Below are 230,686 nucleotides of genomic sequence, written 5' to 3'. Positions count from 1 at the left end.
ATGATCGCTTGCGTGACAATCTTGCAGTAACTACAACGGAAATGAAATTTGATGATGCTATTGCTCTTGGGGCAATGCATTTGTTTGGTGAGAAATACGGCGATATTGTACGTGTAGTTTCTATTGGTGAAGATGGCTGGAGCCGCGAGCTGTGCGGTGGTACTCACGTCGATCATGTCGGCAAGATTGGTGCCGTGAGCATTATGAGCGAATCTTCAATCGGCTCTGGTGTGCGCCGTGTTGATGCTGTTGTAGGTCAAGGTGCCTATGAGTTTAATGCTCGCGAGCATGCGCTAGTGTCTCAGCTTTCTGATGTATTAGGTGCTCGTCCAGACGAGCTTGCAGCACGTGTGGATGCCTTGCTTGCTAAGTTGAAGGAATCTGATCATCGCTTGGCACAGTTGCATGAGCAGGCGTTGTTAGATAAAGTTGCATCACTGTTTGACCAAGCTCGCACGCAGCAAGAAGCTGTTATTGTCGCTACAGCAAATGTTGGTCGTTACGGATCTGATGATGCCTTGCGCAAGGCCGTACAAGATATGCGCGATCGCTTAGGAGAAGCAAAGCCAACGGTTGTGGCATTGTGCGGTGAAAGCGAAAGTGGTAAGCCTGTTATTATTGTTGCTGTTAATAATGCAGGACGCGATGCTGGTCTTAAGGCTGGTGACTTGGTACGCACTGCTTCCAAGGTACTTGGCGGTGGCGGTGGTGGTCGTCCTGATTTTGCACAAGGCGGCGGTCAAGATGTGACCAAGATTGATGAAGCACTTGCTCAGCTCACAGCTCAGGCAAGGGCATAGGTATTGTACAATAACCCTATTGGCATGTAGCGTATGACTATAAGCCAATAGGGTTTATAAGTGAGGTTAGTGTGAGCATTTGGTTAGGTATTGATTTAGGTCAAGCACGAGTAGGTTTGGCATTAAGTGACCCTAACATGGTATTAGCTCACCCTGCTGGAAACTTACAAGCATATGGTGACTATTTTCATGTGCTTGATGAAGTCGTTGATACTATTCTTGAACATCATGTGCGTGTGGTGGTTGTTGGATTACCCTTACAACTAGATGGTACCGTGGGTGCGAGTGCGAAAAAAGCCCAACGATGGGTTAAAGCATTACATCGCACTATTGAAGAACGCATCACACAAATACAAGATGGAGAAGGCATATTCGACAATTTTGCTGGAACTGACAAATTTGCCGAATCTGTACAGGCCGACCAATCTGTAGAACAAGCGCTTGCTACCTTGCAGGAGCTAACAATAATATTACGAGATGAACGTTTAACCACAGTTACCGCACATCATCAGATGAGCCAGTCGGGACTGTCTATGAGAAAACACCGTTCAGGAGTAGATCAACAGTCAGCAGTCGTTTTATTGCAATCGGCGTTAGATGAGTATCAGGCTCAGTATGCTGGGAGCGAGTCGGTGACCCCCGCTTACACGGAGGAATAATGGCAGAAAGTTTACACGATTTCTTTGATGATCATGCCCAATGGACAGGTCCAATACCTGAGCCACCAAGTGGGCAACCCTCACGAAGGGAAAAAAGGAAGCAGCGTAAAGCTAAAAATCGTAAACGAATGCGCATTATTATTACCACGATTATCGTTCTTGCATGTGTGATTGGTGGAGGATACGCTGTAGTACGCACTCTTGGCAATATCAATACAGTTGAAGTGCAACGTACCACAGCAGAAGATTATGAGGGACCGGGAGATGGTTCGGTATCCTTTACTATTGAATCTGGGCAATCGTCAAGTGAAGTTGCGCAAAATCTGGTAAAAGAAGGTATTGTTAAGTCAGTTGGTGCCTTTACTCAGGCATTAGCTGCTTCCAAAAAAGATGTTGCTATTCAGCCAGGTACGTTTGATCTTAAATATCATATGAGTGCAGCAAGTGTAGTTGCTATTCTTACCGATCCAACCAAAGCGAGTGGCTATTTGGTTGTGACTCCTGGCGAGCGCATGAGCAAGATTATTAAGCAGGCTGCCCAAATTTCCGGCATCGATAGTGAGGAATTCCAAAATATTGTTGACCAAGGTGGACAGGGAATTCTTCCTGAAGAAGCACAAGGCAAGTTCGAGGGTTGGATTGAGCCTGGAAGCTACAATGTGAAATCCAAGCATTCAGCCTCTGAGATTTTGCAAGAGATGGTGCACGCACGTATCGCCAAACTGGATAAACTTGGTGTGCCTGCAGGTACTGATCGTGAGCGTATTCTTATTATTGCCTCTATCGCAGAAGCAGAGGTAAATAAGGCAGAATATTACGGTAAGGTCGCTCGTGTTATTGAAAACCGATTGACGCAGAACATGACCTTGGGTATGGATTCCACGGTTGCTTATGGACTTGGTATCCAGACACTTGATTTGACGAATGCGCAATTACAAGATGCTACAAATCCATATAATACGCGTGTTAATGCTGGTTTACCGCCGACACCAATTAGTATGCCTGGAGATAATGCTATTCAGGCAGCTATGGACCCTCCAGCAGGAGATTGGATTTACTTTGTGACGGTGAATTTGCAAACTGGCGAAACAAAGTTTACAGCGGATAAAGATCAGTTCGAGGAATATGTTGCTGAATATAAAGCGTATGAGCAGCAGCATGCCAATAACTAGCTTGTCATGACATAACTGTCGTTGTGTAACATGCTATGTGAGTATAAGCATTTGGGTGGCTACACTTGCACAAAAACTTAATGTCATTGCTGGTATAAATGGTATTGATGTGTGGTGGCGTATGTGAGCTACGGCTAACTGTATAAGCCCGCATATGCCACTGTATAACCACCACAACAGTATGGGGATGAAACCTAACCATCCCAATGCAAAAGTGATTAATGCCGCTGCTGTTACGTCTCCAAGACCAAGTGCACCGGGTCGAATAAGAGCAAGTATATATTGTATTGCGGTACACACAAGCATACAAACTATGGACATAATGAGGTTATCCCAATATTGAGTGATTGTTGATAGCACAATAAGACATACCAATTGGGTTCCCAAGCCTGCACCAATAACAATACGCGGTACTCGTCTATAACGAATATCCGTGTATGTTACAACAAGTAGGGCAAGAAATGTTGGGATAAGAATAAAATCCTCCATAATTGCACTCTACGCCTGTTTGGTATTCGTGGACACGGTGTTTTGCGAATAAGAGTTTATCGTTACAATGGCACTAGCATTAGGCTGTGTAACAGGCACTAGGAATAGACGCTTGCAGCAGCACTACTAATAGGCACAAATGAAGGAAGAGGAGTACGCATGATCCGTTGGCAGACTGCTGGAGAATCTCATGGTGAAGCACTAGTAGCTATGATTGAAGGCGTTCCAGCTGGAGTACATATTACGACCGATGACATTCGAGCAGCACTTGCACGTCGTCGTTTAGGCTATGGTCGTGGTGCACGTATGAAATTTGAAGAGGATCGTGTACGTTTGCTAACCGGTGTGCGTCATGGTGTGACTCTTGGCTCACCAATTGCTATTGAAATTGCAAATACAGAATGGCCAAAGTGGACTGAGATTATGAGTGCTGACCCGCTTGACCATGAATTAGAGGATTCGGGACGTAATGCACATTTATCCCGTCCACGTCCGGGTCATGCTGATTTAACGGGTATGCGCAAATACGGGTTTACTGATGCCCGTCCTGTGCTTGAGCGCTCTAGTGCGCGTGAAACTGCTTCGCGTGTAGCTTTAGGCGCAGTTGCTGCCGCTATGCTTGAGCAAACTTTGGGTGTGCGCACCGTTGCGCATGTTGTAGCGTTAGGTGGCGTACATACTAACCCAGATTTGCCGCTTCCTACTCCAGATGATGTTCCTGCTCTTGATGCTTCTTCAGTACGTACCTTGGATGAAGAGGGTGCTAAGCGCATTATGGAACGTATTGATGAGATTAAAAAGTCCGGAGACACAGCGGGCGGCGTAGTAGAAGTATTAGCCTATGGTGTTCCTGCTGGTATCGGTACACATGTAGAGGCAGATCGTCGTCTTGATGCGGCGCTCGCCGGTGCCGTGATGGGTATTCAAGCCATTAAAGGCGTGGAAATTGGTGATGGATTCTTAGAAGCAGAGCGTCCTGGTTCTGCAGCTCATGATGAAATCGTGGTAGGTGATGACGGTAAGATTACGCGGCTGAGTAATCGTGCGGGTGGTATCGAAGGTGGTACTTCCAATGGTCAAGTTATTCGCGTACGTGCTGCAATGAAACCAATTCCTTCTATCCCTCGTGCGCTGCGTACTGTTGACGTACTCACTGGTGAGGCAGCTCAGGCAATTAACCAGCGTTCAGATACGACAGCGGTGCCAGCGGCATCCATTGTGGTGGAGGCAATGACACGGTTAGTACTTGCTCAGTATGCGCTTGATAAATTCGGTGGCGATAGTGTTGCTGAAATCCAGCGCAACGTAGCAGGATACCTTAATTCCTGGCCTGAGCATATGCGCTAAGGATGTAAGGATGTCAAGCGAGCAATTGCTTAGGGATATGTGAACTCGTATCCTTAAGCAATGCTGTATGTCAAGGCTGTAAGGCTACGGGCAAATGCGTAATGAGAGTAGTAGGTGGGTGGAATATGTGTAGCTCAGCTGCACCGTGTGCAGTGATTATTGGCATGATGGGTGCTGGCAAAACTCGTGTTGGTCGAGAAGTGGCTCATTTGATGGATATTCCTTTTGTTGATGCTGATATTGCTATCGAACATCAGATTGGAATGACTATTCCTGAGTTTTTTGAGCAGTTTGGTGAGCCAGAGTTTCGTCGGATCGAAGCTGATGTAATTGAGCATACCCTTGCTACACATCCTGGAGTGTTTTCGCTTGGTGGTGGGGCTCCTATGACTGAGCGCGTGCAACAGCTTCTAGAAACATACAAGGCGCAGGGTGGTAAAGTTTTATATTTGATGGCTGCTCCTGAGGAAGCGATGGAACGTGCTCGACGCGGCGGAGGACGACCCATGCTTAATGGAGATGCCGACGCTCGATGGATGGCACTGTATGAGCAGCGTGATCCAGTATTTCGCCAAGTTGCGAATGTGCTCGTGAGTACGCATGGATTAACGCCAACAATAGCAGCAAAGAAGGTACAGCATATGATCGACCAACGTATAGTTCACGTCTCAAGCGCTGGAGCACAACCATATGATGTGTGTATTGGCGATGGGGTATTGACATCGTTAGAGCACATGTTGGGTAAGCAACCTGTGCGTGTGGCGCTTATTCATACGCAGCCTGTACAGCGTCACTCGGATCGTGTTCGCACGTTATTGCGAAAAGCAGGATACCAAGTTAGCGATATTACTATTCCAGATGCAGAAGCAGGTAAAACTGTGCAAGTTGCTGATGGAGTATGGCGCAGACTTGGCGATGATGGCTTCACTCGTTCGGATGCTATTGTCGGTGTTGGCGGTGGTGCGGCTACTGATGTGGCAGGTTTTATTGCTGCCACGTGGATGCGTGGAATTCGCTACGTGAACTGCCCGACTTCGTTACTGGCAATGGTGGATGCTTCTACAGGAGGCAAAACTGGTATTAACACCGCGGCTGGAAAGAATCTTGTAGGCTCGTTCTATATGCCATCTGGCGTACTGGCTGATACCTCTACATTGATCAGCTTGCCGAATGATATTTTCATCGAAGGCTTAGGCGAAGTTGCTAAATCTGGTTTTATTATGGATGCAGAAATCTTGCATATTTTGCAAAATCATGCAGACCAATTACGCCAGTGGCAGCCTGAAACTTCGCTTGAGGAGCTACAGCCGGTTGTATGCGAACTTATTGAGCGTACTGTTCGTGTGAAGGTGCATCACGTGAATGCGGATTTTACAGAGCAAGGATTGCGCGAATTCCTTAACTATGGGCATACCTTGGCGCATGCAATTGAGGCGTTAGAGCATTTCAGTTGGCGTCATGGTAATGCGGTGGCAGTAGGTATGGTGTACGCTGCTGAGCTTGCACATCTACTTGGTATGATTGATCAAGATTTGGTCGACATGCATCGCAGCTTGCTTACTTCACTTGGATTGCCTATCAGCTGGAAGCATGATAATTTCGACGATGTGTTGGCACTCATGCATAAAGATAAGAAAGCTCGTGGCAACATGTTGCGCTTTGTGCTGATCGATGGTATTGGCTCTGTGCAGCATGTGGAAAATCCTCCAGCTGATGCGGTAGCGGAAGCATTTAAGAAAATTCAAGCATAGGAGTGATAATGACGCGAGTTATTGTGGTTAATGGACCTAATTTAGGCAGGCTCGGGGTTCGAGAACCAGATGTGTATGGGCATCAAGATCTTGACACACTGCGTGCCGATTGCCGTGCATGGGGACAAGAACTTGGGCTTGATGTTGAAGTTCGACAAACTGATGACGAGGCAACGATGATTGGCTGGATGCACCAAGCTGCGGACGAAGGCACGCCAGTGGTGATGAATCCAGCTGCATTTACTCATTATTCATATGGTTTAGCTGATGCGGCTCATATGCTTGGTGATGCCGGCTTACCATTGATCGAAGTGCATATTTCCAATCCTGCTGCGCGAGAATCATTCCGCAGGCATTCTGTAATTTCTCCAGTGGCAACAGCAACGATTACTGGTATGGGCTTTTACGGGTACAAGTTGGCACTTGAAGCTGTAGCACACTGTTTAGCACAGTAGACTGCCTTATTTCGCCATACCTGCTATTGCTCTTCTTTTACTATTCCTCTCTTCTGATAAAGTTAAGCCGAATCAAAAGAGAGGAATACTATGGCAGTCTTAGGTTTGCTGTTTTCTTGGCTTATTCCTGGATGCATTATCGGGGTCCTTGATAATCTTGCCATGCGCAGACCCAATCGTGTGCGTACTATTGGCTCAATAATTGTTGATACTATTGCGGTCGATCTTCTGACCATGCTGATTACTCGATTCGTGTTCAACAATGATGGATATTTTGTTGTAGCATCGTATCGTACATGGTTTGTAGCACAATTTATGGCTACTGCCCTTATTGTCGGCGCTATCTTGCTGGTCTTTAAGTTTGCATTCCGTGGCGTGCTACGTATTGATGCTGAAGGATCAAAGTATACGGTTTGGCGCATTATCGCGATAGTTTGCTCGCTCATCGCCGCAACTCTTGGTGCAGTATTGGGCTTTGGATCATGGTGGTATCGTGATTTCATTGGGGCGCTTACTCCTGAACAAATGATGTTCAATTTCTTCTCTCCAATTTCTGGTGGAGAGAACGGCGCTGTCAATGATATTTTTGCTCGTCCAGTGTTACTAGCGGTATGTGTTGTTGCCTTCCTTGCTTTTTTGATGCTGGCACCTATTACCGTTACTTGGCGTGAACGCACTATTATTCGCAATACTTGGGTAAAAACTATTGCTTCTATGCTGGCAATTGCAGTGCTGATTGCAGGTGCTGTATATTCTTGGAATAGCATGCATTTGAAGAAAGTATGGGATGCATATAATGTGAAATCTACGTATATTGCAGATAATTATGTGCGACCTTCAACTAAGAATGTGCATTTTCCACAGCAGAAGCGCAATTTGATTCATATTTATTTTGAGTCTGCAGAAAATTCCTATCTTGATAAAGCCAATGGCGGGTATATGGATGAAAATCTTATGCCTGATTTAATGGCGTTCGCAGACGAGGGTGCTGTTCATTTTTCACATACTGATACATTTGGCGGGCCTCACCAGATTTATGGTTCGAGTTGGTCAACGGCTGGTATGACCAATATGAATTTTGGTGTGCCACTGAAAGTACCAACTGATGGTAACTCTTATGGTTTGGATGGCAGGTACTTGCCGGGTGCTATAGGATATACGGATTTGCTGCATAAACAAGGCTATAACGAGACGGTAATGTTTGGTGCTGATGCTGATTTTGGTGGGTTGACTGCTTTTTATAGTACGCACGGCACACAGAAAATTTTCGATCATCAGTATGCTATTAAGCAGGGGTTAATTCCTCCAAACTACAAAGTGTGGTGGGGTTACGAGGATAATAAGCTCTACGAATATGCGAAAACCGAACTGACTCGCTTAGCGGGAGAGGGTAAGCCATTTGCCTTTATTATGGAGAATGCTGATTCTCATTTCCCTGATGGTTATATGGAACCTGAGACTGAGCATAAGTTTGAGCAGCAGTATGCTAATGTGATTTTCCATTCGCAGAAGCAGATTACGCAGTTTATTCGTTGGATTCAAGCACAGCCGTTCTATAGGAACACGTCAATTGTGGTAACCGGCGATCATCTTTCCATGGATAAGAAGTTCTTTGTTGGCTGGGATCCAAGCTATGAACGCACGACCTTCAATATGTTTATCAATCCTGCCTTTGATGAGGCAGGCGATATGAATATTAAGATGCATCAGCGTCAATATGCGCCGTTTGATTATTTCCCAACAATTATGGCTTCTCTGGGCGTCAAAATTACCGGTGATCGTTTAGGTCTTGGTACGAATCTGGCATCAAATACTCCAACGCTTATTGAGCGCGATGGGTTAAAGCATGTTGATTACCAGCTCTCGCTGTACTCCGAGTATTATGCGAAGGATTTGCTGGAAATGCCTAATGCGGGACTTGATCGTTCCGGTAGGACTGTTCACAGTCGGGTGTAAATAGCTCGCTTTAAGTTTTGAGCGATTACTTAAGCATTGTGCATTGTGGTGAAGGCGGCTTCGGCCGCCTTTTGTATATTCATTGTATTGCGCCATTATTGAACACGCTGAGTCTTGGCAAACTGGTAGGCTGGAATTCCATGGTTAGAAGACAACATGGCAATAATTTAGAGCATGTCACCAAGCATATTTTCGTCACTGGTGGCGTTGTTTCTTCTCTTGGTAAGGGCCTTACGGCATCGTCACTCGGTAGACTTCTTCGTTCACGCGGTATTCGTGTACTCCAGCAAAAACTTGATCCGTATATTAACGTTGATCCAGGCACCATGAACCCATTCCAGCATGGTGAGGTATATGTGACTGAAGATGGTGCAGAAACTGATCTGGATATTGGTCACTATGAGCGCTTTTTGGATGTGTTCTTAAGCCAGAAGGCTAATGTCACTACTGGTCAGATTTATCAGGAAGTGCTTCGTAAGGAGCGCGCTGGTGAATATCTTGGTCAGTGTGTGCAGGTTATTCCTCATATTACTAATGAAATTAAGAGTCGCATGCGTGCCCAAGCAAGTGATGATGTAGATATTATTATCACTGAGATTGGCGGCACTGTAGGTGATATTGAATCCCAGCCGTTCCTGGAAGCAGCACGTGAAGTGCGTCGTGATTTAGGTCCAGAAAACTGCATGTTTGTGCATGTTTCTTTGGTTCCATATATTTCCGCTGCTCATGAGTTGAAGACGAAGCCTACGCAGCATTCCGTGATGATGCTGCGCCAGCTTGGTATTTCTCCAGACGCGCTTGTTTTGCGTTCTGACCGTCCACTAGGACAGGCTATTAAGGATAAGATTTCCTTGATGTGCGATGTGGATGCAGAAGGCGTAGTCAACTGCGTGGACGCTCCAAGTATTTATGATGTACCAAAAGCACTCTTTGATGAGGGCTTAGATGCGTATGTTGTGCGTGAACTTGGTTTGCCATTCCATGATGTCGATTGGGATGAGTGGGCTGATCTACTTGAGCGCGTGCATCATCCAAAGCACGAAGTCAATATCGCTATTGTTGGTAAGTATATTGATTTGCCAGACGCATACCTTTCTGTAACTGAGGCTATTAAGGCTGGCGGTTTCGCTAACTGGGCTAAGGTAAATGTGAAGTGGGTTGCTGCTGATAAGTGCGAAACTCAGCAGGGTGCAGAAGCTGCTCTCGATCAGGTAGACGGTATTGTTATTCCTGGCGGTTTTGGTATTCGCGGTATCGATGGCAAGATTGGCGCTTTGCGTTACGCTCGCGAACATGGTTTGCCAACTCTTGGTTTGTGCCTGGGGTTGCAGTCTATGGTTATTGAGTATGCTCGCAATGTGCTTGGTATTGAAGACGCCAATTCCACAGAGTTCGAGCCTGATTGCGCTAATCCAGTTATTGCTACTATGGAAGAGCAGGAGGATATTGTTGCCGGTAAGGGTGATATGGGTCATACCATGCGTTTAGGCTCATATCCTGCAACTTTGCAAGAGGGCTCTTTGGCGGCGCAACTCTACGGCAGTACGGAGATTACCGAGCGTCACCGTCACCGTTATGAGGTGAATGTGGCGTATAAGGATGCGCTGCGTGAAGGTGGTTTGCGTATTAGTGGTCAGAGCCCTGATGGTGAGCTTACTGAGTTTGTGGAGCTTCCTCAGAATGTTCACCCATTCTATATTGCTACACAGGCTCATCCTGAGTTCAAGAGCCGTCCAACTAAGCCACATCCTTTGTTTGCTGGTTTGGTCAAGGCTGCTATTGCATACCAAGCTGAGTAGACTACGGCTCAGTTTGAGGCTTAGTGGTTTTTAAACACTAGGAGCAAGCGGGTGCCTTTGGGTGCCCGCTTTTGTATTTCTGATGTTGCGATACGTTCAAGTACATGCGAAGTGTGAGAAAGCTCACATCCGTACGATGATAGACTTGTTGTAAACACTAGCGATATGGCAAGGTTTCTGTTACTTTAAGGAACGAACAATCGTAAAGGAGGCGGCGTACAGTGACTGAAGCACAATCACTCGCAGCTGATGTTGAGATGAATCAATATCTTGCTGATCGAGGCCGTGTGAATACGGATAAGATTAAACAAGATGAGGAAATCATCAGCCAATTTGGTGAGTATGAATATGGTTGGCATGATTCCGATGCCGCAGGTGAAGCAGCCAAAAAGGGTATTGACGAGTCAGTAGTACGCGAGATTTCTGCAAGCAAAGGTGAGCCAGAGTGGATGCTTGAATATCGTCTTGCAGGTTATCGTGCGTTTGTCGAAAAGCCAATGCCTGATTGGGGTGTAGATCTTTCAGGATTTAATGCTGACGATTTTAAGTATTATGTAAAACCGCTTGATAAGCAGGCCAATACTTGGGATGATTTGCCTGATGATATTCGCAATACCTATGACAGGCTCGGTATTCCAGAAGCAGAGAAGAATCGTCTAGTTGCTGGTGTTGCAGCACAGTATGAGTCTGAGGTTATTTATAACTCTATTCAGGAAGATTTGAAGAAGCAGGGTGTTATTTTCGTTGATACCGATACTGCAGTTCGCGAATATCCTGAATTAGTAAAGAAGTATTTTGCCACTGTTATTCCAGCGGATGATAACAAGTTTGCTGCATTAAATACTGCTGCATGGTCTGGCGGTTCATTTGTATACGTGCCTAAGGGTGTGCATGTTGATATTCCTTTGCAGGCATACTTCCGTATCAATACGCCAAATATGGGTCAGTTTGAGCGCACGTTGATTATTGCAGACGAAGGCTCGTATGTGCATTATGTAGAAGGATGTACAGCACCTATTTATTCTACTGACTCATTGCATGCGGCTAATGTGGAGATTATTGTAGAAAAGCATGCTCGCGTGCGCTACACCACCGTACAAAACTGGTCGAATAACGTGTATAACTTGGTTACTCAGCGTGCTTATGTGCGCGAGGGTGGCACCATGGAATGGGTCGATGGCAATATCGGTTCTAAGGCTACGATGAAGTATCCTGCTTGCATTTTGGCTGAACCATATGCTAAGGCTGAAACTATGTCGCTTGGTTTTGCAGGCAAGGGTCAGTATCAAGATACCGGCGCTAAGATGATTCATTTGGCACCTCATACCAGCTCGACTATTGTTGCTAAGTCGATTTCTCGTGCGGGTGGACGTTCTGCATACCGTGGACTGGTAAAGATTATTAAGGGTGCTGAGGGCTCTAGCTCAAACGTGGTTTGCGATGCTCTGCTTGTAGACGATTACTCGCGTTCTGATACGTATCCTCATGTGGATGTGCGTGAAGATGATGTTTCGATGGCTCATGAGGCTACTGTTTCTAAGGTTTCTGAAGAGCAGTTGTTCTATTTGATGAGTCGTGGCTTGAGCGAAGATGAGGCTATGGGCATGATTGTGCGTGGTTTCGTGGAGCCAATCAGCCGTGAGTTGCCAATGGAATATGCGCTTGAGCTTAATCGTTTGGTAGAACTACAAATGGAAGGATCAGTTGGCTAATGGCACAGGTTGAGCAAGAAATTCAAATCCCAGTGGCGAATCCACAAGATCCATATGCGCTTCCTGCTGCTATGCCTTCGAGTGCAGATAAGTCTCCACGTAGTTTTTCGGTTGATGATTTTGCAGTCCCAGATCGTAAGCAGGATGATTGGCGCTTTACTCCAGTAGAACGTCTCGAAGAGTTTTACCATGTTTTCACACCAAGCGGTAAAACCACTGTTGAAGTTTCTATGATTGATGGCACTGCAGTTCCAGCAGACTTGATTTCACTGTATCAAACCAAGCTGAGCGAAGATAGCGCAACAGTAGGTAAGCCAAATGATCGCGTATCTGCTGTTGAATGGAATTCTGGCACAACGTCCACAGTACTTGAAGTGGCTGGCGAAATTGACAAGCCAATTCTTGTGGCCGTTCATGGCGCCGGAATGCAGTTGGATGCTTTCCACCTCGTGATCAAAGCCGCAGATCGAGCACATGCAGATGTGGTAGTTGAACATGACGGTCCAGCCCTACTTGCTGAAGGTGTTGAGATTATTACGGGTAAGGATTCCCATGTCTCGACCACCTTTATTCAAGAGTGGGACGAAGGTTCCAAGATGGTCGGTAATCATCGCATTCGCGTCGGTGAAGGAGCGACACTACGTCATTCGGTAGTTACGCTTGGCGGCGATGTGGTGCGTTTGCGTATGGATCAGGATTTTGGTGGCGCACAGTCTGATGTGCTTATGCTTGGTATTTATTTTGTTGATCCAGGTGAACATATAGAGCATCGTACAATGGTGGTGCACAATCACCCAGAATGCAAGTCTCGTGTGATTTATAAGGGTGCACTTGACGGTAAAGATGCACATGCTACATGGGTAGGCAATGCGTTGATTGAGCCAACCGCTCCTGGTACTGATTCTTACGAGTTGAATCGTAATTTGGTACTTACTCCTGGTGCTGTTGCTGATTCTGAACCAAATCTGGAGATTGAAAACGGCAATATTGTGGGTGCAGGCCATGCAAGCTCAGTCGGTCGTTTTGATGATGAAGAGCTCTTCTACTTGCAGTCGCGTGGTATTGGCGAAGTTGAAGCACGCAAACTTGTGGTTCGTGGCTTCTTTGCAGAGTTGATTGATCAGATTGGTATTCCAGCTATTGCTGATCATTTGATGACGGCAATCAATAGGCGTTTGGCTCGCACTGAGGCTGTTGCTGGCAAATAAGAAGTTGCAAGCAAAACAGTTCGCGCTAGCACATGAGGTAATTGCTGGTATATGCTGAAATCAGTGTATTGCTAGTACAACGGTAGAGAAACGATACATGGATAAGGTGGAGAGACGATGTCTACATTAGAAATTAAGGATTTGTACGCATCTGTTGAGACCAAAGAGGGACGTAAGCAGATTCTTAAAGGCGTGAATTTAACTGTAGATTCCGGCGAAACTCACGCTATTATGGGTCCTAACGGTTCCGGTAAATCAACCTTGGCTTATACTCTGGCAGGACATCCAAAGTATGAAGTGGATTCCGGTCAGGCTTTGCTCGATGGTCAAGACATTTTGACAATGACCCCTGATGAGCGTGCTAAGGCTGGTCTATTCTTGGCTATGCAGTACCCAGTTGAAGTTCCTGGTGTTTCTATGACGAACTTTTTGCGTACTGCAAAGACAGAGGTTGATGGTGAAGCGCCACAGATTCGTCAGTGGGTCAAGGATTTGTCTGAGGCAATGACCCGTTTGAAAATGGATCCTAAGTTTGCTCAGCGCTCCGTCAATGAAGGCTTCTCCGGCGGTGAGAAAAAGCGTGCTGAAGTATTGCAGCTAGAGTTGTTGAAGCCAAAGTTTGCAGTGCTTGATGAGACGGATTCTGGTCTTGACGTTGATGCGTTACGCATTGTGTCTGAGGGTGTGAACCGTGCTAAAGATAATACCGGTATGGGTATTTTGATGGTAACTCACTATACCCGTATTTTGAAGTATATTAAGCCAGATATTGTGCACGTATTTGCTGACGGACATTTTGTGCGCACTGGTGGTCCTGAATTAGCTGATGAGCTCGAAGAGCACGGCTATGATCAGTATTTGCCACAGGGCGCAGAATCTGAGTCTGCTTTGGCATAAGGCTATAGCATTTATGGTGGCGGTATCGAAAGGTACCGCCTTGAATTATATATAGAACCGAATTATATATAGAACCGAATTATACAGAACTCATTTTCAGATGCTCGGTGCAACCGTACGAACACTTGAACCGTCTGATACACACGAAGGTGGCATATGGAACAGCAGGAACATTCATGGGATGCAATTCGCGCACAATTTCCTATTTTGCAACAAACAGTGCATGGCAAACCATTAGTGTATTTGGATAGTGCAGCAACTGCTCAAAAGCCACAATGTGTTATTGATGCTGAATCACAGTTTTATTCCACTATTAATGCGGGAGTGCATAGGGGAGCGCACGAACTAGCCGCACGCTCAACGGTGGCTTTTGAACAAGCTCGTGAGCGCATCGCTAAGTTTATTGGTGCTTCATGGCAAGAGGGCGAAGAAGAAGTAGTAGTAACTGCAGGAGCTACTGCAGGACTGAATTTGCTGGCAACAGCTTTCGGATATGCCAGCCTTGGTCGAGGTGGTAGTGCAGCTACACGATTTGCACTCCATGAAGGTGATGAAATTGTAGTATCTGAGGCAGAACACCATTCAGTATTGCTGCCTATGCAGGAGTTGGCTGCGCGAACTGGGGCTACATTGCGTTGGATACCGGTGACGCAAGATGGTCGCATTGATGTGACGCGCGCTCATGAGGTGATTACTGCGCGCACGCGCATAGTAGCAGTAACCTATGTTACTAATGTGACTGGCTCGATTACTGACGTTGCGCCAATTGTTCAGGCAGCTCATCAAGTTGGTGCTGTGGTTATTCTCGACGCATGCCAAGCAGCGCCTCATCTTGCCTTGGATATGCATGCGCTTGATGTTGATTTTGCAGCATTTAGTGCACATAAAATGTATGGGCCGACTGGTGTAGGATTCCTTTATGGCAAGCGTGAACTACTAGAAGCACTCCCTGCAGCAACATTTGGCGGTTCTATGGTTGAGCTTGCTTGGTTGGATAAGCCGGCACAATATATGGCACCTCCAGCACGTTTTGAAGCAGGTACTCAGCCAATTGCACAAGTTGTTGCATCAGGTGTTGCTGCCGAATTTCTTGACCATATTGGTTTTGCAGCGATTGAGCAGCATGAGCACGCTTTAACTGAACGTCTTTTGCAGCTTGATAGCATTCCAGGAGTTCGCATTTTAGGTCCTACTGAAAACACCCAACGTATTGGCACTGTGGCTTTTGAAGTTGAAGGCGTTCACCCGCATGATGTTGGACAATTTGTTGATGCGCAGGGTGTAGCTATTAGAGTAGGGCATCATTGCGCACAGCCTATACATCGACATTTTGGAGTATTTGCTTCCAACAGGGCTTCTGTGGGCGTATATAATACGCTTAGTGATATCGATGCGTTAGTTGATGCAGTTAGTGGTGTTCGGGCGTTTTTCAAAGCCTAGTAGCGAGTAATACTTGCGCTTAATGCGGGGCATAGGACACTGGTATTGGTGTTTTAGGTGTATGCGCCGATGGCGAATGGGCATAGTTAAGTAAAACGTAGTCAAATAAACGTAAGTCACATGAGCATGGTCTTAAGTAGTAGGGCAAGGATACTATTCAGCGTATGGCAAGTTTCGGTTTTGCAACTGGTAATGAATTAGAGCAGATGTATCAAGAAGTAATTCTTGAAGCATCCAAGCAGGCTCATGGTAAGCAATCATTTCTTTCACAATCTGATGCTGGTGCGGCGCCAAGCGAAAATGGCACACAGAGCGCGAGCCAAGATGGTAATACAGCTAACACTATTGGTGCGCTGGCATCAGGATTAAGCCAGGTGCATGCCCAGCATGAGGGATGTGAGATAGGTCAGTCACACCAGTTTAATCCAACATGCGGCGATGAAGTTACCGTACGTGTAGAATTGCGCGAGATGCACGATGGCAGCTCTCCTGTTATCGAGCAGGTGGTGTGGGATGGCCAAGGCTGTTCTATTTCTCAGGCAAGTCTTTCCATAATGGTTGATTTGATTGTTGGCAAGAGTGTTGATGAGGCTATGGCTTTATTCCGCGATTTTCATGCGCTGATGAATTCTCGAGGAGCTGGAATTGACGACGCGGCAGCTGAGCGTTTAGACGATGCTATTGTCTTTCAAGGGGTATCAAAATATCCTATGCGCATTAAATGTGCTCTACTCGGCTGGGAGGGTTTTAAGGATTCTGCAGCTCAGGCGATGACACGGTTATAATGCGACAGATAATAATGGCATACCCTCTAATAGCTGAAAGTTGGGAGTGCTCTAGCAAGTTGTGTCCTAATACGCTACAGTGTAATCGTTGAAAAGGAGGCGCTATGACAAGTAGCTTGGTACCTGAGCCTGAGGATTCGATTCTTGCCTCGGTGCAGTCGGCTCTAGGAGATGAAGAGTTAGCGCGTCAAGTTGTTGCCAATCCTCAGTTTACTTCTGCATTAACTGGGGCGCAGGGGGAGGCAGGAGATGGGGACGCTGATGATATCCCTTTAGTTGCACTCGACGACATCGGACGTGCCACTGCGCGCGATGTTCGGGAAGCTATGTATCAGGTTGTCGATCCGGAGCTGGGCATCAATGTTGTTGATTTAGGCTTGGTATACGGTATTGAAATTGATGAGCTTGGTCGCGCTATTATTACTATGACTTTGACTACACCTGCATGCCCATTAACTGATCTTATTGAGGACGAAACGGCATCAGTGCTTGCAGGGCTTGTTGAAGAATTCCGTATTGACTGGACATGGACTCCGCCTTGGACGATTGATAAAATTACGCCTTCTGGTCAGGAGCAGCTTGCTGTGCTTGGCTTTAATATGGGTAATTTGCCGCGATACTAAATCACAGTACTATCTAAATCACAGTACTACTTAATCAGCAAGAACCGATACTTTACTAATAGGGGCTTTTAGAATTTCTAGAAGCCCCTATTAGTATTTGACAGCAGTTAGTCTCACTTATTCAAAGTTAATCAGAAACTACTGTTCCCTTTGGTACTACGGTAATACCCTCTGGAGTAATGGTAAATCCTCGTTTTATATCACGTTCAGTATCAATACCGACGGTGGCGTTCTCTGTTAAGACCACATTCTTATCGAGGATTGCCTTATACACACGCGCACGACGATTGATAACTACGCCATCAAAGAGCACTGAGTCAACAACCTGAGACCATGAATGAATACGCACATTTGGTGAAATCACAGAGTGGTGCACTTCACCACCAGAAACAATGGTACCAGGCGAGACAATAGAGTCAGTTGCGTGACCTAAGCGATCGCGACCGGCATGCACGAACTTGGCAGGTGGGAGTGAGCCAGAATTCGTGTAAATAGGCCACTGCTCATTGTATAAATTAAAGTCTGGCACATAGGCGATCAAATCCATATGTGCATCATAGAACTGCTTAATTGTACCCACATCACGCCAGTATGCGCGGTCTTTTTCAGTAGATCCAGGCACATCATTGAGCGTGAAGTCATACACGCCTGCTTCACCACGTGCAGCAAAGAATGGAGCAATATCGCCGCCCATATCATGCTTGGTATCAGCTGCTTTCTCATCCTGACGCAGCGCGTTGAAGAGAGCATCCGTATTAGCTACATAATTGCCCATAGAAGCCAGCATCATAGAAGGATCGTCAGCAAGACCAGCCGTGGTTTCTGGTTTTTCTTCAAAATGGGTAATAACTTGTGGGTGTGCCGGGTCAGTGTTAATCACGCCAAATTGATTGGACTGGCTTACTGGTTGACGAATGCCAGCAACTGTAAACTCAGCTCCAGAGTCAATATGGGACTGCACCATTTGCCTAAAGTCCATACGATAGACGTGATCTGCGCCTACGATAACAACAATATCAGGCTGCACATCTTCAATAATATTAATAGTTTGCAAAATAGCGTCTGCTGAGCCCAAGTACCAGTGCTTACCTAAACGTTGCTGTGCTGGCACAGGGGTGACATAATTACCAAGTAATGCAGAGAAGCGCCATACTCGCGAAATATGACGGTCTAGCGAATGCGACTTGTACTGAGTGAGTACAATAACTTGACGCATATCAGAATTTACGAGATTACTCAGTGGAAAGTCTACTAAACGGAACACACCACCAAAAGGTACAGCTGGCTTAGCGCGATCTCGTGTTAAAGGCATGAGACGGGTTCCCTCGCCACCAGCGAGCACGATTGATAGAATCTTTGGGTTCTGCTTCATACCGATCCCTACCTTTACCTCGACGATGAGTTGAACAACGCCTCTATCATGACATAAAGTTAGTGCGAATACAGCGTGTCGGAATCGTGTGTTGCGAAAAATACAAAATATTTTTATAGATAGACGATTGGTGCTGGCGCATGGCACGTCGAAATGTAGTGCTGTATCGCAGTGCCGAAACACACTATTGCATAGCACCAACGGATAGAACTAGCGAATAGCATAAAACGCTACAGCACTAGAAGCTGCAACATTAAGACTGTCTACACCATAGTCCATAGCAATACGAACGGTAAGATCCACAGTACGCAGTGTGCGCTGTGTTAGTCCATCACCTTCGGTACCGAAAATAAGCGCAACCTTATCGATATACTGAGGATCTTCGCTAGGTAGATGTGTGCGCCGCGCGAGCTCAGTCATATCAATGGAATCATCTTGTAAAGCCATGGCAACGGTAGTAAATCCAAGCTCATGCAGTGCGTCTAGGCTTTGCTCAGGCCAGTCATGCTTGTCTGTGCCAATACGAGTCCATGGAATTTGAAATACCGTGCCCATAGACACACGTACTGCTCGGCGGTATAGCGGGTCAGCACAAGAAGGAGAAACGAGTACCGCATCCATACCAAGGGCAGCGGCTGAACGCATAAGTGCGCCTACATTGGTGTGATCAACAATGTTCTCCATAATAGCGATATGCTTTGCATCCTTGCATACTTGAGTAACACTAGGGAGCTCCCATCGTCGCATTGCCGCTAGCGCGCCACGATGTAACCGGTAACCGGTAAGTTGTTCGAGAAGCTCCGGCTCACACACAAATACAGGAATATCAGTTCCCCAACGTGTGTCAATTGCTTGTAAAGTCTCCTGCATGCCTTCTAGCCATGGGCGTTCAATAAGCAAAGAAACAGGCTCTACACCGGCTGCAAGCGCGCGGTCAATAACTTTATGAGATTCTGCAATAAATAATCCCATAGAAGGCTCTAGGCGGTTGCGCAACTGAAGTTCAGTTAAATGGACATAAGCGTTTAGTCTTGGATCATCTAATGAGTGTACTTCGAGAAACTGCATATGTATTCCAAACTCGTGCACGAGGGGAGAAACAATAAAGGCTCTGATTTCTCAGAGCCTAATCGTGTCCGGAGCGGGACTTGAACCCGCACGGTTGTATAAAATAACCACTAGCACCTCAAGCTAGCGCGTCTACCATTCCGCCACCCGGACAGGGTGCCGTAGCAACAGAAAAGAAATATACGCATTCTTTGTGTCACTGTCAAATAATAGCCATTCGGCGTGTCGTAATCACGTAGATGCTTTAAGAGGTAATCCGTATCCAGTACAGTATCTGCTATGACTAGCCCTTTGTTCTTAATCGACCCAACAAACGATGAAAGCCCGCTATCTAGTGATGAACTTCGTGATGGATGGGTGGTGACCTTACCTGATACTGTTGCCCGTCACGCATTAAAGTCTATGCGCCTTGCTGCTGGTGATGAGTTAATGCTTAGCGATGGGCAGGGATTGCGCGTGCAGGCTGTGGTAGATGATGTGCAAGCGAATACTGTGCGTATTACCGCCGTAGGTAGACAGCCGGAGGTGATGACACGTATTGGGTTAATTCAAGCGCTCGCGAAACAGGGTAGAGATGAGCAGGCTATTGAAGCGTCATGTGAGATTGGTGTTGATGAAGTAACTCCGTGGCAAGCACACCGCTCTATTGTGCAATGGAAGGGCAATAAGCAAGAAAAAGCACTGAGTAAGTGGCAGCAAGTGCTTAACCGTGCTACAGAGCAGTCGCGTAGGTCATGGTGTCCTCAGTTACACCACAGTATTACTACACAACAGCTTGTGCAGTGGTGCTTACGCGCTAATGTGCATGGTGATCTTATTATTGTGCTTCATCAGGATGCAACTGATACTTGGGATAGTGTCGAACAGCTTGTGCTCGATATGGCGCAGCGTTCGTGTGAGGATGGTAAAGCGCGCACTGTGCATGTTGTTGTTGGTCCCGAAGGCGGTATTGCTGAGGAAGAAATAACTGCATTAACTGGTGCTGGAGCACATATTGTGGCATTAGGTACTCATATTATGCGCGCCTCGACAGCAGGCCCGGTAGCTGTGGCTCTGCTCTCACGTGTGCTAGGGCGATACGACGGCTGAATGATATTGCAGTAATATTGTTGGCGTATAGTACATAGTGCAAGTTGAAAACGATTGCGTATAGGGGAGTAGCTATGAGTAATCAAGAATCTCAAGAGTCATGCTTATTTTGCAATATTATTGCCGGAAATATTCCAAGTAGCAAAGTGTATGAAGATGACTTGGTGTATGCGTTTAACGATATTCATCCACAGGCCAAAGTACATGTGCTCATCGTGCCAAAAGTACATGTAGCTAATGTTGTGCAATTAGCAGATCATGATGCTTCGCTGTTGGCGCACATTGTTCATGTAGCTAATCAGATTGCACAAGATGCCTATCATGGGCAATTTAGGCTAGTATTTAACACTGGTGAAGATGCAGGGCAGACGGTGTTCCATGCACACGCTCACGTACTCACCGGTGAAGTATTGGATGAGTAAATACGTAGTATTGCCGTTGTAGTGCACAATTGCACAATATGGCAGTACTGATGTGTTAGTGCACATAGCAAGGCTAGGAGCAGACACTGTGGCAACAACAACACGAACAATATCAATTCCAGGTCAGCTTGATCCAGTAACCGTTTTAGGTCCTCAAGATCAGGTGCTTAGGGAGATTGAACGAGCATTTCCTCAGCTTGCTATTATTGTTCGCGGTAATCGCATAGCGATTTTATCGCATGACACCCAGACTGAATCAGAGGCTTCTGCTGCACAAGATGTAATAGAGACACTTATTCAGACAGCATTTACTGCTCCTATGGATGCAGATACGGTACGCCGCTTATTAAGCAGATCCTCGCAGTCAAGTTTTCATCAGCTGGCTAATCAGTGGCTTCGTGATCCACATATGCGACGAATGTATGAGCAGTTGCGCGAGGGGCAGCACAAGAATAATGCTCATTCTGAATCTGAGGAACGAGTGGAGAAGGATTCTTCGTTATCAGGATCAGTTCAGCAAGAAGCGATAAAGCAGGAAGATGCTCAACGAGATGCTATTGCCACAGTATCTACGCAAACGCATATTGCTCAGATGCAAGATATACAAAAGCCTGATCGACAAGTAGCTAACCAACAAATAACCATCCAACAAACAACGGATATGCAAGCAACCGATACACAGTCTCAACGTTTGGCACACACACCATTAACAAGGCAAGGTTCACAACTGCGTGTTCCTGGCGTAATCACTCATGCCTTAGGAGCGCCAGTACGACCTAAGACACCGGGGCAGATCGCCTATGTGAATGCCATCGAAACCCATACCATCACATTTGGTATAGGTCCTGCCGGCACTGGCAAAACCTATTTAGCTGTGGCAAAAGCAGTGCGAGCTTTTGAAGATGGGCAAGTGCGACGCATTATCCTTACTCGCCCTGCAGTAGAGGCTGGAGAAAATCTTGGATTTTTACCCGGTACACTGCATGAAAAAGTAGATCCGTATTTGCGTCCGCTTTTTGATGCTCTTGCAGACATGATAGGCACCGATAGGCTACGTAAACTTATGGCCGACGGCACGATTGAGGTAGCTCCGCTTGCATATATGCGTGGACGCACGTTAAATGATGCATGGGTAATTCTTGATGAAGCGCAGAATACAACTGCTCAGCAGATGAAAATGTTCTTAACGCGCCTTGGGTTTAACACACGTATGGTTATTACTGGGGACGCCACACAAGTTGATCTCACTGTACCTCACTCTGGGTTAGTGGATATTGAACACATTCTTGGCGGTATTGATGATATTGCCTTTGTTCATTTACAAGCTCAGGATGTGGTACGACATAGATTAGTTGGGCAAATTGTTACGGCTTATGAGCGTGTGGCTTCAAATCAAAAGCCGAGTAAGATTAAGCATTCTAAAACTACTGTTGTTGCCAAAGAATCGTAAATAAGGGCGTGCTATGAGTGTTGAAGTGACCAATGAAACAGTATGGAATATTGATCCGAAAATCTTTTCCGAACTCGGACTGTGGGTTATGGATCAGATGCGCGTAAGTTGCCAGTCTGACGTAACTATTATGTTCAATGATCCAGAACCAATGGCAGTGTTACATGAGCATTGGATGAATTTGGCAGGGCCAACTGATGTAATGAGCTTTCCTATGGATGAGCTTCGTCCGGGCACAGAAGCACAAATGAGCGAAGGAATATTAGGAGATATCGTAATCTGCCCATATGTTGCTCATGCGCAAGCTCAAGCTGCAGGGCATTCGACAATTGAAGAAATGATGTTGCTTACCGTGCATGGTATGTTGCATTTACTTGGCTATGACCATATTGAGCGTGAAGAAGAACGTCAAATGTTTGGTTTGCAACGCCAGCTGTTATTAACATTTTTAGCCACTCGCGTAGGGAGTGTAGCAGAAGTGACACTACCTGATGGTGCTCCAGATTTGTTGGCGCTGTATGAATTGAGTAAGACATCACATAATGGCTCAGGCAGCACTCAACAAGAATAATGCCAACAACATGGGCATGAGTTATGCATTAATGATGAGCAAAGTACAGGTAATGTGATTCATATAGCTCAAAGATGGTACAACTTATCCAGAGCACAGCAACTAGTAAAAGGAATATCATGATTGCGTTGCAACGCGGGGAAATAGTGTGGTTATGCGTAGCACTAGGTGCTATTGCTTTAGTACTCGTGTGGTTTTCATTGATGATGGCTGCCGCAGAAAGCGCAGTAGCTCGTGTAACACGCTCTAGCCTCAATAACCGAATTTTGGATGTTCAAACCAGTGCAGAAAGTCGATTTGTTGCTTTAAAACAGCTCAATCGTATCCATATCGTACAACGGCTCATTATTGACCGGTACGCTACAGCAAGTTCCTGCGCTTTTGCTCGAATCGTCTGCAATGTACTTGATGGCGTGCTGGTGAGTTTGATATGCACTTTGCTGGATGCTCCGCTGTGGGCTGTAGTGTTAGCGGGAGTGCTTAGCGCCTTGTGCATTGGCGTGGTTTCGGTATTAGTACGTCCTCGTGCTAATGGAGAGAGTAAACCGCTTGATATTATGCTGCGTCAGGCCAGAGTGGTATCGGTGGTGTGTTTGCTGACGCCATTTGCGAAAATTACTGGGCATGCTGCTGCTTGGGCTAAAACTGGTAAAACAACGGCATCACTGTCTGACGATGAGGAACTTGAGCGCATTCACCGAGAGCAGGGTAAAGCTGCTATTGACCGTCTTGTTGAGGCAGGAGATTTTGATAAAGAAGTCTCTGAAATGATGCGCAATGTATTAACACTTTCTGACACACTTACTCGTGAAATTATGGTGCCACGCACGGATATGATTTGTATTGCGCAAGATGCCACACTGGAACAGGTACTGCGCATGTTTTCGCGTTCAGGTTTCTCTCGTGTGCCAGTAATTGGCGAGTCTGTTGATGATCTTGTGGGCATGGTGTATCTCAAAGATGCAGTAAAGGCAGTGGCTTTTAATGCAGAAGCTAATGCTCGTTCGGTAACATCAATTGTGCGTGAACCATTATTGGTACCAGAATCAAAGCCTGTTGATGATTTATTCCACCAAATGCAACGCCAGCGCCAGCATGCAGCAATTGTAGTGGATGAATATGGTGGTATTGCAGGTTTAGTTACTATTGAAGATGCTATTGAACAAATTGTTGGCGAGCTGGAAGATGAACATGATCGTACACAGCGTCAAGAACCTGTGCAATTAGGACCGGGGCAATGGCAGTTTCCAGCACGAGCGCCGATTGCTGATGTTGAAGATGCCTTTGAAATTACAATTGACGAAGATGATGTCGATACAGTCTACGGCTTGCTCACTAAGCTATTAGGGCGTGTTCCTATTGTAGGTAGTAGTGCTCAGGGTCATGGGTTGCGTTTTACAGCTGTGGATAGTGCGGGTAGGCGTAAAAAAGTATCAACAGTGCTTGTAGAATCATTGCAAGCTCAGCGTTCTAATGAAGATAGTGAATAGCGAATAGCATAAGCGCTTAACCAGAGGCACTACCTAGTAGGGCGAGTACGATACAGTAAACAGTATGCAAGAAGATGTGGCATATCGTTCAGGATTTATCGCTGTTGTTGGACGTCCGAATGTTGGTAAATCAACATTAATGAATGCGCTTATTGGAGCGCGTATTGCAATTACCTCGTCTCGCCCTGAAACTACGCGTAAGGCAATTCGCGGGGTGATGACTGGGGAACATTATCAAGTTGTGCTTGTTGATACTCCGGGCATTCATCGTCCGAGAACGCTTTTGGGGCAGCGCTTGAATGATGTTGTCGATGATTCACTTGCTGAAGTCGATGCCGTAGCATTCTTATTGCCTGCTGATCAGCCTATTGGTCCGGGGGATCGTAGAATTCTTGAACGCTTACGTGAGCAGTTTGGCATTCAATCACGCGACGATCAAGCACGTAGCAATCAAACGCACGACTCTTCTGCGTGGAAAATTCCAGTAATCGCAGTGCTTACTAAAATTGATCAAGTCAGCCGTACACAGATGGTTGAGAAATTGATTGAGCTTGATCAGTTGGCTCAATTTACACAGATTGTTCCCGTTTCAGCGCTTGAACAGGATAATTTGGAAGAAGTTAGGGATGTTTTTGTGGCTGCGATGCCTGAAGGTCCACAAATGTATCCTGATGATATGCTTAGTGAAGAGACTCCTGAGGATACTATTGCCGAATTGATTCGTGGTGCATTTTTGGAAGAGCTTCACGACGAATTACCTCATTCGTTAGCAGTGGTAGTTGATGAAATTATGGACCCTGAACTTGATGATGACGGCAATCCAGTTGCTGGTCCTGCTGGCAAAGCGCGCGTGATGGTTTCTATTTATGTAGAGCGTGATTCCCAAAAACCAATTATTATTGGCAAAAAAGCTGAGCATCTGGTGCATGTTAAAAAACGTTTGCGTACCGCAGTTAATCGTATTGTTGGTGCGAAAGCATATCTTGATTTGCATGTAAAAGTAGCTAAAGAGTGGCAGTCCAATCCAAAATCATTGGAACGATTAGGCTTCTAAACAGCATATATGCCATGAGCTTACTGCCTATCTCATTTTTGTGAACACGCCTACATTGTATTTACTCGGGGTGTAGGATAGTCAATTGAGTGAACGTATATGGAAAGGAACCCTTATGTCACTTCGCAATGGCGCGCATTCAGGTACGGTGAATGTAGCAATTCTCGGTGCTGGTCGAATTGCTCATCATATGGCAGATACGCTTCGTAGAATGAATCGTGATGAGCGGTATTCATCATTAATTGAGCCATATGCTGTTGCTACACGTAATGATCAAGATCGTGCTGAGGCATTTGCTCGCGAATATGGTATTCGTAAGGCTTATGGGTCATATGAGGCATTACTTGCAGATCCAGAAGTTGATTTGGTATATATTGCAACTCCTCATGCGCTCCACGCGGATCATGCTATTGCATGTATGATGGCTGGTAAGAATGTACTCGTCGAAAAGTCATTCACCGCAAATGTTGAGCAGGCACAGCGCGTGATTGATGTTTCTCGCCAAACACATATGCTATGCGCTGAAGCAATTTGGACGCGCTATATGCCAAGCCGAAAAGCTATTACAGATATTATTGAATCAGGTCGCCTCGGTGAAATTGGTCATGTGTATGCCAATTTGTCGTATCCTGTTTCTGACAAGCCACGTATGACTGATCCTGAAATGGCTGGTGGCGCGTTACTTGATTTGGGTGTTTATCCAATTAATTTTGTGATGATGGCATTCCCTGGAGCCAGCCCAGTACGCACAGTAACCTCCTGCTCGTTTACCGATCGTGGTGTTGATGAGCAGATGGCTGCAACCATGTGGCTTGATAATGGTGTGATGGCCACGCTTGATGCTTCTATGATTGCTGTGGGTAGTCGCCAAGGTATTATCCAAGGTTCTGAAGGCTATATGGTAGTGCAAAATATCAATAACCCAGAGCGTATTTTGATCTACGATAATGAGCACCGTCTTGTTGATACGATTAACGTACCAACGCAGCTTACCGGCTACGAGTATCAGGTTATTGACAGTGCTAAAGCATTACTTGATGGCAAGATCGAGTGCGCAGCAATGCCTCATGATGAGACGTTGCGCATCATGGGCATGATGGATAATATGCGTGCTGCTTGGGGAGAAGTATATCCATTCGAGCACTCAGCTGAGTAATTTTGACGCCTGCGCAATATGCAGTGTGTTTAAGCTATAAAAGTTAAGCCTCCCGCTATTGTGCGAGAGGCTTAACTCGTATCAATTTGTAGTAGCGCCGAGCAGGTGCTAACTGCATTACCTACTCTTGTAATTTCCTTGACGTGTACATCTGCGTATTCAACAATGTTGCATATCGCTGAATAACTTTAGGGCGGATAATCTTCATCGAGGCGGTCATAAGACCATTTTCTTGGCTAAATTCCTGAGGAAGAATAATGAACTTTCGTACAGATTCTGCACGAGAAACACCTTCGTTAGCTTGGTCAATATAGTCTTGTACTTCGGCACGCACAGCAGCATTATGTGCCGCATCCTCCAAAGACATCGTACTATCGAGACCCTTAGCTTCCAGCCACAAGCGCAATGATTCCTCATCAAGGGTAATTAACGCGGAAATAAACGGACGCTTATCACCCAAAACCAATGCTTGAGAAACAATCTCACAGCGCTGAATAACTTCTTCAATTGGTCCAGGGGCAACATTCTTACCGCCGGCAGTAATAATCAAATCTTTCTTACGTCCGGTAATACTTAAGAAACCATCGCGAGTAAGCGTACCTAAATCGCCAGTAGCATACCAGCCGTCTGAAGTAAATGATTCGCTTGTCGCCTGATCATTTTTATGGTAGCCGTGGAATACGCCAGGACCTTTGACCTGAATTTCACCATCTTCGCTAATGCGTAAGGAGAATCCAGGGAATGGGATACCGACGGATCCAGAATGGAATGGCACACCAAGCGGATTAAACGCGCACGGAGCAGTGGTTTCTGTTAAACCATACCCCTCATAGACTGGTACTCCTGCGCCACGGAAGAAGGCGAGAAGCTCTGGGTCAAGTGGAGCACCACCAGCAACAATCCAGCGTGCGCGGCCGCCTAATGCTTGGCGTAATGACGCATAGACCAGAGGGTCAAATGCTAAGCGACGAGACTTCGTGAGTGCCTTAGCTTTGCCATACTCACCAATTTCTTGCATATACTGCTGTGCAGTCAATACAGCAGAAGCAAAGACCATGCCCTTAGCGCCATGCCCTGCTTTTTGCGAAGCAGCGTTATAGACTTTTTCTAGTACACGTGGCACCACAATCATTACGGTTGGCTTAGCTACCTGCAGATCAGCAAGCAGCGTTTTAATACCAGTTGCAATATACACGCGTAAATTACTGGCAACAACAATATAGTTAATAGCACGCGCAAATGAGTGTGCTTGAGGCAGGAAGAGGAGCACGGATTCTTTGCCCATATCTTGCTGCAACAAATCAGGCATGTATCCCGGTAAATTCAGCGCCGTAGTGCAATACTGGCGATGTGTCATTTCCACGCCTTTTGGCGCTGCTGTAGAGCCAGACGTGTACACAATAGAGCACAAGTCGTCAGCATGGACTGCGTCAAAAGCTGCGTCAAGTTCAGTGTCAGAGACGCTAGCGCCATACGCTTGAATCTCTGCCAAAGCACCGGTTGCCAAGCACAGTGTCTGGTTTAAAGTAGGGCATTTACCTGAAGCTGTAGCTTCTTCAGCCTTATCGCGCATATCCAGCGTTTCAACAATTAGCAGTTTGGCATCAGAGTTATTGACAATATTGCGAATCTGCTCAGCAGAATCAGTATCGTAAATTGTGGCAAGCACACCACCTAAGCCCGTAACTGCCGCATCAATAACATTCCATTCGTAGCGAGTACGGCACATAAAAGCCACACCATCACCTTTTGCTAGACCTAAGTGAAGCAGACCTTTGGCTGTTAAACGAATATCAGCAAGCACTTCTTGAGCATTAAGCGTCACCCAAGTATTGTCCTGCTTGAATGTGTAGAGCGGATCTTGAGGCGCTCGCTCAGCACGCTGCTCATACAGGCGATAAATAGTGAAATCATCATCAATCGGTGCAATAGATTGCGTAGAAGCCGTGAGTAGTCCTGTTGCCGGATCAAACGCAACAGTAGTATCACGATCTGGACCCCACTGCGTGGTGTAGGGCAGTGTAATCTCATGGTCGATACCCACAACCTGAGCCATTGGACCTTGGTTGCTATATACATCAGGTGTATGCTCACTGGAATCAGCGCTACCAGGGTGGACGAAGTCGCTACCTATTCTCAACGCTTTGCGAGTAAGGCTCTTGGCTTGTTCCTTCATTGAAGAGACGACTGACACTGATGCTCCTTGCGGTTTATCTGGCACGCATTTCGTACCACTAATGCTAGTGTAGTTGGTGGGTATCCCATAAGGATAGAAGTGCATCTATGCCAAACAGACCATCATATGGGCGACATGCAATATGCTGCAAGAGTATGTGATACAACTTACATGGTGTGTTCATAAGACATATATGCGAAGTTGAAAAAGTTGAACAGTACAGTAAATACCATGTGGGTGTTTGCTGGAAGCAAAGGTAATAAAGGTAATAGTAAGGACGCTAAACCATGGCTGAACAACCAAATGCCACTGTGACCTACGGCGTTATCAATGAAACAACCGAGTTTGAACATCGTGTTGCTATAACGCCAGATATTGTGACACGGTTACGTAAATCAGCAGTCCAATGCATTATTGAGGCAGGAGCCGGACTTGCAGCACATTATACTGATGACGATTATCGTGCTGCAGGAGCTGAAGTTGCGGATAAAGCGACAGTGCTGACACGCAGTGATTGCATTGCTACCGTATCCAGACTGCCATTAGCCGACCTCGATCAAGTGCGCGAAGGCACATGGGTAATAGGTATGTTGCAGTCGTTTACCGATGATGCGTACATCCAAGAACTCAATAAGCGTGCACTAGTCGGCATTGCTATGGAACGCTTGCCACGTCAATTAAGTGCTGCACAGTCTATGGATGAAATGACTTCCCAAAACTCGGTAATGGGTTATCAGGCAGTACTGGTAGCTGCACAAGCATATGGCTCATTCTTACCTATGATGACTACCGCTGCAGGCACTATTCGACCTGCAAAGGTATTGGTATTAGGTGCAGGTATCGCAGGTTTGCAAGCCATTGGTACAGCGAAGCGCCTCGGCGCACGAGTAAGCGCATACGATGTTCGTCCAGCAGCGCGCGAAGAAGTCAAATCTCTTGGTGCTGACTTCCTAGAATTAGGCATTGATTTGTCCCAAGGACAAGGCGAAGGTGGATACGCTCGCGCTCTAAGCGAGGAAGAACGCCAAGCACAACAAGCTGCAGTAGACCGCCAAGCTGCACAATTTGACATCGTGATTACTACAGCGCAAGTTCCTGGGCGCAAGCCTCCAGTCCTACTGACTGCTGCTGGTGTACAAGCAATGAAGCGCGGAAGCGTTATTGTCGATTGTGCTGCAAGTGAGTTTGGTGGAAACGTTGAAGGCTCCAGTATTGGCACTACTATCACGCCGCAAGGGGTAACGCTTATTGGTGCCCCATATTTGGCTAGTGAAGTAGCGACTACCGCATCGGCACTGCTTGCTCGCAATCTTGCAGATGTATGTGCACATATGGTTCGCGACGGTAAATTGAGCATTGATGCTGATGATGAGATTGATCAAGCACTCGTTGTTACTGAGCAATCAAACTAAGCGCGCTAAGCTCAAGTAAGTAATAAGAGCTTACATTACGCAAACGTACTACTATACTTTCGCAAATAACAATAAGTAAGGGACAACATGGTACTTGATATTGTTGTAGCAATTACACTCTTTATTTTAGCTTTGCTCATTGGTGTAGAAGTGATTGGTAAAGTTCCAGCTACACTGCACACGCCTTTGATGTCTGGCGCCAATTCGATTCACGGCATTGTTATTGTCGGTGTAATTATTGTGGCTGCTCATGCTGATACGCCACTATCTTGGGTTTTCGTATTTTTCGCAGCATTGCTTGGCACGATGAATGTAGTTGGTGGCTATGTGGTAACTGATCGCATGCTGGAAATGTTCAAGTCCACTAAGCCAAAGCAATCAGATAGCGATACGCAAAACAAATAATTACACACATCGTAGTGTTACTTACATGAACTTAGGGATATTATGGAAAGTCTACAATCAATGCTTGCTACACCACTTGGTGTAATTGAATGGTTGGTGTATCTGCTAGCCTCAGTGATTTTTGTTATTGGCCTGCATTTTATGAATTCACCAAAGACGGCGCGTAAGGGCAATTTGCTCTCCGCGGGCGGCATGGTACTGGCATGTGCTATGGCTGCACTTGTATTGGTGATTAAAGAAAGCGAACAGGGATTCGCGCATGCTCCTGCAGTTGGTTTGCTGGTTGCTGGTATTGTGCTTGGTGCGCTCGCAGGCGTTATTTCAGCAAAGCGCGTCAAGATGACTGATATGCCACAGTTGGTGTCTATTTTTAACACTGTGGGTGGTGGCGCTGCTGCATTAGTGGCATTAAATGATGTGCTCAATTCTCAAGTCGATGCGCTTACTATCGTCGTGCTTATTACCGCGGGTCTTGGTATGCTTATTGGCTCCGTTACCTTCTCTGGATCTTTGGTTGCCGCAGGGAAGTTGCAAGGCTTGCGTTGGATGCGTAATTTGCGTATTCCAGCGAAGAATGTATTCAATATTGGTTTTGCATTGCTCATGTTTGCCAGCTTGGTAATGCTGTGTGTCAATCCAGAACAGCGTGTGCTATGGAGTTTGCTCACATGCGTATTCGCACTGTGCTATGGCTTGGTATTTGTTATTCCAATTGGTGGCGCTGATATGCCAGTAGTGATTTCTGTGCTCAACGCTTGCACTGGTACTGCTGTGGCTATGAGTGGTTTAGCCATTATGAATATTGCACTGATTGTTGCTGGTGCTTTGGTAGGTTCTGCTGGTGTGACGCTTTCTATTGCGATGTCGAAGGCTATGAACCGTCCACTGCTGAGCGTTTTGGCTGGTGGTTTTGGTTCTGATGCTGCTGGTGCTGATGATGCAGGAGTGAGTGGCACGATGAAGGAAACCACTCCGGATGATGTAGCTGTGCAGCTGGTATACGCTCAAAAAGTGGTATTCGTTCCTGGATTTGGTTTGGCTCAGGCCCAGGCTCAGCGCGAGCTTGCTGATCTTGGTATGATGTTACAAGAGCATGGGGTCGAAGTTTCGTATGCTATTCACCCAGTGGCTGGACGTATGCCAGGCCATATGAATGTGCTCCTTGCAGAAGCAAATGTGCCATATGAACAACTGGTTGATTTGGACGATATCAATAGCCAATTCCCACAAACCAGTGTTGCCTTGGTAGTGGGTGCCAATGATGTGACTAACCCTGCAGCTCGCCGTCCGGGAACAGCTGTTTCTGGTATGCCAATTTTGGATGTTGATAAGGCACAACATGTGGTAGTCATGAAGCGTGGTCGTGGTAAAGGCTATGCGGGCATCGAAAATGAGTTGTATTTCCAAGATAATACACAAATGCTCTTTGGCGATGCTAAAGATGGTCTGCAGGCCGTTATTGCTGCTGTGAAAGAGCTTTTGGCATAATGTAACGAGTAATTACAGTGTTTTAACTGTATATATAAGTGGCTTCTGTGTTTTGTACACAGGAGCCATTAGTATTAAGTGCTGTTGCTTTGGCGAGGGAATACTCGGGTATTCCGTTATCGACTGGGCGTTGTCTGCTTGTGCAGTAAGCGCGTCGATGCGTCAAACTGAGAAAGGAGACAACATGGCAGATATTACTTTGGAAGGTGCAGTCCGCACTGAGTTTGGTAAGGGTGCAGCTCGCCGTATGCGCGTAGCTCAGCAGATTCCTGCAACTGTATATGCTGGCGGTGAAGAACCAGTATTCTTGCAGTTCCCAGCTCGCGAAACCACTAATGCTATGCGTCGTACCAACGCATTATTCGAGTTGAAGTTCGGTGAGGGCTCCAAGCTCGCAGTGGTTAAGGATGTTCAGCGCAATCCTGTAAAGCAGACCATTGAACACGTTGATTTCTATGAAGTGCGCGCAGGCGAGAAGATTGAGGTTGAAGTACCAGTCTTCGCTGAAGGCGAGCCAAAGGGTGCTGCTGTGGCATTCGTTGACGTTCAGGTATTGAAGGTTATGGCAGATGTTGCTAACTTGCCAGAGCGCATTGTAGTGAATGTTGATGGCTTGATGGATGGCGACAAGGTTCTGGCAAAGGACGTTGTACTTCCTGAAGGTGTAGAGCTGGTTCACGATGATTTGGAAGAGTCTGTAGTTTCTGTAACTGTTCCAGCAGATTCTTCCGATGAAGCTCCAGCTGCTGAAGCTGCAGCAGAAGCTCCTGCAGCTGAATAATATGAACCCATGTATCAGCATGCGTGTACTGCTCTTTATACATATTGCGTCAATTGTATAGGTGAATAGCAGTTATCAGTATGCTGTGTAGTATAAGCCGATCACTGTGGTGGTCGGCTTTGTTATATACCCTCAACCCAGTACTCATGTTCGCAATGTGAAAAGTTCCAGCGTAGTATCGCTCAATTGTGACACAGTTACTGGTGACGTAGCCATGAGCTTACGCCAAGTAAGCATTGAGCAAATGAATGAAGAAGTTGTTATGACACAGACCACGCATCATGATCCAGCAGCGTTGCAAGCGCTGACTGAGCGATTCACAGTTTTAGATAATCCCAATCCTGCAAGTGATGCCAAAAGGCAGGAACTGATTGATAAGCCAGCATTTGGTCAGATTTTCTCTGACAATATGGTGCATATGACATGGACTAAGGGTGAAGGTTGGTCTGACCGCCGCATTGAGCCATATGCTCCGCTGAAAATGGATCCGGGCGCTTCTGTTTTGCACTATGCTCAAGAGGTGTTTGAAGGGCTGAAGGCATATCGTCATGCGGATAATTCCATCTGGCTTTTCCGTCCAGATGCTAATGCAGAGCGCTTCCAAAATTCAGCAAAGCGCTTGTATTTGCCAGAATTGAGCACTGATGATTTCTTAGGCTCAGTTGCCGCTATGGTTCGCAGTGATCATAATTGGGTACCAAGTCGTCGTGAGTACACATTGTATTTGCGTCCATTTATGTTCGCATCTGAGCCATTCCTTGGCGTTCGAGCGCCGCATGAGGTGGAGTATTGCGTTATTGCTAGCCCATCTGGTCCATACTTTAAGGGCGGTAGCAAGCCAGTGAGTATCTGGGTTGAGGATAAGTGGTTCCGCACTGGTCCTGGCGGTACTGGTTTCGCTAAGTGCGGTGGTAATTACGCAGCATCGTTGCTTGGTGAGTATAAGGGTATTGACCATGGTTGTGAACAGGTGTGCTTTGTTGATGCAGCAACAAAGACGTACTTGGAAGAGCTTGGTGGTATGAACGTCATGATTGTTCACAAGGATGGTCATATTGAAACACCAAGCCTCACTGGTAATATTCTTCCAGGCGTTACCCGTCGTTCTTTGATTCAGCTTGCTCGTGACAAGGGTCATGATGTAGTAGAAACTATGATTGCTTTGGATGATTTGCTTGAGGATATTCGCTCTGGTGAAGTTACTGAAGTATTTGCTTGTGGTACTGCTGCAATTATTGCTCCAATTGGTCGCTTCAAGTCCGAAAAGTTTGATGTTCAGGTAGCTGATGGTCAGCCTGGCGAGTTGACTATGGATTTGCGTAATACTTTGCTTGGTATCCAACTTGGTGAAGTTGAAGATACGCATAACTGGATGTGGAAGGTTATGTAAGTCCTTACAGACTATGTATAACTAGTGCGTTGAGCGTGGTATGCCTTAAAGTGTGCCACGCTTTTGTGTATGTATTACACCGCGCTTGGTATGCGCAGTACATTATGCGTACAGTGTTTCGCTTACTTCATCAACGATACGCCGCATCGCTATACGAGCTTGCTCTGGATTTTGTTCCGCAATAGCATTGGCAACAGCTTCGTGATTTTCTATTGCTGATACTTTTGGTTGTGGAGGATACAGTCCAATTTCAACACGACCAGCAAGTACAATATCAATAGTTTCACTCAGTGTTGCAAAGAGATCATTGTGGCTTGCTTGCAAAATTGTTGAGTGAAACTTTTGATCAATTTCATGGAACTGTTCAAGCTGATTGTCTAATCCGTAGAGTCGTAATTGTGCTGCCCACGCAATGAATTGGGTTCGTAATTCTAAAGAAGCATGTTGTGCTGTAGCTGCTGCTGCCTCTGGTTCAATAGCAAGACGCAACTGTGTAAGTTGCATTAATTCTTCAATGCGATGCGAGGATTGTAGTTTCCAATGAATAACTGTGGAATCAAGTGCATTCCATGTGGAAGGAACCTGTGCGATGAGACCAACACGTTTGCGAATTTCAACAACTTTCAAGCTCTCAAGATTTTTTGCCACTTCTCTTGCTACCGTACGACTGGTATCGAATCGAGTTTGAATATCGTCAAGTGTAATTGCATTACCAGGTGTCCAGCGTCCTTCAAGAATATCGAGTGCCAGTGTTTTGCAGGCATCGTATTGCAGGGTAGTAGGTTGCATGGGCTGTGTGGTATTCATGGTCATCCTGTGTAATCAGTAGTAGTACGTCTTAAAGCTATGCTATGCAATGAGAAAATAATAGTCTTGTACTGTGGATATGTAAACACAATGGTGTGTGGTTTCCCTGCTTATGCGGTTTCTCGTACTGGCATCAGATAAGATTATAAAATATTATCTATCTCACAAAAGTAGTACTTAAAATTGACAAGTAGTACTTTCTAATTTATGATTGTGGCAACAGTTCGATAGCGCTTGAACTTCTTATATTGAACCAGCATTGCGATGATGCAAGGAGAGTTATATGAGTATTCATGTAGTAGTAATGGGAGTTGCCGGTTCTGGAAAATCAACAGTTGCACAAGCTATTAGAGACAGGCTCGGATTTGATATGGCTGAGGGTGATGACTTTCATCCGCAGCAAAACATCGACAAAATGTCTGCTGGCATTGCGCTAACTGACGAAGATCGCTGGCCATGGTTGCGCGTTATTAATACGTGGATGATTGCAAAAGAAGCTATCAATCACAATTCTGTAGTGTCCAGCTCAGCACTCAAGCGCAGCTATCGAGAGGTGCTTGGCGAAGGTGTTGATGTGTTTTTTGTACATCTAGATGGTGCATTTGATACAGTATATGAACATATGAAAGCTCGCCAAAATCACTTTATGCCAGTGTCTCTGCTCAAAAGCCAATACGCTGATTTACAACCACTTGAAGCTGATGAACGCGGCGTTGTTATCAATGTGAATCAACCGGTAGAAGATGTGGTTAACCAAGCTATTGCTGCAGTTGAAGCATATCAGCGCCAAGCCTGATGCATGAGATCATAGTTAATTACTCATGTAGCAATACAGCATAGATATACACGTATCTACCAATACATAGGAATTTATAGCAATACATGTAGACGCATGTAGAGGCACGTAGATATATCCACAATACACAACAGTACCCAACCTATAGGAAAGGTAGTGCATAACAATGGAGTTATTACACTTAGTACTTGCTGCAATTGCAGGTATCGTTATTATTGTTCTGCTTATCACACAAGTTAAATTACATCCGCTGCTCTCACTAATGGTCGGTAGCGCTGGTATGGCAATTTTTGCTGGCGTAGCATACGACAAATCGTGGGATAGCTTTACTACTGGTCTAGGTGCGACAGTAGCGAATGTTGGTTTACTTATCGTGCTTGGCTCTATGATCGGCACCTTACTGGTTGCTTCTGGTGGTGCAGACCGCATCGTAGATACTATTATTGCAAAAACAACATCACGATCGTTGCCATGGGCTATGGCCTTAATTGCATTCTGCGTCGGTATTCCACTCTTTTTTGAAGTTGGTGTAGTGATCTTAATTCCAGTGGTGATCTATACTGCACGTCGCTTGCACCAGCCATTGATGATTATTGCTATTCCAGCACTTGCTGGACTTTCTACGCTGCATGCTTTTGTACCGCCACATCCAGGCCCTCTTGCAGCAATTAGCTCAGTTCATGCCAATCTTGGTTTAACTCTTGGGCTCGGCTTACTGGTAGCTGTGCCAACAGTAATTGTTGCCGGTCCTTTGTTTGCCAAACTGGCTGCACGTTGGGTGCCAGTATTAGCTCCAGAAGAAACCGAAAATGAACAACAACAAACCGACAATGATAATAAACCAAGTTTCGCAGTGTCTTTGTTTATTATTTTGCTGCCAGTAATACTGATGATGATGTCATCCATTATCGATATCGCAGGTGCTGCTGGTAGTGTTATCGGTCGTTTCTTGGTATTTGTTGGCTCGCCGCTTACTGCATTATTCATTACCACTGTTGTTGCCATGCTGCTTCTAGGTACTGCTCGCGGCGTTAAACGTGATGAATTGAATAAGATTGTTGGCGGTTCGCTTGCCCCAATTGCTAGTATTTTGCTGATTGTTGGTGCAGGTGGAGGTTTTAAGCAAACGCTGGTAGATTCTGGTATTGCTGATGTTATTGCTCATGGTATTACTGAGTCTGCAATCTCACCTTTATTTGCAGGATGGCTTGTTGCAGTGTTAATCCGATTGGCAACTGGTTCTGCAACAGTTGCAACAGTAACTGCCGCAGGAATTATGGCGCCACTAGTACAGACTATGGATTTAAGCTCACCAATGGTTTCTCTATTGGTACTTGCTATTGGCGCAGGATCGGTATTCTTCTCTCATGTCAACGATGCGGGATTCTGGCTTATTAAAGAATACTTCCACCTATCAGTGGGGCAGACTATTAAAACATGGTCAATGATGGAAACAGTACTTTCAGTCTTTGGATTGGCAGTAGTAATGTTGCTCAGCTTGGCATTCTAGCGTGTGTAGTAGCACACAAATACTTGAGGATTGAACAAATTTAATTTACATTGTGATGAGGAAATGCACATTAATCACAATCACAAATACAATCACACGAGTGGAATCGCAGAGTAAAGGAGAACTCATGGAAATCGGTATGATTGGTCTCGGTCGTATGGGTGGCAATATGGCAACGCGTTTGCGTAACCATGGCATCACTGTAGTGGGATATGACCGTAGCCCAGAGTCTAAGCGCGATGTAGCAAGTCTTGCTGAGTTAGTTGAGAAATTACAAGCCCCACGTGTGGTTTGGGTTATGGTTCCTGCAGGAGCTCCAACTGATGACACAATTACTGAGCTTAAAGGATTGCTCGACGAAGGCGATCTCGTCATTGATGGTGGCAATACCAAGTACCTCGATGATGCGCGTCATGCTCAAGAACTGTCTGAAAAGGGTATTCATTTTGTTGATGTCGGTGTCTCAGGTGGTGTCTGGGGAGCTGAACGTGGTTATGCATTGATGGCTGGTGGTGCTCAAGAAGATTATGAGCGGGTGCGCCCATACTTAGAAGCATTGAAGCCAGAAGGCGAGAACGGCTTGGTACACGCTGGTCCTGTTGGCGGCGGGCACTTCGCAAAGATGGTGCATAATGGCATTGAATATGGCATGATGCAAGCCATGGGTGAGGGCTTTGACACCATGACTCACTCTGATTTGATTGATAATCCAGCTGAAGTAATGGCTTCTTGGCGTGATGGCTCTGTAGTAGCTTCTTGGTTGCTTGACCTCTTCGCATTGGCTGCTCAGCAAGATCCGACACTGCATGATATGCCAGCTGTAGCTGACGAATCAGGTGAAGCTCGCTGGATGGTTGAAGCAGCATTAGAGCTTGGTGTACCAGTTCCTGCTACAGTTGCTGCACTCTATGCTCGTCAGGTTTCTCGTGGTGCAGGATCTGACACTTTGCGTGTAGTTTCAGCATTGCGTAATCAGTTTGGCGGACATATAACTAAGGCATAATTGTACGATAGCTACCAGCAGCAAATTTATACAGTGTATACAGTAGCAAATGCGGATAGCGTAATGGCACAAGATAGCAATCCTTGTACTCTTATATGCTAGTGCTACTTAGCCTTGGTGTGGATATGCTTATCTGAATTTTTAATACTTGTGCGCATCGGCTTGTGTGGAAGCTCAGGCAGGTGCGCACGAGTGCGTTTAAGAGCTCCTGGTACCAGCCAATTAAACTTCACCGAGGCAATGCGTAACGCAACAACAAGGGCTACAATACACAGATCGCCAATCATTTCTACACTATGCGAATACCAATGATGCTGCGCTCCTCGAGCTACTAACACAGTCAGCACGCAGCCGATAGCAGAAGGCACTGCATACCAGTGTCTATCGCGAATAACCATAGGAACTTCGTTAATCAGCATATCGCGGATCAGTCCTCCGCCAAGGGCTGTAGCCATACCAAGAATTACTGAAGTCATACCTGACATACCGTACAGCAATCCCTTTTCAGTGCCATTAACAGCAAATAAGCCGAGAGCAAGAGCATCAAGCACTAGCATCGGTTTATGTAATTTATCAACTTCTGGATGTAAGACGGCAACAAGTATGCCTGCGGCAAGTCCAGTCAAGACAAACATGCGATTTGCAATATTAACAGGAGGCAGTACTCCAAGCAGGACATCACGAATAACACCGCCACCCAAAGCTGTAAGCCAAGCAGTAATAATAATGACGAACATATCATACTGTCGTTTGACTGCGCTTAAGCCGCCGACCATACCGCAGCATAGGGTAGCGGCTAGTTCAATAGTGAGCAAAAATGGGGTGCTTTCAAGGGTAAGTTCCATGATAACCTGCCTCTATATTAAAAAACCGCACAGCCTAAGCCATGCGGTGTACTCACTGTATATCCCGAGTGAATTTACAAAGCGTTAATTGCTACAGCCATACCGGACTTGCGGTTTGCAGCCTGGTTCTTGTGGATTACGCCACGACCTGCTGCCTTATCGAGCTTCTGTGCTGCAACCAAGTATGCAGCCTGTGCTGCTTCCTTATCACCAGCTGCAATTGCTTCGCGTACCTTGCGAATAGCAGTCTTGAGTTCGCTCTTATAAGCTACGTTGCGCAAGTGTGCTTTCTCGTTGGTGAGCACGCGCTTCTTTTGCGACTTAATGTTTGCCACTATATTCTCCAAACGTCTTACAGTATGCTGACATACAAACGAATAGTATAGCATAACACTAGACTAAAACTACACATATTGTAGATTTTTGAAAAAAATTAAGTTTTGGTGTATTCCATGCACTTTGTCACGCTCTGTGTCCTGGTGTAAGTACGAATATGCTACACTAATGGGCAGGTTATTTAGGGAGGAATCGTTGAGCGCGAATACAGTGCAGCATAATCAGCCAGGAGCTACAGACCAGTCACTCATTCGTAACTTCTGTATTATTGCGCATATTGATCACGGTAAATCGACTGTTGCAGATCGTATTTTGCAGTTAAGTGGCATTATCGAAGAGCGCGAAATGCGCGATCGCTTCTTAGACCGCATGGATATTGAGCAAGAGCGTGGTATTACTATTAAATCTCAGGCAGTTCGCGTCCCTTGGACTGTAGATGGTACTGAATACACGCTTGGCATGATTGATACTCCAGGACATGTGGATTTCACTTATGAAGTATCACGTGCGCTAGCAGCATGCGAAGGCGCAGTACTGCTAGTCGATGCAACACAAGGTATTGAAGCACAGACTTTGTCAAACTTGTATATGGCTATGGATCATGATCTAACCATTATTCCTGTGCTCAACAAGATTGATTTGCCCAGCGCAGAATCTGATAAGCATGCTGAAGAAATTGCCAATCTTATTGGCTGTGATATCAGCGATGTGCTACGTGTTTCTGGCAAAACTGGTGAGGGTGTCTCTGATCTGCTGGATCGTATTGTTACAGATATTCCAGCTCCTCAGGGTGACCCTACTGCTCCTGCTCGTGCGTTGATTTTTGATTCAGTCTACGATTCTTACCGCGGTATCGTAACCTATATTCGTATGATTGATGGCTCATTGCAAAGCAGACAGCGCATTCACATGATGGGCTTGGGTACCACGCATGAGCCTATTGAATTGGGTGTTATTAGCCCTGAAATGCAGCCTACTAAGGCACTTGCTGCTGGTGAAGTAGGCTATGTGATTACTGGTGTAAAAGACGTCAGCCAATCAAAAGTGGGCGATACTATTACCGAAGATGCGCGTCGAGCACAAGAGCCTCTGCCTGGTTACCAAGATCCACAGCCGATGGTGTATGCGGGCTTGTTCCCCATTGATAATGCGCAATTCCCAGAATTACGTGAGGCGCTTGATAAGCTAAAGCTCAATGATGCTGCATTGATTTATGAACCAGAAACTTCGGTGGCATTAGGATTTGGTTTCCGTTGCGGCTTCTTAGGGTTGCTGCATATGGAAATTGTTTCGGAACGCTTGAGTCGTGAATTTGGTCTTGATCTGATTTCTACAGCGCCGAATGTTCCATATGAGGTTACTGGTGAAGACGGCACAATGCATAGGGTGACGAATCCTAGTGAATTCCCAGAAGGTAAAATCAAGTCTATTGTTGAGCCAATGGTGGCGGCGGATATTATTACGCCAAAGGAATTTATTGGTTCAGTCATGGAATTGTGCCAAGATCATCGCGGCATTATGGGCACAATGGAATATTTGAGCCCTGAGCGTGTGGAAATGCACTATCGTATGCCACTTGCTGAAATCGTGTTTGATTTCTTTGATCAGCTCAAAAGCCGAACCAAAGGCTATGCGTCATTGGATTATCATGAAGATGGCGAGCAATCCGCAGATTTGGTTAAGGTTGATATCTTAATTCAAGGTGATCGTGTTGATGCTTTTAGTGCTATTGTGCACCGCGATAAGTCATATTCCTACGGCGTGATGATGACAAAGAAGCTGCGTGAGCTTATTCCTCGCCAGCAGTTTGAAATTCCTATTCAGGCAGCTATTGGTTCACGTATTATTGCCCGCGAAACTATTCGAGCATTGCGCAAGGATGTGTTGGCAAAATGCTATGGTGGCGATATTACCCGTAAACGTAAGTTGTTGGAAAAGCAAAAAGCTGGTAAGAAGCGCATGAAAATGCTTGGTCATGTTGAAGTACCACAAGAGGCGTTTATTGCGGCACTTAATACTGGCGAAGCAACTGATCGTGATACAAAAGATAAAATCCGTGCAGCGCAGAAAGCAAGCTAGTGCCATTTAGCGTATATATTCATGTGCCGTTTTGTATGCGACGGTGTGGGTATTGCGATTTTAATACCTATACGGCGCTTGATTTAGGCGGGGGAGCTAGTCGTGCCACGTTCGCGCAAGTTGCTTTACGAGATATGCAGTTGCATCGACGTTGGCAGGAAGAGCAGGGTATTGCTGTTGGTCCTGTTGATACAGTGTTTTTTGGTGGTGGCACACCAACCTTGCTGCCTGTAGACGATTTAATTTCTTTGCTGGGCGGTGTGCGCAGCATTTGGGGTTTGAAGCCAGATGCAGAAGTAACTACCGAGGCGAACCCGGATACGATTGATGCCGATGGTTTAGCTCGACTTGCTGACGGTGGTTTCACGCGTGTTTCCTTTGGTATGCAGTCTGCTGTGCCGCATGTATTGCGTACGCTTGATCGCACGCATACTCCTGCTAATGTTGAGGCTTGCGTTCGTGGTGCGAGAAGGGCAGGATTGCGACATTCTGTTGACTTAATTTATGGCACTCCAGGAGAAAGTCTTGACGATTGGCGCACTTCGGTACAGGCAGCACTTGATTTAGGTGTAGAACATATTTCAGCATATGCATTAGCGATTGAGCCGACAACAAAAATGGGCAGGCTTATTCGTCAAGGCAAACTACCGAAACCAGATGACGATGATGAAGCTAATAAATATGAAATCGTCGATTCGATGCTTGAACAGACTGGTCTTTCATGGTATGAGGTGAGTAATTGGGCAGTGCCTGGGCAGGAAAGCCAGCATAACCTCAACTATTGGCGTAATTCTGATTGGGCTGGTATAGGTCCTGGCGCTCATGGGCATTATCGGTGGACTGATGCGCATGGCGAGATTCATGATTGGCGTGGTTCAGAAGTGCTACATCCTAGACCTTGGGCTGTGCAAGTAGCACAGGGCAAACTCCCAGTTGCCTCACAAGAGTGGTTGGATGACCATGCTCATGCAGAAGAGGTAGCCATGCTGGGGCTGCGTATTAGAGAAGGACTTTCAGTACAGGATCTAGAAGAGGCTGCAGGTCGTGTGTTGCCACAACAGGTAATTGCGCGTCTGGTACACGATGATTTGGTTACGGTGCGGGTAACTGATACACCAATTCGTCCGGAAGTACTGGCTTTACATCAGGCACAAGATAAACACGTGTCGATGTCACAGACCGAGTATGGTGCAGCTGCGTCTTTTTCAACATCTACGTCATCCAAACCACATCCATTTGCTCCTGATAATTCGGCTATTGCACAACAAGGCTATGATATTCGCCTAGTACCCACGAGAAAAGGTCGGTTGCTCAACGATACGGTTATCGATCAAGTATGCCAAGCAGTAGGACTGTGGTAAGTAGGGCATAATGGCTCTATGCTTGTCGATACTCGTTATCTACTGTTCACATTGATGTAACAAATCGCTATCAACCGTTGCAATTATTGGCTTTGCTCACTGTGCTATTTCTTGGACGCAAGTTGTGGCAAACGATAAACCTCCTCTAGGCTTGTAGCAGAACTTACATGTTTTGGCTGAAAGAGGTAGGCATATGCAGTACGCTCCATTAGACTTAACTGTGCATCATGCAGCAGGATTGTATAACCCATCTGCAGAACATGACGCCTGTGGTGTGGGCATGGTAGCAACGCTGCGCCAGACTCCAGAACATCGCATTATTGAAGATGCTATTACAGTACTCAATAATCTTGATCACCGCGGTGCTGTAGGTGCTGAGGAAAATACTGGCGATGGTGCTGGCATTGTAATGAGTATGCCTGATGAATTTATGCGCGCCAGTATTGATCAAGCATTACCACCATTAGGTGCATACGCTGCTGGTATGGCTTTTTTGGACAGGGATATGGCAACTGCCGCCGGTCAAGCTCAAGCAATTGCTGATATTGTTGCTGACGAGGGCGCACAGGTATTAGCGTGGCGCGATGTGCCCACGAATCCGGATGGCTTAGGGCTACAGGCATTGGCTTCTATGCCATTACTGCGCACACTAGTAATTGCAGATGTTCAGGGTCAAGCAAGGGACAGAGCGCTTGATAGGATTGCTTGGCGTATTCGCAAGCGCGTAGAGCATGAAGTTGGTGTGTATTTTGCCTCATTTTCTACACGCACTATTACCTACAAAGGTATGCTTACTACGCATCAGTTGCCGTCATTCTATCTTGATTTGTCAGATCCCAGTATGAAAGCGTGTATTGCTCTTGTGCATTCACGTTTTTCAACGAATACATTCCCGAGCTGGCCGTTAGCGCAACCATTTCGTATTATTGCGCATAATGGCGAAATTAACACGATTCAAGGCAATCGAAATTGGCTTAAAGCACGTCAAGGTACGTTTGCCAGTGATGTGCTTGGCGATTTAAGCAAAGTATTGCCCATTGATGTACCAGGATATTCAGATTCAGGAACTTTCGATGAGTGCCTGGAATTGCTGTATTTAGCTGGAAGAAGTCTGCCTCATGCCATTTCTATGATGGTGCCTCCAGCGTGGCAAAGCAATACTGCGCTCGATCCTCAAGTACGCGCATTTTATGCCTATAACAATACCTTGATTGAACCTTGGGATGGACCGGCTGACATTGTTTTTACTGATGGAACGCAAGTTGGTGCGGTGCTGGATCGTAATGGTTTTAGACCAGGGCGTTGGCAGGTTAGTGATGATGGCATTGTAGTGCTTGCCTCTGAAGCAGGCGTACTGGACAGCATTGCGCCGGAACATGTTGTTGCCAAGGGGCGTTTAGAGCCAGGTCGCATGTTCCTCGTCGATACTGCTCAGGGACGCATTATTGATGATGAAGAAATTAAGCAAGAGCTTGGCTCATTGCATCCGTGGGATAAGTGGCTTGAAGGTAATGAAATTGCGGTAGAACAATTACCAGAGCGTGAACATGTGCGCCATAGTGGTGTCTCTGTACAGCGCCGTCAGCGTGCGTTTGGTTATACGCATGAAGATATTCGTATGATACTCACTCCTATGGCAAATACTGGTAAAGAGCCGCTAGGGTCCATGGGTAACGACACCCCAATATCAGTACTGTCAAAGCGTTCGTGCATGCTCTTTGATTACTTCACGCAGAAATTTGCTCAGGTGACGAATCCGCCGCTGGATTGGGAACGAGAATCGATTGTTACCTCGCTGTCGTCTGCGATTGGCCCTGAGCCGAACTTACTGGAAGATAGCCCTGAACATGCTAAGAAAATTGTAATTCCACTGCCTGTTATTGACTCAGATAGCATGGCGCAGTTAAAGCGATTGGATCGCGCGCCAATTCTAGAAGGACATTATCGACCATATGTGGTCAAAGGATTGTACCAAGTTGCTGGCGGTGGTCAGGCCTTAGAACAGCGGCTTGAAGAGATTTTTGAGGAAGTTGATACGGCTATTGCTCAGGGCAGTAACTTTATTGTGCTTTCAGACCGTGATTCAGATCATACGTGGGGGCCAATTCCATCATTACTGCTTACCAGTGCTGTACAACATCACTTGTTGCGCAAAGCTACACGCACACAAGTATCATTGGCTGTTGAAGCAGGTGATGTTCGAGAAATTCACCATGTCGCTTTGCTAATTGCCTATGGTGCAGCCTGTGTTAATCCATACTTGGCTCTGGAAACCGTCGAAGAACTAGCGAATCGTGGTGAGCTTGCAGTTGATGGTACTCAAGCAGTACGCAATGTAGTACAAGCACTTTCTACTGGCGTACTCAAAATTATGAGCAAAATGGGCGTTTCTACCATTATGAGCTATCGTGGTGCTCAATTGTTTGAAGCCATTGGTTTAGGTGAAGAACTTATTGAACGCTACTTTACTGGCACTACCTCGCAAGTAGGTGGTATTGGTGTTGAAGAGATCGCACAAGAAGTGGCATTGCATCATCGTGTGGCATATCCTAATCAATGGACGGCTACTCCACATGTTGATTTGGCAGTTGGTGGCGATTACAAGTGGCGTAGGACTGGTGAAGATCATTTGAATGATCCTGAAGCCATTTTCTTGCTACAACAGTCCACGCAACGTGGCGATTATCACATGTTTAAGCGCTACACTGAGCATATTAATAACACGTCAAATCGTTTAATGACGCTTCGTGGCTTGATGCAACTCAAATCAAATAGGCCGCCTATTGATATTAGTGAAGTAGAGCCTGCTGAATCTATTGTGAAGCGCTTCTCTACTGGCGCCATGAGCTATGGTTCCATCTCTCAAGAAGCTCATGAGACGCTCGCACTTGCTATGAACGCTCTTGGAGCGCGTTCAAACTCTGGAGAAGGTGGAGAGTCTCCCGAGCGATTAAACGACCCTCAGCGTGTGAGTCGTATTAAGCAGATTGCATCTGCACGTTTTGGTGTGACTAGTAACTACTTAGTACACGCAACTGATTTGCAAATTAAGCTGGCACAAGGCGCCAAGCCGGGTGAGGGTGGACATTTGCCTGGGGCTAAAGTACCACCTTGGATTGCAAAAGTGCGTCATGCAACCCCTGGTGTGGAGTTGATATCTCCGCCACCGCATCATGATATCTACTCTATTGAGGACTTGAAGCAGCTTATTCATGATGCAAAAATGGCAAATCCTCAAGCGCGTATCCATGTCAAACTGGTGTCTGAGTTTGGTGTGGGCACTATTGCTGCTGGTGTGGCCAAATGCCATGCCGATGTGGTGTTGATTTCTGGATATGATGGTGGTACTGGTGCAGCTCCGTTGAATGCAATTAAGCATGCTGGTACTCCATGGGAGATTGGCTTATCAGAAACACAGCAAACTCTTATTTTAAACGGTTTGCGCTCTCGCGTAACCGTGCAATGTGACGGCGAGTTGAAAACGGGGCGCGATGTAATGATTGCAGCCTTGCTCGGCGCAGAAGAATTTGGTTTTGCTACAGCAGCTCTTATCGTCGAAGGCTGTGTGATGATGCGTGTATGCCATAAAAACACGTGTCCGCAGGGTATTGCAACACAAGATCCAGAGCTTCGCGCGCGCTTTACTGGCAAGCCTGAGCACGTGGTGAATTTCTTCATGTTTATTGCACAAGAAGTTCGAGAATTGCTCGCAAGTCTTGGCTTCAGGACGTTAGAAGAAGCTGTTGGTCATGTTGAGTGTTTAGATCAGCGTCAAGCGCTTGACCACTGGAAAGCTCAAGGTATTGATTTACGTAATGTGCTTCGTCAATCTGGGCCTGTTCCTGGCACAATTTTGCACAAAACTATTGAGCAGAAACACGATCTTGATACATCACTAGACAGCGTGTTGATTACTAAACTAGATGATGCATTAGAGCACGGTGAACGCACAGTATTGCAAGTGCCTATTCGCAATATTCATCGCACTATTGGCACTATGGTCGGCTATGAAATTACCAAACGCTATGGCGAAGAAGGGTTACCAGACCATACCATTGATATTATGTTGCAAGGTACGGCTGGGCAGTCATGCGGTGCCTTTATCCCTCGTGGCTTAACGCTACGGGTACAGGGAGAAGTCAACGATTATGCCGGTAAGGGATTGTCTGGAGGCATTATCAGTGTACAAGCAGACAGCCGAGCCAAGTTTGATACACACACCAATGTGATTGCAGGCAATGTAACTGGCTTTGGCGCAACATCTGGTCGCATGTTTATTGCAGGGCGAGCAGGAGAGCGTTTTGCAGTGCGCAACGGCGGCGCAACATTTGTAGTAGAAGGTGTTGGCGATCACGGTTTGGAATATATGACCGGCGGCACTGTTGTGGTGCTCGGGGCAACAGGTAGAAATTTTGGTGCAGGGTTCTCTGGCGGCAATGCATACGTGCTTGACCTTGATATGCAACAAGTCAATCCACAAGCGCTGGCTCATGATTCCTTGCTGTTCCTGCCATGTGAAGGTCAGGATGCTCAGGACTTACGGGCACTGATCGAGGAACATGTTCGCTACACGAATTCTCAGTTTGCTGCAAGTCTACTTGATCACTGGCAGGAGAGTGTGCGTAGATTCACGCATGTTGTTCCAGCACAATTCGTGCAAATGAGTCGAGCTATGGAGCAAGCTGAGCGTGACCATCTTGATTTTGAAACTCCTGGCACTTGGGAGCAAGTATACGAAAGCGTTATGGAAGGGAAGCACTAATGTCAGATCCACGCGGATTTTTGAAAGTTCGTCAGCGTCATGAATTAGCTGAACGTCCAGTTGCGCAGCGTATTCATGATTATAACGATGTGCATAGTGAGTCAGGACTGCAACCTTGGACCAAAGAGCAGGCTCTACGCTGTATGGATTGCGGTACACCATTTTGTATGACTGGCTGCCCGTTGGGTAATCTTATTCCCGAATTTAATGATTTAGTCAGTCGTGGCAAATGGGAAGAAGCCTACCATCGCTTATCAAGTACAAACAATTTCCCAGAAGTGACAGGCAGAATCTGCCCAGCGCCTTGCGAAATGGCTTGCGTACTGAGTATCCATCAGCCGGCAACTATGATTAAACTCAGTGAGCAAACTATTATTGATCAAGCATGGGGACTCGATATAGTAGAGCCGATGAAACCACAGCGGCTTACAGACCAAACCGTAGCGGTAGTAGGGTCTGGACCTGCAGGATTGGCTTGCGCTCAACAGCTTACTCGCGCAGGACATACGGTGGTTGTCTACGAGCGTGATGATGCTTTGGGTGGTTTGATGCGCTATGGTATTCCAAACTTCAAACTTGAAAAGCATTTGGTAGATCGCCGTATCGAACAAATGCGTGCAGAAGGCACAGTATTCCATACAGGTGTCAATATTGGTACTGATATTACTTGGGATGAGCTACGCGCTCGCTATGATGCCGTAGTAGTAGCCATTGGTTCTACAGTTCCTCGTGATGTCGCTATCGAAGGGCGCGATTTACACGGTATTCATTTTGCTATGGATTATTTGCCAGATGCCACCAGAAGGCTCTATGGTGTTCAGCCGGTACACGATATTACTGCCCAAGATAAACACGTGGTTATTATCGGCGGCGGTGATACTGGTTCTGACTGTCTTGGCACAGCACTACGTCAGGGTGCAAAATCAGTAACTGTGTTGCAGATCAATAGTAAAGAACCTGAGCAGCGTCCTGCTGATCAGCCTTGGCCTACCTATGCGCGACTCTATCAAAAGAGCAGCTCTATGCAGGAGGGCGGACAGTATTTGTATAACACTGATTCAGTGCGCTTTGAAGGCGATATTCAGCCAGAGCATACTCAAGTACTTGATAGCAGTGAGCCACTTGGATTCACAGCTAATGAGCAGGGGCATGTTACAGGTGTAACCATTTGCGAAGTGGAACCAGGTCAACGCGGTGAGCAAGCACGAATTGCAGGGTCTGAGCGCACCATTCCAGCTGATTTAGTCTTGATCTCGATTGGTTTTGCTCATCCCGAAACGCTGGAACTGCTTAAGCAGCTTCCAGTGAAACTGGATAGTAGAGGCAATATTGAGCGCGATACGCATTTTGCTACCACACAAGATGGCATGTTTGTTTGTGGTGATGCCGGTCGTGGGCAGAGCCTTGTAGTGTGGGCAATTGCTGAAGGACGGGCATGTGCATCACATGTTGATGCTTACCTTACTGGTGCTACAGAGCTACCAGCGCCGATTACCCCTGATCAAAAGCCCATGGTGTTGCCAAGGCGCTAGGAGCTACATGCATACCATATGGGTGACGCGTGTGGCACGCTGAATCTTAGTATTGCTCGATAAGAGTAGAAACTGCGGTACACTAGAATGCGTTATCAGTGATATGCGTATTTCCAAGGAGAGGCAATGCCAAACCGTGCACAACGACGAGCCAATGCGCGTCGCAATTCTCAGGAAACAGAGTTCCGCGCTCGCTCGCGCCAAGGATTAAGCGATGAGTATGCGTTGCAGCAGCAGTCCATTCGCTTGCAAGATGGAGGTTCTGCTCAATGGAAGCCAACAGCCAGTACTGGTCAAGTGGAGACGGAAAACCATGTGGAAGCTGTCGATACTGAGACGCTTTCGATAAAAAATCCTGCTCCTGTTCGTGCGCCTCGTGGTGTGCGTGGTTGGGCTCGCTTGTGCTCATGGGTGCTGATTGTGGTTGCTGCTATCGCTTTTTTGGCAGTGATGTGGATTCCTGGACTGCCACTGTGGTTAATTATTACTGTGGCATGTGTATTTGGTGTTGGTGTGCTTTCACTGTTCTTTACTTCGGGAGATCCAACACGTAATCCGCATTTGGATGATCACGGTACTGCTGTGTAATGTGTTTGAACTATGGCCTGTGTGTTGACACGGGCCATACTTGTATCAAATTCCAAGCATTCGTATAGTGCAAAATCTAGCGAAGCAACATTACATTGCACAACACTCGATTGTAAAACACAATCCGAAACCGTCGAATGTAAGCTACAGTATCAAGTAGCAGCTGTTGCTCAAACTCTAGGTTTGCCCAAGGAGGGGAAATGAAAGTTGAACTACTGACCAGAGAATACCCACCTCATGTTTATGGCGGCGCTGGTGTGCATGCAGAGGAATTGTCAAAAGTATTAGCTGAGCGTGTTGATGTCACTGTTCGTGCATTTGATGGCAAGCGCAATCCAGAAGATATTCCAACAGTTACAGGAAGCGGTAGCTTGCAAGTAGTGGGATATGATACTCCTGCAGAACTTGCCAACGCGAATGCGGCATTACGTACTTTTGGTACTGACTTGGCCATGGCTGGTGATGTTGATGGTGATATTATTCATGCTCATACATGGTATGCCTGCCTTGCTGGACGCTTGGCGCAGCAGCTGCATAATATTCCGCTAGTAATTACTGCGCACAGTCTTGAACCATTTCGTCCTTGGAAGCGTGAACAGCTTGGCGGTGGGTATGAGCTGAGTTCTTGGGCTGAGCGTGATGCTTATGAGCATGCCGACGGTATTATTGCTGTTTCTGATGGCATGAAGCAGGATATTCTTACGGCATATCCTCATGTTGATCCTGAGCGCGTATACACTGTGCATAATGGCATTACGATGGCTGATTTTGCCACTCCAGCAGATGACGATCCTGGTTGGTCAGTGTTTGAACGGTATCATATTGACCGCAGTAAGCCAACGTTACTGTTTGTAGGTCGTATTACTCGGCAAAAAGGTCTGCCATATTTATTGCAGGCATTGCATAAAGTTGACCCGGCTATTCAGGTAGTGCTGTGTGCTGGTGCTCCTGATACTCCTGAAATTATGGAAGAAGTAAAATCTGCCTTTGCGGCACTCGATCGTGAGCGCGGCAATATTATTTGGATTGAGGAGATGTTGCCAAAAGCTGAGCTTAATGCGCTGGAGCATGGCTGTGACGCTTTTGTGTGCCCAAGTATTTATGAGCCGCTTGGTATTGTGAATTTGGAGGCGATGGCTTGTGGATTGCCAGTAGTTGCAAGTGCTACGGGTGGTATTCCTGAGGTTGTTGTTGATGGTGAAACCGGCTATTTAGTGCATGTTGACCAAGTGCATGATGGTACTGGTACGCCAACTGATCCTGAACGTTTTGTGCAGGCTATGGCTGATGCAATCAATCGTATCATGGAAGATCCTGAGCGTGCTCGTGCTATGGGTCAGGCTGGTTTTGAGCGTGCTCGAGATCATTTTAGTTGGGAATCTATTGCCGACCGCACTTTGGCAGTGTATCAGGATGTGCTTGCTAAGCGCCAAGAGCACTAGATAGGGCATCCTATAGAGCAGCAAGTCGTGCTTGAACTGCTGTACCTATTATCCATTGGGCTATTGGCTCAATGGATAATTATTCTCGGTGCTGTTTGCATAATTTGGACATTTTGGTAAATGCTTGTGTGCTTACTCGTACAGTTAGCGTATGGGACAATATGAGCTACAGCAATTGAATGATCAGACCAATCAAGGCGGTCAGGCGCTTCACAGCAATCAGGTCGATCAGCGTATTGAGGATATACAAGCTGAGCAGTATGCCTTGCGATTAGCAGATGTATCATTTCGCCGTCAGTCGAGACGGATTGTTGAGCACGTCAATTTGCATGTTAAGCCTGGTGAGCATTGGATTGTATTTGGCCCTAATGGTATTGGTAAATCAACGATTATCGCTATGATGGCTACGCGCGCTCATCCAAGTAGTGGTGTAGTTGAAATTCTTGGTAATAGGCTTGGTAAGGTCAATGTGTTTTCTTACCGACATCGTATTGGTCTTTCTTCTGCAGAACTTTCTCGTGCTTTTCCTCCATTTGAAGATCCATTAGATGCTGTAGTGACGGCGCTTACAGCTACAACCGGTCGTTGGCGTGACCATTACTCTTCGGAAGAATATGATCGTGCGCGTATGCTGATGCAACGCTTTGGTATTGGCTATTTAGCGGGTAAAACTATGGGTCGTCTTTCTGAGGGGGAGCGCACTCGCGTGCTGATTTGTAGGGCGTTAATGCCTGATCCTGATTTGGTAATTCTTGATGAGCCGACTACTGGTTTGGATTTGGGTGGTCGTGAGTTAGTGGTTCGTGCGTTAAGTGGGTTAGGGCGTGAGCATTCTTCTCGTGCTGTTATTGTGGTAACACATCGCTTAGAAGAGATTCCACAAGGTTTTGATCATATTGCTTTGATGGGGCGTTTGGATACCCATCTTGAGGAAGAACTTGAGGAGCCTCGCCATAGTGCATTTGGAGTAGATCCAGCTCCAGGGTCCATTCTCTATACTGGGGATCTTAATCATGGGTTAACGGACACCCATATTTCGCAGCTGTTTGGCATGCCGATGCATGTGTTCAATCATGATGGACGTTGGCAGGCGTTTGCTCGGTAATCTCATGCGTTAATTTGTGGGTATTTGGTGAAGATGATTCGTTGATGGCTTACAAGTGAGTGAGCGCTCACTCACTTATGATACAGTACACGATGTGATTCAAGATTTCAGTCAGCAAGAACAACCAGCACATCGCAAACGCGCGCCATCGATGAGCGTCGATGAGCGTCGAGAGGCGATATTACGTGCTGTTGGCCCTCATGTAGTGAATGCTCAAATGAAACTTTCCACACGAGAACTTGCGCAGTACGCTGGGGTAGCCGAAGGCACGCTGTTTCGAGTATTCAAAGATAAACAGGATTTACTCCAACAAGCATTTCACAGTGAACTTGAACGCATGATTGAAGATGATGCATGGGAAAAGCGTTTAGCAAAAGTGCAGTCCTCAACTGATGTACAAGATCGCGTCGAGGCATGCTTAACCGTATTGCTCGAACTCTTTGACGACTGGTCAGCGATTATTATCACCATGCGACAAACCATGCTGACGCAACAACATCAACATCGTTATAATGCTTCGCATCATGATGAGCAGGCGACTCATGCAACGGATCATACGTCTATGGCACAGCTCTATCAACGCCTTATGCTTCGCGTAAATCAAGAGTTACAGCATCAACTTCAACCAGTTGCTGACCAATTAAGTGTTCCTGTTGAACAAGCAGCAGCCTTTATTCATATGATGATGACAGCGCAATCATTGGCAACACTACATCACCAAAACACGGGATTAACTACACATCAACTTGCACGCACCATTGTTCATGGCATCGCACGCTAAGTCGAAGTGAATAGTACTACCACGATAGATATGAAAGAATAGTATGGGAAAAGTTATTCATGATTATATGAAAAGCCGACTGTGGCAAGTTTTGTTGCTGTTGGTATTGCAGTGTGTTCAAGCCGCACTGATGCTCTATCTACCAAATCTGAATGCAGATATTATCAATGAAGGCGTAGCCTCTGGTCAAGAAAGTCAAATCTGGCATTATGGCTGGCAAATGCTGGGCTTAAGTGTTATTCAAGTTATTGTGGCTATTGCTGCAACATGGAGTGCTTCTCGCGTGGCAACCGATATTGCCTACGAATTGCGCCGTGACTATTTTGGGGCAGTAGAGCAGTTCTCCCTACAAGAAGTGGAGCATTTCTCTGCGGGCTCCTTGATTACTCGCGCGACAAACGATGTGCAGCAAGTACAGATGATGCTCTTCCAAGGGCTTAACATTGTATTACAGGCACCAATTATGTTTATTGGCGGCATCATACTCGCCTCTCGACAAGATGGTCCGTTGACATGGACACTGGCAGTAATTATTCCAATTATTATTATCGTTGCTGGTGCACTGATGGGGACTATGGGTCCGCTCTTCAAGAAGTTGCAAGCGCGTTTGGATACCTTAAACCTCATTATCCGTGAGCAAATTACCGGTGTGCGCGTTATTCGAGCATTTACTCGTGAAGCTACCGAGGCACAGCGCTTTGGTGAGGCTAATGATCGTATGCGCACAGTAATGGTTGCAGTTGGCCGACTGATGAGTTTAATGATGCCACTGATGATGTTGATTATGAATATTTCCAACATCGCTATTATGTGGTTTGGTGCACATCGTATTGACTCCGGTGGTATGCCAATTGGTAACTTGCAGGCATTCATTCAATATTTGATGATGATCTTGATCTCCCTCATGATGGCATCCATGATGATGGTGATGCTGCCACGTGCTGTGGTTTCAGCTAAGCGCGTTGTAGAAGTGCGCGATACACCATGCGCTATTCAAGCCCCTGAGCAGCCGTACCATCCTACAGATCCAAAAGGCGTTATCGAATTTAAGCATGTCAGTTTCCAATATCCTGGAGCACAAGACCCAGTGCTTGACGATCTGAGCTTTACCATTGCGCCAGGCACTACAACAGCGATTATCGGTTCAACAGGCTCCGGTAAATCAAGCATTATCCGTGTAGCACAACGCATGTTTGATGTCTCTCAAGGACAGGTATTAGTTGATGGGCATGATGTACGAGAATATGATCCACATGAGCTGGCTTCACTCTTTGGTACTGTTCCACAGCGCTCACTGCTTTTTAGTGGCACTATTGCCAGTAATTTGAAGTTTGGCAACCCTCATGCTACTGAAGAAGATATGTGGCAAGCGCTACGCATTGCACAGGCAGAAGATTTCGTGCGTGAGTTGCCAGAAGGATTAGACGCCCCAGTAGCTCAAGGGGGTACTAATTTCTCCGGCGGACAGCGACAACGACTATGCATTGCGCGAGCCATTATGAGAAAACCAGCAGTATTCACCTTTGATGACTCATTCTCAGCGCTTGATTTCGCCACGGATAAAGCATTACGTACCGCGCTTAAGCCAATTACCAGACAAACATCAGTCATTATTGTGGCGCAACGTATCTCTACAGTAATGGACGCAGACACCATCATCGTAATGGACAATGGACGCATGGTCGGCATTGGCAAACACCAAGAACTTTTGGCAAATTGCCCAACCTATCGCCAAATTGCGGATTCACAACTTAATCAGGAGGAGCAGTAATGGCTAGGAATACTTCTACAGCTCCAGTAACAAGTAAGCCACGCAGGCACACACTTAAACGACTTATTGCCTACATTTTGCAGGATAAAATCCGTCTCTGGGCAGTAATTATCGCTGCTGGACTAGCAACCTACACCATGGTACTGGGTCCGAAAATTTTAGGACAAGCTACCACAGCTATTTTTGAAGGCCTTATTTCAAAAATGCTACCTGCTGGTGTTACTAAAGAGCAGGCTATTGAAGGTCTTAAAGCATCAGGGCATGAATCCATGGTAGATATGGTTGCGTCTATGGATGTTCATCCTGGTAGTGGTGTTGATTTTACTCATGTTGCACAAATTTTGGCGCTCGCCGGTGCTGTATTCATCTGCACAGTATTGTTGCGCTGGATTCAGGGCTGGTCTTTGACCAGATTGGTATCCAATGCAGTACACCGCATGCGTAAGCAAATTGAGGAAAAACTGGACCGCCTGCCACTGAGCTATTTTGACCGAGTGCCACGCGGCGAAGTGATGAGCCGCACAACCAATGATGTGGATAATATCGGTCAAACTTTGCAACAAGTGCTTGGTGAGTTTATTTTCTCTGTATTTACCGTAGTGGGCGTCATCATTATGATGCTCACTATTGCGCCAGTGCTTACCGCAGTGTCGTTGATTGTAATCCCAGTTATTTTGCTTGCAGCATACTTAGTTATTCGTGCAGCACAGCCACATTTCTTTAAGCAATGGAGTGCAACCGGAACGGTAAATGCCCATGTAGAAGAAATGTTTACCGGTCATATGGTAGTTCGTGCATACGGGCAGGAATCCCATGTTATTGAAGAATTTGATAAGCGCAATCGTGAACTAGCGCAAGCCTCGTTCAAAGCTCAAGCGCTCTCTGGAGCTACTATGCCATTAACGCAATTCTTCGGTAATGTGAATTTCGTCATGGTGGTTATTTTTGGCGGTATCAAGGTACTACATGGCACTATGACACTTGGTGATTTACAAGCCTTTAGCCAGTATGTGCGTCAAATGAACCAACCACTAGGACAGCTGAGTTCTATGGCCACCATGCTACAAGGTTGCTTAGCGAGCGCAGAACGTATTTTTGAATTCCTTGATGAGCCAGAAGAAGAATCCGAATCAGAATCACAGCCTGATGTATTGGCTGGTCGTATGCAAGGCTTAGTGCAATTTGATCATGTGAAGTTCAGCTATGATGTGCATAAGCCTTTGATTGAAGATCTTTCCTTTACCGCTCAGCCTGATCAAACCATTGCCATTGTTGGGCCTACAGGAGCTGGAAAAACCACGCTGGTTAATTTACTGATGCGTTTCTACGAGATCCAAGGTGGCACCATTGCTATTGATGGTGTCAGTACACGCGATCTTACCCGTGCTCAACTGCGTCGTCACTTTGGCATGGTATTGCAAGATACATGGCTTTTTGACGGTACTATTCGTGAAAATCTTGTTTACGGTACTCATGAAGAAGTCAGTGAAGAGCGTTTGCTTGAAGCTGCACGCGCTACCCACGTGGATGATTTCGTGCGCCGACTGCCTCAAGGGTATGACACCATACTTACGCAAGATTCCAGTGAGTTATCACTTGGTGAACGTCAGCTGCTTACGATTTGCCGAGCGTTCTTGTCTCAGCCAGATATTTTGATTCTCGATGAGGCAACAAGCTCGGTAGATACACGTACTGAAACCTTAGTACAGCATGCGATGAACGAATTGCGTAAAGGTCGAACGAGTTTCGTTATCGCACACCGATTGTCTACTATTCGCGATGCCGATCGCATCTTAGTGGTCAATCATGGTGCAATTGTGGAACAGGGTACACATGATGAACTCCTAGCTAAGCAAGGCGCTTACGCTGAACTGTATCGGGCACAGTTTGCTGGAGCGGTTGAAGACTAGCGGAGCCATACGGCGATTAAGGGGTGCGGTTCATACATATGAACTGTGCCCCTTTATTATGTATACTGTGCTTTCTTATATGTATACTAAGAGCGCACAGGATTACAAAGTGAGGTTCAATGCGTCGAGGAGTATTGCAAGCTGGCGAAAAAGTTCAACTTACCGATCGCAAAGGTAAATTCATTACCATCCAGCTCGTCACCGGTGGAAGCACTGATACGCAGCGTGGTGTTATAGCACATGACGATATTATTGGCAACGTTGAAGGAAGTGTTATCACCACGCATAGCCATGGACTTTCTGCACGCAGTAGTGCAGATACTGATGCTACTGCTGATGCCGTGTCGCCTCAAGAGAGCACAGATGCAATGAGCACAGCAGATACAACAGATACAACAGAGACAACAGGTATAGCAGACGTATTCGCAGGTGCCGATGAGAAAAAGCCGTGGAAGCGCTCGCGTGCTATTGGCGGCTGGCAGTATACGGTGATGCGTCCTCGTTTGATGGATTTTATTCTCTCCATGCCTCGTGGTGCGCAAATTATGTACCCGAAAGATATTGCCCAAGTTCTTGAACTTGCAGACATTCGTCCAGGTATGCGCGTGTTGGAATCTGGTGGCGGATCAGGAGCTATGAGCTTGCATATCCTAGAAGCTGTTGGAGAAGCTGGCGAGCTTACTACTATCGAAATGCGTCCTGAATTTGCCAAAGTTTGTGAGGGCAACGCGACTGTGTGGTTTGGGCAGTTCCCATCATGGTGGAATATTCGTGTTGGACAATTTGATGAAGTGGCACAAGAACTACCCGAACAATACTATGACCGAGTGGTTCTTGATATGCTCGATCCATGGAATCGTGTTGAAGGCTTACAACGCGTGCTAGTTCCGGGCGGTATTGTTGTCGCTTACGTGACTACCACTACACAAGTGTCTCGTTTTGCCGAAACATTACGCGCTTCTGGCTCATTTACTGATCCACAAGTGAGCGAATTATTAGAACGCCAATGGAAAGTTGATGCGCTTGCGGTACGACCACAGCATGACATGATTGGCCATACAGGATTTTTAGTGGTCTCACGCATGATGGCATCAGGAGTGAATGCTCTGACTCGAAAAGAGCGCAGCACTAAGGATAGCGTTACCGATATTGATTCACTATCACCTGAGGAACAGCAAAAGCGGTTAGAAGAGCTGACATTGCGTGATATTTCTGATAGGAAATTACGTAAAGTGCTGCATGATTTAGAGACGCAAATCTCATATTTGCCTTAATCTCACGCTACACTGGAGGAGTATCGGCATAGTCCGTCATAGAGTAATGAGGCAATATGGCACATTCGGCGCGAAAAATGTTGAGTTCACGAGTGAAAGAATATCCTTATATTGTGCTGGTAATGCGCCATGGTGAGGCTCAAGACAGAGGCAAGCATGGTGACTTCGATCGAGAGCTTTCTGAAAAGGGCAAAAAACAAGCGAAACGTGTTGCTAAGGGACTTGATCACTGCAATATTATTCCTGATGCTATTGTGTGTTCGCCAGCCAAACGCGCAAGTCAGACTATGGATCGATTGCTGAAACGATTCGGGGATAAACCGCGTGTTGATCTTGATAAAGACTTATACGATGGTGGTATTGACGCGATCATGCAGCAATTGAGGCAGGCTCGCCAAAGTACGCATACCTTGATGATTATTGGACATGAGCCTATAGTTTCTATGGCATGTCAATGGATTGCCAATCCAAAAACAAGTTCGGATGCTGAGGGCATGCTTGGCATAGGTTTATCTACAGGATCGGTGGTAGTACTTGGATCCAAACAGCCAATTAGTCAGTGGAGTGTGCGCTCAGCTGATGTGCTTGCAGTATTAAGACCAAAAGATTTAGCGGATTAACACTGTTGCACATACTAGGTTGCTGTAATACTTGTAATACTGAATTAGCATAGAACAGGTATGATAGTGCTATGACTATGCCAGTAGAGCCGCAAGCATCATTATCAGCACGAACACTAATTCGAGCAGGACTAGCAGATATACAGCGTGCTCGAACACTGTGTGAGCAGCTGGATAGTTTGCATATTGATCGCTATACATCGCAGGACGTGTTACTGTTTTTGCCAACATGTGCGGATCCTGACACGGCGCTCTACTATAGTGTGCAAATTGCTCAAGCTGTAGTTGAGCAACATACGCAAAAGGTATTAAGTGAGTTGAGCAGGACGGCGCTACAACAACTTATTGCAGTGCTTGGCTCTTCAGAAGCAATGGGCAGATATATTGCCAGTAGACCTGCATTACTACAAGGGCTAGGGGTAAGTCGCGAGGATATACTTGTCTCGATCAAACATCGACAGATTCGAATGAAACAAGCACTCTGTGCTGCTGTTCCACAACTCAATACCTTACTTGATTATTGGCAACAAGCTTCATCAGCATCAGCAGACGAACATGATGATGTTTCCCTGACACATCCTGATGCATTACTTACTGCAACACAACTTGCCCATGCCACCACAGCATTGCGGTATGAATATCGCAGGCAACTACTCGAAATTATGGCAGTGGATACAACAGCAGGCGATATTGTTGAAATTCAACCAAGTATTGCTACGGCATTATCTGATATTGCAGATTGTGCCCTCCATTTCGCACTGGCGCTGGCACAATTAACTGTTGCTCATGCACATGAATGTGCTTTTGCCGTTATTGGCATGGGCAAACTTGGAGCTCGGGAATTAAATTACGTCTCTGATGTCGACCTGATGTATGTGGTAGAGCCTAAAGAGGGTAGTGAAATTCGTGGAGAAGCACTGACCAGACTGGGAACAAAAATTGCCACTACGATGCAACGCATTATTCAATCCCCAATGCCGGGTGTTCATGAAGGACCGCTTTGGCAGATTGATACTGCGCTGCGCCCTGAAGGCAAAGATGGTCCGCTAGTACGCACCTTGACCTCATATATGGGTTACTATGAGCATTGGGCAGAAAATTGGGAATTCCAAGCCTTGCTTAAAGCTCGATGTACAGCAGGAGATACTAGCCTAGGCGATCAGTTTGTTCAGCGCACTCGGTCTTTGGTCTGGTCAGCTTCTGGACGGCCAAATTTTGTGCATGACTGCCAGAGGATGCGCCAACGAGTGGAGTCTTTAATACCGCCAGCGCTCAAAGACCGCGAAATTAAGCTGGGTAAAGGTGGCTTGCGCGATGTTGAGTTTACTGTGCAAATGCTCCAGCTTGTACACGGTAGAACTGACGCTACGTTACATGTGCGCGCCACATTAGAAGCATTGCGCGCTTTGGCATCTGAAGGTTATGTTTCAAGGAATCAAGCAATAGAGCTTGCCAGCGATTATAGCTTTGAGCGTGTGCTTGAACATCGTGTACAAATGTGGTCATTGCATCGCACGCACCTCTTCCCAGATTTAGGTGAGGGCTCCATCGGCGGTCTTGAGTCTCCCCGCCAAATAGAGGCAGGCAGTCTTGACACCAATGTGGAATTACGTAGATTAGCGCGAGCATTACATGTTCACCCTGAACAACTTGTTGAACGATTTGATACCACGCGCCAGCGCATACGACGCTTGCACTTGGAAATTTATTATCGACCCATGCTTCCCAATATTGCAACGCTGGGAGATAACGAAATATCGCTTAGTCCTGAAGCTACACGAGCAAGATTTGAAGCAATCGGTTTTGCTGATCCAGATAATGCCATGCGACATGTGCAAGCACTAACTGCGGGAGTGAGCAGGGCAGCGAAAATTAATCGTATTATTTTGCCAGCAGTATTACAATGGCTTGCTGATGGGCAGAACCCTGATATGGGATTGCTGGCTTGGCGCAAATTAGAAGAGCAATTTGGTCAAGGCAGTGAGTATTTAGGTTTTCTTCGTGACTCACAATCCGCAGGGCGCAGATTGTGCCATGTCCTCAGTAATTCACGCTTCTTAGCAGATGCTATTGCTAAATCGATGGAATCACTGACATGGTTAGGCAATAATGAGTTACTTACAGCCCGCTCGCGTGAAAGTTTGCAAACACAAGCCTCGGGTGCGTTAGTGCGTTATGCGGATCGGCTTGAAGAGATTGCCACAGTGTTGCGAGCTATGCGGCGCCAAGAAATCGAGCGTATCGGTCTAGGCTGGATGAGCAGCGTTATTAGTGACAGTCAAGCCATTACAGCGATGAGCGATGTAATTGATGTGATTATCGATAGTGCAGTGCACTGGAGTATAGAGTATCAAACGCGCACTCGGTTTGGTAAAACTCTGGCCCATATCGCTGTTATTGCGCTTGGACGCTATGGAGGTGCAGAAGTGAATTTCTGTTCTGATGCCGATGTCATGCTTTTATATGAACCGTATGAAGGTGCTGACGAAGTGCAGGCGCAGCAGTTTGCAAAAGCAGTAACTGATGATATACGCAAAATACTGATGGGACCAGTAAGTACCGAAGGCAGAATTGAGCTCGATCTTGATTTGCGTCCTGAGGGCAAAAATGGCCCGCTTATTCGTTCATTGCAATCTTGCCGTGAATATTATGATCATTGGGCGAGCACTTGGGAACGTCAAGCACTACTTCGTGCTCGTTTTGCGGCAGGTGATCAGCATTTAGGCGAGCGGTTTATTCAAGAAGTAGTCAATCCTTTCCGCTATCTACCGCGTACTCTTCATGAGAATGAATTAACTGAAATACGTACGCTCAAAGCGCGCATGGAAGCAGAACGTTTGCCGCGTGGTGTTGCAAAAGATCGTCATATGAAGCTTGGCAAAGGTGGTTTATCAGATGCCGAATGGACGATTCAGCTGTTGCAATTACAGGTTGCACATCAGTATGACGATGTGCAAGTGACCTCGACGTTATTGGCATTAGATGCCCTAGAGGCACATGATTGTATTACTGGTCCGGATGCGCAAGCTCTGCGTACTGCTTGGATATTAGCTACCAATGCGCGTAATGCAAACTATGTGTGGTCAGGCAATGCGAATCGTTGTGATATTTTGCCAGACGACACATACTCTTTGGGTGGTATCGCTGCGGTATTGAAATATCCGGCTCGTCATGGGCAAGATTTTGAGAATGAGATTTTAAGTGCCATGCGACGGTGTAGGGAAGTAACAGAACGCCTGTTTTATGCTCGCAATTCGTAAATATGCGAGTATACCACATTTCTGGTATGAAGGGTATCGAAATACTTGAGGTATTCGTTATAACGCGGCATCGGCTTGCATTAAATACACGTTCTGTCGCAGCATTTTAGCTTGTGCGCGCGTTAATTCATCATCGCCAAGCATATCGCGGATAGTCTCAAGCTCTAGTCTAAATGCTCGCATACGCAGTTCGTCAATGCCTTGAATTGATGGCAGCGTGGCAAGACCTAAGCCTTTAGCTGGCGGCATCAATGTGGCCAGTGCTCCTCGATACTCGCCAATAAGACGCGCAATAGTTTCCGCATTATCAATATCGCCAACTACAAGAGTACGCAAATACGCAATAGCTTCTTCAAATAAGCGACGTTGAATGCGGTGAGTTTGTTCAGATTTTGCTGAGCTCGCATGCCATAGCGCACGACAACGAATCAGGAGATTGCGTGCAAGAGGATGAACATGTGGACGATGCGTGATACGGGCTTTGGTGCGTGAAAAACTTGCTGCATCTAAATGAGATAGTGACAGCTCAATGCGCTCAAGTAGAGGCTGCGCAGCTGGAGCATCTTCAGGATGCGCGTGAACATATTCGGTAAGCCATTCACGCTCCCACTGCAATACATCAGCACGCACTGCATTTTCTCGTATCATACGCTCCTTGGGCACTGCCTGACGTACACGCTCAATGCGGTCAGTATAAGAGTGCAAAATTACTTGAAGTTCTGCATGATTTTGTGGTGTATCCAACTCGGCAATTTTTGCTAAAGTTCTGCGCAGCATTTCTACTTGGACATGCGCATAAGCTAAACCTTGATCATCGTCATCTGCCGGGGCTAGAAGTGGCAACATAATATTGGCCAGCAGCAAGGAAACTACAATATATCCAGCAACAATAAAAAGCAAAGCTTCACGTAGCGGAATATGTGTAGACAAATCAATAGCATAAGGCAAAGTAAATGCCAATGCTAAGGAAATAGTTCCTTTTGGTCCGCCAAACGTCATTACAGCAGCACTGCGCCAACGCTTTGGTGTCATTTTTCTGCGTTTGCCAGTAGTGAGATCTTTTGCGGTGCGCAACATAACTGCCATCCAGATAAAGCGTAGCAGCAAAGTTACTACTGTTAGTACAGCAATAGCGAGCAACAGCATGCGCGTATCGACATTTGGGTTTATCCAACTTGAACGCAATGCTTGTGGCAGCTCAATACCTAACAGTACAAAAACCGCGCCGTTAAGCGAAAATTCTATAAACTGCCACACGGAATTTGAGACCAAATTAGTACGCGCTATATCACTTCCCACGCCATAGCGGTGGAATGTAATCACTAATCCTGCAGTAACTACTGCTAATACTCCAGAAACATGAGCAAGCTCGCCGCACAAATAGGCTGCAAAAGGAATCAGAATCTCAATACCAATGCGCATAGTGGTATTTTCTAAATGTGCGCGGCGCAGTAAGAACACCAGCCGATTAGACAACACGCCAATACATGCGCCAATACCAATGCCGATAACAAAACTGGTGCCAATCGACCCGACAAAGCGTAGAGGGTAGAAGGTGGCGCCGAGTGCTACGGTGGTCGCCCATTGAAAAGCTACAATACTAGCTGCATCATTAAAAAGGCTTTCACCTTTCAAAATATTGAGTTGTCGGTTGGTGATATTGGCTTCTTTGCCCAAAGCACTCACCGCAACAGCATCAGTTGGACCTAACGTGGCACCTAAAGCCAATGCTGCAGCAAGAGGTACAGCTGGCCATAGCACATGTAGGGTGACGCCTGAGACCAGTAGCGAGAGTAATACCAGCCCAACTGCAAGGGATAGTGAAAGCCCTAAATTACTCGCTACTTCGCGACGTGGTACATTGCGTGCTTCAAGGAAGAGCAGAGGCGCTATGAAGAGCACCATAAAAAGTTCTGAATCAATAGTGAATTTTGGTAGCCCTGGAATGCAATACCAGATAATTCCTAATGCAATTTGGACAAGTGGGGTGGAAACTTTGGGAATAAAACGGCTTATCGCGGAAGAAATTAATACAGCAATTAAAATTTCTAAGACGAGACCAAGCTCATTCATACTCTACATTCCCAACCCCATTGCACAACACTACTGCTTGTAGCATAGCAGAAAATGCAATATCGATAGGTAACGTTCTCAATTCGCGCAATAGTTTATGACAAAACGAGTTGTCCAGAATGTGTCGGTATTTTGCATTCGTCTGCTCAGTCTACTATCCTGAATCAGGTCACGAGTTAGCTGGCCGACAAGACTGTACGTCAGAAAGGCGAAGGCATGTCCGCATCACAGCTCGCAAGTAATGCTGAGCAAGCATTTGTCGGTTCTTCCGTTGTTACATTAGATGATTTAAGTCGCGAACAAATTCAATTATTGCTAGCTAAAGCTGCATATATTGATGCGCATCGTAAAGAGGTAGCCCATACTTGTGATGGTCGTATTATTGCTACCTTATTTTATGAGCCAAGTACGCGCACGCGATTGAGTTTTGAAACTGCAATGCTGCGTTTGGGCGGTCATGTGATTGGATTTGCAGGTACGCAGTCGTCATCAGTTTCTAAAGGCGAATCCATAGCCGACACTGTGAAAACCGTGTCAAATTATGCTGATGTTATCGCTATGCGACATCCAAAAGAAGGCGCAGCATTAGTAGCAGCTCAAGCGGCCAGTATTCCGGTAATTAACGCCGGAGATGGTGGGCATATGCATCCTACGCAAACACTTGCCGACTTATGCACGATTGAATCTCGTTTTAGCCGCATAACTCATTTAACGATTGGGTTATGCGGTGATTTAACATTTGGGCGCACTGTACACTCACTGATTGAAACGCTGTGTCGTTTTGGTCATATTCAGTTTGTGCTTATCAGCCCAGATGAATTGCGCTGCCCACAATATGTTCTCGATCGCATTACTGCTTCACCTACCTGCTCCTATGTGGAAGTGCGTGATTTAACTGCTGTAATCGGTGATCTCGATGTCCTTTACATGACTCGTGTGCAGCAAGAGCGCTTCTTTAATGAAGATGATTATTTGCGCTTGCGCGATACTTATATTCTTGATACCGATAAAATGCGCCTTGCCCGAGAGGATATGGCGGTATTACACCCGTTGCCACGTGTTAATGAAATTGATGCCAAACTAGATGCCGATCCTCGCGCCGCCTATTTTGAACAAGTGCGAGCTGGTATGTTGATGCGTATGGCATTGGAAAGCTCGGTGCTTGGCGATGCGCTTGAAGGATTTGATGTGGCAACTGCTGCTGAGGCGATGTCCTACGATTTTGAAGACCCTGTACATGCACGATAGTGCATAGAGCACGGCTTGCACAGATGCGGTATTGCAAATGTGGTGTAAGCAGTGCTATACAAGCACATCACAAGTGAATACAAAATTTAGAAAGTTCATATAGGGCAAATAGGTCGAATCCATGCACACCACACGTCAGGGGGACATATGGAAGTAACGAGCTTAACTGAAGGTATTATTATTGACCACGTTCCAGCGGGAACGGCATTAAAAGTATTGCAACTGCTGCATATTGATCCAGCACACACCACACTTGCGCTTATTATGAATACCTCTTCAAAGCGCTATGGTAGTAAAGATATTATTAAAATTGAGGGCAATCAGCAGATTGATTTAGCAGTGCTTGGCTTGGTGGCCAGCACAGCAACAGTTGATATTGTGCAAGGTGGCGTGATTGTTGAAAAACTTAACCCCACTTTGCCGACACATGTAACAGATGTGATTACCTGCGTCAATCCTCGTTGCGTTACCACAATTGAGCGTGGATTAAGTCAGCGCTTCCACTTGGTTAATGAGCTAACGCACGAATATCGTTGTGATTACTGTGATGAAGAGGCCAAACTATGAGTGAGCAGTCAACGATTACATTACGCGGTATTCGAGTATGGGATACCGGCGAAATTATTGATGTGATTATTCCACAATTGCGCGATGGGTATGCACAAGAAGCGCAAAGCGCACCTATCTATGAACACGTCGAGCGAGAACAGTCAGTTGAAATAGACGCATCAGGGCTCACCTTAGCTCCCGGATTTGAAGATCCTCATGTGCATTTTAGAGACCCAGGTCAGCGTGACAAAGAAACCATGCAAACTGGTAGTTTGGCAGCAGCATTCGGAGGGTATACCCATGTGCTGATTATGCCTAATACCGAGCCAGCAATGGATGGGCGCACAGTGCAAGTTGGAGATCAACAGATTAATGCACTTGAGTATGTGCGCCAATGGGAATCCAATAATTATTCACTTCCAGTACGGTATTCCGTGTGTGTAAGTGCTTCACTAGGCAGACTCAGTAAGAGTGCAACTCCTGCTCAGTATTGGCAACAGTATATGCCACAAAGTCGTGATGAACGCCAATTAGCGTTACGTCATCCTGTTATTGCTATTAGTGATGATGGCAGTGCGATTACAGACACGGTATTGCCAGATACTATTGCTGCTGCCCAACGCACAGGTATTCTTGTGGTTGATCATTGCGAGCACCATGATACGGGTGTAATGAATGCTGGTCAGACAGCAAACAAGCTTGGGGTTCCAGGTATTGATCAACGTACTGAACTCAAAATTGTTGAGCGCGATATTGCCGCCGCACGTGATAGTGGTGTGCCAGTGCATTTGCAGCATATTTCTACAGCTCTTGCAGTAGAGGCAATTCGCCAAGCAAAAGCTCAAGGCATTCCTATTACGTGTGAGACGGCTCCTCACTATGTAGCATTATGTGATGAAGATGTTGCGCAATTAGGTACTGCGGCAAAAATGAATCCTCCGTTACGTTCTGCTCAAGATAGAACTGCAATCAGGGCAGCACTAGCTGATGGCACCATTGATATGATTGCTACTGACCATGCACCGCATACGGCGCAGGAAAAAGCGCAGGACTTGCTTCACGCTCCTAATGGCATTATTGGCTTAGAAACAGCTTTTGCTGTCTGTTACCAAGCGTTAGTAGATGCTGGTTGGATGGATGAACAGGCGTTAATTCATGCCATGTCAGTAGCTCCGGCGCAGCTTATGGGTCATCAGGCTACGGATATTGCTGCATTATTGAACACTAGTGCGGCTTGTGCTACAAGGCGTGTGCTCGATTTGCGCCATGTGGAACATCCTAAGGCAGTAGACCTCGTAGTGCTTGACACTCACACTCCTTGGACGATTGACGCACACAGTTTCCACTCTAAGGCTCGTAATTGTCCATTTGATGGTTGGCAAGTTCATGCGCGCGCTGTTGCTACTATTATCGGCTCGCAGCTTGCATCCAGCCGCATTAGTCCAACACAACAGCTCATGCCTAACAGTACCCAAGCTTAGTACATAGCATCTTTAGTACATGGCATATGAGTACGTGGCATAGCGCCACAGCGAAAGAAGAAGGATATGGATCGACTGATAGCAGCCATTGAACAAACGCAAAATCCCAGTGTAGTAGGTTTAGATCCTACCCCTGCACTAGTACCGTCAATTATCGTTGATGAAATGCGCGAGGAAGTAGAGCAAGAAGTTGATGCTGAGCAAGAACATGAGCTTGCAGCATATGCTATTGCTTACTTAGAATTTAACCGAGCTATTATTGACGCTGTTGCTGATATTGTGCCAGCAGTAAAGCCACAAATTGCTATGTATGAGGCACTCGGCGCAGCTGGACTTGACGCTTACACCATGACCTGTGAATATGCGCAAAGCAAGGGACTGTATGTGCTTGGCGATATTAAACGTGGCGATATTGGTTCTACAGCTGCCGCCTACGCTGCGCATCTTGCAGGGTTTGGCGCGCACAGTGGGCATGTTGATATGTGGCATGAGGATGCGATAACCATAAATCCATACCTAGGTTCTGATGGTGTAGAACCCTTTATCAATGCTGCAAACGCCCATGATCGTGATGTATTTGCTCTTGTGCGCACATCAAATCCTTCAAGTGCTCAAATTCAGGAGGTAGAACTTGCCTCCGGAATGCATCTATACGAGCATATTGCTGGTTTAGTCGGTGAATGGGGCAACAGCAGCATTGGTGAGTATGGTTACAGTCGTCTTGGCGCAGTTGTTGGCGCAACGCACCCTGAGCAAGGTCAAGCATTACGTGCTCGTATGCCGCATACGTTCTTCCTTGTTCCTGGGTACGGGGCACAGGGTGGTACTGCAGCTGATGTGGTTGGCATGTTTGATACTCAGGGTAGTGGCGCTATCGTCAATTCTTCACGAGGCATTATTGGTGCGTGGAAGAAGCAAGAGCCAACATCATATATGAGTGCTCAAGATGCGCTCGATCATGTTGCGGTGTGTGCAAGAAAAGCAGCATGCGCTATGCGTGATGATTTACAGTCGGCGTTAGCTGAGCGCTAAGTCTTTTCGATTGCATACTTAATCAGGCTCTTATTCACCCGATACTTACTCACCGCATTCAACTGGTAAATACACAAACAAACTGAAAACGGTATACGGACACTCGAAAACACAAGACTACGCAGCATTGATAAGTTGCCGTAAGGAGATGGTATGACAGCATCCACGCCAGTAAGTCAGCCGATGGATACTACGTTACAGGCTGATACTACACTACTAGGTGATGTGCCGCCAATTGTTCAATACGCACTTCAAGCAGGATTCAAAGCGCCACGCCATGAGGTTCGTGTGCATCATGTTCAGCCATTAACAGATGGCGTTATAGAATTTGCGATTATTGACCCATATATTGCACGCCACGCTCAAGCAGGGCAATTTATTAACCTCTATTCGCATGATGATATGCGCTTAATGCCGCGTCCTTTTGGTGTAGCACAAGTTCAAGGCGATGTAGTTTCTGTTATTTTTGCTGTAGTTGGTGAAGGTACTGAAGAGTTTTCCCATATGCGACAAGGCGATACTATTGATGTATTAGGTCCTTTAGGAAAGCCATATGCGATTGATATGCCAGCTCATTATGTGCTGGTTGGCGGCGGTTTGGGTGTGCCTCCTTTAATTCGTACAGCCCAGCTCTTGCGTCAGCAGCATGCTGAACATACATCAACAGATACTGCTAGTCGGAGTGTAACCACCGCAGTACTGGGATATCGCAATGTACATTTTGCTGACTCCATGATGCAAGCCTATGCTGATCAGACATTAAGTATTGACGATAGTCAAGGCAATGTTATTGATGTATTGCAACATGATATTGCTCAGCATATTACTGTGGTGACAAGTGATGAACGTGGATCTGGTCACATGGCAGTGGATGAGCAGGGATTACCGTATGTGTTGCTCAGTTGCGGTCCGCATGGCATGATGAAAGCCGTGGCACATTGGGCAGCTGAGCATCATATGCAATGTCAATTAAGCCTTGAACAGAGGATGGGCTGTGGCTATGGCACCTGTGTAGTGTGTACCGTTGATACTGCTCGAGGTCGCTTAAAAGTGTGTAATGACGGTCCTGTGTTTACGCGAGAAGAATTGGGGTGGAACTAATGATAAATGTGTATGAGCCTCACGAATGGAAACATGGCACCGTCGTTGCAGGCGTACCATGGAAAAACCCCGTTGGTACTGCTTCGGGTACCTTCCAATTGGCAGCAGTGCGTGATTATTATGATGTTTCACAGATGGGTGCGATTAGTACAAAAGGCGTATCGCCAATTCCGTGGGAGGGTAATCCTTCGCCTCGCTGCGCTGAGTCTCCTGCAGCAAATGTGAATGCTGTTGGTCTGCAAAACCCAGGTGTAGATCATTATTTAGTTGATGATTTGCCGAAGTTAAAAGCTATGGGCGCTACCGTGATTACTAATGTTGCTGGCCATAGTGATGATGATTATGCTCAGGTAGTGACTAAGCTGGCAAGCCACGCCTCTGACATGCTCGAAATCAATGTGAGTTGCCCGAATGTGTCTCATGGTGGTATGTCAGTTGGAACAGATCCTGTAGCCCTCTATAAACTGATTGCTCATTTACGCACACTTACTGATAAGCCAATGATCGTGAAGCTATCTCCAAATGTGACCGATATTGTGTCAGTTGCAAAAGCTGCGGTAGATGGTGGTGCCGATGCATTGAGTATGATCAATACGCTTGTTGGTATGCGTTTTGACACGCGCACGGGTAAGCCTATTATTGCCAATCGAACAGGTGGTGTTTCAGGTCCTGCATTATTGCCTATTGCACTGGGATTTGTGTGGCGTGTGCGTCAAGCGTTGCCCGATATTCCAATTATTGGTATCGGCGGTGTAGATAGTGGATTGAAGGCTTTGGAGTTCTTGTATGCTGGCGCTAATGCTGTAGAAGTTGGTTCGGCAGCACTATTTGACCCTATCGCACCGCTGCGTATTGCCCGAGAGCTCGATGATTTGCTTGATACTCGTCCACAGTTAGCAAATCTGCTTGCAGAAGGCAAAACGTGGAAGTAAGCGCGTCGTAGTGTCATAAGGCGTACGCAGTCATATGCAGATGTCCCTAGTCATACGCAGAAATTTGTAGCCATACGTAGATATTTGTAGTCAAACGTAGCCCTGCGTAGACATACAAGTTGTACACAGTTACACGCGGCTATATCAGATGTATATAGTGAACTTAGACGATGAGGAGTTATCAGATGCAATCAGCAGAAGAGATGCAAGAGACAGAACAAGCACAAGATATGCATGAGCAATTTACGCAGTTTTTATTAGATTGCCAAGCATTACGATTTGGTTCATTTACCCTAAAATCAGGAAGAATTTCGCCATATTTTATCAATGCTGGCGCTTTTAATACAGGAGATCGTATTGCGCGTCTCGGCGCATTTTATGCGCAACGTATTGTTGAAGCTCAGCGTGAGGGAGTGCTTCCTGAACGCATTGATACTATTTTTGGTCCTGCTTATAAAGGTATTCCTCTAGCCGTTGCAACAGCAATTGCATTACAGCGTGATTTTGGCATGCCAGTGGGGTACACCTTTGACCGCAAAGAGCGCAAGGATCATGGCGATGGTGGCATGATGGTTGGCACGCCGCTGACCGATAATATGAATGTGCTGATGGTCGATGATGTGATGACTGCTGGCACCGCTGTGCGTGAAGTTGTACCTAAGCTGCGTGCAGAAGCAAACATACATCTTGCGGGACTGGTGCTTAGTGTGGATCGTGGCGAGCGTGCCGGTGATAGTGAACTTTCTGCAGTAGCAAGCGTAGAGCAGGAGTTTGGATTCCCTGTGTTGGCTATTACTGATGTGCGTCATATTTTTGCAGCAGGTAAGCAACTACTCGATGCTGACGGGCAGCCATATGTTAGTGAGGCTATTGACCAAGCAGCACACGAGTATTTAGCTCGCTATGGCGCATAAGTTTGCAATACAGCAGTATTTTGATGAAAGCTGAGGCAGTCCCAAAGAGATCATAGATATGGATACTTTGTTAAACTGTCTCAGCTGTTTACCGGCATATGGTTTTCGACTAGATACCTGCGTAATTGATTAGTCCTTAATCAAGGTATAACCGTGCTCGTCGATAACTTCATGAAGCCGTTCAATATAGGTTTGCGCAGCTTGTGACAGCTTGGCGCGCTCATTGGCAATCCAACCAACCAGCATAGTTTCATCGGTAGCTAACGGCACAGTAACAATTTTTTCGCTGTTCAAATCTTCATTATCAATACCAGAGCAGACGGTAAAACCATTTAATCCCACAATAAAATTCAAAATAGTAGCGCGGTCAGTAACATTGATTTGTCGGGGCGAATACTCTGGCCATACTGCTTCTTCTGCAAAATAGAAACTTCCTTCCGCGCCCTGCTCGTACTGGATCCAAGGATACGGGCGCAAATCCTCCATAGTTACTACTTTTTTGCCAGCGAGTGGGTTGGATCGTGAAAGAAAAACGTGCAGATTAGCGCGGAAAATAGGATGGAATGTCAGGTGCTTTTGCCGCAATAATTTGCTAATAACATCCTTATTAAAATCAGATAAGTATAAAATACCTAATTCTGACTGCATAGTAGCGACTTGCTCAATAATATCGCGGGTGCGTGTCTCTCGGATGGTGAACTCGTATTCATCAGATTGGATGGATTCAACTAACTTCACGAATGCTTCAACTGCGAACATATAGTGTTGTGTGGAGACCCGGCATAATTGTTTGCGCGGCTTGGCGCTGTGATAACGGTCTTGTAATAGCGAAACTTGGTCTAATACTTGGCGAGCATAGGTGAGGAATTCTGCACCATCAACAGTTAATGCAATACCTTGTGAGGAGCGGGTAAAAATTTCAATACCCATTTCTTTTTCTAAATCTTTTACCGCAGCAGAGAGCGCGGGCTGTGAAATATAGAGTTCGTGGGCGGCTTCATTCATGGAACCGCATTCAACTATTTTGACAATATAGGATAATTGCAGCAAGGTCATAAGCGTATCCTATCGAAGTATTGAGCTGGAAAGTAATAATATTCCAACTCTTTGCATTTTTGGTTATAGAGTATAGTTTGAACGTGTTGCTGTACTGTGTTGTATCACATGTTACCGTAGTATGATACTGAGTGGAGCTGATTAGATTTACTATACGAGAGCGTGTACTGCTTCGATACCAGCGCGAGCTGCCTGCTCATCTAAATAAGTGCCTTCATCAGAGCTGACAATGGTATTGGTGCCGGCAGCTGCATTGTGTTCAACAGTAAGTTCAAACTTCATCGGCACTCCAGTAGGCACATTGAGTTGTTGTATAGCATCGTCATCAAGGTGGTTGAGCACGCGCACAATTTGTCGCACTACTGAGCCATGAGTGACTATAAGTACTGTTTGACCTGCTGCGAGTTTCGGTAAAATTTCAGCATTCCAGTATGGTTGTAACCGCTGCCAGACATCATCAAGACACTCGGCACGAATAAGCGCAGGGTTAATCATATCAAGTTGATCAGCAAACTGAGCGCTATAGCGTGGGTCATGGCATTGTGCATACGGGGCATCTAATGCAAGTTCAGGAGGTCGCGTATGTGTGCCACGCCGTATTGCTTGCAACCGTTCAGCGCCTACTTGAGCTAACATCTCAGGTCTTGTCTGTCCTTGAAAAGCCCCATAATGTCGTTCATTGAGACGCCAAGTGCGATGCACTGGAATCCATAGTCGATCGCAGGTATCCAGCGCAATATTGGCTGTAGTAATAGAGCGAGACAGTAGAGAAGTAAACACCACATCAGGTTTGATATGATATTGCGCTAATAATTCGCCAGCATGGCGTGCTTGATCGCGCCCTTGCTCTGTAAGTGGGACATCAACCCAGCCTGCAAACTTGTTGACTGAGCTTTGTGTCCACGTACTTTGACCATGCCTCATAATGACTAACATGGTTCTACTATATCGCTCATAGTTCTACCATTGGTATTTCTGTGCCGTCGTGTTGTAGTAGTGGAGCGGAGATGGTTGGGAAGAGAAGGCGTTCTGGTTGTAAGTGTTATTCTTCTGCAACAAGATCCAGATACTCATCGCTCCACAAATCCTCATCACCGTCAGGCATAAGCAGTACACGCTCAGGCTGTAAGGCTTTTACTGCGCCCTCATCGTGCGTGACCAGCACAATAGCACCCTCATATTTGGCGATAGCTTTGAGAATTTCTTGACGCGAAGCGGGATCCAAATTATTAGTAGGCTCATCAAGCAGCAGCACGTTTGCTCTACTCGTCACTAAAGTAGCGAGAGCAAGACGTGTTTTTTCGCCGCCAGAAAGCACCGCCGCCGGCTTAAAAGCATCATCTCCGGAGAATAAGAAGGAACCGAGAATACTGCGCGCCTGCGTATCATTTAATTCCGGAGCGACCTGCTGCAAATTGCCCAGCACGCTATCTTGTAAGTCGAGCGTGTCATGCTCCTGCGCAAAATATCCAATTTTGGCACCCGTACCGAGCTTGACTTCGCCAGTATCTGGGGCTTCTAAACCAGCGAGTAAGCGCAATGTTGTTGTTTTACCAGCGCCATTCGTACCTAAAATCACTACGCGAGAGCCCTTATCGATGGCGAGGTTAATGCCAGCGAATACGATATTGGAGCCATACGCTTTGGAAATATCAGTTGCCAAAATTGGCGTGCGTCCGCAAGGTGCTGGCTCAGGAAATCGAATATCGGCAATTTTCTCTTGACGTTGTGCTTCGCTAGTCTCTTGCAATAGGCGCTCCGCACGGCGAATCATATTTTGCGCAGCCACAGCCTTCGTTGCTTTAGCATGCAGGCGCTCACCTTGTTTGAGCAGGCGCTCCGCTTTGCGCTCAGCAACTTCGCGCTCACGGCGGCGGCGCTCCTCATCGACAACACGCTGGTGCAGATAGGCTTTCCAACCCATACTATACATATCGATTTGCGCACGCTGTGCATCTAAATGCCATACTTTATTGACTACTTCATCAAGCAATTCTGTAGAGTGAGAAATAACAAGAAAACCGCCAGCAAAATGCTTTAAGTAATCGCGCAGCCACTCAATAGAATCCGCATCCAAGTGGTTGGTTGGCTCATCAAGAATCATGGTGTCTGCCTGTGAAAACAGAATACGCGCAAGTTCTACGCGCCTACGCTGTCCACCAGATAGATCAGCCAGAGGTCGCTTTAATACTTCCTGTTCAATACCAAGACTATGAGCCATTACCGTAGCATCTGCCTGAATTGAATAGCCCCCAGTAGTTTCAAAATCCTGCATGGCTTTGTCATAGCGGTTCATGGCTTTGGACATAATATCCGGGTCTGGATTAGTCATCTCATGTTCAGCTTTGCGCAAGCGCCGCACAATGCTATCAATATCGCGGGCACTCATAATACGGTCGAGAGCAGAGCGCGTTTGATCTCCAGAATGAGTATCCTGCGGCAAATAACCAAGTGTTCCCGAGACGCGAACAGTACCAGCACTTGGTAGGGTTTCTCCAGTAATGACGCGGGTTAAAGTTGTTTTACCGGCACCATTGCGACCAACAAGTCCAATACGGTCGCCTTTAGTGACATGAAAATCAGTTGGGTTAAGCAGTGTACGTGCTCCAATGCGAATTTCTAACCCCTGCGCGTCAATTGCCATAATACTCCAAGTATGTGTTGCTATAGATAAGCGTTGTCGTTGTAATGCTCAAATGCCCAGCGCTCTATCATAGCTTAACCGTGCTACTGAGTGCTACGCTTGTGCTTAGGGAGGAGCAGAGTTCATCGTTGCGCTTGAGGCGAACATACTATCGAACACATGTTCGTTTTTTGCATAGAATGCGCTATGGTTAGGAGAGCACATCTATCAGACAAGGGAAAACTGTGAGCGAACAAGTAGAGACATTATCGCATACCCAGCAAGCTGCACTCCAATACGCCAATGGTGATGCATTTTTATCCACGCTAATCAGCCAAGCGCCAATTCATAACGATGGCAAACATTGTATTGCCGATATATCTGCGGTACCGAATGATCTCAAAATAACCATTCAAGGAGCTCGTGCCCACAATCTTAAGAACGTTGATGTGGCATTTCCGCGTAACCGCATGGTGGTATTTACTGGGTTATCCGGTTCTGGTAAATCCTCTTTAGCATTTGACACATTATTTGCTGAAGGACAACGCCGCTATGTTGAATCATTATCAGCATATGCACGTCAATTCTTAGGGCAAATGGATAAGCCAGATGTTGATTTTATTGAAGGCTTAAGCCCAGCAGTCTCTATCGACCAGAAAACCACTAACCGCAACCCACGCTCAACAGTAGGCACCATTACAGAGGTATACGATTATTTACGCTTGCTCTTTGCTCGCACTGGCGTACCACACTGTCCAGAATGTGGTGAGCTAGTACAAGCACAAACTCCACAGCAAATTGTCGATAGCCTATTGTCATATCCAGAACGCACCCGCTTCCAGTTGCTTGCTCCAGTAGTGCGCGGACGCAAAGGCGAATTTGTTGATATGCTTGAAGTACTACGTTCAGACGGTTATGCACGCGCCCTTATTGATGGGCAGATGCATCAGCTCTCTGACGACATCAAACTTACTAAGCAGAAAAAACACACTATTGAAGTCGTTATAGACCGATTAGTAGTTAAAGAAGGTATCCGCCAGCGTTTAACTGACTCTGTAGAAACCGCGTTGAAACTTGCACAAGGGCTGGTAATTGCTGATTTTGTCGATAAAGACGAACAGGATCCGGAGCGTCGCCGACCATTTTCAGAGCACCGTTCATGCCCTAACGGTCACCAACTTGATCTAGACGAAATCGAACCACGAACGTTCTCATTTAACGCACCATACGGCGCTTGCCCAGCATGCACAGGATTGGGATTCAGCCTAGAAATTGACCCAGAATTAGTGGTTACCGACCCAGAAAAATCACTGGCACAAGGCGCTATTGAGCCATGGTCAACATCAAAAACAGCAACAGAATACTACACGCATCTGTTAGAAGGACTTGCAAAAGAGATGGGATTCTCTATGGACACCCCATGGCAAGACCTACCAGAAGATGTGCGCCAAGCAGTAATGTATGGCAAAGACTTCAAAGTTACTGTCTCATACCGCAACCGATGGGGCAGACTACGTGAATACTCAACTGGATTTGAAGGCGTAGTACGCACACTGATGCGCAGGCATGACGAAACAGACTCAGACTCTATGCGCCAATACTACGAATCGTATATGCGCGAAGTGCCATGCCAAACCTGCCATGGTAAGCGCTTAAAGCCAGAAGTATTAGCAGTAACCGTTGGTGATAAAAGCATTGTTGACGTCTGCGATATGCCAGTACGCGATGGACTTGCATGGGTGCGCTCGCTCAAACTCAGCGGGTCGGCACAAATTATTGCTGGCGAAGTACTTAAAGAAATACGAGCACGACTGGGCTTCTTAAATGATGTCGGTCTTGAATATTTGACCTTATCTCGCGCTGCAGCAACACTATCTGGCGGAGAAGCACAGCGTATTCGTCTTGCTACACAAATCGGTTCTGGACTAGTGGGCGTAATGTATGTGCTTGATGAGCCAAGTATTGGATTGCATCAGCGTGATAATGAACGTCTCATTGAAACTTTGCACCATTTGCGCGATCTAGGTAATTCACTGATTGTAGTCGAGCATGATCAAGAAACTATTGAAGAAGCTGACTGGGTGATTGATATTGGTCCTGGTGCTGGTGAGCATGGCGGTGAAGTGATTTACTCAGGTCCAGCAAAGCAGATTGTGCAAGCAAAACGTTCTATTACTGGCGATTATATTGCTGGAAGGCGTGCTATTACTGTACCTGCAACGCGACGCAAAGTAAATCGAGCCCATACACTGACTGTGCGAGGAGCAAGGGAACATAATCTGCAAAATATCGATGTTGCTTTCCCAACCGGAGTTTTTACCTGTGTAACTGGTGTATCAGGTTCTGGTAAATCAACTTTGGTGAATACTATTTTGTATCCAGTACTTGCGGATGCGTTAAATGGTGCTCGTATTGTGCCAGGTAAGCATCGACGAGTTGAGGGTGTAGATCAGGTCACCAAGGTAATTCATGTGGATCAAAATCCTATCGGACGCACGCCGCGATCCAATCCTGCAACATATACGGGAGTTTGGGATAAAATCCGCGCGCTATTTGCAAAAACTCCTGAAGCACAAGTGCGCGGATATGGTCCAGGTCGTTTCTCTTTTAATGTTAAAGGTGGTCGTTGTGAAGCCTGCCATGGTGATGGCACGTTGAAAATTGAGATGAACTTCCTACCAGATGTTTACGTTGATTGCGAAGTATGCCATGGTACGCGATATAACCGCGAAACATTGGAAGTTCTATACAATGGTAAGTCCGTTGCTGATGTGCTCAATATGCCTATTGAAGAGGCTGCACAATTCTTCTCTAGCCATCCTGCGATCTCACGCTATCTCGATACGCTGGTTGATGTAGGGCTTGGTTATATTCGACTTGGGCAGTCTGCGCCAACACTGTCTGGCGGTGAATCGCAGCGCGTGAAATTAGCAACTGAATTACAGCGGCGCTCAGATGGTAAAACCGTATATATTCTTGATGAGCCTACTACAGGATTACATTTTGAAGATGTGCGCAAACTCCTTGATGTACTACAAGGGCTGGTTGATAAAGGCAATACAGTTATAGTTATTGAACATAATCTTGATGTAATAAAATGTGCTGACTGGATTATTGATATGGGTCCAGAAGGCGGCGATGGCGGTGGTACTGTGGTTGCTCAAGGAACGCCTGAACAAGTAGCACAGGTGCCACAAAGCTATACAGGTAAGTTCTTGCGTGACATGCTACAGCAATAATTGCGCTAGATTAGGATGCAATTAGGCGGTATAGCTAAGCGCTTAGTAAGCAGTGCTCAGTACAGATGCAGTACCAATTGAGTGCAACTACAGTAAGTATGCCGAGGTATGCAGCATAGTAAGTAGAAGTAGAGGGCGATATGCAAGCTCAGCAAGATGACAATACTCACCTCGCATCAAGCGGGGTTAATAGTAATGGTGCGCCATTGCTAGGTGATTCTCGAGATACATTTCGCCCTAAAACATCTGATATTCCAGCATTGCCTGGCGTATACAAGTGGCGTGATGGTCAAGGGCGAGTAATTTACGTTGGCAAAGCAAAAAATTTGCGTAACCGACTGACTAACTATTTCCAGCCATTGCACCAACTACATCCACGAACGCAAAATATGGTGTTGACGGCTCGTTCATTGGAATGGACTGTTGTAGGCACTGAGCTAGAAGCACTTACGTTAGAGTATACGTGGATTAAAGAATTCGATCCGCGCTTTAATGTGGTATTTAAGGACGATAAAACATACCCATATCTGGCAGTTTCTCTTGGAGAATCGGTGCCAAGAGTATGGATTACTCGCAGTCGTAAGCGTAAAGGAGTGCGATATTTCGGTCCATACGCCAAAGTGTGGCCAGCTCGCCAAACTTTAGACATGCTGCTGAAAAGTTTTCCAGTACGTACATGCACTCCGGCAGTTTTTCACAAAGCACAACTCACTCACCGCCCATGCTTGTTAGCATCTATTGGTAAATGCTCGGCTCCGTGTGTGGGCAGGATTAGTGAGCAAGAGCATCGTAGACTTGTTGAACAAATTGTTGGTGTATTTACCGGCAGGTTAGGTAAACAATATGCCGATGAACTGACCGCGCAAATGAAAGAAGCCAGTGCTGCACTTGAATTTGAACAAGCAGCAAAACTACGCGATCGCCTTGCAATGTTGAACACAGTTCTTGAACAAAATGCCGTGGTGATGGATACCGATGTTGATGCAGATGTGTTCGGGTTTGCGGCAGATGAACTTGAGGCCTCCATTCATGCATTCTTTGTCCGTTCAGGAGCTATTCGAGGAGAGCGCAATTGGAGTGTCGAGCGCGTTGAGGATATTGATGACGCACAGCTTCTTGCAGATTTTATTGAACAAGTATATGCAGATATTGCTAAAGAGGATTTAGCTCAGACACAAGGGCATCAGAAAGAGACTGCCCATACCAGTGGCTGGCGTTCAACCTCGGCACTCCATGTTGAACAACGTCGCGAGGCTCTGGCTCCAACGCAGCATGCCACAGTACGGGATGCTCAAGAGCGTGCCCAGGCAACCAGAGCGCGCAATCTTAGGGAATCAGCTACTGGCAGGGATGATTTATTAGCACCATTTTCACCCATTCCTCGGCAAATTATTGTTCCAACAATGCCAGCGCGTAGTCATGAGCTTGAGACTTGGCTCACCGGCTTGCGTGGTTCTAAAGTGAGTATTCAGTCTGCGGTGCGCGAACAAAAACGCGAACTCTTAGAGCGTGCCAATGCTAACGCAAATCAAGCCTTGCAACGCAGTAAATTAAGTAGAATTAAAGATGTTGGTACAAGAACACAGGCAATGAATGAAATTGCTCGTGAATTAGGGCTTGATCGAGCACCATTGCGCATTGAATGTTACGATATTTCCAATACCGTTGGAGGACAATACCAAGTAGCTTCAATGGTTGTGTTTGAAGACGGTATCGCGAAGAAAAGTGAATATCGCCGTTTTGCTATTCGCGGGACAGATGGCAATGGTTGTGTGGATGATCTTTCTGCACTATATGAAACGCTGACACGCCGTTTTAAGCATGGCAATATTGCTGGAGATAGCGGCGAAAGCATGGATAATGAGCGGCGTGCACAAGAAGCTGGTGTTGATGCATCCCAGAGTGTACAGCAAAACACGAATCAGCGTCATTTTGCATACCGACCTAATTTGATTGTGGTAGATGGTGGCAGACCGCAGGTTTTGGCAGCAGCACGAGCATTACATGATTGTGGTGTTGATGATGTGGCATTATGTGGTTTGGCTAAGCGACTTGAAGAGATTTGGCTTGCGGATGATGAGTATCCGGTAATTATGAAGCGCCAATCAGAAGGTATGTATTTATTGCAACGTGTTCGTGATGAATCACACCGTTTTGCCATTACATATCATCGTAAGAAGCGCACGCAGGCGGGATTACGTTCGGCGCTGGATAGTATTGAGGGTATTGGCCCAAGTCAGCAAAAGCTTTTGTTGAAGCATTTTGGTTCAGTACGAGCTATGCGCAGTGCCAGTGTTGAAGACTTCATGCAAGTGGAGGGCATTGGTCAAGTGAAGGCTGAACGTTTATTTCATGCCTTGCATAAGGATGAACATGCGGATGCTTCATAATACGTGTCAATAATGCGTACCAATAATACATGTCAAAAGGCATATAGATATGTGCAATTGGATAAGCCAGAAGCTAGCATATGAGTAAAGGAGAACCTATGCAACCACCAATGCTTCATCATGCTGCAGTGCTCGGCAGTCCAATTGCGCACTCATTATCGCCAGTAATTCACAATACTGCCTACCGAATTTTAGGTTTAGCACAGTGGCAATACAGTGCGTGTGACGTGCAAGAGCATCAGCTTGCAGATTTTATTGCTTCACTTGATTCCTCGTGGGCAGGGCTGAGTCTTACTATGCCGCTTAAACAAACGATTATGGATATGGGTGAGCCAAGCAATGTGTGGGCAGAAAAACTTGGTGTAGGCAATACCGCGATTTTCACGTGGGTGCATGGGTCATCTCGGCCGCGTATTGCAATATACAATACTGATGTTGCTGGTATTTATATGGCGTTGCAACATGCCTCCTACAACCATGCGCATAGTCATGCCCATAACCACAATCTTGCACAAGCATATGATGGTATAACTAATGCCAATGCGCAGCGAGCTAATATTTCAACGTTTGGCACCAGTCAGCCTAGGGCTTTGATTATTGGATCGGGCAATACTGCACATTCTGCAATTGCTGCTTTATCAACGTTGAGTTGTGGCAGTGTCACGCTTGCAGCGCGATCAGTGAACAAAGCGTATGCACTTGCTCCGTTGGCACAAAATTTTGGCATGGATACCGATGTTATTGCATTGCAACAGGTGGTTGCGGCGCTGATAGATCGTGAATATGACATTGTTATCAGTACATTGCCTCCGCATGCTGCTGACGGATTAGCGCACGAACTGGAGCAAGCAATGGGAGCCGCACATCAGGGCGCTCGTCATGCTGCTAGCCGATCCTCGCGGCAATGGGGCACGCTGCTCGATGTGGCGTACGCTCCTCATCCTACAGCACTGGTGCAAGCGTGGAATGCTTTGGGAGGGTGTGCTGTAGGCGGTGAAGAAATGTTGTTATTCCAAGCATTACCACAACTTTCATATATGACGGGTATTGCGCTTGAAAATATGCCTACTACACTGAGTGAACAGATTCGCCAGAAATTACAGGAGGTATTGCAATGAGTGATATGCAACCTACTCAAACTGAATCGCAAGATCAAGAGTTTGAGGTGTTATTGATTACCGGTATGTCTGGTGCAGGTCGTTCTCATGCTGCAGATTCTGTAGAAGATATGGGTTGGTATGTTGTTGATAATCTGCCGCCTAATCTACTGGTTCCTCTTGTGGATATGATGACCTCTTCTGGTTCTAAAGTGCATAAACTTGCTGCTGTTATTGATGTGCGTTCGCGAGCATATTTTGATGATTTGGCACAAGTGCTCAATCATTTAGATGATTTAGGGGTTAAGTGCCGCATTCTGTTTCTCGATGCTAGTGACGATGTGCTTATTCAGCGCTATGAGTCAGTGCGCAGACCACATCCTTTACAGCATGGGCGTAGGTTAATTGACGGCATTCATGAAGAGCGCGTGCTGCTTGAACATTTGAAAGACCGTGCTGATATTGTGCTGGATACATCGTCTACGAGTATTCATGAGCTATCAACGGCATTGTATGAGGCATTGCTTGGTAATGGTACGGACACGATGGCGGTACATATTTTTAGCTTCGGTTTTAAGTATGGTATGCCACTGGATGCTGATTTCGTTGCCGATGTGCGGTTTTTGCCGAATCCGTTCTGGGTGGAGCAATTACGTGAGCTGAATGGTAATGATCAGCCGGTATATGATTATGTACTTGGTAGTGCTGGTGCTCAGCACTTCCTCGATGCGTATAGTGAGGCTATTGAAACTGCTATTCATGGCTATATTCAGGAAGATAAGCATTTTGTTACGATTGCTGTTGGCTGTACCGGAGGTCAGCATCGTTCAGTGGCTATGAGTAGGGCATTGGCGGATCGTTTGCGTCGTAAGGGCTTGACAGTGACGGTTTCGGCGCGTGAACTTGCTCGTCATCAGCATGCGTAGTGTGTTTTGCGGCTTATATTCAATCTCAATATGTGAAAATATTTCATATTTCAGCAAAATTGTTTTCGGCGTGTCGTAGTCTTATGGCAGAGTAGACAAGTTGCGTTGAGATGTGTTCTAGATGTGACACAGAGTTTTTTGAAATTGCAAGGTGCAATAGTTTGCATAAAAGGAGGGTAGCTCTTGGCTCTGATTGATGAAGTCAAAAATGAGCTGGCGGCTATTAATGATGGATCGCCATCCGCCAAGAGAGCTCAGGCAACAGCCATGATTCGCTTTGGTGGAACCATTCATCTGGTCCGTAATCAGGCTGTAGTTGAATGTACATTTGATTCCCATGCTGCAGCGAGCTGGTTACGTCAAGCACTGAAAGAAGTGTATGGCAGAGACGCAGAGCTATACCGCATCGATTCAAATACGGCCAATGGCGAGGTAACCCGTCATGTTGTGCGCGTATTCAAAAATGGTTCTGGAAATGCATTATTACGCCAGACCGGGTTGCTTGATTTGCGCACATCGCGTATTACACGTGGTTTGCCACCAAATATTATTGGCAATAATGACATTGCTGCGATAAAAGCAGTATGGCGAGGTGCATTCCTTGCTCGTGGCGAGCTTTCCGATCCAGGCAAAGCAGGGTATTTAGAAGTGGCATGTCCAATGTCGGAAACTGCACTGGCATTAGTTGGCATGGCTCGTCGTCTTGGTGTCCAGGTGAAAACACGCCAAGTTCGTAATACTGAACGCGTGGTATTGAATGACGCTTTTGCTATTGAACGTTTGCTGACGAATATGGGGGCAGTGCACACCGCGCGTGAATGGAGCGGCAAACGTAATGATGGCGAATCTCGCGGTAAAGCGAATCGTTTAGCGAATTTTGATGATGCTAATATGCGCCGTAGTGCTAAGGCGGCTGTTGAGGCTTGTGCAAAAGTACAGCATGCATTCAAGATTCTGGGCGATGATATTCCAGAAAACTTGCGTGCTGCTGGTCAATTGCGTCTCGATCACCGTGATGCCACCCTTGAAGGCTTAGGTCGCTTGGCAGATCCTCCAATCACCAAGGATGCTATCGCAGGTCGTATTCGTCGTCTGTTGCAGTTGGCAGCGAAAGTCGAGCGTCAACGCGCGGAACAGGGTGATGTACCTCACACTCATCAAGAACCCCATGTAGAATCGGTACAGGCAAGTAATACGTCAACTCATGCAATGAACGCACATGGCGTATCTGCCCAAACGGAAAGGATTACAATGAAGACACTCAAGGATCTTGGTGATCTCAAGGGTAAGCGCGTATTGGTGCGTGCCGATTTTAATGTGCCACTTGATGGAACAACTATTACTGACGATGGTCGTATTCGTGCGGCTTTGCCAACTATTACTACTTTGCGCAACGAAGGTGCAAAGGTGATTGTGATGGCTCATTTGGGTCGTCCAAAGGGCAAGGTTGTTCCGGAGTTGAGCTTGGCACCTGTAGCTGCACGTTTGGGTGAGTTGCTCGGTATCACTGTGCCACTGGCAGCAGATACCTATGGTGAGGACGCACAAGCCAAGGTTGCAGCAATGTCCGATGGTGATGTGGTATTGCTTGAGAACGTGCGCTTCAACCCTGAAGAGACCAGCAAGGATGAAGCAGAGCGTGCAGCATATGCAAAGAAGATTGCAGATCTGGGCGATGCTTTTGTATCCGATGGTTTCGGTGTTGTGCACCGTGCTCAGGGCTCCAACTACGATGTTGCTGCTGATTTGCCAGCTGCTGCAGGTTTGTTGGTGGAGAAGGAAGTAACCGCACTGTCTAAGGCAACCGTAAATCCAGAGCGCCCACTGACTGTTGTATTGGGTGGTTCCAAGGTTTCCGACAAGCTCGGTGTTATCGAGAACCTCTTGGGTAAGGCAAACCGCCTCGTAATCGGTGGTGGCATGGTCTATACCTTCTTGAAGGCACAGGGTTATGAAGTCGGCACTTCCTTGCTTGAAGAAGATCAGCTCGATAAAGTTAAGAGCTACATTGAAACTGCAAAGGCAAACGGCGTAGAACTCGTTCTGCCTACAGATGTAGTAGTAAATGCAGGCTTCCCAGCAGGGGACACCCCAATCAATCCTGAGGTTGTTCCAGCTGACGCTATTCCTGCAGATCGTATGGGTCTTGATATTGGTCCAGAATCTCAGAAGCTGTTCCATGATGCTATCGTCAATTCCAAGACTGTAGTATGGAATGGTCCTATGGGCGTATTTGAAGTTCCTGAATTTGCAGCAGGTACTCGCGCTGTAGCTCAGGGCTTGGTAGATGCTACTGCAGCTGGTGCATTCACTATCGTTGGTGGCGGCGACTCCGCTTCTGCAGTACGTAATCTGGGCTTCCCAGAAGATGGCTTCTCTCATATCTCCACTGGTGGTGGCGCTTCCCTCGAATTCCTCGAAGGTAAGACTCTTCCAGGTTTGAGCGTACTTGAGTAGTAAGCTGTAGAGCATGCATTGGGAGGGACAGATTCTGTTCCTCCCATACTTTTTCTGCTATAGTGTGTATGCGTATTAGAATCTGTGTTATGCTTCTTTGCGCACCCTATGCTTATTCGCTAGAGTGTGATGCAGATTGGTAAGGGGAGGTATGGTGAGCCGTAAGCCACTGGTTGCTGGCAATTGGAAAATGAATTTTGACCATATTGAAGCAACATATTTCGTACAAAAGCTCGCTTGGATTTTGCGTGACGCGCATTTTTCTTATCGCAATTGCGAAGTTATGCTTATGCCTCCTTTTACATCTATTCGTTCAGTGCAAGTGCTTATTGAGTCTGATCGTCTTAAACTCAGCTATGGCGCGCAATATGTTTCAGTGACGAATCAAGGAGCATTTACCGGCGATGTATCTGCTGATATGTTAGCTGCACTGGGATGCTCATATGTGTTGGTTGGGCATTCAGAACGGCGCAAATATCATCCTGAAGATGATGCCAATATTGTCGATCAAGTGCGTGCTGTGCTTGCCGCTGGTATGAAACCTATTTTATGTGTCGGTGAGAGTTTTGAAGAGCGCCGCCAGGGTATTGAATTAGAGTACGCTGTGGGACAGGTGCATGATGTAACACGCGACTTATCAGACCAGCAGGCGAGTGAATTAGTTATTGCATATGAGCCGGTGTGGGCTATTGGCAGTGGTATGGTTGCTACTCCTCAAATTGCTCAGCAGGCGGCTAGCGCAATCCGTTCACATTTGCGCTCGGAATATGATGACAATGTTGCTGATCGTGTTCGAATTCTCTATGGCGGTTCGGTAAACCCTTCTAATGCCTCAGAGTTGATGGCAAGCGGTAGGGATATTGACGGCTTTTTGGTTGGTGGTGCCGCCTTGGATGCAGAGCAGTTTGCTACTATTGCAAGGCTTACCGCAAAAGCTGCAAGTAAACGTTAAAACGCTAATCTGTCCTCGAAATACAGTAAACTTGACCACAGTGCAAAATCGGAGGTAATTGTGGCAATTGTAAAGATTGTTCTTGAGATTATTGTTGTTTTAGCAAGTGTGTTGCTCACGCTGCTGATTTTGATGCATAAGGGCAAGGGAGGCGGTCTGTCCGATATGTTTGGTGGCGGTTTGACTGCTAATGCTGGTACCTCTGGTGTTGCAGAGAAGAACTTGAATCGTTTAACAGTTATTGTTGCTTTGATTTGGGTTGCTATTATTATTGCACTTGGCCTTATGGCAAAGTATGGTATTGCGTAACTGTAATCGCTACGTTTAAGTAGATAGCAGGCAAGCAATGTTGCTTGTGGTTGCTAGCTGTATTGGGGTAGATTCGCTGAGAATCTGCCCTTTTTATTTTCCAAATAAATCAGCGTGGGTGCCTGTTCTTGAAGCAGTGAGAATAAGCTTTTGTTCAATTGTGCTGTTATACTGAGTTCAATATATTGAACAAAGTAGGTGAGCTATGCAGAATTCTGAACTTTTTTCGCAACGCCTAAGAGCAACGATGCAAGAACGCGGATTGAAACAAATTGATATTGTGCGAAGTGCACAACACCATAATGTCAAACTGGGAAGAAGTCATATTAGCCAGTACGTTTCTGGTCATAGCGTACCTCGTGCGGATATTGCTGCATTTTTAGCGCAAACACTTGGTGTAGATGTTCAATGGTTGCTCGGCGAAACAGAGGCGACTGTATCACAAAATAGTGAACAGCAGCGTACCGAACAGTCAAATGCATATAAAGTAACTCGTCATGCGCAGTCATCTTTGGAATATGGTGCAGATTACCAGCCATTACAACCCTATGCAGCGCCTTTACGCTTAAAAGCTGATGAACAAGATACACAACCTACTCGCACTTTTAGCAAATCTCATAAACTCGATGATGTGCTCTACGATGTGCGTGGTCCAGTAGTTGAAGAAGCACTGCGCATGGAGGCAGAGGGCACTGATGTACTGAAATTGAACATCGGTAATCCTGCGCCATTTGGATTCAAAACACCTGATGAAGTAGTCTATGATATGCGTCGTCAGCTTACTGACTGTGAGGGGTATTCTCCAACTCGCGGTTTATTTTCTGCACGTAAAGCAATTATGCAGTACTCACAGATTCGTGGGCTGCCTAATGTGGGTATGGATGATATCTATACGGGCAATGGTGTTAGTGAGCTAATCAATCTATCAATGTCAGCTTTGCTAGATAGTGGCGATGAAGTATTAGTACCGTCTCCTGACTATCCGTTGTGGACAGCGTGCGTAACCTTGGCTGGTGGCACTGCAGTGCATTACACTTGCGATGAACAGTCCGAATGGTATCCAGACATTGACGATATGCGTGCGAAAATTACTGATCGTACAAAAGCTATTGTTATTATTAACCCAAATAATCCAACGGGCGCAGTATATCCGCGTGAGATTCTTGAACAAATTGTTCAAGTGGCGCGTGAGCATCAGTTAATTATTTTCTCAGATGAAATCTATGATCGTCTGGTGATGGATGGGTTGCATCATACGTCTATCGCATCTCTTGCTCCAGATTTATTCTGCGTGACATTCTCTGGACTTTCTAAATCTCATATGATCGCAGGATTCCGCATTGGTTGGATGATTTTAAGCGGTAACAAGCGCATTGCCAGCGATTATATTGAGGGTTTGAACATGCTCTCCAATATGCGCTTGTGTTCAAATGTGCCAGCACAGTCAGTGGTGCAGACGGCGCTGGGCGGGCATCAGAGTGTGAATGACTATATTATTCCTGGTGGTCGTATCTATGAACAGCGTGAGACTATTATGCACGCGCTTGATCAAATTGATGGGATCAGTTATGTGAAGCCAAAAGCAGCATTCTATATTTTCCCGAAAATTGATGTGAAAAAGTTCAATATTCATAATGACGAACAGTTTGCGCTTGACTTGTTGCGTGAACAGAAGTTGTTGATTGTGCATGGCGGCGGCTTTAACTGGAAGCAGCCGGACCATTTCCGCATTGTGTATTTGCCGCGCAATAGTGTGCTGAATGAAGCAGCTGGCCGTTTGCAAATATTCTTAAGCCATTATCGCCAGTAATTGCTGCACGATATATGGCACTTTTGTAGACATGTTATGAGATGTCACTATGTAAAGCCCGTGTGTCTGTGCAGTATATAAACTCACTATGTAGCTACAGGACAAGTGTCGTAGTTTTGAAATTGACTTCAACCTGACTTTAAGTTGTACCGTCTTCATGTACAGAATTTTGATTAAGTGTGAGGAGCAATATGCAGTACACAACACTTGGCAATAGCGGTATTGAAGTCTCTCAACTGTGTTTAGGTGGCATGTCATTTGGTAAGGCGTCTGCTGATTTTCACCAGTGGACACTTGACCCGGAGCACGCACAGGCAGTAATCGCTCGAGCATTCGAGCAGGGGATTACCTTTATTGATACAGCGAATACCTACTCTTTTGGTACCAGTGAGCAATATATTGGTCAGGCATTGCGGAATTTAGGTATTGCGCGTGATCAAGTAGTGTTAGCCAGCAAAGTATATTTTAATGAAGGGCATCTTTCTGCCGCTGCAATCAAGCGTGAAATTGAAGGAACGCTGACCAGACTTGGCACTGACTACCTTGATCTCTATATTATGCATCGTTTTGACTACGATACGCCTATTGAAGAGACGATGAGTGCTCTTAATGATTTGGTCGTTGAAGGCAAGGTGCGTGCTCTTGGTGCTAGTGAAATGTATGCGTATCAATTCTATGATTTGCAACTTACTGCTCAGCAGCATGGTTGGACTACGCTCAGCTCATTGCAATGCCATTATAACTTGCTCTACCGTGAAGATGAGCGGGAACTGTTGCCATTGGCTCGCCGATGGAATGTGTTACCAACGCCGTATAGTCCACTGGCCAGTGGGCATTTAGCGCGTGCTTCTTGGGATACTGATTCTACACGTTCGCGCACTGATGCGACCATGCGTTCTAAATATGATCATGAGCGTGCACTTGATCAGCCAATTATTGAACGAGTGGCAGAAGTGGCGCATGCTCACGGTGTGCCCATGGCGAGTATCGCTTTGGCATGGCATTGGACGCATGGAGCTAGTGCGCCTATTGTTGGGTGTTCAACTCCAGAACGTGTTGATCAGGCTGCTGCAGCATTAAATGTTCAACTTTCTGAACAAGAAGTTCAATATCTAGAGGAACTGTATCGCGCTCACGAGCTTGTCGGTCCGATGGCACGTCCAGGTGAGCAGGCATTAGCAGGCACCTGGAAGCGCGACTAGGCTGTATTCAAGTAAACACGAACACCTTAATTATTGTTCACGTTGTATTCGTTCCCACTTATGTAATAGTGTTATAAGGCTAGCAGGGCAGCCTAATGCAACTAACATGCTGCATAGTAATACGGGGTGTAGTGATTGGGCTGCAATTGCTAGTGTAATGCCAAGTACGCAAGTTCCCGCCATGGATAAGGCACAAGCAATAGTGATTATTAGGTGTGCTTTCTTCATAGAGAAACGATCTTGTTTTGTAATAACTGCGTTTAATATGAGTATGAGTAGTGACATTATTACCATAGCAAGCACGGTTTCCATACCGATAATACTTTGCATAAATGGTTGCAAATAGGTAAGTTCAGGCCAATTCAGAAAACCCGCTTGTATCTGCTCGTTTGCCAAGATGGCTAGTCCTGCAATAATACAATCTAAACAAAGCATACATATCACGAGCATTGGTATCACCGAACTCTTTCCTACAAAACCATAGACTTCTTCGTCTAGAACTCTCTTTGAATGTAATTATATATATATTCAACACGCAGTGTTTGCATTCTATAAAAGTGGGACAATGAAGATATAGCGATTACAGAATACGTATTCAATGAGGAATACATATTGTGTATCTATCTACCTCACGCTGTTGCGCCAATTCGTTGGTTGGCATTAGCACTCAGTATCGCTTTATTACCAATATTCTTTTATTTGCAACGTACACGTCCAAAAATCTTTCTTATCGCTATCAGTTTGGTGTATATAGCGAATATATCTAAACAGCAAAAGCAAGATAGCACAGACCAATAGAAACTATGAAACTATATAGTACGTAGGAGCGCGAGTGATAATGTAAATAGCTACACTCAGGTTGCGCGATCATTTGTAATAAAAAGAATGGGGATAGCTCATTGAACTATCCCCTCAGTTTGCGTATGACTATCCTAATGTAACTATTTAGTTAGCACATACACTATAGTTGCATGAAGATTGCAATCAGCCATTCACGCGGTCGATACCAGCCTGGACATCAGCCAAGACGGAATCCCAAGACTTGATGAATGCTGCAACGCCATCAGCTTCGAGCTTGTCGGTTACTGCCTTGAAGTCGATGCCCAAGTCAGCGAGCTTGTTCATGATAGCGTGGCTTTCTTCGTAGGTGCCCTTGATAGTTGGAGCGCCATTGCCATGATCTGCCAAAGCGTTCAAAGTCTTTTCTGGCATGGTGTTGACAACGAATGGAGCAACCAACTCGTCTACGTACACGCAGTCAGAGTAAGCTGGGTTCTTGGTACCAGTGGAAGCCCACAGTGGACGCTGCTTCTTAGCGCCCTTAGCTTCGAGAGCTGCCCAGCGTGGATCCTCAGCGAACTTCTTCTCAAAGAGTTCGTATGCAATGCGAGCATTAGCAATTGCCGCCTTGCCTTCGAGAGCCTTAGCTTCATCGGTGCCGATCTCTTCAAGCTGCTTGTCTACAGCGGTGTCAACGCGGGAGACAAAGAAGGAAGCTACGGAACCAATGTGCTTCAAATCATGGCCGTTAGCATCAGCCTGTGCAATACCTTCGATGAAAGCGTCGATAACCTGCTCGTAGCGCTCAAGAGAGAAGATCAAGGTGACGTTTACGGAAATGCCCTTAGCAAGGGTAGCGGTGATTGCTGGCAAACCTTCGAGGGTTGCAGGAATCTTGATCATAGCGTTTGGACGGTTGACCTTTTCCCATAATTCTACAGCTTGCTTCTCAGTTGCTTCAGTCTCGTGTGCGAGGCGTGGGTCAACTTCGATGGAAACGCGACCGTCAACGAAATCGGTCTTTTCTGCAATCTCGCGGAAAATGTCTGTTGCATTACGCACATCGGTGGTGGTGAGCTCGCGAATAGCAGTCTCTACGTCTACCTTACCGAGTTCCTTAAGCTGTGCGTCGTATGGGCCAACCTGGCTCAAAGCCTTCTGGAAGATGGATGGGTTGGTGGTAACGCCGACAACGTTCTTGTCTGCAATAAGCTCCTGCAAATTGCCGGACTCGATACGGGTACGGGACAAATCGTCCAACCAAATGGATACGCCGGAATCAGACGTGCGCTGTGTTGCTTCAGTCATCATTTCTCCTTATTTATTAAAATCTAAAACGGGTAGTGTGCACGGGCAGTATGTAAAACTTGAAATACATTACATACTTATAAGCGCGTGTAACGAGCCCTGCGCACACTACAATATTGAGTTTTCGTTTGCTCTAGTTTAGCGAGCTTCTGCAATTGAAGCCTTGGCAGCATCAACAACATGCTCAGCAGTAATGCCAAGATCAATCATGTTCTGTGCGCCATCGCCCTGCAAGCCGAACTGCTCAATGGAGATTGCCTTGCCGTAAGAGCCAAGATACTTGTACCATGGCATAGCAATACCAGCTTCGATGGAGACACGTGCCTTGACATCTGCTGGCAATACGGACTCACGGTAATCAGCATCCTGCTGCTCGAACCATTCCATAGAAACCATGGAAACAACGCGAGCCTTAATGCCTTCTTCAGCCAAAGACTTTGCTGCAGCAACTGCCCACTGTACTTCGGAACCAGAAGCCATAATAATGACATCTGGAGTGCCCTCAGTATCAACAAGCACGTAACCACCGCGGCGTACGCCTTCGCGTGCCTTCTCAGCAGTCTCAGCAAGGGTAGGTACGCCCTGACGGGTCAATACCATTGCTGCTGGCAAAGTGTTGTCCTTGGTGAAGAATGCGCGATAGGCTTCAGCAGTTTCCCACTGATCAGCTGGACGCACTACTTCAAACTGAGGGATGCCACGGAATGAAGCCAAGTGTTCAATTGGCTGGTGGGTTGGACCATCTTCGCCAAGAGCTACAGAATCATGAGACCAGATGAAGAGGTTTGGAATCTCCATAAGAGCTGCCAAACGTACTGCTGCACGCTCATAATCTGCGAACTGGAAGAAGGTGCCACCGTATGGGCGGGTGTCGGAACCGAGGAGGATGCCGTTGGTAATAGCGCCCATGGCGAACTCACGAACACCAAAGTGGAGCTGACGACCATACTCAGAAACATTTGGATGCTGGGTAGTGGCGTACTCAGCTGGAGCGAAGGATGCTGCACCCTTGAGGTCGGTGTTGTTAGAACCGCCCAAATCAGCGGAACCGCCCCACAGCTCAGGCATAACTGCAGCCAAAGCGTTGAGTACCGCGCCAGAAGCCTTACGAGTAGCTACCTTAGAGCCAGCTTCAAAACCAGCTTCAAGCTCATCAATAGCCTTGTTGAAGTCCTCAGGAAGCTTGCCGGCATGGATACGCTCATAGAGTGCTGCCTTATCTGGATTTGCTGCCTGCCACTTCGCAAATGCTTCATCCCAAGCCTTGTGTGCTTCCAGACCGCGCTCAGCAACCTTGCGAGCGTGAGCAAGTGCTTCCTCGTCTACTGGGAAGTCAACATCTGGATCGAAGCCCAAAACTTCCTTCAAACCACGAACAGCTTCGGTGCCGAGCTTTGAACCGTGGGAGGATGGGTCGTTGGTCTTGCCTGGGGTTGGCCAAGCAATCAAGGTATCTACCTTGATGAACTTTGGTCGATCGGTGACCTTTTCAGCCTTATCAAGTGCTGCAGCAAGTGCTTCAACATCTTCCTTATAAGAGCCGTCTGGCTGAATGAAGCTCACTTCATCGGTGTACCAGCCGTATGCTTCGTAGCGCTTCAAAATATCTTCAGCGAAAGCGATCTTGGTTTCGCCTTCAATCTGAATGTGGTTTGCGTCGAAGATAACGGTCAGGTTGCCGAGCTTCTGGTTGCCAGCGAGGGAGCTTGCTTCGGAGGAAACGCCCTCTTCGACATCGCCTTCACCGCAGATAACCCATACCTTGTGATCGAATGGGGAGGTTCCTGCTGGAGCTTCTGGATCGAGCAAACCGCGCTCATAGCGCTGGCCATATGCGAAACCAACTGCGGAGGCTAGACCTTGGCCCAAAGGACCAGTGGTGATTTCAATGCCTGGAGTTAAACCGTACTCTGGGTGGCCTGGTGTCTTGGTGTCAGCGCCGCCGCGGAAGTACTTCAAATCGTCAAGAGTCAGTCCATATCCGGACAAATACAGCTGTACATACTGAGTCAGTGATGCGTGGCCGCCAGAAAGGATGAAACGGTCGCGTCCTGCCCACTGTGGGTCAGCTGGATCATGCTTAATATAGTGCTGATACAGTGTATAAGCAATTGGTGCTAATGACACTGGGGAACCTGGGTGTCCGTGTCCTGCGCGTTCAACAGCATCTGCAGAAAGCACCTTTGCCATTTTTACAGCACGTGCATCCAAGTCGGACCAAGTGAAATCGGTCATGGGGTTGTACTTCCTTCCATTGGGATGGAACTGATGGCACCCTCAAAACCATGATTGCAAGAGCAACCAGTTTTGAACGTGCGCATCTGCTTCATGTGCTCTTTAATGCTATCTCAGATTACAGACTTAATTTGAGGTGTGGCGCACAAAAATGTTTATAAATGTAAATCAATGCAAGGTAAACTTTCAATTTTGTAAAATATTTGTTTCAAAATGTTGTATTATGCGCTGGGCGTGTATGCTGACTAGCACTCAAAGGCGAAGAGTGCTACAACTATATTCGTACAAAGGAGGTGAAGATGGCACAAGATAGACGCATGGTGGTACTACGCGCAGTAGTAGAGGATTATATTCGTACTCAAGAGCCAGTCGGTTCCAGCACATTAGCAAAAAACCACCAACTCGGAGTGAGTTCAGCAACTATTCGCAATGACATGGCAGCTCTGGAAGAAGAAGGCTATCTCACCCAACCTCATACCTCCGCAGGACGTGTTCCTACAGACAAAGGGTATCGTACTTTTGTCGATAGGCTTGCTACAGTAGTGCCGCTTTCTCAGGCGCAACGTGATGGTATTCGCACATTTTTATCAGGATCCGTTGATCTTGATGATGTGTTACGCCGTGCCGCGCGATTGTTGGCACAAATAACTGGTCAAGTTGCTGTAGTAGCAGCACCATCTCCAGCACGTTCGCGCTTGCGGCATTTGGAACTAGTGCCGTTAGGACCACACACCATATTGCTAGTTATTATTGGTGATACTGGTCGTGTAGAACAACGCACACTTTCTGTACATGAAGAACTGAGTATGGATGTGCTTGCGGCATTAAGCAAAACCATTAACGCACACAATGCAGAGCAGCCATTGAAGTATGTTGCAGGACAGTTACATGCCTTGCAGGTACCACATCAGCAGCAGGAACTGGTGCTTGCTATTGCTCGCGTATGTGAGGAACTTGCAGCGCAAGAGCAGTCTAACCAGATTTACATGGCAGGTGCTTCACAGCTAACCCATACTCATACCGTAGATTTGACCACTATTCGACCGTTGCTCGATGCACTTGAGGAACAGATGGTGGTTATGAAACTCATGACTACTTTGGCGCAGGTTTCACAGTCACATGGTGTTGGTGTGGCTATTGGTGCGGAAACACAGACACCAGGATTGTTGCATGCCTCCGTAGTAACCAGTGGTTATGGGTTATCGAATGTCGTTTATGATGATGTGGCAGATGGCTCAAGTATGGAATCGGGTATGAGTGCAGACGCTTATCAGCATCGTTCTTCTGGTGGGGTGCATGACATGGAAAGCGGTGAGCAGACCCAACAGCATACTGATGCTGCCGATGTGACAACACATCCTACAGGCGAACCGTTAGCTGTTATAGGTTCTATAGGTCCAACACATATGGATTATGCAGCAACAATTGCCGCAGTTCGAGCTGTAGCCATGTATCTTACTGACTTTATGGGAGATGCATAAACCATACAGACCGACATAAACCATGCAGACTGAACTGTAATACTGCAATTGAGAAGAGCAACCGTTATAGTTGCACATAGTTTTGGCAATACACCTTGGTAAAGGAATACTTGTGACTGACTATTATGAAGTACTCGGCGTAGACCACAATGCCAGTGACGATGATATTAAAAAAGCATATCGCAAAATGAGCCGCAAATATCACCCAGATATTGCAGGGCCAGAATTTGAAGATAAGTTTAAGGAAGTCAATTCAGCATACGAAGTATTGTCGGATCCACAAAAACGACAAATGTATGACCAAGGTGTAGACCCTAATAATCCACAAGCATCAGCAGGATTCGGTGCTGGTGGATTCGATATGGGCGATATTTTTGGCTCCTTCTTCGGACAAGGCTTCGGTGGAGGAAGCGGGCAAGGTCCAGTACCACGCACTCAGCCAGGGCGTGATTCGCTAGCAAGTTTGAATATTGATTTACGTACTGCAGTATTTGGCGGTACTGAGCATGTTGATATTCATACTATGGCATTATGCCCAGATTGTGGTGGTCGTGGTACTGCCGAAGGCACGCAGCCAGTAACTTGCCCAGACTGCCAAGGTCGCGGGTTTACGCAGAAGGTTGTGCGCACGCTGATTGGCCAGATGATGACCTCAGCACCATGCCCACGCTGCGAAGGACACGGCACTATTATCGAAAAGCCTTGCCAAGGATGCGCTGGCCACGGTCGAGTACGCACTAAGCGTACTGTTGGTGTTTCTATCCCTGCAGGTATCAATAATGACACACGTTTGCGCTTAGCTTCACAAGGCGAAGTCGGTGAAGGCGGTGGTGCTGCCGGAGACTTGTATATCGATGTGCGTATTCGCAAGGATAAGACCTTTGTCCGTGAAGGCGATGATTTGCATTGCTGGATTGAAGTACCAATGAGCTGGGCAGCGCTTGGTCATGCTGTACGAATCAACACATTTGACGGCGAGCGCTCATTAGATATTCCGGCAGGATCGCAATATGACGACACTTTGCGTCTTGAAGGGCTTGGCGTAACACATTTGCGCTCTGATGGCGAGCGCGGTGATATTGTCGCTCATTTAGTAGTAAAAATTCCTACATCCTTGTCTGAGCACGAGCGCGAATTGATTGAGCAATTTGCTGATTCGCATGATGATGACGATGAGCATATTGAAGCAGTTTCTTCGCACAATAAGCCGTCAGGATCGAAGCGCGGATTCTTTAGCAAACTTAAAGACGCACTGTCCTGATAAAGCGTACTAATGCTAAGTACATATGCTAAGCGTGCCAACTGCTCGACACTACTCGCATCGCTTATCCATACACCATCGGTACCTTGCTGTGGGAGCATATAGAAATACTCGCACACACTGCTAATATAAACGCAACAAATATAACCACAGCGTTACTATAGTGTGCACATACCGTGTAATCGTGAGCAAACCACGTCATAAATTCACGCAGTAGGACTATGCTCAACATGCCACATCGAATACATGAATGGATGGTTGTATGAATATGCTGCAAGCCATAGTGCTCGGTCTAGTCCAAGCACTAACAGAATACTTACCAGTGTCATCAAGCGCGCATATCCGCATTATCGGCGACCTTATGATAGGACAAGACCCGGGCGCTGCCTTCACCGCAATAATTCAACTCGGCACCGAACTAGCAGTATTGCTCTATTTCAGACACGATATCATCCGCATCCTCGGCGCATGGTTCGCCTGCCTCTTCGGCAAATACGGCACAACATGGAAAGAACGGCTCGGCGCTCGCAATAAGGACGCGGCACTCGGCTGGTATATTATTGTCGGCACATTGCCTATTGTGATTGCCGGCTTGCTCTTTAAGCATGCAATCGAAACTACGTTGCGCAATCTATGGATTACTGTAGCTGTGCTTTTTGCATTTGGTATTCTGCTATGGATTGTTGACGCGCGTAGTGTGCAAAAGAAAACTATTGAGCAAATGAATGTTCGAGAGGCGCTACTCTTTGGCATCGGCCAGATGCTGGCATTGATCCCCGGTGTTTCGCGCTCTGGCGGTACTATTACGTTTGGTCGCGCTATGGGCTATACGCGTGAAGCAGCTGTACACGTGAGCTTTTTGATGGCTATTCCTGCGGTTTTTGGTGCAGGAATTCTTGAGGCAGTAAGTGCTGTTAAGGATGTTGCGAGTGGGCAAGCTGGTATGTTTCCGGGCTGGGGTCCAACTATTATTGCTGCAATTATTAGCTTTATTGTGGGCTATGTTGTTATTATTGGATTCTTGCGCTTTGTTTCCACATTCTCATACAAGGCATTTGCTGTTTATCGTATTGGCTTAGCAGTTGTGGTGGCATTATTGTTGATCACAGGGGTGCTGCCTGCAATTGACCCAGCTATGGTCGGGTAGTAGGTTATGTAGCAAATATTTATAGCAACTATTTGTAGTAGCTTATACAACACTAAATTTAATAAGCCCAATCGAGTGGCAGTAGTTCTAGATTACTAGTTGTACTTGCCAGACGGTTGGGCTTATTTGTACGGTTGATTGTAGTTGCCTATGGATTTTTGTTTATGGTTTTGTATATGGCTGAGGTAGTGCCTCACTATGCGCGTTACAAGGCAGCGGGATTGTCGAACGAACGCAAAAACTCCTCAGTTTCTTCAACTAATCGCTTAGCATGAGGAGCAGAAAGCGATGGGGTAGAACCAGCTTCTTGCGTATCAATATTGCGCTCAATATGGTGAATATAGTCCTGTAATTGATCATTGGTTGCCATCAACATATCGCCATGGCGACGCCAACGCTCAGCTTTACTAGCAAGTTCTGCTTCGTCAATATCAATTTCTGTAAGTGCGCTAATTTCTTCTAAAAGGCGCAATGTTCCTGCATCGCAATCATCATGACCCATGTATTGAGGGACAGCAACCCACAGTGAGTGTGATTCAAAGCCTTCTTCCGCAGCGCTGATATTAAGCACTGTAGGAATACCAACAGGACCAGTGTAGGTATCTTCTTCAGCAACATCATCATCGCCGTCTGACATAAATACTGGCAGTGCGCGAGTGTGTGGCACATCAGAATACATCGATCCGAGGGTGATGATGTCTGTTACATCGCACTCGTCAGCAAAATGCATCATACGCTGACAAAAATCTGACCAGTGCAGATTAGGTTCTGGACCCATAGCAACATAAAGCTTTTGTGGCGCGCGTGTACTTATAGCTTGCGCAGGCTGGTCATCAAGTGTGAGTTCATATAGGGTAGTTTCTGGCCAAATAATTTGTTTACGACCTTGGACAACGCACATCATCGGTCGTGAGACTTGAAAGTCATAGTAGTCATCGCAACAAATATGTCCTATTTCTCGCGATGGATACACATCAAGCAGATGCCGAACAACATTAGTCGCAGCTTGGCTTGCATCATTCCAGCCTTCAAATGCTGCAATCATATAGCGTCGAGGATGTCCATTGTCAATCATGATTGTAAGCCTACAAGATAGGATAGGAAACCAGTAGGGGACTATGCCATATGAGAACGAATTACGCTGTAAACACAATAAGAGAGCACGAGATGATGTTGCTGCATAACCGAAAAAACCAGCGTGCTGGGGTGGCGAGTACGAGTCCTGTGAACAGGGTTGCTACTACAACGACAAGCGCTAGGAGCTCTCGTGATACACGTTGTGCAGTATGCATACGCACATCCTTTCATCTTATTGTGGTACTGCCGTTCAGTACCAGCACTGCACTACCCCTATGCAGGTTAAAAAGAAAGCCGACCAGAAAACTAGTCGGCTAGAAAATGTATTTATTATTTAATCTTGGCATACACCATTTATACACCATCCGCCGACATCTACCCATTCATCTTCTGATGAGCTAGACCCGCCTTGTGATGGCGCTGGTGTTGTTGGCGTTTTAGCGCTTCTGCCTTGCTTCGGTGTTGGAGTGTAGTTTCCACCGCCTTGAGGTGCAGTGTACCCACCGCCATTGCCAGTGGAGCGTGGAGTAGCATACCCGCCACCGGTCCATGAATTGCCAGTGTAGGATTGTGCGGAGTTGGCAGACTGTGTGGCGGCTTGTTCGTCTGCTTGACGTTTAGCTTCCACACTCTGGTTGACGGCGTTGACTGCGTTGTTGAGTGTTTCGGTGGTGAGCTGCTTTATGTCGCGTAGTTTCTTGTCAGCAAGACGTTGTTTCGCTTGGTCAATCGCCTGCTGCAACTGGTCGCGTACCGTGTTGTCTGAGACTTTGCCGTCAGAGCCATCCAGTGTTTGCTGTGCTTGAACGTCGTGCTGCAGAGATGCAAGCAGGGCTTCACACGCATGTTCACGATATTATGGAGTAAAACTCATGATAAAAGCGTGGCATGATTTAGCGTGGGAGGATTACCTATACTGGCAACAAGTGGATAAGAAAACACTTAAACGCATTAATCGACTTATTACAGATATTGAAAGAAATGGTTACCATTGTACTGGCAGTCCAGAACCATTAAAAGGAAATCTACGCGGGTATTGGAGCGTTCGTATAGATAAGGCTAATAGAATAGTTTTTCGTATTCAAGATACCGTGCTTGAAATTATTGAGTGTGGCGGTCATTACTCAAGATACTAGTTTTGGCAGTCTACGTACGGCTTACGAATCGCAACATGATGAAATTAACAAAATGTAACTATCAAATGACTTAACAGTTCTAGTGTTTAGGAAATGGTACACAAACCTGTTCTTGACCTTAGCAATTACGTTCCTGCAAAGGTGATAGTGCTATCGTTGACGTTGTGACCAGCGATGAGCAGATGCTGTAATTGCATGCATGGTAGTTCAGCAAAGGAGCTGTATGATGAGCAATGAATCCACTCGACAATGCGTGCAATATGTCCAAGATCATATGGAGTACCTAGTTTGGTGTACAGCTAATATCGAAGTGCATGTCACCGTCTGTGAAATACATGAGATTCTTAACAATGCCAATTATTGTGCGCTTCCATCACGCACTATTACCACAGTGCATAATATTCATCGCGCATGGCAATACTTAATTGACAATATAGATCAGCCAGTTGATTGGCAGACGCTATGCGATTACAACAGCCTTATAGGGCAAGGTCTTGAATCAAACCCAGGCAAAGCACGTACGGGACAAGTAAGCATTTCGGGGACAACTTATATTCCGCCTGCACACACTGTTTTAGATGATGTTTTCATGCAGTTTGAGCTAGTTCGACAAGAGTTAGATCCAGTTAAAGCGACTTGTCGCCTGTTTGCAGTGACTTGTCGCCAGCAATGGTTTGATAACGGTAATAAACGTACTGCAATTATGATTGCTAATCATTGGCTTATACAACATGGGGTAGGAGTGTTCACGCTGCCACCTGAGCGTATGGGCGGCGAGTTCACGGACTGGCTACTGGATTACTACGAAACAGCACAATTGAACTCTTTTAGTCGTTGGCTTCAATATCATGCGATAGGCGATATGAAGTATCAGGGATTAACACAAGCTCAGCAAGATGGAGTTGATCACTCATAATGCTTCTCTCTGAGCATTGTGCCGACGGAAAATTCCAGTCAGTACAATAGCGTCAGTAGTATCAGCGGCGTCAGCGTGGTAATGTCGGAGTAATTTTTCTCAATGAAAGCTGCCGCAAACATCTTCCAAAATGCATAAGAGAGCTATTGTTCCTCATGTGTATTGTCTGACTTTGCTGGCATTTTGCCAAGCGGCTTTTGTGGTAGTTTCATGTCTAGAGGAAAGTGTTCTTGCATATCAAGTAATTGTTGGATTTCGTTTTCAGTTAGTGATTTACCATCGCTAGCTATGATTTCTTCAATTTCTTCTCGTGAGGTTTTCTTGCCAGACATTTTGTAAAATAACGTGATAATTTGTGCTAACTGAGCTACATACGGATCTCTCGGATTAAATAATCCAATAAGTTCTCTAGCCATCAGATACTCCTTTCATATGCAGCACTGCATATCCGGCATACATTGATAGATAGTATTGTACAGTGCTTATGTGTATCTCTACTCATGCGTCCCCGAAATATACTATTGGTAAATATGTTCAGATATTAAGAACTGTACCAAAATTTTTTACCTAGGCGAGCATTCAATAAAACTGCGTTACAACGCATTGCAATAAATCAAACAGCAAGGGCAATATGAGTTATACTGCTACAATCTCAATATTGGTAATACTGATACTAGTCAATGTTTAATCGGTTTGGTTTGCTGGCGTGCTTTCTCTGGAGCAATGTCGATGTGACCATTGTCCCATATGATTGTGCCGTATCCAACTTGAGCTGTGCGAAATAGGTCTGGGTTGGTAAGTTTATTGAATGGTTTACACACGAAATATGGCTGCATGTCGAGTATGCCATGGTATCCATCTTCAAACATAACTTCGAGTCTATGATTATCGAGCACTTTCACCCAAGTAACATCTACCAGCATTCACCTTCACCTCTTATTGGGTAGTGTAACACCAAATGATTTCAGCTATTCTATGTGGTATATCGATTGATTTTGGGACAGATTGTGTGATGTGTTGTTATCCATGTAAACGAACTCGACACGCCGTAGTTTGCATATGACGATAATGGTGGCTATAGTAAACACTCGTGCTCAGCACAAAGCCTTCTGGCTTGGTGCTGAAGTACATGTGCGGACATAGCTTAGTTGGTAAAGCGCAACCTTGCCAAGGTTGAGACCGCGGGTTCGAGTCCCGTTGTCCGCTCTAAGGTCCGAGGAGTTGACGACCTTACGGTGGGTTAGCCAAGCGGTTAGGCAGCGGCCTGCAAAGCCGTATAGACGAGTTCGACTCTCGTACCCACCTCTCCACAGCGTGGAGCTGGGCGGTTGGCGCAGAGGCTAGCGCACTTCCCTGACACGGAAGGGGTCACAAGTTCGAATCTTGTATCGCCCACAAGTTCTTCGGAACGGAAAAAGAAACCTTCGGGTGATTGGCGCAGCGGCTAGCGCACTTCCTTCACACGGAAGGGGTCACAGGTTCGATTCCTGTATCACCCACACAGCCGTATGTGCTATTTGTTTTGCGGACATAGCTTAGTTGGTAAAGCGCAACCTTGCCAAGGTTGAGACCGCGGGTTCGAGTCCCGTTGTCCGCTCTCTTTTTTGTTGAAATTCCAACGTTTTCTCACTGTCTTAACCATTGTGTTGTATAGTATTTTTTACTTCCATTACCAATAGATGCACACCGCTTATCGGCGTGTCGCAATCTACCTCCAGTAGCACGACACACCCAACCAGTGAGCGCAACACGCCCAGTTTCAGCACCTGATAGCACTATTTTTGCACCAAATTTGTACCACAATTTTGGGAACTTCTTAATGACGCACATGGGTATGCATGAGGAATAACATGTTGCAAAATCAAGAAAAACCCTTTGGGCACATTTATGAGAGAAGAAGAAAAGACGGTTCGATATTTGCGTATCGAGCCGTGTATTCTGCACCATATTCGTCAAAGCGCGTGACTAAGGATTGTCCAAACCATGAGCAAGCCGTGTCGTGGCTGCAACAAGAACAATTACTAGTCCAAGCAGACCAAGCCGGCATTAGCACATGGACACACCTAAGAGTGCGTGAAGGACTGGCACACAACCCTCGATTTCATGATTGGGCGAAACCATACTATGAAACTCATTTACGCCAAGACGCATACGGTAACCTGCTCGCTCCTGCGACATTACGAGTCAAAGATTTAGCGTTTGCCAGGCTTGACCAGCATTTTGGCAATGTGCGCCTGCAAGATATCACACCGCGTATGGTGCAAGCTATGGTACATCAGTGGGATGGTGAGCCAACTCCAATCCGCACTATGTATATTCTCTTACATGCGTTAATGCGCGATGCTGCCAACCCACCTGACGGTTCAGCTCCGTTAATTAAACACAATCCATGCACTATGAAAGCGCCTGCAAAACTTAAACGAGTTCACGCTGTTGCTCCAGTGAGTGATACTGAGATTGCTGCGATTATTCACGCCATGCCTGAATATACAGCGATTAGTATTCATTTAGCATTAGCGTTTGGATTACGCATTGCTGAAATCTGCGCTCTACAGGTTGGTGATTTTGATTTCCAGCAAAAAACACTGACTATTCGCCATTCAGTCAGACGTGGAGAAGGAGATACTGGCCCTATGCAGGTTTCAGCGACTAAAACGGTTCTTCGAGGAAAGCACGTGCGTAGTTACCGGGAGGCAGGCCATGGAGGGCAGTTTTTTGCGTGAATTCTCTCATATTTCCTGTATGGAGATAACGTTCAACAACTATTTGACATGATAATCGTTTTCATTTATACTAGATAATGAAAATCATTATCATTAGGAAGGTCTATCATGCCTACGTCAACAATGCAGGCGATAAGCTGCCGAACACGAAAGCGTCGCGCGCTCTTCTCGCGGGTGACGGGGGGAATAGCAGTTCTTGCGTTATCATTTGGCGCATTCTTCACAGCTCCGGCCGTTGCTGAGGAAACAAGAGATTCCCCACATACAGAAGAAACGTCCGCCCGCACGATAGATTCGGGTGAGGATGCTGATGCACTCTCCAATGCGGAACTCGCCGAGCGCAGGCAAATGCTCTATCACAGGCATGTTGATGCGGCGCATGTTGCATGGGATGCCGAGAAGAACAACTTCAAAATCCAAGTGGTGGATGGCGCAACACCCAAAGAAGCAGACAGCGTCCTTGTGCGGCTTGGTCCCGATGCAACAACCGACGGCAGAGAAGTGTCAAGGATCAAACTTCCAAGCTCGAATAAGCTTTCCTTCCTTGGCGCGCCAGGCAGCATTCTGTGGAATGCTCCTGCCAAGTTCTACCAAGGGTGGTTACCAGTGTGGGCAGGTATGGGTGCTGGGCATGATATTCCCGACCATATCGACGGCGAGGTTATCAAACTTGAGCTCATGAAGGTGGATGGCCCGGGCGCGGCAACAATCTGGAACGGTGATATGAGTGAAGGTGGCAAAGCCGTTCTTTCTTCAAAGGATCCAAGCCTGTTCTACATCCTTTCCGAAGGAGGGCACGGGCACTTCAATTGGACCTTCGACAAACCAGGGCGATACACCTTCCACTTTCGAGCCTCGGCAAAAACTATCGACGGGCAAACAATAACATCAGATCCATATCAGGTGATCTGGCTTGTTGGCAGCGATGAAGAACTGGGGCTTGCACCTGGCACCACTAGCGGTAGCCCCATTCAGATACCTGCTGAAGACTTCGATACTGGAGAAACAGATACTCGCCTGGGCGATGGTGAGAACACAGACGTGCCAGTAGTCTCTGAAGAAGATAACATTACTGCGGCAGATCCGCCGATGGAAGGGCGATATACCTGTGCCGTGCCAGGCCACTACGATCTTGCAGTGAAGATAGGAGACGATCGCAGCGTGAGCGCAGCGGTTCGTGACGACCACGCGAAAGAATACGGCGCCTACGAACTCCTTATCCCCGTACCTGATTCGGCCATGCGCACTCTAGAACATAACTCCTATACGAGGGCTCTTTCGCCGCTGGGCGCTCATGGCAGCAAGATTTGGGTTCTGCCGGAAGTTCAGGCGAGCCATCTGCCGTGGCTAGGTTTTTCTACAGAGAGTGTAGATTACAGCGATATTAACCCACAAAAAGGTGTACGGCTTTATCTGGACAGTTTCTATGGCCCCGGGCGTATGCTCACCTATGACGACGATGGAATTAACCCCATTGAAACTGTGCTTGATTCTCGTCAGGTGGAGTACTCCTACAAGTTCTTTGAACCCACCCATCGCCACACAAGCATGGCATTTAACAAACCTGGCCTGTATGACCTCGGTTTTCAATACACCGCCTTCTTCAAGCCAGTTGAAGGAAAACATGACCAAAATTATACCTTCAACGACGTCTATTATGCTGTCGGCAATGAAGAAATCGACAAGTTCTGCCCAGGGTGGCTCGAGCAATATGATGTAGCCTCACCTGCTGCTGAGGCTAACCCGAAGCCGACTGATAAGGAAGCTGAGGCTAACTCGAAGTCGACTAATAAGGAATCTGACACCTTTGATACGGGAAAGGCCGCAGCAAAGGTGCCAGTTGCGCCACCAACGCTCACGGAAAATCTTCCAGCAGAAGAACGGCATGAGGAGATCTGCGAGCCTGTGCATATCACTCGCCCTGCAACGGATGAGGAATGGCGCGCCTTGCAGGCGGGAAAGAATGTTGCACGAGCAACTCTCACCTTTAACGTCGGCGATGTAGCTTCAGGCAATGCCAGTAATGGGCACTTCGATCTCGGGCCGGTCGTTGAAGGTGGCAAGCTAGCGCTCAAAGTGAAGGATGATCGCGGGCAGGTGCCGCGTTGGGTATCTCCATCGAGTTTGAGCTTCGCCCTAGGCGCTTCAGCTCGTATGCCTGCTCCGCCAGCACTTTCGTCTATTGCCACACAAGGTACGTCGATCTGGCTTATCTCCTCGGTACAAAAGCCCGGAGTTCCGTGGCTAGGTATGAACTCTCAACATCCAGGTTTGAGAGGTGCCACAACAGGGCCAGTGACGTTTACATTGGAGGCTGTGCGTGGGCCGGGGAAGGTCCTCATGTTTGAATCCGGGAGTCTTGGTGGTGGAATTGGGCGATCCCTCTTCACTCGTTCTGGTTCATCCTTCACTCTGCCAGCCAATACACACGCACACTACAACTGGGTGTTTTCGCAGCCGGGCACCTACACGATGACAATTAGTGCACGCGTTACCCCCACAGCGGGTAGCCCACTTGCTGCATCCTCAGGAAACGTCACTCTTACCGGGAAACGCCCGATGGTCGATGACGTTATTGGGCGTACAGCCTCTGGTAAGGACTGCGTTCTTCCTGCTGACGTGAAGGCACGCTTCGCTAAACACAATGGCATTAAGCTTGCTCACACTGGCACTCAGGTGCAGATCTTAGTCGGTTTCGCTCTTCTTGCACTAAGCGGCGGTGGATACCTCGTATGGGCAGCTCGTAGGCGTAGCAGGAGTGGATTAGCATGAAGCTCCCACGACTAAAAAGTGTCAGCGTCCTGGTGGCGCTGACACTTGCCTTGGGTGGTTGCACTGAGCAAGGCAATCACACATCCGACGGTCAATTACGCATTGTGACCACAACGGGAATCCTTGCAGATCTCGTGCGTAACGTCGCTGGAAATCGCGCCTACGTGAGTCAGCTTGTGCCAGATGGAGCAGATCCACACTCCTATGAGCCCTCGCTGCGATCCATCCGAGATGTGGCCTATGCAGATCTGGCATTCTCGAATTATCTCCTCCTCGAGCAACACTCCATTATTAAAGCGCTCGATGCTAATCTCCCCAAGGATTCTCTCTCGGTGTCTATTGCAGAAGAGGCCTCAAAATCCGGTGCAACGATTCTGCCTCTTGTAGAGAACCGCTCTCTCGATGCGCTCTGGCTCGGAATGCGTGTTGCAGGCCAAGGCGCAGGAGCAACGCGAGCAAGCGAAGTCGATCTGACGGTGAACCGTATAGAAGGCTCAGGTGAGGCCTCCTCGTATCTCACCACCACCTTCGGCTCGCCGGAAATCGCTTTCAGTTCCTCGGACGGTTTCGATGCAGGCGATGGCTATGCCGAGGATACGACCGTCCTTCCTTATGGTGCACACCAACATATGAGCTGGGCATTCACCAAGCCCGGCATCTACCGCATCCATATAAGCGCCAAGCTCCGCATTAACGACCACGCCCGCCCACAGGCCTTGAAAGAAGGCGTACTCACCTTCGCGGTGGGCGTGGATCCGAGCGAGATTGCCAGCAAGGAACATCGCCTGATCCTCGACCACGGGCACGCCGATGTCACCGTGGATCTACAAAGCGAGAGAATCACCCTCATGATTGACGAGGTAAGCGCGCCACCAGAGGTTCAACGCGCCCAAGGGGCTGCTTTCGTTCCCGGTTTAGCAGCGTTCGATCTTGAGAACCTCGTTATTTCCGTTCCTCCCCGAACGCTAACGGAGGTGCCAGGAAGCGCTGGTTTCAGATTCCTCGGCCATCCAGGAGACGACATATACATCCTTCCACAAGCCGTGCTCGGCAAACACGTTCACGGCGAGATTGACCCACATTTATGGCACGACGTTCACAACGCTGCTGCCTACGTGAAGGTGATCCGAGACAAGCTCATCGCAGTGGATCCTCACGGCGAAACCTACTACCGTGTCCAGGCCGAGCACTACCTAAAACAGCTCGAAGAAGTCGATATGTATATGAATAAGAAAATATCGAAGATACCCCTAGAAAAACGTCAACTTGTGACAACCAACGATGCATATGCATACCTTGCCAATGCCTATGGCCTCACCATCGCAGGCTACGTCGCCCCACATCCAGGAGTGGAACCCTCGCTCGCTGATCGCCGCAAACTCACCAGTACAATTGAAAGCCTCAAGATTAAGGCCGTCTTTCTTGAGCCGCAACTCCACAATCGTCGCTCGCCGCTTGAAGCCGTGGCGCAACAAACGGGAGTCTCCCTCTGCACACTCTATGGAGACACTTTCGATCGAAACGTCAACACCTACCTCGCAATGGTAAAAGCCAACGCAGATGAACTTCTCGCCTGCCTTGCAGGTAGGTCGGAGAAGCAACATCATCACAACCACTAGCATGAAAGCGCCACACCACTACGCACATAGAAAGGAACCGCATGAGGATGCACCACACCACCGCACATACGATAGCCAAAGTAGGCTGTGCACTCGCAATCGCCCTTGCCTCACTCATCACAGGAACACCGAGCTTCGCCCAGCCACGCGACTCAGAAGATCCCCAACTCCAACAACACGTGGCAGCAGACGAAAAAATTGAGATAGGAAGTGCAGAGATCGCTGCCGGGCATATCGACATCGGACCGCGCTCGCGTGAAGGCAGCTGGAGTATCCTCGCGCGTGACGATTCAGGATCTGAACCCGTGTGGCGAGATCCGTCTGAACTCGTTATACGTGTCAAAGACGAAGCCCTTCTCGAAGCGCCCACTGGAGAAGATTTCGCATTTATGGCTGCCCAGCCTGGCGAGAAATACTATGTGATTCCCCAAACCCAGAACCCTGAGATTGTATGGCTGGGCTGGAATACACAAGATCCGCAGATCACTCGAGAACTAGCTCGTGGGGCGACGATGAGAATCGGGCCGATCCAAGGGCCAGGCGATGTGTGGCTTTTCCTTCAAGATGGCGCTTTCGGTGCGCCTTTACGTTTAGCAGATTCACGTGCTGAGAAACCACAAGATATTTGGGTGGACGTTAATACGCATGTCCACGCCAATTGGGTGTTTTCAGCTCCTGGTGCCTATGTTGCACGCGTGAGCTTTCTCGGCGAGATGAGCGACGGCTCTCAACGTGAAGCGCACACACTGTTACGTTTTGCCGTAGGAAATGACGTTACAGCAGACCAGGTGCGGACGATGGCGCTCGAAGAAGAATCAACTGCATCTACAAGGTCAAGTGAAACCGCTCCTAGCGCCCAGGGTAGCGATGCTGGTGGAGACGAGAACAAGGAAGAAGCCGGCGTTGCCGCCTCCACGATTGCGATCGGTGCTCTTGTAGGCGTGGCAGGGCTGGTAGCACTCGCGGTGATACTCTACCGCGGCCGAATTGTCCGCAAAGAAATTGCTCAGGCACGCGCGGAACAGGAGTGAGAAGTGACGACGCTCGATCAACACCACAATATTCCCTGCGAGATTTTCACTGAAACAACTCACGATCAATGTCTCGAGGATCCCCCGATTCTCTCGGTGCGTGATATTGACGTTGATTTAGGTGGGCGCCCAGTGCTGCGCGGCGTCAATCTTGAAGTACGGCAGGGCGAACTTGTCGGCCTTATCGGCCCCAACGGCGCAGGTAAAACGACGTTACTGCGCACAATCCTACATCTCACCCCTAAACGCCGAGGCAGTGTAAGCCTTCACGGCCACGCTGCCCGCCGAAAAATTGGATATGTTCCTCAACGTCACGAGTTTGCCTGGGATTTTCCAGTGACGGTTCGCGAAGCGGTGCTCTCGAATATTACGGCTTCCTTGGGGTTGTTTCGCCGTCCGCGCATAGAACATCAGCGCGCAGTTGAGCGTGCACTTGCGCGCACCGACATGAAACATCTTGCCGATCGACCTGTGGGAGAGCTTTCGGGCGGGCAACGCCAACGCGTGCTGGTTGCCCGTGCACTGGCACTTCAACCTGCGATTTTGCTCCTCGATGAGCCGATGACAGGTTTGGATATGCCCACCCAAGAAATGCTCACGGGGCTTTTCCGTTCTCTCGCAGATGAAGGGCACGCCGTGATTATGACAACCCACGATCTGATCTCGGCGCGTGCTGTGATGGATCGTCTTGTTCTTATCCGTGGTGAGATTATTGCTTCGGGCACGCCGAGCGAGCTCGATTGTGCCCAAGCTTGGGTGGAGACCTTCCAAGTTGGCATTGATAATCCTCTCCTTGCCGCCCTTGGCCTTAAGGAGAATGGCCCTGTGGAGGAGGTAGGTAAGCGGCCTGCGCGCGAGGGGGAACCGAAACACGAGTGCAACCAGCCTATCGAAGGCGAGGGCGCTGACCACGTTGTATTAAAAGGCAGTGGCCGGTTACATGGCACTGGCCATTTCGTATTTAGCAAGGGAGTAGGACGATGCTGACCCCATACGAATTCATTCAAGATCTTTTCAATCCCATGCTCTCCTTCTTACCACGAGCGCTTCTGATGGCAGTGGTGTCTGCAATCGTTTGTGGGTTGGTTGGCTCTCATGTTGTGCTGCGAGGAATGGCGTTTATCGGTGATGCCGTGGCACATTCTGTATTTCCCGGCCTCGCGATCGCCTTCGTGATCGGTGGTTCCCTCGCTCTTGGCGGAATGGTAGCGGGTGTTGCCACCGCCGTTATCGTGGCGCTTTTGAGCCAGCACCGCCGCGTCAAGGAGGACTCGATTATCGGCGTGCTCTTCGCTGGCAGTTTTGCGCTCGGCGTGATCGTTATTTCTCGGGCACCGGGATACGCGGGCAGCCTACAAGATTTCCTCTTTGGATCCATGACGGGTATTCCACGCGAAGATGTGCCAGCGGCACTGATCGGATCAGCCTTGGTGGTTGGGTTATTGATCGTGTTTCACCGCCAGATCCTTGCGGTTTCTCTCGATCGGGAAACAGCGCGTGCTGGCGGATTAAACGTGTTGTTTTACGACGTTCTTGTGTATGTGTGCGTTTCGATGGCCGTGGTGATGTCAGTGCAAACGATCGGTTCGATCCTTGTGTTGGCGCTTCTTGTGACACCCGCTGCAACAGCACGCCTGCTCAGTGATCGCATCGCGACGATGATGACGCTCGCTGCCCTTATCGGTTCTCTTGCCGCAATTTTCGGTGTGTATATATCTTGGTCTTTCGATTATCCGACGGGCGCAACAATCGTCATGCTCTTGACGTTAAGTTTTGTGACTGCATGGCTTTTTGCTCCTCGTCACGGTTATGTGACCTCGCGAATTCTTCACAAGCGGTGAGGAAGATCCTGCGTGCCGCTCGTGAGCTTAAGGTTCACAAAGCAGAGTTGAGAATGTGTCGCAATCTACCTCCAGTAGCACGACACACCCAACCAGTGAGCGCAACACGCCCAGTTTCAGCACCTGATAGCACTATTTTTGTACCCATTTTGTACCCACATTTTGCTCAAGTCACTGTGACACATGTCAATAAATTGAGCTTATTGACACAGGTTCACATTCGGCATTGTTCTAAGCGTATTGCAATAGTAGTGAGAAAACTACGCACATACTGCGTATCCAGTACAACCCCTGGCTGTCAGTTACCACTATAAGGTTTTTCTGGAAGTGGGGTTGGTTCTGGGAACTGCTCTTGCATGGCAAGCAGTTGCTGGATTTCTTCTTCTGTAAGCGTCCCACCCCATTGTTCAGCTGCTTTAATAATTTGTTCTCGATTTGCAGTAACCCTCTTCAGCTTGTACGCGAGAATAATTGAGTCGCGTACTTTCTGAAATGTTGTCGCGTTAGGATTAAATAATCCAATTAGCTGGTTAGTCATATCTGCCCCTATCCACTCACGGCGTTTATGACCTATACATGAAATAAAGTGTTATTGCAGACAAGAATGATACCAACGACCAAGAGCATAAAATGACTAAAGAATTTGTCGGACTCATTGATCCAAACAGTGCGTATAGTTTTGTTGCTGGCAACGTGAAAGCGTTTTATAAAATATCGAAAAAATAACCGACGAGGCTGCTATACGGCGCATGGGCGAACAAGTCGGTGTCATTTTCACTCAGGCGCAGATTGATGAAATATTTGAAATGCAGACTGGCGAGTAAAATTTTGAGGGTTTGTTTTCGTACACTGGTGTACAGTGGTGCGTATGCAGATTTATCGTAAATCACGAATTAGTGCACCTCAAGGTTTTTTTGAATGCGAAGGTAGAGGATTACAATGGCTGGCTCAGGCTCAGCAGGCAGGTGGTCCTCGCGTCGTAGAAGTTGTTGATTGGTCTGAAAACTACTTAAATATTGAGCGCGTCCAGGAGCGACAAGCTACCGCAGATGCTGCTTATAATTTTGGCGCAGCATTAGCGAAAATGCATGATTTTGGGGCACAATATTTTGGTCAAGCACCGGATCGTTACCACGGTACTTGCTGGTTTGGTCCACTACAAGATCCTGTTCCTATGGATACCGGCTCTTGGACTGACGTAGTTACCTACTTGGTCGAAGGGCGTCTTATACCTATGGTGAAAATTGGTATGAGCCGCTTCGAATTGAATGACTATGATTTGCAACTTACCCAAGATGTCGCACAAGCATTACCAGAATTACTTGGTAAAGCTGCTGATGATAAGCCTGCTCGCGTTCATGGCGATTTGTGGGCTGGCAACGTCATGTTCACTCAGCGCAAGCCGGGACAAATAGATGAAGATGGCACTAAGACCAATTCCAGCGCTAACCAATCTCATCAGCTACGTGATACCGATATCGAAGCAGTGCTTATCGATCCTGCAGCCCATGGTGGTCATCGTGAAGAAGATTTAGCAATGCTTCATCTTTTTGGCATGCGCCATCTTGATGCCATTATGGAAGGCTATCAACGTGTGCATCCGCTAAAGGCTGGATTCGAACAGCGTTTGACTATTTGGCAGCTATACCCAATTGCAGGACATGCAGTGTTTTTTGGTGGGGGATACGTCAACCAATATCGCTCGATGTGCCGTTCACTATTGCGCTAAAACGTTCATTCTTGCTGTGTCTGTGTATTGGCAGCATAATTGATAAAAGCGGGGCTTCCAGCATCATACTTAGTAGTCTTACCATGAATATGATGCTGGATTCAGTATAGAGTGTTAGCTCCGCTTTAACAGTAACAAACGTAAGTTTTACTATGCTTGCGCCTGTATTAGTTTCGTGATTGGTCTTCTGCGCGCAAACCAGTCCAGTTATCTCCAGTTTCAAACAAATAGTGATCGTGGAATGCTGGTTTACCTTCTGCGCGCAATTGTGCATCACGTGCTGCCACTAAGCGCTCATGAGTTGGTGGTAAAGCAGTGTCGGCAGTTTTGCGTTCGTCGAAAAGTGCTCTCAACTGTGGCGCGACTTCACTTCCTAGGAACTCAATTTGTTCTAAGACATCACCGATTGGAAGCCCTGCATGGTCTACAAGGAACAAAATACGTTGTACAGGACCATAGCTTTGTAACATTCGCGCATAGCGGTCAACTACTTGCTGTGGGGAACCTACAGTAAGTGGCGTTTCTCGCATAAATTCCTCAAGACTTGGACCATGGCCATATACTGGCGCATTGTTAAAATATGGTCTAAATCGGTCAATTGCGTCCTGTGAACGCTTAGCCATAAATGCATGTGCACCAATACCCACGATAGCTTGATTGCGCGTACCATGACCGTAGCCTTCAAAGCGCTCACGATACATGCTAATCATGTCGCTGGTGTGATCAAATGGCCAGAAGATATTGTTTACGAATAACCCGTTACCATATTTGGCAGCCTGGTCGATAGTAGCGGCATTGCGAATAGTGCCATGCCAAACAAACGGCGGTACTCCATCAAGCGGTCTTGGTACTGATGTAAATGACTGCAATGGAGTGCGAGAAGTTCCTTGCCAATCCATCATTTCCTCACGCCACAAACGGTGCAAGAGTTCGTATTTTTCAAGAGCAACTGGTACTCCCCGGCGGATGTCTTGACCAAACCATGGGTACACTGGTGCGGTATTACCACGGCCAAGCATGAGATCAACACGCCCATTCGTCAGATGTTGGAGCATGGCAAAATCTTCGGCAATTTTTACCGGGTCATTTGTTGTAATCAAGGTAGTGCCGGTTGACAGAATAATGCGCTGGGTTTGTGCGCCAATATAGGCTAGGGTAGTAGTTGGCGATGATGATACAAAAGGCGGATTATGGTGCTCACCAATCGCTACTACATCCAATCCTGCATCTTCAGCGGCTTTAGCCATGCGAACAATATTGGTAATACGCTCATGTTCTGTGGGCACGTGGTGTGTGGTTGGATCTTCGCTCACATCTGAAACGGAAAGTACGCCTACCTGCATGATTACTCCTTACATTAACCTACTTAAATCGAAGAGAGTGGTTGTAAAGTTTGATAGTTTTTGATAAAGCCAAAAGTCCAATGCATGGATGAACAGTGGAAATACACTCTGGAGGTCAATCCATTCGTATTATTCTTGGGTAATACTGCTCACGATATCTGCTAGCTGGTCACGTTGTTCCAGGCTGAGTTTAGCCATGACTTCGCGGTTGATAACGCAGTTATGTATTTTTATGGCTTGTTTCAGTACTTCTTGACCTTGATTAGTAAGTGTGATAAGCATCGAGCGCTTGTCTTGCTCAGATGGCTCTTTATTTACTAGTCCTGCTTGTTCAAGACGACTTACTGACCGTGAAAGTCCAGATAAAGTGACCACTACGGTTGCGGTTAAACATGCCATAGTTGCTTGATTATGATCATGTCTGCGCAGAGTGGCAAGCACATCGAAGTCTGATAGGGAGATATGACATTCTTTGCGCAATTGCTGATCAATTGTGGCAAAAATATGCGATGTAGTAAACGCAAGTGATTGCCATGTGTGCCAGTCTTGCACTCTTGCTTTACTCGTGTGCTCACTTGCTTGGTTGTTGTGTTGCATGTAGTAAGCATAAAATAATTTACTTGCGTGCGCAAGTATTTTTCTCTTGGCATAGTATGTAAGTGCAAAACAGACAAAACTCTAAATAATGATGCTTAATCGAGACGCAGAGTAAATGCATACTGTGGTCGGTTTATAATAACCATGTTGGACTATAAACGGAGATGATATGTTACGAGAGTACACAACACCAATTACCAGCAATTTTTCTATAGATGGGACTGTCTACTCAATTCTCAGTGAACGTGTTGCACGCACTCCTGATTCATCACTGGTCGAATACAAAGATGATAGTGGGCAATGGCAATCATTCTCAGGTCGAAAATTCTTGTCCCTTGTGCATCAACTCGCCAAAGGTCTACTGGCAAAAGGTGTACAAAAAGGCGATAGCATTGCTATTATGGCGCATACGAGCTGGCAGTGGACAGCACTTGATATTGCCATTATGTCTATCGGCGCACTTACTGTGCCAATTTATGAAACAAATTCCGCTCAGCAAATTGCGATGATTGTCAATGACGCCAATGTTTCTCGCGTTTTTGTTGAGAATGATGCATTGCGTGAAAAAGTAGAGCAAATCAAAGATCAAGCACCCCAGCTCCAAGAGATATTTGAACTTGACTCTGGTGCCATTGAATTGTTGCAGGCTTATGCGCACTCTACCACTGATGAGGAGTTGCAGGCTGCAATCGATCGCGTATACGGGTCTGATTTAGCAACTATTGTCTATACTTCTGGTTCAACCGGCACGCCAAAAGGCGTGGAGTTAACACATCAAAACTTTGTGTATATTGCACGTTCTGGCGCAGCTTCTATGCCAGATATTGCATTGGGTGAGGGTAGGAGATTGCTCCTCTTCTTACCGCTTGCACACGTGTTTGCACGATATATGCAGTTCTTCTGCTTTGCTGGAGATGTCACACTAGGCTTATCAAGTAATTTAAAGACTATTATTAAAGATTTCCAAAGTTTTAAGCCAACATTCGTGCTTGCAGTTCCAAGAATCTTTGAAAAAGTATACAATGCTGCCTCGCAAAAAGCGGGTAAAGGCTTGCGTGGATTGATTTTTAACCGTGCTGCTCAAGTTGCTCGTACATGGTCTCATGGTCAGCAAGAAGGCCATATTCCAGCGCTGATCTCATTGCAGCATGCGATTTATAGCAAACTAGTATATAATGCTATTCTTGATGTATTCGGCGGCAAGGTAGAATATGCTGTTTCTGGAGGTGCGCCTCTTGATCAATCTATTGCTCACTTCTTCAATGGCGTGGGATTGCCGTTACTCGAAGGCTACGGCATGACAGAAGTGTGCGCACCAGCCTGTGTGAACCCAACATCCGGATACAAGATTGGTACTATAGGTATTCCTCTACAAGGTGTGAGCTTTGCCGTAGCTGAAGATGGCGAATTATGCATTAAATCACTTGCCGTATGCAAGGGATACCATCATCACCCTGAACTCACAGCTCAGCAAATTACTGATGGCTGGCTGCATACTGGTGATTTGGGATCAATTGATGATGAAGGATTTATCAGTATTACTGGTCGTAAGAAGGATCTTATTATCACTGCTGGCGGTAAGAATGTTTCTCCTGATGGGCTACAAACAGTAGTAATGACTTCACCTGTTGTGTCACAATGCGTAGTTATTGGCGATCGCAGACGTTTTGTTAGCGCTTTAATCACTATTGATTTAGAAGATGCCAATGCTTGGCTTGAATCAAATGGCGCCCAAACAGTACAAACCCTTGAGCAAGCTTGCACAAATCCAATTATTCGTGCTGAAGTCGAGCGCGTGGTTGATTTAGCTAATGCTACCGTTTCACGTGCAGAATCCATTAGAAAATATGAAATTCTTGATACAGAATTTACAGAAGCCAATGGTCTACTTACTCCGAGCTTAAAGGCAAAACGTCAAGTTATCGAGCAGCGTTTCGCTGACATTATTAACAATAAGATTTATGGGGTAAACCAGCCAAAAGCATAACGACAGCAATTGCCTAATTAGCTAGGTATTGCAATAGATAACGAAAGTTGGGCTGCTATTTAGCAGCCCAACTGCTTTGTAGGTTTAACCACAAACTAGTTCACGCCAAGCCAAGGCACTATAAGCCAGCATCAGCAGGTGAAATATACTGTCCATCAATAAGCACTGATTTGAGATTAGAAGCAGAAACCGCAAGAAGTGACTGAGAAACTTGAGGAATAGATACTTGATCAATACGCACTGTATCCCAAGCCGATGATTGGATGGTTTGCTGATCATTGTGCTGTTTGGCGGCTTTTTGCTGCTGCTTAACTTGTTTTTCTATTTGACGCACCACGGTTTTGGGTTTGTTATTAGTGTTATATGCCAATACGCAGCCGGCAATAGATTGTGCAACAGCATTTCTATTTACTAAACTCGTACTCCATTGGCTGCCGTCAATAATATAAGCGAGATTACTGGTATATGCTCCGTATCCAGTAATAATAGGCCATGTCAACACTTGAGTTTTGCTATCCGCTGATGATGTTGAGGATTGACGGCGTGGTTGCGGTACTGCATTACGTTGCAGGTCAGCTTCACCAGCAAGTTGTTTGACGATACCGCCAATAGAAATATTTGGATTGATAGTGGCGGAAGTGCCAGTATAACCAGCCTGTTTCAGAGCGTCTATTACATACTGAGCCATAGCATCATTACCGCTCAACACGCCGTCTAGTTTAGGTAAAGATGAAGCATGCTCACGACTGTGGTTCAACCCTAATCGTTCTGTAATAGCAGTTGAGATACCATCTTTTGTTGTCTCTTCTACACTAACGGTAGACCAAGAATCTTCATTGCTCGTCTGAGACAGCCGTCCAGAAGGACTAACTACAACACCAGACGCATAATACTGACCTAATACAGACCAGACACCATTAAACATTGCTCGTGCAAAAAGCGCGTCATTACTACTTGGAATAAATACTTCGATAGATATTGGATTGCTAGGTGTCGCATGTGTAATATCGAGTTTATTCACGAGTTCCTGGGCTTGAGCTGCGCCAATTTGATATGCTGAAACCAAATCAACAACACAATCTGGAGTGATTGCTTGCATAGGCGAGCCCAATTCTATAACACGAATATGCTGAGCTTGTGCCGTATCAATAAGCTGTGCTAATGACTTAAGATCCTGCTGATTTTGTTCTATTGCAGATACTTCGTCATCATCGCTATGTTGTTCGCTATCGCCTGATGATCGAGATGCTGTTTTTGAACTATTTTCACTACTCTCTGCCAACATCTGCGAATCGCTAACATAATCGCCATATTGCTGACGAATATTGTCATTAGCAAGAGCTGGAGCAATAATAAATGTTTGCGGCGTATTTTCAGGCGCATCATCAATTGCTTGTGTAAGAGCATCAATTTGTTTTGCTAAAGAATCTGATTTAGTGGTACCAATTTGCTTCGTGCTAAACCCGTAGGTTTGTAACTGTGAATGAATTGCTGATGAAAGTTCAGACCAAGTATTTATAGGAGTTTGCGTAGATAGTGAGAAGCTATCCGCAGGAATAAACAGTTGAACATTGCCCTGCGCCGGAGGTAGTAATTGCGCGTCTCCCAAATCAGTATTTTCAGGTTGCGTTTGTTGATTCATATTGCCGCATGCGGATAATGAACATAACAAACCAAGGGACACCATACTTGCAATTGCACGCTGTCGAGTGATTCGCATCAACGCAGAACTACGCACCTTATATCCTTACTCGATTGAAATACACTAGTGCGTATTGTACAGCACATAATGCCAGCAGTACGCGCTATACATGTGATTTGCAAAAATTTTCAGAATATGCCCCTAATCGAGGAGCTTAGACTTGGTTCTTCGAACGAACCCCTTGACTGCTTAACCTGCAATTCTATGTATAAGCCACATGCAGGTAAGTTGCAGTCAAAGAGTGTTCACTGTAAGTGCACTGTCTAATTGCACTATTGAGTTACGCTAGTTAGGCGCATGTTATTCAAACTTAATCCTGTGCTAACGCTCGTGCTAGATTTTCATCTAGTGCATTCATAAAGCCGTCAGTATCAAGCCAAGGTTGATCTGGACCAATAAGTAGTGCAAGATCCTTGGTCATTGCTCCAGATTCAACAGTGCTAACAATGACATGTTCCAAGGTATCAGCAAAATGTGCTACTTCTGGCGTGTTATCCAACTTGGCACGATGACGCAAGCCGCCCGTCCATGCAAAAATAGAAGCGATAGGATTAGTCGAAGTTTTTTCGCCTGCCTGCCAACGGCGATAATGACGGGTTACTGTGCCGTGTGCTGCTTCTGCTTCAACAGTTTGACCATCTGGAGTCATGAGTACAGAGGTCATTAGACCAAGTGAACCAAACCCCTGAGCCACAGTATCTGACTGCACATCGCCATCATAATTCTTGCACGCCCACACATAACCACCATGCCATTTCAATGAGCTCGCTACCATATCGTCAATAAGACGATGCTCGTAAGTAAGTCCTGCCTTGGTGAAAGTGTCCTTGTATTCTTCTTCAAAGATTTGAGCAAATAAATCCTTGAACCTGCCATCATAGGCTTTCAAAATAGTGTTCTTGGTGCTCAAATACACTGGGTATCCACGCAACAATCCGTAATTAAAGCAAGCACGTGCAAATCCGCGAATTGATTCGTCGAGATTGTATTGTACCTGCGCAACACCTGCACTTGGATAATTGTAGACAACATGCTCAATTGGTTCAGATCCATCATCTGGCACAAAGCTAATGGTGAGCTTGCCTGAGGTAGGTACTGTAAAGTCAGTAGCACGATACTGATCGCCAAACGCGTGACGCGCCACCACAATTGGCTCAGTCCATCCCGGGACAAGGCGTGGAATATTGCGAATTACAATAGGCTCCCTAAAAATGGTGCCACCTAAAATATTGCGAATAGTGCCATTAGGGGACTTGTACATACGCTTTAAGCCAAATTCTTGTACACGTGCTTCATCGGGAGTAATAGTTGCACACTTAACACCAACATGCTCTTTTTGAATTGCACGAGCTGCGTCAATAGTTACCTGATCGTCGGTAGCATCACGATGTTCAATTCCGAGATCATAATAGTCAAGATTGATATCTAAATAAGGATAAATAAGACGATCTTTAATACTCTGCCAAATAATGCGAGTCATTTCATCGCCATCAAGTTCGACTACGGTGCCTTCGACTTTGATTTTGCTCATTGCAGTCCTTTCGATCAGTGTGACGGCGAGTGGCCGAATACTGTTACATATAGCGTAAAAGTGTTTCGTATGCGTGACTTTGTCCACAGTAAGAATACTGAATATGCAATGCCTGCCGTGCGTCTTACGGAAGCATTACGCTTAGAGTATGACTCAAGAGACACAAATTGGTCTTGGTAAATCAGGCCGCCTTACATATTCGCTCGATGATGTAGCCATTGTTCCTTCAAGACGAACCCGCGATCCAGAAGATGTTTCTACATCATGGACTGTGGATGCATATGAATTCCAAGTGCCAATTGTTGGTGCACCAATGGATTCTGTAATGAGCCCACAAACTGCTATTGCTCTGGGTAAATTGGGAGCTCTTGGTGTTCTAGATTTAGAAGGATTGTGGACGCGCTATGACAATCCTGAACCACTTTTAGCAGAAATTGCAACATTAGATGAGGCTACTGCCACTCGCCGTATGCAGGAAATCTACAGTGAGCCGATTAAACCTGAACTCATCACCGCAAGATTACATGAGATTCGTGATGCTGGAGTAACTGTTGCAGGTGCTCTTACTCCTTCTCGAACTCAAGAATTTTACACTACAGTGCTCGAAGCTGGTGTAGATATTTTTGTTATTCGTGGTGATGCAGTGTCTGCTGAGCATGTATCTACCAATCATGAGCCTTTGAACTTGAAGCAGTTTATTTATGACTTGGATGTTCCTGTATTAGTTGGTGGCGCAGCCAGTTATCGGGCAGCTTTGCACTTAATGCGCACTGGTGCTGCCGGTGTACTTGTTGGTATTGGCGGCGGTGCCGCTTCACGTATGCGCACCACTATTGGTATGCATGCACCAATGGCAACGGCAATTGCTGATGTGGCTGCTGCACGCCGCGATTATATGGAAGAATCTGGCGGACGTTATGTTCATGTTATTGTTGATGGAGGCACTGGCGTAAGCGGTGATTTTGTCAAGTCATTTGCTCTCGGCGCTGATGCAGTGATGCTTGGTACTCCGTTAGCCCGCGCTACTGAAGCTCCTGGTAAGGGTGCGCATTGGGGTGCAGAAGCACGTCATCCTCGTTTACCTCGCGGTTTGCGTGCGAAAGTTGCAACCGTCGGCTCATTGGAAGAAGTATTGTACGGTCCAAGCCATACTCCAGATGGTACTACGAATTTTGTTGGTGCATTGCGACGCGCTATGGCTTCTACCGGCTATGTGAGCGTTAAAGAGTTCCAACAGTGCAATGTGGTTGTAGCACCATATCAGTTAGTGAATATGTAGTATGGTTGGCTAAGTTCTGTTGCAGATATTCACACTGCATGTTCCTACAAAATTAATATTGTAGGAACATAACTGAAATCGCATATCCCTGTTAGTAGATCGTGCTAACAGGGATATGGTTATGTATCAACGCCTCTCTTGGTTTTATGAAATACTCAAGTTTGTACACTTATTGGTTACAGTAGTTAATATTTTGTGTATAAAAAACTGGACTTATGCACTGGTATACACATTCTGCGTGCCATGCTTGATTTTGCTTGATAAAAAGCGCAATCTTACAGTATGCACAGACACAGTAGTAGTGCATACATTCTGAGGTGTGCCAACACTGTTCGCTGCGCATATGAGAGAAAGAAGGATGCGCATGAGCACACATATCGACACCTTTGACTACGCTCAACACGCTCGCCAAACGGCTCAAGCAGATTTGCTTGCTCAGCAAGTACAGCTTCAACCTCGTCCAACAATGACTATTGAAGACAATAGTATGGTTGTGCACTGTGAATTTCCTAGTATTTTAGGCTGCGGAGGCACTAATTTGCGCCTCGTAATCACGCGCCTGGTGCCGCAAGATATGGCAATAGAAACCTGCGTGCAATTAGCAAAGAAAACATGCTCACTATCATGCGCTATTACTGAAGTAATACGAGGGCGTGTTGAAATCCAGTTAATCGAACGTTATATCGATGAACAGGATTTACGACAAATCCAAGCCATGGCACATCTGTTACAAGGTGAATCTTCACAGACCACTCGTAACTTACCCATTGTGCCCATGTTCGTGCATGCCACGGTAGTCAATGATGCGTGTTTTGACGCAACTATTGGCATAGGTATAGGTAGCCAATTACATCTTACTTCTTTGGTATTACGACTGCGTGGTAGTCGATGGATTGCTACTCATATTTCTGTAAGCTGAACCGCCAATGGCTTTGATGCGCACCATATTGGCAGAGCAAACGTTATAGTGGTACGTATGTTGCGAGAATATGCTACTGCGATAGAAACTACAACAACAAGCGCTGATACTATTTATGCGTTACTACGACGTCGAGCTGAGCGCGATGGTGATGCAGTTGTTGCACAAATACGTGATACCAACTCAAAAGGTTGGCAATCATTTACTGCACAAGAAATGCACCACACCGTGAGGGCTGTTGCTAAGGGCTTACTGTCTCTCGGTATTACTAAGGGTTCTACAGTAGTCATCTATGCGCCAACAAGTTATGATTGGGGAGTACTTGATTTTGCATGTTCAGCAATTGGCGCAGTTTCTGTACCTATTTATGACACTGATTCTGCTGCTCAAGCGCATGCTATTATCAAAGAAGTAGAACCAGTTATTGCATTTGCTGGCGGACAAGAACGTACACAGATTCTTGAAGCAGTCAAATTACAAGTATCAAGCTTGCAGTATGTTTTTAATTTTGAATCTCGTGGATTGAAAGCTGTTATTGATTACGGTGAGTCACTTGATGAAGCGGTATTGCAGGAAGCAATCAGTCAAGTACATGCTGATGATGTTTCAACGATTGTGTATACCTCTGGCTCCACTGGTAAACCTAAAGGCGTGATGCTATCTAGCCGTAATTTTACGCATATTGTGTATGCAGGCTACGATGTGTTGCCTAATATGTTGCATGCGCCAACTCGTTTGCTGCTGTTCTTGCCATTAGCTCATTGTTTTGCACGTTATATCCAGTACGTAGCAATTGGCGCGAACGGCGTAGTCGGGTATATTCCAAACGCAGCGCATTTACTCTCTGATTTACGTAGCTTCAAACCAACCTACTTGCTCGGCGTACCTCGTGTGTTTGAAAAAGTATATAACGCTGCATCACAAAAAGCTGGAGCTGGAATACAAGGTTCTATTTTCCAGCATGCTACAGCGCACTTCACACAGTGGAGTAAGGACGAGCAATCAGGAGCTGGTCATAGTCTTGTGCAACGCATCGCGCACTCTTTCTATGAGCGCACGGTAGGTACTTCTATTCGTTCTGCGTTAGGACCAAATTTGGCATTTTTGGCGTGCGGTGGCGCTCCAATGAATGCTGATTTAGCGCATTTCTTCAATGGCTTTGACGGCATTACCTTTATTCAGGGCTATGGCATGACCGAAACTGCGGCCCCTTGTATTGTTAATTTTGAAGCGGCTAATCGAGTTGGTTCTGTAGGTAAACCTGGTCCTGGTATTGCCGTGCGCGTAACAGATGATGATGAATTAGAAGTATTCGGACCAAATATTTTCTTGGGATATCGAAAAGACCCCGAGCGTACTGCACAAGCTATGGATGGCAAGTGGTTGCGAACTGGTGATTTAGCGACTATTGACGATGATGGATTTGTATTTATTACCGGCAGGAAGAAAGACATTATTATTACAGCTGGCGGTAAGAATGTTTCTCCAGCGCCATTAGAAGATATTATTGCAACATGCCCAATTGTCTCCCATGTTGTTGTAGTAGGAGATGGCAAACCATTTATTGGTGCAGTAATAACACTTGATGAGCAAATGCTTAGAACTTGGCTTGCAACTCAAGGTCTGGATACTGCGATGTCACTGGCTCAGGCAACGCAAAGCGATGCCGTACATGCGTTTATTCAGCAATATGTTGATCAAGCGAATACCACTGTTTCACGTGCAGAATCTATTCGTAAGTTTATTATTCTTGAACGTGACTTTGATCAAGATGATGGTACGCTGACACCAAGTATGAAAGTAGTACGTCCACAAGTATTGCGCCTGTACCAGCAAGATATTGACACCGTGCTCTATGCGCCAAAACCAGGTACGCAGCCTCCGACATCAAGTTCAAGACAGTTTTTGGAGCGCGCAACAGAATCAATCACGCCTCTGGTTGATAAAGCACAAGAAAATGCCCTGCCGAAACTCAAAGAGGCTAGGGAGCGTATTGAGCCGGTTTGGGATCAAGCGCGCGCTAATATGAGTGATTCCATAGCGACGGTTTCTCGGCGCTTCAAACAAGAATCACAAGACGCTAAAGATACCGTAGATTTTCAAGTGCCTGCTGAACCATTATCAGAAGAAGTAACTGAGAGCGAACGCACTCAAGAGTAATAATGGTACAGTAAGCACAGGCACAAAAGTTAGAGACTGAGTACACAAGAAAGTTAATCATGGCAATACGAACAATCCGCGTCATTCCTGACCCAATTTTGCGCACCCCATGCGATGAAATTACTACGATTACTCCTGCAATCGAGGCATTAGTTCAAGATTTACTCGATACGGTTGATGACCCAGGTCGTGCGGGTCTTTCTGCAAATCAGATTGGCGTGGGTTTGCGTGCTTTTTCGTATAATATCGACGGCAAGATTGGGTACATCCTCAATCCTCGTATTGTAGAAACATCAGGAGAGCAGTACGGTGATGAGGGATGTTTGTCAGTTCCAGGACTGTGGTATGGCACTAAGCGTGCCGACTACGCTCGCGTTACTGGTATTGATCTTGCCGGTAAGCCTGTGGTTCTTGAAGGCAAAGGATTGATGGGACGCATGTTGCAGCATGAGTGCGATCATCTAGACGGGCATGTGTATTTGGATCGTTTAGAAAAAGATCAGCGTAGGGAAGCCATGCGCATGCTCAGATCCGCTCAGTAGAGCATCAGCAGAGCATATAAAAGTACAAGGCAAGTACATAGAAAAGTTGGCGAAAGTAAATACACCTTTTATGATGTGGCGCATTCCTGCAGTGGGTGCGTCACACTTGTATTATCAAATTGTGCATTGTCGTGTTGTGCTATGAGCATGACACTCAGCTTGTAAAATGGGTATGGTATATTAATCCATTGCGTGCATTCGTGTTTTGTCTGTAGTCGCTCATGGACAAAATGCACATCCTATTGTCTATACGCACGTAAATACGCGCCATGTTGGCGACGGTCTGTGTCGGTCGGCTCTATATATAGAGTTGCACGCAGACGCGCATGGCCAGGCAAGAACCGACATGAAAGGATCTGTAATGGCACAGATTACAATGAGCCAAATGCTTAAGGCTGGTGTACATTTCGGACATCAGACCCGCCGTTGGAACCCAAAGATGAAGCAGTACATCTTGATGGAGCGCAACGGCATTCACATTATCAACCTGTTCAAGTCATTAGCTCTTATTGACAAAGCATACGACTTTGTGAAGCAGACTGTTGCTCATAACGGCACCATTCTTTTCGTTGGTACCAAGAAGCAGGCTGCAGAGACTATTGCACAGCAGGCTACTCGTGTGAATATGCCATATGTTTCTGAGCGTTGGCTCGGTGGTATGCTGACCAACTTCCAGACCGTATCAAAGCGTGTTGCTCGCATGAAGGAATTGGAAGAAATGGACTTCGCAGATGTTCGTTCTTCCGGTTTGACTAAGAAGGAATTGCTCCTGCTCGAGCGCGAAAAGGATAAGCTGGTCAAGCAGCTCGGCGGTATCCGCAATATGAACCGTACCCCATCTGCTCTCTTTGTTGTCGATATCAACAAGGAATCATTAGCAGTTGAGGAAGCACACAAGCTGCACATCCCAGTTATCGCTTTGGTAGATACTAACTGCGATCCAGAAGCAGTTGATTACCCAATTCCTGCAAACGATGATGCTATTCGTGCTGTTGAATTGTTGACCACTTTGATGGCTGACGCTGTAGCTGAAGGCTTGCTTGAGCGTTCCGGCAAGGGTGGCGCACAGGCTGCTGAAGCTGCTCAGCCAATGGCAGAGTGGGAAACTGAACTGTTGAAGTCTGATGCTGAGGCTCCTGAAGCTGAAGAGCAGAAGGCTGAAGAGAGCGAAGCTAACGAGTAACCATAGCATGCGCAATATGTGCCATGCTATAAAAGTAGCTCAGGCATGTATTGCGCTTTACCCGTATATTGAGGAGAAATCATGGCAGCAATTACTGCAGCATTGATTAAGCAGGTTCGTGAAGAAACCGGCGCAGGCATGATGGACGTCAAGAAGGCTTTGACTGAGGCTGAAGGCGACGTCGCACGTGCTAAGGAAATTATTCGTGCAAAGGGCATCCAGGCAGCTGGTAAGCGCGAAGGCCGTAAGGCACAGGAAGGCACCATTGCTTCCCGCGTTGTAGAAGCTGGCGAAGGTCAGCTCGGCTATGCTCTTGAGCTGAACTCTGAGACTGACTTTGTGGCAAAGACTCCAAAGTTCGTGGAATTCACCAACGAGATGCTCGATAAGGCTATCGAAGCCAAGGCAACCACCGTTGACGAAGTACTTGCTGCAGCAGCAGATGAAGGTACTGTCAAGGAAGCTGTCGAGCAGGCAGCAGCATTATTCGGTGAGCACGTAAAGCTCGGTCGCTTTGCTACCGTCGCTGGTCCACGTGTTGAGATTTATGCACACAAGAAGTCTGCTGAAATGCCTCCAAGCATCGTAGCAATGATTGCAACTGACGAAGCAGGTGCAGCTGTTGCTCACGAAGCAGCATTGCAGATTTCTGCAATGGGCGCACAGTGGCTCACTCGCGAAGATGTCCCAGCTGATGTTGTGGAATCCGAGCGCCGCGTAGCTACTGAAAAGTCTTTGGCAGAAGGCAAGCCAGAGCAGATTGTTCCAAAGATTGTTGAAGGTCGCTTGAACGCCTTCTACAAGGAGAACGTCTTGCTTGAGCAGGCTTATGTCAAGGATCCTTCCAAGACTGTTGGCGACCTCTTCAAGGAAGTCGGTGGCAAGGCTGTTGCTTTTGCTCGCGTAGAGGTTGGCAAGTCTGAAGAAGAGTAAATAGTACTATAGCACTTCAGTACAGCTTACATACTCGATGCTCCCATATACTTCGGTGTGTGGGAGCATTAGTCATGTAAGGTTATATACAAATCTGTCGAGTTGCATAGCTACTCTAGACAAGACACATGCATGCGCAGGCAGAAAGGCTGACATGACAGATTTAGATGGCAAATCCCATCCACGTAGGGTTCTTCTTAAACTATCAGGCGAAGCATTTGGTGGCGGTGCTGTAGGTATTGACCCCGCAGTAGTTCGTCGCATCGCAGAAGAAATTGTTCCAGCAGTGAGCAATGGTGTTCAGGTAGCAATCGTCGTCGGCGGTGGGAACTTCTTCCGTGGCGCGCAGTTGCAACAAGCTGGAATTGATCGTTCCCGCGGCGATTATATGGGAATGCTCGGCACTGTAATGAATTGCTTGGCTTTACAAGACTTCCTTGAGCAAGAAGGCCAGGCGACACGTGTACAGTCCGCAATTTCTATGACACAGGTTGCAGAGCCATATATCCCATTAAAGGCAATACGCCACCTTGAAAAAGGTCGCGTAGTAATTTTTGGCGCTGGCGCGGGTATGCCATATTTCTCTACTGATACAGTATCCATTCAGCGAGCGCTAGAAATCCACTGTGATGAAGTGCTGATGGGCAAAAATGGTGTAGACGGCGTATATACCGCAGATCCACGCAAAGATGCAAACGCCAAGAAATTTACAACACTGGATTATCATCGTGCTCTTGTTGATAATCTCGCAGTTATGGACGCATCGGCCCTATCTATGGCTCGAGACAACCACATGATGATTCGCGTATTTGGTCTTGAGGGTCAGAGCAATGTCACACGTGCTCTTGAAGGACAGGAAATAGGTACGCTTGTTGGCACTGAGACAAGCAACACACAGTGAGTTATGTACTCATACACTGACCTTGCACATAGAGTACACTGGCTAGTACATGACATAAGGAGACAAACATGGCTGGAGTTATTGATCAAGCAGTTGCTCAAATGGAGAAAACTGTTGAATCAACTAAGGAAAATTTTGCTGGTATTCGTACAGGTCGTGCTAACCCAGCACTCTTAAATGGTATCGTTGTCGATTACTATGGAGCGCCAACACCATTGAAGCAAATGGCTACTATTGGTGTACCAGAGCCTCGTATGCTGGCAATTACGCCATTTGATGTTACTCAAGCAAATGCTGTAGAAAAAGCATTGCGTGATAGCGACTTGGGTGTGAATCCAAACCGTGACGGCAATGTTATTCGCATTACACTTCCTGAACTCACCGAAGAGCGTAGGAAGGAATACGTCAAGCTCGCTAAAGGTAAGGCAGAAGACGGTAAGGTTGCTATTCGTAATATTCGCCGTAAAGCCAAGGAAACCATCGATGCACAAGTAAAAGATGGTGAGATCGGCGAGGACGAAGGCGATCGTTTGCTCAAGGAATTAGATAAGGTTACGAAGCGTATTTCTGATGAAATTGATACGCTTGCGCAAAGCAAGGAAAAGGAAATTCTTTCTGTCTGATTTCCTGTAATGCATTCTAAACGCTAGGAATGAAGCCGGATTGTTGCCAAATCTCACCACAAATATCTATTTAGGCGAGGTACAGGCGCAATCCGGTTCATAGAAGTGGAAGCCGCGATTATGAGTCACGATGTTGCCAAAGAAGCAGACCAAGCTATTGCAACTATTAACAAACGCACCGGTAGAAATATGCCACAAGCCATTCTTACCGGAGTTGTGCTTATTGTATTGGTTGCTACATGTTTGTATTTAGGTGAGGCTGCCTATGCAACATTAGTCGCAATTTTCATGATACTAGCCATATGGGAATTACGCGTAGACTATGCTACCGCAGGTATTCGTATTCCAACAATTGCCCTATGGATATGTGCAATCTTACTATCCGCAGGAACATATATTTCTCAAAGTAGACTAACAGGTCTTGGTATTACGACAGCGTTTTCTCTTCCTCTTGTCGCTCTTGCAGCATCAAGTCGAATTGCAATAGCACACTCTCGTATTGGAAAGGCAGTAGAACATAAAATTCTTGCTGCAGAGCACGAGCGTGGAAATTTTGCACAAGATATGAAGACATTTGATCAGCAACGACAAGCAACAACATTAACTAATGTTTGTGTATCGCTATTTTCGCTACTCTATGTGCCTGTTTTAGCATCATTTTTGATTATCTGTATGCATGGTGAACATGCTGTAGTGCATGCTTGTTTTATGCTGTTCTTACCATCCCTAGGCGATATCGGTGGCTTGGCATTCGGCGCATGGTTAGGTAAGCATAAACTCTCACCTCGTATTTCTCCCAAGAAATCAGTCGAAGGATTACTTGGTTCTATAGGATGTTGCACGCTTGGCGCTCTTATTATTGGCGCTATTGGCTATGGCATATCTGGGATGTTGGAAAAAATCTGGTATTTTATACTTCTTGGTGTGGGTGTTGCCATAGTTGGGCTATTTGGTGATTTATGTGCTTCTATGATTAAGCGCGATTTAGGCTTAAAGGATATGGGGCATTTGCTAAAAGGTCACGGCGGTGTGCTCGATCGCATTGATTCTATTCTTATTTCAGCTCCATTTATTGCTTTTATGTTTGTAATTAGCGGCTTGTAAACTTGTGTCGTTATGAATATGACGAGCAAATGCGAAGAGGAATATCTGTGCTAAACGACGAACAAGAAGTAGAAACTGGTATTACTGAGGGCGGTCAGTCTGGACCTTTCCGTGATATTTTGGCAAAAAATCATGCGCGCCGTGGCAAAGCACCGACGCATTTTGTCGATTTAGCGCAGAAGCAGCGTATTGAAGTTATGCGCGAGCTAGGGCTGCCAAAGTTTCGTGCTTCACAGTGTGCTACGCATTATTTCGATCATCTTAATGCTGATGTCAGTACGTTTTCTGATTTGCCAGCTGCCCATAGAGCAGATATTCAAGAGCAGCTATTTCCGACACTTATTGAACCGTTACTAGAGCAACGCGCTGATGAAGGAACGACAGTAAAAACTTTATGGAAGCTTTTTGATGGTTCGCGAATTGAATCAGTATTAATGCGCTATCCTACGAGAACAACGCTTTGTATTTCTAGCCAAGTTGGTTGTGGCATGGGATGCCCATTTTGCGCGACTGGTAAACTTGGTCTCACTCGGAATATGAGCACAGGAGAAATCCTTGAACAAGTGCGTGTTGCTGCGTTACAGATGCGTAATGGCGATGTTGCTGGAGGTCCTGGTCGATTAAGCAATGTGGTTTTTATGGGCATGGGCGAGCCTATGGGCAACTACAAAGCAGTAATGCATGCTATTCGACAAATTAGCGCTTTGCCGCCGTATGGTTTTGGTATTTCAGCACGCAATATTACCGTTTCTACAGTAGGTGTGGTTCCTGGTATCCGTAAACTTGCCGCAGAGCATATTCCGGTACGTCTAGCGGTTTCTTTACACGCTCCTAATGATGCATTGCGTGATGAGCTTGTGCCAATGAATAAGAGGTTTAATACTACTGCAGTACTCGATGCTGCTCATGATTATTATCTTGCGAGTAAACGTCGTGTCAGTATTGAGTACGCGTTAATGCGAGGTATCAATGATCAAGCGGAGCATGCTCGTGAGCTTGCACGCAGGCTGAATCATTATGGTGATGATTGGGTGCATGTTAATCCAATCCCGCTTAATCCTATTGAAGGTTCGCGCTGGACTGCTTCCAAGCCAGAAGATGAGCAACAATTTCTTGATATTTTGCATCGTGCTGGCATTACAGCAACATTGCGCGATACTCGAGGATCAGATATTGATGGTGCTTGTGGACAGCTTGCTGCAAAAGCATTAGAAACCATGCATAATAAAGAGCAGCAATAGCCTCATGTAGTATACAGTCCAAGTACCAGGGGAGAGACCATGTCGTTAGCTGTTCGTGTTATTCCTTGTTTAGATGTGGATGCAGGTCGCGTTGTCAAAGGCGTACATTTTCAAGGTTTGCGAGATGCCGGTGATCCTGTTGAACTTGCAGCAAAGTATTATGCGCAGGGTGCAGATGAGCTTACATTTTTGGATGTGACGGCTTCTAGCTCAAACCGTGCAACTACATATGATGTGGTACGCCGAACAGCTGAGGAATTGTTTATTCCTCTTACTGTTGGCGGCGGTGTGCGTACACCAGAAGATGTTGATATGTTGTTGCGATGCGGCGCTGATAAGGTCGGCGTGAATACAGCTGCAATTAATAACCCGCAATTAATTGCTGATATTGCTCAACGTTTTGGTAGCCAAGTGTTGGTGCTTTCTATTGATGCAAAACGTGAAGTTGGAGAGCAACATACAGCTTCTGGTTTTGAAGTAACCACCATGGGTGGCAGACATTCGACTGGTATTGATGCACTATGGTGGGTTAAGCGTGCTCAAGAACTCGGTGCGGGGGAGATTCTACTGAATTCCATGGATGCTGATGGCACACAAGAGGGATTTGATCTTGAAATGATTCGTGAAGTACGCCGTGAGGTGTCTATTCCTATTATTGCAAGTGGTGGTGCTGGTAAACCTGAAGATTTCCCTCCAGCTATCGAAGCGGGTGCAGATGCAGTATTAGCTGCGTCAGTTTTTCATTATGGCGTGATGACAATTGGACAAGTGAAGCAAGTATTGCGCGATCACGGGTACACTGTTCGCTAGTGATACAGAGAGTGTGGCTGTACAGCTGCCTGTAAGTGGATACCGTGCATACAAACACCAAACTATGGTGAGGAGTAACACATGAATACCGAAATGCAATCAAGTCTTGATCCTGAAATTGCACAACGCTTGAAGCGTGACCAGGCTGGACTTGTTGCCGCCATTATTCAAGAAGATAGTACTTCGCAAGTGCTTATGGTTGGTTATATGAACGATGAGGCATTGCGTCGTACCCTTACCGAGGGAAGAGTAACATTCTGGTCTCGCTCGCGGCAAGAGTATTGGAGAAAAGGTGATACCTCAGGCCATGCGCAGTATGTGAAGTCCGTGTCCATTGATTGTGATGGAGATGCTTTACTTATTCGTGTAGACCAAGTGGGTGCCGCATGTCATACGGGCAAGCATAGTTGCTTTGATGAAGGAGGATTCCTTCCAGCAGTTATTGGTCAGCGTCCAAACAAATAATTCTGCAAATACATAATACGTTTAGTACATAAGTCCAGATTGGCGCATGCGTTCAGAGACAACAACATAAATGTATTTGAAATTATAGTAAATAGTAATAGCAAGTGAGGGTAGAGGCAATGTCTGTACAACCAGAACACGCTCCACAAAACGAAACATCACCATCATCACAGCCAAGTGTACGTGCAGTTTCCTGGGGGCAGACATGGCCAAGTGCTCAAGAATTTCATGAACTAGCCTTGCAAGGGTATCGTGTGATCCCAGTCGTGCGCCGTCTCTTGGTAGATTCACTTACTCCTATGGGATGCTACGAACGACTCACTCACGGGCAAAGTGGAACCTTTATTCTAGAATCATCACAATTCGATAGTGGCTGGAGTCGCTACTCATTTATTGGCGTTCATGCCATGGCTCAACTCGTGTCAAATCACGGGCAAGCACAGTGGATGGGCACAGTTCCTGCTGGCATTCCTACTGAGGGAGATGTAATAGAGGTAGCGCATGCTGCTATTACGCAATTACGAGCTCCACAAATCGATGGATTGCCAAGCCTAACAGGCGGACTTGTTGGCTCTATTGGATGGGATGCGATTCGACATTGGGAGCCAACCTTACGCGCTCAAGCACCGGATGAAACTGGTCAAGGTGAACTGATGCTTGCTCTTGCCACTGATATGGCAGTTATCGACCATATAGATGGTTCAATGTGGCTCATAGCCAATGCTGTGAATGTCGATAATCGACCGACGCGCGAGCAAGAGGTTTATCAGGAAGCCATTGCGCGACTTGATGCCATGCAACATGAGGCAGCTACGCCAAGTGCTGGTGAAGCGCGTGTACGTGTTCTTGACACGACTATTGCCCAGCCTCAACCTCAATTTAGAACTGAACAAAAGCTTTTTGAAGCATCAGTTGAGCGTGCAAAACAACATATTATTGATGGCGATGTATTCCAAGTTGTTATTTCACAACGCGTAGATATTGAAGCCCAAGCTCATCCATTGGATATCTATCGCGTATTACGTACGCTCAATCCAAGCCCTTACATGTATATGTTAGTGCTAAGCGATGCTCAAGGTCGTGATTGTGCAATTATTGGGTCAAGTCCGGAAACATTGATAAAGGTTGATAATGGTCATGCTATGACCTACCCGATTGCTGGCTCACGTCCGCGTGGCGCTACAGCTGAGGAAGATGAGAAACTTGCTCAAGAGCTGTTGGCAGATCCCAAAGAGCGTAGCGAACATATTATGCTCGTTGATTTGGCGCGTAATGATTTAAGCCGAGTCTGCGATCCTACTACTGTTGATGTAGTCAGTTTAATGGATATTAAGCGTTTTAGTCATATTATGCATATTTGCTCAACAGTTACAGGCAACTTACGTGAAGGCATTGATGCTTTTGATGTCTTTACCTCTGCATTCCCTGCAGGTACGCTTTCTGGAGCTCCTAAGCCGCGTGCTGTAGAGATTATTGATGAAATTGAGCCTGCTGATCGTGGTATTTATGGCGGCACTGTCGGCTATTTTGACTGGTCCGGCAATATGGATATGGCTATTGCTATTCGCACAGCTTTTATTCGCGATCATCAAGCGAGTGTGCAGGCTGGAGCCGGCATTGTACTTGATTCTGTACCTGCTACAGAGTGGCAAGAGACGCGCAATAAAGGTGCTGCCTCGGTCAAAGCGATTCAAATTGCAGCTCAACTGCGTACTATTTAGTACCAATTACCATTCTTTACAACAATCATTGGCGATGCTTCTGGTGCTCAGCCTACTAGGTGAAGGACCAGTGTCTACGTTTCAATTACTGATATGCTTCTGGGCATTATTCGGCATTGTTCGGTATTACTCAGTCGTGATGTGCAGATAGTTCTTCCAGTTGACTAGGTAGAGCATTCCATTGATTGGACGAATACTATGCGCATAATCAATTTGTGATATAAGAAAGTAACCCCGTTCCCGGGGGCATACTACATTCGAAGGAGTATCATGTCAGTTCTGGATACTTTGGTGGCAGGAGCTCAGGAAGATCGGCAGCAGCGTGAGAGTGTTCTTTCATTTGCACAGCTACAACGCCAAGTGAATGCTCTTACAACAACCCCACGTAATGCGTATCAGTGGCTCAAATCCGACCAAAGCGTGCCAATTATTGCTGAAATTAAACGTGCTTCTCCTTCAAAAGGATTTTTGAGCGCTATTGAAGATCCAGCAGCATTGGCAACACAATATGCGAGTGGCGGCGCAAGTGCTATTTCTGTGCTCACCGAGTCTCGTGTATTCCTTGGTAGTTTTGACGATTTGGACGCTGTACGTGCAGCAGTTGATATTCCAGTATTAAATAAAGATTTTATTACAACGCCGTATCAAATTCTTGAAGCACGCTTGCATGGTGCTGATCTTGTATTGCTTATTGTGGCTGCACTTGATGATAAGCAATTGCGTGAATTACTTGATTTCACTCATCAATATGGAATGTATGCTCTTGTGGAGACACATTCACAGGAAGAAATTGATCGTGCAGTGCGTGCTGGAGCAAAAATTATTGGTATCAATGCTAGAAATTTAACGAACCTGGATGTTGATACTAATACAGTGCGGGCGTTGCTGGAACATATTCCGCAAGACGTGGTTAAAGTCGCTGAATCTGGAGTGTTTGGTGCAGTTGAACTGGAAGCATATGCACGTGCTGGAGCTGATGCCGTACTCGTCGGCGAGGGAGTAGCTACTGCTGAGCAGCCAGAGCTTGCAGTACAGCGTTTAGTACAGGCTGGTAATAAAGTTAAACTTTCTCAAGCACGACCATTATCTACACATGAAGGTCCATACTTTGGTCCGTATGGCGGCAGAATGGTTCCAGAAGCACTGATTGGCGCATTAGACGAGTTAGAACGTGTATACAAAGAAGCGAAGCAGGATCCTGACTTTATGCAGGAGCTTCATGAACTAAACCGCCGATATGTCGGTCGTCCTTCACAGCTGACCGAGGCTCCACGATTTGCCGAGCGCATTAGTGAGCGTGTAGGCGGCAATATTCGTGTGTTCTTGAAGCGTGAAGACTTGAACCATACTGGTGCTCATAAAATTAACAATGCCTTAGGGCAAGCACTGTTAGTCAAGCGCATGGGCAAAACACGCGTTATTGCTGAAACTGGTGCAGGACAGCATGGCGTTGCTACTGCGACGGTCTGTGCATTACTTGGGCTGAAATGCCGTATTTATATGGGGCAAATTGATGCTCGTCGTCAGGCACTAAATGTGGCGCGTATGAGGTTGCTTGGTGCAGAAGTTGTTGAAGTAACGCAGGGTACACGTATTTTGAAAGATGCCATCAATGAAGCGTTACGTGATTGGGTTACCAATGTGGCTGATACGCACTATCTGCTTGGCACTGTGGCAGGACCACACCCGTTCCCTTCAATGGTACGCGATTTTCAGAAGATTATTGGCGAAGAAGCTTGTAAGCAATTGCATGAATACGGTGTTGACCATCCAGACGGCGTAGTTGCATGCGTAGGTGGTGGCTCTAATGCTATTGGTGTAATGAATGCATTTCTCGACGATACTCGCGTACACCTGTATGGATATGAGGCTGGCGGATACGGTCCAGAGGACGGCCGTCATGCAATTCGTCTTACACCTGGTACTGGTCAGGTTGGCACATTCCAAGGTGCATGGTCATATCTGTTAGAAAATGAGGAAGGACAAACTCTTGACACCTACTCAATTTCTGCAGGTTTGGATTATGCCTCTGTAGGACCAGAACATGCATGGTTACATGATATCGGTCGCGTCAACTATGACTATGCAACTGATACTGAGGCGATGCAGGCGTTTAAAGACTTGTGCGAAACAGAGGGTATTATTCCGGCGATTGAAAGTTCACATGCGTTAGCAGGAGCGACTAAGGCTGCACAAGATCTATTGCAACAGGGTATAGAAAATCCAGTTTTGCTCGTTAATGTTTCAGGCAGGGGAGATAAGGATGTAGCAACTGCTGGAAAGTGGTTTGGCTATCTGACCGATGAACAAAGTGCTGCTCTTGAAGCTAACGGTGCACATGGCAATGCAACTGCCTAATGGTATGTGATGCGTGACTGGCCAGCAACATCTAACCTACAATAACTTAATTTGTGTTACCCGTGTCTAACACATTTTGAAAAGGAATAATTATGCAAAATGCTCATACTACACCAGCTCTTGCCGCTGGAACTCAACCGAAGGGCTTTGCACACACTCCTAGTGCCACAGCTGAAGCATTAGAACATCGTGCCGCGCAAAACCAACCAGCATTTATCGGATATATGCCATATGGATTCCCTAGTGCGCAAACCTCAATTGATGCTCTGCGTGTTATGGTTCAACATGGTGTCGATATAGTGGAAATCGGTTTGCCATATTCTGACCCTGTGATGGATGGGCCTGTTATTCAACGAGCAGCATTAAGCGCAATCGAAGCAGGAGAACGCATTCGGTGTGTATTTGACGCAGTAGAAGCTGTGGCAGCAGCTGGTGCAGTGCCGTTAGTTATGAGCTATTGGAACTTGATTTTCCATTATGGTGTAAATGCATTCGCCCGAGATTTCGCAGCTGCAGGTGGTAAAGGTCTGATTACTCCAGATCTAATTCCAGAAGAGGCTGGAGCATGGTTTGAAGCTTCTGAGCGTTTTGGTTTAGATCGTATTTTCCTTGTATCACCTGATTCGACTGATCAGCGTTTGCAAGCGGTTAGTCAAGCTAGTAGAGGCTTTGTGTATGCCGCGTCTCGTATGGGCGTTACCGGTGAACGCACCACGTTGTCGAGCTCTCCTCAACAGCTTGTTGAGCGAACTCGCAAGGCTGGAGCAGACCATGTTTGTGTTGGTATTGGTGTTTCAACCCCTGAGCAAGGTGCAACTGTGGGCGCATACGCTGATGGTGTGATTGTTGGTTCTGCGTTGGTGCACACGATGCTCAATGCTATTGGTGGTGATACTCAGCAAGTGAATGCTTGTCTTGATGCATTGGGAGCAAAAACCGCTCAGCTGGCTGAAGGTATTCACCATGCGCGCAAAGCATAATGCTGTAGCTGTCAATGGTATATAGGGTAAGTAGTGTATGTAGTTGGTGAGGCAGTGTATAGTGAGCGATATGCAAATTCAGGCTTCGATACCTTCACCGACATTTTCACAATTTAATATTGGACCAGTTACTATTCATATGTATGCAATCTGTATACTTACTGGCGTTGTCTTTGCTGTATGGATTTTAACTGCGCGATGGAAAGCAGTAGGTGGCACTTTTGATCAGGTGCTTGATACAACGCTTATCGCGGTGCCATGTGGCCTGGTGGGCGCAAGACTATATCATGTCATTACTTTGCCAGCACAATATTTCCCGCCGACTGGTTCTTTAATTAGTATTGTCAAGGTCTGGGAAGGCGGCATGGCCATTTTTGGTGGTATTGGTGCCGGTGCATTGGCGGTATTTTTGTGGTGTCGCCATAAGCATTACCCTTTTGGTTTATTCGCTGATGCAATTGCTCCTGGTCTCATGGTCGCTCAAGCAATTGGGCGATTGGGTAATTGGTTTAATCAGGAGCTTTATGGTTGGCCGACAACATTGCCTTGGGGATTAGAGCTTAATGATGCCAATGCATTGGGTAAAACGCAAGTGTGTTTCCAAGGTTCCGCATGCCCACAAGGTACGCTGTTTCATCCAACATTTTTATATGAGATGATTTGGAATCTCTGTGGTGCTGCATTGCTGGTTTATATTGGCGCTAAATTCGGTCAGCGTTTGCGTGCAGGGCAACAATTCGCTATGTACATGATGTGGTACGGCGTAGGTAGATCTTGGGTTGAGGCATTACGCATTAATTATTCAACAGTAATTTTTGGACTTCGCACCAATATTTGGACAGCAATTTTTGTTGCTATTGCAGGTCTAATTCTATTTATTGTCCTTGCACGAAAGGGGCAAAGTCGTCTGTCTCAATCGCAACATTTGCAAGCAGTGACCAAAGCGGAATTGGAACGTTTAGCACAGGAAGAACATCAATAAGCTACGCTTAACTCGCGTAGTCCGTGAATTTCATAGAATGGTAACCATGGATATTAGAATTGCACCAAGTATTTTATCAGCTGATTTTTGTAATTTAGAGCGCGATTTGCAAGCAATCGCAAATGCTGACTTAGTTCATGTGGATGTTATGGATCACCATTTTGTGCCGAATTTGACACTTGGTGAGCCTATTGTTAAGCGCATTTGCGAGGTAAGTCCTCTGCCAGTCGACGTGCACTTGATGATTGAAGATCCAGACCGTTGGGCGCCTGAATTTGCTCGCTGTGGTGCTGATTCTGTGACGTTCCATATGGGCGCTACGCATGCACCTGTTCGTTTGGCTCGTCAGTTGCGCGATATGGGTGTGAAGGCATGCTTTGCAGTTCGTCCTGCAGAACCTGTTGAGCCAATCTTTGATATTTTGGATGAATTTGACATGGTACTTATTATGACTGTTGAACCAGGTTTCGGCGGTCAAAAGTTCCTTGCGAACCAAATGGCAAAAACCCGTCGTCTGCGTGATGAAATTACTCGTCGTGGTCTCGATGTTCACATTCAGGTCGATGGCGGTGTAAGTCGTTCTACAGCTGCTATTGTGGCTGAAGCAGGTGCTGATACATTAGTTGCAGGTTCTGCTGTGTATGGCGCCGATGATATTGCTGCAGAAATCGATTTGATTCGCAATAACGCTGCGGCAGCATATCGCAATTAACGAGAGTGTAGTAATACGCTGTAAACACACGGTATAAAAAGGAAGATCATGAAAACTTTTGACTCTTTATTTGCTGAATTGCAGACTAAAGCACAGCAACAATCAGCTGGATCTCTTACTGTAGAAGAACTGCATAAGGGCACCCATTTTATCGGCAAGAAGCTGGTTGAAGAGGCAAGCGAAAGTTGGATTGCCGCAGAATATGAGGGTGCTGACCGCACAGCAGAAGAATTGAGCCAGTTGCTCTATCATATTCAGGTTATGATGATCGACCGCGGTCTGACACTTGAAGATGTGTATAAGCATCTCTAAACATTACACGCCGTAATGCTATATTCACTTCAAGGAGTTAGGTATGTTACGTATTGCTGTTCCCAACAAAGGTATGCTTTCTGAACCATCGTGGAATCTTTTAGATGAAGCTGGCTATGCGCTACGCACGAATGCGCGTCAGCTCGTTGTAGAGGATCCTGACAATGGAATCGAATTGTTCTATTTACGACCTTTAGATATTGCCGTGTATGTGGGTCGAGGAACAGTTGATGTTGGTATTACTGGCAGGGATTTGCTGCTAAACTCAGGAACTCAAGCTATTGAGACTATGCCGCTAGGATTTGGGGCTTCAACATTTCGTTTTGCAGCCCCAGCTGACAGTGCTATTCGCCAACTCAGCGATATTCAAGGTAAGCGTGTAGCAAGCTCATACGATAAGTTGGTCGGTGACTATCTTACTGAGCGCGGTATTGATGCAGAAATTATTCACCTTGATGGCGCTGTTGAGTCCTCAGTACACCTTGGTGTAGCAGATCTTATTGCTGATGTTGTTTCTACTGGTACCACATTGCGCAATGCTGGTTTGCATATTTTCGGTGACCCAATTTTGCGCTCAGAGGCCATTATGATTCGCTCTCCAAGATTAGATGAGGATAATGCTGATTTAGCAAGGTTGATGCGCCGTTTACAAGGTGTACTTACTGCGCATCGCTATGTGCTTATGGATTTTGATATTCCTGTTGGCAAGGTTTCTCAAGCTGTAGCGATTACCCCTGGCTTTGAATCACCTACTATTTCGCCATTACATGATTCACAGTGGTCAGCGGTGCGCGTTATGGTGCCCAAGAAGCAAGTCAATAAGCTGATGGATGATTTGTACGAAATTGGTGCACGAGCCATTATTGTGACGGCTTTGCAGGCTTCTAGAATGTAGTTTGATGCGGTATGGCAGTTTCAGAGCAGGCAGGTATTCAGGATCAAACGTCAACGCTCACTATGGCATCAGCCTCATCACCACATACGAATAATGATGACGGTGAGCAGGAGGCGTTTGGTCCAGAAGCACGCGATGTGATTTTTACTATTCCTAATCTCATTAGTTTGATTAGGATTCTTTCTATACCGTGTATTGCTTATTTAATTTCACAACGGCAATTATTATTGTCGCTGGTGATTTTAATGATTTCCTCTGCCACAGATGGTTTAGATGGCTATATTGCGCGTCGCTTTAATCAAGTCAGTAGAATTGGTCAGCTTCTTGACCCAATTGCAGATCGATTGCTGATTATTTGTTCTATGCTGGCTCTCGGATGGGCACATATTGTCCCTTGGTGGCTACTTATTGCTGTTGGTGTGCGCGATCTTATTATGCTGATGGAGATTCTTGTGCTTGCAGATCATGGCTATGGTCCGCTTCCTGTACATTTTGTTGGAAAAGCAGGTACTGCGTTACTGTTGATGTGTGTACCTATTTTGATTATTGGCGATTTAGGTTCTCAAAATATTTTTACTGTGCTACATTTAATTGGTGTTGCAGGTGCAATATGGGGGATTGGACTGTACTGGGTTGCTGGTGTGATATATATCAGTCAAGGTGTAGTACTGATCACACATTTGGGTAGGCAGAACACAGAGTGAACTTGAGGTGAGGTCGTGCAGATGCAGCAGTCTCAACCAGCATCATGGCAGGTAGATCCTGAGACAACGCCTGTACACCGCCGTGCTGTTTTTTCTCGCTCAGTTGCCGGTCTTGTGCATCGTCATACCCAGCATCTTGATCATCGTGAGCAAACAAGAATTACGAGACGCCGTGTTCATGATGAATCACTACATTTAATCGATGAGTTAGTGAATCGTCCTGTCGATCCGATGTTTGAAGACGCACAACTTGCTCCTCAACATTCACCACTGGTTATTTGGTTTAATCGTATTCTTGCGTTTATTTTTTGTGTGGTCGTTGGTTTTGCTGGTGCCAATATTGTTCAAGAATTGCAATTGAATACACGTGAAAAAGTGCGTGCTGAGCTTGCTAATCAAGTTATTGCTTTGACTGATAAACGTAGTCAGTTGCAGTCTGAGCTCGATCGAGATCGTGCTGAAATTGATAAACTCACGCAGGAACTCAATACTTCTCAGACAAGTTCGCGAGTCCAAAGCGATAATATTCAAAATGGGGCAGTAGCAGTTACAGGGCAAGGAGTAAGCGTTACGCTTACTAACCCTATTGCAGCTGATGACTCAGGTTCTGATACGCGCGTGACTGACGGGCAGTCCATTCGTGTAGTTTCTGATATTGATTTGCAAGTTATCGTATCGAGACTGTGGGCTGCGCATGCAGAGGCTATTGCTATTAACGGTGTTCGCCTTGGGGTACAGACTTCGATTCGTACTGCTGGTAGTACTATTTTAGTGGGAATTACCCCTGTAGAGAGCCCATATAAAATTGAAGCTATTGGCGATCCATCAGAGCTCAAGGCCGCGGCTTCAAAGCAAGAACAAGATGCATTTTATGATGCTTTAGAACAGGTTGGTATTTATCCTGATGTTTCTACAGCAAAGTCACTTACACTTCCAGCAATTACTGCGAATGATATAACCTACGCGCGAGAGGATAAATAATGGCAGCTATTTTAGGGCTTATTGTTGGTGTTATTGTTGGTATTGTATTTAAGCCAACGGTTCCTGTAGAATTACAGCCGTATTTGCCTATTATGGTTGTTGCAGCTATTGATGCACTGATGGGTTCTGCACGTGCATATTTTGAGCGTAACTTCTCAGATCGTGTGTTTGTCATTTCGTTCTTATCTAATGTGGTAACTGCTGTACTCTTGGTGTTTTTAGGCAATCAACTTGGTGTGGGATCTCAGTTGACAACTGCTGTGATTGTTGTACTTGGTATACGTATCTTCTCTAATGTATCTGCAATTCGTAGATTCATTTTTAGAGGATAGCAGGTATGGTAAGGGGCAACACGATGCCATCAAAGCGAACTAATCGAAACAGTAACCGAGAGACTAATCGAGTACGAGATAATGCTGTTAATGCACTTGGTCCTATTGGTCAGTTGTTGCATCAAGAGCATACGGATGAGCATAATGACGATCTCAATACTGGTGCTTTCCCTCAGGTGAAGAAAAAACCTGCAAAAATTCATGATGCCAGACATAATGTGTATGCGCGTATCGCATCTACACTGACTATTATTGTGTTATGTGCTTTGCTTGGCTTTGGGTATGTGACGCAGTCTCAAAATTCAAAGAAATCCTACGAATCTTTAAGTGAAGATGAGCTAGTGCGCTTACTTGATGAAACAAATCGTCAGGTTGACTCTCTTGAGCAGCAGCGTACACAATTAAGCGAACAACTTGATTCAATTCGTTCATCTGCCAACAAACAGCAGGAGCTGGAGCGTGTAGCCCAAGAAAACGAGCGTACAAGTGGTATTCTCTCTGGACGACTTGCTGCACACGGCAAAGGAATTGAGATTACTATTACGCAAGGTGGCAAACATATTCCAGCATCTGTGCTTTTCACTCTTATTGAAGAATTGCGTAATGCTGGGGCAGAGGTTATGCAGTTTGGTGATGTACGCGTGGTAGCTTCAACGTACTTCTTAGATACTGGGGATGGCGTAATATGTGATGGTGTATCGATGAAAGCACCGTATAAAATACTCGTTATTGGTGAGCCAGAGTCGCTAACAAATGCTGTGCAAATTGCTGGCGGTGTTGGTTCTCAGTTGCGTGTACGCTATGATGCAGGTGTTCGTATTCGACAAAACAATAATGTGCAGATTGACGCCACGCGTCAGCCTTCCACATATTCGTATGCAAAGACGGTAGAATAGAGATATGACTGATCCAATTCCAACAGCTGGCGAAACAACTATTATCGGTATTCCAGCAATTAATATCGCTAATACGGCTACTTCTGATCGTCCGTTAACCGCACAGGATTTAGAGACGATTGCACGGCTAGGGGAGGGCACTGCCCTGCTTATTTCTACACGTGGCGCGGTTACGGGTTCGCGGTATTTGTTAGATGAAGATACGATTACCGTTGGGCGTGATAGTCGCTGTGATATTTTACTTGATGATTCTACTGTCTCTCGCTCACACGCTATTTTTAAGCGTATTCCTGGGGGCTTTAGTGTCGAAGATGCTGGCTCATTAAATGGCACATATGTTAATCGTGAGCGCGTCGAAACAGCAGCATTACATAATGGCGATGAAATTATGATTGGTAAATTCCGCTTGGTATATTTCGGTGCTAATGCCATTGTGCGCTGATATATTGCAATAGCTCACTGAGTTACTTTAATAGCTACAGGTCTGGGAACAGTATGTTATATATGCTTTCCAGACCTTTTATGTTGTACGAGCTGTTGAAATTTCAGCATAGGAATACTGAATATTTTAGATGCTATTTATATAAGTGTATTTCTATATACTATTTTGACATAACGTACCTTATCGGCGTTATTACATATACCAATACTTCCACTACACAAAAGTCGCAAGCCTTACCACATACAGTAAAACTTGCGACCTATTTGATAATCATTCATTATCGTAATAACGCAACCGCTGCGTCATGCAATTCATCAACACGATCAATAATAGCTGTTGCTCCATGCTCTTCAAGCTCATGCGGTTCAGCATAACCCCAGCGGCAACCTAATGCAGGAATGCCGCATTTACGTGCGCCATCCATATCAGTCCAACGATCGCCAACCATTACTGCATGATCTTGGGCTGGATCAAAACCAATAGATGAGAAACAATATGTAATCACTTGGTCTTTTTCTAGGCGGCTTCGATCCATGGATGCACCATAAATACCGTCAACCATGTCGGCAATACCAAAATAATCGCAGACTACTAGCGCCTGAGGTTCAGGCTTACATGTCGCCACAGCAAGCATATAGCCGTCATCGCGTAACCGTTGAAGTTGCTCAGGAATACCCTCATAAACCGAGTTGTACAGCCTACCAGCAACTTTATGTCCAGGATGCTTGGGGTCTTCAAATGTAGCTTCATCTGAATAATAATGGCGATAAATCCGCACAGCGCGTTCCATCTCTTCGCCCTCAGGAATACCATTACGAGCAAAGGATTCGACAATAGCTGGACCAATAAACCGCATGAGTTCAGCATGATCTGGTACAGGACGACCTAATTCCTCAAAGGTCTTTGTAACACACGCAATAATACCGGGATGTGACTGTGTTAAAGTACCATCTAAATCAAGCAAAACAACGCGCATTGGATGTTGAAACTGCATACTCCCCCTTACCTCAACGGTTTATTCGTAGTCTGGAATCCAGCCTTCACGGTGCATTTGTAAACGCTTGTCAAGCAACTCTTGCAATTCTGGAATATCGCGTCGCTCAAGCAACATATCCCAGTGTGTGCGTGCTGGCTTAGCGTCTTCGTCATCCTCGCTATTTTCGCTCCCTTCGCGTACTGCAGTCTGTCCGCAGCGGCACTCCCATTCTTCTGGTGGTTCAGCACCCTCAGCTAATGGCAAAATAGTGCGATGTCCTTTAGGACAGACATACGCCACTTCGACACGAGCCGCAAAATCCACATTATCATCAGATTCTAGTGATTTTGCACCAATACTCATTCCACGTAATGAACGTTCAGCCATTACTCCTCCTTACCTACTACCACGCTACAAAACAGCAATGACACCTGTTTTATTCCAAACCTGAATACGCCACAACAGAGCGATTAACAATAGCTCGTGCAAAATGCGCCAAATCTGCAACATTCGTTTGCCCGTGTTCCGGTAAGAAATCACGAACTTGCTCAATTTGACCGAGCAGATCAATAATCCGCTTACACGAACGAACAAAATCACCGCCAGTTAAATCACGATTATTTGACAGCGTTTGCGCCAAATCTGCTCCAGTAGCCCAGTCAAAAACAACTTCAACCATACCAAAGTCAAGCGGACGCAAAGGTTCTAAACCCATATCCGTACACAAGGTATTCATGCGATACCACAGCGTTTGCATGCGTGATGCTGCCACGGCGATATCGCCTTTTGCACCCCCTGGATAATGAGCAGGCTGCCCAGTTGAGCCGTGGTGTGATTCATAGATAAATGCAGAAAGCACTGCGACAAACGCTTCGGGAGAAAGACCGTCAAATACGCCTTGTGTCAAACATTGCGCAATTACAATATCGAGTTCGCTATAAATTCGACGCAGTAATTGACCTTGTGTACTGAGCACTAATGTATCAGGAAGTGACCTGTGCTCAATAGCAATTGGCATATTGCCATCGTAGAGCTGTTCGATACGTCGCGCATCATAGTTTTCCTCAAGCTCATCGTGTCTCGACTCTTTAGGATCGATAACAATACCAAGAGCCAGCAGAATATGACAGATAACAGAAAACCTGCGTACAACAGAACCTGTACGTGAATCTCTACGATGTTCTAGCCGCTCTAATTCTCGTGTCTCTCTTGTCCAACGATGTCCCCAGCGCATATGCTCATCAATATCAGGGCATTGACGACATGGATGGGCTCGATCTTGAGCTTTCAAGGTATCAATTTTACTATCTAATGATCGAAAGGCGCCTGATCGTGCCTGAGTTGAACTAAAAACACGATGTTTAAGAGCATTCCTCTCCCCTCGCTGTGCATCCGTAAGCCTCATACGAATACGCAATAATTCGGTAATTTCACCATATTCGCATTGCATAGCCTGCTCGTAGCCGTGTATTGCTTGCTTTAATTGCTCAATACGCGAATCCAATGACGACGCTGAGGCATTAGCTTCCCATTGTGCGAACGAATGTTCCAGCGTATCCTGTGCCATTGCCACACTTGATGTGTTTAATAAGTTTACAGCCATGCTAAATGTTGGCTTAAAACTCGAATGCAATGGATATACACGCTTAGAAGATAGTGATGCTGCCGTCTGTGCGACAAAACCCTGATGATCCACTACGATCGCATGACCGATTGTATCAGTTCCACGTCTACCAGCTCGACCGGTAAGCTGTGTAAACTCCCCAGGCGTTAAATCAACATGGCCTGTACCATTAAACTTCTCAAGTTTTTCGATAACAACACTACGTGCTGGCATGTTGATACCGAGAGCAAGTGTTTCTGTAGCAAAAACTATTTTCACTAAACCCTGTTCAAATAAGGTCTCAACAATTTGCCTAAAAAGCGCAATCATACCAGCATGGTGAGCAGCAATACCTTCTTCTAAAGCGCGAATAAAATGCGAGAAACCAAGTGCTTTTAACTCATCTCGTGAAAGTTGCCCATCAATCATAGTTTCGACAATATGTCGAATACGTAATGCTTCGCTATCCGTGGTCAATCGCAATCCAGCTTGCATACACTGACGAACCGCCTGATCGCATCCAGCACGAGAGAAAATAAAATAAATTGCTGGTAAACGATCTAATACGTCAAGTTCATCAACAACAGCCCAACGTTTCGGAGTATAACGCTGACCACGACCCTGACGAGACGATACTAATTGCTTAGCTGATGCACGATGGTATCTACCAGAAGGGCGTTTTGTTCGACTATAAGTATCCCCGGCACCACCTATTCTACGAGCTGCCTTATGATCAAGCTCCTTAAGACGCATCGTCAGCTGATGATTTAATGTTGTAGTTCCGCGTTGGAATAGCGGATATAACTGTGGTTCGTGTCGCTCATCGGATTGGAGCATCACTTCTTGGCGAAGTGGCACTGGTCGTTGCTCACTAATCACTAATGTAGTATTGCCTCGTGTTGATTTAATCCAGCGTGAAAAATCTTCTACATTTGACACTGTCGCAGATAATCCCACAATGCGCACGCTACTTGGCAAATAAATAATGACTTCTTCCCATACTGCTCCCCTGAATCGGTCAGCAAGATAGTGAATCTCGTCAAGAATTACAAAATTCAGGGCATGCAATGTGATGGAATGAGTGTACAACATATTGCGCAACACTTCAGTGGTCATCACCACAATCTGCGCCTCTGGATTTACGGACAAATCACCAGTAAGTAGTCCTACTTGCTCGCTGCCATACTGAGCGACTAGCTCATGATACTTTTGATTACTTAATGCCTTAATTGGCGTAGTATAGAATGCTTTAACACCACGCTCTTGCGCAAGATATACTGCAAAATCTGCAACTACTGTTTTACCAGCACCAGTTGGAGCTGCAACAAGAACATTATTATTCTGTTCCAAAGCGTCAATTGCCTGCTGCTGAAAATCATCAAGTGCAAAAGGCAGGCGTTGAGCAAAGGAGTACGCATACGAGGATCTGTACTGTTGACGCTCCTTAAATGCACGATACCGACCAGCAGGTGATTGAGGATCAAGATCCACTGTATCTGGCGTATGCTGCTCACGGCGACGACGCCTACGAACCATAGTTTCCCCTACTCTTATTATTATACCGACTTGAGCTCGTTGATACGCAGTATGAAAGAAAGACCTGTTTGTATGTCTCTATTTTAGCTAATCACGCATTTGCGGCAAAGTACCTGCATTCCACTGCTTACGCACGCCAACTGGTACCAGCATGCGTAGAGCCTTGTGCTTCACAGTTACCTTCACTGGAAGCTGCCCGATAGGTTCACCATCAGCCATCAATATCGGAGGCTCAGCACCGCTATCGTTGCGGTCAAGGCGCACGGCGGTAATTTTGTCATAACCAAAAATTGGGTCTTGTAAATGCTGTCCATGATATGCGCGAGCAAAAGCATGAAGCGCCTGCTTAGGTGTTGGATGCCATTTAGTCCACAGCATTTCCAGCACACCATCATCAAGCTGGGACTCCGGAGAAGCCTCAATACCTCCACCAATATATCTTGCGTTTGCAATAGCAACTAATGGAGTATTTACATCAAATTCATGTGTCTGCCCATTGGCTAATTGTGCTTGAATATGGTATCCATAATCTTGCACATGCGAAATTTCCCATAACCCTGCAGCCATATAGCGCAACATACCAACAGGCAAAGTAGACTCGTTGGCGCGTGCATTGATGGCCGCGTCGATAGAACAATTAAGCATGCCTGCTATGTAACGATTGATTCGAGCGCCACCGTCCTCAGGAGAGGTAACCTGAGCTAAGTCTAAATCAATCGTACTGCGTGCAACAACTGATGCCAGTACCGCTTCTGTGCCTGCAATAATACGTCCCACAGGATGACCCAAGCAACGAACAAAATCATTGCCAGATCCTGCTGCCACAACTCCAAGTGGAACACCTGTATCGGCAACAGCATTAACACCAAGCGAAACCATACCATCGCCGCCAACGACAACGATAGCATCTACATCATGAAGAATATTACGAGCATTACGCAGTGACTCATCACGATCATGCCCAGTAATATCAATGGTTTGCACATCCCATTGCTGTCCATGCGTAGTGAGGTGTTCAAATACCTGACGCCCATACTGTTCGCCTTTGCCATTATCTGCTGCAGGATTCGTGATAAGAGCCAACGTAGTAGTATGTGGAGCAACGACATGAGGTGTTACTTGTGCAGTGTCGCCATCGTTGTGTGTATTCATCATGAATTGTTCCATCGTTCCCAAACAATGCTGTGTGCCAGCCTTCGCTGCTGCTTGTGTGCATTCTTGGCCATTTGAGTTTGCAAATATCTACTTCGCGTATCTTCGTAAGATTCTTGTAGCACTGTTGCAACTGGATCGCGCTCTTCATGCGCTTGTAACTGTGCTAAAGGCTCAGTAACACGCGTTGAGGTATCACTTACTGTTCGCAATGCCCGCAATGCATGGATAATCACATATGCAACACCTGCAATAAGACATAGTATGAACCATATAACCAGTCCAATCCATACCCAAGCAGGCATTACATACTCCTTACGTATATTGTTACATCACATCGAGCACAATAGCTGACATAATCAGCAATAGTACATCAAGATGATCTGTCAGTGGCTATCTTCCTCTCCATTAACACTAAGCTCTCGCTTGGCACGCGCCACAATCATAGTACGAAGTGTTCCAGGAGACACAGCAACAATATGACGTGCATGTGCAATACAGAACGCCACAAACCATGAGTCAGAAGATACTGTAAGCGTTACTCGCTCACCTTGTTCAAATGGTTCAACTTTTGCATCAGTTAACGCCTGAACAAATTCATGCCCTGGCACATCAGTAATGAACTGCGTAACTGTGCCATTGTCAAAACTCCACTGCCGGATTTCAGAGAGCGGCACATCTGGAATTTCAAAATCATGCTCTGGTTCAATAATTGCTGCCTTGCCAATACGAGCTAAACGTAGCATACGCCAGTCGTCATGCTTACGGTTTTTATCTTTATTAGTTTTACGCGTGCGCTGCACTTGAGAATCATCAAGCCCATCCCAAATTGCCGCGTAATACACGCCTTCATCAACAAAAATCTTGGCTGGAACAACGACCTGCTCACGAGTACGCCCAGCGCCATCCGTGTATTCGATATCCAGCAACTTCTTACGGAGAATAGCACTATTGACAATTGGATAGATTGGTGGCTCAAGTTCATATCCGGTTAATGATAACCAAGGCGTTTCTCCTGGCTCAGTATGTGCGCGCAAACGTTGTGATAACGATTGCGCCTGCTCACGAGACTGTTCAGGAAGTAATGGAGAATGTGCCAAATAGCTTACAGAAGCAGTAAGCATACTGAGATATTGTGGCGCAATACCAGCTAAACGCTCTAAACCAAGAGAATTCGTAGCACTAATAATGCCCTCTGATTCAAGCAACGGCCAATCGATATCAAAGAATTGACTTCCTGCAAGCTCACCATCGTCAGAAACTGTTGTCAGTGTACCAATATCTTTACGAATAACAGTTACAGCCTTTTTCAGCTCATCTTCTGTCTCGCAATGCCCATAGAAGCGCTCAGCAAGATCAGTGAGCGGATATTCCTCTCCCAGATGCGCTGACAAAAACAGCATGAGGCGAAGGCGACGATCAACTTCTGAGCCGGTCTGGTAGGACTGACTAATCGCTTTACGACCCTTTGCCTCTTCACCATCTTTTGGCAGATTAAAACTATCAGTAATCTCCTGATGTTCTTCAAATGCGTGCTCTGGACGGTCAGCAGAAGCAAAATGAATTGCGCAATGTAAACGTCGATTAAAAGCATCAATAGCCTCTTGCGGGCTAACAATCTTAGAACCAGGATGTTCCAGTACAAACATTGCCAAATCATCCGAGTCCGAATAGGCAACGTTAATATGCTCACCATCAACATCAACTGTTGCAGCAAAACGGCGAGAATCAATTTCTTTAATCAAATCATCTGGAATGGTTTGCGTGCCTAACCCTGGTGCAATCGAATCGAGCCCTAATCCAGGAACCGGCATCTGTGGTACACGTGGAGCGGTGCGCGACAGCTTCTGATGCTCGTGTTGTGCCTGCTGTAGTGCAGATGACATGGACATCGACTGTGCTAAATAATTTGCCGCAGCCAGTACTGGCAAGTCTTCCTGTTCAAAACGCATGCGCACACGTGGCTCATCGCCTAATTGCAGACGATATGAAGCAAAGTCTTGACCTTCTGATTTTGAAGAATATTCTGGCTGACGAGATTCAATAGCTATGCCCATAGCAGCCAGCTTGGCACGATCTCGCTGGAACTGTTTTGCAAATGCAGCTTTTGCTGCCTGATCTGCAAGTTCGCCATATGAATCTGCATACGCTTTTACACGCTGAGCGATTTGGCGAGAAGTAAGCCACTGCGGAAATGCTGACGACAACACTGCCAGCACATCAAGTTCATGTTTACCCCACTTGTCGGAGAATCGGCGCCTACCGTTCAACGATCCTTCAGCCATCTGTCCTCACGTCTCACTATTGTATCGGTTTAAGTACTACTTCTATGTATTGTACGTGGTATTTACAGGAATACCACTCGTTTTGTGATTTTTTTCACCAATCGATTGATTTTAGTGATTTATATCACATTTTATTGCCAATCATCAGGCTCAACACCTAATGGACCGACAAATTCCCCATTTGGTACGTAAGAAGGATGTCCTTCATCCTCTAGCACTGCTGCTGAGAAACAACGCACATCCTGCCCAAATGTCCAATCCCCATGCACTGTGAAGGATTTTGCCGCTGCAAGCGATGGTACACCATATGGGAATCGCTCATCAAAATCAGCAATATTCTTATAAAATCTTGGATCCAAGTCAACTTCAGGGAAAATATAATTACCATCTTCCATCTCGTAACTGTCAGTAAGATGGAAACGATCCGAACGCATAATAAATAAATCGTTGGTCGTTTTCACGGGCAGGAATCGTGGTCTATCAACTTCTACACATGTTGCACCATCGAATAGAGCAATTGCCGCACCCATAGCAGTCTCTAACTGCAACACAGGTGTTGTAGTGCTATCTGTTGGATCCACAGTTTTACGGTTACGAATTACTGGTAAAGCAAGTACTCCTTGAGTTTGCGCTAATCGATCACGCAGCTGACGCACACGTACCCAAATATTATTGGTATTAAAGTATGGATGCTTGGCAATATCAGTAGCATGTTCCTTATCATCAGGATGTACTTGGCTCATTTCGCGCAGCATCAAGCGCCCAGTCTTGCGATCGCGCACCACATGACCCCCCTTACGATCTGCAGGAGTCCTACGTGCCACTTCTACCATAAAAGGTGCGTCAGATTGTGCGAAAACTCCTGCCAACGTTGTCGATGGGCGGGCTCCTAAATTATCAGAGTTGGAGATAAACAGATACTCAATGCCATGCTCCAGTAAGGTATCAAGTAATCCAGATTCCCAAAGCGTGGTAAACACATCGCCATGACCAGGAGGGCACCATTCAAGTTCAGGATTTTGCTCAAATGTCACCGGCAAACCGGTAGCGATGTCAATCTTGGGTTCAACATGCTGAATAATTTCCATTGGAATATCATGCTGAACAAATCGTCGATTATGCTGTAATACTGCCATAGAATCATGGCTCGTCCTAAACGAATTCATTAAAATCAACGGCAAAGACGCATCCTGCTTAGCGCGCGCCGTAATTACTTGACCTAAAATAATATCCAAAAATCTCATACGTCGAGCTTTATGCCTGCGCACAGGTAACAGTGATTTTGGTCCCTCTAATCCCATAGAGGTACCCAATCCTCCATTGAGTTTCAAAAAAGCTGTTTTTTTGAATGCTTCGCACGCCTGATCATGATCAATATCAGCATGGATATCACGAATAGCTGGAACTTCGGTAAGTGGTTCCACGTCTGCTTCGCGAATCCACTCTGATTCGTCTTGCTGCCACACATGGTATAAGCGCTCAAATTGCGCTATTGCAATATCGCTCATCCCGTGGTCGCGCATTTTTGCTGCAGACCGCTCAAATTTATCCGTAGACACGTTGCCCCTTTCAGCATACGTATGTGCTGTGTGTATTGTATCGAATGTGTTCATGCTTTGCACGTAGGAACACAGCCGATTTACCATAGCCTTATTAGTGTGACTACGATTATGCTGAAAATACGCTGATAATGACCTGTTATACACAGGAACTCCACATTTGTAACTACAATGGAAACTATTCCAACGCCATAACTCAAATTGACACTCTGTCAATTTTTTGATACTGTACTTTCTGGAAGGGAACAGCTTGTAGAGGTGAAGTATGACAGATACTATGCAAACACATGTAGGTGCGCGAGAGTTAAGTATTGGCGACCGCCAACGTCAGCGCATTATTCAAACTGCATATGATATTTGCATTGAGCAAGGCTTTTCAAAGGTTACTATTAACGGTATTGCCAAACGCGCCGGTATTACGCGCACACTAATCTATCATTATTTTGAAGATAAAGATGCTGTTGCAGATGCCATGGTAACAAGTATTGTGCAGGACCTAGTTACTGAGCCACTGCGTAAATGGAATGATCAGCGTGTACATGGCAATCTGCATGAGGCAATAAAAAACCTTGTTGTTTTAATGAGAACTGTAATTGACGAATCTAGCTTGTTTTCCTCTCGCATGATTGGGTACGCTAATGGTCAGTTATATCTGCAATTTATAGACTGCACTTCTTCGCAGATTTCTGATTTTATTCTTGAATATGCATTCGATGATTTTCATGCACTCCATACACTGCCAATTAAGAATTTACGAGAAAATCTTATTATTCTTATCATCGGCATGTTTGGCATTATTCGCCAATACCCCATGGTAAGTGATGAAACTATCCGAGATGTTGCTGTCCAAACCTTGCGCCTTGAATCCTTCACTCAAAATAGCGCTGCTGAACGTCAGCATGCAGCCCGAACATTGAGCACAGAACATCAGGAGCATCAGCTAGCTTCTTAACATCATATGCTTGCTAGATAAAAGCAATGTATTGGTAACTAGATCTGTGCCTTTACCAACAATTTATCAAAGTGCCACAGTAAAGCAAGCAATACGATCACCCTTATAGATACGAATGTGCGGACAGTGTGAATACTGCCCGCACATTCTGTTTTGTGCTCACAACGCACGCAACGCTATAGACGATTATGCCTCAACAATTGCTGCAAAATCATCAGCAGAATTTACTTGAGCGTGAGAGTCAATCACCTTATTAATCCAAGCCACGGCATCCGCTACCGGCACACCATTACGCTGGCTACCATCGCGGAACCTGAAGCTTACTGCATTATTGGAAGCATCCTCTTCACCAGCAATTAAAGTGAATGGCACCTTGGACTTTGAAGCATTGCGAATCTTCTTGCCGAAGCGATCGTCTGAAGTATCCAAATCGCAACGCACCATGTCACGTTCCAGCTGAGCAATTACAGAACGCAAATGCTCAGTTACATCGTCCGCTACCGGCACACCAAGAACTTGCACTGGGGCAAGCCATGCTGGGAATGCGCCCGCATAGTGCTCAAGCAAAATAGCAAAGAATCGCTCAATAGAGCCAAAGAGGGCACGGTGAATCATCACAGGGCGCTGACGTGTGCCATCAGCAGCCACATATTCCAAACCAAAGCGTTCAGGCAAATTGAAATCAAGCTGAATCGTAGAAACCTGCCAAGTTCTGCCAATAGCATCACGTGCCTGAACAGAAATCTTTGGTCCATAGAATGCAGCCCCACCTGGATCATCGACAAGTTCCAATCCAGAATCTTTAGCTACCTCTGCCAAAGTATTAGTTGCTTCTTCCCAGATTTCATCTGAGCCAACAAACTTGTGCTCATCTTTAGTAGAAAGTTCCAGATAGAAGTCATTTAGACCGAAGTCCTTGAGCAAGCCAAGCACAAAACCAAGCAAAGACTTCAGTTCGTCCTTCATTTGCTCGCGGGTGCAGTAAATATGTGAATCATCTTGAGTAAGTCCGCGTACACGAGTTAAACCATGTACCACGCCAGACTTTTCGTAACGATACACTGTACCAAACTCAAACAGACGCAATGGAAGCTCACGATATGAGCGCTGACGAGACTTGAAAATCAAATTATGCATCGGGCAGTTCATTGGTTTCAAGTAATAATCTACGCCCTGCTTGGTAACTTGACCATGCTCATCGACTTCCTCATCCATGCGCATTGGCGGATACATACCGTCCTTGTACCAAGACAAGTGTCCAGAGACTTCGTACAAATGACCCTTAGTAATATGTGGGGTCTGTACAAAGGAATACCCGTGAGTGCGATGCAGATTGCGGGAGTAGTCCTCCATAGCGTTAATAATTGCTGCACCCTTTGGATGGAACACTGCAAGACCTGGACCAATCTCATCTGGGAAGGAGAATAAATCCATTTCTTGACCGAGCTTACGATGGTCGCGGCGGGCTGCCTCTTCCATGCGAGTTTGATAGTCTTTAAGCTCTTCCTTTGTAGCAAATGCCACACCGTAGATACGCTGCAACATTGGATTGTGCTCATTGCCGCGCCAATATGCAGCAGCAGCACGTTCCAGATGGAATGCCTTAATCAAGCGTGTATTAGGCAAATGAGGGCCACGGCACAAGTCTTTCCACACGGTATTGCCATTATGATCAACATTGTCATACATGCTTAATTCAGCTTGAGAAACTTCTGTCGCAGCTTCTGGATCAAGAGCCGCCTCCTTATCCCCAATAAGCTCTAATTTGTAAGGCTGATCTGCTTCTTCTGCACGTGCTTCTTCTTCAGTAACTACACGGCGGACAAAGCGTTGTCCAGACTTAATAATGCGCTGCATGCGCTTCTCAATATCCTTCAAATCTGAAGGAGTAAATGGCTCATCTACATCGAAGTCGTAATAGAATCCGTTCTCAATCACAGGTCCGATGCCGAGCTTGGCATTTGGTCGAATCTGCTGAACAGCTTGAGCCATCACATGAGTGGCAGAATGGCGCATAATAGCAATACCATCTTCACTCTCTAAGGAAATTGGTTCAACAACATCACCATCATGTAGTGGTGTATACAAATCGCGTGGTTCGCCATTGAGTCGAATTGCAATCACGGAGCGATCTTCTACAAACAGTTCAGTTCCTGTTTGCGTTGCCTCGATATCTCGCGGTTCGCCTTGAACAGTGATATGAATGAGGTCTTGTGCCTGAGGCATAGTTTGTCCTTTACTATCGGGACCCGCGGTACGTGGTGCAGGTCGTGGACTTATAGTGTGTCATTGTGCCCTTAGTACGCGGTGTATCTCAAGGAACAACAACATGCATACCTTAAGTCGTTGAGCAGACAAGGACACAAAATATGCATTCACACGCTTTAGAAAATAAATGTAGTCTATTATGATACTCATGAGTAGGCGATAGTTTTATCCAGTAAGGCGAGCGCACGTTGAGTATGCAACTAAGTGAACTGGTTGAATATGCATATGAGCAGTACGATATTGACGAAACTTTCCCTTGGTCGCAATACCCTGGAGTTTCTGTATTATCGCATCCACATACTGGCTCGTGGCTAGCCATTCTTATGCGTGAATGGAATGAGCAGTTGGGTGAGTTTGTTGAATATTGCGATATTAAATGCGGTGTTCCTTATAAACAAATGCTTGCACAACAGCAGGCACCGTATGTGATTTTTGCTAAACGGGTGAGCGGCAATGACTGGATTGGCGTGGACTGCTCACAAGTTTACGATGCTCATGATGTATTTGCGTGTTTCGATGAGGCCTATGCTAAAGCTGAACTTGGCAATGTAATGGTAATCAACCATGTGCATCCGCAAAATCAGCCAGCTGATATTGTTGTCCAACCAACACAACGCTCTACTAGGAGTTATAGCGCCGGACACGTGCAAAGCCAGCGTATTGTTAGAGCGCAGCATACTGATGCGCGCTTTGATGATCCAAGTATTCCTGAACAGTTGCGGCAAATGCTTGCTATGGGACAACAAGCACGACCCTCAAAATCGTTAGATGCACAGCGCAAACTTTTTATTCGTCAAGCACGTTTTATGCGTGACTACACTGAAACAACAGGCACATGGAGCACTTCCCTTTTTAGGCTTTACCCAACCTATCAAAGTTTGACGTTGAATCAGTTGCGCGGATACTTCACTTGGCGCACGCGGTACCGTGCTGGTCAACTTCAACCAGCTTCCGCAGTATTTATCAGTATTTATTTAAATGAATTATTTAATGGTGTTGGTGCTGACAGTCCTGAAGATGCTGCACGCAAAGCATATCACTGTCTGGCACAATTTGAGCAGCAGGATGAGTTCTTTGCTGTTAATACTGTTGCATTACATACGTGGATCGTTGATTTTTGCGTTCTATACGGTGTAGATGTGGCTTTAATACAACAATTTATAGATCACACTATACGAGAACAAGATACGCTGCTGCATACATTGTATTCACCTCAGGAGTATCAAGAATCACAAATTATTGAAGCAATATTTGAGTTTTCTACGACTTTCAGTAAGTCTCCAATTTTTAAAAAGCGGCATGATGAAGCCGTACATATGGTAGCGCAGCTGTGGACATATTGTGCGCGGCAGACGGTCGAAGCCATGCAGAAGCAGTCTTTATTTAGCATTATTTTTGGTAAGCCATATCGTCGCCAGTACTTCCCTCTTGCCGACGCTATGGTGGAACCCATTAAGCCAGAAACTAATGTTTCTTATATGCTTACGCCAATGCGACGCCTTGAGTATCAGAAACGCGCTTGGTATATCGAGGGATACTCGCCATTTTCATTTGATACGAAGCAACTTGATACTTTCCTGCGCGTTGTTGACCGCATACTGCGTAAACAATGGAAAACTGGAGGATATTTACGCGAGCGTGATGATGAGTTGTGGGCTGTGCCTCTTGTTGAACAAGGATTTGCGTATGTGGCACAGCAACAACGGCGAGTGCAGATTCCTTCGATTGATGTCAGCGCGGGCACATTGGGCAAAATCCGTACTGATGCGGCATTAACTCAAGAGCGTTTGCTCACTGATGAGGAGCGTGATGATACTGATCAAACAACGGCATTGACGAGTTCAGGTGTGGATTCATTGCTCGATTCATCTTCAGATGCTGTAACACTATCATTTGTGGATTCAGTTAACCCCCATGATGATGCTCAGCAAACTATTCGCTCTCAGGGGCAACAAGAGGAGCACAATCAAGATCAAGAGTTTGTATACCGTATTCTCAGGGATTTGCTTGCTGACTCGTCAGGCGAATCAGCATTGGCTGATATTCGTCAAGCTCAACGGTTGCCTGCTGTTGTTGCTGATAGCATTAATAGTCTTTGCTGGCAGGAGTTTGGCGATACCATTGTGGAGTATGATGGTGCTTCTTTGCAACTAGTTGATGATTATGCTGATGATGTCGCCCAGTGGCTGGAGCAGCAGGCACAATAATCGGTCTTATCAGGCGATACCATAATAGAATGGCTAAGCAATAGTTGGATAGTTTGAATAGTTTGATAGTTAAGACAGTAAGGTTTGGACGCATGGATTTTAGCAACAGCGCACAGTCGGCCCCTAAGGTTCCAAAGCGTATTGCTCGTACAGTACTCAATGCGTTAAAAGGTGGTGTGGTGCCGCGTATCGGCTTGCCGTATATTACTGTGGGTAGGAAGCTTGAAATTCAAGCATTATTAAGTGATGTGGATATTATTGCTGATGGGGGCGCTACTTGTCGCTTTATTGTTGGTAAGTATGGTTCTGGTAAGAGTTTTCTGATTCAAGCTATTCGCAATTATGTTATGGACAAGGATTTTATTGTTGCTGATGCGGATTTGTCTCCTGAGCGTCGCTTGCAGGGTTCTCGTGGACAGGGCTTGGCTACTTATCGTGAGCTCATTGGCAATTTGGCTACTAAAACTAAGCCTGAGGGCGGGGCGCTTTCGTTGATTCTTGATCGTTGGATTAGTAATGTGCAAAGTGAGGTTATTCAAGAATCTGGTTTGCAGCTTAACGATCCTAAAGTTGGTGCTCTTGTCGATCAGCGTATTGTTCATGTCACTTCATCAATGAGTGAGTTAGTACATGGTTTTGAATTTGCTACACTGCTTTCACGCTACTATCATGCGTATCTTGATGGCGATGAGCTTACTCAGCAGCAGGTATTACGCTGGTTTAGAGCTGAATTCACGTTGAAACGGGAAGCAAAAGAAGCACTTGGTGTCAATATTATTATTACTGACGATAATTGGTACGAGTATATTAAGTTGTTTGCGCAGTTTTTCCGCTATGCCGGGTATGCAGGTTTGCTGGTGATGATTGATGAGCTGGTCAATATTTATAAGATTCCAAACAGCATTACTCGTCAATATAATTATGAAAAAATGTTGACCATGTATAACGACACATTACAAGGTAAAGCGCATTATTTGGGGCTAATTCTTGGTGCTACTCCGCAAACATTAGAGGATAAACGCCGTGGCATTTATAGTTATGAAGCACTTCGGTCTAGGCTGACGGAGGGTAAATTCTCTAGGCCAGGTGCTCGCGATTTATTAGCACCCGTTATTCGTCTTGATCCGCTCACGCCGGAGGAGATACTGGTCTTGTGTGAGAAGCTACAGACGATGCATTGTGGGCTGTATGGTTATGAGCCGCGTCTTACTACTGAGGATCTGGCTTCGTTTATTCAAATTGAATATGGCAGAGTTGGTGCAGATCGGCATATTACGCCGCGAGAAATTATTAGAGATTTTATTGAGCTGTGTGATTTGCTCTACCAGCATCCTGATTTGACGTTACAGGCAATTCTTGATTCTTCTTCATTTACCTTTGCCTCTGCGCCGCAGCCGCAAGTACATGACTCGTTTGGCGCATACTCTACAGGTGCCGCTTCACAGCAAACGCATCAAGTGGTGTCTGCCCCTGAACGCAATGCTGATCCTGATGAGGGTTTATATGCTGAATTTACGTTGTGAGCTTAGGTTGTACATGTATTGCGCAGGAAGCGGGCGGATGGTAACGATAGGCGGTTATGGTGAATACACACTATACAAGTGATACTCCAACTGATGATGTTGATGTGTTTAGTCGATATGCGCCGTTTATCCAAGACTATATTTACCAATCGGGATGGCATGCATTACGTGACGTGCAAGAGGCTACTGGACGCGCAATTTTTACTACCGACCATCATGTACTAGTTTGTGCTTCTACTGCGTCTGGTAAAACCGAGGCAGCGTTTTTTCCAATGCTGACTTTACTTGATGAAGCTCCGGCTCATAGCGTTGGTATTTTGTATATTGCTCCATTAAAAGCGCTCATTAATGATCAGTTTCTGCGTTTAGATGAATTATGTGAGCAAGCGCATATTACAGTCACGAAATGGCATGGTGATGCTTCTCAAAGTGCCAAACGAAGGCTACTCAAACACCCTAGTGGTATTGTGCAAATTACTCCTGAATCTTTAGAATCCTTACTGATCAATCGCGCTATGGAAATTCCATCATTATTCCACGATTTACGCTTTGTGGTTATTGATGAAATTCATGCGCTGCTACGCGCAGATCGTGGGCTACAAACCTTTGCTCTTATTGAGCGGCTTTGTAGAATTGCAGGATGTAATCCGCGCCGAATTGGTCTTTCTGCAACTATTGGAGATCCACAATCTGCTGGAGCATTTTTAGCAGCAGGCAGCGATCGAGCTACTATTATCCCGCATATCGAATCCGGCAATGACGTGTGGCGTATCAGTATGGAGCATTTTTATAATAGTGGACCACAAGCTGATGCACTTTCCACTGATATGAGTACTGAATCAACTAGTACAAAGCCAGTCTTAGCATTACCACAACAAGAAATAGCACGTGATATTCAGTTGCACACTCACCCTCAGCGTGCTCACGCTTTGACACAGCACCAGCAGCCACTACTTGACGCGCAAGAACCACCTAGCACCTTTATACAGGAGCAGGCAACTGATCAAGCACCAGAACAAGCAAACCCAGGTATAGGCTATATTTTTGAACATACCAAAGGTCATAAATGCTTAATTTTCACGAACTCACGTGAAGAATGCGAAATCGTCTGTCAGCAGTTACGACATTATTGCGAAATAACCGGCGAACCAGACCGATTTTTAATCCATCATGGCAATCTGTCACCTGCACTGCGCCAAAGTGCGGAAGAAGAGATGAAGGAAGACGACAGTCTTATCTCTATCTGCGCTACAGCCACCTTGGAGCTCGGTATTGATATCGGTAAATTAGAGCGTGCCTTTCATCTCGATGCACCATTCACTGTTTCTGGTTTCCTACAACGCCTTGGTAGGACAGGTAGGCGTGGTATGCCAAGCGAAATGTGGTTTGTGATGCGAGAAGATCCTGCGCTCGCTCGCAGCGATTCACCTGCCAATACCCCATGGTACTTACTACAAGGTATTGCACTGATACAACTCTATGCAGAGGAGCATTTTGTTGAGCCTGCCAGATTAGACCGGCTTCCCTATAGTTTGCTCTACCATCAGACCATGAGTACCCTTGCTTCGTATGGTGAATTAAGTGCAGCGCAACTTGCTTCACGCGTACTCTCATTGGCTTGTTTCCATACTATTAGCCAGGAGGATTATCGCCTGCTTTTGCGTCATCTTATTGCAACTGACCATATCAATCTTACTGAATCTGGCAATCTTATTGTCGGTATTACTGGAGAAAAAGTTGTCAATAATTATAAATTCTATGCGGTATTCCAAGAAAATATTGAATTCAGTGTTCGCACCGGTTCTCAAGAGCTCGGCACTATTGTTAAGCCGCCTCCTGTAGGAGAAACGATTGCTATTGCTGGTCGAGTGTGGGTGGTCGAAGATATCGATTATGAACGTCACCTTGTCTACTGCGAACTGGTACAAGGCACCAAACCAGCGTATTTTGGCGATGTACCAGGCGATATTCATACACGAGTGCTACAGCGCATGGCGCAAGTGCTACGCGAATCTACGATGTACCCGTACTTGCTCCCCCATGCACAAGCTCGATTAACACAAGCTCGCTCGCTTGCCCAGTACAATCATATGGCTGAGCAACCGCTTATACATCTTGGTGGTAGGTCGTACGCGCTAGTGCCATGGTTAGGTACTTACGCATTTTTGGCGTTAGAGCGTATGTTAAAAATTCGCTGCGCTAGTCGTTTAGGCTTAAAAGGCTTACAGTCTACACGTCCGTATGTTATGCAATTTACTATGCAAGTAAGCGAGCGCGAGTTTTATGCTATTGTGGCCGATGAGCTTCATCGTGGTATTGATCCTTTGGAATTGGTCTATCCTCAAGAAGTTCCTATTTTTGAGAAGTATGATCAGTATGTGCCTGCTGAATTGGTGAAAAAGGGCTTTGCTTACGGCGTGCTTGATATTCAAGGTATGGCTGAGGCGATTGAGCGCTGGACGCAGATGTTCTTGTAGCTTGGTATTGATAGGTAGCAGTTCCTAGATTACAATACCAAGCTCAATTGCTTCATATGATCCCTCTCAATACTTTGACTATTGTACTGTTTTGACAATAGCGCTGTGTCTTTAGATATGTTATCTATCAATACTCATACTTAGTTCGATGTTATCGTTGATTTGAGTGATGAGCTCGTTAATATGTGATTGCATAGCTCCGATAGCAGGTTGTCCACTGCAAGAAAATGATCTACTTGTGCAGGAGCTTTTTCCTGTATAGTCTGTTGCAGTTGATGAGTATCACGCGATGTTGCTGCAACATAATGTCCCTGTGCTAATGCTGCAAGTGTTGTTGCCAACCCTATGCCCTTTGACGCACCAGTTATGAGTAGTACTTCGTGTTCCATGGTTTCCCTTTTCAGTCTATGATTTTTACTTGCTCTTTGTGTGCAAGTGGTACTTGTGTGTATGCGGCAAGTACGTGTGTAACGGCACTATATACTTCTTGTAGTAGTGTGTTACCGTAGTCTGTGAGTTTGATTTGTAATGCACGCCTATCGGTAGGGCTTTATGTTTTTCTATAACTTGGCATGATGCTTCAAATCGGTGAAGCATGCGTGAAGTGGCACACTGGCTTAGCCCAATATACGCGCTAATTTCGTTAACAGTAAGTGGCTTTCCTTGCGCCTGGGCAAGATAATGCATGACGTAGAATGCATTCAGTGTCATTGGTTCTGACGTGTGTTGGAGCTGGTCGGCAATGGCATGTTCTATTTGATGCAGAGTATTGCGTGTGTCAAACCATTGTTCAAGGTTCATAGTTGCTCAATTCAAAACTGCATATTGAATGCTATAGTGTCTGCCATGGCTAACGCATTTGAAGCCCACAACATGACATGCTGCATTCCCATGCCAAACGGCAGTAAAAAAACTATTTTTGCCCATGTCGATCTCACTGTGCAATCCGGGGAAATTATTGATATTACTGGTCCATCTGGATGCGGGAAAAGTACTTTGCTCACTGCTTTTGCTCGATTAAATCGGTATAGTACAGGGCAACTGGCATTGCATGGAATTTCAGCCAAACAATACTCCCCTGCCAAGTGGCGCACACAAGTAGCGTATATTCCACAGCAACCAATACTTATTGGCGAAACAGTGGCTGACGCATTACGTATGCCTTTTGGTATGCGCATACGTCACCCTGCCCAATCTCACGCGCCCAATGACCTAAAACTTGAGCAACTTTTAACAACATTAGGTTGCGCTGATATCGAGATGCAGCGGCCCATTCATGAACTTTCGGGCGGGCAAGCAGCACGTATTAGTCTTGCGCGCACGCTACTTACTAAACCACAAGTACTCCTCGCCGATGAAGTCGATGCCGCACTCGATCCAGACAATGCTTATCTAGTCAGCCAACTCCTACAACATATTGCAACACATGAGCATGTAAGCATTATTCGCGTAAGACATAGTGCCGATGATGGCATTGCAACACGTACACTTATACTAAACCCAGAAGGACTACATCATGTCAACCAATAGTTACAATATTGATATTTGGGGACTGGTTATTGCTTTACTTATGGTGAGCATTGCGGCCATCATTACCGTGCGCATGCGCATCGGCATAGCAACAACGCTCCTATGGTCCACACTTCGAGCTTTACTACAACTTGCAGTTATGGGCTATATTATCGGCTTTGTTATTGCACAGCAAAACCCTTGGTTAGTGGGCTTACTGATCATCTTTATGCTGGTAGCAGGAGTACAAATTACTCTATCGAGAGCAAAAGGTGTACCACATGGGCTCGCGCTACCAGTGCTGTTAGCGCTTACTCTAACCGTACTACTGATGATTAGTGTAGTTGCCGAACTCATCGTTAGGCCACAACCATGGTATGCTCCACAACTGGTAACACCACTCGCAGGAATGCTTTTGGGTAACACTGTCTCAGCACTTGCTGTAGGATTAAGCAGATTTTTTGAATCCATGCGCGAACGCCGCAATGAGATACAGACATTACTAGCACTTGGCGCCAGTACTTGGGAAGCTGCTCGACCATCAATTGAATCGTCTATCAGACTGGGTATTACTCCTACTATCGCATCCCTCGCTTCTGCAGGCATAGTTACCATTCCAGGCATGATGGCTGGTCAAATCATTGCAGGAGGCGACCCACTTAACGCAGCCAAATATCAGTTTGTTATTTTAGTAACTATTGCCTCTCTCACGCTTATCGCAGATTCTATAATTATGCTTATGGTATATCGAACATGCTTTAATCAAGAAGCACAATACATATTGTAATTACGAAACGAAAGAATACATAGTGTTGGCATAGCGTCTAGCACATAAAAATCAATAATAAATACCAGCGCCATATATTAAAATAGACATATTGGCAGAGCAACAGAATTTGAGATATGATGAACAACCACACAATAACTATTGTATTCGCCTGCAAGCAAAATGCTGGGCGCTCGCAGATAGCTGCGGCGATTGCTCGACAACAAGCACCAGCTTATATACATATAGTAAGTGCTGGTACAACTCCAGCTGAGCACATTCACCCTCAAGTAATGCAGGCGTTAATGCAACGCGGTCTCAGTCCGGTTAATCTTACGCCGCAACTACTCACCGATGAGATAGTAGCACAGGCTGATTGGGTGATCACCATGGGGTGCGGCGAGGCATGCCCCGTATATCCAGGAAAACATTATGTGGACTGGCCTGTTGCAGATCCTGCACACGCAAGCTCACTAGAGGTAGAGGCTATTATTGCAGATATTGAAGGTCGTGTACGCGATTTACTTCAAAGAATACAATCTTAAGTGAAATAACACCGTACCCGTGCTGTATTTCGTGTATACATAGGTGTTACTTTGTGCGACGCTTACTACTCCAGTTTTCCCGTTGTAGTCTACTGTGATGCAAGTGTTGCCGATTTGCATGCTGCCTACTATGTTGCTACTACTCATGTTTTTGTGGGGCACTGCCCCACGCGAGCCGCGTAGCTACCAACTACGCGGCTTTTTGTGCCCCGTGTGCAGTATCGCGTGGGGTACAAGCCGCGAAACATTACATCATCGCTAGTTCTCGAGTAAGTGCGCGCCTAACTATTTCGTCAGTACTAACTCCTAAACGCTGAGACTTGCTGGCAATAAGATCCCACAAATCGACACTAATAGAAATGTTGGGCTTATTCATCTCAACATCGTTTTCATCTAGCGGTGTCTGTCCAGCAAATACTGGACCACTCTCGCCTGGATAGATACCATGTTCAGCATCACTCGACTATTTTTCTATCATTTTGTCGGTAACGATTGTGCCAGCTTTAGAGATCATTCCCATGTTCTTATCTCCTTAACATGCCTAACTCTCGTAATACTTTTACGGTAGCTTCCATTGCATGGTATATAACCCAATCACTATTCTTATCTAAAATGCAATCACTTCCAGTTGTCTACCTCTATCGTCTATGCCCACTGCAACATAGTTATACGGTTCTGTGTTACGTCGCATAGATTTTTGGATATTACGCCATACTTGCACATCAAATTTGTTTATCTCTGGATGGCGCTGTTGCACTCTATCCGATGCTATAACATTATTGACCAAGTATGAACCTCCTTCAGCCGCTATTGGTTCGCAAGTCGGTTTTTAGTTGGTAGACTTTAACTCCTTGGCTCATATGGCTTCAAGACAATGGTTTGCGGCTCGATATATTGCATGGGATTGCGATATTGAGGAGGGTGCTCTGGCATAAATACACCCCAATGGAGGCACTGGGTGCAATGCATTGCTGATGATTGTGCATACGTGATAACGCCAAAAGGTTCGCCCTGTGTAACTGTGCTACCGATATGTAGAGTTGGTAAAAGCCGTGCTGGTTGATAGCTACTTACTACACCTTCTTGATGCTGTAAGGAAACTGTTGGTACGCCCGCGATGATTCCGGCATATCTAATAACGCCGCGTGCTGGCGCTATAACCGATTCTTGTTCTTGTGACTTAATATCAATGCCGCGATGTCCTGCAAGCCATGCTGCGGGAGGTTTTTCAAAATGGCGCAATATTGTAGGAACGCTATCTTGTCTGTGCTCAACTGGCCATTGCCAGCGAATACGACATTGTTTATGCTGACTTTGGCTGTCTGAAATAGTGATGGATTTTGCTGGTTTCGAGCCGCGTATTTGGATAAAGGAATTTGATTGGGATGAGTAGTTTGTAGAAGCACTATTGGTTTCGTTTGTTGACATGGCATAAGTGGATATAGGAGCGGAGACAAAGCATACAATACTTCCAAAGCAAAACGTCCACAGCGCACATACAACAAGATACATATATTGTTTATGTGCTGCTAAACGTGCAAATCGTTGTTGCTGCCGGTACAGCTGAATACGATGTTGGAATTGTGCTGATCGGGTTTGTACTGACATAGTATTCCTTTCAAAACAATGCGTTTGATTAAGTGCTGTATTGTGCTGAGTTACTACGTTGTAATGAAGTGTGTCCTTGCTTATAGTTCAGCACATTCAAATTTCTGGAAGCAAGCGCTTGAGGAATTGTTATCAAGCATTCGTCAACTACGCGAGGACAACTCATGGCATTGCAGAATGGTTATAGATAAATACTGAAAATACGTGCAACACGCCGTGATTTGGCATATGAAGGAAATGGGTCTATAGTATTCATCTTGTGAGCACGAAACAGTTCACTGCTTCAAGTTCATGGAGTATTCCTGCGTAGCTCAGTTGGCAGAGCATCCGACTGTTAATCGGACGGTCGCTGGTTCAAGCCCAGCCGCAGGAGCAAGTCAAAACCCCTTGATTTTCAAGGGGTTTTCGCATATCTGCACACCATACAACCAACCATCAAAAATAGCATTCCCCTACATTCCCCTACATTCCCCTACATATTGAGATAGGGGCAAAAATTCATTCCATTGTGTACTGTGCACGACACGCCGATACCATGTATATACATATCCGCTTAGCTGAAATGTAAAAGATAAAGTGGTTTTGCCACACTAGTGTGGCTTGCTGTTCCCACGTGGCAGAGTTTCCTGCCTATATGCCTGTTCTAAAAGCCCATTATGCCTCGGCAGTACGGTACTCTACGCGCGGTCGCTCTCTACCCTCTATTACCTCAGCATCAACGATAATACGTGTAACATTGTGTAGTTCAGGCAATTGGAACATCGTCTCCTCGAGCGCTTGCTCAATAATAGAACGTAGTCCACGAGCCCCTGTGCCACTTGACTTTGCAATATGAGCAATCTGCGCAATAGCATCATCTTGAAAGTCCAAAGTAATACCATCAAATGCAAATAGCTTTTGATATTGCTTGGTTAAGGCATTAACAGGATCACAAAGAATCCTCGCCAGATCCTGCTCTTGCAGCTCATCAAGCACAGTGCGTACCGGAATTCTTCCAATAAATTCAGGAAGCATACCAAATTCAATCAAATCATCGCCAGTAACATAATGCAATAGCGCATTGCCATCCACATGAGCAAGCTCGTCGCGTTTATCTGAAGTCACAAACCCACTCTCATGCTTACCTAAACGGCGTTCAATAATATCTTCCAGCCCAACAAACGCCCCACCAAACATGAATAAAATATTACGCGTATCAATTTGCACCGTTTCCAAATCGCGATGCTTACGAGAACCTTCCACCGGAACGCTGGCTACTGTGCCTTCAATAATTTTTAATAAAGCCTGCTGTACTCCTTCACCGGACACATCACGAGTAATCGACGTATTCTCTCCCGATTTGCGCGCAATTTTATCAATCTCATCAATATAAATAATGCCAGACTGTGCGCGTTCAATATCACCATCAGCCGCCTGAATTAACCGCTGTAGTACAGTCTCTACATCGTCGCCAACATAGCCTGCCTCAGTAAGCGTTGTCGCATCAGTAAGTGCAAAAGGCACATGCATAACATCAGCTAATGTACGCGCTAAATAGGTTTTACCCACACCAGTGGGACCAAGCATAAGCACATTTGACTTATCGATGCGTACATGACCGAATGCTTTAGCGAGTTGTGCAAGTTTATGCCTGTGATTATAGCTTTCCTGCTCATGATGCGCAGTGTCTGATTGTCGTTCTCGTTTATGCAATCCTTGACTAAAGGATGAAAATCTACTTTGCGAATCTGTATGAAGTGCTAGTGCTAGCGTATCATCATGTGCAGGGTCATCATATGCTCGCTTATCATGACTCGTATCATCATGCGCTTCATCATGTTCTATAAATGCTTGATGATGCACTGGCATTTTATCTCGCAGTGTTTGCCCAGTAGCGTGTTCAGTATTTTGTTCGCTTTGCTTGCTCAATTGCTCATAGGACTGCATAACCACACGTTTGTAGTGATTATGCACTGCTACAGCAAGTGTGCGTTTTGCTTGATATTGCCCAACAACATACTGCTCTAAGTAGTCATAAATCGCGCGTGGAGCAGGAATATGATCGGCAAAAACTTGCGCATCTTCTTGCTGGTGCTCTTGCAAAATCTCTGTACAAATAGCAACACACTCATCACAAATAGCAACTCCGGGACCCGCAATTAACTTGGTAACTTGCTCTTCACTTTTACCGCAAAAATTACACACCATGACCTCATCGTCATAGCTAACTACTTCTCCCATAGCACTCCCTACACGTTGCGGTATGTGACAAAACGCTATCTATAAACTAACGTCCCTATCCTAGCACTATTACCACGATAGGGACGTATTACAACACTTACTGCCATACACGTCAAGCGTATTTTCAGACAGACTAGTGTGTAGTTCTTATCACTTCAGCATCGAATGCTTACGCAACTCGAACCTGATGAACTACTGACGAGGAGCTAACACCTCATCAACAATACCGTACTCTTTTGCCTGCTGCGAGGTCAAAATTGTATCAACTTCAATATCCTTACGGATGCGCTCAATATCCTGACCTGTATGCTTGGCTAGTGTCTCCTCTAACCATGTGCGCAAACGCAACATTTCACGAGCCTGAATCTCAATTTCAGTGGCTTTACCAAAATCCTGACCCATAGCAGGCTGATGAATAAGTACACGAGCATTAGGCAGCATCAATCGCTTACCCTTGGTACCTGCTGCCAATAAAATTGCCGCAGCGCTAGCTGCCTGACCTAAGCATACTGTCTGCACATCAGGGCGAATATACTGCATAGTGTCATAAATGGCAGTCATAGCAGTCATTGATCCACCAGGAGAGTTGATGTACATCATCACATCGCGGTTTGGATCTTGGCTTTCCAATACCAGCAACTGTGCCATAATATCGTCTGCACTGGTGTCATCGACCTGCACACCCATAAAAATAATGCGATCTTCAAACAGTCGCGTGTATGGATCTTGGCGCTTAAACCCATATGGGGTTTTCTCCTCAAACTGAGGAAGAATATACCGCGACTGTGGTGAGGTAAACGACCTACCTGCTAAACGCTGGGCTCGCGCAACAAATTGTGCTTCTTCAGAGGCCATGTTATTCCCCCTTCTGTGTGATAGAGCTTGGTGTAGATACAAGCTTATCTACAAATCCATACTCCAAGGCTTGCTGAGCAGTAAACCAGTGATCATACTCATTATCGCGATAAATCTCTTCAACAGTATGACCAGTTTGTTCAGCAGTAAGCTCAGCCATAGTCTTCTTCATATCCATAATCAATTCGGCATTAATACGGACATCTGTAGCCGTACCACCGACACCACCAGCAGGCTGATGCATAAGCACTCGGGCATGAGAAGTCAGGTAGCGCTTACCCTTGGTGCCAGAGCTTAACAAGAACTGACCCATAGAAGCACACATTCCAAGACCCATCGTAGCAACATCAGGTTCAATAAGCTGCATAGTATCGTAAATAGCCATACCAGCAGTAATAGATCCACCTGGAGAATTGATGTAGAGCCAAATATCCTTAGTTGGATCTTCAGCGGCAAGCATCAACATCTGTGCACAAATAATATTGGCATTCTCATCACGCACTTCGGAGCCCAACCAGATAATGCGTTCCTTGAGCAACCTGTTAAAAATAGGGTCATTAGGACCCATTGGCGAATCCGAGCCATCCATTAGTGGCGAGGCATGTAGTAAGTCACTCACCTTGTCTCCTTAACCTTAAACTAATCATCCTTAAGCCTAGCGTCTTGAAGAGACTCGCGGCGCGTTTTCGGCTGCACGCGTATCAAACACTCACACAATACCACTAAGAGCTTAAAATTACGCTTGCACACACAGTGTAGAGCGTCCATCTGGTTTCACACGAGTTACCGTAATATTTGATGGTACTTGATCTTTCAAACGATCAACATGAGAAATAATACCAATGGTTCGATGCCGTGAAATCGCGTGTAAAACGTCCATAACATCATCCAAATATTCATCAGATAACGAGCCAAAGCCTTCATCAATAAACATGGTTTGCAGTGACAACCCACCTTGACCAGCAGTTATTTCATCAGCTAGAGCAAGCGCCAAAGCCAAAGAAACGAAGAAAGTCTCTCCACCTGAAAGACTTGCTGCAGCTCGAATGGTATCACTGCGCCGATCGTAGACACTTATTGGCAATCCGGTTTTGCGCCCACGGTGCATTGTGGATTGATCTAAGCGTAATTCGTAAACACCACCTTGAATATCATGCAAAAGTTCATTAGCATGCTCCAACATGTCTTTACAGCGCTCAGTCACCGAATATGTCATTAACGTAATTTTTTCAGCAGCCGGAGAATCTGGAGATGCATTTGCTAATGCAGCCATGGCTCGAATAGGCTCATATGCTTGGTAGGTTTTCGCCCATTGTTCGTAGTCTCGCATCAGCTGTGACTGCAATCGCTGTGACTGCACCTCAATATTGTGTACTACCGTATACAACTGGCGTGTATCGTCACGCTGTTGCAATGCCTGACCCTGTTTCTGTTCAAAACGTGTTAGATCAATATGCTTTGACACTTGTATTAGTGCTGCTATCACGCTACGTAGCTCATCAAAATGTGTACGTCCCACGCTCTGTTCTACAAGATACTGATATATCGTGCGAATATTGCTTGTATAGCGCTCGCTCAATTTATTATCTTGTTGTGTGTCGAAAGCAAAAAGCGAAGCTACTGAAATACCAGCATTTTCGGTATCATCTGCATTTTCAATAGCACTTGTCTCCTCGGCAGTGCGTTCGATTGTGGCATATAACTGTATAGCCAGTTGCTTACCGTGCTCATCAGTAGCTGCACAAGCATGCTCAAATGCTTGAATTTTGTGTTCAATATCGACCTGCATATCATCGTCTAATACTGCTTGAGTCACAGCATCGCTATCCTTGAAATTGGCTTGTTTACAAGCTTCGTTTATACTTTTGCGAAGTCGTTGCAGGGTTTTGTTCTGCTCATCAATCAGCGCGGTAAGTGTGTTATGTTGTTGTATTGCCGCATCATAGCGTTTGAGTTGTTCGTCAAGAGCTTGTTCTTGATCAATGCGCTGTTGTGCCTGTGCAATACACTCGTTGAGTTCTTGGATACGGTGCTCTAGGCTAGCCTGCGTTGAGTTGCTATCAAGGCGTGATTGCAATTGCTTGTGGGTAGCTTGAATTACAGAAAGTTCTTGTTGCGCCTTATCCGCCATATGTTGTGCTTCTACCACTGCCTGCTCGAGCTGCTGCGCATGATCAACCTGCTTTTGTACCGCATCTCGTTGTTGTATAAAGCTTTGGTACTGCTCCACTCGTTCGTTGGCTTGTTTCAATTCTCGTTGTGCTTGTTTAACGCCCCCGTGCGCCTGTTCTTGTTCAGCATGAAGATCAGCACGTATCGTTACTAACTTCGTCTGAAGTTGTTCACATTGGGTGCGTGCGTTATTTTGTTCCTGCTCTAGTCGAGCAATATATGATTCATCTGGCACATAGTCAGGCCGCATAACCGGATTAGGGTGTTCCAGCGCACCGCATACTGGACAAGGCTGTCCTTCAATAAGTAATGCTGCAAGTTTCGCATTTTCATCTTGCTGTACTGTTTGCACGGCAAGATTGAGACTTGTTGTTGTATCTTCAAGTTGTTGTTGTGCTTGTTTGTATGAATTGGCAAGTTGCTGCTCTTGCTTTTGCAGCGTTAGCGCTTGCTCGGCATGGGTAAGCACTGCTTGAGCTTGCTCAAGTTGCGCTTGTGCTCCACCATATTGTTCAATATGTTCCTGAATCTTATGAAGCTGTTGTGAGAAATTTGCACTGGTGCCAAAATCTTGTGATTGCTGTTGAGCTTGTCTAACAGCCATTACTTGTGTTTCAACATGACGTTGTGCTTGTTTAAGCTGCTCTTGAGTCTGCTGTATCTGCAGCCACAATTCTTGTTGATGTTGCACTTGCTCTAATTGATATGTATAGTCCACTAGCTGCGTACGCGCCTGATGAACTTGCTGTTGGCCAGCAACAATCTGTTCACGCTTGGGAAATTCAGCTATCTGGTCTACCAATATTTTATGCTGCTGAACTGTCGCATCATGTTGCTGTTGCTGAGCTTTCAACTCAAGAATACTCGTATAAATAGGCGCAGCATCGCGAGCACGGCGTAATTGTGAACGTAGCCCAACAATATCGTCATATTGCTGTAGTTGTTGCGCTACCGTGACACTGTATTCATGTATTTGTTCAATATTGTGCACAACTTGTCGTGCAAATAGAGTCTGTTTCTGCGCTTGAGACCAGAGTTGCTGAGCGGTGTTAATATCCTGCATAATTCCATGCTGCCAAGCATTAAGATGCTGTGCGAAAGCCTCCGTATGCGATGTTAATGCTCGCTTAACATCTTCTGTAGTTAATGCTGGCACATTGAGCTTGTGCTCACTAGTTAAGCACCACTGTTCATTGTCGCTTGCAATATTTTCAAGTTCCCGCTGCTCACTATCAGCTAGATGGTTGTGCTCTCGCATAAGCTCTACATAGTCCTGCACCAGCTTTTGCCAAGCAATAATACACTGCGTAAACACAGTAGAATCTTGATCAAGCTCACTCTTTGCTTGCTTTCGAGCCTCCTGAAGCTCATCCTGCACTTTTTCAAAAATACGCGCATCCACTAAGTCAGCAAGCAATTGAGTGCGTTCTTCTGGCTGCATATTAAGTAGTTTTGCAAATTGCCCTTGAGCCAATAAAACTGTGGTAGTAAATTGTTTGCGCGTCAACCCAATAATCGCAGATAATTCCTGGCCAACATCATTAGCTTTGGTAGCCAGCACCGTAGCATTACCCTGAATTTGAGCAAAATCAAAATACCGTTGTGCACTACCCTGTTCATCGACATCATTAATAAGCTGACGAATATCATCATCTAGTTGCCACAGTGTTGCACTTGCACGATGTTCAGTAACTCCTTCGCCACGCAATTTTGGGATACTATATTGTGGCTCTCTACGCACGCGGTATACCTTATCACGTATTTCAAAAATCAGATCGGTAAAAGTTTCTTTACGACTTTGAGCTAAGAATTTAGACCTCATGCGAGAACTATCACTAAAATCACTGGAAACACTGTCATACAAAGCCATAGTAATAGCATCAAGAAGTGTTGATTTACCAGAACCTGTCTCGCCCTGAATTAAAAACATACCTGAAGCACTCAATGCCGCAAAATCAATAGAACACTGCTCAACATAAGGACCAATACCAGCAAATTGCAACCCGATAATCTTCACAATGCTCTCCCCTGCGCTAATGCTCGCTCTAAAGCCCGGTGCAAAACATCACGCTCTTGAACCGTCGCTTTCCTACCAAGCATATCTTGAACAAAACTGTCGAGAATATCACTATCCTGCGCAGCATCACGTTCTGCAGTAAGTCGCGGTGCACTACGACTACTCGCTGTTCTATCGTAAATAATAGTTTTTTCAAGTACATACTGGTAGTAATGATCAAGTTGCTCATATAACCCACGCGGATATTCATCAACATGCACACGAGCACTGACCCAATGCTCGCTATGCTGCTCAGCCTCATTCAGTACGTCTTGCAGCTTTCCTTCAACAATGCTTAACGCTGGCTGACCTGACTGCACAGGCTCAAGATGCTCAACAACAATACGTGATGAACACATCTCACCCTGATCGCATGTATCACCATGTTTACCCTTACTCTTGGCATTAGTAGCATCGACACCAGATTCAGTATTGAGTATCACTACGCTTTTATTATTCCCCTCACGCGCTGGAATTACACGTTCAGAAAACGAATACGCTAGCAGTGATCCACTATAACGAGCAATTGGAGTAACTAGTGAATCAATATTCGCCTTTACGCCATGCTGCTCGCACCACTGCTTCGCCAATTTGGCTTGCGGAAGAAGAACTACATGTTGAGTATCAGTATTCGATGAATCTGTTATATCTGCCGAATCAATGCGCACTTGCTGAGCGCGATGTAAATGCCCAAGTGCAAGATAATCAATACCTGAACCTATAAATAAGTCACTCGCAACGCTTTGCACACCGCCAATAGCGATATTGCGCTCGCTATCTGCTGGAAGAGCACCACGGACAAATGCATGAGCCATCACAATCACTGTAATCGCTTTGCCGATACGTTCAGCTTTCGCACGCTGCTCAAGGATACTCGGCATCATCAATGTTAATGCTGCACTCATCATGGCATCGTGAGAACGATCGACATGTACTACAGTTTCATCGTCAATCTGTACCCCATACGGCATTGGCAAATATTGTATATCATCAAATTGCTGTATGTATTCTTGTATAAGACTTGCAATATCGGCGCGATATGCATCAGGATCTAAATACGGTAGCGCATATACTGCTGTAATTTCATGATCACGCTCAACAATTACCGGTTTTGCAATATCACGAACATTCCATCGCATATGCAACTGCGGTACAAATGCTTGATCTGCAAAACCTAATCGTAATGCGGAATCATGATTGCCCGGCGTAATCACGACTTCTACAGGACGCCCATCAACAGTAAGCTGAGTAATACGGTTCAATACGCTACTGAGCAACTGCACAGACTGTGCAGAAGGTCGTGGCACATCGTATACATCGCCGCTCACTAGCAAAACCTGAATATGCTCTTGTTCGATATAGGAAATCAGCCAATCGAGTGCATGTTGCTGCCACTTTTGCATGTCAACGCCTTTAAAGCGCCTGCCGATATGCCAATCAGAAGTGTGCAATATTTTCATAGCATTCCTTATCGCCGAGTACTGAGATGTAGTAGTCATGCTTAAGTCCCTTGCACAGCAAGTATACAGCGATATGCTGTAGATAAGACATAAGGCAGGCTGATGCCTGCCTTATAAGCACATAATCATCACCGTAACTCTGTATGTAACTCAGTACCAAGTTCACTTTTGAACTGGGACGGAATGCTCATGCGTTTAATATATGTTTGGATTTATGATTGTTGTGCTGCAAGAATTAAACGTGCAATATTTTGCGCGGCAAATCTGAGATTGCTTGCAGCATGTTCCACTGCATCTTGCATTGTACATACTCCTGGCATAATACCAAAAATGGCATCAAATCCTAAACTATACAATGGCTCAACATCGCTGCCTACTTTGCCAGCAAGAGCGATGACTTTACAATTAGGGTTAGCCTGATGCACTGCCTTGGCTACGCCCATCGGCGTTTTGCCATATTGAGTTTGCGAATCAATGCCACCTTCACCGGTAATACACCAATCAGCTCCCTTGGCAAGAGCAACCAGACCAACGGTATCGACAACGATATTCACTCCTGAACTCATAGAAGCATGAGTGAATGCTAAAAAGCCTGCGCCCAAACCACCGGCAGCGCCCGCTCCTGGAATATCTACAACTCGCTTACCAAGTTGCTGCTCAATCACTTGAGCATAATGTGTTAGTGCCTTATCGAGCTGCTCAACCATCTGGGGTGTGGCACCTTTTTGTGGCCCAAATACTGCGGATGCTCCTCGCTCTCCAGTTAATGGATTCGTGACATCCGAAGCAAGACGAATTTGTGTAGTAGCAAGGCGGGGATCTATACCAGAGGTATCAATGTGGTCAAGATGAGCTAAGGCGGCACCACCAGGTGCAAGCTCATGACCTTGGGCGTCCAAGAGTCGCACACCTAAAGCCTGCGCCATACCTGCACCACCATCATTGGTTGCTGAACCACCTAGCCCAATAATGAACTGATGTACTCCATGATTGAGCGCGTCAATAATCAACTCACCTGTGCCACGTGTGGTTGTAATCAGTGGGTTGCGCGTAGTTTCATCAATAAATTGGATGCCACTGGCAGCTGCCATTTCAATAACGGCAGTCTGCCCATCTCCAAGCAATCCATATTCTGCTTGGACTGGTGTTCCTAAAGGCCCTGTAACCTCTGCTGTAAGTAGCGTACCGCTTGTAGCATCAACTAGTGATCGCACAGTACCCTCACCGCCATCAGCCATAGGCACACACACCAATTCAGCTTCTGGCAACACTTCACGTACTCCTTGAGCAATTGCGTCTGCTGCCTGCTGAGCGGTAAGACTTCCTTTAAAAGAATCTGGAGCAATGACGATTTTCATCATAACCAACCTTTACTGACTCGTTCTATTACATGCAAGAGCATCGACTTATTCTTCATAGAAATCACTAGAAAACGAGATACATCACGCTCGACACCACAGTCATAGTTAAACCAACAAGAGCCTCGTATGGCAATACTTTCATACGTTCTGCCAAGCTCATATTCATGCTCTTACCCGTTACATGGAAGTAGTTACCATGTGGCAACGAATCAATAACTGTTGCACCCGCTTGCATAGTAACTGCGGCAGCAACAGGAGAAACACCAAAGCCCAAAATGGTACTACCAAAAGCACTTGAACCCAAAATAACACCAGTCGATGTAGAAGCAGCGGCAGCAGCCATAAGAATACCCGCAATTGGCGCTAAGAATGACCCAGAAATACCCGTCATCTTAATCAAGTTGACGATTTGATCAGGTAAATCAGAATTCGTTATCAGACCGCCTAAAGCGCCAGCACCAATAAGAATCAGCACCACATCGACCATACGGTTAAGACCAGCTTTCGTGTATTGCAGTATATGCTTGCCCTGACCCATAGCTAGCAAACCAATAATGGCTGCCAATGGCAAAATATACATTGCATCTACCTGGAATGCTTTCATAAAACCAATTCCCAGCACCGATCCAATAGGGTTAATAAGCAATAGCACTATCGCGACAATTGGAGCAACTAATGAAGCCCCAATAGAAGGCAGCTGTGCTGGCTCGCTATCGTCTGATGTTTCTCCTAAATCAGCCATAGAGACAGGAGTACCACGGTGCTGTAACAGACTTGCCAAAAGCACGGCAACTGCTAATCCAAATAACGCTGGAATAAAGCTGTTAATCATCACACTAGCGATAGGAACTTTGAACCCCTCTGCAACAGCTACAGTGTTTGGATTTGGAGAAATAATATTACCTGCTTTTCCACCACCAGAGAGGGCAACAAGCAGCGCCAGTTTTGAAAAATGCAAACGGGTACCAACCTCAATAGCAATTGGAGCCACAATCAACACTGCAACAGGAATAAATACGCCAACTGCACAAATAATCATTGTGGCAAAAGCTAGTGAAAAAATAGCTAGTTTTTCGCCGAATACAGTAACAATCGTTTTGGCAATACGATTAGCAGCGCCAGATTCCATCATCACGCCTGCAAGTACACCTGCAGCAAGAACACGCACTACAGTGCCCATAACACTTTGCGAACCTGCAACAATTATTTTTACTGTTTGAGGGAAATTTGCCCCTCCGATAAGGCATCCGACAACAGCGCCAAGCATCAATGCGTACGTGGTATTGAGTTTTTTCAGTATTAGTATTATTGCCAAGGCAAGACCTAGCAGAGCTGCCCACCATGTTAATGTCACACCCATGTGAATTCTCCTTAACCGGTGTTACCGGTACTAATCTTAGTTCGTTGGAGCATCGCAGTTTCTGTAGTCAACAACGACTTACGGATTTATATCCAACGTTTTCACATGTAATTATTGATGACTTATCGCATTATTTCCATATGCTCTATACTCTGTATTCATCGCATTCAATATAGAAAATGTTATACATACCAAAGTATAGGATATATTTCAACTACCTAAACGGGGGTACAATCACCCCCTCTTCAAATATATAAGCAAAGGAGCACCATGGAGATCTCTGCATCAATCGCTCAAACCATTGTATCCAAACTCAAAGGTGCGCTACAACATGAAATTAACCTTTTTGACACGAGAGGCGTAGTGATTGCAAGCACAGATCACTCACGAATTGGCGGAGTACATGGAGCGGCGCAGTTAGCTATTGAGCAACGTAGAACTATTGCAGTACATGACAATAACCAGTTTGTAGGAGCAAGACCGGGTATTAACGCGCCTGTGATGATTGGCAATCAAGTGGTAGCCGTAGTAGGTATTACCGGACAATGTGACGAAGTTGCGCAATATGGCGACATCATCCGCAAAATGACTGAAATTCTTATCAGAGAGAACCTTGACCAGCATACACGGTTTGACCGTCGACTTATGCAAGCAAATCTTATAGACATGATCACAAGAGAAATACCAGATACGGTTTCTATTGCCTATCTTGCATCCGCACTCTCTATCTCGCTTGACCGTTCGCGAACGGTAATTGTTGGACGATTCGACCATGGTGTTGCTCCACAGCATATTCGTGAAAGCATTGTCAACCATATCACTGGACTACTTGAACAAAGCCCACAAAGTATTTGGTCAGCAGGAGCTGGGCGATGTGTAATGCTTGTCGATACACAAGAAGTATATGATATTGATCAACATTTGCAAACCATAGTTGATACTATCAATCAGCAGTACATTGGCGCAAAATTACGTTTTGGCATAGGCACACAGTGCACACAAATTCAGGAATATGCGAAATCTCATGAACTAGCAAACCGAGCACTACAGTGGAGTACTTTTACTCAAACACAGGATGTAGCGCACTATAATACTATCGATCTTGGCATGGTGATTACCGCATTACCCAAACGTGATGCGCAATATATTATCCAACATATGCTCGGCAATATTGATGAACATACACTAGATGAATATAGCGCTATTATGCGTGCATACAGCACCTACAACGGAGCTATTACCAAGGCCGCGCAGAGCCTGTACATTCACAAAAACACATTACAAAACAAGCTCAACACCATCGCGCAAGTAACGGGGTATAATCCTCGTAACCACAAGGATTATGCTCTGCTTACTATCGCTTTTACACTACGAGATTGGTTAGCGTTTACCAACCAACCCGTACATCGTATCGCACAATAAGGAATGTTACATCAGCATAGTAATAATAGATTACTGAACTATTAAAACGTTAAGCAACATACTGGGCACGCCACTGCTCAAGCTCTTTCAGTAGTGTTTGGCGCTCATGCTCATCAATAAATGACGTTTCAATACTATGCTGAGCAAATTGTGCCAACTCGGCAGCACTAAACCCAATATTCGCTAAGGCTTGATAGTTGTCTGCAATATACCCACCGAAATACGCTGGATCATCAGAATGCACAGAAACAGGAACACCAGCTTCCAACAAAGCACGTAACGGCAGTTTACTAATATCATCAACTACTTGCAATCGTCTATTAGACAGCGGGCAACTGGTCATGCCAATACGGTCACGAGCACACTGCTGAACGACTTGTGCATCATCAATCGCGCGCACCCCATGGTCAATGCGCTCAACATGTAATATATTTAACGCCTGCTCAACATATGATGAGGGACCCTCTTCACCAGCATGAGCTACTACATGTAAACCCATGGCACGAGCACGAGCGAACACTTCATCAAAAAGCTCAGGAGGATACCCTACTTCCGCAGAATCTAAGCCAATGCCACATAATTCGTCAGCACGAGGAGCAGCCAAATCCAAAATACGATGAGCATCTTCAACTGGCATGTCGCGAACAATACAAAGAATCAAACTGCTGGTAATACCAAAGTTTTCACGACCATATTGCATACCTGCCAGCAAACCATCAAGCACCATATTGTAATCAAGCCCATTATGCACATGCACCTGTGGGTCAAAAAATATTTCTGCATGTCGCACGCCATCATCGTGGGCATGTTCTAAATATGCAATCATCAAATCACGAAAATCTTCAGAAGTTTTCAGCGTACCCATAAGCTGATAATACAAGTCTAAAAATGATTGCAAATTAGTAAATGCATACTGTTTACGTAGTTCCTCAAGAGATGCATAAGGCAGCGCTATATGATTGCGCTCAGCAAGAGCTAACGCCAATTGTGGCTCAAGCGTGCCTTCAATATGTAGATGAAGTTCAGCTTTAGGTAACTGGCAGATAGCTTGTCTACTTAGCGTTGCATGTTGCTCAATCATATATACCTCACTAGTTTAAGATATCCGTATTGTACCCTTGACTAGGAAGAAGTTACACGAGTACAGTTACTAGTATGACTGATTTACCAGAACCTCACACATTGCAAGTTGGAGAACAAGCTCCAGATTTCACTCTGCCTGATGAGCAAGGCAATAATGTTCATTTATATGATGTGCTCGCACAAGGCAATCGCGTTATTGTATATTTTTATCCTCAAGCAATGACCCCAGGTTGCACACGCGAAGCCTGCGACTTTAGCAGTAATATCAATAAATTCACAGAAACTGGATATACCGTTTTAGGTATTTCACGAGACAATATCGACAAACTGGCTCGTTTTAAGCAAGCAGAACATTTGCAGTTTTCTCTACTTTCTGATCCTGATACTACAGTGCATCGTCAATGGGGAGCTTGGGGTGAGAAAAAACTGTATGGCAGAATCCATGAAGGTGTATTGCGTTCAACTGTGGTGCTTGATACTGATGGCACAGTGTTATTAGCACGGTACAATGTGCGTGCACGCGGACACGTCGATATGCTGATGCGACTTATTAGTGAACTGCAGTAGCAATAAGCACAATTATCGAAGCACTGTAATCAAACTACTATAGCTAACAATTAGCATATATAGCTTAAAGCATTCCAAGTCCATACTGAATCGCCTTTTATAGTGAGCATATGTTAAGTACAGCAAGAGGGTCTAAGCACATGCCTAGACCCTCTCACTATACACAACTTATATACGATGGCGTTTTATAACTACGCTAGTTATCAACTACATCCAAGGTATATGATTACTCAGCATCCGCCTGAGCTGCAGCGTCAGCTACTTGAGCGGCAACACTTGCAGCGGCTACGCTAGCATCTTCGTCATCAGCTTCGTTGTCATCCTCACCAAGGAACTTGCTCAAATCGAGAGTATTACCTTCTGGGTCAACAAACTCCACTGCACGCATACCAGCAAGCAAGCCCTTTGAACGAGCAACTTCCTGAACTGCAGAAGCAATCTGACCACTCTGAATAATGGAGCTGATGAACTGGTTTGGATCCATACCGTACTGCTGAGCAATAGAAGCCAAGAAGTTCATCACATCAGCCTGAGAAACTTCAACCTTCATAGTCTCTGCCAAAGTATCGAGAGTAATCTGGTCGCGCAGCTCCTTTTCAGCGCCCTCACGAGCCTGCTCCTTGGTGTCATCATCAGCCTTCTCAGGATCTGGAGTTAAGCCCTTCAAATGATCCTCGACAGAGCGCTCCAAAATACCCTTTGGCAGTGGAATCTCTTCAACGTTATCCTGCAAGAATGCAATGAACGCATCACGAGCATCAGTTGCCTGACGACCCTCTGCATCACGCTCGCAAGCCTTACGAATATCAGCCTTAAGCTCTTCAAGAGTATCGAATTCAGAAGCGTCTTGAGCGAAATCATCATTCAATTCTGGAAGTTCTTCAGCCTTAACGGAGTTTACCTTCACCTTGACTTCAGCTTCTTCACCTTGGTGATCTCCACCTTCAAGCTTGCTGGTAAAGGTAGTTTCTTCACCTGCTGACAAGCCATCAAGTGCCTCATCAAGGCCATCAAGCATAGTGCCGGAACCGAGTTCGTAGCTTACACCCTGCTGAGCATCTACAGACTCACCGTTAACAGTCGCTTCCAGATCGATGTTGGCAAAATCACCCTTTGCAGCTGGGCGATCTACACCAACCAAAGTACCAAAACGCTGACGCAAGTTCTGCAAGCGCTGCTCAACATCTTCATCGGTTACTGCTGGTTGAGCAACTTCTACCTTCACACCATCAAATGATGGCAATTCAATCTTTGGTCGAACTTCAACTTCTGCAGTGAACTTTACCTTGGTGTCGTCATCTGCAGATTCTGGTGTTTCTTTAACATCCAACTTTGGCTGATCCATTGGACGCAAATCACGTTCCTCAATAGCCTTGTTATACAAGTCTGGAACGCCATTATTCAACGCCTCAGCAGCTACGGCACCAAAACCAACACGACGATCTAATACGCGAGCAGGAACATGTCCCTTGCGGAAGCCAGGAATAGAAACCTGCTTACCGATCTCCTTGCGTGCCTCTTGTAAGTAAGGTTCAAACTCTTCGGCGTCGACAGTGACGGTCAGGCGTACCTTAGTAGGCTCCAAATTCCTAACGGTGATTTTCACGCTGCACTCCAATTCGTAAATGTTTCTCTACACCCTTATATGGGCAACCGTTACATAATAACGCTACTAACGGACTTAGAAACAAGCTTTACCTGCCATGGACGCGCGCCATACTCAGTTAAAAATGCACTTACATCATCAGGCGCAACTTCTTGCCAGCACAAGGCTTTGATCAATTTAGGTTGAACTAACATATCTACTGGAGTATCAGTGTCCTGTGCTATTTGTGCAAGAATATAGCGCACACGTTCTAGTGATGCAAAGCGTTCAGGATGATGTTCTCTCCATAATTTCAATGATTTCGGCGGTTGCGGAATGTCACTCGGCAAGCTCATTTGCTCAATTGGTAACTCATTATACGGCACTGCCAGAGCCCGATCGATAGCCGCCTTCCAAACTTTTGGCTGCACTTTGCGCTGTATTGGGATATAGTGCGCAAACATTCGTTCTTGCTCTGGTGACTGCGTATGTGCAATAACACGTTCATTTAGTATTCGGATAGCTGAAAATTGTCTAGCATTCTTTGGTTTACGTTGTGCCGCCTCGATAATCGCTGCATCGCTGAGTAATAATGTTGGTTCAATATCTAGTTTACGCGCATATGCATCTCTGGTGTACCACAGCTCGCGCACAATAGCTAAAGCTCTACCATCTGAGCGCAAATCAGAAATATGGGACACTCTCCTCCATGGCTCAGGATGCGGTGCTTTTTCTTGCATACTTTGCTGCAATACATAAGCAAATTCTTCACGAGCCCATGCAATTTTGCCCGCAGCATGTAAAGCTTCATACAATTCATGACGTAGTTCTATTAAAATTTCAACGTCTAGCGCGGCATAATTACGCCAATCCCTTGGAATAGGACGATATGACCAATCAGCGGTAGCATGTTCTTTTGCTAATATCACACCTAAATACCGCTCAGTAACTGCAGCCAGACCAAACCTTCTATTGCCGAGTAATCGTGCTGCAATTTCGGTATCAAAAATTTGATCTGGTACAAGACCTAACGCAACAATGCCTGGTATATCTTGACGCGCATCATGAAAAATCCAATCTACACCCGCACAGACTTCTCGCAATGCATCAAAATCTACGCGATCCTCAGATAGCGCAATAGGATCAAGCAATGCAATACCAGCATCATTACGTTTGAGTTGAATAAGATAATCTTTACTAGAATAGCGATACCCCATTGCTCGTTCAGCATCGACAGCAACAGGACCTTGCGCCCCAGCAAAAGCTTCTACAATTTCCTGAAATTGCTTTTTCGTATCAGTAACATTCGGAACACCCTCGGATGGTTGAGCCAAAACGCGAGGTTCACGTATATTCATCACTACTCTACTATTCCCATTCGTTGCGTGTGTAACTGCAATAGTACTTTAACCCAAGCATCAATATATGATGCAGCATCAGGTCGTGTAATATCAGCAAACTTTGGCGTCCAAGAAACGCGCAATTCTACGGTTGCTATTGGTTCACTAATATCTGCTGCATGTACTGTACCAAATGCTGTGTTCCGTACAACACTTACCGTCCCGCCAAGACTTTGGTCAAAGGAGGGTAACATGGGAATATCCCGTAATGTTTTTCGAACTGTGGCAATGACGGACTGACTCAAATGCTGCTCCACATGTTGGGTATCCGTTTGTGATGCGTGAGCAATCATCGGTAATGTAGCTCCAGCCACACAACGCCATTGAGAATGCCATGCTTGCACTGGCACATCGCGATATGCAATAAGCACCCAGCCCGAAGCCGGCATGGATTGCACCGCACGTTTGCCACAAATAGGACAAATATCTCTTGTACAATGGTGAAAATCTTCTATAGCAACACCAATTCCATAATCTCCAAGAGATGGAGGTACTGCTATTTCAGAATACGCAATACTACCACGCTTCATCATGGTCCTCACTGACTGCACAGCCATAAGCACAGCACGCGGAGGCCGATGATGATGTATTGGAGCATGAGCAAGCATTGCAGTACTACTGTGTACTTGCGATGCAACAACCGATGCGTCTTTATAGACAGACTCACCAGTAAACCTAAATATGTCTGCCATATATGTAACCTTATCGTGTTTTTTTCATTTTTTAGGGATTATAGTAGGCGTGTTGCATTCAATCCATACCCCCTATATAACCCCTATTAAAATAGGTTAGATCCTTGACAAGGTATGATAAAGCCCCTATCCAATGACAGGGGCGAAATAAGCTGTTCCAATGAACAGATATATACTAATACACTACGAAACCATGATCTTTAAACTGCTGTACTACTCTGCTTTTCAATGCTGCAGAAGGACCTTTAGCATCCTCTAATGGATATGGAATACGCATCTCATGCCACTTTGGACGACCAAGTTGATGGAATCCAAGCACATCAATATGCTCTACACTATCGCCAAAAGTCTCACAAATTTGTGCAACACGTTCGACATTCTCTTCACTATCAGTAAGACCTGGAACAAGTACAAAACGAACCCAAATCTTTACACCCTGTTTTGCCAAACGCTGACCAAAATCGATAGTTGGCTGAAGCACACCACCTGTTACCTCTTTGTAGGTGGCTTCGTCGCCAGATTTTACATCAAGCAAGCACAAATCAATATCCGCAATTTGTTCATCAGTATAATTTGCACCCAAAAAGCCAGAAGTATCTAAACAAGTATGCACGCCCATCTCTTTTGCTGCTCTGAAAACACGAGAAACAAAAGCCGGCTGCATCATAGATTCACCACCGGAGAAAGTGATACCTCCCCCAGTTGCTTTGAATAAGTCAGCGTAACGCTCAACCTTCTTAATCATCGCCTCATAATACACAGGTTTACCGTCACGCATTTTCCATGTGTCAGGATTTTGGCAATATTGACAACGTAATGGACACCCACTCATGAATACTGTCATACGAGTGCCAGGACCATCTACTGCTGTGTTGATATCCCAAGAATGAACAAAGCCGATATCGCCAGTTTTTAAAGCTGCGAGACGATCTCTACGGTCTAATCCAATCGGAGATTCAAATCCAGATAATCCCCCCATAAGCGTTTGACGCGCATACTCTTTATTCGTTTTGAGCATATGAGGTCGCGTTGTACGGAATTGTTGAACTTGAGACATCAGTGTCCTCTTTCTACAAAACAGGGACGGGAGGAAAAACTCCCGCCCCTGCTAACCGCTTATGCGGCATACCATCAGTATTAGCCAATGAGATTAATCAGTGACAGAACCCTGGTGGAATGTACGTGAAATTACATCGAGCTGCTGCTCCTTGGTAAGCTTCACGAAGTTTACAGCATAGCCAGAAACACGTACGGTCAAGTGTGGGTACTTTTCTGGGTGCTCTACAGCATCTTCAAGCTGTTCCTTGCGCAACACATTAATGTTTGCGTGGTACAAGCCATGACCGTTACCAGCATCCAAAATACCAACCAAGTTGCCGATACGCTCTTGTTCATCACGACCAAGACCATCAGGAGTAATGGTGTTGGTCAAGGAAATGCCGTCGAGTGCATCGTTGTAATCAATCTTGCCGACTGAGAACATGGATGGGAGCATACCGTGGGAATCCATACCATTCTCTGGGTTTGCACCTGGAGCATATGGAGTGCCCTTCTTGTGACCTGAAGGGAAGGAACCAGTGTTCTTACCATACTCAACATTGGAGGTAATGGTCAGAATGGACTGGGTTGGAACTGCACCGCGGTATACAGGAAGACGACGAACCTGACCCATTACAGTGGATACTACCCACTTTGCAATGTCATCAGCACGATCATCATCGTTACCGTAGATTGGGAATTCACCCTCAGTACGGTAGCCGACTACCAGATCATCGTCAGCGCCTTCAACATACTCATACTCATGACCTTCGAGGTTCTTTGCCTCTGCATTGGTAATTGGATATACCTTTGCATACTTAATTGCAGCCAAGGAATCAGCAGCAATAGACAAACCAGACATACCGCAACCGAGGGTACGGTATACTTCCTTGTCATGCAAAGCCATCTCGATGGATTCGTATGCATACTTATCGTGCATGTAGTGAATGATGTTCAGAGCCTGTACGTAGGTTTCTGACAACCACTCGAGAGCCTTCTCGTAGTTGTCCTTGACCTTGGTGTAGTCCAAAGTACCATCTGCTTCTGGGGTAATTGGATCGATAACACCCTTGTCAATAACCTGCATACCGGTCATTTCATCGCGACCACCGTTGATTGCGTAGAGCAATGCCTTTGCGGAGTTCACGCGAGCTGCGAAGAACTGCATCTGCTTGCCGACGCGCATTGGGGAAACGCAGCATGCGATTGCAGCATCATCGCCCCAGTGACCGCGGATTTCCTTATCGGACTCGTACTGAATAGCAGAGGTATCGATGGAAATCTTTGCGCAGAAGCGCTTGTAGCCTTCTGGAAGCTTTGGATCCCAGAAAATGGTGATGTTTGGTTCAGGACCAGGTCCGAGGTGCTCAAGAGTTAGCGTGTTGAGCAAACGGAATGAGGTCTTGGTTACCAAAGTACGACCATCATCGCCGAAGCCTGCGTCTGACCAAGTTGCCCAGTATGGATCGCCGGAGAAGATGTTGTCATAATCCTTGGTACGAAGGAAGCGCACAATACGCAACTTCATAACAATGTTATCGATAATCTCCTGAGCATCAGTCTCAGTGATAAGACCAGCCTTCAAATCACGCTCGAAGTAGCAATCGAAGAATGCAGAAAGACGACCGATGGACATTGCAGCGCCATCCTGGCTCTTTACAGATGCCAAATAGCCCATGTAAGTCCACTGTACAGCTTCCTTTGCATTACGAGCTGGGCGAGTCAAATCAAGACCATATTCCTTACCCAAAGTAATGAGCTTCTTCAAAGCCTTGATCTGCTCATCATGCTCTTCGCGGAAACGAATCCAATGCTCGATTTCAGTCTCGGTGAAATCGTTGCGGTATGGAATGGAATCCTTATCGCGCTGCTTGAAAGCAATCAACGTGTTTACACCATAGAGAGCAACACGACGGTAATCACCGATAATACGACCACGACCATAAGCATCTGGAAGACCGGTAAGAATCTTGTTGTGGCGAGCTACCTTAATGCGCTTGGTGTATACGCCGAATACGCCATCATTGTGGGTCTTACGATACTTGGTGAAGATCTTCTTGACTTCTGGATCTGGCTCCTTGCCGGCCTCAATAATTGCCTGCTCGACCATACGCCAACCACCGTTTGGCATCATAGCGCGCTTGCAAGGAACATCGGTCTGAAGACCAACGATTACGTTATCTACATCAGCGTTATCGATGTATCCTGCTGGGAATGCATCAATATCAGCAGGGGTATGAGTGTCAACATCATACACACGCTGCTTACGCTCGACTGCCAAATAGTTGTCGTCGAGGTACTTCCACAAGTGCTTTGTCTTTTCGGTAGCATTAGCAAGGAAGGACTCATCTCCCTCGTATGGGGTGTAGTTCTTCTGGATGAAGTCGCGTACGTCGACTCCGTTCTGCCAATCTCCTGCAACGAAGCCATCCCAAGCTTGAGCTGTAGGATCCTCGGCGGTGACCTTAGTGGCATCTACTGCTGTCATGTGTTCACTCCTTTTGAGGACTACGGTGAGCGTCTTCGCCCAACCGTTACTTACTATTGTAGAGCCCCTAATGAGTGATACACGCATTTTGCACGTGAGCTTGCTCACATTTGTTAGATTTCCTAACAAACCATGAACAAAAACTCACGCGAATTGCTGAGCATCAACGACTATTCCACTTCCTATCGTCATCTTCCCAACGCTTATTGCGTGTTTGTACAATCTGCCACGCATGCTCAGCATCTTCTTTACTCGCATACGGCCCCATACGCTCGGTCACCGGAGAAAGCTTACCAAGTTCTACTTTGCCAGTACGCATATTGAAATACCACTGCTGCTTCATACCAAATCCCTTAACAAATAAGAGTGCAACATTTACCACAAAGTTGCACTCGAAGCGTTATCAGTTATTCCCTAAAACTATTTGTTACTGGCAAACGTCTATCTCTACCGAATGCCAATGCAGTTACCTTCGGGCCCAATGGATATTGCCTACGCTTCCATTCTGCACTATCAACAAGGCGCATTACGGTATCAACAACACGTTCATCGAATCCGTCAGCCAGTAAATCAGCTCTGCCGTGCGCATGTTCAATATATGCTGCTAACACACGATCGAGCATTGCATACTCTGGCAACGAATCAGAATCTTTCTGTCCAGGACGCAATTCAGCGCTTGGTGCTTTCTCAATAGAACTCACTGGTATCACAATGCCGTCACTCGGAAGGTCGCTAACGATTCCCTCATCACTTCCCGCAATAGGCAACGCCCCTAAACGTAAGCCTTCAGCAGCAGCTGCATTACGCCACATAGCAAGCTGCCAAACACGAGTTTTTAAGATATCTTTTATTGGCGCATACCCTCCCACAGCATCGCCATAGATTGTTGAGTATCCACAGGCTAACTCCGACTTATTACCAGTAGCAAGTGCCAATAGACCATCACTATTAGACTTAGCCATCACTAACACGCCACGAATACGAGCCTGCAAGTTTTCTGCAGCAATTCCCTGTACATGTATTTGGTCTTGGAATGCATTAAACAGAGGCTCAATCGGCTGCATATCTAGGGTTGCCCCTAAGCGCTGCGCAAGCTCAGCAGCGTCATCTTTAGACCCATCCGAAGAATACTGACTTGGCATAGCAATGCCATGAACATTGGCACCGCCACAGGCATCAGCAGCCATCGTTGCTACTAAAGCAGAATCAATACCACCTGAAAGACCAAGTGTTACACCAGTAAACTTATTTTTGCGCATATAATCACGCAATCCCAATACACAAGCACTATATGTTTCTTGATCTGGATCAATTTCGGAAGCAATAGTAGTTGCCTGCTGATGAAGCTTTGTGTTGTCAATGTCTACATAAGTGATGCATTCCACGAAAGACGGCGCTTTAGCAATCACACTTCCTGTTGTATCAACTGCAAAACTTGCGCCATCAAAAACTAGATCATCTTGACCACCAACTTGATTGACATACAACACCGGCGCATGAACTTCCTGCGCACGCTGCACAGCAAGGGCCTTACGTGCAGAAGACTTACCTTCTTCAAATGGCGAGCCGTTTATTGTCAGGAGAACATCAATATCTCCCGCCAGATGTGCCACAGGACCGCCATCTTGCCAAATGTCCTCACAAATAGCAAACCCAATACGCACACCTTGAACACTAATAATGCAGGTTTTCTCTCCAGAACTAAAAATACGGTATTCATCAAACACACCATAATTTGGAAGGAAATGCTTATCGTAACCAGCAATTACACGTCCTTCATGAAGCACCACAAGGCGGTTGCGAGGCTTGTCATTACTATGGTCAGTACCAACTGTGCCGACAACTACATAAAGCTGCCCCAATCCCTCGTGCGCTAATTGGGTAGCTAATACATTTGCAGCCTCATACGCAGCATGTCTAAATGTTGCACGTAACGCTAAATCTTCAATTGGATACCCGGTAAGGGTCATTTCTGGAAATGCCACAACTTGGGCGCCATGCTCATAAGCTTGCCTTGTGTAGGCAAGTACTGACTGCTGGTTTCTTGTAATATCGCCAACCCACGTATCGATTTGGCACATTGCAATTTGAACTTGACTCATGCCACTAGTGTACCGCTGCTTGAACCATATACCTGCATAAATAGCAATATTGTCACAAGTGAGTATGTAACGCGTCATAACTCAAACCGATAACGCGCACGGTGTGCCGTCTATCAATACCATTTACATTTATGGACGATACTCGTGAACTTTGGGGAAAACTACAAGGAGCAAGATGAACAAGAAACTTATCTCTCTTACTGCTGCAGCAGTTGCCGTATTTAGTGTTCTTGGCCTAGCCGGTTGCGGATCTTCTACTAGCGCCAGTGACAGCAAAACCATTGTTGTTGCAGCTACCCCTACCCCTCATGCTGAGATTTTGAATGATGTTGTCAAGCAAGAATTGAAAAAAGATGGCTATACATTAGAAGTCAAAGAACTTACCGATTATGTGCAGCCAAATACCTTGACTGAAGAGGGCGAAGTTGACGCAAACTATTTCCAGCATAAGCCATATTTAGATGATTTCAATAAGGAGCATGGCACACATATCGCCAGTGTTGCAGCTGTTCATTTCGAGCCATTTGGTCTGTATCCTGGAAAAACAAAGGACTTGAAGTCTCTTGCTGATGGTGCTGTGGTTGCAGTACCAAATGATGCGACCAACGAAGCACGCGCACTCTTGCTGTTACAGGATGCTGGCTTAATTAAGCTTAAAGATCCAAAGAATATCGCATCCACGACGAAGGATATTACTGACAATCCTAAGCATCTTGAGTTCAAAGAGCTTGAGGCTGCTGTAGTGCCAACAGTGTTGCAAGATGTTGATATTGCAGCACTCAACGGCAACTACGCACTACAAGCAAAGTTCGATCCGTCCAAGGACGCTCTGTTTAGCGAGAAATCAGATGGCATTGCCGCCAAAACATATGCCAATATCGTGGCAGTAAAAGAAGGCAATGAGAACAGCGAAAAAACAAAAGCATTGGTTAAAGCAATTACCTCTGATGCCGTACGCGACTACATTACAAAAACATACTCTGGTGCGGTGGTTGCTGTATTCTAGCACAAGCTGAACAGTAAATCCGCACTGTAAGTACCGTATGTAACATACTTGTCAGTATCGTTACATACGGTTTTTGCAGTTGAGGCTTTAGAACTCGCATTTGGACTCGTATAAAGGAGAGACGCAGTGATTGAATTGCGCAACGTAGGCAAACGGTATGGAAACGGTCCTGCGTCACACGAAGCACTCCGCAATATCAATATTAGTATCCACGATGGTGAAGTATTTGGCGTTCTCGGTTCCTCAGGAGCCGGTAAGTCTACACTTGTACGTTGTATTAATCTCCTTGAACGCCCTACCAGCGGTCAAGTGCTTATTAACGGCGTGGATGTAACCAATACACATGGTAAAGAACTGGCACAATTGCGTTCCCATATTGGTATGATTTTCCAAAACTTTAGCCTTTTTCAACAGCGCACTGCTATCGAAAATGTGCAATTCCCTCTTGAAGTTGCTCATATGCCACGAAAAGAACGCGTGCAGCGAGCCGAACATCTGCTGGAATTAGTAGGACTACAAGGTCTAGAACAGCGCTACCCTGCTCAACTATCTGGCGGACAACAGCAACGTGTAGCAATTGCTCGCGCTTTGGCAACCGACCCTACAATTATGCTGTGCGATGAGGCAACCAGCGCACTCGATTCAACAAGTACAGCGCAAGTGCTTGATTTATTGCAGCATATTAACCGCACTACCGGTGTAACCATGGTTGTTATCACCCATTCATTGCAGGTTGCTCGTGCACTATGCGATCGTGTTGCCGTTATTGATGGCGGCAGCATTGTAGAACAAGGCCCAACGGAGGCATTATTTGCTCATCCAACAAGCGAAACACTGCGCACGCTTTTAGACCACGAACATATGCGCAAAGACTACACTGCTACACCATCAGCTAAAGCCTCAGAATCTACAAAACAGTCAGCAAACAATTTGGGAGAAACGCGATGATCCAAGTTATTACAGCATTTTGGAATGATTATGGTACGTTGCTGATTGATGGTACCGTAGATACGCTTATTATGACGAGTATTTCTACGCTTTTGGCATATGTTATTGGTCTGCCAATCGGCGTTATTTTTTGTTTAACTCAAGCACAAGGTCTGCATCCAAACAAACCAGTCAATGCTATAACTGGATGGATTGTCAATATCGGCCGTTCTATTCCATTTATTATTTTGCTGGTAGCAATTATCCCATTTACACGTCTTATTGCCGGCACTTCACTTGGTATCCCAGGTGCTGTTGTACCCCTTGTAGTAAGCGCTGCGCCATTTGTTGGACGTATTGTTGAACAGTCTATTACCGAAGTTGATGCTGGTTTAATCGAGGCAGCGCAAAGCTTTGGTGCTAGTACTTGGCGTATTATTACTCGCGTTATGCTCCCTGAAAGCCTGCCATCGCTGATTCGCGGTGCAGGTATCACGTTTATCAATCTTTTCGGATATTCTGCAATGGCTGGCACCGTTGGCGCTGGCGGTCTGGGCGATATTGCTATTCGTTATGGCTATCAACGATACGAATATGATGTTATGCTTGTTGCTGTAGTACTGTGTGTAATTCTTGTCCAAATTATTCAAAGTATTACTGATAGTTTGGCAGCACACGTAGATCACAAACATCGTTAAATAAAGCTGATTGGAGCAAGATGACAACCGCAATTATGCACACCAGTGAAGGTGATATTACACTTAATCTTTTTGACGATAAAGCACCAGAGACTGTTGCGAACTTTGTTGGCTTAGCACAAGGCACAAAAACATGGATCGATCCTATTACTGGCGAGTCTGGAGAAGGCAAGTTCTATAATGGGCTGACTTTCCACCGCATCATTAAGGACTTTATGATTCAAGGTGGCTGCCCACTTGGAACTGGCACTGGTGGCCCTGGTTATACCTTCGATGATGAAATTGATCCATCATTGCATTTTGATCGCCCATTCCTACTTGCTATGGCTAATGCTGGTGTTCGCCCGGGTATGGATGGACGCATGCATGGTACCAATGGTTCACAATTCTTCATTACAACTGTGCCAACACCATGGCTTGATGGTCATCACACCATTTTTGGTGAAGTAACAGATCCAGAAAGTCAAGCTGTTGTCTCTAAGATTGAGTCGGTGGCCACTGGTGCTGCTGATCGACCAGTCGATCCAGTATTGATTGAAACTATCGATATTATTGACTAGTTACGTGTAATTGTAGCGATAATCTATTTTGAGGTCGGGAAACCGACCTCAATTATTAAGTAAAACATCCCACTACCCCCTACAAAGGATTGACATGCTGCATTTTGAATCTGATTACACGATGAGCGCCCATCCTGCGATATTACAAGCTCTGCAGGCATCTTCGCAAGAACATTATGCAGGCTATGGTTTAGATACAGTAAGTCAGGAAGCACAAGACCGTATTCGTGCAGCTACGCTCAATCCTGATGCCGATATTCATTTTGTTGCTGGCGGTACACAAGCCAATAAAATAGTGATTGCTTCCCTCCTTAGAGCTTTTGAAGGTGTAGTTGCCACTGATAGCGCTCATATCGCTACTCATGAAGCAGGGGCTATAGAGTCAAGCAGTCATAAAGTTCTAACAACACCGCAAGTTAATGGGAAACTCACTAGTGAAGCATTACAACAAGTCCTTGACTCGTGGGAAAACGATGACAATCGTGATCATATGGTTCGCCCTGGCATGGTGTATATTTCACACCCAACTGAGTTTGGTACCCTGTATTCACGTAGTGAACTTGCAACTTTACATAGTATTTGCTTAAAGCACCATATTCCTTTATTCGTTGACGGAGCGAGGCTTGGATATGGGCTTGCTGCAAAGTCAACAGATGTGACACTACCTGATCTTGCACAGTATGCCGATGTATTTACTATCGGTGGCACAAAAATGGGAGCACTATTTGGAGAAGCCATCGTACTTCGACATCGTGATATGATTGCCAGTTTCTTTTCACAAATTAAATTGCACGGTGCTCTGCTTGCAAAAGGGTGGTTATTAGGATTACAATTCAACACGTTGTTTAATGATAACCTTTATTGGAATATAGGTGAATACGCAGACCACCTCGCTATGCAAATCCACGATACTGCAGCATCCAAAGGCTACTCATTTATGGTGGACTCACCGACAAATCAGCAATTTTTTACCGTTGATCACCAAACAATAGAACGACTTTCCCAGTATATGCCTGTTGCAGTTTGGCAACAGCGGGAGAATCAATTCGATATTCGCATCGCAACCAGTTGGTCAACAACCCAGGATGACGTCGATCAACTCTTAACATTGCTGTAGTTTGCATAATCGTTTATGAGAGCGTCCAAGGCCTGACCACATTCCTGTCAGCACCCATTGCATATATAACCGTTGCAAGACGCTCTCGAACTCGCGCATCACGATCAGCACTCCAACATACACCATCTGGCGCTTGCGGTGCTAACGAACACCACTTATTTTTGCCGCCTTGTTCATTAGCACTACCAACCCAGTCGATATATTGCACGCGCCAAGAGGATTGATTGCCTTGCTTACCAGCAAATGTAATGCGCGCAGTCATACCCTGATTATTGGTAATGCGCTCTGCAGGCGCTGATTCGGTTACAGCATTTCCGGTACCGTAAATAATCCATGTGCCATTGTGCTGTTCAATTGGCTGAACACTATGGCTACCAGCACCGTAGATAAGGTTAAACACACCAGTCTGTGCTAATTCATGAGCTGTCTCAACCTGCCAACTATCCGCGTAATCAATATATTCTTGAACAGAATGCATGGCAAATACAACGACATCTGCACCCTGTTGACGTGCTATCTTAGCTTGTTGAACAATACGTGCTATATCAGCATTGTGGTTAGGATCCTCCGAACCACGAATACGGTCAACCATCCAGTCCTCATCCGCAATATTACCGTTTAGTGATACCGTTCCAGTTACTACGCCTATTGTTGGACCGTGATTTGCACTGTGCAGTATCATTGGCTGAATCTGATCTTGACTTGTATAAGATCCTACCTGCTCTAATCCATGATTTGATAGCTCTTGACGAAGTAGAGCAATACCGCTACTACCCTGATCCCAAGAATGATTTGTTGCGTGTGTACAACCCTGATACCCAACATGTGCTGCAGCATCAACAACCTCTGGTGGAATAGCAAATATAGGATAACCAGTGTAAGGACCTCCGCGAGGAGCAATAGGTGTTTCAAATTCACAGACAGCAATATCAGAGGCATCGATATATGGTTTTAATGACGCAAAGAGTTCAGTAAAATCAAACGCCGAACCATCTGTTGCCGATGGATTAACAGCGTACTGATTCCATAATCCGGGATGAAACAATAGGTCGCCATTCACCATCAATGATACGCAATCACGATCAGCACAATCTGTTGCAGTACCAGTATGACGAGTAAGAGCTTGTGGAACTGCCGTTTTCTGTGCAGTATCAAACCTGTGTTGGACTGATGTTTGTTGTTCAGCAGCCCGTATAGCAGTATTGTTCCAAGGCGATGTCAATAGCATGCGCATTGGAGCAAAAGCTGGCACCCAAAGTATGGCAAGCATAGCCAATATAACAAGAAGCAAGGCACTGACGATAATTATACCGTTTCGATATCGTTTACTTGACGATGGACGAATATGCTCACCGTGTACTGCCATGCCTTGCTCCCTCTTTGATCCAGCGCACTAGTCACACTAGTCGAGTTCCACTGCTCCAGTTACCAGCTGGTAATATTCTCCGTGAATACTCATTAATTCGCTATGTGTGCCTCGCACAATAATGCGACCATGGTCAAGTACCATAATAACATCAGCATTGCGAATTGCAGAAAGACGATGTGCAATAACAAACACTGTTCGCCCTTCCATAAGTGCATCCATACCCGCCTGCACTACTGGCTCAGTTCGTGTATCAATAGAACTTGTTGCCTCATCCAGAATAAGGCAAGGAGGATCGGCTACTGCTGCTCGAGCAAATATTCATGCATACCCATAGCATCTATACGACCATTATCCATCACAATAATTATGTCGGCAGCCTGCACCGAAGCTAGTCGCTGAGCAATAATAATGGTCGTAGTACCTGGAGCGTACTGTCGCAATGCAGTACGAATACGCAAATCTGTTGTGGTGTCAACAGCGCTAAGCCGAATCTCACAATTGTCGGCACACTCTTACCGTTAATACCTTGGTCAATAAGTGCCGCCATAATAGTCGGAATAATAATTTCCAGCAGTGATTCAACAAGCACAAATGCTGGCGCTAGGATACTTGGTTTCTTATATTCTCTGAGAGAAGCCAACAAGGTTGCAAGAATATGATCCGGAGCTTTCGGGTCATACTGCACATGTTCAAGTGATTGTTCACGTGTTTTCACTCACTCATCTCAATCTTTCGTAACCAGTCAAGTGTACTCAAAAAATGCCAAGTCTCTGTAAGCGAAAACCATTGCACATGGTAACAATCTTTGAAATATCTATCTGCGCCCTGTTTGCTCATTTTTCTAGCCGGGTCGTCGCATATCCATATACTTAAACAGTTCAGGAGTGACAGTAATTCTGAAAAAGATAGGAATAGCATGACAACACTAAGTAAGAAACAAGTTAAACAACTCCGCACTATGGCTCACCAAATCAATCCTTTGATGATTGTTGGACGAAACGGCATTACTGATGCAGCAATTGCGCAAGCAAGCGAAACTCTCGATCACCATGAGCTTGTGAAATTTACCGTACTCGACGGCTCTCCAATGGATGCCAAAGACTGCGCTGAAGCATTCGCAGGACAACTTGGCGCTCAAGTTGTGCAAGTTATTGGTAATAGATTCGTGCTCTATCGCCGCACCCGTTTACGTCATATTGATCCAATTCGATTAGTGCGAGAATAAAAAAGCCCTCGTTTCCGAGGGCTATGGAAGGAGGGAGTTACCCCATCGTCATTCCTGCTTGTTCAATGCACTTACAGCACGCTGCAGAACAACGAAGACAAGAATCATCAAACCAACAACAATGGTTACTGCTTCTGCTGGAACACCGAAGTCAGTAGTCAGTGGCTCTAGTGTAGAACGCACTAGAGCGCCAAGTACAGATCCGAGTACATAACCAAAGCCACCGGTGATGATAGTGCCACCAATAACAACAGAGGCAATAGCGTCAAGCTCCCAACCAACACCAACTGTATTCTTTGCAGAACCGATATTTGCAGTGTACACAATTGATGCAATTGAAGCCAAAACAGCGCTTGTCAAATAAATAATATACTGAGTTCGCTTTGCAGGTAGACCCATCAATTCAGCTGAAGAACGTGAACCGCCAATGGCGTAAATTGTTCGACCTGTGCGGGTCTTATGCAACATAAAGTATCCAAAAATAACTACTGCTAACGCGATTAACACACCAGCATTAAAGTTCAAATCATTAGAAATCTTTGGATTATCGATAATAATCAGACCACGACCACCAATCCAAGAGAAACCATTATCTTTTGGCATAGTCAATGAGTCGGTAGAGATAATAGAAGCAATACCGCGAGCCAAGAACTGCGTAGCTAATGTTGCAATAAACGGCTGCATATTAAATTCTTCGATAAGCACACCGGCAAGTAATCCAAATGCTGCACCGATAAGAATCATAGTGAGCATAACCAACCAGGGGTTAAGTCCCACAGCAAGCATCTTCATGCCTACAATTGCTGTAATCGCGACGATAGCACCAACAGACAAATCAATGCCGCCTGTCAGAATCGGGAAAGTCATAGCAACTGCCAAAATAATCAGATACGCATGATCATTGAAGAGATTAGAAACAAAACCAAGCTTGAAATAATTTCCAAACAGGGCTTGACCCATAATAAGCATTACGATAAAGATAACAACAGCTGCAAGAGTTGGAATCATCTGCGCATTGATGGATAATCCCTTACGGCGCGAGGTGTTCTTGCGAACTGACTTGGTAGATGAGGAGACACTCATGCTGCCACCGCCTTCCTAGAATTCTCTACTGCACGACGACGTTTCAATTCAGCGCTCAAGTTATGAATCTTCGGAGCCTGCATAACGCAGATCAAAATAACTACAACAGCGAAGAATGCAGGGGTTGCAGCGGAATCAATACCTAAGGTAATAATAGTCTTTCTGATCATGGCAATAATAACTGCGCCAAGGGCACTTCCTGAAAGCGAGAACTTGCCGCCAAGCAGTGATGTTCCACCAATAACTACAGCTAAAATTGCGTACATTTCCATATCTTGACCAGTTTTTACCACGTCAACGCGCATAACTGATGCTGTTGCAAAAAGACCAGCAATTGCAGCGAGTACACCTGAAATGGCATATACGAGGAACAGAATATTGCGTGGCTTAATGCCCGTCATACGGCTTGCTTCTTGGTTAATACCTACAGACTCAATCATCATGCCCATTGCGGTTTTGCGGGCTACAAGACCAACCAAAATCACGATAATCAGCGCAATAACGAAGTTTGCAGGAATACCCAGGATAAAACCATTCGCAATCCAACGCAATGGAGCGCCACCGGCTATCTGAGAGGCGTCAGTATTCTGACCCGATGTAATAACTTTTGCGACGCCACGACCTGCAAGCATCATAATCAATGTGGTAATAAATGGCTGTAAACCAAGTAAGGAAATCAACGCACCATTGATGCATCCTACTACCAAACCAATCAGCAGGGATAGAAGAATAGCCACCCAAACATTAGTACCACTAACCAGCAATTGCATAGATGCTGCACCAGCTACTGCCATCACTGAACCTACAGATAAATCAATACCAGCAGTAGAGATAACCAGTGTCATGCCAGTTGCAATCATCAGATAGCGTGCCGATTCTTGCAGCACTGTAATAAGAGGACCTGCAAGGCCACCGGTATTTGTATTCCATTCCAAGCGAAGGAATCCATGATCGAAAATTGTACAAATAATAACAAGTACAATGAGCGCAACAACAGACCAAGTCAAATTATTGCTTAACAAACGCTTAACTACACTGTTTGAAGACTGTGCTTTACGTTCGGAAGCCATTATGCCTCCTTCCCAGAACGAGCAATTGTATCTACAATTGTCTCTTGTGAAACTGTTTCATCATTAACAATGTCGGCAATCTTCTTGTGATCCTTGAGCACCGTGATATTGTCAGAAAGACGAACCACTTCTTCGAGTTCAGAAGAAATAAAGACCACACCCATACCTTGCTGAGCTAAATCAAGAACTGCCTGCTGAATTTCGGCTTTTGCACCAATATCAATACCACGTGTTGGCTCATCAAGAATAAGCAGCTCCGGGTTGGTTGCAAGCCAACGTGCTAGCAAAACTTTCTGCTGATTACCACCAGATAAATTCTTAATAAGCTTATCTGGATCTGCAGGTCGTACATTCAATTCCTTCATGTATTTATCTACAATGGCATCAGCTTCTTTTTTCGCAATTGGACGGAACATACCACGAGTTGCCTGCAGTGCAATTAAAATATTCTGACGCACTGTCAGATCGCCAATGATACCTTCATCGCGTCGATTCTCGGTAGAATACGCGATGCGATTCTTCAACGCAGTATGAGGATCATTGATAGCAATTTTCTTACCATTAAGCTCATATTCGCCAGTTTCAGGCTTATCTGCACCAAAGAGTAATCGACCTAGCTCAGTACGACCTGAACCCAACAAACCTGCAAAGCCGACAACCTCTCCGGCGTAGATTTGCTCGTCAGTTGGCTGAATCTTGCCCTTGTGTCCAAGACCTTTAACCTGAACAATTGGCTTCTCGCCTTCTTTTGATACTCGGCGAGATTTTTTGGCTCCAATTTGACTGAGCTCTTCTGCGGACTTACCAATCATCATGCCGATGAGTTCTGCACGAGGTGTTTCTTTAGTCATTACTTCTTTAATAAACTGACCATTGCGCAAAATAGTCAGACGATCAGTAATTTCATAAATCTGATCTAAGAAGTGAGAAACAAAAAGTATTGCTACCCCGCTATCACGTACTTTACGCATAATAGCGAAAAGTTCCTGCACTTCGTTTGCATCAAGCGATGAAGTCGGCTCATCGAGAATTAATACCTTTGCATCAATAACCATAGCGCGAGCAATAGCAACAAGCTGTTGCATAGCAATAGAGATAGATGACAAAGGAGCACGCGGATCAAGATCTGAAAGTCCCATGCTGCTTAAATGCTTCTGAGCTTCCTTGTGTGTTTTTCTCCAATCAATGCCGAATGGTCCACGTATTTCGTGACCCAGCATAACATTCTCACCGATGGATAAATTAGTGCACAAATTGACTTCCTGATACACCGTTGCCACACCTGCTTGTTGTGCATCAGCTGTTCCAGAAAATGTAACTGGCTTACCCGCTACTGTGATCGAGCCAGCATTAATTTTGTAAACACCGGTAAGCGCCTTGATCATGGTGGACTTACCCGCACCATTTTCGCCCATAAGTGCATGGACTTCACCTGGGAAGAGCCTTAAATCAACTCCGTCAAGGGCTTTTACACCCGGAAATTCAATGGTGATACCTTTCATCACCACGATCGGTTCGGTTGCAGTCATATTTCGCCTCGTGTGTAGACATGTGTCAATCATAAAATCCGTATCGTCATAGATAAGGCGGCATGGTCCACGACCACACCGCCTCATCTATGGCCGTCAATCTTATAACAGGTGTTCTGCCATAAGAAGGAGCGGATTAGTAAGCGCGAGTACCAGCATCGAGAGCTTCCTTAGCAGATTCTGCTGTGAAAGTCTTAGACTCGATCTCATAGTTGGACTCAATCTTCTTACCGTCAAGGTAATCCTTTACTGCAGTTGCAGTAGTCTCACCAAAGATTGGGTTGTACTCAATAACGAAGGAGAGATCGCCATCTACCAAAGCCTGCAAAGCTGCCTTGGTTCCGTCAATAGTAATAATCTTGACGTTACCCTTCATACCTGCAGCATCAACAGCCTGAGCTGCACCCAAGCCCATCTCATCATTCTGAGCAAAAACAAATTGTGGGTTATCGCCACGGTACTTATCAAGCAGACCAGCGGTAACAGTCTTAGCTTCATCAGTTGACCAGTTTGCACTCTGAGATTCGAGAACCTTGATATTGCTGTTAATTGCCTTATCCCAACCAGTCTGGCGATCCTTAACTACAGAAAGACCAGCAGGACCTTCCAAAATGAAGCCGTTTGCACCATCTTTGAAGTTATCGTTGACGAACTTAGCTGCCTGTTCGCCTGCCCATTCGTTGGAAGGACCGATATGAGATACGATTGGACTTTCATCCTTAGAAAGCTTGGTATCTACGTTACGATCAACCGTAAATACTGGAATCTCAGCTTCCTTAGCGAGTTTCAAAGACTCATCCCAACCAGAATCTTCTGTTGAAGATAGAACAATAGCATCTACTTCGTCATTGACAAACTTATTAAATGCCTGAATCTGCTTTTGCTGATCATTATTCTGAGTTGGGGAATAAATCAGTTCAATGCCAGCCTTCTTGAAGGCATCCTGAATGTCTTTCTCGTTTGCTGTGCGGAAGCCGCCTTCAGGACCTACTGCAACGAAACCAACCTTGTAGCTTCCATCCTTAGAACCTGACTTTGCTTCACTTGAAGAGTCTGATCCCGATCCACATGCTGCTAGGCTTACCAGAGCAGATGCTGCAACGAATGCTGCCAAACCAGTCTTCAACATATTCTTTCTCATGTAACTCCTCCTTGAGTTTCTCCTTCGAGAGCCATCCGACAGGTAACTCGTCGTTGCTGCCGTTATTTGTAGTGTACTGAATAAGTGAGCGCTAACACAATATCACAGCATAACAGTTTGATAACAAAGCATGCACCAGATCTTTAATCTACCCTGCACAAATAGATAGTGTTTGACTGTCCAACTGTCGCCATGCTCCCTGTAACGAGGATGATATATAGCGAACAACACCGTTATTACTTAAAGAAACCAAGCTCTGCGCATTATTAAGTTGTACTCCAACAAGTTGTCTTGTATTCATTGGAATACTTATATTTGTACATGGTCCTGTTGCCTGTGCGATACACCCAAGACTACCTTGAGCAATCACAATAGTAGTATCGTTGAAAAAAGCAATATCTTGAATATCAGCGTCTCTTAGCAATGTAACAGTATATTGCGAGACATCTTGGACGCCACCCTGCTCATCACGAACAATTCCAGCAATTAACACTACATAATCTCCTTGTGGGCGCTGAACTAAAACTGCAATACGTGAACCCTCCGGAGAGACACAAAGAGATATAAGTGTACCGAAATTACTCCATGCAGGATGAAGTATTTGCAGCACCCCTTGCTGATTATCATGTTCCTCTGCAGGATCGTTATGCTTTTGAGTAAATACGGCTATTGTATTATCCTGTGTGATTGCCCAAATCTCATTACGGATTCCAGCAAACAAGCCTCGTAGCGATAACGAACTCCACTGTGCCTCACAATCAATAACTTGTGCATTGGCGTTAAGGCAAGTCGGCATTGCATTAGCGCCAATAACCATGCCACCTTGTGAATTAAAAACTAATCGAAATGGTTGAGAAGATAAACTTTCATTTGTCAGATCTTGTAGCTGTGGTGGCGTTAAGCCTACACGCAGTAAATTAGATGAAGAATTACGTACAGTTACCAAAGCTTCATGCGTCAATGAATATAAATGCGATGTCTGCCCTATAACTTTCATCTGCAAGGCATTATCATCATTTGATAAATCCGCTCCAGAATCATCAATAACGCGTATAGGACCTTTGTTATTGCCATCGTTGAGTGTAAGCCGAAGCTGATGCACTAATAGCGCTCGATTTTGTTTACTTAAAGAAGCCACAGCATTCGTGAGTTTTACTTGTGCAGTAGTGCCAGCAACAGTAACAGAATCTAAATCAAGTTGCACATTATTATTAAAACCATCTCGATATACTGAGGATCGCAAAAACTCAACTGGTCCACGCAATAATTCTTGTACTGCAGCGGTTCTCCATCCGTTCCAACTGAACCATCGAGTATCAGGAATCATTGTTGTTAATGAGGAATCTGGCATGTACAGCTGCACTTCTCGATACGATTGAGCAAAATCAGAGTCTGAGATAAGTACACCATTAGACAACATGTTGATTCGCCACTGACCATGCTCAAATTGACATTGAAACTCTTCAATCCCAGATGTTGTTGTATCATTGGCTCGGTATACCCCATGATTATCAACTCGACCTACTTGCTCATACGTTACTCGAACACGGACCCCCTTGATATTTTGACTAAACTGGTTTGCCTGAACATCAATCCTCGGTTCTCCAGAGTACACTGTTACTGCTGAATCAGGTTTCCAAGTTGTTGCGGTACGCGGTGTTAAATATTGTCGAGCTGTCGAAAAACCATCACTCTGTGGGCCAGCAGGTAGAGATGCAAGGAATCCACGAATAATCTCTTCAGGCTTTGCAGAGTCCTGTGGACCCTTAGGGTCAATAAAAACTCGACTTGATCCTTTTGACTGTGTTGAGAGCTGTTCGACAGGACCAGAAGTTGCAAGACCCAATGTCGGAGCACAACCGGTAAGCATAGGTAGCAACATACCAAGGATACAAATACTATATACAGCACGACGTCTATTCAAAATCCTCACCCAATTTCACCAGAGTAAACCCAACATGATCAGTAGAGAAACGTATCGGTGCATACTCATATGAAGCATTAATATGTGCAGTTTTATCACTTAATATATGCTGATCTAGCTGTTCATTCCCCAATTCATCGGATTGGTCATGCGTATTATTTGTTTTTGGAAAAGTTACAATAAAACATGTGCCTTCATCAAGCACAGAATGCACATCAATACTTCCATGATGTATTTGCGCATCAAGTTGAGCAATGGATAAACCTAACCCCGTACCCCCAGTTAATCGTGAACGGGATACATCAGCACGCCAAAAACGTTCAAAAATATGAGACACATCATCACTACTCATTCCTGATCCGTGATCACATACTGCGAATGCCCATGCAAAATCATTATCGGCAACTGCTACTTCTATGGGTTTCCCATTCGCAAAATCAATAGCGTTGCCTAATAAGTTTCTTGCGATTCTTGTAATACGAGGACCATCTGCATATATCATGAGCTCATGTTCAGGAATTATCTTACGTACCTCAATTTTCTTAATATCAGCAAGTGGTTTAATGTCATTAATCGCTTGCTCTATAGCCGAACGCACATCCAGACAACTCACTTCAAGATGCGTTGAACCTGCATCATAACGACTAATTTCCAATAGATCTGCAAGCATTGATTGAAAACGTTGTGTTTGCTCATCAAGTAATTCAATCGTACGTTCTGTAGGAGTATCAAAGGACTGTTTGTGTGACATTAGCAAGTCAGAAGCCATACGAATTGTTGTTACCGGAGTTCGTAGTTCGTGGCTTACGTCAGAGACAAAACGTTGTTGCATTGCACTGAGTGCTTCTAATTCATCAAAAGTACGTTCGAGAGAAGAAGCCATATCATTAAACGACACCTGTAATACACCAATTTCATCCATACGATTATGTTCGACTCGTGTCTCTAATGCTCCTTGCGCAAGTTGTGATGCTGCTGTAGCAACATGAGAAATTGGAGTAATCATAGAAGAAATAAGCTGCCAAGCTAAAATCGCCATAGCACATGTCATAATCAAGCATGCTACAAGTAGTGCCCGCTGAATAGTAACAACCGATCTTTGCTGAGCATCAAATGAATAGATACTGAATAGATGCAATCTAATACCGTTGGGCATGGTAATAACACTTGCTAGTACAGCACCAGGATTATTCCCTTCACGAGCAGCATTAACAGGTTGAAATAAAATACATTCTTGCAAACAAGTACCCAATGTATCATCGAGTTGGGAACTGATAGTACGAACATAAGAGGGATCTGTAGAAACTGGAGCAAGCGACCCGTAAGTACTTTCTTCTTCAATATGAACAGCAAGCAAATTCTCTGCGCTAGAATTTTGTAAGGTCGATGCAAGAGAAGTAATAAGCCTCTGCGATGCAGAATTATTAGTAACCGTAGCGGATGCTAGTATAGATTGTGCGTCGCGAACCGCCCCTATAAAATCAGATTGTACTTGTGTTTTAGCCTGTTCTTGCAATGTTGACCGCACCGAAATCAATGAAACCGAAGCAAAGCCAAAGGCAACTAATAAACTAAGAGCAAGAATGGTTACAATTGCCCGAGCACGCAAAGAATGCTCTACGTGATATTGCATTCGATTCAGAGGACTAATTACTCGAGCCATTATTCTGCTAATGCTTTGCATAGCATGACAATTGCGATTAAATTCGCTACTCACTCGCAATTTCAAATCGATACCCCAAGCCGCGCACGGTAACAATATACTGTGGATGTTCTGGATCAAGTTCAAGTTTATGACGCAGCCGTTGTATATGAACGTTTACTAATCTTGCATCCCCATTAGATGGATAACCCCATACTCGTTCAAGCAACTCCCCACGTGTTAAAACTTCCCCACGGAACATAATTAAAGTAGTTAATAAGTCAAATTCTACAGGCGTCAAATATAAATCAACACCGCGTCTCGTAACAATATGAGCATTACGATCAACAGTAATATCACCTGCAGTAAGTACTGCTGGCATGGAATCTATATCCGTTGACGTTGGAACAGCGTTTTGCGTATCATTGGTGTTTTGTGGAATACTACGTAATCTAGCTTGAATACGTGCAACTAATTCTGCAACCTGAAATGGTTTCGCAACGTAATCATCAGCACCAGCTTGAAGTCCAGTAACAATATCTTGAGTATCTGACTTTGCAGTTAGCATAATAATAGGCACATTAGTGCTGATATTCTGCCGTATACGTTGAGCAACTGCTATACCGCTCATTCCCGGCAACATAACATCAAGTAGAATAATATCTGGCTGCACAACTTGCAAAGTTTGCAATGCTTGAATACCATCAGTACAAATTTGAGTACGAAAACCCTGAGATTGTAATACGATAGAAAGCATTTCCCCCAATGCCTGATCATCGTCGACAATCATAATGTATCGCCGTACATCCGATTTTGATTCGGATGCCGTATTCTGCGTGTTGTTCCGCGACGAACCCACTGCCATACTCACTTTCTATAAAATATTATGTTCCTCCTGCATTGGTATTTTAGCACCTTACAACTTCTTCGTATCGTCACGATGCAGAATATCACGAATATGTTCTAGGCGCTCTCCTACTTCCCGCTCATAACCACGGTTATTGGGATGGTAATACTCGTGTCCCACAAGTTCATCAGGCATATATTGCTGGCTAGCTACAGCACCTGGCGCATCATGCGCGTACTGGTATCCTTCATGATTCCCCCACTCTTTCATCAATCGTGTTGGGGCATTACGTAGATGTAATGGCACTTGTCCGATATTACCAGCATCGACATCTGCAAGTGCAGCATCCATAGCAAGATAACTCGCATTTGATTTAGGTGCTGTAGCAACAGCGATCACTGCTTCTGCCAGAATAATTCTTGCTTCCGGCATGCCAATCATTGCAACGGCTTGAGCTGCTGCAACTGTTGTTTGTAGTATTTGCGGCGCTGCCATACCAACTTCCTCAGCCGCCGCAATCATTACACGCCTGGCAATAAACCGGGGATCTTCTCCCGCTCTCAGCATACGCGCCAAATAGTGTAATGCTGCATCAGGATCAGAACCGCGCATCGATTTGATAAAAGCACTAATTACATCATAATGATTGTCACCTGCTTTATCATATCGGACCGCAACAGTATCAGAAACTTGTGCTACAACCTGCTCAGTAATGTGTGGCTGAGTCGCACTTTGGTGCTGCTCATGTATTTGTATGGTTGTGCCAAATGCTGCTTCCAATATCGTAAGTGCTTTTCGTGCGTCTCCTGCAGCAAGGCGAATAATATGATCACGTGCATTATCATCGAGCTGTGCTTGCTGGTTCAATCCTCGTTTACTAGTTAATGCACGGTCAAGAAGTTCTCTAATATCATCGTTACTTAAGGATTCGAGCTTAACAGTAACTGATCGTGACAGAAGTGGAGCAATTACTGAAAAACTTGGATTTTCTGTAGTTGCAGCGATAAAAGTTACATCTCTATTTTCTACACTGGGCAGTAAGGCATCCTGTTGCGACTTAGAAAAGCGATGCACTTCGTCAATAAACAGCACCGTTTCCTGACCATTCGTTACTAATCGCTGCCGAGCACGCTCAAGCACTGCACGCACTTCTTTAACCCCTGAAGTTACTGCAGATAATTCTTCGAATACTCTGCCAGATTGTTTGGCAACAATATATGCCAAAGTTGTTTTACCTACACCCGGAGGTCCGAATAAAATTACTGAACTCGGAGCTGCTAACGTATTTTGCCCTACTGGAGATGCTAAACGTCTCAGTGGAGAGCCCTCAACTAAGACATGCTGTTGCCCGACAACTTCATCAAGTGTTGTTGGTCGCATACGCACTGCTAATGGGCGCGTTGTTTCTTCAGGTACTGACGCTGTAGAAAAAAGATCCATATTCATAGCATACTCTTATGCGAACATATGTTCTATAGAACCGACTCGATATTTACTGAATATCACCGTGGCATTATTTTGCGTAGCATCGAGATCAACGATACCCATAATGCTGAAATCATGATCTCCTTCTGCATCATCAATAATTTGGCGTACTTTCCAGATATGTTTGTTTTGTTCTTCACTGGTGTCAATCTCACAAAGTTGAGGATTTCGCGCATGGGAATCAATTCGCGCATACTCATGTGCTTCATAGAACTCGTCAAGCGCATCTTGCCAATCGCGCAAACCCATGCCCCACTGACTATCCAAGGCACTTAATGCTTGTGCATTGTCTTGATCAATCAGCTCAATTCTAGCGAACATGGCATTGCGTACTAGTACGGTAAGTCCTCGCCTATCAGCAACCACTTGACCTGATGGTGTTGGTGCTGCGGCATTGAGCGCTTCAACATTGACACGTTCACCTGCATGAGCCCACGCGTCCACTAAACTCGAATCAACGCCTCTTACAATAAGCTCAAGCCAATGAATAATATCAGACAGCTGCTCATCTTTCGCTTCTTCAGGCACCGTTTTATCTAAAACTCGCCACGCATCAGTTAGATAGCGCAATAGCGTACCCTCGCTACGAGCAATGCCAAGGCGCGCAATGTATCCGGTAAAATCAGAAGCCGTTTCCACCATGTCTCGTAACACAGATTTTGGTGAAATATAATAATCATTCGCCCACGGCACATCACGACGGTACTGCGCAAATGCTGCACTCAGTAAGTCGTTAAGCGGTTTAGGATAGGTAATATCCTGCAAGCGCTCTAAACGTTCGTCATAGTCTATGCCGTCATCTTTCATCTCTTGCATAGCTTTATCTTTTACTTTGCGCTCTTGAACGCGCAAAATTTGCCTTGGATCTTCTAATGTTGCTTCTACCATAGAAATAACACCAAGCGCATAGGTATCACTATCAACGTCAAGTAACTCAAGAGCAGCAATGAGGAATGGGCTTAACGGCTGATTCAACGCGAAATCATCAGGTAAATCAATAGTAGTGCGCCAATATTCTTTACCATCATGCTGCTCTACTTCGATAACATGGGTATTGAGTAAGGTATCAAAAATTTCTTGTGCACGTTGGTGTAATTTGAGCTGTTGCTTTTCACTGACACCACTATCATCAATAAGCTGATCAACATGCTGACGCGCATTACCGCCCTGCTGCACTATATTTAGCACCATAGCATGAGTAATTTGCATATGTGGGGTTAAGCTTTCAGGCTCTTTATCAATTAACTTTTGGAAAGTATCTTCATTCCAGCCAACAAAACCTGCTGGCGCTGATTTGCGCTTAACTTTTTTAAGTTTCTTTGGATCGTTACCAGCTTTGGCTAGCGCTTTTGCATTTTCAATTTCATATTCAGGAGCAAGTGCGATAACTACTCCTTCAGTATCGAATCCACTACGCCCAGCACGACCAACTATCTGGTGGAATTCACGTGCTTTAAGCCTACGCATAGTATAGCCATCAAATTTGGTAAGTTGCGTAAGAATGACGGTATGAATGGGTACATTAATACCAACTCCCAATGTATCAGTACCACAAATTACAGGCAGTAGTCCTCGTTGCGCTAATTGCTCGACGAGCAACCGATATCGTGGCAGCATGCCGGCATGGTGTACGCCAATGCCGTTACGCAACAAACGTTGCAAAATTTTTCCAAAGCCAGTACTAAACCGTACTCCAGAAAGTTCGTGAGCTATTTCTTGGCGTTGTTCTTTTGTCGTCAATCCCGCATTTACTAGCATTTGTGCGGTTTCTAACGCAGCATCTTGCGCAAAATGCACCACATAAACTGGGCTATCTCCAAGGGAAACTGCTTGACTTACTGCATCTACTAAAGGAGTTACTTGATATTCGTATGTTAATGGAATAGGACGCTTTGCATGATCGACAAGACTTACTGCTCGTTCACTATGATGTCTCAATGTTTGTTCAATACCGCTCACATCACCAAGTGTGGCACTCATAAGCAAAAATTGTGTTTGCGGCAACGTGAGCAATGGCACCAGCCAGGCCCATCCTCGGTCTGGGTCACCATAAAAATGAAACTCATCCATAGCAACGCAGCCAACATCTAAATGCTTGCCTTCACGTAATGCAGCATTAGCCAGAATTTCTTCAGTGCAGCATACCACTGGCGCGTCCGGATTGATGCTGGTATCGCCGGTAATCATACCAACATTATCACGACCCAAAATATCTATGAGTTCAAAAAACTTTTCGGAAACTAGTGCTTTAATTGGCGCTGTATACCATGAAATTCTTCCAGTACACAACGCTGCAGCATGCAGGGCCAAAGCTACCAACGATTTACCTGAACCTGTAGGCGTTGATAAAATAACATGATCACCTGCAAGCACATCCATAATGGCTTCTTCTTGATGTTCCCACAGTGTGATTCCTCTGTCTGTGGTCCACCTCGTAAAGCCTTCGTATATTTCATCCTCACTCGCTACACCACTTTTCCATGGAAGATAATCGAGCAGTGTTTGTGGCTCGGATGCGCTTTCAACGAGCTCTTGAGTTTGCTGTGCAGTATTTGATTCAGACATGCTTGCTTCTACTTGTGTTACCGTTGATACCTCTTTAATATAGCACAACGGCGCCAGAGTAATTCTGACGCCGTAATTGTTAAGCAGTAAGGCTTGTGCTACAGGTCTTAGAGAATAGCCTGTACAACAAAGTCAATAATGAACAATGCTGCAACAACCCAAATAACTGGGCTTACTTCCTTTGCCTTACGCTGGCATACCTTAACCACGCAGTACATGATGAAACCACCAGCAATGCCGTAGCTAATGGAGTAGGACAATGCCATGAATACTGCTGCAAAGAATGCCGGGATTGCAATAGCAATATCATTCCAATCAATCTCGCGCAGGCTTGATGCCATCATGCAGCCCACAATTACCAATACACCTGCGGTTGCAGCGCTTGGTACAGCGGAAACCAGTGGAGCAAGCAAAATAGAAAGCGCGAAGCAGATAGAAACCACAACCGAAGTCAAACCAGTTCGACCACCGACACCGATACCAGCAGCGGACTCTACATAAGTCGTTGTATTGGAGGTACCGAAGATAGCGCCAATAGAGGTTGCAATGGAGTCTGCAAAGAGCGCACGATCCATCTTTGAGCTAAAGCCATGACCAGCTTCGAGAGCTTGCTCATCTGCCTCAGAGAAGATACCAGTACGACGACCAGTACCGATAAAAGTACCGATAGTGTCAAAGGTATCGGACATAGAGAATGCGAAGATGGTAAGCAATACCAACGGCAAGCGTGCAGCATCACCAAAGAGTGCTGGGAAACCGTCTGCTGTGAAAATTACGCCAAAGGTCTGTGGCAATTGTGCAAATGCCTCGCCGATACCAACCGAGGAACCCATGGTTGTTACTCCAAATGGGATACCAATGATGGTTGCGCCGATAATTGAAAGCAACATGCCAGCCTTGAGCTTGAGCACTGCAAAAATAATGGCAAGGAATAATCCAAAGAGGAATACCCACAATGCTGGCTGATTAAAGGTTGCAAGACCTGGTGTTGCGGCTACTGGCAAACCCTTTCCTGCGGCTTCTACATCCTTTGGTGTAAAGGTGATTAAACCAGCATTAAGCATACCTACATAGGCAACGAATAGACCGATACCACCGCCGATTGCATGCTGCAACATTGGCGGAATGGACTGGATAATAAGTTTACGAATTTTGGTTACGGTAATAAGAATGTTGATTAAACCGCACAAGAACACCATGCATAGTGTTTCTTGCCAGGTGAAACCTAAACCTTTTACCACAGTGAAAGTAAAGAATGCGTTCAGACCCATACCTGCGGCCTGAGCATAAGGGACATTAGCAAACAGACCCATTACTAATGTGCCAGCGATTGCGGCAATAATGGTTGCTAGGAACACGCCACCCCATGGCATACCGGTTTGAGAAAGAATTCCAGGGTTGACGATAATGATATAGGACATCGCGAAGAATGTGGTTAAGCCTGCAAAGACTTCAGTCGAGATTGTAGTTCCATTCTCCTTGAGCTTGAACATTCGTTCCATGTGTTCTTATTCCTCTTCTTTGGTGTATTGGAACAAGATGGAGCTTAACAGCAGCACTACCCCTAAATTTGCACATTTTGGTTACATTTGAGACAAAAAACGTTGCTTAATAAAGAAGTGAACTACATCAAACATTTTAACAAGATTTTTTGCATAAAAGTAACTTTTAAGAACATGAATTGTTGTATTCTGTTTGAAAATTTTCACAAAAGACACGCGCGAATAGCAACTATACTCAAGCAGTTACCATCCGACTGTTAAACGGACATCCTCGATTATGCCGTCCGGTATGCAATACAAATACTCGCAATACCAAAACCCAAACGATATACGCGAACATCTTCAAAGCCATGAGTAAGCAGCTGCTCAGTAATATACGCTGCCCCCGGCCAATCCTTAATTGACTGCAATAAATATTGGTATGGTTTACTATTTTGACGAAATATTGCAGCCACACATAGTACCATGCACGAACTCACTTGATGCACTATCGCGCGCCAAAGTCGATGATGTGGATTATCAAATTCCAAACACATGAACACACCACCCGGTTTGACAACACGAGCACATTCAGCAAATACTTGCTCGCGCGAATCCATATTACGCAAGCCGAAACATATTGTTACCGCATCTACACTTGTATCATGTAAAGGAAGATGGTGCGCGTCACAATGCGTAAAACAGATACGTTGACTCACCTGCATTGGTAATGCACTCTTACGCTGCTCTCCAATACGTAGCATGCCATAAGACACATCCCCAGCAAAAACCTCTGCTCCCCTACGTGCTAACACGATACTCGATGTTCCAGTACCACAAGCAATATCAGCAATATAAGCACGATCTATTGGAGCGCCAGTAGCAGCTAATGCATGTGATAGTTTATCTATTGCTCGTTTACGCCATAGTCTATCGAACCCAAAGCTTGCCAGCGTATTGATGGCATCATAATGCTTAGCAATAGCGGAGAATAACGATTCCATAGCGCCAGCGGTACGATTACGTACATGATGCAATTGCTGATATTGTTCACCTTGTTCAGCTTGCTCATGTACTCGTCGCATTCTCGCTCCATTCAAATAACATCTCTGTAAAAAAGTACCCGCCAAGTGACGGGTACTTACTGTAGTCCAAGCAGTTGATAGCAGAATACTCAACTGTAGTTAATCGACTTTCGGATCACCTACTGGAGGATTCATCGTTGTGTCATCAATTTGTTTGTCGTCTTGGCTACGCACCGGTTTTTGACTCAACATACGAATCACATTTCGATTATGTGGGTCACGTGGATGCCATTCATCGTAGCCCTGCTCATAGCGTGTGCGGCGCCAATGCTGAATAGAAGCATTGCTACCACGATGATGAACATGATACTGACGTGGAACACCACCAAATGGACGATTCTCCACCTCACGCGCCACAGCAATCTGATTGATATTCGAAGCGTCACCTGCTGCAATAGGAGCAACAGCATCGGTATCTATTGGAGCCGCAGTACGCTTTGCCAAATACGATGGCAACCACTCAGCGAGACGAGAAAGCAACCAACAAGCAAAGAAGTACACAATAGCGGCAACAACAAGTGTTTGCAGAATATTGAAGTACATCGATCCCAAGCGTCGAGATTCTTGCAATAGATCCGTATACATAATAATCGAACCTAATGCGGTATCCTTCAGCACCACTACAAGCTGCGTTACAGCAGCAGGAAGCATAGCGGTAATTGCTTGTGGAACCTCAATATAGATCAACGATTGAGTACGTGTCAATCCTAATGCCATCGAAGCTTCATGCTGGCCATTTGGCAAATTACCAACACCAGAACGTACTAATTCAGCAACAACGGACCCGTTATACAACACCAAACCAACAACAACAGCCCAATATGATGCTGATTCGATACCAACGAACGCAAACCATCGCCAGAAGAAAATCATCATCAACAGCACTGGAACCGCGCGGCAGAACTCAACAATAGCGCCAGCAACAAGTCGAATAATGATATTCGGAAGCAATCGACCGATACCAAAAATCAGTCCGAAAATAACTGAACCAATAACTGCAACAGTAGTAGCTTTTAGCGTCATCCATAAGCCTGGAAGATAAAAATCAGTCCACGCCTCAGATTCAAGCGCTGGTTTCCACAATTGCCAATCTAACTGATTCTCACCATCAGGAGGGTTATGCAGTCGCATTAACACAGCAATAACTACCAGAGCCACCAACACCAAAGCAATCAGATTTAAAGTGTTGATAAGACGCTTACCGCGAGGACCCGGCTGATCAAATAAAATTGATTGTGAACTAGCCATTCTACCTCCTCACCGCAAGTTTATTGGATAGATACGTTGTAATCATGCCAATTGGAATAATTAAAATAACGTAGCCAATAGCAAAAATCAAAAAGATTGTCACAATTGCATCTGCATGGAATTCAATCATTTCACTCATAAGAGAAGAAGTTTCCGTCGCCACTGATGCAGCAGCCGCAACAGTCGAATTTTTAAGCAATGCAATCAATGTATTTCCCAAAGGAGCAACTGAACCTCGGAATGCCTGCGGCAAAATAATCTGTCTAGCAGTTTGCGTGAATCCTAGCCCCAAAGCACGTGCTGCTTCAGCTTGCCCTAAAGGCACTGTATTGATACCACTGCGCAATGCTTCACACACAAAAGCCGCAGTATATAAACCAAGTCCTGTTACCGCTAGCCAGAAGAAATTCACATCAAAATTATCTGAAAATGAAAGCTTAAGCTGCGCATATACGCCAAGAACCATAAAAACCATAATGATTGTCAATGGCATATTTTTGAACAGCTCTACATACCCTCCTGCAACCGCACGCAACGAACTAATCGGAGAGATACGCATGATCACGAGAATAATGCCCAGTACTGTTGCCAAAAGTCCTGCAAATACAGTGAGCTCTATATTAACAGCAAAAGCGCCAAGCACATCATACTGCGTTAATAACTCATGAATACTACTCATGTTGCTCCCCCTCAGTCGGACTTGGAGGATTAAATTCTGGATTTGGCATATAGTCTGTGCCTCGCGTATTGTCTTCAATAGCGCGCTTCCAAGATCCGTCGTTAATCATCGAACGAATGGCATTATTAATGCGCGTCGCAAAGGCAGTATCACCTTTTTTGATGCCCACACCATAATATTCAGTAGTAAAAGGCTTGCCAATTACTCTAAGACGTCCACGTGAGGCTGCAGCAAGACCAGCAAGAATAATATCATCTGTAGTTACTGCATCAACAATGCCAGAGAATAGTGCAGTAGCACACTCGGCATAACCGGGCTGCTGCATTAATTGTACTTCATTAGCGAACTTCTCTTTTACCACAACTGCTGAGGTAGAACCCGTTACTGAACAAAGTCGCTTACCATTAAGATCCTCAGGACCACTGATACTGTGATCATCAGAGCGCACCATTAAATCTTGACCTGCTACAAGATAAGGTCCAGCGAAAGAAACAGCACGTTTTCGAGCATCTGTAATGGAATACGATGCAAGAATCATATCAACGTCACCATTTTGCAGCATGGCTTCACGCTGCTTACTTGGTGCCTCTTTCCATTCAATTTGATCTTCAGAATACCCGAGTTCCTGTGCGATATAGCGTGCCACATCAACATCAAAACCAACATATGTGCCTGATTTCTTAAACCCAACACCTGGCTGGTCAAATTTAATGCCGATTTTAATCACATTATCTCGTGTGCTGACGCTACCACAACCAGCAAGCGAGCACAGACATGCTATTGCACAGATTGCAGCTAGGCACTTGCCTATTATGCTCTGTGTGCGAAAAGTCATTGAAATCCTTACTATTACTCAACACCATGTTGATTAGTAGTCTGACTGCTACAACATAGTGTTATCATTTCTGTAAAGTCGTAAACTGTGTCGTTAGTGTGTCAAAATCTTAGATAAGAAGTCACGCGCACGATCAGTTTGTGGATGTTCAAAGAACTGAGCAGGTGTTGCTTGCTCCAAAATATGGCCATCAGCCATAAACACGATTCGATCAGCCACTCTACGCGCAAACCCCATCTCATGAGTGACACAAATCATCGTCATACCTTCGTGAGCAAGCTCTGTCATAACATCGAGTACCTCATTAACCATTTCTGGATCAAGCGCTGATGTTGGCTCATCAAAAAGCATCACTTTAGGCTGCATAGCTAATGCACGGGCAATAGCCACACGCTGCTGTTGTCCACCAGAAAGCTGCGCTGGCATTTTTTGGGCTTGTGAATCAACACCTACACGTGCCAGTAATTCCATCGCCAAATCTTCTGCCTTTTTCTTATCCATATGGCGAACTTTAATTGGCGCTAATGTGACATTTTCTAAAATAGTCTTATTCGCAAATAAATTGAAAGATTGGAATACCATACCAACTTCTGCACGTAGTTCAGCGAGAGCTTTACCCTCTTGAGGCAACGGTTTTCCATCAATGCGAATATCTCCAGAATCAATCGTTTCTAGACGATTAATCGTGCGACACATTGTTGATTTACCAGAACCAGAAGGACCAACTACAACAACTACTTCGCCCTTGCTGACTTGCAAATTAATATCTTTGAGCACATGTAAATCACCGTAGTGCTTCTCCACATGCGTTAATTCTACTAGAGGGCGCCCAGCACCCTTATTCTCATATTCTTCAGGCATACGTTGAGTATACCTAAATCCAACGGACGTTTACGCTAATTGATTATCTTGTGAACGCTTTTGCGCTTAACAATATAGGGTATGTGATCACACATACCCTATACTCATCATTTCAGCTTATCCTCGAACTTGGTGCTGCAATACCGATTATTCGTCCTCTTCTGGATCATAATCAACACCAGTTTCTGCACGCTGCTCGTCACTGATTGGCGCAGGTGCACCTGTAAGTGGATCACGACCGCCACCAGCCTTAGGGAAGGCAATAACGTCACGGATAGATTCAGCCCCAGCCAGCAAGGAAACTGTGCGATCCCAGCCCAATGCAATACCAGCATGAGGAGGAGCACCATACTTAAAGGCCTCAAGCAAGAACCCAAACTTATCCTCAGCCTCTTGAGCATCAATACCGAGCACATTCAACACACGGTCCTGAATGTCATCACGGTGAATACGCACAGAACCGCCGCCCATCTCCTGACCGTTGCACACAATATCGTAGGAGTCACTCATAGCATGCTCAGGATCTTGATCGAAACGATCAATCCAATCTGCTGAAGGCATGGTAAATGGATGATGCATAGATGTCCACTTAGAATGACCCACAGCAACATCGTCATCATCAGGATCATCAGTGCGCTTAAAGAGTGGGAAGTCTACAACCCAAGTAAAAGCAAATTCATCTGGATGCAGCAAGCCTTGACGATCAGCAATTTCTACACGTACTGCACCAAGCAAGAGCTGTGAAGACTCCTTAGCGCCTGCAGCAAAGAACACTGCATCTCCAGACTTTGCACCAGTTGCCTGCATTAAGCCTTCGCGCTCTTCATCAGAAAGATTCTTAGCTACAGGTCCCTTTAACGTACCGTCCTCAGCAAACTGCACATATGCAAGACCTTTAGCACCACGCTGGCGAGCCCAATCTTGCCATGCATCAAACTGACGGCGCGGCAAATCTGCAGCTCCCGAATACACCACAGCACCAACATATTCAGCTTGGAATACGCGGAAAGGTGTGTGAGCAAAATACTCAGTCAAATCGACTAATTCATTACCAAAACGCAAATCTGGTTTATCTGAACCATACTTATTCATAGCGTCAGTCCAAGAAATACGCGGCAATGGCAATTGCACTTCATGACCTGCCGCTTTCCAAATTGCGGCAATAACCTGCTCGGCCATAGCGATAACGTCTTCTTGATCCACGTATGCCATTTCCATATCAAGCTGTGTAAATTCTGGCTGACGATCAGCACGGAAGTCTTCATCACGATAGCAACGTGCAAGCTGGTAATAGCGCTCTACACCAGACACCATCAATAACTGCTTGAGCAACTGAGGAGACTGTGGCAACGCGTACCATGAACCTGGAACTAAACGTGCAGGAACAACAAAGTCACGCGCACCTTCTGGTGTTGATTTAATGAATGTTGGTGTTTCTACCTCAGTAAAGTTCATCTCGTCAAGTGCACGTCGAGCAGCACGTGAAACGTCAGAACGTAACTTCAAATTACGCTGCATGCTAGGACGGCGCAAATCTAGATAACGATACTTTAAACGCACATCCTCGCCCGGCAATGTATTTTCAGACTCATTCTCAAGAGCTGTAGAAACTTGGAATGGGAGTGCCTGCGACTTAGCCAGTATTTCAACATGCTCAGCCACTACTTCGATACGACCTGTAGCAAGTCGTTCATTTTCATTACCCTCAGGACGCAGACGAACTTTACCAGTTACTCGAATTACAAATTCACTGCGCAGAGGTCGTGCAACTTCCTCATCATTGATAACAACTTGCACAAGTCCGCTGGCATCACGCAAATCAACGAATGCCACACCGCCGTGGTCACGCCTACGATCTACCCAACCAGCAAGCGTTACTTGCTGACCGACTAGTGACTCATCAACCTCAGTGGCATGATGCGTACGATACGCCGTCTGACTCATTCCTGTTCCTTCCACATGTAAAGTACGAAATCGTCTTTACCCATATTCTATTAATCAAAATCTACACTGTAGCAGCTGCTACTAATCCAGAACCACATGCTGTGTTGCATACTGTTCTTCTGGCAGCCATGAAGCCACATCTGCTTCAATTTGCTCACCTGTAACAATATTCTTCACTTCTTCAGGCTGTCCCTCAAATGCAGGGAACCAAACATAAGGGATACCTAAACGATCAGCATGGCGAATCTGCTTACCAATCTTTTGTGCCGCTGGAGCCACATCGGTAGCAATACCGCGTGTACGAAGAGCACGGGCAATAGCATCTGACTGTGCACGATGTGCTTCATCCCAAACAGCCACTAAAACACTTGCTGGACTTTGCCTGTTGGCATGAGCTCCACTTACATGCAGCATATGCGAAACAAGTCGAGAAAGACCAATAGACAATCCCACACCCGGATATGTGTGAGAACCCTGTGTTGCCAAATTATCGTAGCGACCACCTGAGCAAATAGATCCCAGCGATGCAGCACCGTCGAGGAAAGTCTCATACACCGAACCAGTATAATAATCCAGTCCACGAGCAATTTTCAGATCAGCAATAACAGCACCTGGGCGAATAGCAGCTGCGCCATCCACGATTTTCTCAAGTGTGGCAATACCTTCCATAGCCAAAGCATAGTGCTCATTCGCAGCAGTAACTTCTACGGATGCACACAACTGATCAAAAGACTCACGCAACTGCCGACCGCTTGTTGCAGTAATTTGCGCTAATGCCAAGCACGCTTGAGCTTGCGTATCATTAGCACTGCATGTTTCTTTGAGCTCGCGAACTACTTCATCTGGACCAATTTTGTCAATTTTGTCAATAGTACGCAAAACACCTTCAATATCAGTTAAACCAATTGCTCGGTAAAAACCTTCAGAAAGCTTGCGGTTATTAGCATGCACTGTTGCTTTAGGGCAACCTAAAGGACGCAATGCTTCCAATGCTTCTACCATAATCAGCGGAAGCTCGACCTCATAATGATCTGGCAATTGACCGTTGCCAACCACATCAATATCTGCCTGAGTAAATTCGCGGAAACGACCCTCTTGAGGACGCTCACCACGCCAGACCTTTTGCATCTGCCAACGCTTGAATGGGAACACCAAATCCCCACTATGCTCTACCACATAGCGACTTAACGGGACAGTGAGATCGAAATGCAAACCCATTCGATCTTCTACGGGCGTGTCGTTTTCACTCCCCACTTCTTGTAGACGTGAGAGCAAATAAATCTCTTTGCTGGTTTCACCTTTTTTCAGCAAAGAAGAGCCTAATTCCACAGCTCTCGTCTCAATTCCTTGAAAACCATGTAATGAAAAAACACTTCTCAGAGTGTCCATTGCCTGCTGTTCAACAAAACGTTCTTCAGGCAGCCACTCCGGAAAACCTGATAATGATGCACCTTTAGCCACGAGTCCCTATAATAGGTCATGTTATGGAAAACTATAGGGAGCTTCGTTTATAGTTTCTTTATAGATTCCTTCTGTTACGACGCTAAGGAGCTGGAGATGCCAAATACTGCCGCATCCACACCAGAGAATGTATCCGCTACACCACAAGCAACCCCTGCTGTGCCGAAGCCACATGCGCCAACGCCTGCTGCATTGGCTAAAACAGCACCAAAAGTTGCTAATGCACAAGTTGCCGGTTCACAAGAAGAGCTTGCGCAAGCTGAGTCCTTTGGCCGTGTTGCTGACGATGGTACCGTTTTTGTCCGTGAAGGCGAAAGCGAACGCGCAGTAGGACAATATGCCGATACTGACGCACAATCAGCGCTTCGACTCTTTGCAACACGCTACCTTGACCTTAAAGCACGCTTACAAGTATTTGCTACTCGATTGAGCTCTCCACAAATTAAGATCCGTGAAATTGACGAATCCTTAAAGAACTTGACTCAAGAACTTGTTGAGCCTGCAGTTGTCGGAGATATTGCAGCTCTTAAAGAACAGCTCGCATCCCTTAGCGAAGAAGCGCAAAAGCGCAAGGAAGAAATTACCGAAGCCCGTAAGGCAGCAGTAGCAAAGGCCATCGAAGAACGCACTGCAATTGTCGAGCAGGCTGAAGCATTGGCACAGTCTCTTGGCAACTCTACAAATTGGCGTCAGACTGCTGATAAATTCCGCGAATTATTCGAACAGTGGCAAGCACATCAGCGTTCGAGTGTACGCATTGATCGCGCGCAGGCTGATGAATTATGGAAGCGTTTTTCTGCAGCTCGCACTTCGTTCAATCAAGCTCGTCGCAAGTGGGCACAATCTCGAGATGCTCAGCGTGCACAAGCTAAGAGCCTGAAAGAGGCGATTATTGAACAGGCAGAAAGCCTAAAAGATTCTACTGATTGGGCTAATACTTCACGTCAATTCAATGAATTGATGGAACAGTGGAAACAATCGGGTCGTGCTGGCCGTCAAGAAGATGATGCATTATGGGCACGCTTTAGAGCAGCTGCTGATACATTCTTCAATGCTCGTCAGGCTGACCGCGATCAGACTTCTCAAACTGAGCGAGATAACCTTGCGAAGAAAGAGGCACTGCTGGTAAAGGCTGAGGCGTTAGTTCCAGTTCATGATGAACAAGCTGCAAAGCAAGCACGAGAAGCTCTTGCTGCTATTCAAGAAGAATGGGATGCTATCGGCTTTGTTCCGCGTCAAGAAGTACGTCGCATTGAGTCGCGGCTTGATGCCGTAGAGCAGCAGATTAAGGCTGCGGAAGATGCTGTATGGAGCCAGACTGACCCAGAAACTGACGCTCGCAAGTCAGAGTTCACAGCTCAGCTCGAAGCACAGCTCGCACAGCTTGACCAGCAAATTGCTGCTGAAACCGATGAGGCACGTAAAGCAAAGCTTCAAGCAGAGCGTGCAACCAAGGAACAGTGGCTTAATGCAGTACGCTAATTAACCCTGTTTACATGATATAAGCACAAGTGAAGCCTGTAGTTCGTAACGAAAGTTACGTGCTACAGGCTTCATTTATTTCTGGGAAAGAACATGCAATGTGCAAGAAAAACAACCCTCCACTTACTCTTACACGGTGCATATCGAGTACATAGTAAGTGGCGCATACTACAGACACATACTACATATGACGCAATCTTGGTTCTGCTGAATCTTTAGCACCAGTAATACGGTAACAATCAAACACACCATCAATACGTCGTATTGCTGATAGCAATTTCGACAAATGCTGTGGATCCGCCATTTCGAATACAAATTGAGAAATAGCTACACGATCATCACCAGTAGCAATATTGCCTGAAATAATATTTACTCCATGATCAGAAAGTACGCGAGTAACCTCAGATAACAAATGTGGGCGGTCGAGAGCCTCGACTTGAATTTTTGCCAAAAATGTACCGTTAGAGCTTATCCATGAAACCTCAACAATACGATCTGGCTGATTCTTCTTCAAATCGATTAAATTCTGGCAATCTGCACGATGCACAGAAACACCCTGAGCCTTAGTAATAAAGCCGACAATTGCATCTCCTGGAACAGGCATACAGCACTTTGCCATCTTTACCCAAATATCGGTTACGCCCTTCACAGCAACCTGCGGGCTGGCATGCGTATTGCGCACGCGCTGCAGTGGCAGCGCTTCCTGTTCAACTTCTTCCTCGATTTCTTGGCGACCAACATCCTTCACCAAACGAGAAATCACATTTTGGGTAGAAATCTGTCCCTCGCCGATAGCAGCAAATACTGCTTGAGGATCTGATAATCCTACTTCCTCAGCAACTCCAATCAATGCCTCAGGAGTCATCAGCGATTGGATTGGCATATTTCGCTTACGCATAGCGCGTGTAAGCTCGTCTCGACCTTCTTCAATTGCTTCACTACGTCGCTCTTTGGTAAACCATTGACGTATTTTATTACGTGCTTTAGGGCTTTGCACAAAGCTGAGCCAGTCACGCGAAGGTCCAGCATTGTCCGATTTAGAAGTCAGGATTTCGACAGTATCGCCATTATCAAGTTTCGTATCTAATGGCACTAATCTACCATTGACACGAGCACCCATCGTCCTATGCCCCACCTCTGTATGGACAGCATACGCAAAATCAACGGGTGTAGCTTTTGCGGGCAGTGAAACAATCTTGCCCTTTGGTGTAAATACATATACTTCCGAAGAGCCCAAATCTTGTTTCAGAGAGCCCAAAAACTCATTCGAGTCTGGAGTTTCACTCGTCCAGTCGGCAAGCTGCTGAATCCACTTGAGATTATCAGCTTCACTGAATTCGTTTGCCGCTGATTCACGCGCTTTATCTTGCTTGTCTGGCGCGGAAAGTGCTCGTCCCGCCTGTCCGTTTTCCTTGTATTTCCAATGTGCAGCAATACCAAATTCCGCGCGCCGATGCATATCCCATGTGCGAATTTGAATTTCGACAGGCTTGCCACCGGGACCGACAACCGTAGTATGCAAGCTCTGATACATATTGAGCTTTGGCATAGCAATATAGTCCTTGAAGCGTCCAGGAACCGGATTCCAACGCGCATGCACAGCACCTAATGCAGCATAACAATCCCTGATAGAATCGACAATAATACGCACGCCAACAAGATCATAAATATCTTCAAATTCATGACCACGTACAATCATCTTTTGATAGATAGAAAAATAATCTTTCGGTCGCCCGGTAACATATGCGTGGACGCCCTGTGCCGTTAAGTCTTCATTGACTTCTTCAAGAATTTGCTTGAGATAGACATCTCTTGCACCTGCACGGCGTGCAACAAGTACAACTATTTCATTATAAATTTTTGGATGTAGCGTTTTGAAGCTCAGCTCTTCCAGTTCTGTTTTTATAGCATTCATGCCCAATCTGTTGGCCAGTGGAGCATAGACATCGAGAGTTTCATGCGCTTTACGCTCAGCACTAGATTGCTTAACATAACGCCATGTACGCGCATTATGGACACGGTCAGCAAGTTTAACAACTAATACTCGCACATCCTTGCTCATTGCAACAACCATTTTTCGTATGGTTTCTGCTTGAGCGGAATCACCATATTCCATTTTTGAGAGTTTGGTGACACCATCAACAAGTCCAGTAATAGTGTCACCAAATTCTTTGCGACATTCATCAAGAGTGTAGTCAGTATCTTCAACCGTATCATGCAGCAAACCGGCAGCCACCACACTTGGCCCCATACCTAAATCTGCAAGAATCTGAGAAACAGCAAGTGGGTGAATGATATATGGCTCGCCTGATTTACGTCGCTGAGGTGCATGCTGAATAACAGCTCGCTCATAGGCACGACGTAAAACACTTAAGTCTTCATCTGGGTGATGCATACGAGTCACTTGCACAATAGGAAGAAGGGGGTCCGTCGGATCAGCACTTATTTCCGCTCCCAATGAATGCGCGGAAAACAATGGCATCTCATCTTCTGCTAGACCTTGAGCAGATGTATTATGTTCAGCCATAGCCCCTCCTACCCTTGCGCGTATGCACATACCATAATACATGTAAGTAGCATATTGCACTACTTACATGTATGAGTTCTCAGCCAATTGATTTGATGCGTTCCTACGTAAACCGTACTAAGCCTGTACTCCAGTGGAACCAAATCCTTGTGCAGCCCTGTCTGAACCAGGCAATTGTGTAGCTGGAACAAATCGTGCTTCAACATAGCGTTGAATAACGAGCTGAGCGATACGATCACCATCATCAAAATGCACAGTATGCTCAGGATCCAAGTTAATTAATGGTACTTTGATTTCTCCTCGGTAACCAGCATCAATTGTTCCTGGAGCATTAAGTACGGTGATGCCCTGCTTCGCAGCTAGACCTGAGCGAGGGTGAACCAAACCGACATAGCCTGCAGGCAATGCAATGGCTACACCGGTTGGAACTAGTACTCGTTCAAATGGCTTGATATCAAACGAACCATGGCAATGTAAATCTACACCAGCATCGCCAGCGTGAGCATAACGAAGCTGTGCATATTCTTGCGGAGCACCCTCTACACTCTGTACCAGCACCTCAATATGTTCTGGTTCTGTGTACTGTTCATCGTATGCCACTATGCAGCACACTCCTCACATACTGGCTGCCCATCCTCAGTGGTATATGCGAGTTGACTACGATGCTTTACCAAGAAGCATTCTGAGCATACGAATTCATCACCCTGCATAGGGATTACTGTGACGGATAAGTCTTCGTTGCTCAAATCGGCGCCTGGAAGTTCATAATCTTCTGCAATAGCATTCTCATCATCGTCAATATCACTTGACGAATTTTGACGTGAACCACCACCAAGAGCCTGGATGGAGTCTTCGTCATCATCTTTGGTTCTTGGGCTGTCATAATCTTGTGCCATGTTCAGCTCCTTTCTTGAGCATTGACCATCTGCGCACATAGAATACACGATTTCTTTTTCACGACAAGTACGACACGTGGGACAGGGTGGCGCTAAAATACTTTTTATGGAGGAAAACACCATGACAACATCACAGTCAGCTACTCTTGCACGCTTTGAACGCGTAGATGAACACGGCGATTTAATCTTTGAAGCTCATGGTCAAAACTTCCGAGTTATTATTGATGACAGGCTCGAACAAGGCATTTTAGCGAGTAAACAAATTCGTGAAGAAAACAATGAGCCAACACGTGGTGTCACGCGATCTTCTATTCCTATCTCTACTATTCAAGCAATGGTGCGTGCAGGTGATGATATTGCAAATATTGCTCAACATTTTGCTATTAGCGAGGCATTGGTGCGTCGCTTTGCCAAACCAGTAGAGACTGAAAAGAAATATGCTCTTGATCAGTTCCTCGTAGCACCTGCTCCTGGATCGCTTCGTCACCGTACTGTGCGTGATGTGCTTGCTGCTTCTCTAGACACAGTTAATATTCCTATGAGTGCCGTGCAATGGAAAACAACACGCCAAGGACATAATCCATGGCAGATTGAGGGCAGCTTTACCCTATCCGGGCAGACAATTCGTGCACAGTGGTCATGGAATCTGCACGACAACACAGTGACACCGCTGAATACGACAGGTGGCAGATTATTGCGCATCGCTCGCGCTGATTTAGACCATTTTGAGCTTGAGACTGCTCAGATGACTGATTTATTTGAAAATACTACTAGTCAGCAAACGCAGCAACAGACATCATTGTCGACTACGGCGCAATCATCTTCATACGCTCAAACTTCGCAGTCAGCATTCGATTCTCAGCAATTGAACACACCGGTAGCGGATGCACCATTAGGAGTTCCTGCCGACCATGAGAGCAACAAAAACAGTGTGCAACCAGTTTCCTCTCGTAGTGCAGATTCATGGGTTTACGGGACAGGTACAACAAACATCGCCGCACAACACACTACTCAGTCATCTGCTGACGAACAACAGCTATCAACTTCTGTCTCAACACCAACGACTGAGTATGTGAATCCATTCCAATTACGAAGCAATGTTGCACAGTCTCAAGATGCTTCTACTGAGCAGCCTGAACAAAGTGATGAAGCTCATCATCAGCCTAGTATTACGAATATCTCATCTGCTACTGCAACACAAGCACAAAACAGCACAGCAGCAGCCGGTGAGCGCTCTAATTCACAGGAGCATACTGCTCCTTCTAAGCAAACAAGTGGTATGAGTAACATAACTGAGCAGAGTTCTTCAAACTCAGATGCATCATCTTCTACTCATAATTCAGAATCGAAGTCGCGCAAACCGAGAAGAAGTGCTGTGCCAAGTTGGGATGAAATTTTATTCGGAGAGTGAAATTTCTTTCCAAAATATCCTTTTGCTATTGATTCGGGGGTGCATATTGTACCTCCGAATCTCATTTTTCTCTCTCTTTTTTCATTTTTACTAGCGTTGTTCTTTGAAATTTGTAAGTGACAGGAGTATATTTAGCACCAACTTACAATTGTGAAGTTTTCTTGAAAAAGTGAACATTGCTCTTGTATACACCGTTCAACAGCAGTCTATCAAGTGAGGAATGACTATGCATGTGTTCATGTTGAGTGATAACACCAATAGTTATTCAACGAACGTGACTGTCATGGACATATTGGAGGGGATCTCATGACTATAACAGCGTTAGCGCGCTTCCAATTTGCTATGACTACTGTGTTCCATTTCTTCTTCGTACCATTTACTATTGGAACCTGCTTTATCGTAGCAATTATGGAATCGCTCTATGTAGCGACGAAAAAAGATGTCTACAAGAAAATGACCCGCTTTTGGGGTCGAATTATGCTCTTAAGCTTCGCCGTTGGTGTGGTAACCGGTATTATTCAGGAATTCCAGTTTGGTATGAACTGGTCTGATTACTCACGCTTCGTAGGCGATATCTTCGGTGCACCTCTGGCAGTAGAGGCACTGCTTGCCTTCTTCATGGAATCCACATTCCTCGGTTTGTGGATGTTCACTTGGGAGAATAAGAAGATCGGTCCAAAACTGCACTTGACATTCATCTGGCTGGTCTCCATCGGCTCATTGATGTCTGCTGCATGGATTTTGATCGCAAACAGCTTTATGCAGCACCCAGTTGGTTATGAAGTGCGCAATGGTCGCGCTGAAATGACTGACTTCTTTGCACTCATTACCAATACTCAGTTCTTCTACGAGTATGGACACGTTATTACGGGCGCATTCACTATGGGTGGCATTCTCATTGCTGGAATGTCTGCATTTAAGCTGCTTAAACCACAAAAGCTTACCGAATCTGATACTGCAGTATTCAAGAAGTCTATTCGCCTTGGCTTGGTAGTAACGCTCATTAGTTCTATTGCTCTTATGGGCGTTGGTGACTTGCAGATGAAGTCTTTGATCGAAGATCAGCCTATGAAATTTGCTGCGATGGAAGGCGATTACAAGGATTCTGGCGATCCTGCAGCTTGGGCACTCATTGCTTGGGCAGATGAAGCAAAGCATGAGCAGGTCTTCGGCATTGAAATTCCATATATGCTGAGTATTCTTTCCTACAACAAGCCATCAGGTGCTGTAAAAGGTATGGATACGGCTAATAAAGAACTGAACGAGCAGTTCAAGGATAAGTTTGGTGAGCAAAACTACTACCCAATGGTCAATACACTCTTCTACAGCTTCAGAATTATGGCAGGCTTTGGTGTATTGATGTTCCTTGTTGCCGCGTTTGGGCTCTTCTTTACCCGCAAAAAGAAACAAATACTCTATACCAAGAAGTGGATGCTATGGGTGCTTGGCCTGTGCACTTTTGCCCCATTCTTGGCAAATACTTGTGGTTGGCTCGTGACTGAGCTTGGACGTTATCCTTGGACAGTATATGGTCTCTTTACCATTGAGCAGAGTGTGTCTCCAAACGTTTCTGTAGCTTCACTCCTGTTCTCCAACACCGTATACTTCTTGCTGTTTACTGGACTTGCAGTAACTATGGTTGGATTGGTTATTCGAGAATTGAAGAAGGGTCCAAGCTTCGAAGCGCAGCAAGTCAAGGCAGCTAATGCGACTGCTGTAGACCCATTCGCCAAGGAGGTGTTCTAAATGACGGCACTACAGTTCTTCTGGTTCTTCCTTATTGGTTTGCTGTTTTCAGGCTTCTTCTTCCTAGAGGGCTTTGATTATGGTGTTGGTATGTCTGTACAGACGCTGGCACATAATGAGCGAGAAAAAGATCAAATCGTCCACACTATTGGGCCAGTTTGGGATGGTAATGAAGTTTGGTTGCTCACTGCAGGTGGCGCCATGTTTGCATCTTTCCCATATTGGTACTCCACACTGTTTAGTGGATACTATTTGATTTTGTTCTTCATTTTGGTCGGCTTGATTATTCGCGGTGTTTCTTTCGAATTCCGTAGTCGCGTGCCAGCACATCAGAAGAATATCTGGAATTGGACTCTAACTATTGGTTCATTTATGGTTCCATTCTTCCTTGGTGTGATGTTCATCAGCATGATTCAAGGTATGCCAATTGGTAAGGATGGCAATATGACTGCTCACTTCACGGATTACATTAATGTGTTCTCCGTTGTTGGTGGCATTGCTATGGTATTGCTCACCTATCTGCATGGATTGAACTTTATCGCATTAAAGACTTCTGGAGCTATCCGTGAGCGTGCTCGTAACTATGCACAGCTTGCTTACTGGGTACTCTATGTAGGCTTGGTGGTATTTGCTCTTCTGCTGATCTTCCAGACTGACTTTATCCAAGTCCACCCTGTAGGAACTTTGGCACTCTTGGTTGTTATTGTGGCACTGACTGTATTAGCTCATGTGGCATCGTTTAAGGGTGCTGAGCTTACGGCATTCTTAGCAAGTGGCTTGACACTTGTGGCCGTGGTTGTGTTACTCTTCCAAGGTCTATTCCCACGCGTGATGATCAGCTCTATTGATCCAGCATACGATTTGCTCATTGAGAACTCTTCATCCACGCCATATACTCTTACGGTAATGTCAATTGTGGCTATCACTTTGGTGCCGTTTGTCCTTGCCTACACGGCTTGGTCATACTATATCTTTAGGAAGCGCATTACATTGCCTGCAGTGGGAGCGTCTGAAGGATACTAAAGGAACACATAATGCTCGATAAAGCGATTTTACGCTTGTCCGGTATTAGATCATTAATGGGATTGCTTGCAGGGCTTGATGTCCTACAAGCAATCTTTATTATTGGACAAGCGACTATGTTAAGTAGTGCCATTACAGGCTTGTGGGAAGGGCAATCATTAGGCGATCAAAAAGTTGCTATTTTAATTTTTGCGATATGCTTTGCAAGCCGCCATCTCATTACATATATCAAGGATAGAAAGCTAGATACATTTGCATCGGAGCAATCACACACTCTGCGACGCAAACTGCTTGAAAAGCTCTTTGATGCGGGTCCTCATATTGTGCAGCAACAAGGCTCTGGCAATGTAATTACCATGGCTTTGGATGGCATCGGATTAGTGGAGAACTATATTCATCTTATTTTAAGCAAGATGATTAATATGTCTGTAACCCCTTGGCTTATCTTGGTTGTTGTATTCTGGTTCGATTGGCGTTCAGGGCTTATTTTGCTCCTTGTTTTCCCACTTATTATTATCTTCATGATTATTTTGGGATATGCTGCACAAGCAAAAGCTGATCGCCAGTATAAGTCCTATCAAGTGTTATCTAACCACTTCTTAGATTCTCTGCGTGGTATTGATACTTTGCGCTTCTTTGGTTTATCGAAACGCTATGCAAGTAGTATTTTCAAAACGAGTGAGCAATTCCGTAAAACTACGATGAGCACGCTTCGTATTGGTATTCTTTCTACGTTTGCACTTGATTTCTTTACTACTCTGTCTATTGCTATTGTTGCAGTATTTCTCGGCTTACGCTTGCTCAATGGACATATTTTGCTGTTCCCTGCATTATCCATTCTGGTGCTTGCTCCGGAGTATTTCCTGCCAGTACGTAATTTTGCCAGTGACTACCATGCAACGCTTGATGGTAAAAATGCGATGCAGGCTATTGATCGTATTATCAATGAGCCTTCAATCCGTGGCGAGCAAATTACTATCGCTCCATGGAATGAGCACAGCACTCTCGAGCTCGATAATATCACTGTCGACTATGACGGTAAGCAATTCTTACAACCGACATCTTTGCAGTTCAAAGGTATGCAAAAAGTTGGTATTATCGGTATGAGCGGGTCTGGCAAATCAACGTTAATGAATGTGCTCAGCGGTTTTTTGCCTATTGCCCAAGGCAGTATTCGCATCGATGGTAAGCCTGTGGCAAATCTTAATCAGGATGCGTGGCGCAAGCAATTAGCGTATATTCCTCAGCAACCTTATATTTTTGAGGCAACACTACGCGATAACATCGCCTTCTATACGCCAGATGCCACTGATGAGCAAATCATGCAAGCTGCACATGTTGTTGGTTTAGATGATGTTATTGCAGAACTTCCTCAAGGCCTAGACACGCGTATTGGCAATGGCTCACGAGCACTAAGCGGCGGTCAGGCGCAGCGTGTCGCATTGGCAAGAGCCTATCTTGATCAAGAGCGCACTGTCTACATTTTTGATGAGCCAACAGCACATCTCGATATTGAAACTGAGCTTGAGCTCAAGCAGCGTATGGTGCCACTTATGGAGCATCATTTGGTGTTATTTGCTACGCATCGTTTGCATTGGCTACGCCAAATGGACACCATTGTTGTGTTAGAGCACGGCAAAGTAGTTGAAGTTGGTGCGTATGAGGATCTTATGGCGCGCCACGGAGCGTTATACCGTTTGAAGCATGAAAT

Annotated in this window: 184 protein-coding genes, 7 tRNA genes and 4 pseudogenes (2 of these 195 only partly in view); 122 read left to right on the top strand and 73 right to left on the bottom strand. The window is 45.7% G+C overall.

Annotated features, from left to right (window positions below; all coding sequences use genetic code 11):
* From alaS to mltG, 3 genes are all read left to right on the top strand, one after another.
* Positions 1-800 carry the 3' portion of an alanine--tRNA ligase gene (gene alaS, locus IEU85_RS03355; RefSeq protein WP_188354790.1) on the top strand. 1,873 nt of this gene lie to the left of the window's left edge, so the window shows 800 of its 2,673 coding nt (coding positions 1,874-2,673); its start codon lies off the left edge, out of view; it ends in the stop codon at positions 798-800.
* 71 nt (positions 801-871) lie between these two features.
* A complete protein-coding gene (locus IEU85_RS03350; protein ID WP_229714706.1) occupies positions 872-1,459 on the top strand; it encodes a RuvX/YqgF family protein in 588 nt (195 codons plus the stop codon).
* Positions 1,459-2,631 carry an endolytic transglycosylase MltG gene (mltG, locus tag IEU85_RS03345; protein WP_188354789.1) on the top strand — a complete coding sequence of 391 codons (1,173 nt, stop codon included), beginning with the start codon at positions 1,459-1,461 and terminating at the stop codon, positions 2,629-2,631. Before IEU85_RS03350 ends, mltG begins: the two co-directional genes overlap by 1 nt.
* 33 nt (positions 2,632-2,664) lie before the next feature.
* Here the strand turns inward: mltG and IEU85_RS08865 are convergent, their stop codons facing one another.
* The gene (locus tag IEU85_RS08865) at positions 2,665-3,120 is read right to left on the bottom strand and encodes a prepilin peptidase (RefSeq protein WP_188354788.1); all 456 of its coding nucleotides are present in this window, start codon (positions 3,118-3,120) and stop codon (positions 2,665-2,667) included.
* Positions 3,121-3,279: 159 nt separating this feature from the next.
* Between IEU85_RS08865 and aroC the strand changes: the two genes are divergently transcribed.
* The 11 genes from aroC (at position 3,280) to IEU85_RS03285 (ending at position 17,093) form a co-directional block, all read left to right on the top strand.
* The gene (aroC, locus tag IEU85_RS03335; RefSeq protein WP_188354787.1) at positions 3,280-4,467 is read left to right on the top strand and encodes a chorismate synthase; all 1,188 of its coding nucleotides are present in this window, start codon (positions 3,280-3,282) and stop codon (positions 4,465-4,467) included.
* Between the two features lie 125 nt (positions 4,468-4,592).
* Complete coding sequence (locus IEU85_RS03330) at positions 4,593-6,218, top strand: bifunctional shikimate kinase/3-dehydroquinate synthase (protein ID WP_188354786.1); 1,626 nt, start codon at positions 4,593-4,595, stop codon at positions 6,216-6,218.
* An 8-nt stretch (positions 6,219-6,226) separates the two neighbouring features.
* Positions 6,227-6,673: a type II 3-dehydroquinate dehydratase gene (locus tag IEU85_RS03325; protein ID WP_188354785.1), complete on the top strand. Its 447-nt coding sequence runs from the start codon at positions 6,227-6,229 to the stop codon at positions 6,671-6,673.
* A 90-nt stretch (positions 6,674-6,763) separates the two neighbouring features.
* On the top strand, positions 6,764-8,629 hold the full coding sequence (locus IEU85_RS03320; RefSeq protein ID WP_188354784.1) for an LTA synthase family protein: 1,866 nt from the start codon (positions 6,764-6,766) through the stop codon (positions 8,627-8,629).
* Positions 8,630-8,769: 140 nt separating this feature from the next.
* Positions 8,770-10,428: a CTP synthase gene (gene pyrG / locus IEU85_RS03315; RefSeq protein ID WP_188354783.1), complete on the top strand. Its 1,659-nt coding sequence runs from the start codon at positions 8,770-8,772 to the stop codon at positions 10,426-10,428.
* A gap of 257 nt (positions 10,429-10,685) precedes the next feature.
* The gene (sufB, locus tag IEU85_RS03310) at positions 10,686-12,140 is read left to right on the top strand and encodes a Fe-S cluster assembly protein SufB (protein WP_229714745.1); all 1,455 of its coding nucleotides are present in this window, start codon (positions 10,686-10,688) and stop codon (positions 12,138-12,140) included.
* Positions 12,140-13,348, top strand: a complete 1,209-nt coding sequence (sufD, locus tag IEU85_RS03305; RefSeq protein ID WP_188354782.1) for a Fe-S cluster assembly protein SufD — start codon at positions 12,140-12,142, stop codon at positions 13,346-13,348. The genes sufB and sufD overlap by 1 nt, the downstream gene beginning before the upstream one ends.
* A 117-nt stretch (positions 13,349-13,465) precedes the next feature.
* Entirely contained in the window at positions 13,466-14,245 is a 780-nt protein-coding gene (gene sufC, locus IEU85_RS03300; RefSeq protein ID WP_188354781.1) for a Fe-S cluster assembly ATPase SufC, read from the top strand.
* Positions 14,246-14,401: 156 nt separating this feature from the next.
* Complete coding sequence (locus IEU85_RS03295; protein ID WP_188354780.1) at positions 14,402-15,685, top strand: SufS family cysteine desulfurase; 1,284 nt, start codon at positions 14,402-14,404, stop codon at positions 15,683-15,685.
* 164 nt (positions 15,686-15,849) lie between these two features.
* Positions 15,850-16,470, top strand: coding sequence for a Fe-S cluster assembly sulfur transfer protein SufU (gene sufU, locus IEU85_RS03290; RefSeq protein WP_188354779.1), 621 nt, complete (start codon positions 15,850-15,852; stop codon positions 16,468-16,470).
* A 104-nt stretch (positions 16,471-16,574) separates the two neighbouring features.
* Positions 16,575-17,093 carry a metal-sulfur cluster assembly factor gene (locus tag IEU85_RS03285; RefSeq protein ID WP_188354778.1) on the top strand — a complete coding sequence of 173 codons (519 nt, stop codon included), beginning with the start codon at positions 16,575-16,577 and terminating at the stop codon, positions 17,091-17,093.
* 127 nt (positions 17,094-17,220) lie between these two features.
* Here IEU85_RS03285 and glgC read toward each other — a convergent pair whose 3' ends face one another.
* The 3 genes from glgC to IEU85_RS03270 all read right to left on the bottom strand — a co-directional run bounded on the left by glgC (position 17,221) and on the right by IEU85_RS03270 (position 19,686).
* Positions 17,221-18,465 (bottom strand): glucose-1-phosphate adenylyltransferase, encoded by a 1,245-nt coding sequence (gene glgC / locus IEU85_RS03280; protein WP_188354777.1) that lies wholly within the window; start codon positions 18,463-18,465, stop codon positions 17,221-17,223.
* A gap of 210 nt (positions 18,466-18,675) precedes the next feature.
* On the bottom strand, positions 18,676-19,533 hold the full coding sequence (locus IEU85_RS03275) for a TrmH family RNA methyltransferase (RefSeq protein ID WP_188354776.1): 858 nt from the start codon (positions 19,531-19,533) through the stop codon (positions 18,676-18,678).
* A 65-nt stretch (positions 19,534-19,598) separates the two neighbouring features.
* Positions 19,599-19,686 (bottom strand) — tRNA-Leu (locus tag IEU85_RS03270).
* Between the two features lie 126 nt (positions 19,687-19,812).
* Here IEU85_RS03270 and IEU85_RS03265 point away from each other — a divergent pair.
* The 7 genes from IEU85_RS03265 (at position 19,813) to IEU85_RS03235 (ending at position 26,765) form a co-directional block, all read left to right on the top strand.
* Positions 19,813-20,622, top strand: coding sequence for a 16S rRNA (uracil(1498)-N(3))-methyltransferase (locus IEU85_RS03265; RefSeq protein ID WP_188354775.1), 810 nt, complete (start codon positions 19,813-19,815; stop codon positions 20,620-20,622).
* Between the two features lie 74 nt (positions 20,623-20,696).
* Positions 20,697-21,044: a histidine triad nucleotide-binding protein gene (locus IEU85_RS03260; RefSeq protein ID WP_188354774.1), complete on the top strand. Its 348-nt coding sequence runs from the start codon at positions 20,697-20,699 to the stop codon at positions 21,042-21,044.
* A gap of 88 nt (positions 21,045-21,132) precedes the next feature.
* A complete protein-coding gene (locus tag IEU85_RS08670) occupies positions 21,133-22,494 on the top strand; it encodes a PhoH family protein (RefSeq protein WP_229714705.1) in 1,362 nt (453 codons plus the stop codon).
* Positions 22,495-22,507: 13 nt separating this feature from the next.
* Positions 22,508-23,065 carry an rRNA maturation RNase YbeY gene (ybeY, locus tag IEU85_RS03250; RefSeq protein WP_188354773.1) on the top strand — a complete coding sequence of 186 codons (558 nt, stop codon included), beginning with the start codon at positions 22,508-22,510 and terminating at the stop codon, positions 23,063-23,065.
* Between the two features lie 119 nt (positions 23,066-23,184).
* Positions 23,185-24,555 carry a hemolysin family protein gene (locus tag IEU85_RS03245; RefSeq protein ID WP_188354772.1) on the top strand — a complete coding sequence of 457 codons (1,371 nt, stop codon included), beginning with the start codon at positions 23,185-23,187 and terminating at the stop codon, positions 24,553-24,555.
* Between the two features lie 64 nt (positions 24,556-24,619).
* Positions 24,620-25,609, top strand: coding sequence for a GTPase Era (gene era / locus IEU85_RS03240; protein ID WP_188354771.1), 990 nt, complete (start codon positions 24,620-24,622; stop codon positions 25,607-25,609).
* A 115-nt stretch (positions 25,610-25,724) separates the two neighbouring features.
* Positions 25,725-26,765, top strand: coding sequence for a Gfo/Idh/MocA family protein (locus IEU85_RS03235; protein ID WP_188354770.1), 1,041 nt, complete (start codon positions 25,725-25,727; stop codon positions 26,763-26,765).
* Between the two features lie 121 nt (positions 26,766-26,886).
* Here the strand turns inward: IEU85_RS03235 and IEU85_RS03230 are convergent, their stop codons facing one another.
* Positions 26,887-28,959 (bottom strand): AMP-dependent synthetase/ligase, encoded by a 2,073-nt coding sequence (locus IEU85_RS03230; protein ID WP_188354769.1) that lies wholly within the window; start codon positions 28,957-28,959, stop codon positions 26,887-26,889.
* A 269-nt stretch (positions 28,960-29,228) separates the two neighbouring features.
* Between IEU85_RS03230 and IEU85_RS03225 the strand changes: the two genes are divergently transcribed.
* The 5 genes from IEU85_RS03225 (at position 29,229) to IEU85_RS03205 (ending at position 34,417) form a co-directional block, all read left to right on the top strand.
* Positions 29,229-30,353: an NAD(P) transhydrogenase subunit alpha gene (locus IEU85_RS03225; RefSeq protein ID WP_188354768.1), complete on the top strand. Its 1,125-nt coding sequence runs from the start codon at positions 29,229-29,231 to the stop codon at positions 30,351-30,353.
* 87 nt (positions 30,354-30,440) lie between these two features.
* Positions 30,441-30,758 (top strand): NAD(P) transhydrogenase subunit alpha part 2, encoded by a 318-nt coding sequence (locus IEU85_RS03220; protein ID WP_188354767.1) that lies wholly within the window; start codon positions 30,441-30,443, stop codon positions 30,756-30,758.
* A gap of 42 nt (positions 30,759-30,800) precedes the next feature.
* Positions 30,801-32,246, top strand: a complete 1,446-nt coding sequence (locus IEU85_RS03215; protein WP_188354766.1) for an NAD(P)(+) transhydrogenase (Re/Si-specific) subunit beta — start codon at positions 30,801-30,803, stop codon at positions 32,244-32,246.
* Positions 32,247-32,430: 184 nt separating this feature from the next.
* Entirely contained in the window at positions 32,431-33,027 is a 597-nt protein-coding gene (locus IEU85_RS03210) for a 50S ribosomal protein L25/general stress protein Ctc (RefSeq protein WP_188354765.1), read from the top strand.
* Between the two features lie 262 nt (positions 33,028-33,289).
* Positions 33,290-34,417 carry a branched-chain amino acid aminotransferase gene (locus IEU85_RS03205; protein ID WP_188355001.1) on the top strand — a complete coding sequence of 376 codons (1,128 nt, stop codon included), beginning with the start codon at positions 33,290-33,292 and terminating at the stop codon, positions 34,415-34,417.
* A 102-nt stretch (positions 34,418-34,519) separates the two neighbouring features.
* Here the strand turns inward: IEU85_RS03205 and IEU85_RS03200 are convergent, their stop codons facing one another.
* Positions 34,520-35,224: a FadR/GntR family transcriptional regulator gene (locus IEU85_RS03200; RefSeq protein WP_188354764.1), complete on the bottom strand. Its 705-nt coding sequence runs from the start codon at positions 35,222-35,224 to the stop codon at positions 34,520-34,522.
* Between the two features lie 283 nt (positions 35,225-35,507).
* Between IEU85_RS03200 and IEU85_RS03195 the strand changes: the two genes are divergently transcribed.
* The 3 genes from IEU85_RS03195 to gnd all read left to right on the top strand — a co-directional run bounded on the left by IEU85_RS03195 (position 35,508) and on the right by gnd (position 38,533).
* Positions 35,508-36,020 carry a gluconokinase gene (locus IEU85_RS03195; RefSeq protein WP_188354763.1) on the top strand — a complete coding sequence of 171 codons (513 nt, stop codon included), beginning with the start codon at positions 35,508-35,510 and terminating at the stop codon, positions 36,018-36,020.
* A gap of 166 nt (positions 36,021-36,186) precedes the next feature.
* Positions 36,187-37,530 (top strand): GntP family permease, encoded by a 1,344-nt coding sequence (locus IEU85_RS03190; RefSeq protein ID WP_188354762.1) that lies wholly within the window; start codon positions 36,187-36,189, stop codon positions 37,528-37,530.
* A gap of 127 nt (positions 37,531-37,657) precedes the next feature.
* Positions 37,658-38,533: a phosphogluconate dehydrogenase (NAD(+)-dependent, decarboxylating) gene (gnd, locus tag IEU85_RS03185; protein WP_188354761.1), complete on the top strand. Its 876-nt coding sequence runs from the start codon at positions 37,658-37,660 to the stop codon at positions 38,531-38,533.
* 104 nt (positions 38,534-38,637) lie between these two features.
* Here the strand turns inward: gnd and IEU85_RS03180 are convergent, their stop codons facing one another.
* Positions 38,638-39,378 carry a trimeric intracellular cation channel family protein gene (locus tag IEU85_RS03180; protein ID WP_188354760.1) on the bottom strand — a complete coding sequence of 247 codons (741 nt, stop codon included), beginning with the start codon at positions 39,376-39,378 and terminating at the stop codon, positions 38,638-38,640.
* A gap of 74 nt (positions 39,379-39,452) precedes the next feature.
* Positions 39,453-39,713 (bottom strand): 30S ribosomal protein S20, encoded by a 261-nt coding sequence (gene rpsT, locus IEU85_RS03175; RefSeq protein WP_188354759.1) that lies wholly within the window; start codon positions 39,711-39,713, stop codon positions 39,453-39,455.
* Positions 39,714-39,882: 169 nt separating this feature from the next.
* Between rpsT and lepA the strand changes: the two genes are divergently transcribed.
* The 13 genes from lepA to IEU85_RS03110 all read left to right on the top strand — a co-directional run bounded on the left by lepA (position 39,883) and on the right by IEU85_RS03110 (position 62,199).
* Positions 39,883-41,793: a translation elongation factor 4 gene (gene lepA / locus IEU85_RS03170; protein ID WP_188354758.1), complete on the top strand. Its 1,911-nt coding sequence runs from the start codon at positions 39,883-39,885 to the stop codon at positions 41,791-41,793.
* On the top strand, positions 41,793-43,154 hold the full coding sequence (hemW, locus tag IEU85_RS03165) for a radical SAM family heme chaperone HemW (protein WP_188354757.1): 1,362 nt from the start codon (positions 41,793-41,795) through the stop codon (positions 43,152-43,154). The genes lepA and hemW overlap by 1 nt, the downstream gene beginning before the upstream one ends.
* Before the next feature lie 193 nt (positions 43,155-43,347).
* Entirely contained in the window at positions 43,348-47,916 is a 4,569-nt protein-coding gene (gltB, locus tag IEU85_RS03160) for a glutamate synthase large subunit (protein ID WP_188354756.1), read from the top strand.
* A complete protein-coding gene (locus IEU85_RS03155; RefSeq protein WP_188354755.1) occupies positions 47,916-49,448 on the top strand; it encodes a glutamate synthase subunit beta in 1,533 nt (510 codons plus the stop codon). Before gltB ends, IEU85_RS03155 begins: the two co-directional genes overlap by 1 nt.
* Positions 49,449-49,574: 126 nt before the next feature.
* Positions 49,575-50,036, top strand: a complete 462-nt coding sequence (locus IEU85_RS03150) for a transmembrane protein 121 domain-containing protein (RefSeq protein WP_188354754.1) — start codon at positions 49,575-49,577, stop codon at positions 50,034-50,036.
* Between the two features lie 200 nt (positions 50,037-50,236).
* A complete protein-coding gene (gene glgA, locus IEU85_RS03145) occupies positions 50,237-51,478 on the top strand; it encodes a glycogen synthase (RefSeq protein ID WP_188354753.1) in 1,242 nt (413 codons plus the stop codon).
* Positions 51,479-51,713: 235 nt separating this feature from the next.
* Positions 51,714-52,583, top strand: a complete 870-nt coding sequence (locus IEU85_RS03140; RefSeq protein ID WP_371866625.1) for an ABC transporter ATP-binding protein — start codon at positions 51,714-51,716, stop codon at positions 52,581-52,583.
* 94 nt (positions 52,584-52,677) lie between these two features.
* Entirely contained in the window at positions 52,678-53,364 is a 687-nt protein-coding gene (locus tag IEU85_RS03135; RefSeq protein WP_188354751.1) for a TetR/AcrR family transcriptional regulator, read from the top strand.
* 43 nt (positions 53,365-53,407) lie between these two features.
* The gene (locus IEU85_RS03130; RefSeq protein ID WP_188354750.1) at positions 53,408-55,135 is read left to right on the top strand and encodes an ABC transporter ATP-binding protein; all 1,728 of its coding nucleotides are present in this window, start codon (positions 53,408-53,410) and stop codon (positions 55,133-55,135) included.
* A complete protein-coding gene (locus IEU85_RS03125) occupies positions 55,135-57,045 on the top strand; it encodes an ABC transporter ATP-binding protein (protein ID WP_188354749.1) in 1,911 nt (636 codons plus the stop codon). The genes IEU85_RS03130 and IEU85_RS03125 overlap by 1 nt, the downstream gene beginning before the upstream one ends.
* Positions 57,046-57,164: 119 nt before the next feature.
* On the top strand, positions 57,165-58,319 hold the full coding sequence (locus IEU85_RS03120; RefSeq protein ID WP_188354748.1) for a tRNA (adenine-N1)-methyltransferase: 1,155 nt from the start codon (positions 57,165-57,167) through the stop codon (positions 58,317-58,319).
* A 56-nt stretch (positions 58,320-58,375) separates the two neighbouring features.
* Positions 58,376-58,939: a SixA phosphatase family protein gene (locus tag IEU85_RS03115; protein WP_188354747.1), complete on the top strand. Its 564-nt coding sequence runs from the start codon at positions 58,376-58,378 to the stop codon at positions 58,937-58,939.
* Positions 58,940-59,010: 71 nt separating this feature from the next.
* Positions 59,011-62,199, top strand: coding sequence for a bifunctional [glutamine synthetase] adenylyltransferase/[glutamine synthetase]-adenylyl-L-tyrosine phosphorylase (locus IEU85_RS03110; RefSeq protein ID WP_443093419.1), 3,189 nt, complete (start codon positions 59,011-59,013; stop codon positions 62,197-62,199).
* Positions 62,200-62,256: 57 nt separating this feature from the next.
* Here the strand turns inward: IEU85_RS03110 and IEU85_RS03105 are convergent, their stop codons facing one another.
* Positions 62,257-64,272 (bottom strand): cation:proton antiporter, encoded by a 2,016-nt coding sequence (locus IEU85_RS03105; protein ID WP_188354746.1) that lies wholly within the window; start codon positions 64,270-64,272, stop codon positions 62,257-62,259.
* 216 nt (positions 64,273-64,488) lie between these two features.
* On the opposite strand from IEU85_RS03105, the gene pyrB reads away from it, so the two are divergent.
* The 7 genes from pyrB to pyrE all read left to right on the top strand — a co-directional run bounded on the left by pyrB (position 64,489) and on the right by pyrE (position 71,529).
* Positions 64,489-65,520: an aspartate carbamoyltransferase gene (gene pyrB, locus IEU85_RS03100; RefSeq protein WP_188354745.1), complete on the top strand. Its 1,032-nt coding sequence runs from the start codon at positions 64,489-64,491 to the stop codon at positions 65,518-65,520.
* A gap of 147 nt (positions 65,521-65,667) precedes the next feature.
* A complete protein-coding gene (locus IEU85_RS03095) occupies positions 65,668-66,087 on the top strand; it encodes an aspartate carbamoyltransferase regulatory subunit (protein WP_188354744.1) in 420 nt (139 codons plus the stop codon).
* The gene (locus tag IEU85_RS03090; protein WP_188354743.1) at positions 66,084-67,550 is read left to right on the top strand and encodes a dihydroorotase; all 1,467 of its coding nucleotides are present in this window, start codon (positions 66,084-66,086) and stop codon (positions 67,548-67,550) included. Before IEU85_RS03095 ends, IEU85_RS03090 begins: the two co-directional genes overlap by 4 nt.
* A 66-nt stretch (positions 67,551-67,616) precedes the next feature.
* Positions 67,617-68,582 carry an orotidine-5'-phosphate decarboxylase gene (gene pyrF / locus IEU85_RS03085; protein ID WP_188354742.1) on the top strand — a complete coding sequence of 322 codons (966 nt, stop codon included), beginning with the start codon at positions 67,617-67,619 and terminating at the stop codon, positions 68,580-68,582.
* A gap of 183 nt (positions 68,583-68,765) precedes the next feature.
* The gene (locus tag IEU85_RS03080; RefSeq protein ID WP_188354999.1) at positions 68,766-69,683 is read left to right on the top strand and encodes an iron-sulfur cluster-binding protein; all 918 of its coding nucleotides are present in this window, start codon (positions 68,766-68,768) and stop codon (positions 69,681-69,683) included.
* Positions 69,683-70,615, top strand: coding sequence for a dihydroorotate dehydrogenase (locus IEU85_RS03075; RefSeq protein ID WP_188354741.1), 933 nt, complete (start codon positions 69,683-69,685; stop codon positions 70,613-70,615). The genes IEU85_RS03080 and IEU85_RS03075 overlap by 1 nt, the downstream gene beginning before the upstream one ends.
* 185 nt (positions 70,616-70,800) lie before the next feature.
* On the top strand, positions 70,801-71,529 hold the full coding sequence (gene pyrE / locus IEU85_RS03070) for an orotate phosphoribosyltransferase (RefSeq protein WP_229714702.1): 729 nt from the start codon (positions 70,801-70,803) through the stop codon (positions 71,527-71,529).
* A 129-nt stretch (positions 71,530-71,658) separates the two neighbouring features.
* On the opposite strand, the gene IEU85_RS03065 is transcribed toward pyrE, so the two are convergent.
* From IEU85_RS03065 to IEU85_RS03055, 3 genes are all read right to left on the bottom strand, one after another.
* Positions 71,659-72,585 carry a LysR family transcriptional regulator gene (locus tag IEU85_RS03065; RefSeq protein WP_188354740.1) on the bottom strand — a complete coding sequence of 309 codons (927 nt, stop codon included), beginning with the start codon at positions 72,583-72,585 and terminating at the stop codon, positions 71,659-71,661.
* 150 nt (positions 72,586-72,735) lie between these two features.
* Positions 72,736-73,521 carry a 2,3-bisphosphoglycerate-dependent phosphoglycerate mutase gene (locus tag IEU85_RS03060; RefSeq protein WP_188354739.1) on the bottom strand — a complete coding sequence of 262 codons (786 nt, stop codon included), beginning with the start codon at positions 73,519-73,521 and terminating at the stop codon, positions 72,736-72,738.
* Positions 73,522-73,627: 106 nt separating this feature from the next.
* Positions 73,628-75,229, bottom strand: a complete 1,602-nt coding sequence (locus IEU85_RS03055; protein ID WP_188354738.1) for an ABC-F family ATP-binding cassette domain-containing protein — start codon at positions 75,227-75,229, stop codon at positions 73,628-73,630.
* A gap of 308 nt (positions 75,230-75,537) precedes the next feature.
* Between IEU85_RS03055 and uvrA the strand changes: the two genes are divergently transcribed.
* The 10 genes and pseudogenes from uvrA (at position 75,538) to IEU85_RS03010 (ending at position 89,590) form a co-directional block, all read left to right on the top strand.
* Positions 75,538-78,447: an excinuclease ABC subunit UvrA gene (gene uvrA / locus IEU85_RS03050; RefSeq protein ID WP_229714743.1), complete on the top strand. Its 2,910-nt coding sequence runs from the start codon at positions 75,538-75,540 to the stop codon at positions 78,445-78,447.
* Between the two features lie 140 nt (positions 78,448-78,587).
* Positions 78,588-80,837: an excinuclease ABC subunit UvrC gene (gene uvrC / locus IEU85_RS03045; protein ID WP_188354736.1), complete on the top strand. Its 2,250-nt coding sequence runs from the start codon at positions 78,588-78,590 to the stop codon at positions 80,835-80,837.
* Positions 80,838-80,935: 98 nt separating this feature from the next.
* A complete protein-coding gene (locus IEU85_RS03040; RefSeq protein WP_229714701.1) occupies positions 80,936-81,955 on the top strand; it encodes a shikimate dehydrogenase family protein in 1,020 nt (339 codons plus the stop codon).
* Complete coding sequence (gene rapZ / locus IEU85_RS03035; RefSeq protein ID WP_188354735.1) at positions 81,952-82,860, top strand: RNase adapter RapZ; 909 nt, start codon at positions 81,952-81,954, stop codon at positions 82,858-82,860. Before IEU85_RS03040 ends, rapZ begins: the two co-directional genes overlap by 4 nt.
* A gap of 183 nt (positions 82,861-83,043) precedes the next feature.
* A pseudogene (gene whiA / locus IEU85_RS08665) lies at positions 83,044-83,994 on the top strand (DNA-binding protein WhiA); the annotation flags it as partial.
* 117 nt (positions 83,995-84,111) lie between these two features.
* On the top strand, positions 84,112-85,317 hold the full coding sequence (locus IEU85_RS08660; protein WP_229714742.1) for a phosphoglycerate kinase: 1,206 nt from the start codon (positions 84,112-84,114) through the stop codon (positions 85,315-85,317).
* Positions 85,318-85,468: 151 nt separating this feature from the next.
* Positions 85,469-86,269 (top strand): triose-phosphate isomerase, encoded by an 801-nt coding sequence (tpiA, locus tag IEU85_RS03025; protein ID WP_188354733.1) that lies wholly within the window; start codon positions 85,469-85,471, stop codon positions 86,267-86,269.
* A gap of 60 nt (positions 86,270-86,329) precedes the next feature.
* Entirely contained in the window at positions 86,330-86,578 is a 249-nt protein-coding gene (gene secG, locus IEU85_RS03020; RefSeq protein WP_188354732.1) for a preprotein translocase subunit SecG, read from the top strand.
* A gap of 205 nt (positions 86,579-86,783) precedes the next feature.
* Positions 86,784-88,388, top strand: a complete 1,605-nt coding sequence (locus IEU85_RS03015) for an aminotransferase class I/II-fold pyridoxal phosphate-dependent enzyme (RefSeq protein WP_229714700.1) — start codon at positions 86,784-86,786, stop codon at positions 88,386-88,388.
* A 191-nt stretch (positions 88,389-88,579) separates the two neighbouring features.
* On the top strand, positions 88,580-89,590 hold the full coding sequence (locus IEU85_RS03010) for an aldo/keto reductase (RefSeq protein ID WP_188354731.1): 1,011 nt from the start codon (positions 88,580-88,582) through the stop codon (positions 89,588-89,590).
* Between the two features lie 984 nt (positions 89,591-90,574).
* Here the strand turns inward: IEU85_RS03010 and tal are convergent.
* Positions 90,575-91,678: a transaldolase gene (gene tal, locus IEU85_RS03005; RefSeq protein WP_188354730.1), complete on the bottom strand. Its 1,104-nt coding sequence runs from the start codon at positions 91,676-91,678 to the stop codon at positions 90,575-90,577.
* Positions 91,679-91,816: 138 nt separating this feature from the next.
* Positions 91,817-93,913: a transketolase gene (gene tkt / locus IEU85_RS03000; protein ID WP_188354729.1), complete on the bottom strand. Its 2,097-nt coding sequence runs from the start codon at positions 93,911-93,913 to the stop codon at positions 91,817-91,819.
* 299 nt (positions 93,914-94,212) lie between these two features.
* Here tkt and hrcA point away from each other — a divergent pair, with 299 nt between their 5' ends.
* The 3 genes from hrcA to uppP all read left to right on the top strand — a co-directional run bounded on the left by hrcA (position 94,213) and on the right by uppP (position 97,802).
* On the top strand, positions 94,213-95,394 hold the full coding sequence (hrcA, locus tag IEU85_RS02995) for a heat-inducible transcriptional repressor HrcA (protein WP_188354728.1): 1,182 nt from the start codon (positions 94,213-94,215) through the stop codon (positions 95,392-95,394).
* A 112-nt stretch (positions 95,395-95,506) separates the two neighbouring features.
* Positions 95,507-96,655, top strand: coding sequence for a molecular chaperone DnaJ (gene dnaJ / locus IEU85_RS02990; RefSeq protein WP_188354727.1), 1,149 nt, complete (start codon positions 95,507-95,509; stop codon positions 96,653-96,655).
* A gap of 262 nt (positions 96,656-96,917) precedes the next feature.
* Positions 96,918-97,802: an undecaprenyl-diphosphatase UppP gene (uppP, locus tag IEU85_RS02985; protein ID WP_188354726.1), complete on the top strand. Its 885-nt coding sequence runs from the start codon at positions 96,918-96,920 to the stop codon at positions 97,800-97,802.
* A gap of 205 nt (positions 97,803-98,007) precedes the next feature.
* On the opposite strand, the gene IEU85_RS02980 is transcribed toward uppP, so the two are convergent.
* Both IEU85_RS02980 and IEU85_RS02975 read right to left on the bottom strand, forming a co-directional pair.
* Positions 98,008-98,877 carry a PAC2 family protein gene (locus IEU85_RS02980; protein ID WP_229714699.1) on the bottom strand — a complete coding sequence of 290 codons (870 nt, stop codon included), beginning with the start codon at positions 98,875-98,877 and terminating at the stop codon, positions 98,008-98,010.
* Between the two features lie 336 nt (positions 98,878-99,213).
* The gene (locus tag IEU85_RS02975; protein ID WP_188354725.1) at positions 99,214-99,621 is read right to left on the bottom strand and encodes a hypothetical protein; all 408 of its coding nucleotides are present in this window, start codon (positions 99,619-99,621) and stop codon (positions 99,214-99,216) included.
* A gap of 130 nt (positions 99,622-99,751) precedes the next feature.
* Between IEU85_RS02975 and IEU85_RS02970 the strand changes: the two genes are divergently transcribed.
* Both IEU85_RS02970 and IEU85_RS02965 read left to right on the top strand, forming a co-directional pair.
* Positions 99,752-100,015, top strand: coding sequence for a Txe/YoeB family addiction module toxin (locus IEU85_RS02970; RefSeq protein ID WP_188354724.1), 264 nt, complete (start codon positions 99,752-99,754; stop codon positions 100,013-100,015).
* Between the two features lie 223 nt (positions 100,016-100,238).
* Positions 100,239-100,931, top strand: coding sequence for a Fic family protein (locus tag IEU85_RS02965; RefSeq protein ID WP_188354723.1), 693 nt, complete (start codon positions 100,239-100,241; stop codon positions 100,929-100,931).
* Between the two features lie 143 nt (positions 100,932-101,074).
* Here IEU85_RS02965 and IEU85_RS02960 read toward each other — a convergent pair whose 3' ends face one another.
* Positions 101,075-101,347: a hypothetical protein gene (locus IEU85_RS02960; protein WP_188354722.1), complete on the bottom strand. Its 273-nt coding sequence runs from the start codon at positions 101,345-101,347 to the stop codon at positions 101,075-101,077.
* A 261-nt stretch (positions 101,348-101,608) separates the two neighbouring features.
* The gene (locus IEU85_RS02955) at positions 101,609-101,854 is read right to left on the bottom strand and encodes a DUF2442 domain-containing protein (RefSeq protein WP_188354721.1); all 246 of its coding nucleotides are present in this window, start codon (positions 101,852-101,854) and stop codon (positions 101,609-101,611) included.
* A gap of 210 nt (positions 101,855-102,064) precedes the next feature.
* Between IEU85_RS02955 and IEU85_RS02950 the strand changes: the two genes are divergently transcribed.
* From IEU85_RS02950 to IEU85_RS02900, 11 genes are all read left to right on the top strand, one after another.
* A tRNA-Gly gene (locus IEU85_RS02950) sits at positions 102,065-102,137 on the top strand.
* Positions 102,138-102,165: 28 nt separating this feature from the next.
* Positions 102,166-102,236 (top strand) — tRNA-Cys (locus tag IEU85_RS02945).
* A gap of 17 nt (positions 102,237-102,253) precedes the next feature.
* Positions 102,254-102,326: transfer RNA gene (locus IEU85_RS02940), tRNA-Val, on the top strand.
* A gap of 31 nt (positions 102,327-102,357) precedes the next feature.
* Positions 102,358-102,430: transfer RNA gene (locus tag IEU85_RS02935), tRNA-Val, on the top strand.
* A 25-nt stretch (positions 102,431-102,455) separates the two neighbouring features.
* A tRNA-Gly gene (locus IEU85_RS02930) sits at positions 102,456-102,528 on the top strand.
* A gap of 253 nt (positions 102,529-102,781) precedes the next feature.
* On the top strand, positions 102,782-103,654 hold the full coding sequence (locus IEU85_RS02925; protein ID WP_188354720.1) for a tyrosine-type recombinase/integrase: 873 nt from the start codon (positions 102,782-102,784) through the stop codon (positions 103,652-103,654).
* 108 nt (positions 103,655-103,762) lie between these two features.
* A complete protein-coding gene (locus IEU85_RS02920) occupies positions 103,763-106,426 on the top strand; it encodes a TIGR03773 family transporter-associated surface protein (RefSeq protein ID WP_188354719.1) in 2,664 nt (887 codons plus the stop codon).
* Entirely contained in the window at positions 106,423-108,045 is a 1,623-nt protein-coding gene (locus IEU85_RS02915) for an anchored repeat ABC transporter, substrate-binding protein (protein ID WP_188354718.1), read from the top strand. The genes IEU85_RS02920 and IEU85_RS02915 overlap by 4 nt, the downstream gene beginning before the upstream one ends.
* Before the next feature lie 41 nt (positions 108,046-108,086).
* Positions 108,087-109,076, top strand: a complete 990-nt coding sequence (locus tag IEU85_RS02910) for a choice-of-anchor M domain-containing protein (protein ID WP_188354717.1) — start codon at positions 108,087-108,089, stop codon at positions 109,074-109,076.
* Between the two features lie 3 nt (positions 109,077-109,079).
* Positions 109,080-110,063 (top strand): anchored repeat-type ABC transporter ATP-binding subunit, encoded by a 984-nt coding sequence (locus IEU85_RS02905; protein ID WP_229714698.1) that lies wholly within the window; start codon positions 109,080-109,082, stop codon positions 110,061-110,063.
* Complete coding sequence (locus IEU85_RS02900; RefSeq protein ID WP_188354716.1) at positions 110,057-110,917, top strand: anchored repeat-type ABC transporter permease subunit; 861 nt, start codon at positions 110,057-110,059, stop codon at positions 110,915-110,917. Before IEU85_RS02905 ends, IEU85_RS02900 begins: the two co-directional genes overlap by 7 nt.
* Positions 110,918-111,215: 298 nt before the next feature.
* On the opposite strand, the gene IEU85_RS02895 is transcribed toward IEU85_RS02900, so the two are convergent.
* Entirely contained in the window at positions 111,216-111,455 is a 240-nt protein-coding gene (locus IEU85_RS02895; protein WP_188354715.1) for a hypothetical protein, read from the bottom strand.
* 330 nt (positions 111,456-111,785) lie between these two features.
* On the opposite strand from IEU85_RS02895, the gene IEU85_RS02890 reads away from it, so the two are divergent.
* Positions 111,786-112,646 carry a fructosamine kinase family protein gene (locus IEU85_RS02890; protein WP_188354714.1) on the top strand — a complete coding sequence of 287 codons (861 nt, stop codon included), beginning with the start codon at positions 111,786-111,788 and terminating at the stop codon, positions 112,644-112,646.
* Positions 112,647-112,813: 167 nt separating this feature from the next.
* Here IEU85_RS02890 and IEU85_RS02885 read toward each other — a convergent pair whose 3' ends face one another.
* Both IEU85_RS02885 and IEU85_RS02880 read right to left on the bottom strand, forming a co-directional pair.
* Positions 112,814-113,989, bottom strand: coding sequence for a CE1758 family FMN-dependent luciferase-like monooxygenase (locus IEU85_RS02885; protein WP_188354713.1), 1,176 nt, complete (start codon positions 113,987-113,989; stop codon positions 112,814-112,816).
* A 129-nt stretch (positions 113,990-114,118) separates the two neighbouring features.
* The gene (locus IEU85_RS02880; RefSeq protein WP_188354712.1) at positions 114,119-114,586 is read right to left on the bottom strand and encodes a MarR family winged helix-turn-helix transcriptional regulator; all 468 of its coding nucleotides are present in this window, start codon (positions 114,584-114,586) and stop codon (positions 114,119-114,121) included.
* Between the two features lie 169 nt (positions 114,587-114,755).
* On the opposite strand from IEU85_RS02880, the gene IEU85_RS02875 reads away from it, so the two are divergent.
* Positions 114,756-116,573: an AMP-dependent synthetase/ligase gene (locus IEU85_RS02875; RefSeq protein WP_188354711.1), complete on the top strand. Its 1,818-nt coding sequence runs from the start codon at positions 114,756-114,758 to the stop codon at positions 116,571-116,573.
* 118 nt (positions 116,574-116,691) lie between these two features.
* On the opposite strand, the gene IEU85_RS02870 is transcribed toward IEU85_RS02875, so the two are convergent.
* Entirely contained in the window at positions 116,692-118,215 is a 1,524-nt protein-coding gene (locus IEU85_RS02870) for a substrate-binding domain-containing protein (RefSeq protein WP_188354710.1), read from the bottom strand.
* Positions 118,216-118,585: 370 nt separating this feature from the next.
* Positions 118,586-119,806, bottom strand: coding sequence for an NADP-dependent isocitrate dehydrogenase (locus tag IEU85_RS02865; RefSeq protein ID WP_188354709.1), 1,221 nt, complete (start codon positions 119,804-119,806; stop codon positions 118,586-118,588).
* A gap of 148 nt (positions 119,807-119,954) precedes the next feature.
* Between IEU85_RS02865 and IEU85_RS02860 the strand changes: the two genes are divergently transcribed.
* From IEU85_RS02860 to IEU85_RS02745, 24 genes are all read left to right on the top strand, one after another.
* Complete coding sequence (locus IEU85_RS02860; protein ID WP_188354708.1) at positions 119,955-121,085, top strand: GuaB3 family IMP dehydrogenase-related protein; 1,131 nt, start codon at positions 119,955-119,957, stop codon at positions 121,083-121,085.
* A 364-nt stretch (positions 121,086-121,449) separates the two neighbouring features.
* The gene (locus IEU85_RS02855; RefSeq protein WP_188354707.1) at positions 121,450-122,004 is read left to right on the top strand and encodes a hypothetical protein; all 555 of its coding nucleotides are present in this window, start codon (positions 121,450-121,452) and stop codon (positions 122,002-122,004) included.
* 57 nt (positions 122,005-122,061) lie between these two features.
* A complete protein-coding gene (locus IEU85_RS02850) occupies positions 122,062-124,164 on the top strand; it encodes an AMP-dependent synthetase/ligase (protein WP_188354706.1) in 2,103 nt (700 codons plus the stop codon).
* 59 nt (positions 124,165-124,223) lie between these two features.
* Complete coding sequence (gene def / locus IEU85_RS02845; RefSeq protein WP_188354705.1) at positions 124,224-124,706, top strand: peptide deformylase; 483 nt, start codon at positions 124,224-124,226, stop codon at positions 124,704-124,706.
* Between the two features lie 361 nt (positions 124,707-125,067).
* The gene (gene rpsB, locus IEU85_RS02840) at positions 125,068-125,889 is read left to right on the top strand and encodes a 30S ribosomal protein S2 (RefSeq protein ID WP_188354704.1); all 822 of its coding nucleotides are present in this window, start codon (positions 125,068-125,070) and stop codon (positions 125,887-125,889) included.
* An 81-nt stretch (positions 125,890-125,970) separates the two neighbouring features.
* A complete protein-coding gene (gene tsf / locus IEU85_RS02835; protein WP_188354703.1) occupies positions 125,971-126,822 on the top strand; it encodes a translation elongation factor Ts in 852 nt (283 codons plus the stop codon).
* A gap of 154 nt (positions 126,823-126,976) precedes the next feature.
* Complete coding sequence (pyrH, locus tag IEU85_RS02830) at positions 126,977-127,723, top strand: UMP kinase (RefSeq protein WP_188354702.1); 747 nt, start codon at positions 126,977-126,979, stop codon at positions 127,721-127,723.
* Positions 127,724-127,791: 68 nt separating this feature from the next.
* A complete protein-coding gene (gene frr / locus IEU85_RS02825) occupies positions 127,792-128,346 on the top strand; it encodes a ribosome recycling factor (protein WP_188354701.1) in 555 nt (184 codons plus the stop codon).
* Between the two features lie 120 nt (positions 128,347-128,466).
* The gene (locus IEU85_RS02820; protein ID WP_188354700.1) at positions 128,467-129,450 is read left to right on the top strand and encodes a phosphatidate cytidylyltransferase; all 984 of its coding nucleotides are present in this window, start codon (positions 128,467-128,469) and stop codon (positions 129,448-129,450) included.
* A gap of 47 nt (positions 129,451-129,497) precedes the next feature.
* On the top strand, positions 129,498-130,691 hold the full coding sequence (rlmN, locus tag IEU85_RS02815) for a dual-specificity RNA methyltransferase RlmN (RefSeq protein WP_229714697.1): 1,194 nt from the start codon (positions 129,498-129,500) through the stop codon (positions 130,689-130,691).
* Positions 130,692-130,730: 39 nt separating this feature from the next.
* Positions 130,731-131,501, top strand: coding sequence for an imidazole glycerol phosphate synthase subunit HisF (hisF, locus tag IEU85_RS02810; RefSeq protein ID WP_188354698.1), 771 nt, complete (start codon positions 130,731-130,733; stop codon positions 131,499-131,501).
* A gap of 81 nt (positions 131,502-131,582) precedes the next feature.
* On the top strand, positions 131,583-131,966 hold the full coding sequence (gene hisI, locus IEU85_RS02805) for a phosphoribosyl-AMP cyclohydrolase (protein ID WP_188354697.1): 384 nt from the start codon (positions 131,583-131,585) through the stop codon (positions 131,964-131,966).
* A 119-nt stretch (positions 131,967-132,085) separates the two neighbouring features.
* Positions 132,086-133,687: a chorismate-binding protein gene (locus IEU85_RS02800; RefSeq protein WP_188354696.1), complete on the top strand. Its 1,602-nt coding sequence runs from the start codon at positions 132,086-132,088 to the stop codon at positions 133,685-133,687.
* Positions 133,688-133,957: 270 nt separating this feature from the next.
* Positions 133,958-136,045, top strand: a complete 2,088-nt coding sequence (gene trpB, locus IEU85_RS02795) for a tryptophan synthase subunit beta (protein WP_188354695.1) — start codon at positions 133,958-133,960, stop codon at positions 136,043-136,045.
* 92 nt (positions 136,046-136,137) lie between these two features.
* Entirely contained in the window at positions 136,138-137,025 is an 888-nt protein-coding gene (gene trpA / locus IEU85_RS02790; RefSeq protein WP_188354694.1) for a tryptophan synthase subunit alpha, read from the top strand.
* 70 nt (positions 137,026-137,095) lie between these two features.
* Positions 137,096-138,007, top strand: a complete 912-nt coding sequence (gene lgt, locus IEU85_RS02785; protein WP_188354693.1) for a prolipoprotein diacylglyceryl transferase — start codon at positions 137,096-137,098, stop codon at positions 138,005-138,007.
* A 46-nt stretch (positions 138,008-138,053) separates the two neighbouring features.
* The gene (rpe, locus tag IEU85_RS02780; RefSeq protein WP_188354692.1) at positions 138,054-138,719 is read left to right on the top strand and encodes a ribulose-phosphate 3-epimerase; all 666 of its coding nucleotides are present in this window, start codon (positions 138,054-138,056) and stop codon (positions 138,717-138,719) included.
* Positions 138,720-138,767: 48 nt separating this feature from the next.
* Positions 138,768-139,031 (top strand): phosphoribosyl-ATP diphosphatase, encoded by a 264-nt coding sequence (locus tag IEU85_RS02775; RefSeq protein ID WP_188354691.1) that lies wholly within the window; start codon positions 138,768-138,770, stop codon positions 139,029-139,031.
* A gap of 43 nt (positions 139,032-139,074) precedes the next feature.
* Entirely contained in the window at positions 139,075-139,926 is an 852-nt protein-coding gene (hisG, locus tag IEU85_RS02770; protein WP_188354690.1) for an ATP phosphoribosyltransferase, read from the top strand.
* Positions 139,927-139,988: 62 nt separating this feature from the next.
* A complete protein-coding gene (locus IEU85_RS02765; RefSeq protein WP_188354993.1) occupies positions 139,989-140,630 on the top strand; it encodes a CDP-alcohol phosphatidyltransferase family protein in 642 nt (213 codons plus the stop codon).
* Between the two features lie 21 nt (positions 140,631-140,651).
* On the top strand, positions 140,652-141,611 hold the full coding sequence (locus tag IEU85_RS02760; RefSeq protein WP_229714739.1) for a DUF881 domain-containing protein: 960 nt from the start codon (positions 140,652-140,654) through the stop codon (positions 141,609-141,611).
* Positions 141,611-141,943 carry a small basic family protein gene (locus tag IEU85_RS02755; RefSeq protein WP_188354688.1) on the top strand — a complete coding sequence of 111 codons (333 nt, stop codon included), beginning with the start codon at positions 141,611-141,613 and terminating at the stop codon, positions 141,941-141,943. The genes IEU85_RS02760 and IEU85_RS02755 overlap by 1 nt, the downstream gene beginning before the upstream one ends.
* A 23-nt stretch (positions 141,944-141,966) precedes the next feature.
* Positions 141,967-142,839 carry a DUF881 domain-containing protein gene (locus IEU85_RS02750; RefSeq protein ID WP_188354687.1) on the top strand — a complete coding sequence of 291 codons (873 nt, stop codon included), beginning with the start codon at positions 141,967-141,969 and terminating at the stop codon, positions 142,837-142,839.
* A 4-nt stretch (positions 142,840-142,843) separates the two neighbouring features.
* The gene (locus tag IEU85_RS02745) at positions 142,844-143,281 is read left to right on the top strand and encodes an FHA domain-containing protein (RefSeq protein ID WP_188354686.1); all 438 of its coding nucleotides are present in this window, start codon (positions 142,844-142,846) and stop codon (positions 143,279-143,281) included.
* Positions 143,282-143,558: 277 nt separating this feature from the next.
* On the opposite strand, the gene IEU85_RS02740 is transcribed toward IEU85_RS02745, so the two are convergent.
* From IEU85_RS02740 to IEU85_RS02710, 7 genes and pseudogenes are all read right to left on the bottom strand, one after another.
* Complete coding sequence (locus IEU85_RS02740) at positions 143,559-144,275, bottom strand: HAD hydrolase-like protein (RefSeq protein ID WP_188354685.1); 717 nt, start codon at positions 144,273-144,275, stop codon at positions 143,559-143,561.
* 21 nt (positions 144,276-144,296) lie between these two features.
* On the bottom strand, positions 144,297-144,644 hold the full coding sequence (locus IEU85_RS02735; RefSeq protein WP_188354684.1) for an RNA polymerase-binding protein RbpA: 348 nt from the start codon (positions 144,642-144,644) through the stop codon (positions 144,297-144,299).
* 49 nt (positions 144,645-144,693) lie between these two features.
* Entirely contained in the window at positions 144,694-147,396 is a 2,703-nt protein-coding gene (locus tag IEU85_RS02730) for a DEAD/DEAH box helicase (protein ID WP_188354683.1), read from the bottom strand.
* 87 nt (positions 147,397-147,483) lie between these two features.
* A complete protein-coding gene (locus tag IEU85_RS02725) occupies positions 147,484-148,551 on the bottom strand; it encodes a diacylglycerol/lipid kinase family protein (RefSeq protein WP_188354682.1) in 1,068 nt (355 codons plus the stop codon).
* Positions 148,548-148,853 carry a hypothetical protein gene (locus IEU85_RS02720; protein ID WP_188354681.1) on the bottom strand — a complete coding sequence of 102 codons (306 nt, stop codon included), beginning with the start codon at positions 148,851-148,853 and terminating at the stop codon, positions 148,548-148,550. The genes IEU85_RS02725 and IEU85_RS02720 overlap by 4 nt, the downstream gene beginning before the upstream one ends.
* A 305-nt stretch (positions 148,854-149,158) precedes the next feature.
* A pseudogene (locus tag IEU85_RS02715) lies at positions 149,159-150,833 on the bottom strand (helix-turn-helix transcriptional regulator); the annotation flags it as partial.
* A 131-nt stretch (positions 150,834-150,964) separates the two neighbouring features.
* The gene (locus IEU85_RS02710; RefSeq protein WP_229714738.1) at positions 150,965-152,356 is read right to left on the bottom strand and encodes a UTP--glucose-1-phosphate uridylyltransferase; all 1,392 of its coding nucleotides are present in this window, start codon (positions 152,354-152,356) and stop codon (positions 150,965-150,967) included.
* Between the two features lie 301 nt (positions 152,357-152,657).
* Between IEU85_RS02710 and IEU85_RS02705 the strand changes: the two genes are divergently transcribed.
* Positions 152,658-153,344 carry a TetR/AcrR family transcriptional regulator gene (locus IEU85_RS02705; RefSeq protein WP_188354678.1) on the top strand — a complete coding sequence of 229 codons (687 nt, stop codon included), beginning with the start codon at positions 152,658-152,660 and terminating at the stop codon, positions 153,342-153,344.
* Between the two features lie 186 nt (positions 153,345-153,530).
* On the opposite strand, the gene thrS is transcribed toward IEU85_RS02705, so the two are convergent.
* On the bottom strand, positions 153,531-155,570 hold the full coding sequence (thrS, locus tag IEU85_RS02700; RefSeq protein WP_188354677.1) for a threonine--tRNA ligase: 2,040 nt from the start codon (positions 155,568-155,570) through the stop codon (positions 153,531-153,533).
* A gap of 236 nt (positions 155,571-155,806) precedes the next feature.
* On the opposite strand from thrS, the gene IEU85_RS02695 reads away from it, so the two are divergent.
* The 3 genes from IEU85_RS02695 (at position 155,807) to IEU85_RS02685 (ending at position 161,819) form a co-directional block, all read left to right on the top strand.
* Entirely contained in the window at positions 155,807-157,819 is a 2,013-nt protein-coding gene (locus tag IEU85_RS02695; RefSeq protein WP_188354676.1) for a TerB N-terminal domain-containing protein, read from the top strand.
* 92 nt (positions 157,820-157,911) lie between these two features.
* Positions 157,912-159,342 carry an ATP-binding protein gene (locus IEU85_RS02690; RefSeq protein WP_188354675.1) on the top strand — a complete coding sequence of 477 codons (1,431 nt, stop codon included), beginning with the start codon at positions 157,912-157,914 and terminating at the stop codon, positions 159,340-159,342.
* Between the two features lie 56 nt (positions 159,343-159,398).
* Positions 159,399-161,819, top strand: coding sequence for a DEAD/DEAH box helicase (locus tag IEU85_RS02685; RefSeq protein ID WP_229714696.1), 2,421 nt, complete (start codon positions 159,399-159,401; stop codon positions 161,817-161,819).
* 140 nt (positions 161,820-161,959) lie between these two features.
* Here the strand turns inward: IEU85_RS02685 and IEU85_RS02680 are convergent, their stop codons facing one another.
* Both IEU85_RS02680 and IEU85_RS08860 read right to left on the bottom strand, forming a co-directional pair.
* Positions 161,960-162,208, bottom strand: a complete 249-nt coding sequence (locus IEU85_RS02680; protein WP_188354674.1) for an SDR family NAD(P)-dependent oxidoreductase — start codon at positions 162,206-162,208, stop codon at positions 161,960-161,962.
* Positions 162,209-162,233: 25 nt separating this feature from the next.
* Positions 162,234-162,530, bottom strand: a complete 297-nt coding sequence (locus IEU85_RS08860; RefSeq protein ID WP_371866624.1) for a MarR family transcriptional regulator — start codon at positions 162,528-162,530, stop codon at positions 162,234-162,236.
* A gap of 135 nt (positions 162,531-162,665) precedes the next feature.
* Between IEU85_RS08860 and IEU85_RS02670 the strand changes: the two genes are divergently transcribed.
* From IEU85_RS02670 to IEU85_RS02660, 3 genes are all read left to right on the top strand, one after another.
* Positions 162,666-163,349 (top strand): ABC transporter ATP-binding protein, encoded by a 684-nt coding sequence (locus tag IEU85_RS02670; RefSeq protein WP_188354672.1) that lies wholly within the window; start codon positions 162,666-162,668, stop codon positions 163,347-163,349.
* Entirely contained in the window at positions 163,336-164,115 is a 780-nt protein-coding gene (locus tag IEU85_RS02665) for an ABC transporter permease (protein ID WP_188354671.1), read from the top strand. Before IEU85_RS02670 ends, IEU85_RS02665 begins: the two co-directional genes overlap by 14 nt.
* A gap of 116 nt (positions 164,116-164,231) precedes the next feature.
* On the top strand, positions 164,232-164,639 hold the full coding sequence (locus IEU85_RS02660; RefSeq protein WP_188354670.1) for an arsenate-mycothiol transferase ArsC: 408 nt from the start codon (positions 164,232-164,234) through the stop codon (positions 164,637-164,639).
* A gap of 247 nt (positions 164,640-164,886) precedes the next feature.
* On the opposite strand, the gene IEU85_RS08775 is transcribed toward IEU85_RS02660, so the two are convergent.
* Together IEU85_RS08775 and IEU85_RS02655 are read right to left on the bottom strand one after the other, a co-directional pair.
* The gene (locus IEU85_RS08775) at positions 164,887-165,015 is read right to left on the bottom strand and encodes a hypothetical protein (protein ID WP_268234203.1); all 129 of its coding nucleotides are present in this window, start codon (positions 165,013-165,015) and stop codon (positions 164,887-164,889) included.
* 467 nt (positions 165,016-165,482) lie between these two features.
* Complete coding sequence (locus IEU85_RS02655) at positions 165,483-166,067, bottom strand: peptidoglycan DD-metalloendopeptidase family protein (protein WP_229714695.1); 585 nt, start codon at positions 166,065-166,067, stop codon at positions 165,483-165,485.
* 480 nt (positions 166,068-166,547) lie between these two features.
* Here IEU85_RS02655 and IEU85_RS02650 point away from each other — a divergent pair.
* Positions 166,548-166,620, top strand: a tRNA-Asn gene (locus tag IEU85_RS02650).
* A gap of 281 nt (positions 166,621-166,901) precedes the next feature.
* On the opposite strand, the gene clpX is transcribed toward IEU85_RS02650, so the two are convergent.
* The 7 genes from clpX to IEU85_RS02615 all read right to left on the bottom strand — a co-directional run bounded on the left by clpX (position 166,902) and on the right by IEU85_RS02615 (position 177,731).
* Positions 166,902-168,467, bottom strand: coding sequence for an ATP-dependent Clp protease ATP-binding subunit ClpX (gene clpX / locus IEU85_RS02645; RefSeq protein ID WP_188354668.1), 1,566 nt, complete (start codon positions 168,465-168,467; stop codon positions 166,902-166,904).
* Positions 168,468-168,659: 192 nt separating this feature from the next.
* Complete coding sequence (locus IEU85_RS02640) at positions 168,660-169,322, bottom strand: ATP-dependent Clp protease proteolytic subunit (protein ID WP_188354667.1); 663 nt, start codon at positions 169,320-169,322, stop codon at positions 168,660-168,662.
* Between the two features lies 1 nt (position 169,323).
* Positions 169,324-169,911 carry an ATP-dependent Clp protease proteolytic subunit gene (locus tag IEU85_RS02635; RefSeq protein WP_188354991.1) on the bottom strand — a complete coding sequence of 196 codons (588 nt, stop codon included), beginning with the start codon at positions 169,909-169,911 and terminating at the stop codon, positions 169,324-169,326.
* A gap of 147 nt (positions 169,912-170,058) precedes the next feature.
* Complete coding sequence (locus IEU85_RS02630; RefSeq protein WP_188354666.1) at positions 170,059-173,511, bottom strand: AAA family ATPase; 3,453 nt, start codon at positions 173,509-173,511, stop codon at positions 170,059-170,061.
* On the bottom strand, positions 173,508-175,010 hold the full coding sequence (locus tag IEU85_RS02625) for a metallophosphoesterase family protein (RefSeq protein WP_188354665.1): 1,503 nt from the start codon (positions 175,008-175,010) through the stop codon (positions 173,508-173,510). Before IEU85_RS02625 ends, IEU85_RS02630 begins: the two co-directional genes overlap by 4 nt.
* Positions 175,011-175,222: 212 nt before the next feature.
* Entirely contained in the window at positions 175,223-176,368 is a 1,146-nt protein-coding gene (locus tag IEU85_RS02620) for a glycerate kinase (protein ID WP_188354990.1), read from the bottom strand.
* Between the two features lie 67 nt (positions 176,369-176,435).
* A complete protein-coding gene (locus IEU85_RS02615; RefSeq protein ID WP_188354664.1) occupies positions 176,436-177,731 on the bottom strand; it encodes a GntP family permease in 1,296 nt (431 codons plus the stop codon).
* A 270-nt stretch (positions 177,732-178,001) separates the two neighbouring features.
* Here IEU85_RS02615 and IEU85_RS02610 point away from each other — a divergent pair, with 270 nt between their 5' ends.
* A complete protein-coding gene (locus tag IEU85_RS02610; RefSeq protein WP_188354663.1) occupies positions 178,002-179,153 on the top strand; it encodes a CdaR family transcriptional regulator in 1,152 nt (383 codons plus the stop codon).
* Between the two features lie 49 nt (positions 179,154-179,202).
* Here the strand turns inward: IEU85_RS02610 and IEU85_RS02605 are convergent, their stop codons facing one another.
* The gene (locus tag IEU85_RS02605) at positions 179,203-180,234 is read right to left on the bottom strand and encodes an adenosine deaminase (protein WP_188354662.1); all 1,032 of its coding nucleotides are present in this window, start codon (positions 180,232-180,234) and stop codon (positions 179,203-179,205) included.
* 74 nt (positions 180,235-180,308) lie between these two features.
* Between IEU85_RS02605 and bcp the strand changes: the two genes are divergently transcribed.
* Positions 180,309-180,803 (top strand): thioredoxin-dependent thiol peroxidase, encoded by a 495-nt coding sequence (gene bcp, locus IEU85_RS02600; protein WP_188354661.1) that lies wholly within the window; start codon positions 180,309-180,311, stop codon positions 180,801-180,803.
* 226 nt (positions 180,804-181,029) lie between these two features.
* On the opposite strand, the gene tig is transcribed toward bcp, so the two are convergent.
* The 7 genes from tig to IEU85_RS02565 all read right to left on the bottom strand — a co-directional run bounded on the left by tig (position 181,030) and on the right by IEU85_RS02565 (position 190,108).
* Positions 181,030-182,409: a trigger factor gene (tig, locus tag IEU85_RS02595; RefSeq protein WP_188354660.1), complete on the bottom strand. Its 1,380-nt coding sequence runs from the start codon at positions 182,407-182,409 to the stop codon at positions 181,030-181,032.
* A gap of 50 nt (positions 182,410-182,459) precedes the next feature.
* Positions 182,460-183,746, bottom strand: coding sequence for an HRDC domain-containing protein (locus IEU85_RS02590; RefSeq protein ID WP_188354659.1), 1,287 nt, complete (start codon positions 183,744-183,746; stop codon positions 182,460-182,462).
* 2 nt (positions 183,747-183,748) lie between these two features.
* Positions 183,749-184,480: a DUF3000 family protein gene (locus IEU85_RS02585; protein ID WP_188354658.1), complete on the bottom strand. Its 732-nt coding sequence runs from the start codon at positions 184,478-184,480 to the stop codon at positions 183,749-183,751.
* A 175-nt stretch (positions 184,481-184,655) separates the two neighbouring features.
* On the bottom strand, positions 184,656-185,537 hold the full coding sequence (gene pflA, locus IEU85_RS02580) for a pyruvate formate-lyase-activating protein (RefSeq protein ID WP_188354657.1): 882 nt from the start codon (positions 185,535-185,537) through the stop codon (positions 184,656-184,658).
* Between the two features lie 93 nt (positions 185,538-185,630).
* Positions 185,631-188,006 (bottom strand): formate C-acetyltransferase, encoded by a 2,376-nt coding sequence (gene pflB / locus IEU85_RS02575; RefSeq protein WP_188354656.1) that lies wholly within the window; start codon positions 188,004-188,006, stop codon positions 185,631-185,633.
* A gap of 163 nt (positions 188,007-188,169) precedes the next feature.
* Positions 188,170-188,349: a hypothetical protein gene (locus IEU85_RS02570; RefSeq protein ID WP_188354655.1), complete on the bottom strand. Its 180-nt coding sequence runs from the start codon at positions 188,347-188,349 to the stop codon at positions 188,170-188,172.
* Positions 188,350-188,413: 64 nt separating this feature from the next.
* Positions 188,414-190,108: an NAD+ synthase gene (locus tag IEU85_RS02565; protein WP_188354654.1), complete on the bottom strand. Its 1,695-nt coding sequence runs from the start codon at positions 190,106-190,108 to the stop codon at positions 188,414-188,416.
* A gap of 175 nt (positions 190,109-190,283) precedes the next feature.
* Here IEU85_RS02565 and IEU85_RS02560 point away from each other — a divergent pair, with 175 nt between their 5' ends.
* The 5 genes from IEU85_RS02560 to IEU85_RS02540 all read left to right on the top strand — a co-directional run bounded on the left by IEU85_RS02560 (position 190,284) and on the right by IEU85_RS02540 (position 194,416).
* Positions 190,284-191,114 (top strand): MetQ/NlpA family ABC transporter substrate-binding protein, encoded by an 831-nt coding sequence (locus IEU85_RS02560; RefSeq protein ID WP_188354653.1) that lies wholly within the window; start codon positions 190,284-190,286, stop codon positions 191,112-191,114.
* A 126-nt stretch (positions 191,115-191,240) separates the two neighbouring features.
* Positions 191,241-192,062, top strand: coding sequence for a methionine ABC transporter ATP-binding protein (locus tag IEU85_RS02555; protein WP_188354652.1), 822 nt, complete (start codon positions 191,241-191,243; stop codon positions 192,060-192,062).
* Positions 192,059-192,739 (top strand): methionine ABC transporter permease, encoded by a 681-nt coding sequence (locus tag IEU85_RS02550; RefSeq protein WP_188354651.1) that lies wholly within the window; start codon positions 192,059-192,061, stop codon positions 192,737-192,739. Before IEU85_RS02555 ends, IEU85_RS02550 begins: the two co-directional genes overlap by 4 nt.
* A 20-nt stretch (positions 192,740-192,759) precedes the next feature.
* Positions 192,760-193,299: a peptidylprolyl isomerase gene (locus tag IEU85_RS02545; protein WP_188354650.1), complete on the top strand. Its 540-nt coding sequence runs from the start codon at positions 192,760-192,762 to the stop codon at positions 193,297-193,299.
* 94 nt (positions 193,300-193,393) lie between these two features.
* Entirely contained in the window at positions 193,394-194,416 is a 1,023-nt protein-coding gene (locus IEU85_RS02540) for a threonine aldolase family protein (protein WP_188354649.1), read from the top strand.
* A 13-nt stretch (positions 194,417-194,429) separates the two neighbouring features.
* On the opposite strand, the gene IEU85_RS02535 is transcribed toward IEU85_RS02540, so the two are convergent.
* The 3 genes and pseudogenes from IEU85_RS02535 to IEU85_RS02525 all read right to left on the bottom strand — a co-directional run.
* Entirely contained in the window at positions 194,430-195,782 is a 1,353-nt protein-coding gene (locus IEU85_RS02535; RefSeq protein ID WP_229714694.1) for a CapA family protein, read from the bottom strand.
* Positions 195,783-195,818: 36 nt separating this feature from the next.
* Positions 195,819-196,097 (bottom strand): annotated as a pseudogene (locus IEU85_RS02530) (P-loop NTPase family protein); the annotation flags it as partial.
* Positions 196,098-196,257: 160 nt separating this feature from the next.
* Positions 196,258-196,500, bottom strand: a pseudogene (locus IEU85_RS02525) (ABC transporter ATP-binding protein); the annotation flags it as partial.
* Positions 196,501-196,701: 201 nt separating this feature from the next.
* Between IEU85_RS02525 and IEU85_RS02520 the strand changes: the two are divergent.
* The gene (locus IEU85_RS02520; protein WP_188354647.1) at positions 196,702-197,010 is read left to right on the top strand and encodes a YhbY family RNA-binding protein; all 309 of its coding nucleotides are present in this window, start codon (positions 196,702-196,704) and stop codon (positions 197,008-197,010) included.
* Between the two features lie 48 nt (positions 197,011-197,058).
* Here IEU85_RS02520 and fruG read toward each other — a convergent pair whose 3' ends face one another.
* From fruG to hisS, 17 genes are all read right to left on the bottom strand, one after another.
* Complete coding sequence (gene fruG / locus IEU85_RS02515; protein ID WP_371866623.1) at positions 197,059-198,018, bottom strand: fructose ABC transporter permease FruG; 960 nt, start codon at positions 198,016-198,018, stop codon at positions 197,059-197,061.
* Positions 198,019-198,089: 71 nt separating this feature from the next.
* Entirely contained in the window at positions 198,090-199,163 is a 1,074-nt protein-coding gene (gene fruF / locus IEU85_RS02510) for a fructose ABC transporter permease FruF (RefSeq protein WP_188354645.1), read from the bottom strand.
* Positions 199,163-200,692, bottom strand: a complete 1,530-nt coding sequence (fruK, locus tag IEU85_RS02505; RefSeq protein WP_188354644.1) for a fructose ABC transporter ATP-binding protein FruK — start codon at positions 200,690-200,692, stop codon at positions 199,163-199,165. The genes fruF and fruK overlap by 1 nt, the downstream gene beginning before the upstream one ends.
* Before the next feature lie 136 nt (positions 200,693-200,828).
* Entirely contained in the window at positions 200,829-201,833 is a 1,005-nt protein-coding gene (gene fruE / locus IEU85_RS02500) for a fructose ABC transporter substrate-binding protein FruE (RefSeq protein ID WP_229714693.1), read from the bottom strand.
* 148 nt (positions 201,834-201,981) lie between these two features.
* Positions 201,982-203,757 carry an LpqB family beta-propeller domain-containing protein gene (locus IEU85_RS02495; protein WP_188354643.1) on the bottom strand — a complete coding sequence of 592 codons (1,776 nt, stop codon included), beginning with the start codon at positions 203,755-203,757 and terminating at the stop codon, positions 201,982-201,984.
* Complete coding sequence (gene mtrB, locus IEU85_RS02490; RefSeq protein WP_188354642.1) at positions 203,750-205,420, bottom strand: MtrAB system histidine kinase MtrB; 1,671 nt, start codon at positions 205,418-205,420, stop codon at positions 203,750-203,752. The genes IEU85_RS02495 and mtrB overlap by 8 nt, the downstream gene beginning before the upstream one ends.
* A 46-nt stretch (positions 205,421-205,466) precedes the next feature.
* Positions 205,467-206,264, bottom strand: coding sequence for an MtrAB system response regulator MtrA (gene mtrA, locus IEU85_RS02485; protein WP_188354641.1), 798 nt, complete (start codon positions 206,262-206,264; stop codon positions 205,467-205,469).
* A gap of 51 nt (positions 206,265-206,315) precedes the next feature.
* On the bottom strand, positions 206,316-207,692 hold the full coding sequence (locus IEU85_RS02480) for a replication-associated recombination protein A (RefSeq protein WP_188354640.1): 1,377 nt from the start codon (positions 207,690-207,692) through the stop codon (positions 206,316-206,318).
* A 9-nt stretch (positions 207,693-207,701) separates the two neighbouring features.
* Positions 207,702-210,296 (bottom strand): DEAD/DEAH box helicase, encoded by a 2,595-nt coding sequence (locus IEU85_RS02475; RefSeq protein WP_188354639.1) that lies wholly within the window; start codon positions 210,294-210,296, stop codon positions 207,702-207,704.
* Positions 210,297-210,403: 107 nt separating this feature from the next.
* Positions 210,404-211,798 carry an NCS2 family permease gene (locus tag IEU85_RS02470; RefSeq protein ID WP_188354638.1) on the bottom strand — a complete coding sequence of 465 codons (1,395 nt, stop codon included), beginning with the start codon at positions 211,796-211,798 and terminating at the stop codon, positions 210,404-210,406.
* Between the two features lie 275 nt (positions 211,799-212,073).
* The gene (locus tag IEU85_RS02465; RefSeq protein WP_188354637.1) at positions 212,074-212,862 is read right to left on the bottom strand and encodes a ubiquinone/menaquinone biosynthesis methyltransferase; all 789 of its coding nucleotides are present in this window, start codon (positions 212,860-212,862) and stop codon (positions 212,074-212,076) included.
* 99 nt (positions 212,863-212,961) lie between these two features.
* Entirely contained in the window at positions 212,962-214,110 is a 1,149-nt protein-coding gene (locus tag IEU85_RS02460; protein WP_188354636.1) for an amino acid ABC transporter permease, read from the bottom strand.
* A 1-nt stretch (position 214,111) separates the two neighbouring features.
* Positions 214,112-214,789, bottom strand: a complete 678-nt coding sequence (locus IEU85_RS02455; RefSeq protein ID WP_188354635.1) for an amino acid ABC transporter permease — start codon at positions 214,787-214,789, stop codon at positions 214,112-214,114.
* A complete protein-coding gene (locus tag IEU85_RS02450; RefSeq protein ID WP_188354634.1) occupies positions 214,782-215,624 on the bottom strand; it encodes a glutamate ABC transporter substrate-binding protein in 843 nt (280 codons plus the stop codon). The genes IEU85_RS02455 and IEU85_RS02450 overlap by 8 nt, the downstream gene beginning before the upstream one ends.
* 93 nt (positions 215,625-215,717) lie before the next feature.
* Positions 215,718-216,485, bottom strand: coding sequence for an amino acid ABC transporter ATP-binding protein (locus IEU85_RS02445; RefSeq protein WP_188354633.1), 768 nt, complete (start codon positions 216,483-216,485; stop codon positions 215,718-215,720).
* Positions 216,486-216,632: 147 nt separating this feature from the next.
* The gene (aspS, locus tag IEU85_RS02440) at positions 216,633-218,429 is read right to left on the bottom strand and encodes an aspartate--tRNA ligase (RefSeq protein WP_188354632.1); all 1,797 of its coding nucleotides are present in this window, start codon (positions 218,427-218,429) and stop codon (positions 216,633-216,635) included.
* An 81-nt stretch (positions 218,430-218,510) separates the two neighbouring features.
* Positions 218,511-219,890 carry a histidine--tRNA ligase gene (gene hisS, locus IEU85_RS02435; RefSeq protein WP_188354631.1) on the bottom strand — a complete coding sequence of 460 codons (1,380 nt, stop codon included), beginning with the start codon at positions 219,888-219,890 and terminating at the stop codon, positions 218,511-218,513.
* Positions 219,891-219,986: 96 nt separating this feature from the next.
* Between hisS and IEU85_RS02430 the strand changes: the two genes are divergently transcribed.
* On the top strand, positions 219,987-221,372 hold the full coding sequence (locus tag IEU85_RS02430) for a DUF349 domain-containing protein (RefSeq protein WP_188354630.1): 1,386 nt from the start codon (positions 219,987-219,989) through the stop codon (positions 221,370-221,372).
* A gap of 181 nt (positions 221,373-221,553) precedes the next feature.
* Here the strand turns inward: IEU85_RS02430 and IEU85_RS02425 are convergent, their stop codons facing one another.
* The 3 genes from IEU85_RS02425 to IEU85_RS02415 form a co-directional block, all read right to left on the bottom strand.
* On the bottom strand, positions 221,554-223,899 hold the full coding sequence (locus tag IEU85_RS02425) for a RelA/SpoT family protein (RefSeq protein ID WP_188354629.1): 2,346 nt from the start codon (positions 223,897-223,899) through the stop codon (positions 221,554-221,556).
* 117 nt (positions 223,900-224,016) lie between these two features.
* Positions 224,017-224,499: a dUTP diphosphatase gene (dut, locus tag IEU85_RS02420; RefSeq protein WP_188354628.1), complete on the bottom strand. Its 483-nt coding sequence runs from the start codon at positions 224,497-224,499 to the stop codon at positions 224,017-224,019.
* Complete coding sequence (locus tag IEU85_RS02415; protein ID WP_188354627.1) at positions 224,499-224,795, bottom strand: DUF4193 domain-containing protein; 297 nt, start codon at positions 224,793-224,795, stop codon at positions 224,499-224,501. The genes dut and IEU85_RS02415 overlap by 1 nt, the downstream gene beginning before the upstream one ends.
* A 121-nt stretch (positions 224,796-224,916) precedes the next feature.
* On the opposite strand from IEU85_RS02415, the gene sepH reads away from it, so the two are divergent.
* From sepH to cydD, 4 genes are all read left to right on the top strand, one after another.
* The gene (gene sepH, locus IEU85_RS02410) at positions 224,917-226,206 is read left to right on the top strand and encodes a septation protein SepH (RefSeq protein ID WP_188354626.1); all 1,290 of its coding nucleotides are present in this window, start codon (positions 224,917-224,919) and stop codon (positions 226,204-226,206) included.
* A 306-nt stretch (positions 226,207-226,512) separates the two neighbouring features.
* Positions 226,513-227,952 (top strand): cytochrome ubiquinol oxidase subunit I, encoded by a 1,440-nt coding sequence (locus tag IEU85_RS02405; RefSeq protein WP_188354625.1) that lies wholly within the window; start codon positions 226,513-226,515, stop codon positions 227,950-227,952.
* Positions 227,953-228,975: a cytochrome d ubiquinol oxidase subunit II gene (cydB, locus tag IEU85_RS02400; RefSeq protein WP_188354624.1), complete on the top strand. Its 1,023-nt coding sequence runs from the start codon at positions 227,953-227,955 to the stop codon at positions 228,973-228,975.
* A gap of 11 nt (positions 228,976-228,986) precedes the next feature.
* Positions 228,987-230,686: the 5' portion of a thiol reductant ABC exporter subunit CydD gene (cydD, locus tag IEU85_RS02395; RefSeq protein ID WP_188354623.1), read on the top strand. Its footprint extends 22 nt past the window's final position; only the first 1,700 of its 1,722 coding nucleotides appear in the window; it begins with the start codon at positions 228,987-228,989; its stop codon lies beyond the right edge, outside the window.

The organism is Galliscardovia ingluviei, from assembly GCF_014635685.1.
GTDB lineage: Bacteria > Actinomycetota > Actinomycetes > Actinomycetales > Bifidobacteriaceae > Galliscardovia > Galliscardovia ingluviei.
This window is presented reverse-complemented; position numbering and strand designations above follow the sequence as displayed.

What these genes read in the sequence shown, in the direction of transcription:
- mltG (WP_188354789.1), top strand. Translation starts at nt 1,459, where the DNA reads ATGGCAGAAAGTTTACACGATTTCTTTGATGATCATGCCCAATGGACA.
- IEU85_RS08865 (WP_188354788.1), bottom strand. Translation starts at nt 3,120, where the DNA reads ATGGAGGATTTTATTCTTATCCCAACATTTCTTGCCCTACTTGTTGTA.
- aroC (WP_188354787.1), top strand. Translation starts at nt 3,280, where the DNA reads ATGATCCGTTGGCAGACTGCTGGAGAATCTCATGGTGAAGCACTAGTA.
- IEU85_RS03330 (WP_188354786.1), top strand. Translation starts at nt 4,593, where the DNA reads ATGTGTAGCTCAGCTGCACCGTGTGCAGTGATTATTGGCATGATGGGT.
- IEU85_RS03325 (WP_188354785.1), top strand. Translation starts at nt 6,227, where the DNA reads ATGACGCGAGTTATTGTGGTTAATGGACCTAATTTAGGCAGGCTCGGG.
- IEU85_RS03320 (WP_188354784.1), top strand. Translation starts at nt 6,764, where the DNA reads ATGGCAGTCTTAGGTTTGCTGTTTTCTTGGCTTATTCCTGGATGCATT.
- pyrG (WP_188354783.1), top strand. Translation starts at nt 8,770, where the DNA reads ATGGTTAGAAGACAACATGGCAATAATTTAGAGCATGTCACCAAGCAT.
- sufB (WP_229714745.1), top strand. Translation starts at nt 10,686, where the DNA reads ATGAATCAATATCTTGCTGATCGAGGCCGTGTGAATACGGATAAGATT.
- sufD (WP_188354782.1), top strand. Translation starts at nt 12,140, where the DNA reads ATGGCACAGGTTGAGCAAGAAATTCAAATCCCAGTGGCGAATCCACAA.
- sufC (WP_188354781.1), top strand. Translation starts at nt 13,466, where the DNA reads ATGTCTACATTAGAAATTAAGGATTTGTACGCATCTGTTGAGACCAAA.
- IEU85_RS03295 (WP_188354780.1), top strand. Translation starts at nt 14,402, where the DNA reads ATGGAACAGCAGGAACATTCATGGGATGCAATTCGCGCACAATTTCCT.
- sufU (WP_188354779.1), top strand. Translation starts at nt 15,850, where the DNA reads ATGGCAAGTTTCGGTTTTGCAACTGGTAATGAATTAGAGCAGATGTAT.
- IEU85_RS03285 (WP_188354778.1), top strand. Translation starts at nt 16,575, where the DNA reads ATGACAAGTAGCTTGGTACCTGAGCCTGAGGATTCGATTCTTGCCTCG.
- glgC (WP_188354777.1), bottom strand. Translation starts at nt 18,465, where the DNA reads ATGAAGCAGAACCCAAAGATTCTATCAATCGTGCTCGCTGGTGGCGAG.
- IEU85_RS03275 (WP_188354776.1), bottom strand. Translation starts at nt 19,533, where the DNA reads ATGCAGTTTCTCGAAGTACACTCATTAGATGATCCAAGACTAAACGCT.
- IEU85_RS03265 (WP_188354775.1), top strand. Translation starts at nt 19,813, where the DNA reads ATGACTAGCCCTTTGTTCTTAATCGACCCAACAAACGATGAAAGCCCG.
- IEU85_RS03260 (WP_188354774.1), top strand. Translation starts at nt 20,697, where the DNA reads ATGAGTAATCAAGAATCTCAAGAGTCATGCTTATTTTGCAATATTATT.
- ybeY (WP_188354773.1), top strand. Translation starts at nt 22,508, where the DNA reads ATGAGTGTTGAAGTGACCAATGAAACAGTATGGAATATTGATCCGAAA.
- IEU85_RS03245 (WP_188354772.1), top strand. Translation starts at nt 23,185, where the DNA reads ATGATTGCGTTGCAACGCGGGGAAATAGTGTGGTTATGCGTAGCACTA.
- era (WP_188354771.1), top strand. Translation starts at nt 24,620, where the DNA reads ATGCAAGAAGATGTGGCATATCGTTCAGGATTTATCGCTGTTGTTGGA.
- IEU85_RS03235 (WP_188354770.1), top strand. Translation starts at nt 25,725, where the DNA reads ATGTCACTTCGCAATGGCGCGCATTCAGGTACGGTGAATGTAGCAATT.
- IEU85_RS03225 (WP_188354768.1), top strand. Translation starts at nt 29,229, where the DNA reads ATGGCTGAACAACCAAATGCCACTGTGACCTACGGCGTTATCAATGAA.
- IEU85_RS03220 (WP_188354767.1), top strand. Translation starts at nt 30,441, where the DNA reads ATGGTACTTGATATTGTTGTAGCAATTACACTCTTTATTTTAGCTTTG.
- IEU85_RS03215 (WP_188354766.1), top strand. Translation starts at nt 30,801, where the DNA reads ATGGAAAGTCTACAATCAATGCTTGCTACACCACTTGGTGTAATTGAA.
- IEU85_RS03210 (WP_188354765.1), top strand. Translation starts at nt 32,431, where the DNA reads ATGGCAGATATTACTTTGGAAGGTGCAGTCCGCACTGAGTTTGGTAAG.
- IEU85_RS03205 (WP_188355001.1), top strand. Translation starts at nt 33,290, where the DNA reads ATGACACAGACCACGCATCATGATCCAGCAGCGTTGCAAGCGCTGACT.
- IEU85_RS03200 (WP_188354764.1), bottom strand. Translation starts at nt 35,224, where the DNA reads ATGAATACCACACAGCCCATGCAACCTACTACCCTGCAATACGATGCC.
- IEU85_RS03195 (WP_188354763.1), top strand. Translation starts at nt 35,508, where the DNA reads ATGAGTATTCATGTAGTAGTAATGGGAGTTGCCGGTTCTGGAAAATCA.
- IEU85_RS03190 (WP_188354762.1), top strand. Translation starts at nt 36,187, where the DNA reads ATGGAGTTATTACACTTAGTACTTGCTGCAATTGCAGGTATCGTTATT.
- gnd (WP_188354761.1), top strand. Translation starts at nt 37,658, where the DNA reads ATGGAAATCGGTATGATTGGTCTCGGTCGTATGGGTGGCAATATGGCA.
- IEU85_RS03180 (WP_188354760.1), bottom strand. Translation starts at nt 39,378, where the DNA reads ATGGAACTTACCCTTGAAAGCACCCCATTTTTGCTCACTATTGAACTA.
- lepA (WP_188354758.1), top strand. Translation starts at nt 39,883, where the DNA reads ATGGGCAGGTTATTTAGGGAGGAATCGTTGAGCGCGAATACAGTGCAG.
- gltB (WP_188354756.1), top strand. Translation starts at nt 43,348, where the DNA reads ATGCAGTACGCTCCATTAGACTTAACTGTGCATCATGCAGCAGGATTG.
- IEU85_RS03155 (WP_188354755.1), top strand. Translation starts at nt 47,916, where the DNA reads ATGTCAGATCCACGCGGATTTTTGAAAGTTCGTCAGCGTCATGAATTA.
- IEU85_RS03150 (WP_188354754.1), top strand. Translation starts at nt 49,575, where the DNA reads ATGCCAAACCGTGCACAACGACGAGCCAATGCGCGTCGCAATTCTCAG.
- glgA (WP_188354753.1), top strand. Translation starts at nt 50,237, where the DNA reads ATGAAAGTTGAACTACTGACCAGAGAATACCCACCTCATGTTTATGGC.
- IEU85_RS03130 (WP_188354750.1), top strand. Translation starts at nt 53,408, where the DNA reads ATGGGAAAAGTTATTCATGATTATATGAAAAGCCGACTGTGGCAAGTT.
- IEU85_RS03125 (WP_188354749.1), top strand. Translation starts at nt 55,135, where the DNA reads ATGGCTAGGAATACTTCTACAGCTCCAGTAACAAGTAAGCCACGCAGG.
- IEU85_RS03120 (WP_188354748.1), top strand. Translation starts at nt 57,165, where the DNA reads ATGCGTCGAGGAGTATTGCAAGCTGGCGAAAAAGTTCAACTTACCGAT.
- IEU85_RS03115 (WP_188354747.1), top strand. Translation starts at nt 58,376, where the DNA reads ATGGCACATTCGGCGCGAAAAATGTTGAGTTCACGAGTGAAAGAATAT.
- IEU85_RS03110 (WP_443093419.1), top strand. Translation starts at nt 59,011, where the DNA reads ATGACTATGCCAGTAGAGCCGCAAGCATCATTATCAGCACGAACACTA.
- IEU85_RS03105 (WP_188354746.1), bottom strand. Translation starts at nt 64,272, where the DNA reads ATGAATGAGCTTGGTCTCGTCTTAGAAATTTTAATTGCTGTATTAATT.
- pyrB (WP_188354745.1), top strand. Translation starts at nt 64,489, where the DNA reads ATGTCCGCATCACAGCTCGCAAGTAATGCTGAGCAAGCATTTGTCGGT.
- IEU85_RS03095 (WP_188354744.1), top strand. Translation starts at nt 65,668, where the DNA reads ATGGAAGTAACGAGCTTAACTGAAGGTATTATTATTGACCACGTTCCA.
- IEU85_RS03090 (WP_188354743.1), top strand. Translation starts at nt 66,084, where the DNA reads ATGAGTGAGCAGTCAACGATTACATTACGCGGTATTCGAGTATGGGAT.
- pyrF (WP_188354742.1), top strand. Translation starts at nt 67,617, where the DNA reads ATGGATCGACTGATAGCAGCCATTGAACAAACGCAAAATCCCAGTGTA.
- IEU85_RS03080 (WP_188354999.1), top strand. Translation starts at nt 68,766, where the DNA reads ATGGATACTACGTTACAGGCTGATACTACACTACTAGGTGATGTGCCG.
- IEU85_RS03075 (WP_188354741.1), top strand. Translation starts at nt 69,683, where the DNA reads ATGATAAATGTGTATGAGCCTCACGAATGGAAACATGGCACCGTCGTT.
- pyrE (WP_229714702.1), top strand. Translation starts at nt 70,801, where the DNA reads ATGCAATCAGCAGAAGAGATGCAAGAGACAGAACAAGCACAAGATATG.
- IEU85_RS03065 (WP_188354740.1), bottom strand. Translation starts at nt 72,585, where the DNA reads ATGACCTTGCTGCAATTATCCTATATTGTCAAAATAGTTGAATGCGGT.
- IEU85_RS03060 (WP_188354739.1), bottom strand. Translation starts at nt 73,521, where the DNA reads ATGTTAGTCATTATGAGGCATGGTCAAAGTACGTGGACACAAAGCTCA.
- IEU85_RS03055 (WP_188354738.1), bottom strand. Translation starts at nt 75,229, where the DNA reads ATGGCAATTGACGCGCAGGGGTTAGAAATTCGCATTGGAGCACGTACA.
- uvrC (WP_188354736.1), top strand. Translation starts at nt 78,588, where the DNA reads ATGCAAGCTCAGCAAGATGACAATACTCACCTCGCATCAAGCGGGGTT.
- IEU85_RS03040 (WP_229714701.1), top strand. Translation starts at nt 80,936, where the DNA reads ATGCAACCACCAATGCTTCATCATGCTGCAGTGCTCGGCAGTCCAATT.
- rapZ (WP_188354735.1), top strand. Translation starts at nt 81,952, where the DNA reads ATGAGTGATATGCAACCTACTCAAACTGAATCGCAAGATCAAGAGTTT.
- IEU85_RS08660 (WP_229714742.1), top strand. Translation starts at nt 84,112, where the DNA reads ATGAAGACACTCAAGGATCTTGGTGATCTCAAGGGTAAGCGCGTATTG.
- tpiA (WP_188354733.1), top strand. Translation starts at nt 85,469, where the DNA reads ATGGTGAGCCGTAAGCCACTGGTTGCTGGCAATTGGAAAATGAATTTT.
- IEU85_RS03015 (WP_229714700.1), top strand. Translation starts at nt 86,784, where the DNA reads ATGCAGAATTCTGAACTTTTTTCGCAACGCCTAAGAGCAACGATGCAA.
- IEU85_RS03010 (WP_188354731.1), top strand. Translation starts at nt 88,580, where the DNA reads ATGCAGTACACAACACTTGGCAATAGCGGTATTGAAGTCTCTCAACTG.
- tal (WP_188354730.1), bottom strand. Translation starts at nt 91,678, where the DNA reads ATGACTGAAGCAACACAGCGCACGTCTGATTCCGGCGTATCCATTTGG.
- tkt (WP_188354729.1), bottom strand. Translation starts at nt 93,913, where the DNA reads ATGACCGATTTCACTTGGTCCGACTTGGATGCACGTGCTGTAAAAATG.
- hrcA (WP_188354728.1), top strand. Translation starts at nt 94,213, where the DNA reads ATGGCACAAGATAGACGCATGGTGGTACTACGCGCAGTAGTAGAGGAT.
- uppP (WP_188354726.1), top strand. Translation starts at nt 96,918, where the DNA reads ATGAATATGCTGCAAGCCATAGTGCTCGGTCTAGTCCAAGCACTAACA.
- IEU85_RS02980 (WP_229714699.1), bottom strand. Translation starts at nt 98,877, where the DNA reads ATGATTGACAATGGACATCCTCGACGCTATATGATTGCAGCATTTGAA.
- IEU85_RS02970 (WP_188354724.1), top strand. Translation starts at nt 99,752, where the DNA reads ATGATAAAAGCGTGGCATGATTTAGCGTGGGAGGATTACCTATACTGG.
- IEU85_RS02965 (WP_188354723.1), top strand. Translation starts at nt 100,239, where the DNA reads ATGATGAGCAATGAATCCACTCGACAATGCGTGCAATATGTCCAAGAT.
- IEU85_RS02960 (WP_188354722.1), bottom strand. Translation starts at nt 101,347, where the DNA reads ATGGCTAGAGAACTTATTGGATTATTTAATCCGAGAGATCCGTATGTA.
- IEU85_RS02955 (WP_188354721.1), bottom strand. Translation starts at nt 101,854, where the DNA reads ATGCTGGTAGATGTTACTTGGGTGAAAGTGCTCGATAATCATAGACTC.
- IEU85_RS02925 (WP_188354720.1), top strand. Translation starts at nt 102,782, where the DNA reads ATGTTGCAAAATCAAGAAAAACCCTTTGGGCACATTTATGAGAGAAGA.
- IEU85_RS02920 (WP_188354719.1), top strand. Translation starts at nt 103,763, where the DNA reads ATGCCTACGTCAACAATGCAGGCGATAAGCTGCCGAACACGAAAGCGT.
- IEU85_RS02915 (WP_188354718.1), top strand. Translation starts at nt 106,423, where the DNA reads ATGAAGCTCCCACGACTAAAAAGTGTCAGCGTCCTGGTGGCGCTGACA.
- IEU85_RS02910 (WP_188354717.1), top strand. Translation starts at nt 108,087, where the DNA reads ATGAGGATGCACCACACCACCGCACATACGATAGCCAAAGTAGGCTGT.
- IEU85_RS02900 (WP_188354716.1), top strand. Translation starts at nt 110,057, where the DNA reads ATGCTGACCCCATACGAATTCATTCAAGATCTTTTCAATCCCATGCTC.
- IEU85_RS02895 (WP_188354715.1), bottom strand. Translation starts at nt 111,455, where the DNA reads ATGACTAACCAGCTAATTGGATTATTTAATCCTAACGCGACAACATTT.
- IEU85_RS02890 (WP_188354714.1), top strand. Translation starts at nt 111,786, where the DNA reads ATGCAGATTTATCGTAAATCACGAATTAGTGCACCTCAAGGTTTTTTT.
- IEU85_RS02885 (WP_188354713.1), bottom strand. Translation starts at nt 113,989, where the DNA reads ATGCAGGTAGGCGTACTTTCCGTTTCAGATGTGAGCGAAGATCCAACC.
- IEU85_RS02880 (WP_188354712.1), bottom strand. Translation starts at nt 114,586, where the DNA reads ATGCAACACAACAACCAAGCAAGTGAGCACACGAGTAAAGCAAGAGTG.
- IEU85_RS02875 (WP_188354711.1), top strand. Translation starts at nt 114,756, where the DNA reads ATGTTACGAGAGTACACAACACCAATTACCAGCAATTTTTCTATAGAT.
- IEU85_RS02870 (WP_188354710.1), bottom strand. Translation starts at nt 118,215, where the DNA reads ATGAATCAACAAACGCAACCTGAAAATACTGATTTGGGAGACGCGCAA.
- IEU85_RS02865 (WP_188354709.1), bottom strand. Translation starts at nt 119,806, where the DNA reads ATGAGCAAAATCAAAGTCGAAGGCACCGTAGTCGAACTTGATGGCGAT.
- IEU85_RS02860 (WP_188354708.1), top strand. Translation starts at nt 119,955, where the DNA reads ATGACTCAAGAGACACAAATTGGTCTTGGTAAATCAGGCCGCCTTACA.
- IEU85_RS02855 (WP_188354707.1), top strand. Translation starts at nt 121,450, where the DNA reads ATGAGCACACATATCGACACCTTTGACTACGCTCAACACGCTCGCCAA.
- IEU85_RS02850 (WP_188354706.1), top strand. Translation starts at nt 122,062, where the DNA reads ATGTTGCGAGAATATGCTACTGCGATAGAAACTACAACAACAAGCGCT.
- def (WP_188354705.1), top strand. Translation starts at nt 124,224, where the DNA reads ATGGCAATACGAACAATCCGCGTCATTCCTGACCCAATTTTGCGCACC.
- rpsB (WP_188354704.1), top strand. Translation starts at nt 125,068, where the DNA reads ATGGCACAGATTACAATGAGCCAAATGCTTAAGGCTGGTGTACATTTC.
- tsf (WP_188354703.1), top strand. Translation starts at nt 125,971, where the DNA reads ATGGCAGCAATTACTGCAGCATTGATTAAGCAGGTTCGTGAAGAAACC.
- pyrH (WP_188354702.1), top strand. Translation starts at nt 126,977, where the DNA reads ATGACAGATTTAGATGGCAAATCCCATCCACGTAGGGTTCTTCTTAAA.
- frr (WP_188354701.1), top strand. Translation starts at nt 127,792, where the DNA reads ATGGCTGGAGTTATTGATCAAGCAGTTGCTCAAATGGAGAAAACTGTT.
- IEU85_RS02820 (WP_188354700.1), top strand. Translation starts at nt 128,467, where the DNA reads ATGAGTCACGATGTTGCCAAAGAAGCAGACCAAGCTATTGCAACTATT.
- hisF (WP_188354698.1), top strand. Translation starts at nt 130,731, where the DNA reads ATGTCGTTAGCTGTTCGTGTTATTCCTTGTTTAGATGTGGATGCAGGT.
- hisI (WP_188354697.1), top strand. Translation starts at nt 131,583, where the DNA reads ATGAATACCGAAATGCAATCAAGTCTTGATCCTGAAATTGCACAACGC.
- IEU85_RS02800 (WP_188354696.1), top strand. Translation starts at nt 132,086, where the DNA reads ATGTCTGTACAACCAGAACACGCTCCACAAAACGAAACATCACCATCA.
- trpB (WP_188354695.1), top strand. Translation starts at nt 133,958, where the DNA reads ATGTCAGTTCTGGATACTTTGGTGGCAGGAGCTCAGGAAGATCGGCAG.
- trpA (WP_188354694.1), top strand. Translation starts at nt 136,138, where the DNA reads ATGCAAAATGCTCATACTACACCAGCTCTTGCCGCTGGAACTCAACCG.
- lgt (WP_188354693.1), top strand. Translation starts at nt 137,096, where the DNA reads ATGCAAATTCAGGCTTCGATACCTTCACCGACATTTTCACAATTTAAT.
- rpe (WP_188354692.1), top strand. Translation starts at nt 138,054, where the DNA reads ATGGATATTAGAATTGCACCAAGTATTTTATCAGCTGATTTTTGTAAT.
- IEU85_RS02775 (WP_188354691.1), top strand. Translation starts at nt 138,768, where the DNA reads ATGAAAACTTTTGACTCTTTATTTGCTGAATTGCAGACTAAAGCACAG.
- hisG (WP_188354690.1), top strand. Translation starts at nt 139,075, where the DNA reads ATGTTACGTATTGCTGTTCCCAACAAAGGTATGCTTTCTGAACCATCG.
- IEU85_RS02765 (WP_188354993.1), top strand. Translation starts at nt 139,989, where the DNA reads ATGGCATCAGCCTCATCACCACATACGAATAATGATGACGGTGAGCAG.
- IEU85_RS02760 (WP_229714739.1), top strand. Translation starts at nt 140,652, where the DNA reads ATGCAGCAGTCTCAACCAGCATCATGGCAGGTAGATCCTGAGACAACG.
- IEU85_RS02755 (WP_188354688.1), top strand. Translation starts at nt 141,611, where the DNA reads ATGGCAGCTATTTTAGGGCTTATTGTTGGTGTTATTGTTGGTATTGTA.
- IEU85_RS02750 (WP_188354687.1), top strand. Translation starts at nt 141,967, where the DNA reads ATGCCATCAAAGCGAACTAATCGAAACAGTAACCGAGAGACTAATCGA.
- IEU85_RS02745 (WP_188354686.1), top strand. Translation starts at nt 142,844, where the DNA reads ATGACTGATCCAATTCCAACAGCTGGCGAAACAACTATTATCGGTATT.
- IEU85_RS02740 (WP_188354685.1), bottom strand. Translation starts at nt 144,275, where the DNA reads ATGCAGTTTCAACATCCAATGCGCGTTGTTTTGCTTGATTTAGATGGT.
- IEU85_RS02735 (WP_188354684.1), bottom strand. Translation starts at nt 144,644, where the DNA reads ATGGCTGAACGTTCATTACGTGGAATGAGTATTGGTGCAAAATCACTA.
- IEU85_RS02730 (WP_188354683.1), bottom strand. Translation starts at nt 147,396, where the DNA reads ATGGTTCGTAGGCGTCGTCGCCGTGAGCAGCATACGCCAGATACAGTG.
- IEU85_RS02725 (WP_188354682.1), bottom strand. Translation starts at nt 148,551, where the DNA reads ATGATGAATACACACAACGATGGCGACACTGCACAAGTAACACCTCAT.
- IEU85_RS02720 (WP_188354681.1), bottom strand. Translation starts at nt 148,853, where the DNA reads ATGCCTGCTTGGGTATGGATTGGACTGGTTATATGGTTCATACTATGT.
- IEU85_RS02710 (WP_229714738.1), bottom strand. Translation starts at nt 152,356, where the DNA reads ATGCGCGACCACGGGATGAGCGATATTGCAATAGCGCAATTTGAGCGC.
- IEU85_RS02705 (WP_188354678.1), top strand. Translation starts at nt 152,658, where the DNA reads ATGACAGATACTATGCAAACACATGTAGGTGCGCGAGAGTTAAGTATT.
- thrS (WP_188354677.1), bottom strand. Translation starts at nt 155,570, where the DNA reads ATGCCTCAGGCACAAGACCTCATTCATATCACTGTTCAAGGCGAACCG.
- IEU85_RS02695 (WP_188354676.1), top strand. Translation starts at nt 155,807, where the DNA reads ATGCAACTAAGTGAACTGGTTGAATATGCATATGAGCAGTACGATATT.
- IEU85_RS02690 (WP_188354675.1), top strand. Translation starts at nt 157,912, where the DNA reads ATGGATTTTAGCAACAGCGCACAGTCGGCCCCTAAGGTTCCAAAGCGT.
- IEU85_RS02685 (WP_229714696.1), top strand. Translation starts at nt 159,399, where the DNA reads ATGGTGAATACACACTATACAAGTGATACTCCAACTGATGATGTTGAT.
- IEU85_RS02680 (WP_188354674.1), bottom strand. Translation starts at nt 162,208, where the DNA reads ATGGAACACGAAGTACTACTCATAACTGGTGCGTCAAAGGGCATAGGG.
- IEU85_RS08860 (WP_371866624.1), bottom strand. Translation starts at nt 162,530, where the DNA reads ATGACACTGAATGCATTCTACGTCATGCATTATCTTGCCCAGGCGCAA.
- IEU85_RS02670 (WP_188354672.1), top strand. Translation starts at nt 162,666, where the DNA reads ATGGCTAACGCATTTGAAGCCCACAACATGACATGCTGCATTCCCATG.
- IEU85_RS02665 (WP_188354671.1), top strand. Translation starts at nt 163,336, where the DNA reads ATGTCAACCAATAGTTACAATATTGATATTTGGGGACTGGTTATTGCT.
- IEU85_RS02660 (WP_188354670.1), top strand. Translation starts at nt 164,232, where the DNA reads ATGATGAACAACCACACAATAACTATTGTATTCGCCTGCAAGCAAAAT.
- IEU85_RS08775 (WP_268234203.1), bottom strand. Translation starts at nt 165,015, where the DNA reads ATGAATAAGCCCAACATTTCTATTAGTGTCGATTTGTGGGATCTTATT.
- IEU85_RS02655 (WP_229714695.1), bottom strand. Translation starts at nt 166,067, where the DNA reads ATGTCAACAAACGAAACCAATAGTGCTTCTACAAACTACTCATCCCAA.
- clpX (WP_188354668.1), bottom strand. Translation starts at nt 168,467, where the DNA reads ATGGGAGAAGTAGTTAGCTATGACGATGAGGTCATGGTGTGTAATTTT.
- IEU85_RS02640 (WP_188354667.1), bottom strand. Translation starts at nt 169,322, where the DNA reads ATGGCCTCTGAAGAAGCACAATTTGTTGCGCGAGCCCAGCGTTTAGCA.
- IEU85_RS02635 (WP_188354991.1), bottom strand. Translation starts at nt 169,911, where the DNA reads ATGGATGGCTCGGATTCGCCAATGGGTCCTAATGACCCTATTTTTAAC.
- IEU85_RS02625 (WP_188354665.1), bottom strand. Translation starts at nt 175,010, where the DNA reads ATGAAAATATTGCACACTTCTGATTGGCATATCGGCAGGCGCTTTAAA.
- IEU85_RS02620 (WP_188354990.1), bottom strand. Translation starts at nt 176,368, where the DNA reads ATGAAAATCGTCATTGCTCCAGATTCTTTTAAAGGAAGTCTTACCGCT.
- IEU85_RS02615 (WP_188354664.1), bottom strand. Translation starts at nt 177,731, where the DNA reads ATGGGTGTGACATTAACATGGTGGGCAGCTCTGCTAGGTCTTGCCTTG.
- IEU85_RS02610 (WP_188354663.1), top strand. Translation starts at nt 178,002, where the DNA reads ATGGAGATCTCTGCATCAATCGCTCAAACCATTGTATCCAAACTCAAA.
- IEU85_RS02605 (WP_188354662.1), bottom strand. Translation starts at nt 180,234, where the DNA reads ATGATTGAGCAACATGCAACGCTAAGTAGACAAGCTATCTGCCAGTTA.
- bcp (WP_188354661.1), top strand. Translation starts at nt 180,309, where the DNA reads ATGACTGATTTACCAGAACCTCACACATTGCAAGTTGGAGAACAAGCT.
- IEU85_RS02590 (WP_188354659.1), bottom strand. Translation starts at nt 183,746, where the DNA reads ATGAATATACGTGAACCTCGCGTTTTGGCTCAACCATCCGAGGGTGTT.
- IEU85_RS02585 (WP_188354658.1), bottom strand. Translation starts at nt 184,480, where the DNA reads ATGGCAGACATATTTAGGTTTACTGGTGAGTCTGTCTATAAAGACGCA.
- pflA (WP_188354657.1), bottom strand. Translation starts at nt 185,537, where the DNA reads ATGTCTCAAGTTCAACAATTCCGTACAACGCGACCTCATATGCTCAAA.
- pflB (WP_188354656.1), bottom strand. Translation starts at nt 188,006, where the DNA reads ATGACAGCAGTAGATGCCACTAAGGTCACCGCCGAGGATCCTACAGCT.
- IEU85_RS02570 (WP_188354655.1), bottom strand. Translation starts at nt 188,349, where the DNA reads ATGAAGCAGCAGTGGTATTTCAATATGCGTACTGGCAAAGTAGAACTT.
- IEU85_RS02565 (WP_188354654.1), bottom strand. Translation starts at nt 190,108, where the DNA reads ATGAGTCAAGTTCAAATTGCAATGTGCCAAATCGATACGTGGGTTGGC.
- IEU85_RS02560 (WP_188354653.1), top strand. Translation starts at nt 190,284, where the DNA reads ATGAACAAGAAACTTATCTCTCTTACTGCTGCAGCAGTTGCCGTATTT.
- IEU85_RS02550 (WP_188354651.1), top strand. Translation starts at nt 192,059, where the DNA reads ATGATCCAAGTTATTACAGCATTTTGGAATGATTATGGTACGTTGCTG.
- IEU85_RS02545 (WP_188354650.1), top strand. Translation starts at nt 192,760, where the DNA reads ATGACAACCGCAATTATGCACACCAGTGAAGGTGATATTACACTTAAT.
- IEU85_RS02540 (WP_188354649.1), top strand. Translation starts at nt 193,394, where the DNA reads ATGCTGCATTTTGAATCTGATTACACGATGAGCGCCCATCCTGCGATA.
- IEU85_RS02535 (WP_229714694.1), bottom strand. Translation starts at nt 195,782, where the DNA reads ATGGCAGTACACGGTGAGCATATTCGTCCATCGTCAAGTAAACGATAT.
- IEU85_RS02520 (WP_188354647.1), top strand. Translation starts at nt 196,702, where the DNA reads ATGACAACACTAAGTAAGAAACAAGTTAAACAACTCCGCACTATGGCT.
- fruG (WP_371866623.1), bottom strand. Translation starts at nt 198,018, where the DNA reads ATGATTCCAACTCTTGCAGCTGTTGTTATCTTTATCGTAATGCTTATT.
- fruF (WP_188354645.1), bottom strand. Translation starts at nt 199,163, where the DNA reads ATGGCTTCCGAACGTAAAGCACAGTCTTCAAACAGTGTAGTTAAGCGT.
- fruK (WP_188354644.1), bottom strand. Translation starts at nt 200,692, where the DNA reads ATGACTGCAACCGAACCGATCGTGGTGATGAAAGGTATCACCATTGAA.
- fruE (WP_229714693.1), bottom strand. Translation starts at nt 201,833, where the DNA reads ATGAGAAAGAATATGTTGAAGACTGGTTTGGCAGCATTCGTTGCAGCA.
- mtrB (WP_188354642.1), bottom strand. Translation starts at nt 205,420, where the DNA reads ATGGCTCGAGTAATTAGTCCTCTGAATCGAATGCAATATCACGTAGAG.
- mtrA (WP_188354641.1), bottom strand. Translation starts at nt 206,264, where the DNA reads ATGGCAGTGGGTTCGTCGCGGAACAACACGCAGAATACGGCATCCGAA.
- IEU85_RS02480 (WP_188354640.1), bottom strand. Translation starts at nt 207,692, where the DNA reads ATGAATATGGATCTTTTTTCTACAGCGTCAGTACCTGAAGAAACAACG.
- IEU85_RS02475 (WP_188354639.1), bottom strand. Translation starts at nt 210,296, where the DNA reads ATGTCTGAATCAAATACTGCACAGCAAACTCAAGAGCTCGTTGAAAGC.
- IEU85_RS02470 (WP_188354638.1), bottom strand. Translation starts at nt 211,798, where the DNA reads ATGGAACGAATGTTCAAGCTCAAGGAGAATGGAACTACAATCTCGACT.
- IEU85_RS02465 (WP_188354637.1), bottom strand. Translation starts at nt 212,862, where the DNA reads ATGCGACGAGTACATGAGCAAGCTGAACAAGGTGAACAATATCAGCAA.
- IEU85_RS02460 (WP_188354636.1), bottom strand. Translation starts at nt 214,110, where the DNA reads ATGGCTAGTTCACAATCAATTTTATTTGATCAGCCGGGTCCTCGCGGT.
- IEU85_RS02455 (WP_188354635.1), bottom strand. Translation starts at nt 214,789, where the DNA reads ATGAGTAGTATTCATGAGTTATTAACGCAGTATGATGTGCTTGGCGCT.
- IEU85_RS02450 (WP_188354634.1), bottom strand. Translation starts at nt 215,624, where the DNA reads ATGACTTTTCGCACACAGAGCATAATAGGCAAGTGCCTAGCTGCAATC.
- IEU85_RS02445 (WP_188354633.1), bottom strand. Translation starts at nt 216,485, where the DNA reads ATGCCTGAAGAATATGAGAATAAGGGTGCTGGGCGCCCTCTAGTAGAA.
- aspS (WP_188354632.1), bottom strand. Translation starts at nt 218,429, where the DNA reads ATGAGTCAGACGGCGTATCGTACGCATCATGCCACTGAGGTTGATGAG.
- IEU85_RS02430 (WP_188354630.1), top strand. Translation starts at nt 219,987, where the DNA reads ATGCCAAATACTGCCGCATCCACACCAGAGAATGTATCCGCTACACCA.
- IEU85_RS02425 (WP_188354629.1), bottom strand. Translation starts at nt 223,899, where the DNA reads ATGGCTGAACATAATACATCTGCTCAAGGTCTAGCAGAAGATGAGATG.
- IEU85_RS02415 (WP_188354627.1), bottom strand. Translation starts at nt 224,795, where the DNA reads ATGGCACAAGATTATGACAGCCCAAGAACCAAAGATGATGACGAAGAC.
- sepH (WP_188354626.1), top strand. Translation starts at nt 224,917, where the DNA reads ATGACAACATCACAGTCAGCTACTCTTGCACGCTTTGAACGCGTAGAT.
- IEU85_RS02405 (WP_188354625.1), top strand. Translation starts at nt 226,513, where the DNA reads ATGACTATAACAGCGTTAGCGCGCTTCCAATTTGCTATGACTACTGTG.
- cydB (WP_188354624.1), top strand. Translation starts at nt 227,953, where the DNA reads ATGACGGCACTACAGTTCTTCTGGTTCTTCCTTATTGGTTTGCTGTTT.